This window comes from Paradesulfitobacterium aromaticivorans (assembly GCF_054657415.1).
In genome coordinates this window covers 632071-862756 of sequence record NZ_BAAHYT010000011.1, presented here as the reverse complement: position 1 = coordinate 862756, position 230686 = coordinate 632071, and the positions used below count along the sequence as shown (strand labels likewise).

Below are 230686 nucleotides of genomic sequence, written 5' to 3'. Positions count from 1 at the left end.
GACAAAGAAGTATGGAAGCAGGGGTTGGACGTTATTTCCGTTGTTTTTCCACTGTTTTTAAGCATAGCCGTCTGGGGTTTATGGACAGAAGGAGAGGGCTGGGGGAAAGCCGCTTCCATACTGGGAACATGGTTAAACTCCGCTGACTTCCGTTATCCTCTCTGGCTGATCTATTCTGTATGGTATCTCGTAACTTCCTTGGTCTTAACGATACGCACACCTAGAAAGAACGGAGAAAACTTCTATTTAATGGCTCTGAGTTTCGCCGTTATTCACCTTGCTTTGACTCCTGTCACAATCTTTATCGACAACAGTGAATTGATTGTTCAACTAATCTGGACAATTCTATTCTTAATAGGAGGGGGAGTACTTTTCTCCTATGCACAAACGCATAGACCCCATCAATAACAGCGCTAACCCTATCTGAAAGGAAACGATGATTAGGTAATAATCACGCTTTTCCTTGCTCCTATGCAACCTTGCAAAAGCAACGCGAAAATCACTTCGTTATTTCGCCCTGAACGAACGACCGTTCACGGTTAAATATATACTGTTCACAGTTTATTATCGACCACTGGCATAAAATATGCTGAATCTTTCAACGAAACCATGTAAACTTACAAGCAGAGAACAGGCCTAATAATGCAAAGAGGCAAATTTTATGCAAAAATGCATAGTGTGCAGGGTACCAGTTTGCCGAAGTGCTTTTGCAGGATGCACTCTAAGTTAAGTCGAATATTTTATAAAGGCGAGCATTTTCCATGAGTTTGTGAAAAAATAAACTTCTGGAAAGACTCCCAAAAAATGTGGAAAAGGAGGAGATTGAGATTTGAATACCATTATGGTAATCGGCGCTGGGCAAATGGGAAGCGGTATTGCTCAAGTTGCCGCTCAGGCTGGCTACGCAGTCATTTTAAATGACATTAAAGACGATTTTGTGGCCAGGGGTATAAGCATAATCGAATCTAACCTGAATCGGAGCATAGACAAAGGCAAACTCGAAAATGCCGAAAAAGAAGTCATCCTTGCTCGTATTTCCCGTTCTACCTCACTTCAAGATGCAGCCAATGTTGATTTGGTAATCGAAGCGGCTGTTGAGAATATGGGGATTAAAGGTCAAATCTTCTCACAGCTTGATGTTATTTGTCCTCCCCATACAATTCTTGCTACTAATACTTCTTCTCTGCCTATTACAGAAGTTGCTGCTGTTACCAAGCGTCCCGACAAAGTAATCGGCATGCATTTCATGAATCCAGTACCGGTAATGAAACTGGTAGAGGTTATTCGTGGGTTGGCCACGAGTGATGAGGTGTATAAGGAAGTAGAGACTGTCAGCGTCCACATGGGAAAAACCCCTGTCGAAGTAAACGATGCTCCCGGTTTTGTGGCCAACAGAATCTTAATTCCGATGATCAATGAGGCTATCTATACGTTGTATGAAGGAATTGCCAGCGCAGAGTCCATTGACAATGTCATGAAGCTGGGCACGAATCAACCGATGGGACCTTTAGCTTTAGCTGATTTGATTGGATTAGATACGGTTTTAGCCATTATAGATGTTTTACATGAAGGTTTAGGAGATAAATACCGCCCGTGTCCTTTACTCAGGAAATATGTTAAAGCTGGCTGGCTTGGCCGCAAAACCGGACGCGGCTTCTATGTGTATAACAAATAAGTCTAAACGACTTTTACTTTAAGTTCACTCGGAAAAGCATTGAAGAATTAAGGCTAGGAAAGGGGGGGGGATTGAATGGAATTTAATAATATTAAGGTTGAAAGGAAAGAGGATATCGCTATCATTGAGATTAACAGGCCTAAAGCTTTAAATGCGCTTAATAGCGAGACTCTGACTGAACTTTCCGCTGCTTTCGATCAAGTTGGGGCAGATCGCAGTATTAAAATTGTTGTCTTGACCGGAAGCGGAGAGAAAGCTTTCGTAGCCGGAGCAGATATTGCGCAAATGAAAGACATGAACCCATTGGAGGGACGTCGTTTCAGCCAATTGGGCCAAGAGACTTTCCGAAAAGCCGAACTGTTGCCACAGCCTGTGATCGGAGCTATCAATGGTTTCGCTCTTGGCGGCGGCTGCGAATTAGCACTGGCATGTGATCTCAGAATCGCCAGCGAAAATGCCAGGTTCGGCCAGCCTGAAGTTACCCTCGGGCTGACAGCCGGTTTTGGCGGCACGCAGCGTCTTCCTCGTCTCGTGGGTTCTGGACTGGCGAGCGAAATACTCTTTACCGGGGAGATCATTGACGCTCAAGAAGCTTACCGCATTGGCTTGGTGAATCATATCTATCCCAAGGAAAGTTTAATGGATGAAGCTTTGTCTCTAGCACATAAAATTGCCAAACGTGCACCTGTCGCTGTTCAACTTACAAAAAGCGCTATTCAACGCGGTTCTAATACTGACCTCGACAGTGGCCTGGCGTACGAAGCCGAAGTTTTCGGTCTCACGTTCAGCACTCAGGATCAGAAGGAAGGCTGCGGTGCTTTTGTAGAAAAGCGACCAGCGAACTTCAGCGGACAATAAGATAAGGAGGAAAAGAAAGCATGAATATCGTTGTATGCATCAAACAGACATTTGATACTGAAGCGAAGATTGTTTTGGATGGATCAGGTAAAATCGACCCTAATGGTGTGAATCTTATTATTAATCCGTATGACGAGTATGCGATCGAAGAAGGTCTAAAGCTTAAGGAAAAGTTTGGTGGGGAAGTCACGGTTGTTACCTTAGGTTCCAGCCGTGCTGCTGAAGCATTAAGAACTGCTCTGGCCATGGGTGCAGACAAGGCCGTATTGATCAGCGACCCGGCGTTGGACGGAGCAGATGAGTGGGCTGCGGCCGAAGTCCTGGCTAAAGCGGTATCTACACTATCCTATGATGTGGTTTTAGCCGGACGTATTGCGATTGATGACGGGTCCAGCCAAGTTGCAGTCCGCCTAGCTGAGAAACTAAATGCTCCTTCTGTAACCAGTGTATTAAAACTTGAAATCGAAGGTTCGAATGCAACTGTGACCCGTGAAATCGACGGTGGCACTGAAGTAATTGAGCTTAGCTTGCCCGCAGTAATGACAGCGCAAAAAGGATTAAACGAACCTCGCTATCCTTCCGTTGCCGGGATTATGAAAGCGAAAAAGAAAGAATTAAAAACTTTAAGCTTATCTGATCTAGGCTTATCTGCCTCTGATGCCGCTGCTAAAATGAAAACAGAGAAATTTAGCCTTCCTGCCCCACGTCAAGCAGGTCGCAAGTTAAGTGGAGACTCTGCTCAGGCTGTTCAGGAATTAGCCCGCCTCTTGCGCGAAGAAGCCAAGGTTCTGTAAGGAGGAGTAGAAAAATGGCCAAAGGAATATGGATTATCGTCGAACAACGCAACGGACAAATTCGTAAAGTATCCTTGGAATTGATCAGTCAAGGCCGTAAAATTGCCGATCAAGCCGGAGAACCCCTGGTAGCAGTAGTTCTCGGTCAAGGTATTGAAGGCTTGGCTCAGGAAGTTGCTTCCTACGGTGCCGACAAGGTTATCTTAGCTGAGGACGCCAAGCTGGCGGAATATACCACAGGTGCCTACACCTCTGTCCTCAATCAAATAATCCGTAAGGAAGAGCCCCAAGCAGTTTTAATCGGAAACACCGCTGTAGGCAAGGATTTAGCACCGCGTTTGGCTCAACGCTTAGGCGTGGGCATGGCCTCTGACTGCACCGGAATGGAATATGATGCTAATTCATTGCTGGCATTTAAGCGTCCGATCTATGCCGGTAAAGCTTTTGCGCATGTGGCATCCGAAGCCCGTCCCATTGTTGCCTCTATTCGTCCTAATACATTCGCAGTTGTGGCCCCTGATGCCAGCCGCCAGGCAGAAGTTGTTAAAGCTGATACCCAAATTGACCCGGCTGACCTGAAAGCTATTGTCAAAGAAGTTGCAATTGCAGCATCCAAACGTCCGGAACTCACTGAAGCTAATATTATTGTTTCCGGCGGTCGCGGAATGAAAGGTCCGGAGAACTTTGTAATTCTCGAAGAACTGGCTGATGTCATCGGAGCTGCTGTCGGCGCCTCCCGCGCTGCAGTTGACTCCGGGTGGAGAGAGCACAAATTCCAAGTCGGACAAACGGGGAAAACTGTGTCTCCCACACTTTATATCGCCTGCGGAATTTCCGGAGCGATTCAGCACTTGGCAGGCATGGGATCTTCTAAATTTATTGTTGCTGTAAATAAAGATCCTGAAGCCAACATCTTCAACGTGGCTGACTATGGAATTGTCGGCGATCTGTTCGAAGTGGTTCCCCTGTTGAAGGAAGAATTCAAGAAACTTGTTAATGAATAAGTTCGAGGATAGCGAAGCGCCCTTGCGGCGCTTCGCCCTAATGAGGGGAAGGAGAAAACAGCAATGCCCACGCGTGAAGTGTATTGGAATATTGAAGGAGAACACTGGCTCTACGCCTTGTTCATTATTGCCTTAGTGTTTTTCGGGTACGGAGTATATCAGCGCGTCCAGTTATGGAAGCTGGGGCAGCCGGAAAACCGCTGGCAGGATGTTTGGCAAGGAATTAAAGATGTTCTTGTTTATGGTTTTGCGCACAAGCGTATTCTTAAAGATTTTTACCCCGGCATTATGCATTTTGCTATCTTTTGGGGATTTGTCTTTTTAACGATTGCCACTGCCATTATTACTTTACAAGCTGATTTCAAACTCCCTATTTTTCAAGGGGGCCTTTATCTTTTTGTGAAGTTAACCGCTAATCTTTTCGGCTTGTTTGCCCTTATCGGGATTCTGGTAGCTGCTTTTAGGCGTTATGTACAGCGTCCTAGCCGCCTTGATAACAAGCCTGATGATGCGATCATGCTCATACTGTTGTTTAGCGTTTTGTTTACCGGATTTTTAATTCAGGGTGCCCGCATGGCCGTTCAACCTGATCCCTGGGCTTCGTGGGGATTTGTGGGGCAGTGGCTTGCCGTAGTTCTTCAAGCCATGTTTAATCAGTCCCAACTTTTAGCCTTCCATCGCTTTTTATGGTGGTTCCACCTGGTGTTAGCGATGGGTTTTATCGCGTATTTCCCGTACTCCAAACTATTCCACATTATTTTGGGGCCTGTCAACCAATTTATGCGCAAACGCGGACCGGTAGGAATCCCTGAATTAATTGACTTTGAAGATGAGAGTATTGAAACCTATGGCAAAAGCCAACTGCGTGAATTTTCCTGGAAAACCCTTTTCAATACGGATGTTTGCCTGCGCTGTGGACGTTGTCAGGATAACTGTCCTGCCTATTTAAGCGGAAAGCACTTAAGCCCGAAACGTGTTATTCAAGATATGCGGGTACTAATGGAGGAAACAGGTGCTGCACTTAAAGATGCCAAGAAAAAGGCGGTAGCGGTACAAGGGACTGAGCAGGAAACTGCGACAGCAGCTGAAGGTTCAGAAGAGTGGGCCGGACGTGCTCTGATTGGAGAAGTTATTCCGGAAGATGACCTGTGGGCCTGCACGACCTGCCGTTCGTGCGAACAGCAGTGTCCGGTATTTGTAGAGCATGTTGATAAAACGATCGATATGCGACGCAATTTAGTCCTGATGGAAAGCCGCTTCCCGTCTGAAGCCCAGCTGGCCTTCCGTAATATGGAGAATAACGGCAATCCCTGGGGTATTGGTTGGAGCACCCGTGCCGATTTTCTCATCGGTCTGGGAGTGAAAACTTACGAAGAAAATCCGGAGGCAGAAATTCTTTACTGGCCCGGCTGTTCTGGAGCCTTCGATGCCCGCAATCAAAAAGTGTCGGCAGCTCTGATTAAGCTGCTACAGTCTGCTAATGTTAACTTTGCTATTCTCGGCAATGAAGAAAAATGCTGCGGGGATTCAGCCCGCAAATTAGGGAATGAATACCTTTTCTATTCATTAGCTACAGAAAATATCGAGGTCATGAAAGGGTATGGCGTGAAGAAAATCCTTACTCAATGCCCGCACTGCTTCAATATCATGAAAAATGAGTATCCGCAATTTGGTGGAGAATTCGAGGTTGTGCACCATACTGAGTTCTTAATGGATCTGATTAACACAGGCAAGCTTAAGCTTAACCGCGGTCATGGCAAAACAGTTACCTATCATGATTCTTGCTACCTGGGCCGTTATAACGAGATTTATGAACAACCGCGCGCACTATTGAAGGCTGTCGGTCTGGATATTAAAGAAATGGCCCATACCAAGGAGAAAAGCTTCTGCTGCGGTGCTGGGGGAGGACGGATGTGGCTTGAAGAACACGAAGGAGAGCGCATCAATGTGATGCGCACTGATGAAGCCCTAGCTCTTGCTCCTGACCTGGTAGGAACTGCCTGTCCTTTCTGCTTGACCATGATTAACGACGGAATTGCCGGTAGAGAGGCAGGAGAAAAAGTTAAGGCTTTGGATATTGCAGAAATACTAGAGCAGGCACTCTAATGCCTAAAGCAGGCACAAGAAGAGAGGTGTATATGTCAATGAGAGATGTGGTTATCGTCAGTGCTGCCCGTACTCCGGTCGGATCTTTCGGGGGCGCTTTAGGGCAAATATCTGGTGTCGATTTAGGTTCAATCGCAATTAAAGAAGCGATTGCCAGAGCAGGCCTTGCTCCTGAGCAAGTAGAAGAAGTAATTATGGGCAATGTCTTGTCAAGCGCGCAAGGACAAAATACCGCCCGCCAAGCCTCTATGAAAGCGGGAGTTCCGCAAGAAGTACCAGCCTGGACTGTAAGCAAGGTATGCGGCTCCGGACTTAAGGCGGTTGTATGTGCGGCTCAAGCTATTATCTCAGGGGACGCAGATATTATTGTGGCCGGTGGCATGGAAAGCATGTCCCAGGCTTCTTACGCTTTGCCCAAAGCCCGTTTCGGGTATCGCATGGGCAATGACTCTTTTGTCGATACGATGATTGTGGACGGTCTAACGGATGCCTTCCACAATGTCCATATGGGAATTACCGCTGAGAATATTGCAGAGCAATTTGGGATATCTCGGGAAGAACAGGATCAATTTTCTGCTACAAGCCAAAACAGAGCAGAAACAGCCATCAAAGCCGGAACATTCGAAGCAGAAATCGTTCCGGTAGTGATTCCGCAAAAAAAAGGTGACCCTGTTGTCATTATCCAAGACGAGTTCCCACGCTTTGGCACAACCCCGGATTCACTCGCCAAACTGCGTCCTGCCTTTAAGAAAGACGGCACTGTAACGGCTGGTAACGCCTCCGGCATTAATGACGGTGCGGCTGCCGTCGTGGTGATGTCCAAGGAAAAAGCGGAAGCCCTTGGCTTAACCCCGCTCGCAACGATTACCTCGTGGGGCTCTGTAGGTGTTGATCCGTTAATCATGGGCACAGGCCCGATCCCAGCAACGCGCAAAGCCTTAGCCAAAGCCGGACTCAAAATTGAAGACATCGATGTGGTAGAAGCGAACGAAGCTTTCGCGTCCCAGGCCTTAGAAGTGGTGAAAGAGCTTAAGCTTGATCTTGACAAAACCAATCTTAACGGCGGGGCCATTGCCTTAGGACATCCGATCGGAGCTTCCGGAGCCCGTATTCTTGTGACCTTGCTCTATGAGCTCAAGCGTCAGGAAGCTCGCCGCGGTTTGGCCACTCTCTGCATTGGCGGAGGACAAGGTATTGCCATGATTGTGGAACGATAGTCGTAGTATTCTCACAAGAACCCTTTGCGGGGTTCTTTTTTTTATCCCTAAAACAATGTGGTCTTATAATCAGAGCCTTTTTCTTCTAAAACTCAGTGCACTTTGGAACCTCTTGCATCTCAGCTGCATAGATATGTTCTGCGAGAATGCAAAACTGAAAGGAGAGAAAGGCATGTCACACGTGAGGAAGATGTTTCCGGGTGCTGTTACTTATCAAGGTTTTTATTCTTACTACAGTTATATTATCCAGCCTGACGCCCAACATATTTTCGTGATCAAAGGCGGCCCTGGCGTTGGGAAATCAACATTTATGAAAAAAATTGGGGAGGCCATGCTTCAATACGGGTATGATATCGAATATCATTGTTGTTCCTCTGACAACAATTCCATCGATGGGCTCGTCGTTCCCAAACTGGGAGTGGCCTTGCTGGACGGTACTGCACCCCACATCATTGACCCCAAAAACCCCGGAGCCGTGGATGAAATCATTAACTTGGGAGAATATTGGAACGAAGAGATAATGCGCAAGTCTAAGCAGGAAATAATGGACAGTAATTATCAAGTTAGCCGTTATTTCCAGGGAGCCTATTTTGCCCTAACTGAGGCCAAAACCGCACTTGACGAATGGAAATTTTATACGCAGGCTTGTCAAGACTGGTCTGTTATCGATCAAACACTCTTAAAAGTTGAAAGAGATCTATTCAGAATGACTCCAAAGGGGCATGGTCAAGAGAGGCATTTGTTTGCGTGGGCCCATACCCCACAGGGAAAAACACAGTTCATTGACACCCTACTCAACGAGGTCAGTACGCTGTACATCCTAAAAGGGCATCCGGGAACCGGCAAATCTACCTTCCTCGCCAAGATAGCGGAAAGAGCTATTGCCTATGGGTTATTCGTGGAATTTTATCATAACACCCTTGACCCTGCTAAACTGGATTTAATTATTATTCCGGAAATATCAGCCGCTTTTGCCATTACTTCCGAACCCTATATATACTCGCCGGCATTTAACGGCAAACTAAATGCTCTAAACTTTGATCAAAGCCTCAATAAACCTCTTTTAGAGCGGTATCAGGAGGATATTGAAGACTGCCGCCACAGGATAACTCAACATATAGACAGGGCACTCAGGAATTCAAAACAGGCTAAAAGAGTTCATGATTTAATGGAAACATACTATATCCCGGCGATGGATTTTGCAGCCATCGACCAAAAACGGATTTCGATCCTGCAGAGAATCCTCGATATGCCTGAGCAGGCTATTGCCGTTAACAAACTTACTGAGGACAAAATATAAGAGTTCTTTGTTGTATTAGGCGAGATTCTTAGGACAAATCCACACTGTGAGGCTACATGCGTTTCGTTTAACTTGCAATCCCAAAATTGCAAGTTTTTTTCTTTTTGGGGCACGATAAAGAAAACCTAAACTAAAGTTAATAAAAAAGGTTCGTTTACACAGATACCTTGCAGGATAATGTTCGTTTACGCAGAATATACTGTTCGAATAAGAAAAATAAGGAGGAAGTATTTAATGACTGTTAGAGTTGCAATTAACGGGTTCGGTCGCATTGGACGTTTATCCTTACGGGCTGCTTTAGCCCAATCCGCCCCAATTGAAGTTGTCGCAATTAATGATTTAGGTAATCCTGATCTCTTGGCCCACCTTTACAAATATGACTCTGTCCAAGGAATTGTACCATATAGCGTGGGTTTAGAAGGTAACACCATGGTAGCTCAAGGGCAACGAATAGAACTTATTTCCGAAAAGAATCCTGAGAGCCTTCCGTGGAGTAAATTAGGGGTAGATATTGTTATTGAATCAACAGGCAGGTTTACCAACCGGGATGCAGCAGCTCAGCACTTGACTGCAGGTGCGAAAAAAGTAGTGATTTCCGCTCCTGCCAAAAATGAGGATATAACAATTGTCATGGGAGTTAATGAAGATAAATATGATCCCAAAAATCACCATGTCGTATCTAATGCCTCTTGCACCACTAATTGTCTGGCACCGGTTGCCAAAGTTTTAATGCAGGAATTCGGGATTGAAGAAGGCATGATGACCACCACGCACTCCGTGACTAATGACCAGCGTATTCTTGATTTGGAGCATAAGGACTGGCGTCGGGCGCGGGCAGCCTACCAATCAATGATTCCAACCACCACCGGAGCCGCTAAGGCCGTTGAACTTGTACTACCTGAGCTCAAAGGGAAGCTTACCGGACTGGCCGTCCGTGTTCCCACTCCTAATGTTTCTTTAATCGACTTGGTTGCCAATTTATCCCGCTCGACCACTAAAGAAGAAGTAAATACGAAACTCAAGGAAGCTGCGGAAGGACAGCTTAAGGGCTACCTTGAATATACGGAGTTGCCCTTAGTATCTCACGACTTTAACGGCAACCCTGCCAGTTCAATCGTGGACGGCTTATCCACGATGATGATCGGGGACAAGATGGTTAAAGTCCTGGCCTGGTATGACAATGAATGGGGTTATTCCAACAGGATAATTGATTTAGTAACTTACATGGCCAGAAAAGGCCTGTAATAGGTTGTGGAGAAGGATTTGAGTTGAGGGGAAGGATTAAATGAGAAGAACAAAAATTGTGTGCACTATTGGGCCTGCAACAGACTCCCGTGCAAAAATACAGGAATTGCTTAAAGCTGGGATGGACGTAGCGCGCCTTAATTTTTCTCACGGATCCCATGAAGAACACGGTCAAAGAATAACGCTGCTAAAAGAAGAAGCGGCCAAGGCCAACAAACACCTGGCTATTCTTCTTGACACCAAAGGTCCCGAGATTCGCACCGGTATTGCTCCGTCTACAGGAATTACCTTGGACAACGGAGATAAGTTCACCCTTGATAACAATCCTGACGAAGGAAACGAGGAAAGAATCAGTATTACTTATACTGAACTGTGGCGTGAAGTTGAACCTGGGATGCATGTTTTACTTGATGACGGGCAGATCGACCTGGAAATAATTGAAGTGCAAGCATCTGTCATCAAGACTGTTGTGCGCAATGGGGGTATTCTTAAATCTAAAAAGGGGGTCAATGTACCGGGAGCCCCCATCCAGCTTCCGGCTGTAACGGACAAGGACAAAGAAGATATTACCTTTGGCGTTAAACAAGATGTAGACTTTATTGCTGCATCCTTTACCAGGAAAGCGGATGATATTCTGGCGGTGCGCCGTGTCATTGAAGAGAATGGCGCTGATATTCACATCATCGCCAAGATCGAGAGCAGGGAAGGGATTGAGAACCTTGACTCAATTCTTGAGGTTGCGGATGGGCTGATGGTGGCACGCGGAGATCTGGGAGTGGAAATTCCAGTAGAAGAAGTCCCTCTCTATCAAAAAGAAATGATCCACAAAACTAACCTTTTAGGAAAACCTGTGATTGTGGCAACTCAGATGCTTGACTCCATGATCAGGCAGCCACGCCCCACCAGGGCAGAGGCAAGTGATGTTGCTAATGCAATACTTGATGGAACTGATGCAATTATGCTCTCGGGTGAAACGGCAGCAGGACAATTCCCAATTGAAGCCGTAAAAATGATGGACAGAATTGCGCGCAAAACAGAAAGTGCGTACTGGGGTACGAGAGCGACCCGTCATCCCCAGTTAAATGTAGCGGAAGCAATCAGTTACGCAAGTTACACTATCGCCGGGGACTTAGAGGCTTCAGCAATCCTTACTCCCACTCATTCAGGCTTAACCGCGCGTATGATCTCTAAATATCGGCCTAAATCACTCCTTATTGCCGCTACCCCTTTCCCTGCAACAGCCAAACGCTTATCCCTGCAATGGGGAGTTGAACCCATATTGGTTGAGGAGAGTTCCGGGACAGACCAGCTTCTTTCAAGTGCAGTTAAGGCAGCTTTAGGCAGGAAACTTATTACTACCGGAGATACTGTTGTAATCACAGCCGGAGTGCCCGTTGGTAAAGTGGGTGGCACCAACATGATCAAAGTGCAAGTAATCGGCAACGTCTTGGCCAAAGGAACAGGGATAGGTCGTAAATCTCATTCTGGGAAAGCACGCCTTCTTAAATCCCCGGACGAAACATTCGCGAAAGGGGAAATTTTAATCGCTGAGCATACTGATGCCCAGTTTATTGCACTTATCTCCATGGCCGGTGGGATAATTGTCGAGGAAGGCGGACTTACTTCACATGCAGCCATTGCAGCCTTACAATACGGAATTCCTGCCATCGTAGGTGCTAAAGGTATCATGTCCAAACTTAACGATGGCCAGCTCATAACTGTGGATGGCATGGCTGGGGTAGTGTATGACGGTGTTGTTACCATTCTCTAAAAATAATTTAGTTTGGAAAAGCTCAAAGTCCCACCTTTGTCAATAACTGAGAGAAAGATCAGCTGAAGGGGAAGAGGCCGAGTGAGTGCCGGAAGACAGGAAGAAATCCGTTTTTTACTTCAAGAACATGGACATCTGACAGTTACACAGTTAGCAGAGCGTTTTCATGTATCTGAAATGACTATACGCCGGGACTTAAAAACCCTTGCTTCGTTGGGTTTTATTCAGCGAGAGCATGGTGGTGCCGTTTATCCTCAGGAACAAAACCCCTTATTCCTTAACCGTTTGGGGGAAGCAGAGCGAGAAAAGACCTGGATCGGGAGAAAAGCAGCCGACTTAATTGAAGAAGGGGAATCGATCATTATTGATGCGGGCACGACTACGCTCGCAGTGGCGCATGCTCTATCCAAAAAGTGTGTGGTCATAACTAATTCTCTTCCGATTGCTGGGGTGTTGGGAACTAAGGAAGAAGTTACAGTTATCATGACCGGAGGGGAAATTCGCGGAAACACTTATGCTCTTGTAGGGCCTCTCACACGGGCAAGCCTTGCGGGTTTAAACGCTGACAAACTTTTCCTGGCAGCAACCGGAGTAAACCTAGACAGAGGGTTATCCACGGCTAACATGTTGGAAAATGAAGTTAAGCAAGCTATGCTCAGCCGGGCGAAACAGGTTATTTTAGTCGCAGACAGCTCTAAAATTGGCAAAGTTTTTTACCATACTTTTGCTTATTGGGATAAAATCCATACCTTCGTAACTGATTCGAACTTTCCCGATCAGGCACAGCTTTCCCTTGAAGAAAAGGGAGTCAGGGTCATAATCGCCCCGATGCAAACAAGGGACCGGTAAGTACAGCAGGCACTTACCGGTCCCTTGTTTAAGCTCGATCATTAAGCTTGATCATCGATTAAGTCTTTATCAATACTACTTTGAGTCCTCTCGTTTAACACCTGGATCAGACCCTCCTGCTCTAGTTCACTAGCAATTTCGAACAGAGAATCCTTTTTGTCTGCAGGCAACTGGTTGACAAAACGATTTATTTTAACCGGGGGAACAAGGTTACGGATTTTAACTCCTCCATATTTTAAAATGCGTTCCGGCAATGTACGCCCCTCCTTTACGATTTGAAAATAGTATAAACCATTTTGTTCTTTTATATGACTATAAATAACTTTATTAAGTACAAATGTTCACAAATCTAAATAATGTGTTAAAATGTGCTCAGAAGGTTAAACCGAGGTGGGGAAAATGAACACTCAGGCGCAACTTTTGTGCCGTTGTGGCTTTGAGCATAGTGATGAATCCATGATCGAGTACAGACGTGATGCTGTCAGCAATCGGGTCAAGCTCTTTTGCCGCAAGTGTGGCAAAAGGTTGTTTACAGAGTATATTACCACCAGTAGCAGGGAATTTCGTAAAATTTTTCTCGACTCACATGTAAATTTTGAAGATCCTAATGGTACAGACAGGAATTAGCTTTAACCCTGTCGAACAAAATATATTCAAGTAAAGTGGCCGAGTGCTGTCTGTTATTTCTCGCGAGGGAGAACAACAGCACTTTAGCATTGATTGGGGGAATGTTTTTGTTAATTACGGATGGGATTCATTTAATTGACAAGGTAAAAGGAAGTCATTCATTTCTGGTAACAGATCCGAAACCGTTTGTGGTGGATACGGGCCTTCCCGGTCAGGAGCAAGTAATTCTAAATTACCTCAAACAAACAGGGATTAAGCCAGGGGAACTAAACGGAATCATCCTTACACATTTTGATGTGGATCATGTAGGCAGCGCAGTTGCGTTACAACAGCTAACAGGATGTCCGCTCTATGCTCATGAGCTTGAAATACCGTATATTAGTGGACTATCTCTGCGCCCGGGGGTAAAACGCTGGCTGCCATTACTTGTGCGGCCAATTTACGGCAAGCTGGCTAACCCGCTAAAGATAGAACCTGTTAGGGACAATGATACTTTCTTGGACTGGGAGATCATCCATACACCCGGGCATACTCCTGGCCATATTGTTTTATACCGCAACGGAGTGGGAATTGTCGGGGATTTGCTTCAGGGGGGTGATATCCGTTTAGCTCCCGCTCTGTTTACCTGGAATGCTAGTAACTTAGATAAATCCGTCCAAAAACTGCTCGGGCGCCCCTTACGCTGGATTCTGCCCGGCCACGGACCAGCGACAGCCGCTTCAGGACATTGGCTCGACCATTTTAAGCGGACTTAAAGCTATTGCGTAAACTCAACTTTATTAAGGGTTTGGCGTACTTGTCCGCGAATAAATGTTAGATATTCTAGGCGCAAGGCTTCTTGTTCCGCTTTTTCCCACTCTTCCAGTCCTTGTGAGCGCTGTTTGCGCGCCAGCTCGTTGATTCTGGCAATGAGGGCATTTATCTCAAGTTGTTTCACCCTTATTCTCCCTTCAGGTTAGTTCTTCCTATTATAGCATAGTACGAGAAATTAATATAATTTTTGTTTTCCCTAATTAATAATAGATGTTATAATAATCCCGAACGGTTTGTCGAGTGAAAGGGGGCAAGAATGAAAAAGAGAGGAATACAGCATAATAAGGCTCAAAAAAAGGATTCAAAGAGAATGTCAAGCTTTAGCACCGATAATAAGGCTAATAAGATTACTAAGGTTAACTTGAGTAAATTTAACTTGGGTAATTTTAAACTGATTGGTGACACCAAGTCTAAAATGAACGAAATGCTTAAAAGCTTGGCCGTAAAATTACGGATGGCAAGACCTGTCCAAGGTTTTTCCTGGAGATCACCTAAAATAATTGCAGCTACCTTAACTGTCCTTGTAACCTTTAGTATAGGCGTTATTTACTACAACCAAACTGCCGCAGCTACATATGTAGTTATAAACGGGGAAAAAGTTGGGGTAGTTAAGACCGAGGCAGCAGGACAAGAAATTGTACAAAAAGTATTACAGGAACGTGGACAAGCCGTTAACACCCTAGCCAAAACTCATGATCAAGTTGAGTACATTAATACCCGGGTAAAGAAAGGTGAGTTTTGGGATAATTCTCTTACTAAAGATAAGTTAGAGAGCAAGTTAAGCTCCTATTTAGACGGTTACAAGTTAGTAATTGCTAGTGAGAGCTTGGCAATTTTACCAAGCAAAGAAGCTGTTGATAAAGTCCTGAAAGATTATCAGGACTACTATACCAAGCCAAGTGAAGCCAACAAAATTTCCTCAGTCCAGTTAGTTGAATCTATAAATTCTGAAGCAGTTGAGGTTCAGCCTCAGGATGTTAAAACAGCGGAAGAAGTACTTAAGCTGTTAACTGAAGGTAAATCCAGTGTTATGGAATATACTGTTGAGGAAAGTGATTCTTGGTGGCTGATTGCGCGTAAGAATGATATGAAAACTAAAGAAGTTTTAGCCGGTAACCCTGGCGCGACTGAAGACACGGTTTTACAGCCGGGACAGAAAATCAAATTGGTTACAGTTACACCTTATCTAACTGTTATGAGCAAGGGTATGTTTACCGGCACTGAAACCATTCCCTTTGATGTTGTTACTAAGACCGATACTTCTGTTGCTGCCGGACAGTCGAAAGTCGTCCAACAGGGTAGTGACGGAGCTAAAGAAGTTACTTATTCTTACGAACAAAAAAACGGTAAAGATATTAGCAAAACTGTGATTGATGAAAAAGTTCTCAAGCCTTCCGTAACACAAATTGTAGCCAAAGGCCCGGCAAGGCAGACAACTGTTGCTTATGCTTCTTCCCGCGGATCCGGACAAATCGGTAGATTAAACTGGCCTCTCCGGGGGCATATTAGTTCATATTACGGTTATCGCTCCCGTGGTTTCCACACTGGTCTGGACATAGAAGGGGACACCGGAGATCCGTACACAGCTGCTGCAGGCGGTACGGTTGTAAGTGCAGGGTGGGGCGGTGGTTACGGGAAAATGGTCCTCATTGACCATGGCAACGGGGTTGTAACCCGTTATGCTCATTCCTCTAAACTTCTGGTATCAGCAGGGCAAAAGGTAAGCCAAGGCCAGACTATCGGGCTTGTAGGCACTACCGGGAATACTACCGGCCCACACCTTCATTTTGAGGTTATAATTAACGAGGATACTGTTAATCCGCTGAAATACTTGCCTTAATTTGAACTGGGTGCAACTAAACTTATGGATGCGAGAGCGCCGCTACGGCGCTCTTAACTTTATAAAGGAAACTTGCTTCAGGTGGAGTTTAACTCCATTTAGAAGTGGAAGTCTTGGTAGCAGTAGCCATCGGATAAAGGGAAAGGAGGGGTCTTATGAACTTATCCGGACAAACCACGATTAGAGTACGCTATGCAGAAACTGATCAAATGGGCATTGTTTATAACTCAAATTACTTGATTTGGTTTGAGGTTGGGAGGACTGAACTCTTTAGGCAACTTGGACTTCCTTATCGTTTATTCGAAGAACAGGGACTGGGTTTGGCTGTAATCGAAGCAACTTGCCGCTATCGCAAACCGGCCCGTTATGATGAAGAATTAATTATTACCACGGTGGCAGAAGAAATGTCTGCGCGTAAGGTTGTATTCTCATATAAAATTCACAAAGAAGATCTCCTCCTTGCTGAGGGCAGTACCGTTCATTATTTCATAAATAAAGAAGGGCGTTTGGCTGATGCCCGCAGCTACCCCATCTGGGCTGAGGTGGAAAAGTTATTGTCAGCTGCGACTTAAATATTTCAAAATTCGGACAAGCTACTTCTTGCTTAGAAATTCGCCCTGTGGTATCATGTATACAAGATACTAAATGCGCGAAAGAAGGGAACTTCTATGTTTCTTGTTACCTGGATCGAAGGAGAAGAAGTCAATTATCGTCTCGTTCGGAAACAAGAACTTCCTGGGTTTCTAGCAACTATCGGTCAGCATGTAATCGTTCAAAGTCTTGCTGCCTAAGGAAAGACCGTATTTATTTTAGAATTACGGGAAGAATGTCCAACGTCAAGATGGGCATTCTTTTCTTGTGTGTGCTTATTCAAGTTAGAATATACAGGAGTTTTCGGGCAAGCTTAGCAGGAGAACTTCGGTTTGTCCCGAATTATAATTGATATCGTACTAAAAGGGGGCGTTTTTATGCCTTTTACTGTAGTTGTTGACAGTTCAGCAGATATTCCATCCAGATACGCACATGAGATCGTCATTGTCCCAATGCCTGTAACCATCGATAGTCAGACGTATTTGGAAGGGGTGGACTTATTCCCGGACAATTTCTATCCCCGGTTCCCTTCATTTCAGACCTTGCCGAAAACCTCCCAGCCTAACCTGAATGATTTAATTGAGAGTTATGAAAAGGTACTAAGCACTGGCAATGATGTGGCAGCTATCCACCTCTCTTCCGGATTGAGTTCAACCGTCTCCACCGCGGCCTTAGCGCGTGATATGAGTTCCCAGCCGGAAAGGATACATATTATTGACAGCCTAGGAGCAAGTTTTGGCTACGGTCTGTTAGCACTCCAGGCTGCAGCTAAGATTAATTCTTATAATTCTTGGGACGAAGCGGAGGCTTTTATTTTAGAAATTAGAAATAGAATGCGGTATGTTTTTACGTTGGACACCCTAGACTATTTGGTTAAGGGTGGAAGGGTAAGCAAAACTGCCGGTTTTATCGGGGGCTTACTCGATATTAAACCGATTTTGCACATAACGGCAGACGGCAGAATTGAACCTTTTGCCAAAGTTCGCTCGCGCCGAGCCGCAATCCGCAAGTTAGTGGAAGTAATGGAACAAGAGATTACAACTCCGGAACAGCAAATTATCGGAATTTCTCATTCTGACTGTCTTGAGGATGCCAAAGCCTTGGAGGAAGAAATTCGGGCCCGCATTCCTGTAAAAGATATTTGGCTAAGCCAAATTGGGTGTATCATTGGAAGTCATACCGGTCCCGGCACTGTAGCCTTATTTTTTCAACGTTAAGACAAGGAGGGCAGTTATTCTTGACCTCACGAATTAACATAAGCTTGCTTGTTTTAATTTGTCTTTTCTCTTTTGTGTTTAGAGTTCAGCCGGCCTTTGGAGCCTCTCAGCCCGAGATCCGCGGGGAGACTGCTTTCCTGCTTGATGTTCAGTCCGGACAGACTCTTTATAGTAAAAACTCTGATGAAATCCTGGAACCTGCCAGTACAACCAAAATCATGACTGCGCTCTTAGCTGTAGAAAAAGGGAAGTTGAGTGATGTAGTCGTTGCCTCTCCTACATTGCTAAACAGCAAGTTGGTTTATGGTACGCAAATATACCTGGAGCCTGGAGAATCAGTGAGCTTAGATGACCTTCTCTATGCTCTCCTCCTCAACTCTGCCAATGATGCCGCTGTCACCATTGCAGAATATATAGGAGGAGATGTAGATCTTTTTGTTAAGCTAATGAATGAAAGGGCCAAGGAAATAGGGGCTTATAACACAACTTTCAAGAATCCGAGCGGCTTAAGTGAAGAAGGACATGTATCGACAGCGCGCGACTTGGCCTTAATTGCCCGGACTGCGCTCCAGAACCCCGCCTTTGTCAAGTATGTTAAAACTAAGTCGCAGGTTATACCCCGATCCGCTGTAAACGCACCCATCGAGATGATTAACGAGAACAAACTGCTGTGGCGGGATCCCTCAGTAGACGGTGTTAAAACTGGGTATACCGCCCAGGCGGGAAACTGCCTGGTAGCATCCGCTACGAGAGACGGCCGTCAGGTAATAGGAGTCATTCTCAAATCTCCTGGCGGTGAGATTTTTAATGATATGCAGAACCTCCTTAATTATGGCTTTGCTGATTATTCCAATACTGTGTATAAACCGTCCGGGACAGTAGTCTCCAGTTTACTGGTAGGAGAAGAAGCAGTCGATCTGGTACTGGGAGCTCCCATAGTAGTTACAGTTAAAAAAGGGGAACCTACTCCGATTCTTCGTCTCAATGTCATACCTCTTTCCCTGCAGTTAAAAGAAGCTGAGAAAGGGCAAGTTCTGGCAAACTTAGAAGTATGTCTTGGGCAACAGGTCATCGGAAAAGTACCCCTGCTGGCTTCCCGAACCATCCCGCAGGCTTCTTCTTCAAGATTTATTACCTTAAAATTGTTCGCAATTCTAATACTAGTACTGCTGGCGGGAGTGTGGCTGATTACAAGACTATTCGTTGCAAAGCATAAAATGTATAAGAGGGATTGAAAGGGGTTAGCCCGTGAACCAAGTGACAAAATCTTTCTTGGGCAGAACGCTTAAGTTTATTCTTTTTTGGGTGGTAATCGGTTTATTAATCTATTTGATTGGACGGTACATCTACCTCTTTCTCCCGTTTATTTTGGCCTTTATTATGACTACAGCCATCAATCCCCTTAAAAACTTGCTAACCCGCAAGTTCCGCTTACCGGTAGGATTTGCTGTTATAACCGCAATGGTTATTGAATTAGGGGGATTAGGCATAATCATCAGCATCTTGATCAATCGCTTCATTCGCGAGGTCCAGGATATTTATGTACATTGGCCTTTTTACAGCAGATTTATCGCCGGCCACTTCTCCGCATGGTTAAATAAAGTTGAAACTGTCTACCTTAAGCTCCCACCCAATTACGTTGAAACAGTGAGGAGTGCAGTCACTGAGATTCTGAATTCATTTCCTAACTTTCTTACAGCTGGTTTCTCGGTCGCTGTTGCGATTCCGGAAGTAATAATTATCGTAGTGATCGCTTTAGTAGCAACTTATTTCATGGCTAAGGGGAGTTCCCGCTATATCTCGGATTTTGTACGTGTCTTTCCGCTAGAATGGCGTGAAAGTTTAATTGAGCTGGGGCGAGATTTTGCACGTGCTTTTTCCGGCTTTATTAAAGCCGAATTGATTGTTTTTCTAATTACTTTGGCTTGCTCAATTTTCGGTTTAATTCTTTTCAGGACGAAATATGCTATAATTCTCGGCACGATTAGCGGAATCCTGGGAATTCTCCCTGTTCTTGGGGTAGGAATAATCTTGATACCATGGGCAATGATTGCTTTTATTATGGGACATAATGTACTGGCACTCGAATTAGTCTTCTTAACCTCCTTGATATCCATTCTGCGTCACATCATTGAACCTAAAATTCTGGGAGACAATATCGGCTTAGACCCTTTATTTGTCTTAATAAGCATGTATATAGGGCTGGCAGCCACCGGAATCATCGGCCTGATTTTAGGACCTTTTATTCTTATTGCTTATAAATCTCTGCAAAAGGCCGGAGTTTTCCGGGATTTGTAAGTTTGTCCCATTCCCGCAAATAAGCTATAATATGAGAAAGTACTTGCTGTTATTTAGGAGTGACAAAGTTGCCTGTTAGTATCAACAAAAATGCTCAAGCCAAGAAAGTAGCGACGATTGTTTTCGGCTGTCAAATGTCGGAACGGGACGCTGAAACCTTAACTGCGCTGTCTACCGGCTCAGGTTATGTGCCCACAGATGAGGTTCAGAACGCTGACTTGATAATTATTAACACCTGCTGTGTGCGGGAAAGCGCTGAAAATAAGATCTTGGGGAAGATCGGAGAGTTAAAAAGGCTTAAAGAGAATAATCCCAACCTTAAGATAGCTGTGTGTGGATGCATGGTCCAGCAGCCAGGGGCTCTGGTCAAATTGCAAAAACGTGCTCCTCATGTGGATATCTGGACTGGAACTCATAATTTGCAGAACTTCGCAACTTTACTTAAAGAAACGGAAACCAAAGGGAAAGTAGCCGTGGTTATTAAAGAACATACAGGTGTTAGCGAGACCCCCCGCGGGGACAAAGGGAAACTGCGCGCCTATGTCAACATAATGTATGGGTGTAATAATTTTTGCTCTTATTGCATTGTTCCACATGTGCGCGGCAGGGAAAGGAGCCGCCCACCTGCAGAAATTATAACAGAGATACAGGATCTGGTTGGCGGCGGCTGCCGCGAAGTCACGCTCTTAGGGCAAAATGTCAACTCCTACGGTAAGGAATTAACACCCGCTTATGATTTTGCCGACCTCCTTCAGGAAGTAGATCAAATTCCCGGGCTTTACCGGGTAAGATTTATAACTTCTCACCCGAAAGATCTCTCAGATAAACTGATAGAAACTATCGCTCAGGGCAAGCACTTGTGCGAGCATATTCATCTTCCCATCCAAGCCGGAAGTAATTCTATTTTGCGAAGCATGAACCGGCAATATACCAGGGAATACTATTTAAGCCGGGTTGCGCGCATACGTGAATTAATCCCGAATGTAAGTTTAACCACAGATTTCATCGTAGGTTTTCCCGGGGAGAGTGAAGAAGACTTTGCCCAAACCCTCGATGTTGTGCACCTGGTACAGTACAGTCAGGCTTTTACTTTCCTCTATTCAAAACGCAGTGGAACTCCCGCCGCTGTGATGCCGAACCAGATAACATTAGATGTTAAGAAAAAGCGGCTCCAAGAGTTGATGAACATCCAAACTCAGGCAAGCCTGGAGTGGAGGGAGCGCATGGTGGGTAAGACTTATGAAGTTTTGGTAGAGGGTTCGAGCAAAACTAATCCCGAGCGTTTGACCGGTCGGACCCGCGGCAATGAGTTAGTAGTATTTAGCGGAGATTCGGAGCTGAGCGGCCAACTGATAAATGTTAAAATAGTGGAAGCTGGTTCCTGGACTTTAGTTGGGGAAGTTGTTTACCGCAATAAGTTAGAGCAGGAATAATCACCCCTATGTAGAATTAAATAATGGTGGAGGTGTTTTAATGTCATCTGAGGTTTTCGAAAAAGCTCAACAACTGGCTGACGCCATTGCACGCTGTTCTGAACTAGCGGATCTAAGAAACACAGAAAAGACTATGCTGGTGGATAGCGAGGCCCAAAGTATTATCGCTGAGTTTCAGGAGGCCCAGCAGAATTTGGCAGAACTACAGCGCGACGGGAAGGAAATAACCCAGGCTGACCACGACAAAACGGCTGCCATTGAAGAAAAAGTAGAAAGCAACAGCTTAATCGCAGCTTATATGTCAGCCCAAGATCGATTTACGGAAATGCTGGACTATGTAAATTCCTTGCTGGCTAATGCTATTGCAGGAGAATCAACAGACAGTTGTTCTTCGTGCGGTACAGACGGGTGTACCACCTGCAGCGGCTGTTAAGTCGAGTATTTCAAGGTATTGCATTAAAATAACGCACCCGCAGGATAAAGGAAGGGCATACGCTCTTCCTTTTTTAGAAGGCCTGCTGAAGATAGAGGAGTAAGAGAGAGCATGACCACCCCAATGATGCTTCAGTACTGGGAAATTAAAGCACATGTACCGGATGCAATTGTTTTTTTCCGTCTGGGAGATTTTTATGAGATGTTCGAGGAAGACGCTGAAACCTCGGCTCCCATATTGGAAATAGCCTTAACAGCTCGGGACGCAGGTGAGGGGAAAAGGATTCCGATGTGTGGCGTCCCGTATCACGCGGCAGAGACTTATCTGACCAAATTGGTCAGCGCCGGATATAAAGTCGCAATTTGCGAGCAGGTCGAAGACCCCCGCAGTGCTAAAGGAATTGTTAAACGTGAAATCATTCGTATTGTTACTCCCGGTACGGTCACGGACAGTTATCAGCCTGAAAAAAACAATACTTTCCTGACCAGTGTTTACCGGGATACGGAGTGGGGCTTAGCATTTTTAGACATTTCCACCGGAGATTTTTCAGTTCTACAAACGCCACACTGGGAAACAGTCGTAGCAGAGATTGAACGCATACACCCTGCGGAGGTAGTGCTTACCCCTAACCTTTATCAAAAAAGCAAATTCTGGACGAAATATTTCTGTACACAGCGAAATTTTACAGGCTTTAGCAATCGTATGCACGAACGCTTTCCCGCCCAGGCTCATATGCTTTCCGAGTTTCCGGCAGCAGCTCGTGCTGCCGAAGCACTGTGGGTTTACCTTCAGGAAAACATTCCTGGCATTGACCCTGCTCATATTATAGAAATCAAGAATTACCGTCAGGATCACTGGATGATCCTTGATCCATGGAGCAGGCGTAATTTAGAGCTAACAGAAAGCTTGAGAGGACTTGGTAAAAAAGGCACTTTACTTACAGTCCTTGATTTTACCCGGACAGCAATGGGAGGCAGGCTTTTAAGGCATTGGATCGAACAGCCGTTGCTTGTACACTCCGAAATTTCGCGGCGGCTTGACGCAGTTGAAGAATTAACAACTGATTCTTTATTACGCTCAGATATTTTCAAACTCCTGACGGGAGTTTATGATCTTGAGCGCCTAATGGGCCGGGTTTCATACGGAATTGCTAATGCCAAAGATTTGCTGGCCCTCGCTCAGACTTTGAATGTCCTGCCCGCCTTATGTGAGCTGGCAGCAAGCAGCCAAGCCAAAATCTTAAAGAATTTAAGTCAATATTTAGAGGGTTTGGATACTCTTTCTCTTAACTTAAGTGAGGCCTTAAATCCGGACGCTCCTGCTTCTGTGAAAGAGGGAAACCTGATAAAAACCGGGTACTCTGCTGAGGTGGATGAACTTCGCACCCTATCCTCTGGGGCTAAGGAATGGATTGCCCGCCTTGAGAGTGTTGAAAGAGAGCGTACCGGTATTCGTTCCCTTAAGGTCGGTTATAACAAGGTATTCGGCTATTACCTTGAAGTGACTCACGCCAATCGGGATTCGGTTCCAGCAGATTATATCAGAAAACAAACTTTGGCCAATGCCGAACGCTTTATAACACCGGATCTTAAAGAGTATGAACAGAAAGTTTTAGGGGCTCAGGAACAGCTCATTACTTTAGAATATGAAATTTTTCTTAAGATTAGGGAGGAAGTCCGCGCCCACACTCAGAAAATCCTGACTGCAGCCCGGACTTTAGCAGAGATAGATGCTTATCTCAGTCTGGCTGAGGTTGCAGTGCGCAATAATTATGTCCGGCCTGAAATAGGGGAGGAGTACGAACTCAAAATAAGGGATGGACGCCATCCAGTGGTGGAACAAATGCTTGGAACGAGCGAATTTGTTCCTAATGATACTAACCTCAGTGCTCAGAAACACCTGGCACTTATCACCGGTCCTAATATGGCCGGTAAATCTACGTATATGCGGCAGGTAGCCTTAATTGTGCTCATGGCTCATATTGGCTCGTTCGTCCCCGCCCGCCAAGCGGCTGTTCCCCTCGTAGACCGCATTTTTACCAGGGTTGGAGCTTCGGATGACCTAGCGTCAGGTCAGAGCACTTTTATGGTGGAGATGCAGGAAGTGGCGCATATTCTACGCAATGCGACCGCCCACAGCCTCGTAATCTTAGACGAGATCGGACGCGGCACTGCTACCTTTGACGGCTTGAGCATAGCCTGGGCTGCAACTGAGTATCTTGTTGAAAATTTGCCGGCCAAAGTGTTGTTTGCTACTCATTATCACGAATTAACCCAGCTTGAAGAAAATTTCCCGGGAATTTTCAATCTTCACGTTGCTGTGAAAGAACACGGAGAAGAAATAGTATTTCTGCATAAGATTTTACCCGGCCGCGCTGACCGTAGTTATGGAATTCAAGTCGCCCGCATCGCAGGGCTGCCTGAGTCTCTATTAAAGAGGGCAAAAGTGCTCCTGTTCGAGTTTGAAAACAGCCAGCCGTATCTTGATAAAGAACCGGGGAAAGTCATCCAATTCAGCCTTTTCACGGAACCTGAACTGCATCCGCTTCTTCAAGAAATTGCGCATGTGGTATTAGAAGATATGACTCCCCGGCAGGCCTTAGAGTATTTATTTGATGTGCGGGAACGCCTGCATTCCTTACAGACATTTTAAGGGGGAATGAAAGTTGGCAGGACGGGTTGGTATTGATGTCGGTGGTACTTTTACTGATGCCGTATTAATGCAAGGGAATCAGATCGAAGATAAAGCCAAAGTGCCTACCGAGCCCCTCGATTTGCTTCAGACGATTATCAACGCAATTGATGCTCTGCGAGTGTCAGGCAAGCATCCGGTTGAACAAATTACGGTAAGTACCACTTTAGTTACCAATGCCATTTTGCAAGGGAAACTGCCTGCGGTTGAACTTTTGCTCTTACCCGGTACGGGGATGAGACTGGAATCTTTCTCCTGGCCTGTCTCCTATCATACCCTGTACGGTTCAATTGATTACCGCGGTCGCGAGATTACTCCCCCGGATCAACTCGAATGGCAGCGCCTCCTGCAAAAACTACAAAAGCAAAAAAATTTGTCCCATTTGGCTATTGTCGGGAAATTTTCCCACCGCAACAAGAGCCACGAAGAACAGCTGGCCCACTATCTGCAGCGCTTCATGCCCACGCTCAAAATAGCTTTAGGACATCAATGGGGACAATCTAATTTTTACCGGCGCAGTCTGACTACTTATCTGAACTTAGCGAGCCATGATATTTTTGCTCAGTTTGCAGCAGACCTGCAGCAGGCAGTAGCTGCCAGGGGGTGTCACGCTCCCATATTTGTCCTTAAAGCTGATGGAGGCATTCTGCCTTTAGCCAAACTACGCCCTGTAGAATCGATTTACTCCGGCCCCACGGCCAGCGTCCTCGGTGCCTTGGCCCAAAGCAGCACGTCTCAATCTTTTGTAGTGATCGATATCGGCGGAACCACTACAGACCTAGGGCTGGTCCTCTCAGGAGAGCCTTTAGTAAGCTCATATGGTGCTACAATAGGGACTTATTCCACGCTCGTACGTTCCCTGGCCGTCCGCTCCGTCCCAGTAGGAGGAGATTCAGTTATTCTTACGGACGGTTCGAATTTTGCCCTCGCCAATTACCGTTTAGGTCCGGCTTATTGTCTCGGAGGGCCTGCACCCACACCAACTGATGCTATGTGTTATCTGAAACTGATTAATTATGGGGATTACAACAGGGCTGAAGAAGTTCTGGCCTCCCTCTTACAGCCTGATAAGCGGAGCACCTTTAACATACGCGAGTTGGCATCTTCTATTTTAGAAGCTTTTGTCGAGCGGATCGTACGGGAAATCCACAAATTACAACAAGAGTGGCAAAATGAACCTGCGTATAAGGTGTGGGGAGTGCTTCATCCCCATGAATCCCTTAATTTTCACTTGTGGATCAGTGGCGGAGGGGCCCAGGGAATTGCATCTGTTCTCGGAGAGCGCCTTCATTCCCCTGTACGCGTGGGCAAATACCCTGAGGTATCTAACGCTATTGGAGCCGCAATGGCCAGGCCCACCTTCTCCTGCACCCTTCATCTCGATACTGTGCTCAAGCGCTACCGCGTGGAGGAAACAGGAGAACAAGGGCCGTGGCAGGGATCGAAACGGCCACATCAGGAAGTCGATGGATTTCTTACAGAAATTGTGCAGAGGGAGGCTGGGGAGAAGGGGATAGACATTGTCGATCTACATAAAGAGCCCTTTGACTTTTTCCCCATCGTCCAAGGACTTCAAACAGTGGGACAGATTGTGCGCGGCGCATTTCATGTGCCACCCGGAGTTATAGGGAGGGTCAAAGAATGAAACCTACGGGAATTCTATTTTTTCCCGCGTTTGACTGGTCCTTGGGAGAGACGCATCCCGAACGGGAAGAACGCCTGCTTTATACACAGGAACAGTTATTTGAAGAGGGGATTCTTGATCTCCCAAATATCCGGCAGTACTCTCCAGGCTTGGCACCGCTCGCCGAAGTCCTCAAGACACAGGGAATTTTCCCTTCTCCGCACGCTCATGAACTTGACGCACATCTTATTGCTGCAGGCAGTGCTCTCGTACTCGGGGAAGCCTGGGCCAAAGGGCAAATCAGGAACGGCTTTGCGCTTGTCAGACCGCCCGGACACCATGCTGGGGCTACGGTGTTGGGTAATCGTGGCTTCTGTACTTTAAACAATGAGGGGATCTTGGTTAATTTTCTAAGAGCACATTACGGGGTTAAAAAAATTGCGATCATTGATACAGATGTACATCATGGCAACGGAACGCAGGATATTTTTTACCATGATCCTAATGTTCTCTTTATTTCTCTGCACCAAGATGGCAGAACACTTTATCCGGGCAGTGGTTTTCCGCATGAAAAAGGCGGACCTAACGCCTGGGATCAGACTTTGAATATCCCTCTCCCTCCTGGAACGGGAGACGAAGGCTTTCAGTACATCCTGGAAACGTGGGTACTGCCGAAAATCCAGGAATTCAGCCCGGATCTGATCATTAATTCAGCAGGACAAGATAATCATTTCACTGACCCTCTGGCTTCCATGAACGTGACCGCCCAAGGGTATGCCAAGATCACGGACATGCTCAAACCTGATTTGGCAGTGCTTGAGGGTGGGTATTCCATCGAAGAAGCCCTTCCTTATGTAAATCTCGCAATCTTGTTAGCTTTAGCCGGAGAAGATTTCAGCAATGTAAGAGAGCCCGAACAGCCCCGCCGTCCCCACATTCCCTTAAAAACCCTTAAATCATATAGTTCTGAGCTGACATATGAGTATAAGCATACCCAACCGCAATGGACAGTGCGCAATGAACTGCACCTCCCGGCGGGTGAATGGGTTTTTATTCCACATTCAATCTATTATGATACTGATGGATTTCAGGAGATACGCCACGACCGGGTCCGCCGCTGCCAAAATTGCGGGGGTACAGTTTATATCGAAACCCAACGTTCCCCTGAAAAAAAGAAATACGCGCTTGTACGCATTCCTTTTCAAGCCTGCCCTGAGTGTGCCCAAGCAGGTTACGACCTTTGGGATTACCTTATCGGACGTTATCAAGCGGTCCTGCTTCAGGATCAGCTCACTAACCGCACTGAGTTTTGGCACATAGATCAAGGAGTGACAACATATTGACACACCCTATTCATGTACTTGATGAACACGCGGCCAATCAGATTGCTGCCGGGGAAGTGGTAGAACGGCCCTTGTCCGTAGTGAAAGAACTCATAGAAAATGCGCTCGATGCCGGGGCCAGCCGCATTGAAATTTCAGTTGAGGGCAACGGAGTGCCGTTAATTGCAGTCAGCGATAATGGCCACGGGATCCCGTCTGCAGAATTGCCGCTAGCCCTCTTGCGCCATGCTACCAGTAAACTTACACACATTGAGGACTTAAACACTTTAAGAACTCTTGGTTTTCGGGGAGAAGCCCTTCCCAGCATTGCTTCTGTCTCACAGATGGAAATTTCTACGCGCAGTCAAAATGAACTTTCTGGAGCCGTGCTTAAAGTTCAAGGAGGGCAACAGATGCACATCAGTGATGCCGGGCGCCCTGAAGGCACCACGGTTACAGTCAGAGATCTCTTTTTTAATACCCCTGCCCGGCGCAAGTTTCTGAAGTCAGTCAATACCGAATTCGGTTTAATTAGCGACATGGTATCACGACTGGCCTTAGCGCGGCCTGATGTAGCGTTTACTTTGACCCATCCGCAGAATGTGGTCCTCAAAACGCCCGGGCGCGGCAAGTTGTTAGAAGCGGTCGCAGCTGTTTTAGGCAATGATACCGCCCGCCGCTTGATCCCAGTTTCATTTGACAACGGGAATTGGAAACTTGCAGGATATGTAAGCCCGCCCGATCTTGTCAGATCTACCCGGCAAGGGGAAACATTCATTGTCAACGGGCGCGTGATCAGATCAAGCCTGCTCAGCCGGTCTGTGAGAGAGGCTTATCACACTCTAATACCTACTAAATTAAATGCGCTGGCAGTGCTTCAATTATCTTTGCTGCCGGCTGAATATGATGTTAATGTTCATCCTGCCAAGATGGAAATTCGTTTCGCCCGCGAACAAGAACTGACGCAATTCATCAGTGATGGGATCAGGAAAATTCTGCGTGCCCATCACTCTCCAACCACCCTCGAGTTTGCTTCATCAGCAGCCAAGATTAGAGCAGGAGAGAAACTCATAGTTAGAGGAACCTCCGATGTTCGACCTAACTTGATGTCTCGACCGACTTTACTAACGAATAAACATTTGAGAGCAGATATTAATAACTTAAAAGATTTATTAGAATTAACGGATTTAAGAGCAAACAAAGATTTAAGCGTAAATGAGAAAACGATTGATGTGGATTACTGCTTGAGCAGCACAAGCGCAGAAAGCGCGCGGGTAGAACCCGTTCCATCCGCTTCGGAGTTAACACTTGAACACACTCCTGCACTCGCACCTACTGAAAATGATACTCTAACCATGCGTCTAAACGTGTGGCCTTTAGCCCAGGTTTTCAACACGTATATCCTGGCTACCGACGGCTCCAACCTTGTAATTATTGACCAGCACGCAGCTCATGAAAGGATTAATTACGAACGCCTGCTTAAGCAGATGAAGAAAGAAAAACCTGGCTGCCAGGAACTTCTCATTCCAGTCCCACTAGAGTTTACAGTTCAGGAAGAGCAACTCTTACTAGAACACTTGTGGACCCTAAGAGAATTCGGCTTTATACTTGAACATTTTGGCTCTCGAACTTACTTGTTGCGCGGGATTCCGGACAATATCCAAACAGGAGAAGGAGAAAATCTTATCCGCCAATTCCTCGAAATGGTGCTTAAAACTGCCCATACTCCTTCTTTTGACAGCCTGAGAGAAGAATGGGTCTATCTCATCGCTTGCCGAAATTCCATTAAAGCCCAGGAGAATCTTTCTCTTTTAGAAATGGAACAGTTGCTGGCTCAGCTTAACCGCACGGAAAATCCCTTTACCTGTCCGCACGGGAGGCCTACGATTGTGCAAATTAGCAAGGCTGAATTGGAAAAGCGCTTTTATCGAACGAATTAGACAGAAACTTGCCGCATAGTTGCCCCAAAGCTGTGCCTTTAAGTCTGCTCACGGGGTTATCTGGCAATAATATGGCTAAGTTAAGGTGGCTTTGATGCTAGAACCAGTAATAATAACTATATCTTCACCAGACCCGGGGCTTACAGCCCGGAAAGCTTGGTTCCTAAGTCAGCCCGGCTGCCGCTGGGAAACGGAAGATGCTGCCGAAGGCCAGGACCTACCTCGATTAAGCATCACCCGTAAAGGAGTATTTTTGAGTTTTCGGGATGAACGCTTAAGCTTTCATCCCAGTATGGCCCTGCTCAGACTCATAAATATTTACCGCGGCCTTCCTGACCGCTATTTGGAGGCAACCGCTCTCCAAACCGGAGATGTTCTGCTCGATGCCACTCTGGGATTGGGCACAGATGCCCTTATGGGTGCCTGGGCTGTGGGTAAGCAGGGAAAAGTCTTGACCGTAGAGAGTTCTCCGTATATAGCCGCCATTGTTAAAGACGGTCTACTTAAGCAGTTGCCAATTCCCCAGGTGGAGAACATGGAGAAAAGACAGGCATGGGCTGATGTTCAACTGGCTGCAAGGAATATTGAAGTTTATTGGGACGATAATCTAACTTTTATGCAAAATATGCCCCCCGCTACTGTTGATGTGGTTTACTTCGACCCCATGTTCCGCCACACCCGGGAAAAATCTGCCTCGATTAAACCTCTTCACCTCTGGGCTGATGCAAGCAGCCTGCGTCAGGAAGCTGTCGCCGAAGCTTGCCGCGTGGCGCGTAAACGAGTGGTGCTTAAGGAACGCAAAGGGAGTAAGGAGTTTGCACGCTTAGGGTTTGAAGTAATGCCGGGCGGCCGTTACAGTTCAGTTGATTATGGAGTAATTAAAATTTAGGCCGGAGGATCTTGCACATGATTCCATTTGTTGTAATTGTAGGGCCTACTGCCATTGGTAAATCCGACTTGGCCCTCAAGTTAGCCAAACAACTTAAGGGGGAAATCATCTCAGGAGATTCCGTCCAAGTTTATAAGAAACTTGATATAGGTTCAGCCAAACCCTCCCTAAGGGAAAGAGAAGAAATAAGACATCATCTTATTGATTTTCTTGATCCTTCCGAACCGTTTACAGTCGCTCAATTTCAGCAAATCGCTTCCAGACTGATCTCTGGGATTAAGCAACAAGGAAAAGTGCCGATTTTAGTTGGAGGAACGGGGCTGTACGTAAGATCACTCCTTGACCCTTACAGCTTTCAGGAGAACGGTTCTGAGGAACTCAGGGAGAAATGGTTAAAGTACTTAGGGGAACACGGGAAAACTGGATTACACCAGGCATTAGCTCAAACGGACCCGGAAAGCGCTCAGCGCCTTCACCCCCATGATGTAGTACGTATCATCCGCGCGCTTGAGGTATTTGAACTAACAGGGGCGAAGATGTCAAGCCGGAGGCAGTACTTGGAAAAATCCTATACTCCACTGAACGCTTCTGTCGTGTATATCGGTTTAACCGCCCCACGAGAAACCTTGTACGCCAGGATAAATCAAAGATGCGACAACATGCTTGTTACGGGCCTAATCGAGGAAACTTTGAACTTAGAGCAGGATGGCTATTCCCTTAAGTTAAAACCCTTGCAAAGTATTGGCTACCGCCATGCCGGATGGTATGTCAAAGGTCTGGTTAGCAAAGGAGAATTGACCCGTTTACTTAAGAGGGATACAAGGCACTTCGCCAAACGTCAACTTACTTGGTTTCAGCGGGACCCCCGCATAACTTGGTATGACATAAGCAAGATGAATATGGAAGAACTTGTGACAACGATTATCACTACTTGCAGAGCTATCGAAACTCGTGTAGAATAGAAAAGTAGAAACAGATGGTGATGGAGGGAAATATATGAATAAATCGGCCATCAACTTGCAGGATACCTTTCTGAATCAAGTTCGCAAGGAAAATTTACCGGTGACGATTTACCTTGTTAACGGCTTTCAGTTGAAGGGAATCGTCAAAGGCTTTGATAATTTTACGGTGGTTCTTGAATTTGAAGGTAAACAGCAAATGGTTTATAAACATGCTATTTCCACAGTAATGCCTATTCGCCCGATCAACCTAGCTGCGGCTGCTGCGAATGCCCAAGAAGACGGAGTTAAATAAGTTTTATAGTACTGTTATTACATACCTGGTTTTATTCAATATGATTCAGGGGGTAATTAGTTGCTAACTATAAATTTATCTTATTAAAGCTAAAAGTCCGGCTCATGGCCGGACTTTTATTCTTTTGCATAAAGATACTGTTTGTGCTAATATAAAGTTTAGTGTTTTTCTGGTATCGCCAAATAAATTTAGCAATAAAGATTGGGGAATGAACTTAAGTATGCAGGTTTTTAATCTTAGAAATATTGCCATAATAGCTCACGTTGACCACGGTAAAACTACTTTAGTAGATTCCATGCTTAAACAAAGCGGAACTTTCAGAGCCAACCAGCAAGTCATGGAACGTGTCATGGACTCAAACGACTTAGAACGGGAACGCGGTATTACAATTCTGGCCAAGAATACATCTGTACACTGGCAAGGCACCAAAATTAACATTGTTGACACTCCAGGACATGCGGATTTTGGCGGGGAAGTGGAACGAGTCTTAAAAATGGTGGACGGGGTCTTATTAATTGTGGACGCCTTCGAAGGTCCAATGCCCCAAACACGTTTTGTTTTGCGTAAAGCTCTGGAATTAAAACTTGTCCCCATTGTGGTCATAAATAAGATTGACCGCCCGGATGCCCGTCCGGAGGATGTTCTGGATGAAGTACTGGATTTATTTATTGAACTGGGAGCAGATGACCAGCAGATAAATTTTCCGGTGGTTTATGCGTCTGCCCGTCAAGGGAAAGCAAGCCTTAAGCCAGAGTCTTTGGAGGAGAGCTTGGAGCCCTTGTTTGCTGTAATCATGGAGCATATCCCCGCTCCCCAGGCTGACCCGGACGCCCCCCTGCAGATGTTAATCACTACCTTGGATTATGATGACTATGTGGGGAAAATTGTGATCGGTCGCCTGGTGCGCGGAAGAATCAGTCAAGGAGAAAATATTGCCATCATCAAACGTGATGAGAGTTTTGAAAAAGCCCGGGTAGGCAAAGTGTTGCTCTTTGAAGGATTGAACCGCCAAGAAGTGGCGGAAGCTCCGGCAGGGGAAATTGTCGCTCTTACCGGACTTAGCAGCGCCAACATTGGGGAAACAGTTGCGTCTGCCCTCAATCCGGAAGCTTTACCGCACATTGAAGTTGATGAACCTACTTTGACCATGAACTTTATGGTCAACAACAGCCCTTTTGCCGGTCAAGAGGGAGAGTTTGTAACTTCGCGCAAACTCCGGGAACGCCTGTTCAAGGAAGTTGAGACCAACGTCAGCCTGCGGGTAGAAGATACAGATTCGGCTGATGTTTTCCGGGTTTCCGGTCGGGGGGAATTACATCTTTCCATTCTTATTGAAAACATGCGCCGGGAAGGGTATGAACTTCAAGTATCAAAACCGGAGGTTATTTATAAGAGTATTGAAGGGAAGAAGTGTGAGCCCATTGAGCTCCTGATTTGTGACATCCCGGAAAATGCGATGGGGAAAGTGATGGAACTGTTAGGGCAAAGAAAAGCCGAATTAGTTAACATGACTAACCTCTCCCAGACTCAAATCCGCTTAGAGTTTAAGATTCCTGCCCGTGGGCTGATCGGCTTTCGCGGGGAATTTTTAACAGAAACCCGGGGGGAAGGGATAATGAGCCACGTTTTTAACGGGTATGAGCCTTATATGGGGGAAATCTCCGGGCGTCAGCGCGGAGTGCTGATTGCTTTTGAGGACGGGGAAACCACGACCTACGGCCTTAATGCAGCTCAAGAACGAGGGACAATATTCATTGAACCCGGGATTAAGGTTTATGAGGGTATGATCGTAGGTGAAAACAACCGTGAGCAAGATATCGAAGTGAATGTAGCTAAGAAAAAGCATGTGACGAATATGCGTTCAAGCAATTCGGAAGAAGCTCTGAAGCTGGACAAACCCAGAGTCTTCTCTCTGGAACAAGCCCTTGAATATATTGAGGACGATGAATTGGCAGAGATAACCCCCAAAAGCATCCGTCTGCGCAAAAGATATTTAGACCGTCAAGCCCGCGTCCGTTATGCAAAAAGCAAAGCCAGCCAGTAAGATTTTTAGAGAGTTTAGAGAAATGACTGTGATTTCCAGGACACCTTTTATTCCTGTCAGCGTATAGTAGTAAAGGACAGGAGGTGCCTGGCTTCCATGCCAATTCGCATAACTTTTCACTCTGAAAATAACCTGCGTCCGGTTATTCACTCTCCCGTACGGGCAGAGCAAGCAAGCGCGAGCCTTAAACCGGATATTTTAGAACAGGGGAAAGTCCGGAAGAGTTCCGCTGCTGTTGCCGATAAAGATAAGGTGACTGAAATCATCGGCGAACTTGATGCACTGGTAGGCTTGTCTAATGTCAAGAAATTAATTCGGGAATTACAGGCCTATGTTGAAATTCAAAAAAGAAGAACCCGCGAAAAGCTTACAGCTGATTCCTTGGTCCTGCATATGATTTTTCGCGGCAACCCAGGGACCGGCAAGACTACGGTAGCCCGCATTGTGGGTAGGTTATTCAAAGAACTCGGTACCTTACAAAAAGGGCATGTTATTGAATGCGAGCGGGCAGATCTAGTAGGAGAATACATCGGACATACGGCACAAAAGACCAGGGAACAAGTCAAAAAAGCATTGGGGGGGGTTCTCTTTATTGATGAGGCCTATTCCCTGGCGCGCGGTGGGGAAAAAGACTTTGGCAAAGAAGCAATTGACGCCCTGGTCAAAGCTATGGAGGATAATAAAGATAATTTGATCTTAATTCTGGCCGGATACCGCCATGAAATGGAATGGTTTTTACAAACTAATCCTGGACTACGTTCGCGTTTCCCGATTCACATTGATTTCCCTGACTATAGTTTGGAAGAACTCCTAGCCATCGCAGAATCCATGCTGGAAAAAAGGCAGTATGTGTTAGTGCCTGAAGCCCATGAAACGTTGCGCCATCTTATTCAGATGCTCCTCCATAGCCATCCATATGCCGGTAATGCCCGCCTTGTGCGTAATTTAGTTGAACGCTCTATTCGTAAACAAGCCGTAAGGCTGTATCAAAAGCCTTCAAGCTCACGTGATGAGCTTATGCAAATTGTACCAGGCGATTTAACAATTGATGACATCTAAAAACTTTTTATTCACATAATGAGTTTAAGGAGGGACAAGCTTGTGTTTTCCCGTTCTGATCTGCCACCAGTTCTCGCCCACGCACTCCGCGAAGCGGAGGTATTATTAGCTGAACAGGAAACCAGGCTTCAGGATATATCTTTTGCCAATCATGCCAAGGTTTTAGGCGCTTTTCAAGAAGAAAGAGTTACTACATATCATTTGCACGGAACTACCGGTTATGGTCTCGATGACAGCGGACGGGAAGTTTTGGATAGGGTATTTGCCAGAATCTTAGGCACAGAGAAGGCCTTGGTTAGGGGGCAGTTTGTATCAGGCACGCATGCTATTGCCAGTGCTCTGTTCGGGGTTCTAAGGCCTGGGGATCATGTGCTTTCAGTTACGGGCAATCCCTATGACACTCTTGAAGAAGTGATAGGACTCAGGGGTAGTGGGCAAGGAAGTCTTAAGGACTTTGGGGTTAGTTATGGCTCAGTGCCCCTGGATCATAAGGGCAACATTCAATATGAACTTATTAAGGAGAATATGGCTGCGGAAACCCGCCTTGTGCTTGTGCAACGTTCACGCGGTTATTCCTGGCGCAACTCTGTGGCAATCACTCAAATTGAAGACCTAATCCAATTTGTTAAAGCTAATTTTCCGCAAGTACTGGTATTTGTGGATAACTGCTACGGTGAGCTAGTTGAAAAAAGGGAACCCGGAAACGTGGGCGCAGATTTAATGGCCGGCTCCCTGATTAAAAACCTCGGAGGAAGCTTAGCTCCGAGCGGGGGATATGTAGCAGGGAAGAGCGAACTGGTTGAACTGGCTGCGCAACGCTTAACCGCACCGGGAATCGGGTCTGAGGTGGGCTCAACCCTAGAATGGCAGCGTTTGTTTTACCAAGGATCGTTTTTTAGCCCCCTTACCGTACTTGAATCCTTAAAAGGAGCAGTATTTGCAGCAGCCTTCTGGCAAACTCTTGGATTTGAAGTTAATCCTACCCCGGAGATGTTGCGCACTGACCTTATTCAAGCAATAAAATTAGGCTCACGTGAGCGCATGCTGGCCTTCTGCGAAGGATTACAGCAAGGCTCGCCCATAGATGCTCACGTAAGACCGATCCCTGCTTCAATGCCAGGGTATGAAGATGAGGTTATTATGGCTGGCGGCACCTTTATTCAGGGGTCTACCAGTGAATTTTCGGCTGATGGGCCCTTGCGTGAACCGTATATCGTATATCAACAAGGTGGAATATCCCATACCTATGTAAAATTGGGCAATATCCTGGCTGCACTTAGGTTATGGGAACAAGGGCTGATTAGTTAAGCATTTCTTAATTGTCTTTACCAAGCTTGAACCTGATCAGATTAACAACCCCTTTATCTTCTTTATATCCTTTGAAAATGGTGGTAAAATTAACTGGTTTGATAGTTTAGAGAATAATAAAATGAGGTGACAGCATGGGAGAATCGGAAAAAGGCACCGGACGCTTTATTTTTGAGCTCGTGCAAATACTTATCGTTGCTTTTGCCTTGTCTTGGATTCTGCGTACGTATGTCGTTGAAGCTCGCGTGATTCCCACCGGCTCAATGCTCCCAACGATTCAGTTGCAGGACCGCATAATTGTAGACAAATTTATCTTTAAGCATTTTGATCAGATCAAGAGCGGAGATATCGTAGTTTTTCATCCCCCGGCAGATGCTCATGCAACCGAGGATTTTATCAAGCGAGTGATTGGGCTGCCAGGGGATAAAGTGGAAATACGCAGTCACCTTACTTACGTAAACGGACAGCAATTGTATGAACCCTATCTACTTGAGCCTCCCGAGGAAGATTATGGCCCGATCGTTGTGCCTGAAGGATCTCTAATAGTTATGGGAGACAACCGCAACCACAGTGCCGACTCGCGCGCATGGGGCTTTTTGCCCATTAAGAATGTTACCGGCAAGGCTCTTTTCCGTTACTGGCCCCTTGGACATTTCGGTGCTCTTGCCCGCTAGGGAGGAGCGCCTTTTTCCACTTATTTTTCACACAAATTGTCTTAACGCATATATTTTAAAGAATTATGATCAACTTTAGTGCCAGATTTGCTGGTTTCCTTTGGATAGTTGTATGGCGAGAGGAGTAGGTGGTAATAATGGACAACGTGAAATTGAAGGTAATCATTCTATTTGGTGGCCAGTCAGGAGAACATGAGGTATCCCTGCAGTCTGCTAGATCCGTTCTTCAGGCCATTAACCCCAATAGGTATAATGTTGAAACAATCGGTATTTCTAAAGAAGGACAGTGGTATTGGGGAGTAGTGCCTGAGAATTTTACGAAACATAAAGAGGATGCCCCTCTTGTAACCCTAGTACATGACCCTACAAACCCGCGTTTCATCTCCCTCGATGGTACCCTTCTGCCTGAGGGCGGACGTTTTGATGTAATTTTCCCTGTGCTCCATGGTCCCCACGGGGAAGACGGCACTCTTCAAGGTTTGCTGGAAATGTCTAATATTGCATATGTGGGATCAGGTGTCCTGGGCTCTGCTTTGGGCATGGATAAGGACCGCATGAAGGCTGCTTTCAGGGAAGCGGGGTTGCCGCTTGCCAAGCACCTTACTTTTTTGCGTTCGGAGTGGCAAAACTCTTCCGCAGACTGCCTGGAAGATATTGAAAAAGGCTTGGGGTATCCCTGTTTTGTAAAGCCGGCCAATCTCGGTTCCAGCGTAGGAATCACCAAAGCACATAACCGAGCTGAGTTAAGCGAAGCTTTGCATATCGCTGCCAGTTATGACCGCAAACTAGTAGTTGAAGAACATATTAACGGTCGGGAAATTGAGGTAAGCGTTCTCGGCAATGACTATCCCGCTGCTTCCTTGCCTGGGGAAATCCTGCCTGCTAAAGAGTTTTATGATTATGACGCTAAGTACCATGATACCGGATCACGCTTGATAATACCAGCCAGACTGGATGATTCTGTTATAAGTATTTTACAGGAAAATGCGATCAAAGCATTTAGGGCGGTCGAAGCTGCTGGTCTCAGCAGGGTTGACTTCTTTCTCACGCCAGATAATAAAGTAATTGTTAATGAAATTAACACCATGCCCGGGTTCACAAGTATCTCAATGTATCCCAAACTTTGGGAGGCATCAGGCCTGGTCTATTCCGATCTTATTGACCGTTTGCTTAAGCTGGCTTTAGAGAGGTATCAGGAAAAGGGTGTAATGACCAACAAGTGATAAAATCTGCCAAGCAAAAAGCGGAGCCTGTAGTCAGAAGACAATAGCTCCGCTTTTTTATTATTCAATATCAGTGTATCATGATCAGTGTATCATGCGAAAGACTCCGATAACCTTACCGAGTATCCGCACATCCTGGGAATAAATCGGTTCCATGGTTGAATTCTCAGGTTGAAGACGAATAAGGTTTTTCTCTTTGAAAAACCTCTTAACTGTAGCTTCATCTTCGATTAAAGCCACTACAATCTCGCCGTTGCGCGCGACCTGCTGTTGCCGTACCACAATAAAATCTCCGTCCAGAATACCAGCTTCAATCATACTGTCCCCCTGGACCTTAAGCATAAATACGGTATCATCATGAACAACATCTTTAGGAAGGGGAAAAGTATCCTCAATATTTTCAACTGCTAAAATAGGTTGGCCTGCCGTGACTTTCCCAACAATGGGGATATGAGTAACTCTTTTGTCATTTACCGCATCACTGAATGAATCCAGTATTTCGATTGCCCGCGGTTTGGTAGGATCGCGTCTAATATAACCTTTTTCTTCCAAAGTCTGTAGGTGACCGTGTACGGTAGAACTTGACATTAAGCCGACAGCGTCACCAATCTCACGCACAGAAGGAGGATACCCTTTCTGTCTTATTTCTTTCTTAATAAAATCTAAAATAGCTATTTGGCGCTGTCTAAGATCAGAATACACACACCAACACCTCCAAAATTGGTTCCACGGATATTTTACCATTTAATCAAAAAAAACGCAAACAAATGTTCGGGTAAATAGTTGACAGAAACATTAGTTCTATTTATACTAAATATCAGGAACACTTGTTCGAGGTACCTGAATCTAAAAGGCGGAGGAAAAGAATAATGAGCAATAAGCGGAGCAGACGCAGACATAAGCAAGCTAAAAAAATGATTGTAAGCCTTATATTTGCTCTATTAACTTTAAGCACAATCTTAACAGTTTTGATTGCAGTTAATCCTTTTTCCAAGAGTGGTGGTCCTGAACTTGTATATCAACCTGTAGTTGTGAAAACAGGAGACACTCTCTGGAAACTGGCCCAGGGTTCGGGCCTTAATCAAGACACCCGAACAGTTATTCTCATGATCAAAAAATATAATTCCCTGGCCAATGGGGTCATCTATCCCGGTCAAGTTATTTACATTCCCATACTTACGTCTCAGCTGGCTTATAGGTAAATTGGAGTAATTCTCTTACCCATTCTCCCATAGGTTAAAACTAAGGGGGAATGGTAATGCCTAAAATGTTTTTCAGCTGGTTCAGATTTCCGCGTCCACCCGAAAATTATTGGGCTCTTAAAATTATTCTAATATTTTTAGTGAGCTTATCACTTTGGTCACTCATTCATCATTCACAAGATGTACCACCAGATCTTTACCCATACTTAACCACAATTCAGCCTAAGCTGGTTTTAAGTTGTATTGAGGAAGGAAAAGGGATTACGCCTGATAGCTGGGCCGATTTATTAGCTGTAAAATCCTCACTGCCTGAAACTCAGGCAAACCACTTAATAGTCCAAATCAGAAATCACAAGCGTTTTGCTGACTTGGACTGGGGTAACCTGAAGCGGGATACTCGTAAAACCATCACGCAAAGGAGAAATTATCTCTTAAGTTATCCTTATTACCTCCCTAATAAATACCTATTTCCTGTGCAAGGGAAGACCTGGTATCAAGATAGTTTTGGGGCAGACCGTGAGGGAGGAAAACGGCAGCATGAAGGAACTGACTTATTTGGCCAAGAGGGAACACGGATTGTAAGTGTGAGTTCTGGCAGCATCGAAAAACTCGGGTGGAACAGATTAGGTGGGGAAAGAGTTGGTATTCGCGGAGATGATGGTAACTATTATTATTACGCTCATCTTAAAGAGATCAACCCAGTCCTGGTACTAGGTCAAAGAATAGGGAAGGGGGAGTTTGTCGGAACAATGGGGCATACCGGTGATGCCCTTACCACTCCAGATCACTTGCATTTCGGCATTCAACTCCCTAATGAAGAATGGGTAAATCCATATCCATTCCTGGCAGTTTGGCAAAATTTTTCTTGAATATGTCATAATTTTATCTAGAATGTGATGTGACTTCTCTTGCATGCACCAGATCGAATATTTTCCGCAAACTTGTCCCTTAAAAAAATCTTAGCTATAATAGGTTTAGTATATAATACATTTCTTTCGTAACCTTTGAACAAATGCAAGGAAGGAAAATCCGGTTTTGCAAAAGCATAAAAGTAAGGCTTTCCTAATCCCTCTTCTTATAATCATCACATTTGGGTTCATGTGGCTGCCTCCACATGAAATTAGCACTGCTGAGATCAAAGCTGAGATCAAACAGGAAGATTTACCTGGTACTCATCTGATTAAGAGTTACATTCTCCAGGAAGTTAAGAGCAAGGAAATATTGCTTTCAGATAATGAAACTGAAAGAAAAGCCCCAGCCAGTACTACTAAATTATTAACTGGCTTAGTGGCATTGAACTACCTGTCTGAGAGCGACATGATCGAAGTGGGAGACGAAGTAAATGTAGAGGGTTCCCGCCTGGGACTGACACCTGGGGCCAAAATTTCCGTACAGGATTTACTGACAGCAATGTACCTCATGAGCGCTAATGATGCGGCTGCAGCCCTCGCGGTGGGTGCCAAAGGCTCTTTACCTGACTTTGTACGGGCTATGAATGAATATGCCCTTACTATTGGTTGCCAAAATTCTAATTTTGTAAACCCACACGGCTTATCAGAACCGAACCATTATACGACTGCCAGCGATTTGAGCAAAATTGCATTAGTATTTATTGAAAATGGACAACTTATGAGATATGTAATAATGAAGGACTCTCAAGTAACATGGACTGACAGTAACGGTCGGAGACATAGCACTATTATTCACAATACCAATAAATTACTTGCAACTTATCCAGGCAACCAAGGACTTAAAACCGGCACCACTGAGGAAGCCGGCCAATGCCTTGTCAGCTACACAACGGGTTCGGACGGAGACTTACTTTTAGTACTATTAGGCAGCCAAGAACGCTACGCCGATGCAGTTGACTTGTTTGATCAAGCCTGGGCTAAACTTAGGCCTACAGCTGCCTTAGAACAGTCAACAGGTGATCCAACATCCCTTATTGATAGCCAAGGATTTTTCCCTTGATGTGATTAAGTCTGCCCGGGTATCCATTTTCGCCCTGTGGTATCAAGCAAAAATAGAGGTGAAGTAATGAAAAGTATTGGAAAACCTTGTATCTTGGAAGAGCGTTTAACGTTCATAGAGATAATGAAGCGCCAGGTAATTTCGAAGATTAGAAACATTGTTAGATCCTTTGAGTCCTATAATAAATATTATGTAAAGCTTTACATAATATTTATGCAAAATCCAATCCCGAAATCAAAAGAAAGGCGATTCAAGAAGCAAGCCCTAATAGGAATCACCTTAAAGTCAATATTCTATCTAAAAGAGACTAACCCAAAAATCATGGCCGCCACAATTATAATAGCGGGATGAATCTTGAATAAATGCAGGGCTAATATAGCCACTGCTGCTATGACCCAGGTGCTCAGGGTGGGAAAGGATTTAAGCCCCATGTCCCAGGCAGTTTGTGCAACTAAGATGACAACAACAGGGCGAACAGCTTTAAGCATGCCTTTAAGCCAGGGAGCATCGGCATACTTCATAATGATTCCACTTAAAAGAATTACCGCCAAGGCTGTAGGCACAACTGTGCCCAGCATTCCGGCTACAACCCCGGGCCAACCCGCTACTTTGTACCCTATGTACGCAGACATCTTAGTAGCAATCGGGCCTGGCAAAGCATTACTAACTGCTAAAGCATCAGTAAACTCCTCGTTTGTAAGCCAACTATAGCGTTCTACAGTTTCTTCCTGAATCAGAGGAATAACTGCCGGGCCTCCGCCGAATCCTAAGTTGCTGGCTCTACTAAAGGCAACGAATAAATCCCACATAACATTGAACATTTTGTTTAGTTATACCCCTTTCACCTTTTCCCGTCTCTTGTTAAAATAATATTTGTATTTTCGGTATGAATTCCGGGCCTATTATAACAAATACATAGAAAATAGCCTAGAAAATATTCAATAGAATCGACTTCTATTGTCGAACAAATATGTAGTTTAGGGGGCATTGAATTGTTGCCGGTAAGAATGATACAAGTACCTACAGGCTTGCCCGTAGGACCCGTAAACATTTACCTCATAAAGGTTAAGCCATATACGCTCATAGATGCAGGACCTGTCACTGCAGATGCTCTTCCTTTCTTAGAAGAATCTATGAGTCAAGAAGGGATCAACCTCCACGCAATCGAGCAAATTATTTTAACCCACGGCCATGGTGACCACTCCGGACTTGCGGACAAACTGCATGAACTTACCCGTGCCCCGGTATACATTCACGAACATGATCTCGCTAAAGCACACAAGGGTTACTGGCAGCTTGATCAGGAGTTATTAATGTGCCTCGGCATTCCGCCAAAGGAAGTTGCCGAAATCACAAACATAATCCGTGAACGTAATCAATCTTTTGGCAGCAAGCTTAATTCTGCTACCCCTGTGTACGGTGGGGAAGTGTTTAGGCTCGGGAATTATAAGCTTGAAATCATTCCTACGCCGGGCCATTCTCCCGGCAGTATCAGTATTTATGAGCATTTTACAGGTACACTCTTTTCCGGCGATCACTTTTTAGCCGGGACCACGCCTAATCCTGTGCTGGAACCGGATGGGAACGGATACTGGATGTCTACTTCCCGTCAATACTTTAAAAGCTTAAGAGACATTCTCCAGTTACGATTATCCATTATCTATCCAGGGCACGGAGAAGTATTTGACGACCCCGACACAAAAGCGTTCGAGGTATTCGATAACTATACGACTCGAATGGACGAAATCTACCCTTTCCTATGCGAAGATGCCTATACTCCCTACACTTTAGCCAAAAAAATATACCCCTGGGTGCAGGGGTTTGAAATGTTTCTCGCGGTATCAAAAGTTGTAGGCATGCTTGATCTGATGCAAGCTGCCGATCAAGTAGAAGTGCATGAGAGCGGTAATATTATCACGTTCAGGCGTAAGATCTAACTTAGCGTCCATAAAGATGTAACATTTCTTATGCTCTTGAGTAGAAAGGGATCAGCCTTGAACCAAATTTTCGGTACTAACTTTGCGGAACTAGTTTAACCTGTCCCCAGGCAGCCAGCTTGTCTTCCCAAATGATTAAGGCTCCTGTAACCCCATGAATTCCGGCTGCAAACTCGATGGCTTCTTCCATATCTGAGCCATTCTTAACGCGATTCCCGGCAGCCGTAGCCACAGCGTCAGCCAAGGCAGTTGACGGGGACAGAATCACAACCGCATCAGCCTGTCCGAAACTGAGAGAATGCCCGATTTTGCCGGAAGAAGTGCAGATTCCTAAGGGAGTGTGCTCTGGCTTGATCTCAAGGGCAATCTTATTAGACAAGGGGGATGCCCCCGCAAAAATTCCGATATAGCGTGTCCGGCCTGTACGGAGAAAGATATCCCCGCCGTTTTCCACTATCACATCCCGTGAACGTTTAGCTATCGCCTTTCCTACCAACTCTGACACCGCCCCCGCAACCGCAGCCATCGGACCAACCCCGGCTTGCCTCCCGGCTTCTGCCATCATGACGGCAATCCGGGGGGCGTCCGCTAATACAGCGTACGGAGTAAGGGCAGCCACAAAACCGGGATCAAGAGCAACGTATTCCTCCAATGGCTGCCGCACATCCTTAACCACACTCTCAACCCACTGTACCGTTGCCGCCGAATAGCATTCTTTGCGGATTCCAATGTCCAAGTCAGTTTCCTTTACCATCGCTTGAAAATGAACAAGATCATGTTGGCGGTGCAGTTGACGATAGGTGCGTTCTCTGTATTCCAATTAGAGCCGGACCTCCATCGCCCGCATTGGGCAAACTTTTACACAGAGCTGGCAGACTACACAGTTATCCCCGTCAAACTTAACTTCCATGGAATTTCTTTCTAAATATAGGGCTCCCGTAGGGCAAATCGCGGTACAAGCCCCACACATAACACACTTGTCATCATTGCGAATAATCTCTTGATTAAGATCCTGCACTGATACCCCAATTTCGCGAAGATAGTCGAGCCCTTGCTCACTCTGATCCCCTATCACTTCAAGCACCATTGTACCTTCTTTTTGCGGGTTAACATCAGCTTTGACAATATTAACGACTAAATCATAATCCTTAACTAAGCGATATACGATCGGTTTAACTGAAATATCTGTACCGAAACGCAATACTATTCTCTTGGGAGACATATAACCTCTCCTCTCCTTTTTCTCATCCGGTTTTACTCTCTTGATCGAACAACTGACTATCAACATAAATCTTTGAGTACTGACTCCCTATAGTCCCTTTTAGCAAAGGCTGAAGGTGGTTACTACCCTCTTAGCACATTGGCCGCCGGAGCATCAGCAGGTGACGGAAGTAATTTCACCGGTTCTGTGAGCTGAAAATCTCCATTATTAATCCAATCTTTGAGCGTGGAAGCAATTTCCCGGGCCCTGGGAATGCTAGAAAGTGGTGCCGTGGGAATTTCTTTGCCATTAACGGTGATTTTGCCGGATTTTAATTGGGCATAACTGACATAGCCCAGATTTCCCGGGGTCCGAGAAGGATAAGCTTCCCCATAGTCAACAACTGGCGCAAACAACTCTTGGTCAGTTGCGGCTGCATATTTGGCTATCTCCTCATTGAGAATCGGAATGGGCACCCCGATACCCACACTCAAAGTTGCACCATACCCGATATAGCTCGTACCAACAAGCCAGCGCGGGTTCATTTGCTTCAAATCCCCGATTACGGCCAGAGTTCCCCCTGCCGGTCCCAAATCTTTCCCTTCCAGGTTTTGGATAGAAGGAAAATGCTGGGTGCCATGCCAAGCAACATAACCCGTAGCGCCACCCAGAAAGATTTTCGTACCGATCCCGATCGTTTTGAAGTGCGGGTCTTTAAGCAGCGGGCTTAGCTGGCCAGAAGTGGAGTAATGCGCATTACCTAAGTTAGGCTTAAGCATCCCCATATAGGTATAAGCAATCTTCGACGTTAAATTAACTGCACAATTGTAATTTTGATAAGCATTGCGCGGGTTGAAGAGGATCGCTTCATTGATCTCATCCAAAGTAATAGTGGTTTCAAACTCGTGCCGCGGATAGCAGTCTGTACCATAAGCCAGTGCTTTTAATTTCACAGGCTTGCGTGCAACTAAATCCTGGATTACATGTCCCCCGCCATAGCGGAATTCACCCGGATAATTGCTGTTAAGTGGGTCATCATCAGGTAATTCCGCAGCCCCGAGGTAGGCATCTACGGCAGCTATCCCGCCGTACGCAGGAACGCCGTTAAGCCACACCTTCTGCATTTTCATCCTTGGTTTGGTATGCCCAAAATTTAGAAAGGCCCCGGATGAGCACATTGGAGCAAAGGTTCCGGTCGTTACAACATCGACCTCCTTGGCTGCCGCGCTTAACCCTTTTTCCTGAACGAGCCCGATAAGTTCCTCTGCAGTTACAACAACTGCTTTTCCTGCTTTAATTTTGGCATTAATTTCGGCGTAAGTTTTTTCAACACTCATAATTGCAGCCCCCCTCCATCCTGTTATACTCTCCCGGACATTAAACAAGCCCCTTCCCTGACAGAAGAGGCATGCAAATACACTTTGCCGCTCCTCTTATCTGTCAGAAGAAATTTCTCCTGCAGGAATTAGCACCGTGCTTTGCAGCTTGACTATACTAATAGCCTCGCTACCGAGCGGGTTGCCGGGTTTCATTGGGCCAGTCCCTCCACCACTCCGGATAAGAGTATCATATAAATATGAAGTTTGATAAATATAAGTGTAGCAGGCAGGACAGATTCTGTCAATAATCTCGGGTCTTTGACACTTGCGCTTATATAGAAATTTCTACAAGCCTTGAAAACAGGGCTTTTTTTATTGGAAAAATGTCAAATTTTCTCCAATCCTTAGTGCGTAATTTAGCGTAATGTGTTATAATGTAAGGGATTGGAGGAGATTGTTACTATGCGACTTAGTATATCCAAGTCTAAAAATGCTACTTCGCTTTATGTCATACAATCTATTTACGAGAACGGTAGGCGTTCCACAAAAGTTGTTGAAAAGTTAGGGACGCTTGCTGAATTACAGCAAAAACTAAATGGGCGAGATCCTATTGAATGGGCTAAATCATACATAGAAGACCTTAACAAAAAAGAGAAAGAGCAATCGCGAGAAGTCATCGTTAAATACTCTCCATCTAAAGTAATCTCCAAGGATCAACAACACTTCTTCAACGGTGGTTATCTTTTTCTCCAGCAGATCTATCACGAACTCAATCTTCATAAGGTTTCCGCTGAGATATCAAAAAAGTATAAGTTCTTTTTTGATCTGAATGCTATACTGTCACGGCTCCTTTACGGACGGATCCTTTTTCCTTCTTCCAAACTCGCTACCTACAAGCATTCCTCAAAGTTCATTGAACAAACTGACTTTGAATTGCAGCATGTGTACAGAGCACTTGAAGTCATTTCCAAAGAAATGGACTTCATTCAGTCTTCTCTTTATAGCAACAGCCTCAAAATTTCAAAGAGAAACACGGGTATTCTCTATTATGACTGTACCAATTATTTCTTTGAAATCGAGCAAGAAGAAGGCCTTAAACAGTATGGCGCTTCAAAAGAACACCGACCGAACCCTATCATCCAAATGGGTCTGTTCATGGATGGAGACGGTATTCCTCTTGCTTTTAATCTCAACAGCGGCAACACGAATGAACAGATTACGCTTAAACCCTTAGAGCAAAAAATACTTTCCGATTTTAAACTTTCCAAATTTGTTGTCTGTACAGATGCCGGACTGGCTTCTGAAAAGAACAGAAGGTTCAACAACGAAGGCGAACGCGCATTTATCACGACCCAATCGATTAAAAAACTAAAAAAGCATTTAAAAGAATGGTCTCTTGATTCAAAAGACTGGCATCTTGCAGATCATGATAAAACTTATGATATCGCCCAGCTTGACGAGGAAACCTATAAAGACAAATGCTTCTTCAAAGAACGCTGGATTAAAGAAAATGGCCTAGAACAAAAACTTATTGTCACTTACTCCATCAAGTATAAAAACTATCAACGTCAAATTCGTAATTCACAAATCGAACGTGCTCAGAAATTACTTGATTCGAATCCGACTAAAATTTCAAAAAGCAATCAGAACGACTATAAACGTTTTATCAAGAAAACCAGCTGTACGTCTGATGGCGAAATAGCCGACAATGAACTCTATGCCTTAAATAACGAAACCATCGTTGCCGAAGAAGCCTATGACGGATTTTATGCCGTTTGCACGAACCTCGAAGGTAGTGCTCAGGAAATCATCCGAATTAACCAGCGGCGCTGGGAGATTGAAGAATGTTTCCGGATCATGAAAAGCGAGTTTAAAGCCCGACCAGTGTACTTAAGTCGCGAAGATAGAATTAAAGCACATTTTACTACCTGCTTTATGGCCCTCATCATTTATCGATTATTGGAAAAGAAACTAGGAAATAAGTTTACATGCAGTGAAATCGTCAACGGATTGAGAGAAATGAATTTCTATGAGATCAAGGGCGAGGGATATATACCGACCTACACAAGAACTGATTTTACAGATGCTCTGCATGAATCTTTCTGCTTTCGAACAGATTTCGAGATTATAAAAAAGACACAGATGAAAAAAATTCTAAGCACGACTAAGAAATAAAAAAATTACTCACTTTTTTAAAATACAAAAAAAGCTTGAACACCTTGCAAATACAGGGCTTTCAAGCTTTTTATAGTTTTTAACTGTCAAAGATGAGAATATAAGTGTAGCAGGCAGGACAGATTCTGTCAATAATCTTTTTCACATAACTTTTTTACTGAATGCCTGACCATGATCTGTCAACATCATTTTCCTATAATACCGCTTGTATAAAATGTTCAAACATATCACAAGCATTACTTACTTCTCTACTACTACCAGCTCATCCGTAAGGGTAGATAAACTGACGAGACCATTCTGTGTTACCTCATACGAAGTCTCAAGCCCAACCGCTCCAATGCCTGGTAGGGTAAACTTAGGTTCAATAGCCAATACCATGCCTGCTTGCAACCGTTGCTGTGATCCGCGAGCCAGAACCGGAAGTTCGTCAATCTCCAACCCTACCCCATGTCCAATAAAAGAGACTCCCCCGTGGGAACCCATGAATCCTGGAATCCCCGACTCTGAAGCGATCTTGTGCGCATGATCATAAAGCTCGCCGCACACTACTCCGGGTTTAGCCATTTTCTCCAAGTCTTTAAGGATATGAATGGCCGTATCGTATGCTTTTTTCACTTCAGGCGGAACAGAATTAAACATAAAAATTCTTGTCTGGTCAACGACATATCCGAAATAACAACCGCCAAAATCAATCAGTATCGGTTTTCCCTGCTCAAGCTTGGCACCTGACGGTCCAAACGGAAAAGCCGGGCTCACCCCTGCTCCAGATAAAGGAGCATCATATGAACTGGGAACATTCCCTTTTTCATCGACCAAGATACAAGTGCATGACATTTCCTGGTTAAATCCATGCAAACGAAAAATTCCTAAATGCCCCCGACGCCTAGCCTCCCCTTCAAACATCCCGGCCAATTCTTGGTCAGTCTGTGCATTCTGTAAGAGTTCCGGAACCATCTCCCACAAAACTTTGTCTTTGGCGGCTGTCTCCCGTAAAACAGACCTTTCCCATTCGGATTTCACTGCGCGCTGGTTCCTGATCAGGAGCGTAACATCCGAGAATTCCAAACCTATTTCCTTAAGCTTTAAATACACACTAGCCGGTATTTTCTCATACTCGAGCCCCAGCTTTCCGGGAGCAGGGTAATTGAATTCTTGCAGCACTTCGATGATGTCGCCCCACCGCTTAAATCTGCGCACCGGCCACGGCAAATCTGTCGCCAAGGGTCCGCGTTTGCGGCTGAGATAGACCGCATGTCCTGCTGCCGGGACAAAGAAACATGCCGGTTCGATTAAACCGGTATAATAATACAAATTCACATTGGCCAAAATTAAGGCACCGGTAATTTCCTCTCTTTGCAAGTGTTGTTGCAGAATTTTCAAACGTTTTTCCAGCTCCTCTGCCGAAGGTGTAAACAATCTCCTCATCCTTTCATTAAGATAGATCCTGGTTCTAAATCACGTTAATTTTGCATGGAAATATCCGACACTTAGTATTCTCTCACAGCCTTCCAAATCAGCTAAGGCCGATTAAGGGCCACCACAACATCGCAGTTAAGATAACCACAATGATTGAAGCCAAAGTAAGCCAGAAGCCAACTTTCATCAAGTCTTGGGGGGAGTAAACGCCCGTGGCATAAGTAATAACTCCGGGTAATGTTTCCACTACCAGTAAAAACCCAAACATAGCAGAGATGTTAATAGTCACGGCTGCCAACAGGGGATTTATCCCTAACTTAAGGGCAATTTGCAAGATCACTGGGGTAAGAGTCAGAACTACCGTCGATACATTCGATACTCCCAAATGATAAACGTGGGTCAAGAGCGCTAAGATGCCCACGGTTAGAAGCGGCAGGGAAAGCCCAGCCTCAACTCCCGGAAAAGCTAATAATTTCCCAGCCAATAATTCAGCTGCACCCGATTTATTAATGGCGGAAGCAAGGGAGAGCGTGGCACCCATCAAGAGCACAGTGCCCCAATCGATCTCCTTCAGCTTATCCCAAGTAGCTACACCTATACCTGGCAATCCCATCAGGACTACAGCCACCAGAGCAGGGACAGCCGTTGGCAAACGGTGAAACGACTCGGTCATCCAAAGGAGCACAGTCAATGTTAATATCCCCAGGCATTTCTTCTCCTCCCTGCTTAACGGCCCCATCTCCCGTAGTTCCTGCTTAATCTCCCCTATTTCCAAAACCTTAATTTCCGGGGGAAAAGTTTTAAGCATAATCATCCAAGTTAGCGGAATCATTAAGAACCAAGCGGGCCAAGTCATCTTAAACCATTCAAAATAATAAATGTTCTGACCTAATGAACTTTTCAGCAGATCTACAGTGAGCACATTCGCTATTGCTGCCGGTAATAAGGCGATACCGCTGATGCTTGTGCCAAAAGAAAGCCCTAAGACTAAGAGCTTGGACGTATTAGTATTTCCCCTCAGACCCATGGATTCAATGACAGCCATGACCGCAGGCAAAAGCAACGTTGTGCGTACTCCTGTTGCCGGAATAAAGATGCTAAGGAGTTGCGGTGCGAGCAGCACACCCGCCAATACTCCGCCAATGCTCCCGCCGAAACGCACAATCGTCATATTAGCAAAACGCCTGCCCAAAGGGGTACTGTTAACCCCTTGAGCCATCATAAATCCCGCCATAATAAGAAAAGTCGAACCTTTGGCAAACCCGCCCAAGGCAGTCTCTAAGGAAGCCGCCCCCAGAATGGGGAGCCCAGCCACATACAACACTGCTGTCAAAGGCATGGGTATAGGTTCAAGCACCCAGAGCCAAATCGCTGCTGCGGTTATGCCGGCAGTCGAGCGTAAGGACCAAGATAAATCTGTAGAAAGCCCAAATGCAATTATTATAAAAATAACCCCTGCTAACGCAAGTTGTATGTATACTCTGCGGTTAGATTTTTGTAATAATGGCCCTGACATCCTCTTTCCTCTCCCAGCTCCACCCACTTCGACCAGCTTGATTTTCAGATTTAGCCGGTTCTTTATCTAATAGTTAAGCGCTAATTAATGGACTTTTACACAGTACACTGTCTAAAATCGAATATAATTATACCACATTTTGATTTTACTTTCGGGCGCTAATTGAAAATTTAGAACCCTTTTTCTGTTTTGCAACTTGCCCAAACTATGTTAAATTAGAGTATGTGCTTGGTTATTTTGAAGGTTAGAAAAGGTGGTAGTATGAACTTAACAAAACATGTTAGAAATTCCGCCTCTTATCGTTGGTTTATTTTAGCCAACGTTTCTATCGGCACATTTATGGCAACCCTCGACAGCAGTATTGTCAATGTGGCTTTGCCAACAATGTCTTCCCAGCTAAATGTTGACCTCTCAACTTTACAATGGGTGGTTACCGCTTATCTCCTCGCCATTTCAAGCTTACTCCCTATTTTTGGACGCTTAGCAGACTTACTTGGCCGCAAACGTGTCTACCTGACAGGATTTTTGGTTTTTACATTGGGATCTGCGCTCTGCGGATTTTCCAATGATATCTGGTTTTTAGTGGTAATGCGAATCATTCAGGCGCTGGGCGCTGCCATGATCATGGCTAACGGACCGGCAATTATTACTTCCACTTTTCCTCCCCAGGAGCGCGGACGGGCTTTGGGCTTGGTCGGAACGGTAGTGGCTTTGGGAAGTTTGGCTGGGCCGGGTATCGGCGGTATTTTAGTGGGAATGGCAGATTGGCAGGCCATCTTCTTTGTCAATATTCCGATCGGAATCTTTGGCTACTTAGTTGGACAAGTCATTCTACCTGCAGATAAAGTCAAGCACGGGCAAGAAAGTTTCGATTTTCAAGGGGCAACCCTTTTTACCCTGGGCATGATCAGCCTCTTGTTTGCCCTCAATAATGGTCAGGATTGGGGCTGGAGCAGCTTTCCGATCATTGTCGGACTCGCAGGGGGAGTGGTGCTGCTTACCCTCTTTTTCCGGGCTGAACGCCGTGTTCCTTACCCAATCATAGATTTATCCCTGTTTCACATTAGGCCCTTTTTGATTGGAAACCTGTCCGGACTTTTATCTTTTATCTCTTCCTTTTCCAATACCATGCTAATGCCCTTTTACCTCCAGCACATTCTCAATTTCGCGCCAACCAAAGTCGGACTGATAATGACTTCTTTCCCTTTAGTAATGGCAGTGGTTGCGCCTGTGAGCGGTTATGTCTCAGACCGTATCGGCCCAGTCGCTTTAACGACCGGCGGACTCATCTTATCCGCATCAGGACTTTATTACCTTTCAACAGTCACTGCGTACTCCACTGCTCTTCAAGTTATACCCGGACCTGTGTTAATGGGCCTGGGAGCGGGCTTGTTTAACTCTCCGAATAACAGCAGTGTGATGAGTTCAGTCCCCCCCAGCAAATTAGGAGTAGCCGGAGGGATAAACGCTTTAGTGAGAAATGTTGGTATGGTGATCGGAATCGCCTTTTCTGTAACTCTCTTTGAAAACAGGCAGACCGCTGCTCTTAGTGCTCAGCCTTATCCGACCTTTTCCGAGCAGACAGCCGCCTTTATGTCAGCCTACCATACCGTTTTGTTAGCTGCTGCGGGCATGGCCCTGGTGGCCGCCATTATCTCGCTCAACCGCCGGGGATATGCCCGTAAGCAAACTACATAATGAATTTAACCAAGTGCTCGCGCCCATCATCGATTAAGCTTAGGAAAGTGCTGTCAATTTCCTTGTCGTCCGCAACCATCTTTCTAACTCCAGTCATCTTCCCGTCCGGATTTTCCACTTCAATCTTATACACTGCCGTTTTATAATGGTAAGTTAAATGGTATCCCTGCCAGTGCCGTGGCAGACACGGTTCGAAAGTGAGCTTATCTCCTATAAGCTTAAAGCCCAAAATTCCTTCCAGACCTGCCGTGTACATCCAACCAGCGGCTCCGGTGTACCAACTCCACCCTCCACGGCCCACATGAGGATGAATTGCATACACATCAGCGGCCATTACATAGGGCTCTGTTTTATAGCGTCCTGCCTCACTTTCCGTGCGGGAATGGTTAATAGGGTTCAGCATGCGGAAAAGATCATAAGCTTTCTCCCCTTCTCCCATCTGCGTGAACGCTAGAATAGCCCAGATTGCCCCATGAGTATACTGACCCCCGTTTTCTCTCACTCCGGGAACATACCCCTTGATATACCCTGGATCAGGCTGCGAACAATCAAACGGAGGGGTAAGGAGCAGGAGAATTCCGTCCTCTTTTTTGAGCAAGTAGTGTTCAAGTGCAAGCATGGCGTCAGTGACGCGGCTTGGTTTAGCCTGACCGGAGAGGGCTGCCCAGGACTGTGCAATGGCATCAATCTGACATTCTTCATTATTCGCAGAACCCATAGGAGTGCCATCATCAAAATACGCTCTCCTGTACCACCCTCCGTCCCAGCCATGACGTTCAATATTCTGCACCAGTTCGCGGGCCGTGTCACGATAGCTTTCAGCCAGTTCCCTGTCCTGCCGGGCTTCACACACAGAAGCAAACCTATTTAAGACAATTACCAAAAACCAAGCGAGCCACACGCTTTCCCCATTCCCTTTGCGTCCTACCGCGCTAAAGCCGTCATTCCAGTCCCCTGTGCCGATTAAGGGCAACCCATGCTCTCCTAAACGCAGACTACGTTCAATCGCCCGTACACAGTGCTCATAGATTGTGCCTGATTCCGCAGCAACCCTGGGAATAGCATAGCGTTCATCTTCCTCTTCTCCCAATGGTTCCTGTTCCAAAAACGGTACTTCTTCATCCAACAAAGTATAATCCCCGGTATGTTCAAGGTAATCTGCAGTCACAAACGGGAGCCAGAGCAGATCATCTGAGAATTTAGTCCGTATCCCTTTCCCCCGTTCCGGATGCCACCAGTGCTGGACATCCCCTTCACGAAATTGACGCCCGGCATGTTGGACAATCTGGGCGCGCGTCAAATCAGGCCGGCTGATGACCAAGGCCATGACATCCTGAAGCTGATCCCTGAAGCCATACGCTCCTCCTGCTTGATAGAAAGCGGACCGGGCCCAGAGACGGCAGACTAAGGTTTGGTACAGCAGCCAGCGGTTTAGGAGTAAGTTCATCGACTGATCCGGGGTCTCTACTTGAACTGTGTTTAAGACGCTGTCCCAGAATTCGCACACGCACTTGAATGCGGATTCCACTCTGTGCGGTTCTTGATATAACCTGATAATCTCCTTGGCTCGTGCTTGGTTTTCACTTTCTCCCAGGAGAAAATAAACAATCTGTTCTTCCCCCGGCTTGAGAGCCAATTCAACCTGTAAAGCCGCACATGGATCCAAGCCTGCACCCACGGCGAGTGCAAGTTTAGGCACAGCCAATCCCTTGGGATTGGCCAAACTGCGGTTGCGCCCGATAAATTCTGTCCGATTCCCGGTATAAGAACGTACTTTGGCACCGGATGTCGCTAAGAAGGACGTACGCCCGGCAAATTCCTCCTGATAACTGTTGCGGGCAAAGATCGTCCCCATTTCTTCATCATATTCCGTAATTATATACGGGGCGGTCAGCTCGCGCGCCACCCCCAGCACCCATTCCGCATAATAATATGCAGAGTATGTGCGCTCTGTGCTCCCGGAATTATGCAGTTTAAGGCGGGCAATTTTTACCGGTGCATCCATAGGCACAAAGAGCGAGAGTTCTTGCTGGAGTCCATGGCTCACATGCTCAAATACAGAGTATCCTTGTCCGTGCCGCACTTTATACTTTTCCCGGCTCCGCACCGGAGCAGGAGTAGGCGACCAGAAAGAGCCGCTCTCTTCATCCCGCACAAATATTGCTTCTCCCGGGGCATCCAAGACGGGGTCATTGGACCAGGGAGTAAGCTTATTCTCTCGGCTATTAAGAGCCCAGGTATACCCTGAACCTGATTCTGACACCTGAAAGCCGAACTGCGGATTAGCGATGACATTAAGCCACGGTAATGGGGTGTGCTTTCCCTCTTGCAGTTCAATGACATATTCTCTGCCATCAGCCGAGAAAGACCCGTAACCGTTAGCAAACAGCAACTCTCCCTGTGCTTGTTCCCAGATGCTATTGTTTGCCATCTCAGTACCGTCTATGCTCCGAAAGGTATCCGCCTCAATCAGAACCTCCTTGGTCATATCTGTCCCGGTCATATCTGACTTGGAGATATTAATTTTGGATGTATCAATCTTGGTTTTATGACCCATGGCAGATTGGGCGTGAGCGTTTTCTTGGACTGACTGGAAAGGAATTTTCCCTTTGCGGCGCAGTTGAAGCGCGGCTGATCCTTCCTCTCCTGAGAAAATAAGGCGGGCAACAGTATATAAAAGAGTGAAATCCTCCGCAGGGAGATTGTCTTTCTTTAAGAGGAAGACCCCGCCAGGGCTGCTCAAATGAGCGTGCCCGGAGAGAACAAGGTCACGCAGGGAATCATTGAGAGATTCAACATAGCCGCTGGGGTCTTCGTTCACAATAACTAAATCAGTTTTCAGCCCTTTCATTCTCCAATACTCATGCAAAGTTAAGAGCTGGCGCACCAGTGATAAATGCTCACTTTCCTGGATTACAGCCAAAATAACCGGTAGGTCTCCTGAAATTGCGTAAGGCCAGAGTGCGGACTGCCCCTTTTGATTTTGAATTAAATACTCTCCAATTTCACTTCGGGCCGGGCTTAAATAGAGGAGTTGCCCTGCAACATTCGAAGCCAGATTAGCCATAGCCGGGCTGAGATTCAAATGCCTAAGCTCCATCTGGCTGTGAGTCCAGGTCAATTCAAAGGCGCGGTTGACTGCAGCGGCATCCCGGTATCTTTCCGCGAGCGTGATCACTTCGGCGCGCGACTCTCCAACCCCAACTGAAAAAGACACTTTCACGGTCTGGCCGGGCTTAATGCGTACGCGCTGCCTCAAACTCATGATCGGATCAAGGACTGCTCCGTCCGTGTTAGTCAGAGGATGATTGGGCTCCAAAGCCAATGGACCCCCCAGATTTCGTCCCCGCCCAAGAAAACGCGCCCTGTCTGTTTCATACTGGAGAGCCCCAATATTCTCGCCTTCAGTTGCAACAGTATGCATAAGCCACAGCCGCGTCTCGTCTTCACGGCGCGGACGGCGCGAAGCAAGCAAAGCCTGATGGGAAAATTCTGTTTGAATAAACAAGTTGCCAAAAGCCGGATGGGCTAAATCCTCGTTCATCCCTGCCAAGACCACTTCGAAATAGCTTGTTATTTCTAAAATCCGGTCATGACCACTATGGTTGGTCAAGCACAGGCGGCGGATTTCCACCTGGTCTTCGGGTGAGACCACAATCTCCATCCGGGTAGCGATGTTTCCGTCCTTACGGAAAAACTCGACCCTGTCCGGAGCATAGGTAATCTTATACTCGTCCCCTTCTTCCCCAAGTGGTTGCTTGGTCGCCGACCAGACAGCTCCCGAGTTTAAGTTCTGGATATAAAAATACATACCCCAGTTATCCCTAGTCACATCGGAGCGCCAACGCGAAATAGCAATGTCTTTCCAGCGGCTGTAACCTGAACCAGCATTTGTTAGCATGACTGCATACTTCCCATTGGATAGAAAATGCGTTACCGGGATTGCGGTTTCGCTCCCAGTAAGAGTGAGATGGTTCTTTCCGTCGAGTGGAGCAGGCTGTTTTTTAGCCACATAGGAACTCCGCTCCTCCGTAACAGAGAAAATGTTCTTAGCGGGAAGCCTCTCTTGTAAAATCAGTTCTGTAGCTTGGACCATTGCTTCTGAATGGAAGCGTCTTTGCATGTTGTTCCCTGTTAAGACATTCGTAAGTGCCAGCAAGCTCATACCCTGATGGTGAGCCATGTAGCTTTGGACAATCCGGTACTGGCGCTCCACCGGAACCCGTTCATGGGTATAGTCGATTGCTTCATATAATCCGTAACGTCCGCCAAAACCTTTACTTTCCATACTCTGAAGGTTGTGCAAAGCCTCTCCGGAAGAAACCAGCAAGGCCAAGAAGCTTGCATAGGGCGCAATGACCAAATCTTCTTTCAAACCCCTTTTAAGTCCAAGCCCCGGAACCCCAAACGCTTTATATTGATAATTCAAGTGAGCATCAAAAGCATAAAAACCTGATTCGGAAATTCCCCATGGAACCTGTCTTTCACTGGCATAATGGCGTTGGACTTCAACCACGGACGCATAGGTTTCGTCCAATAAAGTTCCCTCAAAATTGCGCATCACCAGCAGTGGCATTAGAAATTCAAACATCGTCCCGCTCCATGACACCAACGTCCTTTGCGCGTGCACGCGCGTCATCGAACGTCCCAAGCGAAACCAGTGGCTTTGCGGAATTTCCCCTTTGGCAATGGCAATAAAACTTGCCTGGCGCGCTTCTGAAGCCAGAAGATCATAATAAGACCTATCTAAAGCGCCATCCGTGATGCGGTAGCCAATAGAAAATAGTTGCCGCTCTTTATCGAACAGGGGAGTAAAGTCAGTATCTTGTGCCAGAGTATTGAGACGCTGCTGCAGGCTGCGTGCCTGCGCCAGCAGGCTCTCTACCTTCTTAAGTCCAAGTTTAATATTGCCGCTCTCAACTCCTGACAAAGACCTATACTTAACTTCTAATTCGAGTAGGCTTAGCTCTTGATTTACGTCCGGTGGCAGAGTTTCCTGCTCATGTACAAGCCAAGGATAGAGTTCTTGCATTTCGAGGCGAAACGCTGAAACCATGCTCTCTAACTGGTTGAGCCAATACAACACTTCCCGCCCTACTTGATCCGGGACAGTTGCTGGCCATTTTTGCAGCAGTCCATACCAGGACAAGGGTTCAAGGCGTTCAAGAGAAATAATCTCCTCCAGGGCTTGGGCAAAAGGCCTGAGCTTTGAACTAAGGACAGTGGCAGCTTCCCCTTGATCTTGCTCCAAGTGTTCCTTAAGTAAAGTATAACTATCCTCTAAACCGCGCACCAAATCCAAAGTGAGCAGGGGTTTGCTTAAACTTTCTTCAAGCCCGTTTTTCAGGGTTATAACGTAAACAACCAAATTGCCGCTGTCTACCGTAGAAACATAGTGAGGGACGAGCGGAGTTAGCTTTAGAGTATCATACCAATTATAAAAATGTCCCTGCCAGCGCTCCAGCCTTTCCAATACGCTTAGGGTATTGTCAAGACGCACATACATTTGGCTTACAGAGATATAGCCCAGATCCCTCGCTGCCAAGTTAGCAAGTAGAGCCAGTCCAATGTTGGTAGGGGAAGTTCTGTGGGCTACCCCATTGGGCGGGTTGAGTTGGACATTGTCAGGAGGGAGCCAATTCTCTTGCTCATTGACATAGTCAGCAAAGAACGCCCAAATCTTGCGCGCATATCGGCGCAAACGCAGCCCCTCATCAGGTGCAAGGGTTACCTGCTCTTCTAATATCGGCAAACTGATGCGGTAAGCTACCCATGGAGAGCTAGCCCACAAAACAGCCAGTGGCATGAATTGCCAGGCTTGGGCCGCTTTAAAACTAAGGGTAAGCACAAAATAGACCAAAACTCCCGCTAGGGCCGGCCACATTAAACGCCAGGAAGTTTTTAAGCTTAAATTAAGGCGGCGGTCAGTTGCTGCCGCCGTCTCCCACTCCAACAGCTTGCGGTGAGTAAAGTAATGGCGCGAGAGGCTGCGTATAACCGCATCCAATTCCGTATAAGCCAGATATGGCAAAAATACCAGGAGCAACAAGCCTTGAATTAGGATTTCCTTTAGCTCATTTTTCATTTCACCCCGGGTAAAAATCATGCTCAGCACATGCAGCAGGGCCGACCAGAATAAGTTTAACAGGACTAATCCTACCCAAACCCAAGCATTCCCTGGGAGCACTGTAAACGCCAGCATAATCAGGAGTATATGGGCCGGAGCTTCGATGCTGCGGCGCAGATTGTCGAAGATCTTCCAACGTGCAATTACCGGTAGGGGCTTGAACAACCAAGGCAAGATCTGCCAATCCCCTCTTACCCAACGATGTAATCTTCGCATATAAGCATGAAATTTGGCAGGGTACCCGTCCACCAGCTCAACATCCGTTACTAATGCAGTCCTGGCATAAATCCCCTCAATCAGATCATGGCTCAGAATAGTATTTTCCGGAAAAGCTGCGCCCGTAACTTGCTGAAAGACGGTAGCATCATAAATCCCTTTGCCAGTGAAACTCCCTTCTCGGAAAAGATCTTGATAAACGTCTGACACTGCCGTAGTGTAAGGGTCAACTCCTCCTTTGCCGGCAAACACACGGGCAAAGAAAGATGCTCCTGCACTCGGAATCGAGACGCCGATGCGCGGCTGCAGGATCGCATAGCCCTCGACCACTCGGGTATTGTCCTCGCTCAAACGCGGTTTATGTAAAGGATGAGCGATTGTGCCGATTAGTTTGCGCGCACTTCCGCGTGGGAGCTGGGTGTCACTGTCAAGCGTAATTACATAGCGGATGTGCGGAAGAACAGCAAGATCTCCAATTTTAACGTGATAACTGGTTGACTCTTCGTGCTGAAGCAGTTTGTTAAATTCGAGCAGCTTCCCTCTCTTTCTTTCCCACCCCATCCATACTCCTTCCGCAGGGTTCCATTGCCTTTCCCTGTGCAAGAAGAAGAAACGGTCTTGCCCATACTTTTTGTTTAAGGCTTTAATCCCGTCTATGGCTGCTTGTAAAATATCCTGATCTTCCGGAATCTCCTTAGCCGGAGCATCCGTAAAATCCCCCAGAAGAGCAAAATGTAAATGAGGGTCTTGGTTGGCCAGAAAATGCACTTGCAATTGGTCTAATAGTTCCTGCACGCGCGAGACACTTGGCAGGAGAGTGGGAACAGCTACGATTGTACGCAACTCTGCACCTATTCCCTGCCCTAGCTCAAGTTTCGGGAAAAAAGCAGGGTTTAGAAGTTGGGACACAACCCAGTTAACTAAAGGTATGGCTAACGAACTTAAGGGGATAATCACCGCCAGCACTGCTAAGAGTACAGTGGCGGGAGTCCCATGCTTCAGAGCATAGTTTAGGAAAGGATAGCCTAAAATCAGCATTATAAAGACTATCCCCCCGAAATACGCTGTCTCAGGATGATTACGAACCCAACGTCTTACCTGGCACCAGAAACGGTGAATACTCCCCCACTCTTGCTCCAGATCCCGTTCCAAGAGGGGGCGGCCTCGGCCAATCACACTGTATCCTACATGGGCTGCTGCTCCATCATCTCCAGCGTCTGCAGCTCTCCGCGCCCTCTCCACAATTTCCCTGGCCACCTTTAATTCAGATATTCCAAAGCGCCGTGCCAGTTTTTCTATTTCATGCCGGTAGCCATCGCGGGAGTCAAAATCCATTTGCCCATAAACACCGCTTGGGTCTTGTTCCAGGATCTCTTGCACCGGACTCACTTCTTCAAATAAACGGGGCCAGTTTTCCTCTGCCAAAAAACGCAAGGAAGTAATAGCATACCCCATCGAAACTTGGCACATAGCCTGGCGCTGGCGCTCAAGCTTTGCAAGTTCTTCGATGGAAGTATCCTCTTTGCCGGCAGTTTTGTCTAACCAGCGCCAAAGCGGCAGCCCGTCAACTCCCCACTCCCGCAGGCAACGGGCCAGCCTTTCGGCATAAGCGGAAGAAATCTCATGCTTTGGTTCCGATTTTGCTAAAATTTCCTCCCATTGCTCCCCATCTCGCTCAATATTAAAAAAAGGATTCAGCCATTTATCAGCTGCTTCCCGCTCGTTTTGCGTATAAAGTATTTGTTCAACAAGCCGTCGTATATTCTCTATCAGAACAATACGCAACATTATGGGAAGAGCCCATAATTCCCCGCTGGATAAGGGTATCTCCGACTGGTAGCTGTTTATAAAATCCTTCAATACTTCTCTTTTTAATTGGCTGTCTGTATGCTCAATCAGTTCGATCATCAGGGCATATACCCGTGGAAACCCTTGGTATATCCCAGCAGCCAGGGGCGGCAATTCTTTTTCATAGCGGCGGGGCAGGGAACGCAGAATTTCCTGTCTGAGATCCTTAATGATATAGTAATTATCAAGGAACCATTCCGCAGCAGGTACCATTTCCCGGGTGCGCTCAACATAGTCTGTAATTTCCGCATGAGCTTCCTGGAGAAAGCGCATGTTCGCGCGCATCCGCGGGAGTAATGATTTGCTCAGTTTTCCTTTGCCGGTATGGACATGAAAGCGGGCTATTTCCAAGGCATGCTGCAACAGATCATCGCGGTTAAGGATAATGTCGCGTAAAGGCCTATCCTCTAGCGTTAAACTTAAACTCATAGGATCTCTCCAATTTGATTCTAGGATTTGTCACCTTTATGAATTATAACCATTTCTGTCCGCTTCATGCGTAAGTATATTCTAAACCCGTCTTTACAGCCCTCTTGACCGATAAGGCCCCGTGTTACGATAAGGGCGCACCAAAAAAAAGAAGCTGCCTGCTGCAGCTCCTGTATTTACCCAAAGCGTTCTTCGAATTCTTCTATGCTAATCAGAACTTGGCGTGGTTTGCTCCCTTCGTACCCTCCTACAACCCCCTGCTCTTCAAGCATATCCATTAAGCGGGCTGCGCGTGCATACCCGACTTTAAGCCTTCTCTGCAAAAAAGAGACTGAAGCCATCCCTGTGCCAATAATTAGGCGTCCGGCTTCCCCGAACAAATCATCCTCCCCCGTGTCCCCGGCGCGGGCCACACTCTCATTAAAGGTAGACTCAACAGCGAGATACTCCGGTTTGCCCTGATCCCGCCAGTACTTGATAATCCTCTGTACCTCTTCATCCTTGACCAAGCATCCTTGAACCCGTAACGGCTTGTTTAACCCTTGCGGCGAAAACAGCATATCCCCTCGGCCCAAAAGTTTTTCGGCGCCGGCACTGTCCAGAATAGTGCGCGAGTCAATCTGCGAACTGACAGCAAAGGCAATCCGGCTCGGAATATTAGCCTTAATTAAACCCGTAATCACATCTACAGACGGGCGCTGGGTCGCAAGCACGAGATGAATACCGGCCGCGCGTGCCATTTGCGCCAGGCGGCAAATAGTTTCTTCCACTTCCCCTGCCACCAGCATCAGGTCAGCCAGTTCATCGATAATTACTACAATCAACGGCAACGCCGGAGTATCCTGTCCGCCCTCCTGCAGACGGTTGTAGCGCTCAATATCCCGAACCCCAGTCTGAGCAAATAATTCGTAGCGGGTTTCCATTTCTTTAACGAGCCATTTTAGAGCAGCAGCAGCCCGCTTTGGGTCGGTGACGACCGGGGCCACGAGGTGCGGAATTCCATTATAAAGACTCAATTCCACCACTTTGGGATCGATTAGGAGAAACTTCACCTGAGCGGGAGTGGAGTTGTAGAGAATTGAATTAACAATAGCGCTGATACACACACTTTTCCCAGCCCCAGTCGCGCCCGCTACCAGCAAGTGCGGCATTTTGCCCAAGTCTCCTACAACCGGCTGCCCGCCAATGTCTTTGCCTAAAGCTATCTTAAGGTGTGAGGAATTCTCTTGGAAAAACTCCGTTTCTAGTACTTCCCGGAAACCCACGACCTGGGGCTCTTTATTAGGCACTTCGATGCCAATCGCGGATTTTCCCGGAATCGGGGCCTCAATGCGCACATCCCTTGCTGCCAGAGAGAGGGCAATGTCATCAGCTAAATTGACAATTCTGCTTACCTTAACCCCAGGAGCAGGGGCTAACTCATACCGGGTGATAACCGGTCCCCTGTGCACCCTGATTACCTTCGCCTTAATGCCGAAATCTTGCAGCAATCCTTCCAGTTGGTGCGGACTGTTGTCAAGAACACTATCTCTCATAACCGGAGAAGATGGTTCCATCAGCTCTGGCCCCGGGAGCTGCCACTTGCGCGTATTAGGGTTTGGATTCACGTTCTGAATTTTCTGCACCAGTTCCGCTACCTGACCGGCTACGCCTAAATCCTCGGCACCCAAACCCTTAATTCCTAAGTCCTTGACACCTAAGTCCATCACACCAAAGTCCTTGATGCTTAAAGTACTAGCCGTCTCTAAATCCGGACGAGCTATATCGTTTAATATTAAACGCTCACTCGCTAATTGATTCTCACTTAAGTCTATGCTAGGTAAATATTCCGCCGCGTATTGGGTGGAGGCAGTTTCGCGAGCACCTAAGCTTTCCTCATTATGTATTTGATTATGTATGCCTGCATCTTGAGATTCCTCTATGACCTCCAGGTCTACCGTCGAAAAATAGTCCTTCATTCCATGCAAGGCTGTAAGCTTGGGAGATAACTTAGGTATAGGTTTTTGCCCTTCCCCAAAATACGAAGGAAAATCACGTCCCAGTTCAGACATGCTTTCTTGGACCGAACCCTCTCCCTTAAGCTCAGGCCAGTCCGGAGAAGAGAAATATTTCTCAAATCCCTTTAACGTGACCAGCTTGCCGCCGGGAATGGGAATTTTCTTTTCCTCTATTCCAGTATACCTTTGGCTCTTTGACGAACCTGCTCTCTTTTTGGCAGAACCGGTTATGGAGCCAAAGCTACCTTTTTTACCAGAGCTTGCCCGCACACTTCCCGGGGAAGGCCAGAGGAAAAAGGACAAGACCAAAGCTAAAAAAGGAGCTGCCCAGGCAAAATTGCGCATCACTAATTCAAAAAAAGAAAACATACTGCTGCCTAATTTGGTTATCTGAAAAGCTCCCAGCAATCCAAACACGCCAACTAAAGCCAACGCTATACTTATTGTCCTTAACCACAAAAACTGTCGCTTACTTTTAGTCACGCTTTCACCTCCACCTCTTCTTTTACAATTATGGGTGATGGCTTAAAGCTTGTAAAGTTTAATTTTTAAGGGGAATAAAAAGCTGTTATTAAGACTGATGGGCTTAATAACAGCTTTTTAATCATTCAATTCTTAGATGCCGGATTAATAACCGAGTAAAATACCGTCCCGGTTCGGGAACAGGTAGAAAGTTTCCTGAGCAATTTCTCCCTCCTCATTCATGAGAACTTGCCCCGTATAAAGAAAATCATCTTTACCCCAATAACGAAGGTCCATAAAATTGACAGTACGTTCTTCTTCATGTTCTGATACAACATGATAATAAGGCGTGAATTGGTCAAAGACTTCTGCCAAAGCGCCGTCCATGGCTGCGGCAATATAAGGGTCATCCTGGTCCCAGTGCGGTAAAACCCGCTGAATCTGTGGCTGCTGCCCACGAATCGTGCCAAAACGCACCAGGTGTTCCTGCACAATAAGGAAATTCCAGCTAAACGGCTTATAGAGTGCCGGAAGGATCTTCACTTCATTCTTATCATGAAGTTTATACATGCTCATAACAATGTTTTTAGTCTCTTGCCGTCCAAGTTCTTTATAAAGAAGATAAAGTGCACTTAACACAAAAGCTGACGCCGAAGCCTTAATAGCGAGCTGAGAGTAACTGAAAAGTGCCGCGATCAGGAAGAGCAGAAAAATAATAGGATCACTAAGGGTAATCATATCAACTGTAAACTTCTTTTTGGAGAAAGGCCAGAGTAGCTGAGCCCCGAACGAATTAAGAATATCAATCAGACCGTGTGAGAGCGTTCCTGCCAGAGTCCAAAAAAAGATAGTGTTCCAGGAAGTTTCGGGATAAAAGGCATAAAGAACCCCGCTTAAGCCCAGCGACATCACACCCAATGCCGGTAGGGAATGGCTTTTCCCCCTGTGCTTTAATAAATAGTTTAATCTTCCTTTCAGGTGGGCTACTATATCTAAATCAGGTATCATCGCACCCAAAGTAGCCCCTAAAAAAACCGGATCATTAATACTAAAAGAATGCCCGGACAACGTGCTCAGAGCAACTCCTATCAAACCATGTGTAATAGGATCCAGTTTTTTCCGCCCCCTTACTAGAACTTCATAATTCCAAGACTTAACTTGACGCTCCAACCATTAATTTTAAACCTATTTCATTATAACATACTCAAAGCTAAGACGACGTTGAAATTTTTGTTAAAGCTTCGAAAAAAATGGCCGCCCAAAGAATCTTAGCTTTGGACAGCCCTTTTACCCTAAGTCTTAACCATTGTATGCATTCAGTTTTACGCAATTCCACCCATTTTGCTGATTAGTTTGCTTACTTTAGAATGAGCATTCGTCGCTTCATTAGCTAACCTGATGTACCTGTCCCTGAGTATATTGTGGTGAGCGCGGGTGGCTAAGGTCATGTATCCCATTGCCGCTGCAGCCACATCTTTTTCGTAGTCGTATAACATGTCGAGATCGCTAAAATTGCTCAAGCTCATACTCCCCTTCCTTTAGTCAAGATCACTTAATCCTTTGCGGATAAAATCAACCGCATCCTCAAGACCTTTGGCTTGATCTTTAAAAAATGATTTGACAGATGGATCACTGGCCATTTCACTATACAGCTGGCACTTCTTTAATGCCACTTCAGTCTCGACCATGCTGCGAGTTAACATGCCTTCATCTAGAATTTTCTTCTTCTCAGTCTCATTGTACTGCATTAACTAACCCCCTTTGGTACGCTCTGTTAAAAATTACATTCTCAGGGTGTGCAGTTTTTTCTCAAATTATTCATTGTCTATCATCTATTATCTTCCCTAATGACGTCAACCATGTTAGACTATTTTTAGGTTCAAGCAGAGGAGGATGGAAATGAGACTTCCTAATTTTAAGCGTGTCATACGCGGGTATGACCCAGAAAGTGTCGATCAAGCTTGGGCAGAAATGCAACAACAAGTCTCTGACTTAAACGCCGCGAACAAGGAACTCCGGCTGCAAGCCAACAGCCTACGCGAACAAACTCAGGAATTTGAGAGTCGCCTGAAATCGTATGTACAAATTGAGAAAGAATTGCGGGATGCCTTATTAAACGCGCAAAAAATAGCCAACCAAGTTCAGGAAGAAGCACAACACAAAGCTGAGGAACTTCTGGAATCCGCGCACAGGGAAGCTGACAGCATTGTCAATGAAGCCAAATCTGAGGCTGAAGGGAAAGCGGCAGAGCTTGAATCCTTGATTGCGAACAACCGGGAAGAACTAACAAACCTTGAACAAAAGAAAGAAACACTGCTCATCTTAAAAACTGAACTTGAGCAGCGTCTTGAGCAAGCCATGGAACTAATGAAGACTGCTACCGGGTTACTTAGTAAAAAAGAAGTCTTGCTTGAAGAGCAAAGTCAAGAATAATACGATAACCAGCAAAACTACTATAATAATAGCCCATAATGAACCTGCCCCTGAACCATTATCTACGTCCGCCGTTATACCTGCTGCCGGAGAAAGTTCCTCCCCAGCAGGTTCAGTTTTTTGTTCCATCGTTAAATCCAGGTCGATCCCAGTTAACAGTTGGGCTGCAACCTCTGTATCAGGTGACGGTACATAGATATCGACCGCTCCACTGCCGCTGTAGACTTTCATTATTTGCGCAAAACCTTGATAGCGTTTAATTGTAGGAATTCCTTGTTCGCGCAGGAAACCTTGGATAATATCGGCTTCCAAATCCCCTTTAGTCCCGCATAAGTATGACCAATCTTCCACCGCTTTCCCTCCCCACTGAACTCCTTATATGAATCAATGGACGAAGTTTTCGAAACTATATTATTGTTTCTTAAGTCCGTACTCTTTCCAGCGCCTGTCTACAAGTTTAACTGTCTCGTCATCAGGTACCAACTCCTTGGGATAGCCCGGCTTCATGCGGGCATCGATGATCACTGGTCCGTGATAAACTAAGCGGTTCTGCTTTACCTCGGTCTTAACATAGATGTCATGAGCAGGATCAAAACGAGTGAACACCTGCCACAAGAACCCGGTCTGATCAAGGGCACGGTCAATGTCATCGACAAGGATATAAAGCGGCCATTCCAGCTGTCCCTCTCCCTGAACAAGGTTAAGCAATACCTGCGGCAGGTGTTCTTGCTCGCCGAATGAAGTAGCCTCCAGCACTAAACAACCGGCGCAGAAAGGTTTCACATCCCGAATATGAGGAAGGTTGGTGCCCCGGTATTCTGTGGGCAGTTTTCTCTTGGGAGAGCCCAAACCGAGCATTATTCCTTTGCTACCGTGATTAAGACGGCGTCCGGTATAATCTAAAGTGTCCATTGAAGTTTCGTTAATAATAATCAAGTCAGATTCCGGTTCAAAACGCTCCAGAATATTCTCGAGCAGGCACCGGAAATTACTGAAATCGCTCGGAACATCCGTTACAAGCAAGAATTTAGTAAGAGTAAGCTGTCCTTCGCCCAGAATGCGCCAGGCATGGGCGAGGGCTTCCCTGTGATAACTTTCGCGCACCACTGCAGCAGCCAGGGAGTGAAATCCCGTTTCCGCATACGTCCACAAAGACTTAACCCCTGGCATTACTACTGGAAATAAAGGGGCCAGGAGCGCCTGCAGGTATTCCCCGATGAAATAATCTTCCTGGCGCGGTTTCCCGACTACGGTCGCGGGATAAATCGCATCTCGGCGCCGAAAAACAGTATCTACCTTAAAAACTGGAAAGTCATGTTCAAGAGAATAATACCCGTAATGATCTCCGAAAGGCCCCTCCGGGTGCCGGACTTTGGCCGGCACAGTACCGCAGAGGGCAAATTCCGCCTCTGCTATCAACTGATGTGGGTAGTGATCCGTCTTGACGCGGGCAAGCTTATCTCCCATTAAAAATGAGGTGAAAATCAACTCAGGGAGCATTTCCGGGAGTGGGGCAATCGCAGCCAGGTTTAACGCAGGTGGCCCCCCCAGATAGAGAGATACGGGCAGATCCTGACCCATACGCTCAGCTTCATAATAGTGAAAGCCCCCTCCTTTGTGTATCTGCCAGTGAATCCCGGTCTGGTGCGCCTCCTGAATGTGAATCCGGTACATCCCCAAATTATGTTCACCCGTTGTAGGATGCTCCGTATAGACAAGGGGCAAAGTTATAAAAGAACCTCCATCCTCCGGCCAGCTCGTGAGAGCGGGAAGCTTAGTGAGGTCAACAGCCGGTTCCCGCACTTCCAGCACCGGTGCCTGTGCCTCCTTCACTGAACGCATCCCTGTTTTAGTTAAAGCTGTGAGCCACTCTCTTTCCTGCCACAATGTCTTCAGGCGGGGAGGGACAAGCCTGTTAAGAGAATCCACCGCGTGTTTAACGATCTGCTCCGGCTTGGGGCCGACAGCCATATCCACCCGGCGGCGCGTCCCGAACAAATTTGTGACAACCGGGAAACTGCTCCCTTTCACCTTGGTGAATAAGAGAGTCGGCCCTTCATCCTCAATTACGCGACGGTGGATTTCTGCGAGTTCGAGGTAGGGGTCAACTTCAGCCTCGATTTCTACCAGCATTCCCTCCTGGCGCAATTTAGCCAGAAACTGACGCAAATTTTGATACATCTATGCCACCTCTGTTTCTCAAGGATCAAAATTCAAAACTAAAGACCGGCTCCTCTTATTATATCTGGAGCCGGACAAAATTAACAGTTATACCGGTGCTGATCACTAGAGGACGAAATTAGCCTTCCTGATTACTGAACGAATACTCTCCGTCAGGACCGATATCCACCACGATCTGCTCTCCTTCCCTGAATTCCCCCTGCAGCAATTTCAGAGCCAGCGGGTTTTGCAGGCGCTGCTGAATAACCCGTTTCAGAGGGCGGGCACCGTAGACAGGATCATACCCTTCCTGTGCCAAGCGCACACGCGCAGCTTCAGTCAGTTCAAGGGAAAGCTTGCGTTCTGCCAAGCGTCGGCGCAAGAGAGTGAGCTGGATGTCCACGATCCGCCCGATATGCTCTTGACCCAGGGGATGAAAGACAATGATTTCATCGAGACGGTTAAGGAATTCTGGCCTAAAGTAATGGCGCAGTTCTTCGTGCACCCGTGAGCGCACCGCTTTCTGGCCTGCTCCACTATGCGTCAATTCCTGAATCGCCGGGCTGGCAATATTGCTAGTGAGAATAACCACTGTGTTTTTGAAATTAATCATCCGACCTTGCCCATCCGTCAAACGCCCATCATCCAAGAGCTGTAAGAGGACATTAAAAACATCGGTGTGCGCCTTTTCCACTTCGTCAAAAAGTATCACACTGTACGGATGCCTGCGCACCGCTTCTGTGAGCTGCCCTCCTTCTTCATATCCGACATACCCGGGCGGAGCCCCGAGCAAGCGAGCTACGGTGTGCTTCTCCATATATTCGGACATATCTATGCGCACTAAGGCCTGATCATCATCAAAGAGAAACTCAGCCAAAGCCCTTGCCAGTTCTGTTTTTCCGACCCCGGTCGGGCCGAGGAACAGAAATGACCCCAACGGACGATTCGGATCCTGCAGGCCTGCCCGCGCTCTACGAACGGCATCAGCGACCGCACGTACCGCCTCTTCCTGGCCCACTACCCGCCCGTGAATACGCTCTTCCATATGCACGAGCTTATCCAATTCACTTTCCATAAGCTTAGTTACCGGCACATTCGTCCACTTCGCCACAACTTCCGCGACATCTTGCTCGTCGACTTCCTGCTTCAGTAGTGAGTTTTTCTTACTCTGCAGTTGTTCTTCCGCCCGCACTAATTCTTTCTCTAAGTTTGGCAACACCCCATACTGAAATTCAGCAGCTTTATTATAGTCAAGCTGCTGCTGAGCTTGTTCCATTTGCACGCGCGTGCGGTCAATTTCTTCCTTAAGTACCTGAATGTTGGCCAGAACCTCGCGCTCCGCCTTAAGCTGAGTTTCCAACGCATTCCGCTCGTCTTTAAGCCCGACCAGTTCCCCTTCGATTTTTTCCAGACGTTCCTTACTAGCTTCGTCCTTTTCTTTTTTCAAAGCTTCGCGCTCGATTTCGAGCTGCATCGTGCGCCGCTTAATCTGGTCTAATTCAAAAGGATCGCTCGTGATTTCCATGCGCATGCGGGCAGCCGCTTCGTCAATAAGGTCAATCGCCTTATCTGGCAGAAAGCGGTCGCTGATATAGCGATCAGACAGGATAGCTGCCGCAATAATAGCCCCATCCGTGATCCTAACCCCATGGTGCGACTCATAGCGTTCTTTTAGTCCTCTGAGGATAGAGATCGTGTCGTTCACACTGGGAGCTCCAACCACCACCGGCTGAAAACGCCGTTCAAGGGCGGAATCTTTTTCAATATACTTCCTATATTCATCAAGGGTAGTAGCCCCAACCAGACGCAGTTCCCCGCGCGCAAGCATAGGCTTAAGCATATTGCCAGCATCCATGGCTCCTTCAGCCGCTCCGGCTCCGACCACAGTATGAAGCTCATCAATAAACAGAATGACATCTTCACGTTCCTGAATCTCCTTCAGAACCGCCTTTAAGCGCTCCTCAAATTCCCCGCGGTATTTCGCCCCCGCGATCAAAGCTCCCATGTCGAGAGCAATGACTTGCTTGTTTTCAACGGCTTGAGGCACATCCCCGCGCACAATTCGCTGAGCCAGACCCTCCACAATCGCAGTTTTCCCTACTCCCGGTTCCCCTATGAGTACAGGGTTGTTCTTAGTACGACGCGACAAAATCTGAATCACACGCCTAATTTCCTCATCCCTGCCGATAACAGGGTCAAGCTTACCGCGGCGAGCGTGTTCGACCAAATTGCGTCCGTACTGTTCCAAGGCGTTATAAGTGTTTTCCGGATTTTGGCCAGTGACGCGCTGGGTTCCGCGCACTTCCCTCAAAGCCAGGAGCAACTGTTCGCGGGTAATTCCAGCTTGCGTGAGGATTTGCGCCGCTGTCCCCCCGGCCTTCTCCAAAATTGCGAGCAAGAGATGCTCTGTGCTTACATATTCATCCCCAAAAGTGGACATTTCATCATGAGCAGACACCAAAACCGTGCGCAGACGTGGGGATATTCCGATTTGCAGCCCTGTCCCACTGATGCGGGGTAAGCGCTGGACTTCCTGTCTAACCTTTTGTACCAGTGCTCCGCCGGGGATGTTCATTTTACTTAAAACTTGAGGTACTACACCGTCCCCTTGCTCTAAGAGAGCTAATAAAAGATGCTCCGGCTCTACCTGGGAATTGCCGTTGCGCTCGGTTATTCCCTGGGCGTTAACAATCGCTTCTTGTGACTTTTGCGTAAACCGGTTGGTATCAAAAGACATATCCACCCCTCCCTTAATAAAGAATTTTTTAGATGCAATCTTACTTGAAATAGTGTTTGCACACAACCTCTTTTGTAATTATATTCCTTATTCAGGCAAAGGTCAATAATGGTCAGATGTTATTTGACCTTAACTGACTATTCGAAACAAAAAAATTACCTCCAAAGTCGTAAGGCCTGAGGTAAGATCGAGAATTGGACCGGCACCATGCCGGGCTGCTCTCCGTCAATTTCGAGCATAACTTTCTCTTCGCTTTCGACAACTATCCTGTGTCCACGATAGAGCTTGACGCCAGGGACTTGGAGATGCACCCCGCGGTAGATCTTAGGCAAATGCCGCAACAATTCGATGGTTGAAAAACCCCCTAGGATCACGATATCGAACTCACCGTCTCCAAGCTCAGCATTAGGGGCTATCATCATCCCGCCTCCGAAATAACGGCCGTTCGCCACCATCACGCTGTTAAGCTTGCCCTCAGCTACGATTTCGCCATTGATACTGCACTTTATCAGCTTATTGCGGTAAGCGAGGATAACTCTAATGCTCGCCAGCAGAAAGGAAATTTTCCCGCCGAGGACTTTGCTCGTCCGATTTACTCTCCCTGCGATCTCCGCACCTAAACCGACATCCGCAACATTGAGAAAATACCGTGAGACTACTTCTCCTTGGTAGCCCTGATATTCAACCTTGCCAACATCCACCCGTATGGTGTGCGAACTTCTCAAGACTTCCAGAAAAGGGTCAATCCCGCGCGCAAGCCCCAAAGTACGGATGAAGTCACTCCCCGTGCCGTGCGTGAGTACGGCCAATTCCGCATCTTTTCTGACAGGTTTCCCATCGTTGAAAAAGCCGTTTACCACCTCATTTAATGTACCATCTCCGCCGACAGCAATAATTTTACGCTCCCCGCGCTCCAACGCTGCTCTCGTCAAGGACGCAGCATCATGCGGCCCCGCAGTCAGGGCATAATCTACTGACCAACCTGCTGCCTTAAGCTTCTGCCGAAAAGTCGGCCACATTTCGCCCGTACGTCCGTTAGCTGAGGCTGGATTCACAACGGCGAACCATCTCTTTTCTTCCTCTTGCACTGTCTCGAGTCCCCCTGCTCTCTTAAGAACGTTCGCATATCCGCTTGGAAATATCGAACTCTGTACTTTTAGAGTCTAAGTCGCTAAAACTTCCTGTACCCGCCCTAGGATGTCGTCTTTCACCTGCTGCAGAGTTTCGGCTAACCCTTCCTGCTTATCCCCTCTGATAGAGAAATAAAATTTAATTTTCGGTTCAGTGCCGGAAGGTCGAGCCATCACAAAACCCCCGCCGTGGAACGAAAAGCGTAGCACATCCGATCGCGGCAGAGTAAGAACGTATACTTCCCCATTAGTTATTCTTTTGCCGAAACGCTGGTCATAGTCATCCACCCGCTCAACCGGAATCCCACCTATTGCGCTAATCTCGGTCGTGCGTAAATGGTGCATGATCTTCGCCATTTCCGTTTTACCTTCTATGCCCTCAAGCGTAAATGACTTCTGATCCTCGATATAATACCCGAACTGACGGTAAATTTCTTCAATTACTTCGATCAGCGTGCGTCCGCCCTTTATTTTATAGTAAAGGGCAGCCTCCGCCAGGAGAACAGCCGCAATAATTCCGTCTTTATCGCGCACAAAATTCCCGGCCAAGTACCCATAGCTCTCCTCAAAGCCGAACTGGAACTTACCCCAGCCCTCATCTTCCATTTCGTTCACTTTTTCTGCGATAAACTTAAAGCCTGTGAGCACATTCTCCACTTTTACATCGAACGAACGGGCGACTTCATCTGCTAAATCAGTCGAGGCAATCGTTTTGATTACGGTTGCCTTAGCAGGCAAAGTGCCTAAAGCCTGCTTCTGCCCAAGGATATAATGCTCCAGCAATACTCCGGCCTGATTACCGGTCAACTGGATATATGACCCGGAAGCATCGCGCACCGCAATCCCCAGCCTGTCAGCATCCGGGTCAGTTGCAATGATAAGGTCTGCGCTCTGCTCTAGCGCATAACTGCGAGCCAAATCAAAGGTAGACGGAATCTCCGGATTCGGATAAGGAACGGTTGTAAACTCCGGATCAGGCTGTTCCTGCTCCGGTACCACGAACACAGAACTAAAGCCAGCTTGAGCCAACGCTTTCCGCACCAAGTGGTTCCCTGCTCCGTGCAGGGGAGTATAAACGATTTTGAGCTTAGTTCCTGCTTTTTTACTGAGTTCAGGATGAATGGCCAACGCTTGCACTCTCTTTAAGTAAGTCCGGTCTATTTCCTCCCCGATCATGACCAGCAGCCCTTGCCTGCGCGCCTCTTCCTCTGGCAGCGGCTCGATCCCCAGCCAGTCTTCCCGCTCCTTAATCTTGGCGAAAATGCGATCAGCCTGTTCAGGGGGAACTTGCCCCCCGTCCTCCCAATACACCTTATACCCGTTATACTCTTTGGGATTATGACTGGCAGTAATCACAATCCCAGCTAAAGTATGTAAATAACGTACGGCGAAAGATAATTCCGGAGTCGGGCGCAAAGATTCAAACAGATACGCCTTAATTCCGTTGTGGGCTAGAACCAGCGCAACCTCTAACGCAAACTCCGGGGACAAGCGGCGCGAATCGTAAGCGATGACGACCCCTCTCTCTTTGCCCTGCGGTCCGTGTTCGGATATAAAATCTGCTAATCCTTGCGTCACTTTGCGCACCACATATTTATTCATGCGGTTTCTGCCGGCTGCCAGAATTCCTCTTAACCCTCCGGTACCGAACTCCAGGTCGGTATAAAACCGATCCTCGATTTCTTTGGGATCTTTTATTTCCAGGAGTTCCCTCCTTATATCCTCATCAAAATAGGGATTCTCGGACCATAGCTGATACTGTTCTTCGATCATCTAATTTCTCCTTTCCCACAACATTTGGAAAAACCCTCAGCATCTTAGCTGAGGGACACAGAAACATTATACCACACTCAGAGAATCCTAAGCCAACATACATTCAGCACTTAGCAGCCCACAGTTTATAGTCACATTCACAGTCACAGTTCACAATTACAATTGACATTCAGTCTAGCAAGCAGAACAAGCACTTACATCGTATTAGGATAACAACTCTGCCACAGCCTGTTCCACTTCAGCGAAAGCTGTGGGATGCTCCTTAATCTCCCCTGCCTGATCTACTCCTTTGTATAGGCAGCCCCCGGCATATTTTATCTCGAGCATATTGAACAAAGTTCGTACAGTGTGCTCAGCACAGGCGAAAACATCTTCTCTTTTGGTTCCGGCAGCGGATATAAAAAGTCCACGGCGCAGCAGGCGAGTCGGGTCTTCGATGATCGGCTCTTGCAGGAGGTATTTCTTCGCCCAAAAGGGTTGCATGCGGTCAACCATCGCCTTTGTTTGCGCATTCACTCCCATAAAAAAAATAGGAGCCGCGATAATCAGGCGATCAACTGCGAGCAGGCGCTCAGAAAGCACCTGAATATCATCTTTGAACTTGCATACTCCTTTGGCTGAACACGCTCCACACCCTTCGCACTGAGAAAAATTCAGATCAGCCACAAAAACCGTTTCTCCTTTATGCCCCAAAGCCTTCACGTGCTCCATCGCATGATGCAGAAGAATCGTGGTGTTGCCATGGCGGCGCGGGCTGCAAGCGAGCCCTAACACAGAAAGCTCCATCGAATCTCTCCCTTCTGCTAGGAACATCCCCAGCTTACAAGGTATTTATTCAGATCAAGATGGAGCTAGAGGTCAAGGGCCATTTCCTGCTGGATTACAAAGGGCTCGATACCCATCGTATTAAGAAAATTAGCCAGAGCATCCTGCGGCTGATTGCGCAAAATTTGTCCCTCAAGCCGTGACAAGAACGATGCCAGATCAGCCACCCCTGTGGCATTTACACTCCAGGCATCGAGCAGCACTTTGCCCGCAATAAGTCCCCCCCCTTGCTGTTTATCTTCGAGGAAAGCAGCAAGACCCGGATATCTCCTGAGACAGCTTTCCCGCCGTTGCCAGGATGGGATAAAACTGCTCTTGGTGCGGGCCACAAAATAATCCTCTAAGCTAACCTTCCTTAGAGAACCTTGAACTGAGCCTTTTTCCGCTAAAAGAAACATGCCTCCCAGGCGATAAAAATAAAGCGGCCTTAGATAGCGAAATCCAGCCGCTAGATAAACACGCTGCGCGAAATTCCCAGCTAATACTTCAAGTTGAATGCGCTGAAACCCCATATGCTTGGCCACCTCCAGCTCTTTTCTTAGAAGAGGGGCGAACAGGCCATGACCACGAAATTCCGGGGCAATAGCAGTCCCGGCCAGCCATCCTTGTGTACCCTCAACAGCCAAAAGTGCTAACCCGACCGCCTGTCCCCCTACCTTTAGAACAAGAGAAGATGGCAATGCCACCCGGCCTAATTCCAACCACACTTTCATTTGCTCAGGCGTATATGTACAATTGAAAGTGTACCCCTGCCAGCACTTATTCCAAATATTTGTTAAATCAAGGAGAGAGATTCCTTTCAAACTATCAAACGAATAATTCATAGACTCTATTATAATACCTTGCCTGCATGAAGTCGAAGTCTATTTTTGTGGTGCTAACGTTAGCCTATCCCCCACGCTAGTTCCGCAGGCCTGAGCCCAGCCTGCGGCAAACTCGATCACTCCCACAGCAGTTTTGATACGAGGGGATATCTGCCCGGGTTTGAGTTCATTGATGATTGCGCATACTACCCCATCTTGGTCCAGAAACCACACAGACAGAGGAAATCTCATCCCAAGCATATGCACCTGCCGACACGGTGCCAACCATAGCCCTTCTCCCTCTTCCAGCCTCGACCTGCCCAGAAGTCCCCGCAGGCGCAGCCAGAAAGTATCAGCTCTTAACACTTTAACCCCTACCAGTTCTCCGGTGCGCTCATTTCGAACCCAGAATAACTGCTTTCTCTTTAACACAAATTTTTGCCCCCTAGACGCGTGATAAGCGTGCTGTCTAACGACCCGCAAAACCCACAGAGACCCGGGCACTAGGAATCTAACCACGATTCTACTGGCTCCTGAACATCTGCAACACCTGAATGACTGCGGGGCCGAGAATTATGATGAAAATCCCGGGAAAGACAAAAAAGACTAGGGGAATCATCATTTTAACCGGGGCTTTTTGCGCCTTTTCCTCGGCACGCTGGCGGTGTTTCTGCCGGATTTGGGCAGCCTGGTTGCGTAAGACCCCGCCTACAGCAATTCCAAGCTGGTCTGCTTGCACTAAAGAAGCCACCACATTACTCAAATCCTCAACCTGATTGCGGCGGCTCAAATCGCGCAAAGCTTCGCGGCGGGGACGGCCCATTTTTATTTCTTGGAGAACCCGCAGAAATTCCTCAGCTAGCACTCCTTTTTGTTTCTCCACTACTTTCAGGAGGGCTGCATCAAAACCGAGCCCTGCTTCCACACTCACGGTTAGAAGATCGAGCACATCAGGCAGACTGTTTTCAATTGCTTTCCGGCGCTCTTTTGCTTTCGCTTTCAGCCAGGACTCTGGAAATAAATAGCCAAGCAGAAAACCGGCTGCTCCCAGTTCAAAGCGCCACAACAGGGATTTATGCTCAAGCCCGGCAATTATCAAAAGCATTAAAGCAAAAGCAACCCCCAAAGCATATCTCAGCCCTTGCCACTCCACACTCTCCCATTGCCCTGAAAGTCCGGCAGCGCTTAAGTTTGATTCTGTCTTGGTTCTTTGACCCTGAGGCGCAATACGGGCTAAATTAGAGGCAAACTTATGCAGGAGCGGCCGTACTACTCTGTCACTTAAAGGTATTACTTCCTCCTGCGGGTTTTCCATCCGTCCGAGCGCACACAATATTCGTTCCTGAGCCAAGTTTTGTTCTTTCCTGCCCTCCCGTACAGCCAACAGGGAGAAAGTCACGGTGCCAAATACTCCTGAAGCCGCCAACAGCTCAAGCATTACGCAAAACCCCTCTCATCCCTATAGCGATATTATACTTCGATGGAAATAATCCTGCGGATTACGATCAAGCCGATAATTTGCGATACCAAGCCTCCTCCGAGCATTGCCAGTCCAAGAGGCTCTGTCACCAGAAGTTTAAGATAACTGGGATTCATAACCATCAAAATTCCAGCGATCACAAAGGGCAGGCCCGCGATAATATAACCTGACGTTCGCCCCTGGGCCGTTAAGGTTTTGACCTCCTGCTGAATCCGAATCCGGTCTTGGATCGTAGCGTGAATATTAAGGAGAACCTCTGCCAAATTTCCGCCCACTTGGCGTTGGATCAAAATAGCGGTTACCAGCAGATCCAGATCCTCGCTCCCAACCCGTTCGGACAAATGGAGCAAAGCCTCCTCGGTCGGAGTGCCATAAGTCATTTCCCTTAAGGTGATTTGAAACTCCGTAGCAATAGGATCGGACATTTCCCGGCTTACCATCTCCATTGCCTGCAAAAGGCTAAACCCGGCTTTAAGAGAATTGGCCAAAATAAGCAAGGCGTCGGCCAACTGGTTGGAAAAGCTTCTCCGTTTCCGTTTTTGCGCGCTCTGAAGCCACATTCGCGGTAAGATAACTCCCATCAAACCGCCTCCAACCCCGACCAACACTTTGGCGGTTGCCACCAGCCCTAGCCCCAGGCCTACAAACACCAGGAACCCTTCCAGGACCAGAAACTCCCCTCCTTTAAGGGGAATGCTCGCGCGTATAAGTTCTTTATCCAGCCGTTCCGTCCAGCTGCGCGGAGCCCAGCGCCCTAATTTGCTCAACAGTTCTTTTAAGCTTCTGGTGCTACGGCCAGCAGCAACAGGTGCTCTCCAAACTGTAAACTTGCGTAGTTTCTCTTCCAGGGATGGCTCCCTGCGCAGAAATAGACTGACACCGACGTAAACGGCTATAAACAATGAAATAGTAGTCAGAAGCAGAGTTAAGCGCAAAAACTCTTCCGGCATCAGGCCAGCCCCCTTTTAACTTGCAAATAAATCCTGCGGCAGCTCCTGTCCGGCGGCAATCAGGCGGTCGCTAAACTGCGGACGGATTCCAGTTGCCCGATAATACCCCTGGACTTTCCCCTGGTTATCGATACCCGTCTGCTCGAAACGGAAAATATCCTGTAAGACGATTACATCTCCTTCCATGCCTAACACTTCCGTAATATGGGTAATGCGCCTGCTCCCATCGCGGAGACGGCTTTGCTGGACAATAAGGTCGATGGCGCTGGCAATTTGTTCACGGATCGCCCGCATCGGCAGCTCCATTCCTGCCATCATTACCATTGTCTCTAAGCGCGCTAACATGTCGCGGGGGGAATTGGCGTGGCCCGTTGTCAAGGAGCCGTCATGCCCGGTATTCATAGCTTGCAGCATATCTAAGGCCTCTCCGCTCCGCACCTCGCCCACAATGATCCTCTCTGGGCGCATGCGCAAAGTATTGCGAACCAGATCCCGGATGGTGATTGTCCCTTTGCCTTCGATATTGGCCGGTCTGGTCTCCAGGGTTACCACATGGGTTTGGCGCAATTGCAGTTCAGCGGCGTCCTCTATCGTGATGATCCGTTCGTCTTCCGGAATAAAAGCTGACAATACCCCTAAGGTCGTGGTCTTGCCTGAGCCGGTTCCGCCTGAGACGATAACATTGAGCCGCGCTTTAACACAGGCTTCTAAAAATCTGGCCATTTCCCGGGTCAAGGTGCCGAAATGGATAAGGTCATCAACCTTGAACGGATCCTTGGCGAATTTACGGATCGTTAGAGTGGGACCATTTAAGGCGAGCGGCGGAATAATAGCATTGACGCGTGAACCGTCTGGGAGACGGGCATCAACCATTGGCTGGCTCTCGTCAATTCTCCTGCCCAGAGGAGCAACTATTTTCTCAATGATATGCAAAACATGAGCATCATCGTAAAAGGAAACGTCCGTTTTCTCGAGTTTCCCCTGACGCTCAACATAGACCTGCCGCGGACCGTTAACCATAATTTCGTTTACACTCTGATCGTTTATGAGCGGCGTAATGGGGCCAAAGCCAAGAATCTCATCAATTAGATCCTGAACCAGGCGCTGCCTGTCATGCCTGGGAATGGTTAATCCCTTGCTCTCAGCTTCCCCGTCCAGTGTTTCCTCGATAACTAGGCGTAAATTTTCTTCGGTAAGACTCGGCAATTGCGCACTTTCCAAGGCTTTAATCACTTCGTGGTGAACTGTGCTTTTAAACTCACGCCAAGGATCGCTGGCCGAAGCTGACCGGACACTCCGGGCCTCCGGGCGTGGACTTCTTGCTTCCGGAGCACTTTCTTCCGGATGTTTGCCTTTTTCCAGGCGCTTCAGCAATGACATCCTTTATTCCTCCTTAAAAGCCAAATACTTTGCCAATCCCGCGGAAATAATGCCACAAGCTCGGCTGTTGCGGAGAAAATTTGGTTATATCCTGTGCGGGCTGAGGCAGAGTTAAGTCCTCAACCATTTTCCGTATCCCCTCTGCCGCCTTTGAACCGGGATGACCGCTTACAAACGGTACCCCCTGATTCACAGCCGTTACCAAATTCCTGCCATCGCTGGGTATTTCATAACTGACCCGGAAATTAAGGGATTTTTCTACATCTTGCATATCCAGTCCCATTTCTTTGCCAGAGCGGTTCAGAATTAGGCGTACTTTATCCGAATGGTGCAGTCCGTCCAGAACTTCCAGGCTAAGCTTAGTATTTTTTAGAGTGGGGATATCTGTAGACACCACCAGCCAGATTTGTTCGGCAGCATCGAAGCTAACAAGGCTGATGTCCTCAAAACGGCTAATATTATCACAGATTATAAAGTCAAAATGGGGTTTAACTTCAGTAAGAATCTTGTCAATATGCTCAGCAGTGACCAGTTCCGCATATTCCGGGCGAGTTGGGGCTGCCAGTACCTGCAGACCGGAGGAATGCGTCAGCAGGCAGGACTGAATCTCTGCATAGTTCAAGGAAGAAGCTTGAGTTATATCAGCAATTGTCCGTTTCGGAGTCAGGTTAAGAAAAACTGCCACATCCCCAAACTGCAGGTTCAGGTCAACGAGCAACACTCTCCATTTTCCTGTTGCGGCTAAGGATACAGCCAAATTGACTGCAAGTGTAGTTTTCCCTACCCCGCCCTTCGTACTGAAAAAGGAAAGCACACGCCCGGAGCGCGGCTGACTGACCGGTGCCGCAGCCTGGGCAGGTGCCCCCAGAGCCTGGCGCTTACGCTCTTCTATCTCATGCACTTTGGCAATCGCGCCCGCCAGTTCATCACTGGTAAAAGGTTTGATAATATACTCACGTGCCCCCGCCATCATCGCCCGCCTAAGATAAGCCTGTTCCCCCTGTACCGACATAATAATCACTGCGCTCGCCGGTACCCGCAAGGTTAGAAGTTCAGTGGCCCGGATCCCATCCATTTCCGGCATATTTATATCCATAAGCACAATGTCAGGATGAAGCTCTTCCGCCAAACGGATCGCTTCGGATCCGGAACCTGCTTCCCCAATTACTTTAATGTCAGATTCGAACTGAAGCAGACGGCGAATGCTTTCCCGCGTCTCACTAATGTCATCCACGATTAAAACGCTGATCTTTTTCATTCACCATCACTCCTTATTTATAGATGTTATGATAATCCGGACTCAGAAAAACAGACTGATCAATCGGGCTGTCAGTAAGCTGTTCAGAATTGGCAGGGTTGCGCAGCAGTAGGCGCAGGCTCCCTTTTTCGCTCCCAAGCGTGACAGCCATCGCTTGCGGCACGGACAAAGCCAAGGTGTAAGATTTGGCATCTGGCTTACTCTTATCTCCACTGATGCTCTCACCCACACTTAAAACCAGGATATCCTGAGCTGCCAGGGAGGTTATGGTCCTGGTCCCGGCAGGGTCTTTAAGATCAAGCGTAACCAGCACATCGACATGATCCCCCGGTTTAACCGCATATCCAACTCCGCTGACCAAGCCGATGGGAACTGCCACGGCCCGCTTTCCCTCCGGAACAGTGAGCGCAGTTGAACCTCCTGTACTCGTGTTCTTGGCCTGCCCCCCACCGGTATTACTGTGTTCTACCATGGAAGAGAGAATAGGATCACCAGGCTTCAAGTTAACCAAGGGAACTGAGCCCACCAAGCCCTGCACAGAACTGACTCCGCCCTGGGGATACCCTTTAACTGGAACTTCCTTCAGAGTTAATTGCTCTGCTATTAATACTGAACGGGCAGCTATATCGGATTTGGCCACAACCAAGGCTCTGAGCTCAAGGGCGTTCTTCTTATTCAGCCCATTCAGATATAAAAAGGCTGAGGCGGCAGCAATCAAGGCAAATATTAAAGCCAGTAACACAAATCCTTTGCGTACCATTTTCTTCACTCCAACAACATTTCTGTAATATTTTGTTATTTTTGTGGTTTTAATTAAACACCTTAACTTCGGATTTAATTTGGCAGCAGTTTTGGTGCATATAACCCAAAGTCTGAAAGAGAACTCCCTGCTTCCATCTCTTGCTCGCTCTTCAACAAGTCTGCGAGGCTGCCCCCGGCCTGCCCGCGTGCGACGATGGTGCGCAGAAAACGCCCTCGGACAATCGAATCAACCCCATTACCATCTACGCCCTCAAGGAAAAAAGCCGCAAAGCCGACAATTTTAACTTCATGAATTGAATTCCCATTGTGCGACAAAACATTCACTATCGGAATATAGATGATCTCCGGGGCGTCCCGTTCGAAATCAGCAAAAGTGTTGCGTGGGACTCTGGTATCTTGATCTAGGCGTTCAGTGATTCCTCTAAAAGTCGGTCCGCTCATATCTCCGTGCTTGATTTCCAGGATCTGCCCGATGTTTAAACTCCCTTCGAACCCATGCGCAAGATCGGTCTCGTAATCCTTGGCTCCATTACCACTGAGTTCCAGGGCTCCGAACCACCCGCCGCGTGTAAAATCGTCATCATCCTCACTACCTCCGTTAGCACCGGATTTAAGTGTATACTCTTCTCCATATACAAACTGCTGTTCCTCCACGCTAAGCGGCACCGCACCTGTAAGGGAGTGCGGAGGCACGATCGTTGCCCTTGACGTTGCCCCGATCGTACTCTCGGAAATTCCCCAGATTGTAGCAAGATATGCCGGAACCCTCTCCTGAGCCTGAACCACAATTTCGGAATTTCCGACGGGAAACTCTACCGTAATTCCGTTCACTTCGTTCTCGGAAGCGTATGCTCTAGCCACCTGCTCTGCTTGGGCTCTGTCCGCCGGAAGCTCCTGCACGCCGGCGAGGGCAGCTGCATCGAGAGCGTTCTGCAAGTGAGCATGCCTGGCATAGAGCACGCCTACATCAGTGACCAAGGCTCCCATCCCGATTAAAGCTGTTAACGCCAGGGTAACCAGGATCGCCACATTCCCTTGTTCACAGCTCTTTGTTAATTTTTTTTGGAGTAGCATGTTCCTACCTCCGGACTTTCTCCCGCAGAATTTATTCGAGACGCATACTTAAGCGGGCACCAACCACCACCGGATTAGGGATAACGCCCTGAATAACCGGAATAATCAACTGAACCGGGTACTCTACCTCCACTGTGACATCCTGACCGGACTGGCGCACGCTCTCTCCGGGGGATATTTGCACATTAAGGGCACTTAAGTCAAGAAAGGAAGCAGAATTGTCGATGCTAGTCAGGATATCCTGATCATTCCCACCCACGCTGGCTACCCTTGCTCCGGCACGGGCGGCATTGTTCACGGTTATATAGGCATACCCCACCCTGCCCATTTCCGTAACTGCAAATATAAGCAGGAGCAAGAGCGGGATTACTAAAGCTAATTCCAGCGCGGCCTGACCGTTTTCATGTTTAAGGCGCTTTATAACCATCCGAATCTCCTCCTAGGGCAGGAACATAACAATTAGTGTTCCTAAAGCCAACACAATACCGTAAGGAAATTTTTCCTGCGCGGCACTGCTCATACTTTCGTGTAAATACCGGGGTTTTCCCCAAAACGGCATCGTTAGAAAAAACTTGATCAGAGTGGCCCTTAAGGCCTGGCGGCGAGCCAGTAGTACCGCTGCAATAAGCCCACCAATGATTGCTCCATAAAGAAAAGCTTGTAAGACAAAGTCCACTCCGCCGAATGCTCCGATCACGGCCAGGAATTTAACATCTCCTGCCCCCATCCCGCCCATAACAAAGGGAATGATAAGGAGGGCCATTCCTACCCCCGCACCCATTAACGTGGCGGACAGCCCGCTTAAACCACGGTCCCAGGTATTAAACACTAGGGCCAGCATAAATGCGGGCAGGAGCAGGCGGTTATAAATTTTGCGCTCACGCCAGTCACTCCAGGACACTAACCCTATGGTCAAAGTGAGAGTCAATTCACTTAAGCCCATCAGTGGCACCCCTTTTACAAGCATCTTATTAGTGGGCATCTCTATAATTAGCACTCTATGATAAGCATCCTTTAGTAAACAACCCTACTGCAGGCAGTAGGGTTTGCTCAGACAAACAAACTTGTTTATTCGCTTATTGGAGTTTGTCGTTGACCGCGGTGAACTTGGTCACAAGGCTCGTTCCGATCGTTCCCAAAATTCCGACTACCACGACCGCGATCAAAGCGATAATCAACCCATATTCAGTCATTCCCTGTCCTGCTTCATCCGTAAACAATTCTCTTAATTTAGCCATCATATTTATCGGCCCCCTTTTATTTTTCCGCTCCGTGTTTTCTGGTTTTATTATACTTAAGAAGTTGGCTGGCAAACATCAGGCCTTAGTCGCGAATTGCGCATCTAAAAGTCCTAACAAATAGTCCCAAGCAAAATAGAGGAGGGCAGGACTTAGGGGCAGGACTTAGGGCCCAGACACCCATACCGCTGGCTGCGCGTGCTATAATAAAGTTATAGACACCCAACTGTGCCAGGAGTACCACGGAAATTGCCCAAGTTCGCCCGCTTACCTGCAACGGCTCTTAGGAGTTGCAGGCCTCACTCTGCACACATGGGCCAACGGCCAAGATCAACGCAGTGTTGGACTTGAAAGCCTATCGCATTTATTGTGAGCTTCTGATTGCCTGCTCTGCCCACTTGGAATCATTCAGGATCGCTCTCCCTACCCCGATTAGGTCTGCTTTCCCATCCGCCAGTAAACGCTCAACAGCTTCTACCTCGGTTATCCCACCGGTCAGAATCACCGGGATCGACACGACCTCTTTAATAGCCTCCGACAGCGGAGCAAAAAAGCCCTGTTCAGTTAGGCCTGGGACAATGTAACCTGAAAAACCGCCGGAGATATCAAGAATATTCACTCCGGCTCTGGCAAATTCTTGAGCGGCAATTTGACTATCTTCGATTGTAACTCCACCCGCTCTAAAATCAGAAGCACCTAAGCGCAAGAGGATTGGGAATTCCTCACCTACAGTTGAACGCACGGCCTCTATAACCTCAAGGTGCAGGCGGATGCGGTTGTGGATATCCCCCCCGTATTCATCCGTACGTTTATTAGTCAAAGGAGAAAAAAACTGATTAAGGAGATAGCCATGGGCAGCATGAATTTCCACTCCATCAAAACCCGCCTCTTTGGTGCGGCGGGCAGCCTTGGCAAAAGCTTCAATAACATCGGCAATTTCCCGGCGTTTAAGTTCACGGGGCATATGTTTGCGGCGGGGGTGTGGTACAGGGGAAGGGGCAATTGGGGTAATCCCGATAATCTCCTCAGATGTTGCACTCCCTGCATGATTAATTTGCATCATGGTCTTCGGGCCATTGCGGTGAATAACATCTGCCAACTGACGCAAGCCCTCGATCATACCGTCATCAGCTACGGAAAGCTGCTGGTCGCTGGCCTTTCCATCTGCTTTAATATAGCTATGTTCAATGATAATGAGAGAGATATACCCTCCTGCAGATTTTTCCGCATAGTACTCCAGTAATGCCTGGCTCACCCTCCCATTAGGTTCAGCCTTGGAAGTAGCCATCGGTGGCATCACCAGGCGGTTGGCGAAAGCCAGCTGTTCTGCTTGTAATGGTTTAAGCAAATATGACATGATAATCCCCCCAGCAACAAAATTTCACTATGGATTTAGTCTCTCGTACAATTACCGCATAACCCATACAAAAATACATCTAGTATTTCCTGCAGTGCCTTAACTCTGGTCTGAGTTGAGTGCCCCGCACCTTCTTGGCGTTGCGGGATGGGCCTTCGCCCGCTATTATGCCAGAACGGCTTGAGCGAATTTATCAGCATAATCATTGCGTTTGCCAGATCCTTGTCTGTAAGCGTCTCAAACTCCTGTTGGATTTCGCCCGTCTCTCGCGCTTTGTGGATGATTTGCTCAAGAAGTTCCAAATAACGCTCATAGGTCTGGCGGCGCAAACTCCTACCCGCATTATCCAAGGCAGAGTTATCCCTGGCACTAAAAATCTCCCACCAGATTTCCCGGTGATAGCTCATAAAATCCAATTGGAGCAAACCGACTTGCGCAAGTTTCGCGCGCAAGGGCAATTCCTCTGTCGGCAAATTTGACATCCCTTTTTCTAATTCCGACCAACTTTGCAGCAAAATCTGGCGCAAAAGCTCATCTTTGTTATTAACATAATTATAAATCGTACCCACAGCGATCCCTGCCCGCGCAGCCACTGAGCGCATTGACGAGCCGCAAAACCCTTTTTCCCGCAACTCTGATTTTGCTGCCTCTAAAATGCGCCTTTCTAAGATACCCTCTTCGGCCATCCTCTTGAACCCCTCATCCTTTCAAATATCTGAAAACCAGCCCTACTAACATGAACTTATGTTCAGTTCAGTTAAATTTAACTCTGATTGTACCCTGTGTCAATATCAGGGAAGAGCGAGCAATCAAATTAGTGTACGATAACACAGAAGCGCCCCCGCCGGGGACGCCTCTGTTAGAATCTGTGATTTCTAGCTTAGAAGATTACACCAAGGGCAATCAGGATTAAAATAGCGATCGCGATAATGCCGACACCGACATAACCGCCGAAAGCACCGTACCCACCATAACCGTACATCATAATCCTCCTTCCGAATTCCCATTCATAAACCTATCACACGCTTACAGCCTGCAGAACTAGAACACGATTCCCATGGCGATGAGCAAGAGGATAATAACTACAACTACTGCAATCCCAGGCAGGAAATTTGGCCCACAACCGTCAACTGCTCCACCGAATGCCATCTGTCATCCCTCCGTGTTTTTCCATTAATTGGTTGATTTTCCTGATATACTCTATGTACTTGGATTCACGGAGGTTACTAGGATCAAGAAGTTTCATTTTTTTACGAATCTGGTGTCACGTCCGAATAAACTCCAACCTCAACTCCTGTAATCACTCCGACCTTCGAGCTTCCTGGGTGGTCGTGGCCCGAAAAACTGGTAATAATGGCACTCAAGCCTGCCGTTATAGAGTTTTCTGCTTTTATCCCAGCGCCGTCCGATTAGGCGCTCCGGATGGGGATGGGTTGTAAGCATGTGCAGAGACCAGTTCTCAAGGCGCTGAAAAACCTCTCCCAATTCTTGATAGACCTGCTCCACTTCCTCCTGTTCACTAAGGCGCTCGCCATAAGGAGGATTAGTGATCAAGTGGCCGTACTGGAAACGGGAGCGCGCTTCAGCCACCGGCAATTTTTGATAATGGATTGTCCCCTCAAGCCCTGCTTCCTTGGTATGGATGCGGGCCAATTCCAAGGATTTGGGGTCAATGTCAGAACCGTAGATGTGCACAGGAATCGATCTCTGCCAAAGGTCGCGCGCTTCCTCCCGCGCCTGTTCCCAAATCTTTGGTTTAATATTCGTCCACTGCTCGGCAATAAAAGTCCGCTGCAAACCAGGAGCGCGGTTTTGTGCCAGGAGCGCCGCTTCAATCAAAATTGTGCCCGTGCCGCAAAAAGGGTCTAATAAAGCATACTCCGGTCTCCAACCGCTCAAAGCGACCATAGCTGCCGCCAGAGTTTCTTTTAACGGAGCAGGGCCAGCCAGTTCGCGATACCCGCGTTTATGCAGACCGGGCCCGGAAGTATCAATGGTAAGAGTAACAACATCTTTTAAGAGAGCCACTTCGATCTGGTACTGCGCTCCGCTTTCCGGAAACCAGTTAAACCCATATGTTTCTTTCAATCGTTCCACAATGGCCTTTTTAACAATAGCCTGGCAGTCAGACACACTAAAAAGCTTAGATTTCACTGATTTGCCCTTAACCGGAAAAAGGGCATCAGGCGGAAGCCACTCCTCCCACGGCAGGGCTTTTGTCTGTTGGAACAACTCTTCAAAGGTTCGGGCCTCAAAGCTGCCTAGCTTGAGCAGCACCCTGTCAGCACTGCGCAGCCAGATATTTGTGCGGCAGATTGCCGCTTCATTGCCGGAGAAATTGACCTTGCCGTTCTCCACTGTCACCTGGTCATAACCTAAAGATTTTAATTCGCGGGCAACCACTGCTTCCAAGCCAAAAGCAGCAGTGGCAATCAGTTCCAATTTCATAGGCTTACCACCTTTTACTCATTGTCATAAACCGGCGCAGACTTTCCTGCCACGGCGGCATAATATCCAGACCGCTTAAGCGCAAGCGGTAATTGTCCAGGACCGAATAGCCGGGACGCGGTGCCGGTCGTCCTGCTTCAGCCGTACTCTGGGGCAGAACTTCCGCCTGCAATCCCGCTAATTTAATAATATCACGGGCAAATTCATGCCAGGTGCACTCCCCTCGGCCTGACACATGATAAGTTCCATAAAGCCCGCTTTGCACCAAAAGATAAAGCTGACGGGCCAAGTCTTCGGTCCAGGTGGGGGTGCCTATCTGATCTGACACCACCTTCAGGACTTCATGCTCTGAAGCTAAGCGCAGGATCGTGCGGACAAAGTTAGACCCATGCTCACCATAGAGCCACGAAGTCCGGCAAATATAATGCCTGGGCAGGATTTCCCGTATCATCTTCTCCCCCGCCAGTTTCGTGCGGCCATAGACATTAAGCGGTATGGGGGAATCGTCTTCACGGTACATCTTGGTACTTTTGCCGTCAAATACATAGTCTGTACTTACATATACCATGGCAGCCCCGCTGGCGAGGGCTGCCGCTGCTATATTACGCGCCCCGAGAGCATTCTGGGTATAAGCTAAATCCTCTTGGCTCTCACAGGCATCTACCTGAGTGTACGCAGCTGCGTGGATAATAAGTTCTGGCTTAATCTCTATTATCTTCTTCCGGGCTCCGGCTGCATCAGCAATATCTAAGTCTTCCCGGCCCCAGGCCAAAACTTCAGCATCCTCAGCCGCGAAAACCCGGGCCACATCCCGACCGAGTTGCCCATTTGCGCCGGTAATTACAACTTTCATGTGAATGCTTCCCTCCTAGCTAGTGCCTCAAGAATCCCTTATGCGCGTTCAGCAGAATCCCCAAATCCTCTAGTTGCCCCATCAGCTCTTCCGGCTTCAGCTTGAGCTCCAGGCCTGGGGCCAGGGCATAAATCGTACACTGTGTAACTTTCTGCTTCAGCAGAGTTTCCGCGGCTACAGCATAAATCCCTAATTGCAGGGAATAGCGCTTAAGCAGAGTTGTCTGCGGGTCCTCGCGCTCCGGGTTAATCTTATCTGTTTTATAATCAAGCACTTCCACCCCGTTTTGGCTGAGTAGAAGAGTATCAATTACCCCCTGTACCAGCACGGGCTGCTCAAGACCAGGCAATTTAAGGCTTAAAGTAAAAGGAACCTCCCGTAATACTTTATCTTCACTCAAGAGACGTGCCCCCACAGGGGATTGCAGCATAGCCAGAAGGCGTGCCCCAGGTACAGCCGCTCTCTGTTCCGGAGTAAGAACTTCACGTTGTTCCAACAAAGCGAGAAAGTGGGTGAGCCATTGCTCCCGCTCGGCGAATGACCAAGCGGCCCATGACCACTTAAGTTCCTTCAACGGAAGCTGTTGCATCACAATGTGCAGGGCTGTACCTTTTTCCGCCGCGCTCAGTTCTCTCGTACCTGGCTGGAGGAAATGCGGCCTCACCGCCGTAAAACCTTCGGACTTTGCCCACCCGTCTGCCCATGGGGTTGATGCTGTTTCCTCATCACCGTACCAGCGCAGGCGGCGCTTAAGTTCACTCACACTAGTCTTGCCAATCTGCCGAACTTCAGCCGTGAAGGGATATTCCCAGTTGAGCCTGCTTTCGATTTCCCTTACCCAATCTTCTTGCTCTTCATTTTCTTCCACATCCTGCCCCTCGGATTTATCTATATCTAATACTATATCTTCATCTAAGCCTAACTCTACATCATCTCTTGTGCTCATCCGTATACCTTCATCAGCACCTTGCTTCGCACCCTTACCTAGGCTTTCTTCGTTACTTTGCACTCCCTCAATTCCGTCCCACCCCCCCTCAAGATAAGCCGGACTACCGTTAACATTAATTTTCCAGTGCGAGTTATGGGGAAACGGAGTTTGATTCTGCCGAGCCAGTGCCGGACCAATCCAATCAAGAAAACAGCGTGCGCTACGGAGCTGAGCATCCGCAAAACTTTCCTCTGTGTTGGAAGCGAGTTCTTGCCATTTCTCCATTTTCTCACTCAGTTTTTTTAAACTTCCGTATAAAAGAAGTTTTTCCTTAGCCCTGGTCAAGGCAACGTAAAGAATGCGCATCTCTTCGGCCACACCCTCTTGCGCCAAGGCCTGCTTAATCCCCTGCTGGATAATTGAAGGGTACTCGACATTATTGTCCACATCAATAACCGGTGCGCCTACACCGAGTTCAGAGTGCATCAAGAGCCTGCCGCTTAAAGATCGCTTATTAAACGCACTTCCCAGTCCGACCACAAACACCACCGGAAATTCCAACCCCTTGCTGGCGTGGACTGTCAGCAGGCGCACCACGTCCTCGTTTTCCCCAAGCACGCGGGCACTGCCCATATCTTTCCCCTGTTCCCGGAACTTCTCCAGAAACCTGAGAAACCGAAAGAGCCCGCGGTAATGTGTCCCCTCAAAACGACAGGCACGGTCATAGAGAACACGCAGGTTGGCCTGGCGTTGGGGGCCGCCCGGGAGTGTGCCGACATACGCCAGATACCCGGTCTCTTCATAGAGCAGGGACAGAAGTTCAGCTAAAGAATGACGGCGGGCGAAAGTCCGCCACTTTTGCAAGTTCTGCCAGAAAGAAGTAAGCTTTGCGCTTAAGTCAGAAGACAAGGCTGCGGCAGCATCTTTCCCACTATCGCCGGTGGTATCCTGATCTTTGCCAGATACCTCCGTCATACTTGCTTGTGCCGGTGCCCCCACTGCCAGAGCTAGGGCATCATAAAATTCCCCCTGCGGCAGGACTAGGCGCAGCTTGCCCAGCTCGGCCCCGTTAAGCCCAACCAACGGGGAACGCAAAACCGCTGCCAGCGGAATATCCTGGCGCGGATTATCAATCACCTTAAGCAGGGAAATAATCGTCTCCACTTCGCTAAAACCAAAATACCCGCTCTTAGTATCAGCAAAGACCGGAACCTGCATATTTTGCAGTTCTTCGGCATAGAGAGGAGCCAGCGCCGAATACGAACGCATGAGGATCACAATATCTGCATAGCGCACCGGTCGAAAAGTGCTAACTTTTTTATCAAAAACCTGGAATTCTCCGTCCTCCACCATCTTCTTAATACGCAGCCCCACAAAACGGGCTTCGTGGCGCGCGGCTTCAAGCTCCTCGCGGGTTCCTTCTTCCAGTTCATCTCGGGCTGCCTCATTTCCTACGAGCACCTCACCGGTGATCTCATCCCCGGTGAACTGAGCCGCGGCAGCTTCAATCGACCCAATTCCTTCATTTCCAGTCCCGGACACCCCACCCTCAGACTCTCCTTCACTTACAGTAAGCGTTACTTCCTTGGGATCGAACAGATGCACTTCCACCGGACCCTCAGCTGTAAGCAGACCTTCCCTGCTGCTAACATAGGATGCTCCGTACTGCAAGGCCGCCTTATCATCATAAGCAATCTCGGCTGAGCCTGCAGTCATGAACTGGCGAAAGAGAAAGTTCACTCCTTCCACCACCTCCAGGCGGCTGCGGAAATTGCGGGCCAAATCAATCACAAGGTTCGAGCGTTCCGGCAATTCCTCGCCTGCACTCGCGCCCCCTATTTTCGAGGCGCTCGCACTCTCCCTCGCTGTTTTACTTTGCCAATGAGGCCACAGCATGTATTTTTCCAAGAACAAGCCGGGGTCGGCCATGCGAAAACGGTAGATACTCTGTTTCACATCCCCCACCATAAAACAAGAACCTTCGGGAAAGCCGGAGACAAGCTGCAGGATGCGTTCCTGTACGGGATTAATGTCCTGATATTCATCGACCAGAACCTCGCCAAAACGTTCCTGCAGGCTTAAGGCCAGGGGACCGGCTTCATTATCTTGTTCCAACAGACTTAAAGCCATATGCTCTAAATCGTTAAAGTCAACAAGGTTTCTCCTCTTCTTAAGTCGCGAATATTCTCCGGCAAAGTTCAGTACGAGCTTGGCTAAATCCTCAACTAAATCTCCCGTCCGGCGTAAAGCAGGGATTTGCTCCGCCAACGGCCAGGCAAATAACTCCTCTTTCAACTTATTAAAGATCCCTTTACCTTCATCCCTTAATTTACGCGCCTGTTCGCGCAGCCGCACCGGATCATCCGGGCTTAAGGGAGCGCTCTCTTCCTTACCTTGCTTGCTTCCTTTGCCGCGGGCGGCAGGCAAGCGACCGAATTCCACGCTTGCAACCGCCTCCTCGACTACGCTCCAGTTCCCAGAAGTAAGCTCCCGCGCCAGCACATACAAACTTCTAAGTTCATCTTCCAGTACCGTCAGGTATTGCACAGGCCCGGCAGGTTTGTGCGCAATCGCGGCAGCGCGTGCGAGCAAATCACACACAGCACTTACCCGGTCTGCCAACCCCTGGCGTACAGCTTTACCCCAAGGGCTCTGGGCAAGCTCCTCTGCCTCATGCCAGCGATAAGCGGCGGCAAGACCCTGTAGCCATGCTTGCGGACGGGCATGGCTAAAAGCAAAAATATATAACTTAAGAACTTGCTCCATGAGCGGACGGTCATCCCGGTCCGAGCCAAAAGCTTCCACAAGGCGGTGAAAGCTCGGTTCTCCCTGCTCATACAAGGAGTCAAACATATCTTCAATTACATCCTGACGTAAAAGCTCAACTTCAGCTTCATCAGCAATGCGGAAAGCGGGGTCAAGTTCAAGCCGGTAAAAATGCTGGCGCGCCAGTTCGAGACAGAAAGAGTGCAAAGTCGTAATATTTGCGCGCGCAAGCAGATGAAGCTGACGTAGAAGACGCTCAGCCCGTACCTTGTCATGTTCCAGCCAGAGCGCATCCTCCAACGCCTTCCCAACCCGCTCACGCATCTCTGCCGCCGCCGCTTTGGTAAAAGTCACAACTAACAGGCGGTCAAGCTCAAGGGGATCTGCAGCATCCATGATCCTTCTGAGCACGCGTTCAACCAAGACCGCGGTTTTTCCTGAACCGGCAGCCGCCGCCACCAGCAAATTCCCCCGTAAAGTTATCGCCGCCAGCTGTTCTTTGGTCCACTCTGTCTTACCCATTCTCTGGTTCTCCTCCTTCCGCCTGCGCCTTACTAATCTCCATCATGGAATGCATAACATCTTCGGTCGCTAGAGGCGGCAATACCCGGTACCTGTTCTCAGGCAGGAACGGGTCAAAATGGCAAACAGGTTTGTAAGAACAGTATTGACACCCGTTTCTTTTTCCTTGACGGTAAGGAGCAAGAGCAATATCCCCTTCTAAGATCTGCTCTCCATACTGCTTTAAGATGCGGTAAAGATGAACGCGCAAAGCTTGGAACTCTTCTAAAGACAAGACCTTGCTGTTTTTACGGAAACTGCCGTCATTGTTGAGCTTAAGGCCGAGTAAATCTGATTTCCCGTCTGCCAAAGCCTTGTCCATCGCTTGTAAAACTGAAGGATTAGCCAAAAAATACCCGGCAACTTTAACAGACTTCAACCGCTTCTCCTCTAATTGACTCTCGCCAAGCGGACGTAACTCATGCAAGCGAGGCTCAAGCACTGGAAAATAGATAAACCCGGCTGGCACAGCCTCCCCGTCTTCTACACCCGCCATTCCCGGCAGGAAAAGCTCACTCCCCTGAAGTGCTACATCCAGGTAAGCCAAAAGCTGCAGATCAAGGCCATAATAAACATCACTTAAAGAAAATGTCGATTCCCTCGACTTGTAATCGATAATGCGCATATAAACTTGTCCTTCTAAGACTGCCGCATCAATACGGTCAATCTGCCCCTGCAATACAAGGCTGTCTCCGTCTGCCAAAGGCAAATCAACTCCAGGCAAGGTAGACCCGGGGCCAAACCGCACCTCCAGCTCAATCGGAACAAACACCCCGGAGCGCGCATGCTCAGAGAGAACCCTTACTGCGTGCAATACTGTCCGCTGCAGCTTATGCGTAAGATAGCGATAGCGCGCACTGCTGGAGAGTATGTTATGAGGAAGCTCAGCAGCAACCACCGGAGTCAGTTCTGCGAGTAAAGCCTGCGACTGTTCCTTCGTGAGTGCCGCCCAATCCAACTGTTGCAGGCGTACCTTCTCCGCGAACTTATACAACAAGCCATGAAAAAATTTACCCATATCCGGACGCGAGAGTTGAAAAACTTCGCGTTCGCGTAAACGCAGTGCATAATCGGCATAATGAGAAAACGGACATTGGGCAAATCTCTCCAAGCGGGAAACGCTGGCTAAAAGCCGACGGCCGTAGAGACGGCGGGCCAAGGGACGCGACAGCTTCTCTTCCCGGTTGGTGGCAGCTGCCCCTGTAAGCAGAAGCTTAGCCTGTCCGGCCGTTCCAGGACTCTGGGTTAACCATTTTTCTGCTGCCCGCCACAACGGAGTTAGGCCTTCCCCGCTGCGCAGCTTGCGCAGTTGCAGGGCATATAGAGGGAGGAGAGGAAGCGGATGGCTTACCACCTCAAGACCGTCTTCCTGCCCCCATATCTCCTCCTTTATACCAGGCAAGAGTGATTTTAGGCGGGCAATAACCGGAGATGGAGCAAGCCCTTTCCCTTCCTCATCTGTTAGAGGGTAAGTTAGATAAAGAAACTCCCGCGCCCGCGTCAAAGCGGTATAAATAAAATACTGCTCCTCATGAATTTGGGATCCGGGTGACAGAGCCAGACCATTCTCCCCCAGTTTGTCCCTGTCCTCGGCGTTCAAAAGACCATTAAACTGCCCCCGGGCAGGCAGTACCCCTTCACTCGCACCTAAAATAAAAAGCACTCTTACTTCCGGATTACGCGAACGGTCGAGAGATCCGATCAAGACCTGATCAAGGCCTGGGGGAATCAACCCCAGATGCAGGCTTTCAAGCCCGGAAGAAAGCACAAAGGCATACTCTTCCAAAGCAAGCTCTTCATCCCCCAGACCTGCTGTCATCTCATCCAGCAAGTCCACAACCGCCTGCCAGATTTGTTCCTGCAGGCCCGCCCCGGCCAAGTCTCCCTCCGCTGTTGCCTGTTCAGTCCAGCTCTTTAAATGTTCAGGAACCCCGAGTTTTTCAAGTAAAAAATAGAGCGCTTCTGTTACTTCCCTGACCTTCGCCAGTTTGCCATCTGGGCGGGGGGCTACTGCCGCGACAAACGGTTCCAAAATAGCATAAACCAGCCTGCGGCTCGCATTTAGTGCTTTTTCCTCTTCTTTAAGTTGGGTCATCCCTTCTTTAAACTCGCGCCGGGGGCTCACTTGCCAGTCTTTGTCCGCAGGCCAAGCCCGCCCGTCGATCCCCGCACTTAGGCAATAATTTTCCAAACGGTCCACTTGATCGCGCTCAAGTGGAAAAAAATCTGTCTTCAAGCAGCGGAACAAGGGCTCATAAGCCCAATTAGATGCCGCCGCTTCCAGAGCGGAGAGCAAAAGCTCAATTAAAGGATGATGGATAACCGGACGTTTATAATCGAGAAAGTGAGGAATTTCATAAAGTCTAAAAACTTGAGCGATCAGTTCGACATACTCAGACAAATCGCGGCTAAGTATAGCCATCTCTTGCCAGCGCAACCCTTGAACTCGGGCTAATTTGCGCATCTCCCGCGCGATCCCCTCCACTTCAGCACGGGGGTTGGGGGCGGCCGCGATGTGCACAGGGATTGCCTGTTCACCCTCAGCCCGGTGAGGCTGACTCGGATACACGAAGAAAAACCGCTCCAAATAGGAAAATATCTCCTCTTGCTTGAATCTATGGCCTTCGGTTAATAACACCGGCGGCAACAAGGCGGGAGCTGGAGATGGAGCAGAAGCAGAAGTAGAAGTAGAAGTAGAAGTAGAAGCTAAGCGCCTAAGTTCCTGGTAAGTCTGCCAAGGGCCGTAAAAAACCCCTTCACCCACATCTCCTTCCGTGAGTGCAGGATCGAGCGGAATGGTTACTGTCACATCTGCGGCTAAACCCAGCAGTTCTTCCACAATCTTAAGTTCTTGCGGAGTAAACCCTTTGAAGCCATCAATCCAAATCTTTGCTCCATGCAAAGATAAAGCTGCCGGGAGCTTGTCAGCTGCCAGGGACAAGTCATCATCAGGGTCGCGCACATTGGCCAAGACCTGTTCAAATTCTGCGTACAGAAAAGCCAGATCCCCAAGTTTATCTGCCAAGGTTTGATCTGCTACAGACAATTCCTCTAAATCACGGGGAGAAATGCGGTAAGCTTTAAACTCGGAAATCGTCCGGGCCAAGCTTTCCGCCATACCAGGGCGAGTTGCGGACCGGGCAAAGGTTCGCAATTCCTCTCTGTGCCTCAGGAGAATCCGGCTCAGAAGCATGCGTTTAGCAGTTTCTCCGATGCGTACTTTTTGTCCGCCGCCGGTTTCGGACAGTATTCTCCAACTTAAACGCTTAAAACTCAAGATCTGAGCGCGCATGATGCCACCCAGATCCGGAGTGTTGGCTAAAGCCACTTCCATCTGATACGTGGCTTGTTCCGGCACAAGTAAGATAAGAGGAGCTCCAAGCGGTTGTTCCCTGAGTTCCGCGCGGATTTCTTCCAGGCAGAATGTACTTTTCCCACTTCCCGCCCGCCCTAATACTAAGCGCAAGCTCACGAATCCTTCCTCCTCTTTGTACTCTTTCTCTCTTTCTCTCTTTCTCTCTTTCTCAATAGAATTCTACTCTATCTATTCATTGCGTCTATTCATTACGCACAAAGCCGCGCCCTAAGACCTCACTGGCATTTTGCACAATCATAAATGCCTCCGGGTCAACCTCCCGCACTACTTGTTTCAGGCGTCCCACCTCCGGCAGGCTTACGACGCACATAATAATTTCTTTTTGACTGTCTGAGTAAGCACCCTGTCCGTGGAGGAAGGTCGCCCCGCGTTTAATGTCAATCAAGATGCGCTCAGCTACTTCTTCAGCTTTGCCTGAAACGATCATGACAGCCTTGGCCGGAATCCCACTAATAACCGCATCGATGGTGCGGCTGTAAGTAAACATATATACCAGAGTGTAGAGAACAGTCTTAGGTCCGAGTATAGCCCAGGCAGCCAAAATGATAAACACATTAAAGAACAGGGAAGTCGTACCCATGCCCCAGCCAAATTTCCTTTGAATTACTTTAGCCACGATATCCGTACCGCCGAGGCTGCCGCCAAAACGGAACACAATCCCGCCGCCAATCCCGCCGACCACTCCTCCGTAAAGCGCAGCTAATAACACATCATCAATAGGAAGCGGTTTAATCCCTTTGAACAGATCAAGAAAAAGAACAAATGTAGCCAGTCCTAGCAAGGTCTTGACGATAAAGCGCTTGCTTACTTCCCGCCAACCCAGAACAAAGAGGGGAATGTTAAGGATTAAAGTCATTACCCCAATCGGCCAGCCTAAAGTGTAATAAAGCAGGAGGGCTATACCGCCTATACCTCCGCCCGCCAGCCCGGCGTGCACAATAAAAGCCTGGATACTATATGCGGATATTATTGCTCCTAAGACGATCCCCAGCAGCCAGCCAAGAAAACGCAGCCCCCTTATCCAAGACTTCAACCTTTTCTCTCCTTTGCACAAACTTGAAAACATACGCTTCTTGACGCATTTGCAGACAGCAATCGCGCCCATATGTTTTAGCAACGATCAAACTAATTATAGAATGCCTGAGTGTAAACAACAAGTTATAACAATGGTGCCACGAGCCGAGCATGTGCCTCAAGCAATCTCGTTCGCAGTCCTCTCTCCCTGAATTCATCAAGTTCCACTTGTTCAGATTCACTCAGATCATTTTCAAACTCCCTTTCCAGCTTGTTCACGAGCTTGCTGTCATAGATGGCAGCCGTAACTTCCAAATCCAGTTCAAAACTGCGGATGTCAAAGTTTGCTGAGCCCACGAAAGCCATGAAACCATCCACGGTGACAATTTTGGCATGTAATATCCCTTTTTGATACTGATAGATTTCCACTCCTGCTTCAAGCAATTCCTGAAAATAAGACCGTGAGGCCCAATAGACAATCCGATGATCTGGGACTCCCTGCACCAATACTTTAACTTCGAGACCGCTTAAAGCTGCTGTTTGGAGCATAGTTAGCATGCTTTCATCCGGTACCAAGTAAGGAGTGGTAATGTAAATTTTCTTGGTGGCACCTGCCAGGGCCGCAAATAACACTTGCTTGAATGCATACCATTTGGAATCAGGACCGCTGGCTATAATTTGCGTAAGCTGGTTCCCACTTGGCCCAGGCGTAGGATAATATTCCTCTCCGCCTACTTCCCGCTTAGTGCAGAAAATCCAGTCATTAAGAAATGTAGTCTGTAAGACATGCACTGCCTCGCCCTTTATTCTTAAATGCGTATCGCGCCAAAACCCATAGCGCGGATCACGGCTTAAATACTCATCCCCAACGTTCATCCCGCCGAGAAAGCCCGTCTTCCCGTCAATGACCACGATCTTACGGTGATTGCGATAATTAACCCTGCTTCCTATATACGGAAAACGAATCGGGAAAAACACCCCGACTTCTATCCCCTCTTCTTTTAAGGACTTAAGAAAGGAAGTCGGCAAGCCTTTGCTGCCCACCCCATCCAGCAACAAACGTACCTGTACCCCTTCCCGGCTCTTTCTGCTTAATAGGTCCTGAATTTCCCGCCCTATCTTATCATCCCGGAAAATATAATACTCCGCGTGGATGTGATGAGATGCTCCCTCCAGCTCTTCCCTGAGCGCCCGAAATTTTTCCCGGCCATTAGTCAAGAGTATCGTTTCATTATTGATGGTCAAGTGAGATGAAGCATTTGCAAGGATAAGCCTAGTTAATTTTTTCTGATAATCCTGGTTTTCCCCTAGCATTACATGCTGTGTTTGCAGCTTACTCTTTTGCTTGTCTGCGATCTGTTTGATCTTTTTTCCCTGGGCGTGTTTATGGGGGAAAAGCCTTCCCCTGCGCGCTTGCAGGCCCATAAGTAAATAAAGGATAAAACCGGCAACAGGAAGCGCTCCCAGCACTGTCAGCCACTGGCGCGTTTTCTCTGGGTACCGGTTTTCCAGTAGAATCAAGCTCTCGGCAATTATCAACTGCAAACTAAACAGTATTAATACTCCTAAACCCGCTATTCCCCACACAACCTGTGCTCGCCACCTCACAGAAAAACGTCTTATTACGATATCAGCCCATATTATTATGCCGACATTGCCCAAAAGTGTTTCATTGTAGTTCTAGGAAGATAATGGAATACATAAACCTTATACTAGACGAACATCCGGTAAATTGCTCGCTCAAAGTATTACACAGGATTAAGCGATGAACAGGAGGCAGAGCGTGACTAAACGGCTCACCGCAAAAAAATGCCCGATGTGCGGACACACGGTTTACCTAACCGCTGAGATATGTCCAGATTGCGGAGCACACCAAAATCCGCTGCGCTCAGCGCCTTCCGGCGTAAGTGGGCGGCGCTTAAAGGCCATCTTCCTAGCTTTCTTTCTCGGCTCTCTTGGCCTACATAAATTCTATCTCGGGCGAACTGCCCAGGGGCTACTTTATCTTGTATTTTGTTGGACCTTAATTCCAGCAATCGCCGGAATAATTGAAAGCCTAAATTACCTTAGCTTAAGCGATGAGGCCTTCGAATCGAAATACGGTTTGTTCAGTTCCAAATCAACCAATGTAAACAAAACATATAATGCCCATCACTGAACAAAGCCCTCCACTAAAGGAGGGCTTTGGCGCGTTACATCTTAGGAGCAAAGGTTGCGCAGTCTGTCGTGTCACTGTCAGAAGCGTTCGGTGGTTGAACCTCGATAGATTCAGCATGGCAGTGATTTGAATGCCAGTAATTGCAGGAATTGACTACACACTTAACTCGGCTGATAGGGTCGTTCGATCTATTCACTCTTCCAGACATTTTGTTGCCTCCTTTCGCAATCTGACATTAGAGTGCGCACTTTGAGAAAACTTTATAACTACTCTTTAATAAAAAAAGCTTATTTTTATTTCAAGACCAGAATTTCGCATTATGCATCTTTGGAATCACGTATAGGCAAAACCCAAGTGTATTCGCCATTATAACGGTCCCTGAGCACTGCCAGTTCTTTGCGTCTTTTTATATATTCCGCAACCTTGCCCGGAAGCCATTCCCGAAAATGATATTTATGGTTTTCATACTCAAACCTGTTCCCGGGTTTATCCATTTTCCATAGTATTCCGTCCGGACCGAACACAAGATGGGCTTCCTGTCCACAGAAGGGACAGACCGCGCGGTTGGGCTCGGGGAACTTCCAAATTTCCGACCAACAAGTCGGGCACTCCCCTTGCCTATGGGTGCGGCCCTGTCCAAACAAGGCCTGGCCCATCTGTCGTACCCGTTTGATGTTTTCTTCTTGCTCCAGCACTTCCCCAGGCAAGGCACCAACAAACATATTAGCATCTTTGACATCCAGCCCCAGCAAGCGGCTCAACTGCACCAGACCGGATAACGTATACCCTTCCCAGCCCTCGATTCCGGCTGTGCCTATGACTACACTGGGTTTGCCCCAGAAATCATCAGCCAGCTGCGCCAGGGCTAAAACCCGGTCAGCCCACAGCTTGACCGCAGCGGACGGGCCGAGGGCATAGCAAGGAGCAGACAAGATTATCCCATCTGCTTCTTTAATTTTGTCTGCTAAAAAATACAAGTCATCCTTAAGCGGGCACAGCTTGCCCGGAGTCAGGCAGGTGTAACAACCACGGCAAGTTTCCAGCTTCAAATCAGGCAGCCGTATTAACTCAAGCTCATGCTCCACTCCACTGGCAGCGGCCGCTTCTTTGACCAAGATCTCACCGTTGGCCAGCTTGCGTTGGGAACCAATTATCCCCAAGATCTTTTTCATTTTTCTCCCCCCTCTTTAAGTGTGTCAGGCTGGTTCAGCCAGCTTTCTTTTGTTGTTTCTTGGTAGTCTGAATCAGGAGCACCGCCACCAGAACCAGGGCGCTTCCGAATACCTGAACCACATTAAGGATCTCGCCCAAGATAATAAAAGCACTCACTGCCCCGACTACCGGTTCCAAGGAACTGATTAAATTCGCCTGAAAAGGCCCGAGCTTCTTAATCCCTTTGAAATACAAACCAAAAGGTAACACCGTGGCAAATACCGCAATATAAAGAAACTGCAGCCAGGCAGTCAAATCGTAACGTATAAACAATATCCAAGGAGCCTGATACAAGAACCAGGCGAGCGAGGCAAATCCCATGCCCCAGTTCAAAACTGCCCACGGGGAATATTTCCTTAATCCATACTGGGCGTAAACCGTATAAAAGGCCCAAGACAGTGCGGCCCCTAACCCCATGGCGAGTCCAGGCAGACTTATTCCCAGACCTGTTCCCTGCCCGCGTACAATCAAATATCCGCCACCGAGTGCAGCTGATAAAGCGATAATCTTGGACCAAGAAAAACGCTCGGTCCTGGTCATAAACCCATAAATAAGGACAAGGGCTGGTGCCAGGTACTCCAGAAAAATAGCAGTTGCGACATTGGTAAGACTAATGGCCATTAAGTAAGTAAGCTGAACCGCACCCAGCCCGACTATCCCGAAGATAGCAAAATACCCGAGATCCGCTTTTGCAAGCGTAAGCTGTTTACGGTTAAAAACAGCGAGAATCAGAGTAATGAGCGCAAACGAAAGCAGGGCGCGTGCCTGAGCTAAATCATATGGAGACATTTCGTTGTTAAAGAGATATTTGGCAAAGGTGCCTGACGTTCCCCATAAGAAGGCAGCTAACGCTACCTGGAGCACGCCGACCCAGCCCCGAGCTGTGTTTGACATCATTACCCCACTTTACCTATTTGAGTTATTCTATAGAAATAAATGTTTTTTGAAAAAACATATTACTTCTACATCATTCTATGAAATAAAGGTTACTTGAAAGTATATATAAGGTAACCCAAATAAACAGCTGATAACCACATAATCACTGCTGAAACCCTGTTAATAACCCTCACACTGTTTTTGAAAGCCATGCGTCCAGCCCAATGCCCCATGATGGATAGTATAAAAAACCATAACCACGAAACAGAGGCACAGGCTGCCACAAAGGCTAACCTTTCGGCCAAAGTTGAGTAAACAGACGCGCTCCCACCAATCACGGCTAGAGTATCAATTAAGGCATGAGGATTAAACAGGGACACAGATAGAGTAAATGTAATTTGACGGCGCGGCGGCCAGGCCGTCTCCGTAAGGCCGCTAGTAGCAGCACCATGGTCCCGCCAGCTCGTTAAGCCCATATACAGCAAAAAGATGATTCCAAGCGCGCCGATAGTATAACGGAACCACGTTATCTGAAAGGCCGCAGCCGAAACCCCCAGCACTCCTAAACTTATGAGCAAGGTATCAGCAAGCCCGGCAGTGATAAAGGTGGGTAATAAATTTACCCACCTTTTATGTACTACACCCTGAAAAAGAATAAACCCATTTTGCATTCCTATGGGAATAATGAGCCCAATAGCCAAGATAAAGCCATGAATTGCTGCTGCTAAAACCACGGTAACCCTCCGAACCAGCTGTCAGATCTAAAATCTAAATTCAACATCACAAATCACAGATATATTCTTAAAATATTCTACTTTCATATGGTTTATCCTGCTTAGGTTAATTACTTCACTGTCACCGCGGTCCCGGAGGCGCTTACCATCAACATGCTTTGCCCGACAACTTCATAGTCGAGGTCTATCCCAACAACTGCATTCCCTCCGAGTCTTAAAGCCTGTTGCTCTAATTCCTGCAAAGCAATATTGCGGGCATCATGTAATTTCTCTTCGTAAGCCCCGGAGCGCCCGCCGATGATATCCGTAATACTGGCGAACAAGTCGCGCACAATATTCGCGCCCATAATAGCCTCTCCAGTTACAATTCCGTGGTAAGTAATGATCTCACGTCCTTCAATATTAGGAGTGGTAGTCAAAATCATTCTATATTCCTCCTTTTTTAGCTTTTTATATCGTATACCAAAATCTTACTGAAGGCAAGAACGCCATTTCTCTTTTTAGAACTTTAGTTGATGATCCTATTCCTTTATCGACCATAAATCAGGCAACGTTTAGCACGAATCAGTAAATTTACAAACAGCTGCTATTTCAAAAATTTCAGATAATGAACTACCGTTCACGGCATTAATTCAACCATTCACCCACGCAATTACACCACTTAACCCCTAGGTTATGACACCTGTCTCATAGTTCCGTTATAATAACCGTATCTATAGAAGGAATGAGGTTCCTTTTTCCGGAACACGGAAGGAACGCGAACGCAAGCGAAAAGGAGGGTAGAAATAGTTTACCGAAAATTTACTTTATTCTAAAACGCAGAATAGGTGGAATTAACGAAAGAAGGAGTGAGTAGTTTAATGAAAAAAGTCATTGCCCTTATCTTATCCGCTTTCCTCACCCTTACCCTGGCAGGCTGCGGTGGCAGTAGCACGCAAACCGGTGGGGACTCAGGCAAGGTAGAAAAAATCAATATCGGAACCGGTACAACCTCAGGCGCTTATTATCCGATTGGGAATGCCCTGGCCAAGATCTGGACTGACAAGGTAACCGGTGTCCGTGCTTCAGCGCAGGCAACTGAGGCGAGTGCCAAGAACATAACCCTCCTCCAGCAAAAAGAATCGGAAATCGGCTTTACCATGGCTAATGTGGCTTTTTCGGCTTATGAAGGGAAAGACACCTTCGAGGGCCGTGCGTATAAAGACTTGCGTGGTCTGAGCCAGCTTTATCCCAATGTGACTCAGATTGTAGTGCGCAAGGACTCAGAAATTAACTCTATCAAGGACCTTAAAGGCAAGCGCTTCGTACCAGGTGCCACCGGCAGCGGAACCCTTTTTAACTCCAAAGAAGTGCTCGGAATTTATGGCCTTAACTTCTGGGATAAAGACGCCAAGAACGTAAATCCGGACTATGTCGGCTTTACGGAAGCAGCAGAGTTAATCAAGAACAACCAGGCAGATGCTGCTAACTTCTCCGGTGCCATGCCTTTAGCAGCCATCATGGACATGGCGAACTCGATCAATGTTAAAGTGCTCTCCCTCGAACCTGATATGATCAAGGAAATTATTAAACAATACCCGTTCTATTATGAATACACGATCCCGGCCGGAACCTATAAAGGACAAGACCAAGATGTCAAAACTGTTGCCCTGGCTAACCTACTTGTAACCCGGGCCGACCTCAGTGAAGAAATGGTGTACAAACTCACCAAAGGGATGTATGAAAACCTTCCTGACCTTGTAGCAGCACATTCAACTGCCAAATTCATCACGAAAGAAAACGGCCCACAAGGAATGGGGACAATCCCCTTACATCCGGGAGCAGCTAAATACTTCAAAGAAGTTGGGGTACTCAAGTAAGGAAGGTGCCTAATGAGCAATCAAGAAAAAGGAAAGAAAATATCGGCTGATCAAATAGCCTCAGATGAAGTTGTACAAGAATTGCTCGAAAAGTACGACAGTGAATCTCGATTTAGAAAGTTTGCTCCCAGAACCAAAATGGCTATCTTTGTTTCAACAGTTGCCATCTTGTGGTCTGCATTCCAACTGTGGACCGCAGGGTTTGGCACCCTGGAAGCCATTAAAATGCGCGCTGCGCACCTAACATTTGTGCTAGTCTTGATTTTCCTGCTCTACCCTGCCCGCAAAAAGAACATGAAATCCCTTCCGTCCATCTTCGACTGGGGGCTCATTGCTCTAAGTATTGCAGTAGGGGCGTATATCTTCATTGCCAATGACGAACTCGCGATGCGCGGGGGCTTAGCCATTACCCGTGACTATTTCTTTGGTGCCTTGGCAATCTTGGTCGTATTCGAGGGCGGTCGCAGGGCTCTCGGCAAAGAACTTCCCATTTTGGGATTGTTATTTTTGGTCTATGCCTACCTGGGCGAGTACATCCCCGGTTCTTTCGGTCATAGCGGTTTTTCCCTTAAGCGGATTATCGAGCACATGTATCTCGGTACTGAAGGAATCTTTGGTACGGCCTTAGGGGTATCTGCCTCCTACATCTTCTTATTCGTCCTCTTTGGTGCCTTCTTAGGGGAAACCGGCATGGCCAAATTTATTAATGACTCATCCATGGCCTTAGCTGGCACTTCTCCCGGCGGCCCGGCCAAAGTTGCAGTCTTTGCCAGCGGCCTTATGGGCACCATTAACGGCAGTGCCGTGGCCAACGTAGCCACTACCGGTGCTTTTACAATTCCCTTAATGAAAAGTGTCGGCTATAAACCGCATTTCGCAGGGGCGGTGGAAGCAGTCGCCTCCACGGGTGGACAGATCATGCCTCCGGTCATGGGCGCAGCCGCTTTCATCATGGCGGAATTCCTCAATATTCCGTACAAGAACATCATGATCGCTGCTCTCCTGCCTGCATTCCTCTATTATCTGGCAGTGTTTGTGATGGTACACCTGGAAGCGCTCAAAACCGGTCTTTCCGGCATACCCCGCGAAGAACTCCCTTCGATGAAGGTAGTTGTTAAAGAGCGCGGACACTTAGTATTGCCGTTAATAGCTATAATTTACTTGCTCGTCAAAGGGGTTACCCCCACTTATGCTGCCTTCTACGGCATTATTATCGCCGTTCTTGCCAGCTATCTGCGCAAAAGCACTCGCATGAGTTTCAAAGGTATTCTGATGGCGATGGAAATGGGCGCCAAAGGGAGCATTGGGGTAGCAATCGCCACCGCAGTCGTAGGATTCATCGTTGGGGTCTCTTCCCTCACCAGTCTCGGCATTACCCTCGGTGACAATATGGTTGACCTGGCCCACGGCAGCCTGATTCTAACTTTGATCCTGTCTATGATCACAGCCATTATCCTTGGCATGGGCATGCCCACAACTGCTGTCTACATTGTTGGGGCTACCATCGTTGCTCCGGCTCTGGTTAAACTTGGAGTTGATCCGCTTTCCGCCCACTTGTTTGTTTTCTACTTTGGCAACATTTCCAACGTCACCCCGCCTGTAGCTCTCGCAGCCTTCACCGGGGCCGGAATTGCCGGAGCAGACCCGAGTAAAGTGGGGTGGACAGCCGCCCGCTTGGCTATTGCCGGCTTTCTCATTCCTTTCATCTGGATCTACTCTCCTGCTTTAATCGCGCAAGGTCATCCAACGGAAATTTTGCTGGCAGCGATTACTGCAAGTGTTGGGGTTATAGCCTTAGCCGCAGCCAGTCAGGGATTCCTTGTAACCAAGACTAGTACAGTACAGCGGGTGCTGCTAGCTGCTGCAGCCTTAGGCTTGATAAAACCCGGCTTGATTACAGACATTTTCGGCCTTTCAGTGCTCGTTATCGTCTATCTCTGGCAGAAGAAGCAAAAAAGCAGCACAGCTAATGCCTACGGCCACTCAGCGTAAGTAACTTTAAGCAAGTCAGCTTTTGTGAAGAATTAATAGTTGCACAGCGCAAGATAAGGGCCGCCACTGAGGGCGGTCCTTATTTAAATTACCCTGAAAAATTCCTATAAGAAGAGGCCAATAGGCTAAATTGGAATTGAAATAAGGGAGCCATTTTCGCTCCCCTGCTTACCATTCTAGGATTTTTTCGAATATCCGTGGAACCCTATTTTATCAGTTAACAAGCGGTATTCACTTAGACTGTATCCGTATGGTTGAATGCGGCCTACATCCGGACGTCCCTTTTCATCCAGAATATCCTCATTATAATGTATCGCTAAAACATCGGCAATAAACGCGTCATGACTTCCTAAGGAAAGGATTTGCCTGACCCGGCACTCAATATTAACCGGGCATTCTGCGATTAACGGTGCTTTAACATGGTTAGCCGCGACGGGAGTTAATCCTGTCTCTTTGAATTTATTAACTCTTTTCCCTGACACCACTCCGCAAAAGTCTACCTCTTTTGCCTGACTGGCAGTAGGAATGTTAATAACATATTCCCCTGACTCCTTAATTAAGCCGTGGGAATACCGCACAGGGTTAACCCCGATATAAACAATCGGCGGTTCTGAATTCATAATTCCTGTCCAAGCGATTGTAATCATATTGGGCTCCCCGCCCTCAACCTGAGAGGTCACGAGGATAGTTGGTACCGGAAACAAAACCGGAGCCGGCTTTGTCGCAACTTTCTTAATCATTATCATCTCCCTTCGCGACATCGCATATTAGCTTTTATTATACCACTAACCGGTATATTCATGAATACTTCTTCCATAAAAAAGGGCGGGTATGGTATAATTTTATGACTTTGATAGTCAGTGAGGTGTCATCACATTTGAATCCTATCACACTTTTCCTCGAATTAAAAATAGAAGCCTTAAACAGGGGGCGGGATAACGCTAGGAACACTCTGGAATATATGACTAAACTCTTCAACTCTGTCCAGGATAAAGAGGAGTATTTTGTATTTATCAATGAAGTGTCCGCTGTCCCCCAGCCCCGCAGCCGCGTGGCTAAGGTGTGTGAGGACTGTTTCCAACTGTTCTGTCTTCAAAAAGAGGGATATCCCCGTTTAGTTAGAATCCTTATCTTTTTCAAAGAGAAAACTTATGATAATTTTTTGATTAGGTTGGATGATGAACGCAATCTCTGTGAAATTGAAGATATCCAAATGGATGAAATCAGTGACCGGGGTATTGGTTCCGTCTGCCTTAAAAACCTGGAAACGGTTTTAAGTAAAAGCACAAGGATTAACCGCATAATCGCCGGAATCTCACCGCGCGATTACGAGCGGCGCAAGCACCTTTACCACTTTTACCGCGATAAAAATGGATATCAAATTAAAAAGGGTGTAACCAGAACTTCCTGGGGCTTGGTGGAGAAACTCCTTCCAATAGATTCCTAATGAAAATGAGCTTAGAATATAATATCAGATTCGATCTGATGATTTACGAATTCCCCGTGATCTGGTATATTAAAAGTGCTTTTCAGATTATTTCAACTTATATCACACGATGCTGCACCATGCTTTTCACAGGAATTATTCATGTTAATCAGATTTACTTTGGTAGTTAACCTAAATTTACTTAAAACGGGGTCGAGCATGTGAAGTCAAAATTAATGCCCTATCTTATGTTAGTTGGTGTTACCTTCATCTGGAGCACCAACTTTATCGTTGGCAAAGCTTTAGCCGATTTCCCTCCCATCTTCCTGGGCACAGCTCGGTTTGCGGTGGCAGGGGTTATTCTAGCGGTAATCATGTATCTGCAAAAATCCACCATACCCACAAGGGATGTATGGCAGAAAATCATTTTTATGGGACTTACCGGAGTATTCATTTTCAACCCCCTGATCTATTGGGGCCTTCATTATACGACCAGCATCAACGCCACGATGATTAACTCTTTAAGCCCCTTGACTGTAGCCCTTCTCAGTCACTTTTGGCTTAAAGAAAGATTAACTGCGCCCAAAATAACTGGGCTTGTGCTGTCGATCATAGGAATCGCCTGGATCGCCGGGAACGGCCACCTATCCAACCTCATGAGCCTGAAACTTAATCCCGGAGACATTATCATTCTCCTCGACACTTTTGTCTGGGCGGTCTACACAATCCTGATTAAACTTTCTTCAAAACACCTGACCCCTGTTCAGAGTACTGCGTGGGCCGTGTGGACAGGACTTATATTTCTGGTTCCCACCAGTTTCATTGAGAACGTGTGGTTGCCCTTTCCCTCACTAACCATGTCCACAGGTGCGGCTCTGATTTATCTGGGGCTGTTTCCGTCTGTGATCGCTTTTTTCCTGTGGAACACGGCTGTAAGTAAAGTCGGCCCCACACAGGCAGGGATTTTTTATAACCTTATTCCTTTTTTTAACGCGCTCTTAGCTTCACAATTTCTTAACGAAAGCCTCATGCCCTATCACATGCTCGGCGGTTTTCTCATTATCTCGGGCGTGATTATTTCCTCCCTGCCGAACTTCAGGTTTGCACGTTTCGCCCGCCGCACCAGACCCCAATAGCTCCATTAATTTAAGCAAACGTTAGCCACATTTTTGATTTGCGCGCATAAAGTATGAGAGCAGGTGTTATCCCCTGCTCTCATGCTTTATGCTATAAGTAAATATAAGATTTTGCTTAGCTATTGCACATTGTACATGCCATGGGACTGCATGTAATTAAAGAGATCTTCCCCGTGCTGCTGTTCTTCTTTTTGAATGTGGTTTAGAGCCTGGCGCACACCACTGTTAGCGCTCTCGAAAATTACGGTGTCATAAGTTCCGGAAATATACTTTTCCGTCATCAGCATGTCATTAACCATTTGCGCATCGTTTTGATTATATCCTGCCTGCGCGGCTTGCGTGGATGCGGCTGTCATCCCCTGCTGAGCTTGCTGCTGACCTTGTTGACCCTGAGCCATATTCGGGATCTGTCCACTTAAGATTTGGTTAATCGTGTTAAAATGTTCTCTTTCATGGCTTGCATGCTGGGTGAAGATTTGTTTTAAGGCCTGGTCTTGGGCCTCATTGGCATACCTGGTGTACTTTTGAATGCAGGTATCCTCATGGGTTTTTTGGTCTTGGAGCAACATTCTTTCTTTTTGGCTAAGTTTAATTGTCAAAAAGGGTACCTCCTTCGGGACTTTTTTACTCTGCTCTAGTTTCTTTCTTTCGCCTAAATTTTATACCCCACCAACCAGTAATAAAAATAGGGAATAAGTTCACTCTCGCCCTTTGCTCAAATATACATAGTTTTGGGTTAGTGCGGTTGAGAGGAGAGTTTGCTATGTGGAGGCGGCCAATAATTTTCCTTGTCCCTAGAAACTTGTTAGTGCTGGCTGGCTTGATCGGGCTCATGCTGATTGCCGGATCTTTCGGATGGCGGGCAGTCTGGGGAGCAGGGATTAAAGACAGGGTAATTGTGATCGATGCGGGCCATGGAGGAAAGGACCCCGGTGCCCAATACGGCGGCTTAAAAGAAAAAGACATTAATCTCGATGTGGCTCTGCGCCTGCGCACTGTCCTCGAACAAAAAGGCTCTAAAGTAGTGCTTACGCGCGATTCAGACCAAGATTTTTATGCTCCGGGAAATGTCATCGGACGCATGGCCAAAAGGATCGAACTTAACCAAAGAGTTGAACTGGCTTCAAACAATAACGCCGATCTTTTCATCAGCATCCATACCAATAGTTTCCCTCAGAGAAGCTCATATGGCATGGAGACTTACTACCACTTAAAGTCAGCCTCAGGACTGGCTCTGGCAGAACGTATTCAGCAAGCGCTGCGCTCTGTTCAACCCGAAAATATGCGCAAAGCTAAACCTGGAGACTATTATCTAATCAATCAAACGAAGATGCCGGCCGTTATTGTAGAAATTGGATTCCTGTCCAATTCTAAAGAGCGCAAGCTTTTACTTAACGACACTTATAAAGATTCGGTAGCACAGGCGATTGCGGTTGGAATTGATAATTACTTTAAAGATTATCCCCTGGGAGTTCAAGAGGGTGCCCCGACCCTGTCCCAGCTTGCCGGGCCTCCACCCGCGACCGCAGACACCTTCAGGCTGTATTTTCCTAGCAACGGTTGGGAGGAACTTGCTACGGAAGAGCGTCAGGCTCCTTCCACCAAATGGCCTGCCTTACATGCTCCTGCCAAAATAGCCCTGATTCTAAATGAACTGATTAAAGGTCCAGCCTCCCCAGCCCACGTTCAGGCAGTACCATCGCAAACGCAAATCTTGGCTGTAGAAGTCAAAAACGGAATCGCCACCATTAACCTGAGCCATGAAATTCGCGATAATTTCCCGGGTGGAGCCTTAGTGGAAGACATGGCAGTGAACTCACTGGTGTGGTCAGCTTCCCAGATTCCAGGGATTCAAGGAGTAAGAATCCTGATTGATGGTCAATTTGCCGACTCTATAGGCGGGCATGTAATTTTAGACCATACTTTTACACCCACACCTCCTGCCGCCAGGGCCGCAATCGTAATTGACGACTGGGGCATCAACAACCCCGGAACCCAAGAAATCCTTAACACGGAGGTAGCATTTACAGCCGCTGTGATGCCTAACATGCTCTATACCCGCAAAGAAGCTGAACTTCTCCACGAAAAAGGGCACGAAATCATCATGCACATGCCGCTGGAAGCCAAAGGCGGGCGGACTGACTGGCTGGGACCAGGTGCTCTCCTCAGCGGCTTAAGTGCTCAAGAACTCCGAAGCAGACTGAATCAGAGCTTTGACACCGTCCCGTATGCAGTGGGGTTAAGCAACCACATGGGATCTAAAGGGAGCGAAAATATCCTGATTACTCGGGAAATTATCAAGATGGCTCAGGACAACAACTTATTTATCCTGGACAGTAAAACCAGTGAATCATCCATCTTGGCTCAAGAGGCCAAGAAAGCCGGGCTCCCCTGGGGTGTGCGCGATGTTTTTCTCGATAACTCAGCTGAACTTAATTCCATCAAGAAACAGCTCCGTCTGCTTATCACTACAGCGAAGAAGAATGGAAAGGCAATCGGCATCGGACATGTCGGCCCGCAGGGTCCAAACACTGCACAGGCCATCAAGGAATTACTCCCCGAATTCGCTAAGGCAGGCGTACAAATAGTTCCACTGTCAGAACTAATCCAACATTAATTAGACTCTCTTGTAGCCCTCTAACTCGTGATACTTTTCCAAGCAATCTAACAGATAAGCCGCCGCAGACAACTTCTTGCGAGAATCTTGCTGCGGCATTTTCGACACCTTTTTACTTATTTCAGAGAAGTCTACGGAATCTTCGCCTGGAAATGACATAAAAATTACAGCTAAATTCTCTGAGACGTAGGATTTTCAACCCATCATGTCGAATGAATCAACTTTGGAAACAACCTTCGGAGGTAATAACGTGCAACCACGTTTACGGAGTAAAACTTCGCGGCCAACTTTTGCTGTTTACCGGCCTTCTGGTGCTGGTTCCTCTGCTTCTGATAGGTTATCTGGTCGACCAACGTGTAAGTGCGGCCATGACCGAGCAAGCCTTGGCCCATAATGCACATGTCGGTAACCTGGTACAGACTGAAGTGCAGCGCTTTGTCGAAATTGGAACAGCAAACCCTCGCCGTAGCCGCGTCCTCAGCTGATCTCTGGGATGTCTCTAAACGCCAGCAGCATCTTGACCACCTATACAACATGATGAGTCATTGGAAAAGAGTGTATATTGCAGACGCGGAGACAGGGAAAATCCTCAACAGCACATCAGACGAAGACATGAGTAAACTCCCTTCAAATTATGATGCCCGCCTGCGTGATTGGTACCACCGGGCCCTAGTTAATCCCGGGGTATCTGTGAGTGAAATATACCCGGATACTGTTGTAACCGGAGAAGATATGATTTCTTTTTCCACCGTTATCCGCAATGAGGATGGTAAATTGATAGGAGTCTTGGCAGCCGACCTTACCCGGGACTCCTTGCGCAAAAGTTTGCAGGAAAAAATCGCAGATGCCATGACTTCGGACAGAGCATACCGCAAAGCACTCTCCCTTGACGAAGCTCTTAAAGAACTTAAGCGCGGAGCCGGCAAACAATTTGACCAGGAAATGGTAGAAGTTTTTCTCACTATCCCCCGCCCTCTCTTAGTCAAATGTATCTCCACTTCGTACGAAACTAAAAATAAACCGCGTGCCTTTATCAGCAGTATACAAAAGCGCCACCAGGGCGCTTTTTTACATAACTCAAAGCTTTTATATGACATAGCCTTTATTATTTGCATTATCCGCTATTTTGAGGGTTTAATCATCATCCCATTATTAAAATGATTCATCGACCCCACGAGATCGATCACGGCCAAAATTTCTACGATCTGTTGATCACTGAAACCGGCTTCGCGTAATTCTTCCCCATAGTTGTTAATACACATTTCGCAGTTATTTACAGTTGATACTGCAAAAGCTATCGCCAGCTTGGTCTCTTTGGTAAGAGCGTCCGAACCCATTACAGTTTCCATCTTTTGTAACACAAGTTTAAGATACTCGGGGTGATTGGCCATCGCCCGTAGCGGAGGAGGAACCTCCCCGTACTTTTCTTTAAGTTTGGCAAAAATAGGTTTAACTTCAGCACTGACATTGTCTTCGGATAATAGTTCAACACTGGGCATCGTATTAATTCCCTCCTTCGATTAAATCTTTCTTATTATGTCACCCCAAAAAAATTTAATCCTGCTTAAAAGTTTACTCGCAAGCTTCTGCTAGCAGGAATTCCCAGCTATCATGTGGAACTCTTCTTACACTGAAGTCATTTTTAGAAAAAGGGAGTGAATGAGATGTCTCTCTTCGAAATGTTAGGCATCGTGCTTCATGAAGATGGCTGGAACTGTGAGACGGATGCCAAAAATCAGATCGTGCGCCTCGAAATCCGTGGGGTGAATGCAGCTTTTTATGCCTTCATCATTGCAGATGATGAACAAGAATCTCTTTTGTGCAATACCCACATCAAGCTGCGAGTTCCCGCAGCTAAGCACCTTGAAGTGTGTGAATTCATGAACCGGGTTAATTATGAGCTGGCCAATGGCAACTTCGAGATGGATATGGAAGACGGAGAAATTCGGTTCCGCACCTATCTCGATTTATCTGGAGCAAAACCATCTAAGGAACAAATACTTAACCTAATTTGGAATGGAGTCCAAAGCTTTGACAACTATTATCCTGGCTTACTTAAAATTATTCATAACGGATTCACCGCTGAAGAATCAATCCGTTTTTGCGAAAATTCCCAGGAACAAGACAGGCAGGCTTACTAATAGAGTTCCATCAAAACTAGCTCCGTTATAAAATCGTATATAACTATAGTTTCCATATACAACCGTAAATTCCAAACTAATGTGAGGGATATACATCATGCCATTTTTGGATAATCTCCGATAGAACAGCAACAATTACCTGAGTAACTTAATCGTAATAACAAATAATAAGAACGTCTCCAATACATCCAAAATTCTAAAGGAGGGACCCAATCATGGCAGGAGAAAGAAGCACTAACACCCCCGCATCACAAGGAGCTAGCCAAGCGTTGGATCAATTCAAATATGAAGTTGCCAACGAGCTTGGAGCTCAACTCGGTGGTGACCGCACAAGCCGTGAAAACGGTTCTGTCGGTGGTCAGATGACCAAACGCATGATCCAATTCGCCGAAGAAAACCTGAAGAGGGGTACCCGCATCTAACTAGTTTCATGAGTAATTAATTTCTCACAAGAGGGATATCCACTGGATATCCCTCTTATTTTATGGTCTTTTATCCTCTGCCCACATGTGACAAGCGCGCCCTCAGCCACCCAAAGAACGGAGCATGAAGAAAAGCAGCTCCCACAGCCCCCAGAAAAGCTACCATGGCTGACAGCCACAAATTTTCGACCATCCCCCAGCCCCAGTCAAGCATAATCCCGGCTACGGCTGGGGCGGCCATCTGGCCAAGCCCAAAAGCAACAGTAACAGCTCCAAAAGCAGTGGGTGCCAGCTGCGGTCCTACTTCGTCCCCACAGGCTGCATTCATAATCGCCGGAATGCTGAAAATACTTAGTCCGTATATTAGGGCTGCCACCGTAATGCCGGCGTCCCAGGGTAGAACTGCAAACGCCACCAAACAAGATCCATGCAAAAAGTAAACCAGGAACAGTCCCCAGCGCCGCCCTAAACGGTCGGAAACCCAGCCCCATAAGAAACCGCTGCCGAGGCTAAAGATACCGACCCATGACCAGAGCCGCCCGGCAGCAACTGTTGTCCACCCCCGGGTTTCAGTTAGATATGCTCCGAAGAAAGTCGTAAAAATAACATAGGAAAAGCCAAACGCAAAGTACACCAGACCGAGTTTACGCAGCACCGGTTTTGTACGCCAAACCCTATAAATCTGGACCCAAATGCTCTCCTTGTTTTCCTTCCCTACCGTCGCTGCCTGTTTGCCGCCGGAGTTGCCTGGGCGGTCGCGCAAAACGATAGCTGACCAGAGCCCAATGACTAAAACCATTACTCCCAACCAAATCCAGGCAGTACGCCATCCTTGACCCCCAGCCTTATTTAGCCAGTGCGGGATTGTGTACCCATTTATCAAAAGCCCAAAACCTGAGCCACTTACTAAAAGTCCTGACGCTAAGCCCCGCCGTTGCGGTGGAACCCAGGCGCTTACCATAGCCATTACCGGCACATTCGCCCCTGCCATTCCAACCCCGGCCAAAGCCAGCCAGGCCAAAGGAGACCAGAAACCATCCACCATGCCCGTGGTTACCAAGGAGGCTCCTTCTACAAGCAAGGACAAGGCTATCACTTTACGCGGTCCCCATGCCGACGCTGCAATTCCAGACCCCAGGCTGAAAGAGAGATAGCCCAGGAAAGCAGCAGTAACCATAACGCCCATTTCAGAATGGCTTAAACTTAGACCCGCTTGCATGGTGGGCAAAATGAGGGCCATGCTGAAACGTCCAAAACCTAAAGAACCAAGAACCACTAGGACACCGGTAATTAAAATGACTAAAACTTGCGTATTACTGGATCGCACCTTGCGTTTTACTTTGCGGTTTGCCTCATCCGCCATAATCAGCCCTCCATTCTAAATATTTTATATCTTTAGAATATTTAGTATAAATATTATTCGTTACTAACAGCGCCATTCCTGCCTCTCCGTCAATAAATTTAGCATACTTTGCTAATAATTTAACTGTTTATTGTATAAGGGTGTATCTAAAGCAGCAGGAAAGTAGAGTAATACAGAGAATTTTAAGAAGGGTGGTTTTTAGTTCAAACACAAATTAGAAGGAGCTGATCCAACTTGTACCAAACACAGGCTTATGCCGAACTAAAATACGCGCATCTTCTGCCTCGAGCCTTAACTGTCTTGCGCTCAGTTGGGGAAAGCGAACTCATCCAATCCTGGTCCAGCCTCGTTGAAGAATTAAGTGCAGCCGAACCAGCTTGGTCTAAAATACTCACTCACTACCACCGTTTCTTCATGCTGGTAGCGGAAAATTCATGGTCTGACGGGATAATTAATCTGGTCTTGGAATCTGACAACACATTCAGCCGCTGTTCAGCTCAGTCCGGGGCAGACGTGGCTGGGACTGAGCCCGTGCTGGCTGACCTCGCAGCCCGCGATCTTAACCTGTTGCAGGAGATATCCCGCTTTACCCCTTCCCGGCTGCAAGCGTTGGCTCGATCCAGGTTCGAGCTAACCAAGGACGAAGAGAACGCTTCATATCTAAGCTCCACTCCCCTCGCCCCTGAGCACTGGCCGCATTGGGAACAAAGCCATGCCCGCCCGGACTCCGGCCTGGCAGCAGCCGGCAAAAATCCGGACAGAGCTGCCCGAACATCACCTCATAACTCAGCTGGGCTATGGCTTAAGCACATGCGGGAGAATCTTTACACCGAGTTCAGGCAGGCCTCATCTTGGGACAAAGCACTGCCGGCCTTGGCAGAGTATTTTCACCACCTTGGGTTTGGAGTATGCAACAACTTCCTGGCCTTCCGCTGGCGGCAAGATCACACCTCTCCTTTAGAAGGGGTGGCTAATCCGGATTCAATCCAGCTCGAGCAATTAATAGGCCTGGAACGGGAAAAAGGAATCGTGACGGAAAACACGGATAGTTTCCTGGAGGGAAGGCCTGCCAACAATATAATCCTATATGGCAACAGGGGTACTGGGAAATCCTCCATGGTCAAAGCCCTGCTTCAAGCTTATGCCAGCCGCGGCTTGCGCTTAGTTGAGCTCGGCAAATCCGATCTAAGCGGTTTTCCTCAAGCTTATAGATTATTAGCTGATATTCCTTTGAAATTTATCATTTTTATCGATGACTTGTCCTTTGACGAAACAGAACCAGAGTATAAAGCACTGAAGACTCTGCTCGAAGGAGGTTTGGCTGCAAAACCGCACAACGTCTTAATCTATGCAACTTCAAACCGGCGTCATCTGGTAAAAGAAAGCTTCGCTGAACGCCAGGGGGATGAGATTAATGTACGTGACAGCATGGAAGAGAAACTCTCCCTTGCAGACAGGTTCGGGATCACTGTCACTTTCCCGGCCCCTGCCCAGGAAGATTACCTAAGGATCGTCGAAGGCTTAGCCCTTCAGCGCAAGTTGGACATCAACCCGGCTGACCTGCGCCAATTGGCCCTGCGCTGGGAGATGTGGCATAACGGTCGTTCCGGGCGCTCTGCCCGCCAGTTTATCGACCATTTAACAGCACAGTTGAGCAAACACCAGGTCTAGCGCCCTTTCACATGCTGCCAGCGCACAAGTACTTTTTCCGCAAGATCCACTACGAGAAAGAGCAACACTCCGAGCAAACCCATAACCAAGATTCCGGCAAACATCTCGTCCGGAGCAGAGCGGCTCCAGGCATCCATAATAAAATAGCCCAAGCCTTGGGTAGTGGCAAAAGATTCCGCGAAGAATAGCACCGCGATGGCTGTTCCCATACTAAGCCTTAATGCTGTTAGAACATCAGGCAGGCAGGCCGGCAAGAGGAGGTAGCGGTATACCTGATAGTGGCTTGCACCCAGAGAAAGCAGGGAATCCACTCTTTCGGGCGGGACTTTGCGTACAGCATCCCGTGTAGTTACGAGAATCTGGAAAGAGACGATAAGGGTAATCAGGAAGATCTTAGAGGTATTACCCAGCCCTAAGAAAAGCAAAATTAAAGGTAAAAACACGATTTTCGGGATTGGGTATGTTAAATAAACCAAAGGGGCGAGAAAGCGGTCAAGCTTTGGTTCAAATCCCATAATTAACCCCAGGGGCAGTCCGATAAGCAGGGACAAAGCAGTAGAGAGCACCACCCTATAGGTACTGATCCAGAGATGGCTTGTCAGTCCCTGTCCGATGAGCCTTCCCGTAGCGCGTAAGGACTCACCCGGCGTGGGCAGCATCGGGCTGTTCACGCCCAGAGATGCCCCCTGCCAGATCAGAAGCAAAAATACCGCTGCCAGCACATATCCTCTTGTTGCCCTCACTTTTCTCCCCTGCCTTCTAATAACGCGCGCACCGTGGAACAGCGCCGGTAAAACAGCTCTGTTCCACGATAACCATCTGTTCCCACTTCCGGATTATCAACTTCCCCCAGAATCTCAGTCGGCCTTCTGTCCGCCAGCACCAGGATTCTGCGTCCCAAAAAAACCGCCTCTTCGATGCTGTGCGTAACTAAGACCGCCGTCAGATGCTCACGCCTCCAGATGTCCAAGAGCAGGTACTGTAAGCGTTCCCGCGTCAAGGCATCTAATGCAGAAAGCGGTTCATCCATCAATAAGAGGTTAGGTTCGAGGCTTAAGGCCCGAGCCAAGGCCACCCGCTGACGCTGTCCACCGCTCAACTGCCCGGGAAAGTGGTCATGCACTTCCTCTAAGCCCATATCAGCGACCAGCTTCCTTACCTTGGGACGGTAGTGGCGTCTGGGCCACCCGCGCACACGCAGACCAAGGCTCACATTATCCTCAACTGTGAGCCAGGGAAAAAGCCCATATTCCTGTAAAATAAAAGCAGACTGTTGCCGCGGTTCCCGAACCAGCTGCCCCTCTATCCGTATTTCACCCTCACTGGGATTAAGCAAGCCGGCAATTAGGTAAAGGAGCGTGCTCTTGCCACAGCCTGACGACCCGATCAAGACCAGACTCTCACCTTGAGCAATATGCAAATTAAAATCCCGGTAGACCTCAAGGCGCGACTTGTCCCGTTCATACACCAAGCCGCAGTGGGAAATATCTATCAACCTCTGTTCATACCTTTCCCCTACACAATTGAGCCGAAAATTCAAACGCAAAGCAAGCGTTTGACATTTCCATAAATCCAATTAACAAACCTTTTTTTAAACACTGTTAATCTAAGCCGTTGGGAGAAGGCTGGGGTTAACCAGTTCCTGATAAGGGTATGGAGCAGGGAGTAGCTTCTTGTTTACCATCCACTGCATCACACTGTTAACTTCCTCTTCACTGGGAAGACGCAGCGCAGAAAATGTAGGAACAGGGTAAGAAGATTTCAGCGGGTCCGGAATCTTGGCCTTTTCTATAACCAAATTCCGATACTTCTCAGGTTCTTTCGTCAAAGCCTGCCCAGCATCCCCGTAAACTTTAACGACGGCCTTTATTCCCTGCAGATTAGACTTAATGCTGGCCGCACGGAACAGTATTACTGTCTGGGAAACATTGCGGTAAGTATCATCCACCACAAGCTGTGCTCCTTGCGCTACAGCCAAAGTTGCCAGGGGGTCAGGAAGGCAGGCCGCTTCAATCTTGTTCGCCAAGAGCATATCTTTGCGCACAGGCATATTAGGGATGGGCATTTTCTTAATCTCAGCCGGAGTTAGCTTGGCATCACCCAGCATTTGGTCTGTAACATAGTCGATAATGGAATTTTCGGATACCCCTATTTCCACATTTTTTAAGTCTTGAGGCTTTTTAATCTTGGAATTCGGCGAGGACAGAATGGCGAAGCGGCCTTCTTTCGGAGTTGCCCCCATGCCAATCGCTGCTATCTTGATGTCCGTACCGGCCTTTTTAATTAATCCGACCGCCACTAAATCAGCCACTTCCCCGTCAATCTGGCCTGCTTGCAAAGCAACATCACGTTCTTGGGCGCTGGTAAATGGCACAAGTTGAACATTCACGCCCGCTTTGCCGAAAAATCCGTCCTGCTCAGCCACATAAAAAGGCAGATTATCCTCAATCGGCAGCACTCCGATTTTAACAGGCTTACCCTGATCTTGAGAAGTGCCCGGAGCTTGCTGCTGGGGTCCACACCCGCCTACAGTCAAGGCCACAGCCAGCATTATCATTAAAACTACACCATAAGACTTCTTAAGCACAACAATCACTCCCTTATTTCTAACCTGTTTCAATTTCGACATGACATCTACAATTCCTGCCGGAACTTTAAGGTTTTACATAACTCTTAAAACAACTTCGACCGCAAAAGAGCGCAGTAGTTTCGCCTAACGCCCTGAAACATCAGGGTTAGTATGTCAGTAAGACAGTCTCTCTAATCTCTAATCTCTAATCTCTAATCTCTAATCTCTAATCTCTAATCTCTAATCTCTAATCTCTAATCAATATTCTATATCAATAACGAAAAAAGCGTCCTTAAATAGGGCGCTTTCATATTTCAACTGTTTACTTAGCTACTGGAAAGCTCTTTAACCATTCCGGGAACCCACCCAGCAGAGAAAGCGCATCAAAGCCGTTCATCTTCAAGACTGCTATCACCTGACCTGAGGTTTGGCCGGACAATACACAATAATTTGCTTATCTTTGGGCAAGCCGGCAAACCTTTGGCCCATCTCAGAAAACGGAATATTGACTGCATCGGGAATATGCCCAACAGCATAATCTTCCGGCTTGCGGATATCAATCAGATATAATTTCTCAAGGTCATGCAGTTTAGCTTTAAGCCCCGGACCGTCGATCAAATTATAACTAGGAGGGATGTTCGCGAAATAATCTTCGGTAGCTTTCCGCAGTTAGTATATCCTAACTTATGCCCTGGAGCAACCACCTCAGCCCCACAGCATGTTGCTCCTTTGTTCGTCCGATCCTCAATTCTCCTTTCTTACACAACCACCTCCTATTTCTCTAAATCTCGAAATTTTCCTGCCGCATAAGAGACTTTTTTGTCGAATAATAAAGAAGGATTTTCAGCTTCTGTTGGCGAAATATTAAGATAATACAGAAACCTGGGGGGTGTACACTTGAAGCCGGATACAAAGCAAAAAGTTCTACTCGCTCTTTATACCGAATACCAGAGAGATCTGCCCAATTTTGATGATATCACCGCGGCTTCATTGGGAATGAACCCGGATATATTCAATATAGCCATCAAAAAACTCCAGGACGAAGAATTAATTGGGGATGTACACCTTATTTGGGGGGAAGAAAAAGATTCTGTTCCTATGGGGGTAGTCCTGAGCGTCTGCAGATTGACCAGACTGGGAATCGACTATGTGGAAAAAAACTTTGGCATTGAAAACGGTTTGCCTGTCAGAGAGAAGATTATTGTGCTCAGTGGCAAATTCGCAGACTGGGGACTGCAGGAATTAAATGTGCTGGTAGCCCGTGTCCTGGCAGAAACGGCTTAAGCAAATAAGCGTATATTGTTATACTTTTCTATTTTTTTTAGAGGGAGCAAGAATGCTCCCTCTTGAATGATCCCTGTGGTTTTTTACAGAATATGCCTTTAATTTGCAAGAAAGCTGCTTTAATCAAAATAAGATTAGAACAGCTTTTTTATTAGGCGTACACTTAAAACTAATACATTCCTGGATTAGTAACCATCGCAGTAATGCTGACATATACTACGCTATCTAATTGATAACGATTATCCTTATCGGAGCTAGGAGGGCGAGAGTTTATGTGTGGAATTATTGGCTGGGTTGATTGGAACAGGGATCTTAGAAACGGGCAAAATGTGATCAGAGCAATGACTGAACGTTTAAGCGCGCGCGGCCCGGACGCTGAAGAGTACTGGCTTGCCGAGCGGGCAGCTTTCGGTCACCGCCGACTGATAGTGATTGACGCTGAAGGCGGACGGCAGCCTATGCGAGGCGCGGCAGGAGAACATAGTTGCACTCTCATCTACAACGGAGAGATATACAATACGGAAGAGTTGCGCCAGGAACTGCTGCTCAAGGGTTATACCTTTAGCGGGCATTCGGACACCGAAGTTTTATTAAAGTCATACCTAGCTTGGGGAGCAGAGTGTGTCCAACGCTTAAATGGAATTTTCTCTTTTGCTGTCTGGGATGATCAAAGAGAACGTCTTTTCCTTGCCCGCGACCGTTTAGGAGTTAAACCGCTCTTTTACACTGAAAGGCCCGGTTTTATCCTCTTTGCATCCGAGCTTAAAGCTCTGCTGGCTCACCCAGAGATTGAACCGATTGTCGACAAAGACGGACTGAGTGAAATCTTGCTCGTAGGACCGGCCCGCACGCCCGGGAACGGTATCTATAAAGGGATTCGTGAACTAAAGGGAGGGCAGGCTTTACTATATTCGCGTCAGGGTATGCGCATCTACTCCTATTGGCAATTGCAAGCTCATGCTCATCTTGATGATCCTGCCACAACGGTCGGCAACGTGCGGGAATTATTTCTAGACGCCGTAAAGCGTCAGTTAGTCTCGGACGTACCCATTGGGACTCTTCTCTCCGGAGGGTTGGATTCGAGCGCAATTACTGCGGTAGCGAGCGATCTTTTCTCCCCGCTTCCTACCTTTTCTGTCGATTACGTTGATAATGAGAAATATTTTCAGCCTAATGACTTTCAGCCGAATCCCGATGAACCCTGGATTGAACGAGTCTCCCGCCATTTTGGCACTGAACACCGCTCAGTTGTCCTCAGGACAGAGGATTTAGCAAGTTCTCTGGCCGACTCGATGCGGGCCCGTGATCTTCCGGGCATGGCAGACATTGATTCTTCTCTCTTGCTTTTCGCCAAAGAGATCAAAAAGGACATTACAGTCGGTCTCTCCGGAGAGTGTGCAGATGAAGTGTTCGGAGGCTATCCCTGGTTTCACCGGGAGGAAGCACTGCAGGCAGCAACTTTTCCCTGGGCCCTGCGCCTTGAACACCGCTTGGCAGTGCTTGCGCCCACACTTATTCAGGAACTGAACGGACAGGAATACCTAAGACACCGCTACCAGGAAGCTTTAGCCGAAGTTCCGCAAGAATCTGAACAGAAGAATCTGATAGCTCCGGGTAAACCTAGTATGGAAAAGCGGCTGCGTGAAATTTCTTACCTTACTTTAACCCGCTTTATGCCAACTCTCCTCGATCGTAAAGACCGCATGACCATGGCCTCTGGACTTGAAGTGCGTGTTCCTTTTTGTGATCATCGTCTGGTGGAATATGTCTGGAATATTCCCTGGGAACTCAAGAATTATCAAGGACGAGAGAAAGGACTGCTGCGGCAAGCCCTGACTGGGATCTTGCCTGAAGATGTGTTGTGGCGGCGTAAAAGCCCTTATCCCAAAACTCATAATCCGCTATATCTTGAAAAAGTCGGCCTCTGGCTAAGCGAGATCCTCGCCGACAGCAATTCTCCCCTCAGGCCTCTCCTTAATGTGCCTACGCTTAAAGAATTAATCAAAACCTCATCAAGTATGCCGTCAGGACGGCCATGGTTTGGCCAGCTCATGGATCTTCCCCAACTGTTTGCCTACCTAATCCAGACTGATCTTTGGCTGCGCGAATACAGGGTGTCACTTTCCCTGTGAGGTTGTTATTCTTTCCTTTGGAGGTTTGTCGTTCTAAAAATAGTAAGTACTTCTTGGTCATCTTCCGTCCCAATAATATTATAAAGCAAGTTCTCCCAAGAGGAGATTTGAGCTGTACCCTGCTCAATTGCCGTGGGGCAAGAAGGGATTTGTTCTACGGCATCAGGGACTGCTCTATCCTTAATCGCCTGAGGCAACGTTGGAGTTGTTGGAGTGGAAGTGGGTATAAATAAATCTTCTAAGCTAAAATCTAACTCGCTCTCCGTGTGACCATCATCGCCGGATCGTTCTCTATCATAGCTTCCATTTTCACTCGCTCTGCGATTATGTTCTCTGCTATCGTTATCAATCCAATCGTTCTCTCTGTGCGCATTCTTTCTCGCAATACTCTCTCTATTAGGGCTAATATCCTCACTGTCAGTACCTTCAAAACGAGTTTCAGCAGGCGGAAGTGACCCTAAAAAAGCCTGACGCAAAGCCGCTTTAACTAAACGAGCGCGGTTTTCCGGTTTGATTGCAGCCAAAACCTGCCACAAATCATCATCCTCTTCTTCAAAATACAAGGGTAAAAATGGCTGTTCGGACATCATACTCCAGTATTCGCCTTCTTCGTCAGGTTATTGACCATATTGGCTGCCATAATCCTAAAACCGGTGGCATTGCCAAACTGAGGATCACTGATTAGTACCTTATTCTCAAATTCCAGATGTTCGTAGATCAGCTCTCCAACTTTACCGGCTACCAGCACGGTATGGATTTTCCCCATCATCGGTTTTAAGGACTTTTTAACCTCGCGTGCAATATCAGTTCCTAACTGTTTGAGCATCAATTTCATAATCGGGTTTAAGTTTATCGCTCCGTCATTCCAGGGAAAGTGCCCGCCGTTCACGCGGAAGATCTTGTCCAACTCCTGGTCATTCGTTTCCAAAGGATTAAGGTGATTACCTGTCATCTCTTTCAGTTTTTCCGAAACTCCGGTATAAGCCCATCTTAACCCTTTCTCGATACTGAAAGAATTGGGGGGGTCAAGCATAACTCCGTCATAAAAGGTGGCTACATCTGTGGTACGGAAACCTGGATCAATAACGATCACATATCCCCCAAAAAGTTTGGGGCTTGTTGGAATGCCATACTCATTCAGAGTTTCCTTAATAAAGACACCGTAACTCTGAGGCAAGACGCGCGAACGCAGAATATTAAGGCTGCGCGTCTCCCCTGCCCAGGGGCCGGAGCGGAAAGTAACAGAGAAAGAACCCTTTAACTCGGATTCATACCGTTCTTTGAGGCTAGCATAATACTTGACTGGCACTCCTGTACCCAGATAAACATTGGCCTTGGGACCCTGTTGAGCCAAAGCGATGGCTACCACTAACAAGGCCGTGGCCTCTTCATCCGTAGACTTATCTTCATCCCAACAATAATGGGCTTCATTCGGGTTCAGACTCTCCGCCAGACTGCCCATGAAGTAGTGGCGCTCAACCCCGGTAGAATTATTTTTGACAATTACATCAAGAGCAGAGATTTGTGTTTCAAGGTCAGACCCTCTATGAACGGCAGCATTCCCTAGAGTTGAGAATATGCGCTCATTGCCTTTGCAGATCACAGCCGGGAATAACACTTTCGTATCTCCGACATCAAGTTTAATGGCACCAAAACCGGGATCTCCACCAGCGATCAGTATATCGTTTTCAAACACAAACGTTCCCCCTCAAAATTACATTAATCAGAGCAATTCATTAAAATCAATATTAATTTTACACTAAAGTGCACAAATTCAACAGGGGGAATTTTACATATAATAAAACGCAAAGATAAATTTTCCACCCGCCTTTAGTTGATCCCTTACATGACTTGGGGGTGGTACACGATACGCACCCAAAATCCACTGAAATCACAAAGCGCGTGAGATCTTTTAACAAATCGACAGTTTCATCGCAGTTAACAACTTGATTTATAAACACACAAAAACCGCAGCCAGTAGCTACGGCCTTTTTTTAGGTTATAGACTATGAAGAGAATTATTCACTACAGGCCATGTTAATAAAAATATGCTATTTTCAAGAGTGATAACACTATAATAAGGACTCAATCTCTTCTACTTTTAGGAGAACCTCTTTCCCCTCAGCTGCCGCTGTTCCGATTAAGCGGTACCCTTTAGGGCCTCCTTTTAGAGAACATATTACAGCCTGCATCTTCCCGGTCTGCTGCAGGTTTTTCTGCGTGTTTTCCATCTTGTAAATCCCGAAAACTAAAGTATCTTCAGCCCGAACTTCTTTCACTTTTCCCACCACGATTAAATGCGGATTTCCTTCCTGTGATGCCGTCACCAGCGGCACAAAAGGCACCTGGGGAATTAACTCCTGAATTTCTTGGGGTATGTTCATCTCCTCTTCGCCTCCTTGCCCTTATTATAAAACATGGTGAGACAAAGTTCTAGCGTAATTTTCTTAACAGTCTTAATTTTACATCAATAGTTTTTTATAAATGCACCTCTATCACTAATTATACTTCCCCATAACTTTCCATAACTAAAGGCCACACCTCCGCTGGCTTAATTCCATAGTTTAGATAAGAGATTTGCTAAAGCAAATGGAAAGAGGCGGTGGTTATAGATGATAGCATTAACTATAGAGGAGGGAACTGCATGAACGAAGGCATGAGTCCCTTCTTAGTACAGAATGTGGCCGTACCACTTAAACTAGAACGAGAAAAACCGGCTGCTAAGTTAAAAACTCTGGCACGTTACCTCGGCCCGGCATTCATCGTCAGTGTTGCGTACATCGATCCCGGTAATTTCGCGACGAACATAAGCGGAGGTTCAAATTTTAACTATACCCTCATCTGGGTTGTACTTTGGAGCAACCTCATGGCAATTTTTTTGCAGACTCTCTCTGCAAAATTAGGGATTGTGACCGGGGTTGATTTGGCTACCCATTGTGGGCGGGTATTCAGCAAACCAGTTAATTTGCTGCTCTGGACAGTCATGCTCCTGGCGGCAATTGCAACATATATGGCTGAATTCCTGGGTGCCACACTTGGGTTTTACCTTCTGTTTAACATTCCTCTACTTGTTGCCGGGCTCCTGACAATCGGCGTTACCTTTGTTATAGTGTATTTGCAGCGTTTTGGCCAGCATGTAGTGGAAAGAATTGTGGTAACCTTAGTTGCAGTGATCGGAATATCCTATATGATTGAAATGCTCCTGGCCAAACCAGCCTGGACGGAAATCGCATACCACACCCTTGTGCCCAGCTTAGGTCCGGAGAGCGTGCTCGTTGCGGTCGGAATGCTCGGAGCCACCGTCATGCCTCATGTTATCTTTCTCCATTCGGAATTGGTTAAAGCACGCCGTCAAAGCGATGAACTTGAGGAAGCACGTAAGCATTTCCGAATGGAACGTCTGGATATCGTCATCGCTATGAATATTGCCTTTCTGGTTAATGCAGCCATGGTAATCGTTGCAGCGTCCGTGTTTTACTCCAAAGGATTGCCTGTGGATTCGATCGAAGATGCGCACCGCTCCCTGACTCCCCTGCTCGGAAACCTTTCGAGCGGTGCTTTCGGCCTCGCCCTCCTTGCTTCAGGCCTCTCATCTTCTACTGTGGGGGCTATGGCCGGAGAATGTATGATGAAAGGGTTTATCGGCCTTGACCTCCCAATCAATGTTCGGCGTACTATCACGATGATTCCTGCCCTGGTCTTACTTGCCCTCGGATTTAACCCCATGAAAATCCTAATTATAAGCCAGGTAACTCTAAGCTTTGCTCTTCCGGCGGCTATCATTCCCCTTCTTCTCATTACCAGCCGCAAGGATATCATGGGGGAATTGGCAAACCGCCGCCTCACCAATGTGATTGGCGGAGTAATCGTATCCCTGATCATCAGTCTTAACGCTCTCCTCGTCTATTTAACTTTCACCTCTTAGGCAGGGTTCCAATACAGGTCTAATTAGATACATGAAATATTTCTTAGGCTTTATCTTGTCAGCCAGTCCCCCATGTGCTATGCTATGAGCAAAACTAACTACACGCTTTGTTTGAGGTGCCCTTCGGGGAGAATAGGGAAGTCCGGAATATTACAAGTATAGGCCGGCGCGGACCCACCACTGTAAACGCTGAGCTGCCGCAGACTGCCACTGGCCGATGGGCTGGGAAGGCGCGGTTAAGTGAGGAAGCGAAAGCCAGTTGACCTGCCTCAAGCAAATAAGTCTTCCCTTGTGTGGAGGAGCGGCGGAGATGAAGGCAAAGTCCCGACCACAGCTATGTGGTTAGGACTTTTTATTTTAGTCAAATTTAATTTTAGGAGGAGAAAAACATGCAAGCACTTACCCAACTCGAACAAGAATTAGAAAGCCTTCTTAACAAGATCACCGGACTCGATGAAGAAGCAATGGCCCAAACCCAAGCACGCCTGGATTCCTTCACGAAACCGCAAGGAAGCCTTGGTCAGTTGGAGGAAATCGCCAAACAACTGGCAGGGATGCAGCAGACCCCTCGACCGCAGATCCACAAAAAGGCCGTCCTCCTGATGGCCGGAGATCACGGCGTCGTAGCGGAAGGGGTCAGCGCTTTTCCCCAGGAAGTAACCCCACAAATGGTGTATAATTTCCTTAATGGCGGTGCAGCTATAAATGTCCTCTCACGCCAGGCGGGTGCGGAGGTTATCTGCACTGATGTGGGCGTAGCTTTCCCGCTCGAACCTGCTGAACTAATGAGCCGTAGAGTTATGAGTGGAACCAAGAACATGGCTCAAGGCCCGGCCATGACCCGCGCCGAGGCAATAAAAGCAATCCTGGTGGAGCCGCCGTTGCCAAAGAGCAAATTGACGCCGGGGCCAACCTCCTTACCACCGGGGACATGGGCATCGGCAACACGACTCCCAGCTCCGCCATTGTCTCTTTATATACCGGTCTGCCGGTCGAGCAAGTTGTAGGAAGAGGAACAGGGGTTGACGATCGCGGACTGGCCCGCAAGATTAAGGTTATCAGGAAAGCAATCTCCGTTAATAAGCCGGACATTGGCGACCCGCTTGACGTTTTGGCCAAGGTTGGCGGCTTGGAGATTGCAGCCATTGCCGGGGCTGTCCTACAAGCCGCAGCCAGCCGGGCGGCGATCATAGTGGACGGGTTCATTTCCACTGCCGGAGGACTCATTGCAGCCAAATTAAGTCCGAATTCTACCCGTTACATGCTCCCCTCGCACTCCTCGGTCGAACCGGGTCACCTCAGGGCCTTAAAAATTATGGGATTGGAGCCGATGCTCAATTTGAACATGCGCTTAGGGGAAGGAACCGGAGCAGCTTTAAGTATTTATCTTGTGGAAGCAGCAATTCATATTTTGGAAGAAATGGCCACCTCCGCCGATGCCGGAGTCAGTGAACAAGGTAGGTGATTACGCTTATGTCCAAATTTATTCTCGTAACCGGCGGTGCTCGCAGCGGTAAGAGCACCTTCGCTGAACTCGTGGCCGACCACAGCGGCCAGAAGGTTACGTATATCGCGACCGCCCAAATATGGGACGAAGAAATGGCTTTCCGCGTGCGCAAACATAAAGAATCCCGCCCGCCAGAGTGGGAACTTATAGAAGAGCCGCTTAATATTACTGAGGTGTTGTTGACCCTGAGAGAGCGGGACGGGGTAGTTCTCCTTGACTGTGTCACACTCTGGCTCTCAAACTTGATACTTGCGCACAGTTCTTTTCAGGCTGAGGGAAATATGGGGGAAAACTTGAAACATTCCAGCCTCCAGGCGGAACAGGAAATTCTAAATAAAGTGCGAGAGGCTGCCGCAGCAGCCTCGGGGATTAAACCCACAGTAATTTTTGTAACGAATGAAGTGGGCTTGGGGATAGTGCCTGATAATCCTCTGGCGCGCGCCTACCGAGACTTGGCAGGACGCAGCAATCAGATCCTAGCTCAGGCGGCTGATACGGTGTACTTAGTGGTCGCGGGTTACCCCTTGGAAGTTAAAGGGCCAGGTCAAAAAATTCTGGATGAGTTACGGGAGCGTTAAAATGCGTGCACTTCTTATTGCCTTCACTTTCCTGACCAGAATCCCGCTCCCTCAGCGCAGGATGTCACAGCTGAGGAGTTCGCGCGTTCACAGCGTTATTATCCGCTGATCGGGCTCTTTCTGGTATTGGTACTCTGGGGCACAGCTACTCTTGTCGGGTTATTGTACCCTCCTTTGGCAGTCGCTGCTATCCTCCTGGCCCTGGAAATAATCCTGACCGGAGGGTTGCACCTCGATGGGTTTATGGAAAGCATGGACGGCCTGCTTTCGTCACGTACGCGGGAACGCATGCTGGAAATAATGAAGGACAGCCGGGTTGGGGCTCACGCCTCCATCACCCTTGCTGCCCTCTTAATCCTGAAATTCTCCCTTTTAGCTAGCTTTAGTCCCAGCTCTTACAGTATTTTAATCCTGCCACCTTTACTGGCACGCTGGGCTTTCCTCATTGCTGTGATCCACTTCCCATACGCCCGCAGTCAAGGCCTGGGCAAAGGGTTTCATGAATCTTCGCGCTGGCTTTTTTTCATCTTGGAAGGAGTCGCCATCACCGCCTTGGTCTTCTGGTTTTTCGGTCTGGCAGGAGTAAGCGCTGTTCTTACCGCTCTCCTTTTTGTCACGCTCTTCTCCTGGCGGGTCGCCCGCCTTTTGGGAGGATTGACCGGAGACATCTATGGGGCTACCATCGAGATTACCGAAGTTGTCGTGCTTATTGTAACTGTGCCTTTCCTCTAATTAACAGACCCCTGTTCCGCTGACGCGGCACCATTCGAAGGATGAAAATCTGCAAGTTGCATTTGCTTAGCGAACCGTCCGAGCAGAGGAGCATCGTGAACGCAGCCGCTGAAGCGCAATGCAACTTGCAGAATTACCAGATGCTATTTCTTAATCACACGACCCCGGACACGAGCTGGCTTAGAGCGCGGATAAACTTCTGGTTTTGCTCCAAAGTGCCGATGCTTACGCGCAGAAATTCGGGGAGCCCGAAAATACTGGCTGGTCTGACGATTACTCCTAGCTTCATCAATTCCTGAAACACCTTGTTCGAATCCTCTTTAACATTAACCAAGATAAAGTTGGCCTGGGTGGGCACATACTCAAGCCCCATTTCCGCCAAAGCCCGGTACAGATATTCCCTGCCTGCTTTGTTGCTGGCGAGGGAATGCCTGATATATTCAGGATCATTAAGGGCAGCCACAGCTGCTGCCTGGGCTACACTATCCACATTAAAGACCTGGCGCACGCGGGCCACATACCCGGCCAGTTCACTCGTGGCCAAGGCATAGCCCACTCTCAACCCTGCCAGGGAATAGGCCTTCGAGAAAGTCCTAAGGACAATCACATTCTTTCCCGCTTTAACCCAGTCAATACCTTTGGGGTAGCTGGGGTCATCAATATATTCCCCGTAGGCTTCATCATAAATAACGAGGACATTCTCAGGCACGCGCTCCATAAAATCTCTCAGCTTCGAAGCTTCCACGATCGTTCCGGTTGGATTATTAGGGTTGCAGATATATATAAGTTTGGTTTTTGGGGTTATAGCCTTTAGGCAGGCTTCTAAATCTATTATATGATCATGCAAAGGAATAGCTTTAACCACTCCGCCTGCAAGCTTTACTGCTGACACATATTCCCCGAATGAAGGCAGGGGAATGACCGCTTCTTCGTCCGGATTCAAGAAAGTAGAAGTGATGAGAAAGATCAGTTCATGCGCCCCATTGCCAAACACCAGGTTGTCTTGCGCAACCTGCCAATACCGCGCCAGTTCTTCCCTTAAATAGGTGCAGTTCGGATCAGGGTAAAAGTTACACTCACTTACTGCTGCAGCAGCAGCTTCTGCCGCCTTCGGGGAGGGGCCGAGGGGGTTCTCATTTGAAGCCATTTTAATGATCCCGGTAATACCCAGTTCTGCTTCCACTGCCTTAATGTGCCTGCCCGGAATATAGGGCGTAAGAGTCAGTATCTCCTCACGGATCAGTTCTGATGCTTTCGTCATCTTTATCTTCCTCCTTTAATCTTTTGACCTTATTTTCCCTTTCTACTCTGGCAATGATCTTCTCCAAATATAAAAACCCCGCCCCCAGTCAGGGACGAGGTTATTTTCTCGCGGTACCACCCTTGTTGGTTTGCAAGCAAACCCACTCAAATCAGCAAGGTACGGGAACAGTTGTTCCGATACCCCCTTCGCGCTAACGGTCGAACTCCGGCCCCACCTACTATCCCTTCTGCTAACGGGAATTCAGCTGGCAACTCAGAGGAGAACTTCAACCTAGACTCATTGACCGGGCTCACACCCTCCCCGGCTCGCTTGGCAAATAATTTAAGCCTACTTTTCCTCATCATAGTTATTTAAGAATATAACTTTAGTTCAAGTTTAGCACGGGAAAATGCAAAAAGCAAGAATCTGTTACGGCTTTCTCGGGAAATCCAAACGTACCTTTTACTCGTACCTCTACTGTTATTCCCCGGTTACAATCTTGCCTTTACCGCTGTTCTTCCCTTCGTACAACCGTTGGTCAGCCAAGCGGTAAAGCCCTTCATAAGTACTTGTTTCCCTGGGAAATTCCGCAACCCCAATGCTTACTCCCAAACGGGTCTTTGACACTTGCATTAAAAGAGAAATCCCTACAAGCCTTGAAAACAGGGCTTTTTTTATTGATAATCTGTCAAATTTGTCCTGGATAGTAGTGCGTAATGTTGCGTAATGTGGTATAATGTAAGGGATTGGAGGGATCCCTTATCATGAGGCTGAGCGTATCAAAGTCCAAAAATGCCATCTCGCTTTATGTCATACAATCTGTTTATGAGAACGGTAGGCGTTCTACTAAAGTTGTTGAGAAGTTAGGTACGATTGCCGAGTTACAAAAGAAACTAAATGGGCATGACCCCATTGAATGGGCCAAGTCATACATCGAGGAGCTTAATAAAAAAGAAAAAGAGCAGTCGCGTGAAATCATAGTCAAATATTCACCTTCTAAAGTAATTTCTAAAGACCATCAGCACCTGTTTAACGGCGGTTATCTTTTTCTGCAGCAGGTCTATCATGAACTTAATCTCCATAAGGTTTCTGCTGAGATATCAAAAAGACATAAGTTTTCCTTTGATCTGAATGCTATTTTGTCACGGCTCCTATACGGACGGATCCTTTTCCCTTCCTCCAAGCTCTCTACATATCTGCATTCCTCAAGGTTCATTGAGCAACCCGGTTTTGAACTACAGCATGTTTATAGGGCGCTTGAGGTCATTTCTAAGGAAATGGATTTTATACAGTCTTCTCTTTATCACAACAGTCTTAGGATCTCTAAAAGAAATACAAGCATCCTCTATTATGACTGCACTAATTATTTCTTTGAGATCGAACAGGAGGACGGCCTTAAACAGTATGGTGCCTCAAAAGAACACCGGCCTAACCCCATCATTCAAATGGGTCTGTTCATGGATGGGGACGGCATTCCCCTTGCTTTTAGCTTAAATAGTGGCAATACTAATGAGCAAGTAACACTTAAACCTCTGGAAGAAAAAATTCTTACCGATTTTAAACTTTCTAAATTTGTTGTTTGCACGGACGCCGGCCTGGCTTCCGTGAGGAATAGAAAATTTAACGACGAGGGCCAGCGAGCATTTATCACAACCCAATCGATTAAAAAACTGAAAAAACATTTAAGGGAATGGGCACTCGATCCAGAGGGTTGGCATCTTACGGATCATGATAAAACTTACGATATCACTAAACTTGATGAAGAAAGCTGCTGGGACAAATACTTTTACAAAGAACGCTGGATTAAAGAAGATGATCTGGAACAAAAGCTCATTGTCACTTATTCCGTTAAGTACAAAAATTACCAACGTCAAATTCGCAACTCGCAAATCGAACGCGCTCAAAAGGTAATCGATACTAATCCCACCAAAATCTCAAAGAATAATCAGAATGACTATAAACGCTTCATCAAGAAAACCAGTTGCACATCTGACGGCGAAGTAGCAAGCAATGAAATTTATGCACTAAACACCGAATCTATTTCTGCCGAAGAGGTCTATGATGGATTTTATGCCGTTTGCACGAACCTTGAAGGCTGTGCGCAGGAGATTATCCGGATTAATCAACAGCGCTGGGAGATTGAAGAATGCTTCCGGATTATGAAAAGCGAATTCAGAGCGCGACCCGTATATTTGAGTCGCGAAGATAGAATTAAGGCCCATTTTACTACCTGCTTCATTTCGCTTATTATCTACCGATTACTGGAAAAGAAACTGAATAGTAAATTTACCTGCAGTGAGATCATTAACGGGCTAAGGGACATGAATTTCTACAAGGTCAAGGATGAGGGATATATACCCGTTTATACGAGAACCGATTTTACCGATGCCTTACATGGAACTTTTGGCTTCAGAACTGACTACGAGATAATAAAAAATAAACAGATGAAAAATATTTTTCGTGCGACAAAAGGATAGAAAATATTACTCACTTTTTTAAATCGCAAAAAAGCTTGGAAGTGCCGTGGGTACAACGTTTCCAAGCTTTTTGTAATCTTTAACTGTCAAAGATGAGAGAATATAACTTTAGTTCAAGTTTAGCACGGGAAAATGCAAAAAGCAAGAATCTGTTACGGCTTTCTCGGGAAATCCAAACGTACCTTTTACTCGTACCTCTACTGTTATTCCCCGGTTACAATCTTGCCTTTACCGCTGTTCTTCCCTTCGTACAACCGTTGGTCAGCCAAGCGGTAAAGCCCTTCATAAGTACTTGTTTCCCTGGGAAATTCCGCAACCCCAATGCTTACTCCCAAACCGTACTCTTCAAGGCCCATATTCTCCCTCAATCTTTCGATGATGTCGATTGTACCAGTACTTTTCTTAAGATCCGTGAGCACCAAGGTGAACTCATCCCCACCAGTGCGGGCCACGATATCCTCTTCCCGCACTGATAAACGCAGATTTTGCGCGAGTTTGCGCAAAGCGTCATCTCCTACCGGATGCCCTTTGGTATCGTTTAAATGTTTGAACCCGTCGAGATCGAGAATGAGAAAGACAAAACTGGAGTTACGGCGGGAGGTTCCAGCCATTTCCTCGTGAATGCGCTGCTCAAACCCCTGGCGGTTAAGAATTCCAGTCAAGCGGTCAGTAGATGCCAGCCGCTCTAATTCTCGGCGCTGACGGATAGTCTCCAAGGCAACCCCTAAACCGCGCACGAAAGCCCCAAGAATCTCCTGGCGCTGTTCCAGAGCCTTAGCCCGCGAATCCATAAGCCAGAGTTCGCCCACAACTCCCGAATGCGTACGTAAAGGCTCAATCAGGATTTTCTTCCACTGGAATGGGAACCTTTCACTGGCACTATCCTCCCCAAAAGAACGCAACGTGAAATTTTGCTGGGGAACATAACTTTCGGAGGAATTAACAAGCTTCAGAACTTCATCCGTCCAGTTGGTTTCATTATGCTTAAGCCTGCCGAAAGGAGCGCGTACTTGCCACTTATACCCATCCTGCATTAAGAAAAAGCCTGCTTCGAGGTAGAGAATTTCCATGGCCATTTCACCTGCCTCGGTAAGGAGCTGTTCCTCAGAATCTGCCTGGACTAAAATCTCCGTCCCGCGCAAGAGCAGAGTTAAAGCCTGCTCTTTATCCCAAGCCGCCAAGAGCAGCTGCTGCTCATACACAGAAGAAGATATTAAAGGTATAAGTTGGTTAAGCCAGCGGACACTCAGCTCATCGAAAGAATCATTTTCTGAACTAAAAAGGGTCAAAACACCTAACAACTGTCCAAAATGCAGGAGTGGCACACATAGCAGCCGTTTGATCCCAAATTCAAGCAGTTTTTCCTTCCAGCTATTAAAAGGTCCGGTAAAACCATCAGGAGTATCACTGATCCGGCCGATATCCTGAAGAATCATCTTCCTCTGCAAGCATTCCTGTGCCCCCAGCCCATCTTTTTCAAACATCCTGAAATCAGCCGGGAAGATCGTGTCATTCAAAAAGTGCTCTTGCTCATTATCCCGGGCGCTATTAGCCAGGGATTGAAACTCCTCATCCCGCCACAGCCAAATTCCGGCCATGGCAGAATTAAATATATCCAGGCTGCGGCGAGTAACTACTTTTAAGCCCTCTTCTAGGTTTTTTTCGTGATTCATCTCCTGGAGCAATCCCAAGATGTTTTCGGGATTAAGTCTACTGCCATTGGTTAAGTTTGACAGGATAGACACAGGCTTTCTCACCTTTCGCCATTCTGCGTTAACCTTGTCATCAATTTAGGAAGTACCCTTGACTGCATTCTCTTTGGATACTAGGCTATATGTTACACTAATATGCGCCTAGTTATCCCCTACTATTTTAGCACAACTTTAGATAAGTAGAAATTTCTTTTACGAATACGTGCTTAGCGGGTAATTCAAGAGTTCATAAATTCTTCAAAATTTCGCCATACTCTAGTCATAAGTCTAGGGTATTCTATAATTGTCCCGGGTGAGAAAAATTAAAAATCCGGAGCAAAAATTTTAAGGAGGTCTCAAACCATGAAAAAAAGATTAGCTGCGGGTATACTTACGGTAGCCCTGCTCGTAGGCGGTGCCAGCGCCGTTCTCGGAGCAACTGATCCTGACAAACTGAGCGAAATCAAAGGACTGTACCAGCAAATGTTCAACCTTCAAAAACAAATCGCTGACAAAGAAGCTGAGGCAGGCATGATTACCGCCGATCAGGCCACCAGTATTAAGAGCAACATCGATCAAAAAACCCAGTATAACAGCCAGGCTTTAGACAATGGCATTGTTCCCAATATGGGGATGCGCGGCGGTCACGGGGGCATGGGCATGAACGGTGGCCAGCCTTTGACCCAGGAGCAGATCGATGCTATGAATCAATTGCACCAACAGCGCCTCGATCAGTATAATGAGGCTGTTAAAAACGGAACCATCACTCCCGGCCAATTTGCACCCGGAACGGGAATGGGTGGAATGCGCGGTGGCCGCTTCGGCGGACAAGGGCAATTTGCCGTTCCGCCGGCTGCCGGCAGTTCAACCTCGAGCAACTAACAAACTGAGCACAAATGCTCTAAAAGTTAGAAGTAAACATCGTATTAAAGATAATGAAAACACTCGATCAAACCGCAGGTACCCCCTAAGCATGCTTTGGGGGTACCTATTATTTTGGAGTCCTCTACTTTCTTAGAATCTTCTGCGTTCATTCGGAATTTAGGCAAGATCCCGAGCCACCATTTTCACAGCATCGATCGTCCGGTCTATCTCTTCCTCAGTCGTAAAATGCGACGGGCTTAAGCGCACAACTCCCTGCTCCATAGTTCCGAGTGTTCTGTGAGCATGAGGCGCACAGTGCAGCCCCGCGCGGGCGACAATTCCGGCCGTTTGTTCAAGAGTAAAGGCGACAAAAGTTGAGTCAAGATCCCCAATATTAAAAGAAACGATCGGGGCTTTGGCGCTGGCGTCCGTACCGCCGTAAAGGGTTAATTCCGGAATTTCCAGCAATCCTTGAGTCAAGCGTCGGCACAGAGTTTGCTCTTGGTGCCGGATCTTATCCAGACCCTGGGCCTTTAGATAACGCAAGCCCGCACCTAAGCCCGCAATCCCTGCCCCATTTAAAGTTCCACTTTCTAAAGCATCTGGCAAAAAATCCGGCTGCTCATCCGATTCGGACAGACTGCCTGTTCCCCCATAAAGGAGTGGCTTCAGCTTTACATAAGGTTTTAAGATTAGCCCTCCGGTACCCTGCGGCCCCAGCAAACCTTTATGGCCCGGAAACGCCAGCAAGTCAAGCGGAACGTGCCCCAAGTCAAGCGGGAAGACACCGGCAGTTTGAGAAGCATCAAGAAGATAAAAAGCCCCATGCCTTCGTGCTATCCTGCCTATGCGTTCAATTGGCAGCAAGGTTCCGGTGACATTGGAAGCGTGTAAAGTCACAACTAATTTAGTGTTTTTCCTGAATGCCTGTTCGTACTCAGCCCACGGAAATTCCTGTTCCGGAACTACGAGGATCTCCGTCACTTCAACTCCCTGGTCGGCCAACACCTTAAGCGGCCTTGTCACCGCATTATGTTCCAGGGAAGAAGTGATGACATGATCCCCCGGCTGGAGCAGACCGAAAAGAGCCTGATTCAAGGCATGAGTGGCATTGTGCGTGAAAATCACCTGAGTCGGGTCGTCCGTCCCCAAAAACTCGCATAAGTCTTCCCTGACCTGATGCAAAAGACGCTGGGCCTGCACAGACGCGCTATGCCCGCCCCGCCCGGCATTCCCGCCCAAGTTCAAGGCTTCGATCATACTCTGTTGGACCTCAGGCGGTTTTGGCCAAGTCGTAGCCGCATTATCAAGATAGATCATTCTCGCTCCTCCTCTAAGACATTCATTGTGTCAGCAAAAACCTTCTTATCTGCAGAGAGAAATTTATTCAAAAATCAGTGTTTCTCACCTGATTGATCTGCTAACCATAAACTCAACTTAATCATACACTAATCCATTATCAATATCGAAATATTATATTATTTTTTGCTATAAAAGTGTCATTTGTATGCATTATTTTAGCCTATACGTACAACCTATAGATGTATAGCGTCCAAGAATCAATTTTCTGAGGGGGAACTGTCATGTCGCTTACCAAATTTCAATCCAGTGTCACCTGGGAACATGAAAGCGTGCGCTGCGTTGCCGATATTAGAGGGAAGAAAATAATGATCGACGAACCGGAGCAACTTGGCGGAACCGATCGGGGGCCAAACCCCGTAGAACTCGTATTAGCTGCCTTGGGAGGGTGCTTAAATATTCTGGCAACATCTTTTGCCGCGCAACATGATGTAATGCTTAAGGACGTCCGCATCGAAGTTGAAGGAGATTTAGACCCGGACGGGTTTATGGGAAAGAACAAATCCGTACGGCCTGGCTTTCAGAAAATCCGGTATCGGATTATTGTCGATTCCCCCTCCCCCCAGGAAAACGTGGCTGAACTGCTAGCTCACATTGAAAGTATTTGTCCGGTTAAAGATACCTTAAGCGGTGTGCCTGTGATACGCAGCTAGTTAATGTCCCGCTAAAAAGTCGCTTAATTTGCGTTCGAACTTCCCGCAATGCCAGAACCAAAAAAACACCGAAACCATGCCTCAACGGCTGTTCGGTGTTTTTTCGTTCTCTACAGTTGAGCGTCCTACAGGTCTGGATATATGCACTACGATAGGATGCTCGACCATTTACCCTGCACAGACCCCGCTTACCGTGCGCTGCTCCTGGTAAACTTTGGACCACAGATCAAACAAGCCTTCCTGCAGACTCCATTCCGGCTCCCACTCAAGTAGTGCCATGGCACGGACCGGCGAGAGAACACTTTTGGCAACCCCAACCGCGCCCTCAGGGGCAAATATAATTTCCAGCTGTCTTGCGCTCGCTTCCTTAAGATTCTCCACCACATCAAGAATCGTGTGGGCCCGACCGCTAGAAATATTGAGAATTTCCCCGAAAAGATCACTGTGGCAAGCCAAATAATTAGCCCTTGCCACATCATACACAGACACAAAATCCCTGCTTTGGCTTCCTCTGCCGTTGATCAGCAGGGGGAGCCTGTTTTCTATCCGGTTAGCAAAAACACGGCACACACCTTTGGGATTCGTGTCATTGGGATAAGGACCATAAACATTGGCATAACGCAAAGCCACCCACGGTATTTCCCAGCGGCTGCCCCACAGATCCAAATACCTCTCGGCTGTCATCTTCCCTAACCCGTAGGGTGAACAGGGTTCAGGAGCTTCGTGCTCCCGCACAACTCCGGGATTGGCCCCGTACACAGCTGCCGATGAGGCAAACACAAAGCGCACCTGTCCTAAAGACCGGCATAACTCCAGTAATCGCAGGGTTCCTTCCACGTTAATTCTTAAGTCTTCTTGCGGACATTCCCAGGAAGCCTCCACATCAACGCGGGCGGCTAAGTGGATCACGGCCTGGGGCTTAAACCTGGACAAGGCTTCAGCCACTTGTTCAGAAAAAATGTCGGCCTTGAGCAAGCGTGCCGGTGCAGGCGGTCTGACATGGCCGACACTAAAGTCGTCCACTACCAAAACCTCATCCCCGGAATCCACTAAATAATTCACTGTATGACTGCCGATGAATCCGGCCCCTCCTGTCACTACTACACGCACTCTTATTCCTTCCCTTCTGACTTCTACTGCTTTAAGCCAGGGCCCGGACTCCGTCATCAGCCCTTATTTCCCGGTAGATTTGTTCGTATGCATCAATCATGTTCATCAAAGAGTATTCCCGAAGGCATTTGGCGTAACAGCCCTCTCCCATCCGGTGGCGCAATTCGTTCTCACTTAGACGGTGAAGAGCGGTTTCCGCTTGCCTAGCGTCCCCTATTTTATATAAGAATGCACATGGATCTTCATCAAACATTTTCACCAGCCCTGGCAGTGCCGGAGCCACGATCGGGATTTTATGGCTCATGCTTTCAAGAACAGCTAACGGCATCCCTTCCGAGCGGGAACTTAGAAACAACACATCTATGCACCCTAAAGCTTTCTCAATATCCTTAGTCTCTCCAGCAAAGAGAATCCTGCCCGGAAAGGCCGTGTTCAATTGCCTTAGCTGGCTCTGATCTCCCGCGCCAAACCAGACAAAGAATGTTTCAACATTTTCCCCCCAACACTCAAGGAAATTGAGAGCGACCTTGAGCCAAAACTCAGGGTTCTTGATCCAGGCCACGCGGGCCAAATTCCCAATCACATACGCATCAGGGGGGATTCCCAAGGACTCCCTTAACTTCTCAATCTCCGCCTGATCCTTTTCCCTCTGAGGCTCCACTGAAACTCCGTTAGGCACAACTCTGACCACACCTGAACCATGCCAAAACCACCCCTGTGTTCTACCTTCCTCCAAATCCGCTGCACTCACAAAGACTAAAGCGCTCGTCAATCGCGCCAGTCGACTTTCAACCCAATGGTAGAAGGTCCTTTGCCAGCGGGGGTGATCCGGGCTTACCCCAAATCCATGTACTGTAAAACAAACAGGGAGGTGTTTCCACCGTGCAAGCAAGCGTACGAGCGCCCCTGCCTTGCTCGAATGGGCATGCACCACATCATAACCTTGCCCCAGTTCACGCCAGAGAACCAAGCCCGCACGCATATCGTCCAGCCCTATTCCTCTGTGCAAGAACTGGTTCGAACGCACATTTATACCCGACTTCTTAAGCTCTGCTGCCAATCGCCCCTGTTCCCCGCACATCACAGTCACAGTGTGACCAAGATTACGCTGAGCCACAGCCAACTGATACACGATCTTTTGCGCTCCGCCCCATTCCGAACGCGTGATTACATGGAGAATCTTCAAGTTAACGACCCTTTCTGTGGAGTATGGACGGAATAGTTGCCAGCAAAACCCGGGTTTCTTCCCACAATCCTTGACGGCGCAAATGCTGAAGATCATAAGAGAGCTTAGCTTCGGGGCTTGCGTCATATCCCACCCGGATTTGGGCCTGGCCCGTAAGCCCGGGAGGAATGAGATGGCGCAATTCGTAAGCAGGGAGATACTTCCGGAATTTACGCACAAAAGCCGGGCGCTCCGGCCGTGGGCCTACCCACTTCATTTCCCCGCGTACAATATTTAAAAGCTGTGGTAATTCGTCTAAATGCGTGTGGCGTAGGAAGCGTCCAACCCTGGTGATGCGTTGATCATCCTCTTGACAGAACACCGGTCCACTTTGTGCTTCTGCATCTGTAACCATCGTTCTAAATTTCCAGAGCGCAAAAGTCTTGCCCTTGTGCCCAACCCGTTCCTGCCAGTAAAAAACAGGCCCCCTGGAATCCAGGCGGATAATTATCGCTATTACCACTAACAGAGGGGATGTGAGCAATAACAATAGCAGGGCCGATGCCCTGTGAAGCCACTGCCAGCGCTCCCTGTGTTCGGGTCTGATAGCAGGAAAAAATACTAAAGGAATATCCCCGATCGTAACAGGCTCTGCCAGGAGGGACTCATACGCACCAGGAATAACAGCAGTCCTGATCTCAAGTTTTAAAGCCGTTAGCAGTGCCTTTTCCCTTTCCACAAGGGTCAAATCCCGGCCTAAGACTAATAGGATTACCTTGTGCCCCTGAATCAATTCATCTAATTCACCCTCAGACAGAGCCTGGCGCAAGGCACATGGGTAATACTCTGCAGTCAGACTGCGCTCCAGCCCCTCTTCCAGGCTGCAGCTATAAAGTATAATAAGCCTTTCTTCCATGTTCTCCACGCCCCTGTTATTACCTCTGCTATCCAGATACATCCGCATACACCTGTTCATACTGATCAAGGCAGTTGTCCCACGTACGCTCCGCAATTCTTGTGCGGGCCTGGGATAGCATAGCTTCCTTCTGAGACGGAGTTAAAGCTAAATACTCTCTAACCCCGCGCACCAGTCCTGCAACTGATGGTTCAACCAATATCCCCGCTCCTCCTTCCAACAAGGGAGGAACTCCGCCCACACCGGTTGCCAGGACAGGCTTGCCTCTGGCCATTCCTTCTAACAGAGCTAGAGGTTCTCCTTCCCGCCGGGAAGGAAGGACCATCAGCTCGGCCCCAGCCATCACCTGCCAAGGATCACTGAGCCAACCGCAAAATATTATCTCCTGAGCGCAAGTTAGGCTTTCTTTTTCCAGCCTAGTACGCTCTGGTCCGTCCCCGGCAATTAAAGTCTTAATCTCAATTCCCTCGTGCGCAAGGTTGCGCACCGCCTTAAGCCACAGATCCAACCCTTTTTCCGGAACTAAGCGGGCCACGATCCCGACTGCAATCTCTGTCTCTCTTTTATCTTTTATCTTAATCTTTAGCTCGCTATTTTCACTAGTGTGGCATATCTCATTAGCTTGCCTGTCCTCTACTTTCCCACCCTCAAGTTCCACAGCATTGGGAATATAGCGGGCTTCTACCATCTGCGCAAGTGCGGGAGAAACTGCACAGCGCTTAACTTTGAGAACTTTGAGCCAAATTCGTGTTAACTTAAGCTTCCAGGCCGGGCTCCCGTGCAGGGTGAGCACAGTCCTGGCACGGATGCGGCCCAGGCGTTGAAGTGCGCGCACGAAAAATGCCAACGGAGCCGTGTGCACATGCACAATATCGAAGTTTTCACGGCGCATGAGGCGGTAGAGCCTGAGCCAGACTGCAGGGAGCAACCATTTCCACTTAGATGAGAGCGGCAGCTTAATGACCTCAAGACCCGCTTCCCGAAGTTTAGTGCCATAAATCCCAGCAGCTGCGATCACGGTTACTTTGTGCCCGCGCTGATGCAAACCCAGAGCCAAATGATAGAGCATTTTTTCCGCCCCGCCAATACTCAGTTGCGCCGTGATCAGGGCGATTTTCATCTCTGGCCCACCGAGCGGCGGGCAATTTTCCCGCTTGAAAGCTTAGGTAAACTCTCGACCTGTTCCCATGCGCGCGGAATCTTATAATCGGCCAAATGCTGGCGGCAGAACTCCCGAAGCTCAGTCTGGCGTATGCTGCGGTTAGCTACAAAATACGCTTTGCTCACTTCTCCCTTAGTCTGATGAGGTACTCCTACAACTGCAGCCTCTTTAATTCCGGGGTATGAAAGCAGAACATCTTCCACCTCACGCGGGGAAAACTTGAGCCCCCCCGAATGGATAAGGTCTTTAATCCGGCCCTCAATAAACAAATATCGATCTCGGTCAAAGCGCGCTAAATCCCCGGTTCTGAGCCAGCCGTCACGCAGGGCAGCCGCCGTCAGATCCGGCCTGTCCAAATACCCCCGCATCACATTGGCTCCGCGGTACCATAACTCCCCAATCTGACCATATGGCAATTCCCGTCCCAGGGAATCGCAAATCTTGGCTTCCACCAAGGGAGCAGGCCGACCTACGGACCCTGTCTTTTTAATTAATGGGTTCTCAAAAGCCACACATCCCTCAGACAAACCGTACTGCTGATAGACAGGGACGTGGAACAAACTTTCAAATTTTTCTTCCCACTGGCGGTAAAGGTAGGCTCCTCCGGTATTGATCCCTCTTAAGGCCAGATTCTCCGAGATCTCCTGCTCCTCAAGCTGAATCAGCAACCCGATTAAAGTCGGAACCAGCCAGGCAAAAGTCACCCCGGTTTCCTGCCAGCAGCGCACAATCTGCCGCGGATGCACGCTCTCTTCCACCACAATTTCTGCCCCTACGCTTAAAGCCAAGATCAGGCGGTCAGGCCTAAATACGAACGGTATCCCCAGGAAAAAAACATCTCCGGCTGCGGCGTAATGCCCAGGACACCCGACTCGGCACAACATGTTGGCCTGGGTCAAAGCTACTGCTTTCGGCTCACCCTGAGAACCGGAAGTAAAACGCAAGTGAGCCAGCCCTAGATCAGGACGGCGGGCTTCCCTGCAAGGGTCGTTATTCTTCCACTCCCATCCGGTGCCGGTCCAGAGCCCAATGTGGGCGACCGTGGATGCGGCCACAGCTTCCCTGGACTCCTCCCACTCAGGCAAATCAGTAAGATACCATTTCGGCTTAACCAAATCCAGGACGCGCGCCAGTTCACGGCCCGTGAGTCTGAGCGCTACAGGAGCCGCAACCCCCTCAGCCCTGGAGATTCCTCCGTAGGCCGCTAAATACCCATAGTTATTGCCAAAACGCATTAAGACAAAGTCTCCGGGCTCAAATCCTTGAGCCTGGAGTTCGCGGGCCAGGATATCCCCATCTTGCCCCCATTCAGTGTAAGTGTATCTCTCTCCCCGGCTGTAATCCCGGAAAATAAAATGTTCGGGAAATTCATCACAAATGTGGGCAATAAAATCTCCTACTCTGTTGATGCCTTCAGTTTTTATCCCCGCAGTCACATTAGTCCATCCTTCCCGTTAAGAGTAGACCATAGCTTCTCTTCAATAACAGTGTGTCCGGCAACACTGATATGCTGCCCGTCCAACCATAAAGCCTCATTACCCATAGTGAGCAATTCAGGGTAAATATCGCAGACCTCGTAGCAGTCAGAAAATCTTAAGAGCAATTGACGTACACGCTCTAAATTATCCTGCCCCCGCACAAAAAACTCCGGATTCGCGGGCGTGGGGGTAAGCACAATAACCCTAGCCGGGCTTTGCTTCAAGAGAATGCTTATCTCCTGCCAAGTTTGCTCGATATGGGACCAGTTTTCCCGGTGTCCCCCCAAAAGTAAAATTCCTGCCCTTTTGGCAATCCAGTACGCCTTGCCCTGGCTAGCCGGTTTCCAGGCTGTGGGGGCAAACCAATTTAAAGCCGGTTCTTCTGCCTTGCTTTCCCCACCAAAACCCAAACGCCTGAGCGTGCGATCCCAAGTAGGCAACACTAAAGCAGCCTGGATGTTGACAATAATCAAATCCGGAAAGCGCGCCAGGACTTCCCTGCAAGTCTCGAGCAAGGAGTCCCAGCGTGCTGCATACGGCACCAGGTCAAAATGGACATCACGCGACCCTTGGCGCCAGCGTTTCCACAGCCTGCGCACAAAACCGTACTGCACCCCGTGTGGCTTGCCAACTAAGTGACAGCCACCAATAAATACTACTTTCATGCTCATCTCCGTCAAAAATATCTAGTACACACCTATTTGTCTAATTATAATTCTTGTCTAATTAAAACTTCGACAAATCAAAAATAAATCCTGCCAAAGCGGCAGGATTAACAACAGAGAAAAACTTCTACTCTTGCCCACGGGCTATTTTTGCCAGTTCAAGTGCATCTTCCTGATAAATACGTGTCAATAGCCACTTATCGCCCTGCCAGGAGAATTCCCAGAACTCTGTAAAGTACAGCCGTTTATCCGCGTCTCCGGCAATCGTCCTCCCCGAGGACTCTATGGTGTAGTCTAGCAAACTGGCTGAGAGCATTACGATAAAGCGCTCTCCTTCTTCGCTTAAGTCACTGTCAATAAACTCAATATCACCCTGATTAAGCACGGGTTCCTTGATTAGATTGCGTTCCCCCCGCATCTTCATGCGCTCAAGATCTGAGCGGTATTTAGCAGTCAAGTCCGGTGCCAGATATTCAGGCGCTTCACTTAGGTCCTGCCGACTCCAGGCATCCTGAAACCAGAAGAAAACCTGGCGTATCCGCCCGCTTAAATAAGCGCGGTCCCAGCGCGGAAAAGTCTGGGCAAAGTAGAGCATATTATCACGAGTGAACGATATCGCCTGGGCAAAGCGCCGCAAATTGTCAGCATTGGTTATAGGACGTCCGCTAATATCGACAACGGAAGCTTGACCCTCCCCCGGGGTCTGCCACGTATCTTGCTTGCGACCAAGCGGCGGAAAACCACTGTTGCCACCACCATAATGACTACCGCGTCCGTCCCCGAAGTTACCCCCGCGCCGTCCGCCTCCGAAGTTGCTGCCGCGCCAACTGCGCGAGGCGCGCATGGCCTTAAAGACCAGGTACAAGATCAGGATTACAAAGAGGAATCCGAATAGTCCCCCGAAAATTGAACCACCGGTATAACCTGTGCCTCCGATAAAAAATGGAAACGGGAAGAATCCTCCTGAAAAACTGCGCCCGGAGAAACCTCCCCCGGAGAAGGAACCACCGGAGAAAGAACCGCTGCTAAATGAACGACCGGCACTCCCTCCGAGGCTGCCTCCTATGCCTCCGCCTGCACGAGCCAACACAAATGAAGCCTGGCTTGCAAGCAAAAATAAAGTTGTAAAGGTTATCCCGAATCCCTTTCTCCACTTGCCCACTGTTATCACCTACTTGCGGCCTTTTTCAGGCTCTCTTCATTCTAATCCTAACTATAGAAAGTATCAATCACTTTTTTATTGTTCTTTATTAAGTTCTGCTTTAAGTTTGGCCAGTTCGTCTTCAACTTCAGAATTGGCTCTACTTTTTTCGAGTTCTGCAAATTGGTCCTCAATCGAATTTCCGGTTGAGATCATCGTCTTTGAAGCCTTGGCCTCAGCTTCCGCTCTCTCCACCTGCTCTTTCATGCGGTCGATATCAGCCAGAGGATCGCGGGTCGAAACCCCCGAGATCGCCTCATTGGCTTTTTTCATAGTCTGAGCCCGGCGTTGACGCATCACGAGATTATTTCTCTCCAGTTTTGCTTTTTCCAGCTTTTCTGTCAGAATCCGTAAATTCTCCTGCAAATCAGTCACAGCCTTGGCCTGGTCGGCTAACTGAACCTCGTAATCCCGCAAGCTTGCTTCCGCATCTTTTTTGAGAGAAAGAGCGGTGCGCGCCAAGTCATCCTTGTTTTGCTGCACAGCTAACTTCGCTTGCTCACTCCGTTGTGTGATTTCGCTGCCTAAGGTTTCGATGCGTTCTTCCAGTTGAATTTTATCGGCTACCGCCCGGTTAACCTGAATCTGGAAGTTGCGCACCTCTTCCGTGGCCCGCTCCACATATAAGTTTAGCATTTTCTCCGGATCTTCGTTTTTATTAACGATATCCATAATGTTTGCTTGCAGTAAATCTTTTACTCTACTAAATAAACCCATTGTACCTTTCCCCTTTCAACTTATTTGTTCACCATTTGAATTATAGTGGTAAAATATTGTGTCCGCTCTTTTGTCAATCCGCGGCTGTCACCCGACTATCTTATTTTACATATTCTCTCTCCTTTCCGAAAATTCCTGTCATGTTGCCCTCAAAATTAAGAAACTTGCCTTCCTTTTGAAAACTGTGTTATGCGAATATCCACAAATTAATAAAAGACCTCACCCCCTCTGGGCAAGGTCTTGCAACAGCATTGCTTGGGATAGGCCGGATCCTTTAGGGATCGTTTTGACGACTCTACCCACGGTATCACTACCGCTTGCTACTCCCCTTATTCCACGTGTATTTACCTGACAGCTTGAATTATAGTTAAAAAGTTGTTGCTTGTCAAGCCCCCGTAAAGATATAATAAAATAACAAGCTAATTTAATATTATAAGTATTTAGAGGAGTATGGGGAGTGTTTATGCAGAAAGGAATGCTGGTTGATTTTCACATCCATATCCTACCCGGTTTAGATGACGGAGCCTGCTATTGGGAAGAAAGTCTGGATATGGCTAAGGCAGCTATAGCCGAGGGCACGACCGCGGGTCTTTGACACTTGCGCTTATATAGAAATTTCTACAAGCCTTGAAAACAGGGCTTTTTTTATTGGAAAAATGTCAAATTTTCTCCAATCCTTAGTGCGTAATTTAGCGTAATGTGTTATAATGTAAGGGATTGGAGGAGATTGTTACTATGCGACTTAGTATATCCAAGTCTAAAAATGCTACTTCGCTTTATGTCATACAATCTATTTACGAGAACGGTAGGCGTTCCACAAAAGTTGTTGAAAAGTTAGGGACGCTTGCTGAATTACAGCAAAAACTAAATGGGCGAGATCCTATTGAATGGGCTAAATCATACATAGAAGACCTTAACAAAAAAGAGAAAGAGCAATCGCGAGAAGTCATCGTTAAATACTCTCCATCTAAAGTAATCTCCAAGGATCAACAACACTTCTTCAACGGTGGTTATCTTTTTCTCCAGCAGATCTATCACGAACTCAATCTTCATAAGGTTTCCGCTGAGATATCAAAAAAGTATAAGTTCTTTTTTGATCTGAATGCTATACTGTCACGGCTCCTTTACGGACGGATCCTTTTTCCTTCTTCCAAACTCGCTACCTACAAGCATTCCTCAAAGTTCATTGAACAAACTGACTTTGAATTGCAGCATGTGTACAGAGCACTTGAAGTCATTTCCAAAGAAATGGACTTCATTCAGTCTTCTCTTTATAGCAACAGCCTCAAAATTTCAAAGAGAAACACGGGTATTCTCTATTATGACTGTACCAATTATTTCTTTGAAATCGAGCAAGAAGAAGGCCTTAAACAGTATGGCGCTTCAAAAGAACACCGACCGAACCCTATCATCCAAATGGGTCTGTTCATGGATGGAGACGGTATTCCTCTTGCTTTTAATCTCAACAGCGGCAACACGAATGAACAGATTACGCTTAAACCCTTAGAGCAAAAAATACTTTCCGATTTTAAACTTTCCAAATTTGTTGTCTGTACAGATGCCGGACTGGCTTCTGAAAAGAACAGAAGGTTCAACAACGAAGGCGAACGCGCATTTATCACGACCCAATCGATTAAAAAACTAAAAAAGCATTTAAAAGAATGGTCTCTTGATTCAAAAGACTGGCATCTTGCAGATCATGATAAAACTTATGATATCGCCCAGCTTGACGAGGAAACCTATAAAGACAAATGCTTCTTCAAAGAACGCTGGATTAAAGAAAATGGCCTAGAACAAAAACTTATTGTCACTTACTCCATCAAGTATAAAAACTATCAACGTCAAATTCGTAATTCACAAATCGAACGTGCTCAGAAATTACTTGATTCGAATCCGACTAAAATTTCAAAAAGCAATCAGAACGACTATAAACGTTTTATCAAGAAAACCAGCTGTACGTCTGATGGCGAAATAGCCGACAATGAACTCTATGCCTTAAATAACGAAACCATCGTTGCCGAAGAAGCCTATGACGGATTTTATGCCGTTTGCACGAACCTCGAAGGTAGTGCTCAGGAAATCATCCGAATTAACCAGCGGCGCTGGGAGATTGAAGAATGTTTCCGGATCATGAAAAGCGAGTTTAAAGCCCGACCAGTGTACTTAAGTCGCGAAGATAGAATTAAAGCACATTTTACTACCTGCTTTATGGCCCTCATCATTTATCGATTATTGGAAAAGAAACTAGGAAATAAGTTTACATGCAGTGAAATCGTCAACGGATTGAGAGAAATGAATTTCTATGAGATCAAGGGCGAGGGATATATACCGACCTACACAAGAACTGATTTTACAGATGCTCTGCATGAATCTTTCTGCTTTCGAACAGATTTCGAGATTATAAAAAAGACACAGATGAAAAAAATTCTAAGCACGACTAAGAAATAAAAAAATTACTCACTTTTTTAAAATACAAAAAAAGCTTGAACACCTTGCAAATACAGGGCTTTCAAGCTTTTTATAGTTTTTAACTGTCAAAGATGAGATTATAGTTAAAAAGTTGTTGCTTGTCAAGCCCCCGTAAAGATATAATAAAATAACAAGCTAATTTAATATTATAAGTATTTAGAGGAGTATGGGGAGTGTTTATGCAGAAAGGAATGCTGGTTGATTTTCACATCCATATCCTACCCGGTTTAGATGACGGAGCCTGCTATTGGGAAGAAAGTCTGGATATGGCTAAGGCAGCTATAGCCGAGGGCACGACCGCAATGGTGGTAAGCCCGCATTATATTGACATGCGTTACCATTCCACCAAAGACAAGGTAAGCAGAAAAATCGATGAGTTTAAAGGAATTTTGGCTCAAAAAAACTTAAAGCTTAAAATTTACCAGGCTGCGGAAGTTCAGCTTACTGAGGAAATACCACGCCTGGCAGCTACAGATGTTATCCCGACAATAAATAACACTAATTATATGCTGATTGAATTTCCTTTTACCGCGGAATTAGGGACAGTACAGGAACGTCTTGACAGTCTGACTGAGCAAGGAATAATTCCCGTATTGGTACATCCTGAACGCTACCGTGAAGTGCGCGCTCACCCCGAATGGCTGGACCGGTTTATTGGATCAGGGGCATTAACCCAGGTAAATGCTGGGAGCTTACTCGGGGAACACGGTGCGGAAGCTCAGGAATTTGTGCAAATGCTTGTGCGCAAGCACTTAGCACATCTGCTAGGCTCAGACTCCCACGGAGTTTGGCAGCGCAAACCGGGATTGGCTAAAGGTGTGGCGAAAATTCGCCAACTGGCAGGGGAGGAATGGGCAATGTTCATGACCTCCTCCTGCCCCCAGCTCATCTTGGCAGGAAAAAGGATTAACGCTAAAGGAAGCAAAAGAATAGGCGTTCAGTAGCTAAAGCGAGCTTTAAGCTCGCCTTAGCTATATTAGAAAAGATTATACCCAAAATTCTTAAGCTCCTCGGTCGGAATATCGAAGACAAGTCCGTTATTCGGGAGCGGCTCCGTCCGGAAATACGAGGGCACATCATTGTGAGTCGCCCCGATTCCGGCTTCAGAGTTGAAAGCCTGTTCCGCCTTCAGAATCTCACAAGCTTGCGCGCTCAGCATCTCTTCCGTGATACGCTCTCCAGTGAAAGAACTTACCAGGGAAGCAAACACCGGCATGTTGTCAGCGAGCGGGCCTACGAATATGCACACTCCCAGAATATCACACACCATCGTCCACACCTGGAGGTTGCGGGATAATGCTATCTGACCTTCCACTTGGTCTGGTTTGAGTCCGCCCCGGCCAGGAAGAGCATTCCCGGCTGTGTGATCCGCACCCATGGTCGAAGTGGCATAAGTCACACCGGTCCCTTTAAGAGCGCGCGGATCATAAGCCGACATTGACTGCCCTTTAACTGCGGGAACCCTTTCTACTCCAAACATGCGGCCTGTAACCGTGGCACCTTGCCCGAGAACCCGCCCTAAGCTGCCATTATGAGCAACTTCCGTTACAGCTGCTGTCATGCGCTCAAAATCCCCAAATGGCAAGGCACCTGCCTCCATGGCAACCCCTAGGGCACCACCCATCTCCATCGTATCAATCCCCAAGTCATCACACAAACGATCAAGGCGGGCAATCCCATCCAAGTCATTTAGTCCGCAGTTGGAACCCAAAAGTGCAATGGTCTCGTATTCAAGTCCGGAAGTTACATAGTTCCCCTCCGCATCATGAAAGATGTTGGAGCACCTGATAGCACAACCTCTGGAACAGGCGTGGCCAGTGGAACCGCCCCTCTCCGTGCAGAGCTGGTGCAGTTTTTCTCCCCCGATGTCCTCAGCCTTGTCATTATGGCCGCTCGAAAAGTTGCGGGTCGGCAGCCCCCCGACGGCATTAATGGCATTTACGAGCATTGCTGTGCCATAAGTAGTAAGTCCTTTTTTGGATTCGCTTAAAGCTTTGGCAAATTCCTTAGCTTTCTCTTTGAACTCTGTTTCCTTGGCCGCTTCAACCACTTGTTTATCCGGGCGGGCGATCACAATAGCCTTAATTCCCTTGCTCGCTAAGACCGCTCCCATTCCGCCCCTGCCGGCGTGACGTGCCGGCCGCCCTTCCATATCACTCACCGCTATCGTGGCTACAGCAGCCCCCGCCTCCCCCGCCGGACCGACACAGATGACCGCACTTTTCTCTCCATATTCTGCTCTTAACTTTTCTACCGCCTCATAGTTTCCTAATCCGGCTAAGTTGCCTTTGACTTCAAACTTGACTTTTTGACCGGTAATAATCAAAACCCAGGAGTGCCGGGCCTTGGGCAGTCCTTCGATCACGACCGCTTTAATGCCGTGGCCTGCGAGATATTGCCCGGCTAAGCCGCCGACATTGCTTTCTTTAATCGTTCCAGTAAGCGGGCTCTTGGCACCGATGGACGTCCTGCCGGTTGAAGGAGCGCTGGTACCGGTAAGCAGCCCGGGAGCTATAATCACCTTATTATCCTCGCCCAAAGCATAGCAGCGTGGATTGACTTCATCAACCAGAAACTTGGAAGTTAACCCTCTGCCCCCTAGGCCTGTATATACCTGCGGTGCTGGCTCGACCTTGGCTTCCTGGGTGGTCATGTTGATGCGGATAAAATTCATTAAGCTCTCCCCTTTCCTTCTTTACTTTTTCTTTCTTACATGTCCTTTTTTATTTGAATTTACCTTTATATAATTCTCCGACAAGTCTGAAACTTCCTTCATCTACATCGCAATTCTATACAGTTCTTCGATATCTTTAAGCGTAGTCTGCCTCGGGTTCACCAGGACATTTCCACTCTTCATGGCATCAACTGCCATGTTGGGGATAAGATCTTCCTTTACTCCTACCTCAGAGAGATTCTTGGGAATTCCTATTTCATTGGACAACTGCCTGATCTCCTCGACCAAAGTGACGGGGGTAAACCCTTCGCTTACCTTGCCATCCTTAATATAATTAAAGATTTTCTGGTATTTGCCCTTATCTGCCAGGGCATTAAACTCCAATACTGTTGGAAGCAGAACAGCATTGGCAATTCCATGAGCGATGCCGAAGAATCCGCCCAGAGGATGAGCCATGGCGTGGACATCTCCCAGCCGCGCCCAGGCGAACGCAATCCCTGCAAACATACTGCCCAGAAGCATCCCTGAGGCAGCCTCGATGTCCGCGCGGTTAGCGACAAACAAGCGGATATTTTTCCCGAGAAGCTCCATGGCCTTTTCCGCCATGTCATCAGAGAACGGAGAAGCTACTCTCGAAATATAGGCTTCAATGGCATGTGTCAGGGCGTCCATGCCGGTTGAGGCCGCTACCAGCGGGGGCAGCGTAGTAATTAATTCCGGGTCTAACAAGGCCACACCCGGGATTATCTTATCGGTAAATACCGTGAGCTTATAATTCTTGCTCCGGTCCGTGATCACCGCAAACGGTGTCACTTCACTGCCCGTGCCCGCTGTGGTCGGAATCGCGATCACTGTGGCCGGATTTTCCTTAACTTTGTACGCACCTTCATAATCTTGGATTTTCCCACCGTTTACTACCAGCACCGCAATTGCTTTGGCCGTATCCATCGGGCTGCCGCCACCAAGGCAGACGATCCCTTCAAGAGCATGTTCCTGATAAATCTGTACTCCTTTGTCCACCGTCTCACTTGAAGGGTTAGCTTCCACATCAAGGTAAGAAACACAGCCAATCCCGCTCTCATCTAAAATGGCCGTAACCTTGCCGACGAAACCCGCTGCTTCCAAACCGTGATCTGACACCAGTAAGACCTTCCCGAGTCCCTTATTCTTAATGATACCGGGGAGCTTAGCCAGGCTCCCAGCCCCGAAGATCACTTCGCCGGGAATCATGAAAGAAAACGGTTGAAAAGACATTACAATTCCTCCTTACCCCGCTTTTTCTATTTTTTCGACCACCTTGATTTGTTGCATCTTAGGAACTCCGATTTTTTGCACGACTAAGTAAAGAACAATACCAGATGCCAAGCCGTAAGTTGGACCGGCAATCGCCAAAATTGCGCCGAGAACTCCGGCCACTCCCTGTTCTTCTTTGGTTTTAAGCATTTCAATGGCAATATAGAAACAGGCGAATCCTTGCACCATAGTGGTAAGAGCAATTGCAATCGGCAAGATTGGCTTAAAGAAAGCAACTAAAGGCAAGGACAGTATCGCCATCCATTTGACGATATTAAAAGTACCAGACCCGCCGAAGATGGAATCCATCGCTTTGCGCCCTTGCTTATAGCGTTCAGCCACGGCCACAGTCATAGCCGCCCACAGGGGACCGGCCAAGGTAACCGTCGGAAACATCGTTCCTTCAATGAGGTTACGGACACCGCACAGGATATTGGTTCGGTTGGCGTTCATATCAATGTACTCATCATCGCGGAATTCATTGGCTTTCTCGATCACAGTCTGACCGATGATAATATCACCAAAAGCAATGATATAGGCTACAATAGCCATCGGCAGTGCTGCTATAAACGTAGAGAGAGAGGGAATCCCCACTGCAAAGGCGTTGAAAGTGCTGAATACTTCGCCGACCCGGGGAACAAAAAAGCCCCACTGGTCGATTTTCGGCATCTGGACTTCGCCCACAGCAATCCCAACTACCATCGCGCCGATGATCCCGGGCACCATACCGTATTTAGCAAATATCCCAACAATCGAGCCGCCTTTGGCTTTCATCACTTCGAATCCCTTGGCATACAGGAGAAAAAATGCCAGGGCAATCCCTACTGACATCGAGACAGGATACTTGGCGAACCCGACTCCACCTTGTGCTGCGGGTAGGAAACCGTATTTGCCGACAATGGCAGCAATTCCGGCACCGAGCACGATTCCCGCTTTAATGGAATTCGGTAAAACATCCAAAATCTTTTTAGCCAGACCGGTACTACCTAGAATTAAAAACATAACTCCTACCGTAATTTGCAAAGCGATTAAAGCTTCAATCCGGTCTACACCTAACGTAAATTTCGATAAAAAGGCTACGGTCAACGGAATAGCCGGAGTAATCCAGCCGGCAATGATCGGATCCCCAAAGAGCTGATGCAAACTATAAGTAATCTCGTGGAAAAGTACGATCGTGAGTGCTACTTCAAAAGGAATCCCAAACATGTCCTCCAAAAACTTGGTAGCAGCTAAGCCGGTAACAAACATAAAAATAGCTTGAATAATTTCCGGCACCTCAATACCGTAATGAATGAACGGCAGCCGTAATTTGAAGATCCCAAGGGGAATATAAGGCTGTTCGGCACCATATTTGCGTTTAGAACTGGGCAATCCAATTGCCATTCTCCTCATCTCCTTCTCCAATGCTTGGTTTGATACGGTGCAACAATGTGCGCTGTGTTCTAAAGATGTACACTTAGCCAGCAAAAACTGCTTGCCCTCGTATTGTGCCCTCCTCACCCCTTCGTGCTTGCAACATTCTTACATTTGCTTCCATTCTTAATTTTGCAATAATTATGCCAATTATGAAAAGCTCCTCAAATACGCATTTTCAAAATGCATCGCGCATTTAATAACAAAAAGTGAGTCCCAAAAGACTCACTCATTCCCGTTTTCCTTATCTCAAAACCATATGATACCTTGATCTCTTCGTTATGATTACCTTTGTACTCAGTGATTATATTTAGATTCGCGAAGTCCTCCAGTTTACCTCAAATATGACGCCATATTTCTTAATCTTTTTCATTAAGGCTGATTGACTCATACCTAAAACGCGGGCGGCTTTACGCGTAGACTTATGTTCTTTAAGCGCTTTCAAGATCATCGATTTTTCTAATTGAGCCACCAGTGCAGGCAGAGATTCTGATTTTTCCAGCCCTTGTGGTGCCTTCGGGATGAACTGGAGGGGCAAGTCATCTGCGCGGATAACATCATGAGCCACAGTTACCGCCAGTCTTTCTAAAGTGTTAACAAGTTCCCGAATATTCCCGGGCCACTCATACTGATAAAAAATATCGATAACTGCAGGGGCCAGGATCTTGTCTGTTTTGTATTTCTGATTAAAATATCTGAGGTAAGACGCAGTAATAGGCAAGATATCCTCTTTGCGTTCGCGTAAAGGAGGAATGACTAAAGGAACTACATTTAAGCGGTAGTACAGGTCTTCACGGAAAAGCTTGTCCTGGACCATTTTAGCCAAATCTTTATTAGTCGCCGACAGCAGCCTGACGTCGATTTTTATCGGCTTCGTTCCTCCTAGGCGCGTTAGTTCCCCTTCCTGCAAGACTCGTAAGAGCTTTACCTGCAAATTCAAGGGCAGATCCGCTATCTCGTCCAGGAAAACCGTACCCTTATCTGCGATTGCGAATAGTCCAGCTTTGCCGCCTTTGCGCGCTCCGCTGAAAGCACCTTCTTCATACCCGAACAGTTCTGATTCCAATAGGTCCGCCGGAATTGCGCCACAGTTGACTTTGATAAACGTCCCTTCCTCAGCTCTGGGACTGTTTTCGTGAATCAACTGCGCCACCAGTTCTTTTCCTACCCCGGACTCCCCCAGAATAAGAACTGTAGTATCTACTTTTGCCAGCCGTTCAGCCAGTTCGACCACGTTTCTCATGGTTAAGCTTTGCGCGATGATATGACGGCCGCCTTCATACCTGTTTTTTAGCTGCGAGATTTCTCTCTCATAATGAGCTTTCAACTCCAGAGTATGTTCAAGCTTTTTTTCAAGCTCCCTTAGTTCTGTCATATCACGGACATTCGTCACTACTCTGTTGATCTCGCCTTTTTCATTAAATATAGGACTCCCGGTGACTAGAATCTCCTTACCCGTACTGATCGTTTGCTTAATCGTTAGAGCCTTCCGTTCCTTAAGGATTTTGAAGGTGATCGATTCACTAATTAATCCCTCATCCACAATATCTTTAATATTGCGTCCAACTAACTTCTCTAAAGGGAGTCCTGTAACCCTCTGATACGCGCTGTTAACTTTTAGAGTTTTCCCATCAGCACCCGTAACATAGATCCCATCGTATGAAGTTTCAAAAATAGCATTTAGTTCAGCGGCTAGCTCCTCAACTGTCTCTGCTTGGTGGTGGGTGGCTCCCTCGCCTAAATGATCTTGATTTCCTGCTTTAAAATTTATGCTATGCTCCATATGCCTTTCTCCTTAGTCGATACAACTAACTTCTTTTCATCAATAATTCGCTGCTACATCCAAACTCTCCTGTATGAGTAAACAGTAAACTTTTGGCAAATACTAGTTCGTAATCCAAGATTCAGTACAAAACACATGTTGAAACGGAAGGAAGAGACTTGAGACTCCGCACTTTCGCCCTAGTAAGCCTGATTATTGTGGCCGCTTTCGTAGGAGCTAATATCACCTCCTGGAAACTTCCCTATCCCATGCCGGAAGATGCCCAGGAAGGAAAAGCAGTATGGCAAAAGCATAACTGCGTAAGTTGTCATACCCTTTTTGGCAATGGCGGGTATGTTGGGGATGACATGACTAATATCCTCAAACGCCGAACCGCGGAGGATGTCCAGCGCTACCTCACTAACCCGCCCGTAATGAGGCCGAACCGGGAACACCTTCATCCCCCTTTAGAACCCGGAGAAGCAGAATTTCTCACTAGTTATCTCAGGTTTGTAGGGGATATCCCTACTTTGGGCTGGCCTCCTGAACCACGGGAGGCTAAACAATGATTTTTGAACGCAGTGTACTTGGGTACATATTCAGAAAACTGGCAGGAAGACAACAAGCGCAAGAAAACCAAGATACGGGCGCATACCAAGGAGCGAACAGTAAGGAATTGAACGCCAGCCACGGAACGGACAGCAAGCAAACGAACACGAACCAACGGACAGGAACCCAAGGGCAAGTCTTTAAAGCGCAAATCATTGCACGCAACTATACCCTTGCCGCTGCGCTCTTGTTTGGAACTCAAGGGATAGTAGCCCTCCTGGGCGCGATCGAACTGATAATACCGGACCTACCTTCGCCCATTCCCTTCGAATACGGAAGATCTATTCACTTGAGCCTGGCTGTACTCTGGCCTTTAATCGGCACCATGGGCATGGTCTATTACTTTGTGACCGAAGACCTAGACCGGGAGATTTTTTCCCCACGTCTCGCCAAATGGCAGTTTTGGCTTATCTTAGCCGCGAGTCTCTCAATTTACGCCAGCCTCACTTTTCGCCTAGGGCGCGGACGCGAATATTTAGAGGGACTCCCTCTGTCCTATGCAGGTGTATCTTTGGCTCTGGGGCTGTTTTCATACAACCTTATGCGCACACTAATTAAACACAAGCAGAGAATCACCCCTGCAGCCATGATCATGACAGCAGGAAGTGTACTTCTCCTTATGTTCTTGATTCCTAACATTTTATCCGTTACTAACCCAATTGCAGATGAAGCTACGAAGTTCTGGGTTGTGCACGCTTGGGAAGAGATGGCTTTCGAACTAACCACCTCCGGGTTCCTGGCTTCTTACCTTAAAAACACGGGTTTAGCTGCTAAAAAAGACATTGAAAAGTGGCTTTACCTGGAAGCAGCCTTAACTGTGGCTGCGGGCTTGTTTGGAACCGGGCACCACTATTACTGGATCGGCTTTCCCGCCTATTGGCTCTTAGTCGGATTCTTGTTCAGTTTTTTACAGCTGATTCCGGTTGCTTTACTGGTACTGATGGTGTATAAAGGTCTGAAAAAACGGCCACAACTCGGCAACAGGCAAAAACTCACCCTCGCGTTCATTCTCAGCAGCATGTTTTACCATGTCACCGGCGCGTCCCTGCTCGGATTTATCATTACCGTTCCCTGGATTAACCTTTATATGCATGGCACTTATATAACCTCTGGTCACGCTCATCTTGCCCTGTTCGGGAGTTTGGGCTTTTTAGTCTTAGGTGGCTCATATTATATTTTAAGCCGCGGCACTCAGCCAGACCGCAAAACTTACCGGCGAGGAATAATGGCAGTGTTAGCCCTGAATGTCGGCCTTCTGACAATGAGCACGTCCTTGATCATCGCCGGGTTTCTCCAGGCTTACCGCGCTCGTTATTTAGGCATGGATTTTATGGAAGTAAACCTGCAGTTAAATCTCTACCTTATCGCCCGCGTTGCGGGCGGAGCAATTTTTACTAGTGGGGATCTACTGCTCACCTGGCAAATTCTCAAGGCTTGGCGCAAAAGCAAAAACCCTGTGAGCTAATCTTTCCCCTCTGCATACGCCCGGTGTAAGAGTTATTCAAGTCTCGTGAGGAGTTCCCCGATCTTGTCAATTCTGACCGTAACTTCATCTCCAGACTTAAGCCATACCTGTTTGTCCTTCGGATACCCGTGCACTACTCCTTCCGGCGTCCCGGTAAAGATTAAATCTCCGGGCCTAAGCGTCATATGCTTCGAGATATAGCTTACAAGAGAGGCACAGCTAAAGATCATGTCTCTAGTATTGGAAGACTGGCGCACCTCGCCATTTACCCTACTCTCTAAGGCTAAGCTGTTGGGATTAGGAATTTCATCTGCTGTTACCAAGTAAGGCCCGAGCGGAGCGAAGCCGTCACACGTTTTCCCCAGGAGCCACTGGCTTGTACGCATTTGCAAGTCGCGGGCCGAGAGATCATTACCAGCAGTGTATCCAAAAACATATGAAAGGGCTTCTGCTTCGGGGACGTCCTTAGCTTCTTTGCCTATGACTATGGCGAGTTCAACTTCATAATCAAACTCACGGGCCTCCTGGGGCAAACGTACCGTTTGGCCGTGACCTAAAAGGGCATTGGAAAATTTGCTGAAAAGCACCGGGGAAGTGGGAATAGGATGATTAGTCTCCTCCGCGTGCTTACGGTAATTTAAACCAACACAAAGAATCTTTTCCGGGCTCGTAACACAAGGGGCAAACTCAATTTTTTCTTCCTGCAGCCACAGCCTATCTCCGTTCATACCTTTATCGGTGCCTTTGTCACTGTCTTCTGCCAGCTTAACAAGCAGTTCCAGTGCCTGCACCTGCTCCTCAGGGTTTTGCAGAACCTCTGCTAAACTTACAGGTACTTGCTTGCCTAAGAGCCGCCCGGCTCTAGTGACATCAAGAACCCCTCTTTCCGTTTTGACTCCAAGTATAAGGTTATCTCCCGTGCGCATTGTCAATAATCTCAACTCAATCTCCCCTTTATCACTTATTTATTTTACACGCCCGCTATCAAAAGCGAAGGATGTTCAGGCAAATTATAATCAATCGGCGGATTAAGAGGCTCGTCTCCCTGAAACAGCATACGTACACACGGTCGGCTCGGGTAGCCGATGTTCTGTTTGATCACTAATAGTTTACATTGACCAGCCGCATCTTCTTACCGCTCCTTACCTGCGCACCATTAGCTTCTTAATCGCTGCGTCCAAGCCTTCAAGCGTTAATTCATACATGGGGAAAATCTTTCTAACCATGTCCAAGGTTTGATGCCCAAAAATCCTGTCCCAATGCTTGCCCGGAAGCGGATTCAGCCAGACACTGTAGGGAAAATGGCGCGCAAGTCTCTCCAGCCAGGTAATCCCAGACTCGTTATTGCCAATTTCCCAGTAAATGTTGCCGCCTGCCATTAACAGCTCGCTTGGTGCCATCGCAGCATCCCCTACTAAAATCAATTTATAATCAGTGCCCAGATTATGCAAGACAGTCTCCGTAGGCACTGAGCGGTAAGGACTACAGTCAGAGTCTAAATACAAGTTTTCGTAGACACAATTATGAAAGTAATAAAACTGCAGATCTTTAAAATGAGTAGCCTGGTGAACTGCTGAAAACAACTGACTGCAAATCTTGGCGTACGGGGTCATCGACCCACCCACATCCATAAGCACCACTATTTTTACCGTATTTTTGCGCGGCCGCGTCCACACCAATTCAAGGCGGCCTGCATTTTTACAGGTGGCAGTGATTGTTTCTTCAAGATCCAGCTCATCTTTAGGCCCCTCCAGTCTGGTACTGAACTGGCGCAGGCGGCGCAAAGCCACTTCAAACTGGCGCACACCCAGAGTCTCATCTGCCCGGTAGGGTCGGTAATTGCGCTCTGCAGCCACTTTTACCGCCGAACGGGAGTGGGATTCTCCTCCGATCCTGATCCCACCGGGATGGAAGCCTGAATGCCCAAAAGGAGAAGTGCCACCGGTCCCGATCCAGTTAGCCCCGCCGTGATGGGGTCCGTCTTGCGTGCGCAGACGCTCTTCCAAGGCGCTTTTTAAAGCTTCCCAATCAGGCAAGCCCAGCTTTTGTAAAAGCGCTGCGCGCTCCTCTTCTGAGAACTCGCGCGGGGGAAGCGGATTATCCAGCCATTCTGAAACCTGCTTAAGCAATTCCTCATCTTGCTCAATTCCCTGGAAGTAGCGGTAAAAAGCTAAGTCAAAGCGGTCAAGATTACTCTCGGATTTCACTAAGACAGTGCGGCCCAAATGATAAAATCCGGAAAGAGTGGATCCTGCAAGCCCCGCGTGCAGAGCTTCCATAAAAGTCATCCATTCTGTCAAGGACACTGGAATTCCTTCTTGGCGCAGAAGATAAAAAAATCCGGTAAACATCGCTTACCAGCCTCTACTCGTGCCCCTGGCCGCGCCACCCGCAGTACGGGTATGCAACTGCCTTAAAGCAAGATCAAAATCTTGGTTCTTTTTAAGCAAAGCCCCTAAAAAAGGCAGTTCTTTCACAATTCTGTCCGGATCAATCCCGCCTATGACCAGAGCCTGCACCCAATCAAGCAGTTCGCTTGTACTCGGTTTTTTCTGGAGTCCGGAAAGAGAGCGCAACCAATAGAAGGCTTTCAAAGCCTCAGTAAGTAGGAAATCCTCAAGTGTAGGAAAATGCACATGGACAATCCTTTCCATCATTTCCTGATCCGGAAAGGAAATATAATGGAAAACACACCGTCTTAAGAAAGCGTCCGGCAATTCCTTTTCCGCATTACTCGTGATGATTACGATTGGGCGCTGGGCAGCATTTATCGTCTCCCCTGTCTCCGGGATATGGTAATTCATCACATCGAGTTCCCATAGCAAATCATTGGGAAATTCCAGATCAGCTTTATCAATCTCATCGATCAGCAGCACGAGCCTTTCCGTGGAAACAAAAGCTTCTCCCAGTTTACCGAGCCTAATATACTGTTTGATGTTTGAGACGTCTTTGTCCCCGAACTGGCTGTCATACAAGCGTTGAACCGTGTCATAGACATAGAGCCCTTCCTGGGCTTTGGTTGTGGACTTAATGTTCCATACTAATAGCTTTAGACCTAAAGAATTGGCAATACTCTCCGCCAGCACGGTTTTTCCGGTTCCAGGCTCCCCCTTGATCAAAAGCGGGCGTTTAAGTGCAATTGCAATATTTACCGCGTTGCGCAGCTCTTCCGAAACGATGTAATTCTCTGTTTCATGAAAGAGCAAATTTTCTGATTCCCAACCGTTCATGTTCCCCCTCCGTCTCCTTCTATCTCTATTTATAGTAAAATATTCTACGCCAAAAGCCCAGCTCCTTCGTCTGACGGAAAGTTTTCTAAGAAATGGTGCTATTTATTCTACCTCTCAAATTTTGAGTGCTTTCAAAATAACACTTATTACTCGGGTTAGAACGAATAATAAATATCCCCATCTGCGGTTTCATTTGACGGTATTGTTCCTTCAATTCCTTTTTTCTGTCCATCGCTTAATACCCCATCTCCTTTAATATTGTTGCTAAAGTACGCAAGCGTTCTCCTATAAGTTCATCATCATCACTGAGAGCTTGGCAGAATAATTTAATATCCTCATTAATCTTTTCATTGTCAGTACATACAGCCACTGTCATGGCGTCACCCTGTAACCCTACTCTGTCTATAACAGGATTATTTATATCATATAATTTTTCATAGCGATAAGCCTCTCGAAAATGGAGTTTTGCTCTGCAAACAAGAATTGTAAGATCGAGCACGCGGTGAAGCGGTAATTCTTCAGACTGTCTAGACCATTTTTCTCCTGTGTATCTCCATACTTTGGCAGAAATATCTACCTTACCACGATCATTCCACTGAGCTAATCCTAATGAAAGGCCCTTGGCATCTGTATTATAAGCATATCTCCCGTCAACATTTTCATAGTTTTCAGATACAATAACCGGTTTATGCTTTAAAGTAGTTGGTATCTTCATTATCTAACCCCCATGTATTTACTAGACTAGTTATTTACTAAATTACAAACTTCATTGTAACCCTCCTAACAAGCAATGTCAATACGAAATACTCAATTGCTCTACCAAACTCATCAACTCTTGTTAGAGTTCTGCCAGACGTGCTTAATCTGCTCGAATATTCCGGCACCACACATTTTAGAGTCTTTACTAAATGTTTTGCATATAGACATACTAATAGCATGTCATCTTAAATATCCAACACTATGGAGGTAGCTATGGTAAATACTGGCAAACAGATCAATAAACTCATTAACGAAAAAAGCCCCTATCTCCTCCAGCACGCCCACAATCCTGTAGACTGGTATCCCTGGGGAGAAGAGGCTTTTATGAAGGCAACATCCGTAAATAAACCAATTTTCCTAAGTATCGGCTATTCCACTTGCCATTGATGGCACTCCTATTTCTGTAACCAAAAAACCGTTCAGCAAATTTATATTGAACTCATTAATCGAATTTTGTAAGTTCCCACACAAATTGAGATATTTTTTTAGTCAAAATTAAACGTACTCGACTCGGCACATCAGCGTGTTTGAAAACACATTGGTTATTGTATCTGAGTTCGAATCCCCTCGCCTCTACTGGCGTATCTACTATAAAATGATGAAATGCACACCCCCTGGGTAATCTTTCAACGATTTCAAAGGTGGGGGTATGCATTTTGCACACCCTCCCAAGCACCGTCACTTTATTGTTTTCAAAATGGATATTACGGTTTAAAAGAGTAACTATTCCGATGCTTATCTCGAGTAACCACTCCGGTGAGTACGGAGTGAGTGCCAGATTAATTAGGCCGAATTCCATTTGGTATTATATAGATAATGCTCAATTCACAAATCGACAGTATTGGTCGATTAAAACATTAATGGGAAGTATATATCACTCCCAGATTTTCCTACTCGGGCATGCTTTATAGCTGGTTCACGCTTTATTCAAGACGCTTTGAAATTCAAGATACACTTTCACCCTTTTGATTCTGAATATTTCCTTCACGCAAATGTTCAGGAAGCATTTTATCAATTTCTGACGCCCTAAAAAACTGTTCTTCCTCTTCCTTGAGAATTTTTTGCGCAGCAGAATAGCTTTTGGAGTTCGTCGAAGGAGCCACCCTATAAATTTCTGCCGTGCGATCTTGCAGTTCATCTCTTTTCTGCATAATAACTTCTTCACTCAGCATATCAAAATCAGTAAGAAGAGAGATATACCTTTCTCGGACAATCCATAAATCATCAGCTGTTGTGCGATGTTTCTTAATGTCATCAGCAAGATTAAAGTCCTTGAAAAACAGGTTCAATGCGAGTAGTACAGTTGACACAATACCACCAATCCATGTCATTATAATCTGATTGGCAATCACAGCGCCAAGAAATCCACCGGTAGAAATAGCAGATAGTCCAATTTGCCAATACTTGATTCTAATATTGTAATTGTTAAGTTGCTCTACCTGCTTTAAATGTGTTGTATAGGTATAAACTAGTCGCCCATACGCCTCGCGAACTTGAACTTTTAAGTCCTTTTTATAAGACAGAGAGCTTTGCACCATAAATTCCCTCCATTCTTACTATCATTCAGCAATATAATTCATAATTTTTTTCAAACATTCAAGACTGCTTCTTATATCTACTTCCTGGCCGCTTCCAGGGGCGGTCAATAAGAGTGTCGACCACAACACTGTTCTTTGATTGAGGTAATCAAGTAAAACACGTTCATAATCGCCCTTTGAAGAAGTCGAAGTTTCACCTCCAGACAACCACATCCAGCTTCCCATTGCCATATAAACGAAGCTGTCTATCACAATTCCTGACAGGTGATAACTGCTGAAATGGTTATCCCTTACACTCCGAAGATGCTTGCAAGTATCATAGAGCAAACCGTTACTACTGTTATTTTTTTGCTTCATTGCGTCTTGTTCAGCTTTTGGATTTGTGGATCGCCAGTTCCCGCCCATATTTGTGTCGGGATAATTATATGTACCGTCCCATTGACCAAACCAGTTAACTTTTTTAAATGCAGGAAGTATTTCAAACTGCATGCCATCACTGAAGGAGATTTTTACCACCTGCCCGTCTGCTCTAACATCGCTACGTGGATAGGTATTTAGTATTGAGCTTCTAACCGCCTGCAACAAACGAGATTGCCCGTTGCCCCTCGTATGATCGTAACGGCTATATTCGCTTTGTGGCAATTCAACCAAAATATCGAGATCACTCGTGTCTATGGCCGTTCCGCGCCCATAGGAGCCGACATACAGGCTATTTTGTGTTTCGCTTTGGCTGTTCCAAAACTCGCGGTTTATTGCCCGTGTCACAGTGTGATAACGTGTTGATATAGTGCTTCTTGTTTCTCGTGAAATAATTTCGCCATGTTTAAGAACCGGTAAACTCATCCTATCTATCTCCTTTTCTATATCAACCAGAAGAAAGCTTATAATTTTCATATCCGAAAATACGTACTAAGCAAGTCTTTTTGGAAAAAGCCAAATTCCTTTTTTCGCAAATAATAATAGTGTATGCCTTACGTTGTTGTTCAAATAGATCACTCTAGGGCTGCATTGACATTTTCGCTATACACTTACCACATAATAACATTACCAGGTTGCATTTGAAGCGTATTCCTGTCGTTTTAATTCAATTAATTGGGATAACGCTTTAAGTTCTGATAATAATTCATTGTGACTCCCATCAGTATTATCATATGTGAGAACTTTAATGTTTCTGTTCTTCTGTAGGCTTTTGGCTATTTCTTCATTAATACTTCCATTCGCAGTAATAAAATAGTGAGGTTTGCAATTTGGAAAAGAAAAATTCCAGTTTTCTAGATTCAATTGAATGTCTGGATCATTTATGCCACACCCAATGAAAATAAAAGTATTAGTCAATAATAATGCATCCAAGAGTCTGTAAAACGAAGCATATTGATACCTAACGCGATTGTATTGCTCATGTGTAAATACAATGTTTTGAGGGTCATCTACACATCCATGAGCTTTTATTATTAAGTAATCCGGTTGTCGGAGAAATGGTGCTATATCATCATAATACTTCTTGGTAACCACAGTAGCGTAAGAACTAGTATTTGCACATTGTTCATATATTTTATCAATATTGGGAGTTATAACAATTCGGGAATCTAAGCCATAGATGACATCATGAATTATGCTAGGCTGAAACCCCGGTCTCCGAAATTCATCAGCAGCCAATTCCCCAAAATCTCGATTTCCCAACTGAGCTATAATGATCTCACATGCCAGTAGATAATCTTTCTTATCTATCAGTTCACATATAATACCTAGTTGTTCTCTAAGTTCAACTGCTCTTTTATCTTTAATACTTCTCAGAAAAGCATCCCACGTTGCTGGATGTTTGGTACCATCAGCACTTTTTGAATTGGCAGAAACACCTGAGCCGAGATATAATACACATTTTCTTCTAGCAATATCGTTAACTACTTCATCAGGCCAGCTTATCATCCCAATGCCTCCATGTTAGAGTGAGTTAAATTAGCAATACGATCCATTAATTCGCCATATTCTTTAACTTTTTGATAATGAGCACCTACAACTCCGTCAGAATTTGTTAACGAAAAAACCGGCTTGTGAGCGCTTTGTGACATAGGGATAAGGCTATAAAAGTTAGGAACAGAACCCAATTCATATTTAATGGCATGCGTCAAGTCTTGATTGATTTTTATTACCAAATTATGGTCTATCTTTTCAGGCAATTGCTCTAATATTTTCTCATAAGCTTGAACAATTCGCTTGTTTCCGTCTATAAACTTTGTTATATATTGCTGATATATATAGCCTAAGAACTTAATCGTACTTTGGTCTTTCATTCCTTCCAGACCTTCTCTATCATCTGGTAGTAATCCTTTAGTAGTATTATTGAACTTATTTTTCCAGTCAACTAAAGAGGATCCAATGTTTTCTAGAGCTAAAATACTGAATAAATCGGAAGACATTGGAGTGATAAAATAATCACAAGCAAGTAAGACAGCTCGATTTATAGCCCCCAATGAAGGCCCCATATCAAAAAACACATAATCGTAATTCTTGCACTTCCTTAGCAAGTCAAAGAACAACATATTTGATCGAATCCCTCGAATTTCACTTGCTTTTATATCCTTCCAGTCTCCGGACAAAAAGTCTTCACTGATTGCCAGTTTTGGACTTCCAGCAATAATATCAAATCCAAAACCTGCGGAACGAATTACATTGATTTTATCCTTTTCTATGTAAGCGCCTCGAGTTTTCAAAGGGAGTACAATATCATTTAACGTAAAATAAGTAGACTCGTAATATACTTTCAAAAAATCGTCATCTTCTAATACATATGTGGTGCTATTACATTGAGGGTCTGCATCAATTAATAAGACCTTTTTCTTCATAAATAAACTTAACCACCCTGCTAAGTTACAAAGAATTGTAGTCTTTCCAACGCCGCCCTTATTGTTGAACATTGCAATAGATTTCATATTATTCTCCTTATGTTTATGTTATGGTTTCCTTCTGCACCTTTAAAATCACTTTTTAATATTCTTTGCTTTCCATTATTACTATTACAAGTATTCTACATTCACCATTATTTTCCTTTGAACTAAAACAGCTTTCAACAAAATACACCCTCCGATGACAATGGGTGTATCTTGAATGGGGCATATTATATCGAATACGTTATCATAGTAGCAACGAACTCGCGTTATAGCCAAAATCGACTTATGATTCAATCTCCGAACTATCCTTAAAGCTAAATACTATACTGCCATAAGGGATTTATTCTGGCGCTCACACTTCAGATTCTCAAGTTCAGCCACACGCTCCGTGGCCTTACGGTGCCGGTCTAGATAAGTGTTGTTACACTCACTCCATTCATCCTGGTTGACAGCGATGTGGGCATTCTCATTGATTGCCTCTTTGGACAGTTCAGTAACTAGCTTGAAAACAAATTATTCTAGGATTTTCTATTCTTTCTGCTGCAATTATAGCAAACCCCAAGATTAATATGATTGATTCCTCCGTAGGAACCAAACTTGTCCTCGGTCTCGACGGCACCACATATTTCGCACTTGATCCATCGTCTTCCAAGGGAATCCCGCACTTGTGTTTCCTGTTGAATCATGTGAAGAATAACTTCTTCCCTGCTCTGTTCATAGGTAAGGTCCTGCGTGACAACCTTTGAAGGTGTTTGCTCTTTTTTGGCATCTTCTATGTGGCCCAGTGGTGAAACAGGCGATTGATTTGATATATTCCCTCGTAGTCGCTCTTTCTGTTCCTCCCGAAACAATCGATTTTTCTCTTGTACTTGGCGTCGGTTTTCCTCCTCGCGTTTCCGGTTTTCTTCTTGCAATCTTATTTTTTCATTAAAAGTAGCACGCTTCTTAACAAGCCATTTTTGATATCTTCCATGATATCCGGCAAATGACAGCTCGTTATCTTCAAAGGTTAAATCGTTTAATGTTGCATATTCCATGTATGTATCCAAATAGTTATCTGATGAAAAAATTCGCCCATTATATTTATATTTATTGGGATCCGCTTTATACTGCGCCACCTCACTACCGTCCCAGTTTACTACTAATAAATCCTTATTTGTTGATTCGTTTAGAAGATAGCGTTTTAAAAAGAAAGTCTGATTTTCTCTTACAAGAGTGTTCGGATTTCCAAGTACAATCCATTTTACAGCAATATCTTTTTTACGATATTCATTGGTTAATGAATCAATTCTGTTTGCAGATAGCCGTTGGGTACCGATTTCAACGGCTATCTGACTACCATCAGCCATATAGAAAAGAAGATGGGTATAGTGATGATCAAGAATTTTAACTTCAGGGCGGACTTGATAACCCTTGTTTTTAAAATGCTCATAAATAATCCTTCTAATGGTTCGCATAACTTGAGTAGTCTCTTTATCGAATCTAGCGTAATCGCAATGTTCATTATTAAGATGTGCGAAGAAGGCATCCTTGATCTCTCCATGACAATAACGAAGGACAGGAAATCGGCATAATGGATCAGGACAACGCAGTTCTTTACGTCCACTTGCCTTGCGAATTTTTTTCTCTAACAAGTAGTCATCTGCTAACTCCGAAGCAATTAACAACTGTCCGTTCCAAAATGCATTTTCCATAGCCAACCTCCTAAATCAAATTATATCAAACTCAAGATTTGTTCTAATGAAATTACACTGGTTATTTTATTGTTTCAAATCCATATTTCTTGAACACGGCCAGCATCTTTTTCCAGTGCGGTGGATAACCGTTGCTGCCATACTTTCGTAGCTTATTACCCTTTTCGAACTCAATAGTTAGTTCCCATTGGGTACCATCAAGGATATTTTTATCAACATAGCGCTGTTTCCAGTCTGTGATGTAGCAACGAAATAGGTTATGGATAAAACCCATCCACTGGTCAAAGGAAAGTTCCTTCCCGTATTCCACAAATTCCGGATTGCCAGAAGGCGGAAGGTATCGGGCAACAATTGCAAGTTCTGTTTTCATAATTGTCAAGTCGTAATAACCCTCATGGAAACCGGTAATTGTCAAGATAGTTGTCGCATTTGACCAAAATTACTTTATTACACGATGTGTTAATTACGACGAAAACAAGCCCGGACGCTCGGGCGCTTGCTAGAAGGAACTTTTGTGATCTGCGGATCAAAAAGTCCATTCGGTCCTTTAGCGTATTTGTTCGCTAGTGTCACTGGGATGCTAGCGCGCATATCCTCAGCCTTCGGCCTCCGGTATCCCGCGTGCACCCTGACACTTAACTCTTTACTTCGATGAAACAGCCCCTATGATGCATCCGTTTTAGACTCAACTCGATCCTCGTCTTGAGACTTCTCTGGATTAAGCCACACTTCATTCGGCAAGGTCCAGTTCCTTGTTTGTCGTGTCCAGCGTTCTGGATGACGGGCTTTCGCAGCCTCATAGAGCTGGTGCCGTTTCTTAAGTATCTCTTCACCCTGGCCACTGTGACGTTGGTGTGGTGTAAGAAATTTGATCCCACTATGGTGATGGTTGTAGTTGTACCAATGGACGAATTCCTTGACCCATGCCCTGGCATCATTAATCGTAGCAAATCCTCCGATTGGATAGCTCGGGCGGTATTTACAGGTCCGGAAAATGGACTCTGAATAAGGATTGTCGTTGCTAACCCTTGGGCGACTTCGAGAAGGCGTAATACCCAATTGATAGAGTGTTTCCAGCATTGATGCTCCTTTCATGGGGCTACCATTATCGGAATGTAAGACCAAAGGTTCTTCTTGTCGGGTTATATTCTGGGCCATGACTGCTCGCCGAATGAGTTGACTGGCATGTTCTGCACTTTCTTCGAGCCAGACTTCCCAACCGACAATGTCTCGACTAAAGATGTCCAGGATAAGGTATAAGTAAAAGTAGAGCCCTTTAGCAGGTCCGGGGAGATACGTAATATCCCACGACCATACACGATTCGGTTCGGTAGCGCAATGCGTGGCTTTAGGCTTGCTGGAGGGGGCCTTACAACGACCACGATGATTCTGTTCACCGGCTTGGCGCATGATTCGATAGAAGGTTGATTCGGAGGCGATATAGGTACCTTGATCCGCAAGAATCGGGACAATCTCACTGGGCGGCAAACTTTTAAATTCAGGTTGATTGACGATTTCTAGAATCTCCTTGCGTTCTGCTTCCGTAAGTTTATTCGCCGGTTCAGGACGCTTGGTCAAGGGTCTCTGATCGGATCCATGTTCCACGGCTTTACACCAACGTTGAAAGGTTCGTACGGATATACCAACTTCTTCACAAGCAAGCTGTTGGTTTGCTCCGCTTGCTACTGCTTCTTCTACCAGCTTAATAATGATGTCGCGATTTGCAGTGCTGGTCAGACCTCCTCGTCCTTTGGTCCCCAAATCGCATTGGCTTTTTTTCTTAGCACAAGCAGGGCTGCCGTTTCAGCTAGCGCTGACTCTTTTCGCTGAAGTTCTTTCTTAACCTGTTTTAGCTCTTTCTCTATTTCTTTTTCTCGCCGTTGTGCGAGGGCTAGTTCCTGAGCCACACCGCCGTTGGCCTGCATGCAGTTGTCCTGCCAGGACTTGACCTGTTCAACATACAAACCCTTCTTACGACAGTATTCCGCGAATTCAATTTCACTAAGGGTGGATGTCTCAACCACGATGAGGAACTTGTCGCGTGTGCTCCACTGCTCACTTTGCTGTTCACCAGCAGGGGCAGCAAAGCCCTTTTCACGTATTTCCTTACGCCATAGCTTCAATGTCCCTTCGGGGACACCTGTCTCCTGCTGAATCTGACTGAGAGACTGATTGTTTGGCGGTAACATCTTTGTAATAATAGAGTTTTTCAACTCTTTGGGATATCTCATATCGTTTTCCCCTCCTGTGTTCCTTCAAGGATACTTTTCTTTAGTTCCTACGTCAACTATCCTAACACAGGGGGAAACCGCCAAGCGAAAAATGAATTTTCTTTACCCCCATTTCCATGTCATACGTTGGTCTACCAAAGTCGTTTTTACATTCGTTGCAGTGGTATGAAGGATCGCAGTCAGTAATGCAGCAGCCGCCGAGCACAACTTCCCCTTTATCTATTTTTTCTTGCAACTCAGGACTCCATGCGGGCATACCCCTTAGTGTTGTAGCTGTGTTCCGTGACCCACATCGTGGACAAATGCGTCTTGCCATATACTATACCTCCATCGAAATCCGCGCTAATCACTCAGTCTTCTGTTCCTCTTATATACGGAACATATTGAATACTGCCTCCAACTCTCGCTTTCCCCGATTCAATAATGGTATGTTCCAGCCGTTCTACTTCGCTTCTTGTCAGTTCAAGCTTACTTTTGAATTTAGTTTTATAATTATTAAGAAAACAAACAAATTTTCTTTTGTTATCTTGATCTTGCAAGATAAATATTGTGTCGCATGCCGATAACAGTGGGAATTCATCGCTTTCAATCTGGGCTTCGTTTTCTACTATATATTCCACACTGGTAAAGCCTCGTTGGGGCTTATCTTCAGTGTCAGGGATTAACCAATCGCGCCCGTTCTTTTTTGCATGTCTTAATTTTCCGCGTCTTATCCATTGCCGCACCGTAACGGGCTCAATTCCAAGCATAGAGGCATATTGTTCAACAGTAAGGTAATCGCATTCAACCGTGATTAATGTGTATTCAATGGTTGATGTCATGCTGCTGATCTCGTCATTTTCAACTTCAATCTCATCAGCCTGACACAGATTCAACTCCATGCTATTGTCTAAAAACTGATATTCATAGTACCACCAAAGTTCCGTTAAGACTGGAAGTTTGCATTTTTTTACTGCTGCAATAAATTTTTTACATAGTTTAACCCTGTTTTTTACAACTTCATCCGAATAGGCTGGTTCTTCATTTAATCTTTCGTGTTCAACAAATAATTCTAATGACTTTAAAATGTCTTCCCGCGTAAATAGATAATCCTCTCGGAATATTTTTTCTGTAATGTCCATCGAGAACCCTCCAATAACCATTTGAACTTATTGTAACGCACCGTTACAATAAGTTCAAGCTATCATAGACACATTTTATTTCTTAAAATAATGACGTTTCAGGCTATCTCACTTCTGTAAAAACCTATGCTTCAATCTCCATATGATCCTCAAAGCTGAATAACAGCCTACCGTCCTGCATGAGCGTGACCTTTCGTCCTGCCACTGTTCACAGCTTGACTTTTCAGCTTTTTAGAGTGATTGCTTATAGCAAAATTCAAAGGAGCGATAGTATGGACCAAAAAAATGCAGAAAACGAAATGAGATATCGGCTTGTCAAAATAGTGCTCACCGTAATGCTCGAAGAAGGAATCATTAGCGAATCCGAGTTTGAAGCTATTCGAAAAAAACTTATAAAGAAGTTAAAACCGCTCATCGGCAGTCTCGATTAAGGCGGTGTATCATTTGGAACGCAGAGTTATTAAGATTGACCCCGTTCCCGTGGTTAACACTGTATCAGGATCCTCATTTCAAAAGAGACGTGTGGCGGCATATGCTCGTGTTTCAACATCTAGCGATGAGCAACTCCTAAGCGTCGAAGCCCAAAAAGATTATTATCCTCATTATATAGCTACCTATCCGAACTGGGAGTTTGTCGCCCTTTATGCTGATGAAGGGATTTCTGGCACATCGAGTAAAAACCGCTCTGAATTTAACCGAATGATTGAAGATGCTCTTAACGATAAAATTGACCTCATTATCACTAAATCAATTTCACGTTTTGCCCGCAATACAGTCGATACGCTTACGGCAATTCGCAAACTTAAAGAATTTGGCGTAGAAGTGTTTTTTGAGAAGGAGCAGATTTTTACATTTGACAGCAAAGGTGAGTTTATGCTGACCCTGCTCTCAAGCATGGCTCAAGAGGAAAGCCGGTCCATATCAGAAAATGTAAAGTGGGGTCTGCGCAAACGAATGGCAGATGGGAAGTATTCCTTGCCCTATCGACAGTTTCTCGGTTATAAAAAAGGCTTAGATGGCAAACCAGAGATCGTTGAGGAAGAGGCCGCCATAATACGGCGAATTTACAGAATGTATCTTGAGGGCAGAACTCCTTCAAATATCGCAGCTATTTTGACGGATGAAAACATACCAACACCAGCAGGTTGTTCGCGATGGATGAACAAAACAGTTATCAGCATCCTTACAAACGAAAAATACTACGGCGCTGCGCTGTTGCAGAAAACCTTTATCGAGGATTTTCTCACTAAGAAATGGCGAAAGAATAATGGAGAATTAGCACAGTATTTTATTCAGGATGACCATGACCCAATCATTAGCAAAGCAGTTTTTGATGAAGTCCAAGTGAGAATACTTTGCCAGAATAGAGTTCTGGATAACCCTAGTCACAACACATTTGCAAATAAGCTGATATGCGGAGACTGCGGTGGAAAGTTTGGCCGGAAAATAGTTGGTAGTTATAAGAACAATAAAAAGTATCGTCATATTGCCTGGAAATGTAATGACCGATACAACCACTCAGATAAATGTATGGTTCCACACCTGTATGAAGAGGTTATCGTTCACGCGTTCAACGAAGCCATTATAAGTAAACTAAAAGACGATCCTGAATTGATCGAACTCTGCCGCCACCTTACAGTCTCATCAATCCGCTCAAATATACCTTATCTTTTGAAGAGAGAAAGAGATCAGCTAGTTTCGGACTTCCTGGCAGATTTTCTGATCAAATCGCCCAAAGAACTATTCTTTGATGATTCCGAATGGCGGGTAATGATAAACCATGCTGTTATTACAAGAGATCGAAAAATGACAATGTATTTTATTGACGGAAGCAATTATGTCTATACCATTCCAAAATTTTCTCCCATACAAAAAAAGAATGCCCTAAAATAAGCAGCCCAAAAATAGCCCATAAACTGGATAAACAATTTATTGGCTATTTATTTTTTATCCCTCGATGTCCGTGCCATCCTTGAAGCTGAATACCATCCTGCCATCCGTCATAACCGTTACTTTCTCAACTGCCACTGCCCACAGCTTATCGTCGAACTCCTCCAAAGCCAGCGGGCGTGATTCAATGCCTTTGATAAATTTATCTATCATCAGGAATTTATTCTGGCGCTCGCACTTCAGCTTCTCAAGTTCAGCCACCCGCTCCGTTGCCTTGCGATGCCGATCCAGATAGATGTTGTTGCGCTCACTCCATTCATCCTGGCTGACAGCCATCCGGGCGTTTTCATAAATTGCCTTTTTAGATAGTTCGGTAACCACCTCGATTTCACGCCTCAATTCCTCAAGCTCAGCTTCAATCGCCGAATAGTCGCAAAGGATACTCTGGGAGAGTCGGCAGTTGGCAATTAACTCCTCCCGGTCTCCCATTAGTCTATTAAATGCTGTGAGAAAACGCTGTTTTACATCATCCTCGGTTACGTGTGGCGTACTACACCTTTTATCACCCTTGTACTTTTCATTGCACCTCCAGATTACCCGGCGGTATTTTGTGTTGGAACCCCAGACTTTAGTACCGTAAAAACCACCGCAATCACCACAGACAATCTTCGTCGTGAAAGGGCTGTTGCAGCCGGATGGCCTCCCGAGACCCTTGCGCCGCTCGATTTCTGCCTGAACCGCGTCGAACTCTTCAGGCTCGATAATAGCTGGGTGGCTGTTCTGTACATAATATTGTGGAACCTCACCCTCGTTTACTTTAGTGGCTTTGGTGAGGAAATCAACCGTAAAGCGTTTCTGGAGAAGGGCATCGCCCTTATATTTCTCGTTGGCCAGAATGCTTTTCACCGTGGCCACCTGCCATGTCTTTTTCCCAGCTGGCGACGGGATACCCTGGCTGGCGAGCTGCTTTGCAATCACCGAAGGTGTTTTACCCTCTATAAATAACCTAAATATCATTCGTACAATCTCAGCTTCAGATTCTACAATCTTAGGCAGACCTTCCTCTCCCTTCTCGTAACCAAGGAACTGGCCGTAGGGAAGACTGATTTTTCCATCCGCCATGCGCTTGCGCTGCCCCCATGTTACATTCTCGGAAATGGAGCGGCTTTCTTCCTGCGCAAGGCTGGACATTATGGTGATGAGAAGCTCACCCTTACTGTCCAGAGTATAAATGTTTTCCTTCTCAAAGTAGACCTCCACCCCTTTTTCCTTAAGCTGGCGCACCGTCACAAGGCTATCTACAGTGTTCCGAGCAAAGCGGCTAACCGACTTTGTAATAATCAAATCAATCTGCCCGTACAAAGCATCAGCGACCATCTGCTTAAAGCCGTCGCGTTTCTTAGTATTGGTAGCCGAGATACCTTCGTCTGTATAAACTCGGACAAATTCCCAATCAGCCCGTTCCTTGATGTATTTGGTATAGTAATCCACCTGGGCCTCGTAACTGGTTAATTGCTCTTCGCTATCCGTGGAAACTCTGGCGTAAGCTGCAGTTCTTCGTTTGGCACTCAGATGCGTACCTTGAGCCGAATTTCGCTGAAGGGTTGCTGGTATTACTCTTACATTTGACGCCATTTCTACCGCCTCCCTTTTGCTTTTTCACGAGCTGCCTGGCGCATCTCATCAGTCCAAATTTCACGGTGCGACCGGTATTGCCAGACCTTTTCAGCTATATGTCCGTCTCGGAACACGAAGACCAGCTTATTGAACTCAGGTACCCGGATTTCTACAATTTCTTTTGCGAAGAGTCCAGCGTTAAATTCTTCCTGACCGAGAACCTCAGCACTGGTTGTATAAAGCACCTGTTCCGGTATTTGCTTGGTCTGACAGGCGGCCTTACCCCACTTCAAAAAAGTGGAACACTGCCAGGCTGGTTTGCCGTCTCTGACTTTCCGCTTATACATCTTGCCGCAACTTCCACACTCGATTATGCCGCTGAAGGGATATCGGTTACGGGTATTACTCTTTGCCCCAAAAAGCCTGCGCCGCTCTTTCATGACTGCTTGCGCTTTTTCAAAGGTTTCCATGTCAATAATAGCTGGATGAGTGCCTTCCGCAAAATACATTGGAAGAATACCTTTGTTCCTGACTAGCTTTTTTGTTAAATGGTCTGCTACATATTTTTTCTGCAACAATGCATTTCCAGCGTATTTTTCATTTTTAAGGATGGCTATCACGCGTTCACTATTCCAGTCACCACTGCGCACAGTGGCTATGTTCATTTCTTTTAGCTTCTCTGCAATCTTGCCACCGCCCATGCCATTGATATAGTCCTCAAAAATCATGCGGACGACAGCAGCTTGCTCAGGATCGAGCTTCACCTTGCCCTTAACAATCTGGTAACCAAACATGAACCTTAGGTTGGCCAATTCTCCTTCTTCAAACTGTTTGCGTATGCGCCATTTGCAGTTTTCACTTGCCGACAGGCTTTCCTCCTGTGCGTAGGACGCGAGAATGGTCAGCATAAGCTCCCCGTCACCACTGATGGAGTGGATGTTCTGCTCTTCAAAGAATACGTCCACACCGAGCAGCTTGAGTTCCCGCACAGTCTCTAGAAGAGTAACGGTATTCCTGGCAAAACGTGAAATTGATTTTGTAATGATCGTATCAATTTTTCCGTCCTTGCAGTCAGAAATCATACGCAGGAATTCTGGTCGGTTATCCTTTGTTCCAGTCAGTGCTTCATCTGCATAGACACCGGCGTATTCCCAATCCGGCCGTTGCTGTATCAGGCCGCTGTAATAGCTGACCTGGGCAGCAAGGGACTGAAGCATCGCATCCTTTCCGCTTGATACGCGCGCATAGGCGGCAACCCTCCGCCTCGTGGGAATTGACGGAGCAGCCAAGGCTATTTTTGTAATAATTCTTCCCATAAAAAACCTCCTTCCGCTATAACATGTTCACTCTAAACACCTGTAATATCAAGCGTTAAGCGATATATACTTCGTGAAGAAAGTCCGTATTTTTGGGCTATTAGTACATCAATTCTTGAAAGTTCCTCTTTGGTGATGATGCCCTCGGCAAGCCATTTTATAAAAACTGTCATGGCCGTCCTGTAATGGATGATTGCCTGTTCCTTACTCATGACGCACCACCTTTGACTTACCGTAGCAAGCGCGGGAACAGTATTTTCGTCTCTTATTGCCGTAACTTTCAAAAGCAGTACCACAATGGGCGCATGTAAAGGGATAAAAAGCTTTTCGCCTTACAGCTTCCGGATGAGTATTCCACCAAGCCATACGGCATCTATCGGAACAGAACCGCTTTTGTTTGACCCCGACGGTGTAGGTAAGCGGCATTCCACACTGACAGCAACGAATGCCGTCATCTTGACTAGCGTTACACACACCGATACCACCGAGGTTGTTCCGGCGGCAGAATGATTTCACCGTGTTCTCTGAAATGCCAAGCTTATCCGCTATCTTCGAATAGCTAAAGCCCTCGCTGCGCATTTGTTTAATCGTTTCTTTTTGCTGATATGTCATAGAACTACCTCCTCCGAAGGCTAATCCCAGATGCCTTCGCTGTAAGCCAGCTAAGGAGGTAAAATCGGACGGTTTGGGTGCAAAAAAAGACCTGTGGATTTTGCTCCACAGGTCCTCTAAAGTAATATTCAATGTTTTGGAATGTTAAAATCCATCCTTGTTTGTTGGATTGTTCAGGATTCCAAACGCAGCAGCTGCTGCAAAAATTAGGTTAGTAAGCTCTTTGAAACTGTCCTCTGTTAAACCAATTGCCGAAAGTAATCCGTAAGTCTTTAAGATAAATAGGGCAAGGGCTGCTAATGCTCCCCATGCCACTGGGCTCTTAAGTCGATTTTGAAACATTGTTCTTTGCCTCCTTCAATAATTAAACTGCTACTTTTTCAAGCAACGGTCAAATAACTTAAGATTTAATGTCCAGAACAATTACAACTTGTTAATTGTACTTACAATTGTTTCAGACATATTTTCGAGCAATACCTTTATGTCTTTTTTATCTTCTAATTCTAGGTATAACAAATCATCATTTAACGTTTCAAGGAACTTTTCATAATTCTTTTCGAACTTCTGCTTTACCCTAGTACAATGACGCTGGTTTCCCAGAATTTTTGCTTGTTGTTCCAAGTGCCTAATCTTTTTATCTTTTTCCATAAGCTTAAACTCTTTTGTCCTTAACTCCCTTTCAAGTTTTTTGATTTCTTTCTGTGTTAAATCTTGTTCCTCTTTTAATCGATCTATAGTATTCTTAATTTCTTTAGGAATATCATCGCGATCCTTACTTTTTGACTTTGTTTCCTTAGTCGAAGCTTTCACATGTTCTATTACATCTTCTAAATCTGTTTGAAAAATTGTTATTGGTCCCAAGGAGACAAATTTATTTCCCTTAAGGTTTATCATGTCACGCACTTCTACCAACTTCTCGAACGCGCTATCTCTTACTTTCTTAGGAATTCCCTCTATGGATAGAGGTTTGCACCAGCGATGAGCCATTAGACCACCTCCTAGTACATTCCTATTACCAATCCAGAATGTCCTATTATCTACATTACCATTTGGTAAAAAATACTTATCCAGATAATAAGGCTTAGGATATTTGCCGTATATCTAATATAATTTTCGTACTTTTCACCATCTCTATAATACCAAAACCGATAGATTGGCCTTCTGGGTTTATGTCTATTTAAAGGCCATAACAACCTAACCCCATTATCTGTAAATGAATCAGCAAGTATATGCATTAAGTACGATAACGAAAAGGCAATAACTATTGCTTTAATAGGAAAATCCATTATTCCTATTATCCAGCAACACAGTAAGGTTAAGAAGGTAACCAATATTGAAAGCAACATCCAAATTGTTATGCTATGTGAAATTTCGCGGTGTGGCAATTTGAATTTCCCATCAATTTTATCCGGACTCTTAGAAGTTATAAATACAATTGGAGTTAGCAATAAAAGAATAAGGAATTGACACAATGTTCTAGAATTGTATACCAGGTTGATGACAATTGAATATGCTGCCATTCCAATAGCCTCATGAGTTACATGCCTCATATTTACACCCCCAGATATTCCTATTAAGAATTAACTAGGGGTATGAGCAAATTAATTCTAAAGCCCTAATTTCTTGCCAACTTCCGCGACCGTTTCAAACCAATTAGCTCCGGCAAGTATTGTTTGATTAGGATGATTGACTTCACCCCCGCCAATGACTACTAAATGCTTCGCTGTTTTAATGGCCTCTGGTGGCATACCCTGTTCATTGCGCATAAAAATAGCAACCTCATTGTTTAAGGTTGCCGCCAAACGCCTGGCCGGTACAAAATCATCCGGACCAAAGATTAAAATTCCTTCATCCACGTTTTCATCTTCCTTCATTAAAATTAATAACCTCTTGAACATAACGTTCATAAGGAAAATTAGTCCCCGGGCAATCCGTGGCATACTGATCTTTATGCCGCTTGATCGTTAGCGTCGAAGGAATAATCCCAAACTCCCTACACTTTTGGGCGCAGTGCCGTACTGATGACCAGAATTGGGGTTCACCCATGATATCCTGCATAAAGTTTCCGATGTGCGAGATAGCATAAGCAACTTGATTCATTGGAATCCCATCAGGTGATAGCCCTAAATCATGCGCTCCGGCATACTTAGTATCTCGGCCTTTCCCCACAGTCCCGTCGGGCTCAATTACCGCATTGTAACCAATGTCGCCCCACCCCTGTATCAAATGCTCTTGGCGTACAGCTTCGGTATTCGATTCATGTCCTGCAGTATGGTGTAAATCAATATAGGAATAAGGATATTTTCGTAATTCCATCAGTGTTTCTCCATTCTGCGCTCAATTCGCTCCACAGATTCTTTAATCTCTTTCACAACGGAAAAGTTTTTGGCCTGTTCGTCAATAACCGTAATATACCTTTTTTCCCGGTCATCATTTGTCCGGAGTATCCAACGAACCAGCCAAACTAATCCCCCGACCGTAAGTATAAATAAGGCTAAAAATATCATGTCATTATCTAAAGCATAAGTTACAACACTCTCCAATCGCCCTTCCTCCTAACGCGAAGAATTAATAGGTCTTGTCACTAACCGCTATGTTCTTATATAACTACAACCACCGCTAACTATTTCTTAATTATTCCCACAACGAGAGTTTTGTCTGTCATACTTACTATCCTTGAGTAGACTTGAATCCCCAGCATTATAACCGGATGATCTATGTCCCTGTCTAATTGGTCTTTTGCAGCCTGAATCCCAGCTTCATCAGGCATAGATACGTTAAACAGAGATTCATCCGGGTTTCCCGAAACTAGTGTGCTATTAGGGGTTATAAGAGCTCCAGAAACGTCATTAAACTTTAGATACATTATTAAGCTATCAATAGAGAACATATTAGGACTCCTCCTACATATCTGTAAATATGCCCATAGTAGAGTTAAACCAGTTGTAAGTACCGTCATTCAATACTACCCCTGAGCCTAAAGCACCATCGCTTCCAGCTAAAAAGGCGGGACAAGTTGCAAGCCAGACACTATTAAAATTAAACATCTTTTTCCCAAAGGCTGTTTGACCTGCGGCATTGCGATAATTTGAGCCACAACCACTATCATTAACTATATAATCTCCGTTGTAAGGATACCAACTGTTGTAATAGTGTCGTCCATACCAATGTCCATCATCACCCTTAACAAAAGCAAACCCAAGATGATATGGATAATTTGATTCAAGAACTAGAGAATTCGGACCAGCAAGAACTTTTACCCAAGCATTGCTTGTATACCAATTGCCGCTAGTTTCAGACTGACCGCCTAATGAGCTAGTATTAGCCAAATTCATAATATAGTGATACAAATAGTTCGACTGGTTTTGCAACTTGATATAGTGACCGCTATCCCCTACTTGGAAAACTACAGTTCTCATTGATGTGACAGGAGGGTTATTATCAGATATAACTGTAACCAACCCTGGGTATAAATTTTGTACCGCAGAAAGTATAACGCCTATCGCGGCATTAGCATCACCATAGGAACCTCCATTTCCCGTCTGATAAGTTGAGTAAAGCTGATAAGGCAATTTGTCACTACCTCCTCTTATTGTACTGTCCAACTTGCCATACTTGTTTGCGTAACAATTTTATCGATTACTGTACCAGAGAAATTTGGGAAATTCTTAATCAAAGGTGGGTTTACAACCGGAATAAGCCCTGGAAAAGCCACTCTTAAAATTGTGTTCCCCCCAGCACCATAATAATTCGTGGGGGAAGGTGCCATTCCAGCAATTACCCCAACTAGGAAGCCGTCATTCCAGTCATCCTGGCTCATAAAGCCTACCCCCTAAAAAATTACATTCACAACCCTACCGGATGTGCTAGTCAGTTGAGTTATTCTACCATTACCGTCTTTTGCCCAAGACCAACTATCGGCAATTCCATCCATAACCGTATCAAACCCTGTCCCGTCGCTGCGATAGGTTAAGGTTATGCTGTCTGCCGGTTTCCCTATTTTTTTGCTGCCTACATAAAATCCATCTGGTCTTACCTCCGGTCGATTTCCTGCGTTGCTCTCTGAGAAGTAAAAATCAATCATATTTGTGGCAAGGTAAATATAATTTGAGTCATTCCATTTCCAACGGATTGCATGACCAATCCCCTGCAATAAGTTGTAAGTAGCATCAATCGCAGGGTTTCCGTCACTAATTAATCCGTCAGCACCTATACTGCCTGCCTCAAACAGGCGGATAATTGGATTTTGCACATCATTATCAGTGAGTTGGTCAACTTTTATGGTTGCTGTGGCGATTTCGTTTCTCGCAATCGTCGTGACCTGGGCTTCATCTAATCCCCCGCTACTCGGTAGATTATTGACATTGGCGACATCGGAGGGAAGGTTGTCCCACGTCAAAACCACCGTCGGAGCAAAAGTGACTTGACCCGTAGCCCCATCATAGATAATCATCCCGCCGATATTTAACACTTCATCATCTAACCCGATGCTTAATTTTCCTGATTTGCTTGAGAGTGTCCCGGTTTTTACAATCCCGGCGGTAAGTGATCCGGTGTCGACGAAGTCAGCTACGATATGACCATCGGTGGTAATCGCCGTTCGGTAAGGGCCGTTATAGCCAGTGCCTGAATAACCCAACCCTCCTTGATTCCAGCGCCAAACCTTAGTTGCGGTGTTCACATCCTTAGTATCCATAATGAGCAGTTCGCCGTTTCGCTTCAAGACATAGCCGCCCAGGGCCGAGTTGATCTGCAACGTGGCATTATCGATGGCGGTCTGCAAATCGGTTTTATCTTGGACTTGTTGATTTCCCAGGGCTTGAATCGTACTATTAATACCCGAAAGAGTATCGGCAATGTTAAGTCTAAAGCTGCCCAACTCAACTTCCTCAATTCGGTTAATGAGTTCGTTTTTCTTAATCCGGATCACCTTGCATTTTAGGTCGAGGTTTAATTTGGAATGTCGGACGGTTACCGTATCACCTAAGTAAACCGTTTCCAGAATTGAATAATGTTTATATTCCTCTGTCTTGGTGAGCTCGATAAAGTCAACCGCATAATTTACGAGGGGCTTGTCGTACTGGCTCAGATAATTTTGTCCGGCTGTTCTCAGTTCTGCTTCAGTATCAATATCTGTGAACTCAACAGGTTTGACAATTGGATGAGGATAATTACCGATAAGTGAACTGTCCAGGTACTTTTCGGGAAGAAGAAGTCCATCCTTACCGATGGGCAGGATTCTAGTTACAACCCCTCCCATGTCCAAGGTTTCATCTATGCCCACAATATTCTTACCATAACTGACAAGTACGCCCCGATCCATTCCCCTTTCCTGCAGTAAGCTGATGGTAAAGTTGTCACGAACTAATTCCCCGCCATATCTCGAAATGACTCCATTTTCTCCTAGAATGGCTCCAACAGGATTCTGCTTATAAATAGTATAGGTATTGGAGACATCTATATCGGACATGGAAGTGTAGCCTTGTGTATATTGAGTGTCGGATAATATAGCATTTAAGGCCCCGGCAGCATTCAAATTCCCGATGATGCAGCTCTCCACCAAATTGTCCAAGAGATCATAGAAAATATGCCGGGCACTCACCTTAATCCCGGTCATTGTCTTTTCTTTGTGGTAAATCCGAAACAACTGCCCATCGGCTTTTAAGATATTTCCTTCTATTAAATAGGCCCATTTCCCACGCGTATCGATAGGGTATTCCAGTTCAAGTTCGTATTTCCCGTTGAGCTCCTCTTCAACAAAAGCACTCTTGCAATCTCTTAGAACCACAAGACCGTTATATGTAAAATTAGTCTCGATTGAGTCGTAGAGATTAATCACTATAACCACCGCCAATTCGGGGTTATTTGCACGGATGAAACGGCTCCCGTCCAACTAATAGTATTATTTCCGGATAGCAATAGTGGGAAATCCCCGTTCATTAAGCTATTTTGAAGAACCGTATCCTTGTAAGCATCCTTCAGTACACTGTCAATAGTAATAGAACCGCTAACCCCGGTGAGCAGGATATTCACTCCATTGATCGTAAGGTTATATCTCCATCACCCGTAACGAGGATAACAGGCTCACTGGCCACCGTCCCAGGGTTCGTGATGGTTCCAGCAGACGTTAAGGTAATCGCCATGTTATCTAAGTCATACTTAAACGGCCTGCAGCGGAAATTAACGAGGAACTTGCCGAATACCTTAAACTCCTGGCCAATATCCACCTGATCGGATACATGGGCCAGGTAATACTTATCCAGCTGGTTGCTAAAAATAAGTGGTCCTTCTCCACTGTCTAACCAGGCCTTGACCAAGTCGGCCTTATCCGTAACGAACGTATCGCTAAACCCACACTGGATAGGAATGATCATATCCTTATAGGTTGCATCATCAATTTTCAAACTTCCACTTCGTCCCGGGACTTCAACATACTGAATGTTCCTCTGCTGTTTCGGGATAATCGGCCTTTTTTCGACCTTTATCCCGAAATCGGTGTAGCTATCCTTCCCTTGGAAATTGAAACTGAACACTCACGCCCCTCCTCTCGCCGCAGCCGCCTGCCCCCGGTAAAACTCAAGTTTATACGCTAAATCCCGGATATCCATGTCACCCGAGATCACGATTTTATCGGTATGCAAAAGGGAGCCATAAGAATAAGAGTTGTTCACTGATGTGACCGGACTCTTGCCCGCAGCTATAGCGCGAGTTGAATAATTCCCCCAGTTGAGACTCCCGCGAATCTGCGGCGACAGCACATTATTAAGCTGTGCCTGGAGTTTAGGAGCTCCGGCTTGAATTCCTGCCGTCAACATCTTCATGAGGTTGGGCATCCATTGATCTGCTCCGGATCCGGGACCTGCCTCGGTCGGAGAATGAAACCCTAAGTAGGCCGCAATTTTGCTAGCGATTTCCCCAGCGGCATTGGCTACTTGCCCGGCTAAAGCTTTGATTCCAGCAATAAGACTCCGGATAATATTAGCTCCCCAATCCCACGCTTCGTCCGCAAGGTTGGAGAACCAATCCCTTAATCCCCCAAATATATGGGTAACTGAATTAAAAGCATTTTGAGCCAGGCTTCCTATGGTATTTGCAACTTTATTCCAAACCGAGCTCGCCGTTTCCTCAATTCGATTCCAGATTCCCGCTAGAAAATCTCTGACAGGGGTGAATATTGACTGAAGCCCTAAGACGAGATTTTGCCAGAGGTTTTGCAGACTCCCTGAAAGTGAATCCCAAACTTGGAGAGCTGTGTCCGAAATACTGTTCCATAAAGATACAAGAGTATTGGTTAAAGCACCCCAGGCCTGAGTAGCCGCAGATTGTATTAAAGCCCAGGTTGTGTTCAAATACTGAGTGACTAAATTCCATACTTCTGTGGTCTTTTGTTGCAGATTCAACCAGGCCCGAGCCGCAAAATCGACAAGATCCTTGAAGTAGTAGTTGTGGTTGTACATCCACTTGGCGGCACCCACCACTCCGTTTTTAATCCCATCCCACACATTGATTGTTTTACCCTTTAGCGCAGACCAGAGATTAGAGACAGTGGTTGTTAAACCCGTCCAGGCGTTCTTGACGCCGATAACGACAACCCCTGCAGCATGGGTTATCGTGGATTTAATTTGTTCCCAGTGTTGGGTCACTGCATAAATAATCAGCCCAATAGGCCCTGTAGCCGCCGCAAGAATGAGTAGCCCCCAATTGGTCAGAAATCCTACAATCGCATTGAGAGCGCCCGAGAAGATATTCTTTATTCCTTCCCAAAGACCAAAAAACCAGGTTTTCACCTGGTCCCAATGCTTATAGAGCTCATATCCGGCAACCGCCAGAGCCCCTACTGCTATCACAATCCATCCAATTGGATTGCTAGCTAAACCAATCAAACCCATCGCAGCGTTCAATGAGGTAAATGCAGTTTTCACTGTATTTATCACGTTTACCACAGCGGTGATAGTTTTAAGCGCAGCAAAACCCGCTGCCATTCCTACGAGAGCTGCCTTTACGAATTCGCCATGAGCAGAGACGAATAAAAAGAATTCCTTAAGAACCGGGAAGGCCACTTTGGCCATATCTGCGATGATCTCCCCAAATACCTTAAAGGTCCCGACCACTCCCGGTGGTAGAATATTATTAAGCGCAGCTCCCAGTCCGCTTTTGGCTAGAGTATCACTAAATCGACCCACTTGTTCCAAGATCGTCGGCATGAGTTCCTTTAGCTTATTAAACACCGGCTCCATGACTTTACCGATTGTCATATTGACATTGTCCTTTAAGGTACTCATCATGCCGGAAAAAGTCTTAGACTGGGCATCGGCCATCCCGCCATATTTGCTCTGGACAATTTTCTGCACTGCGGTTAAAGCCTGTTCGACGCTGCCTTTGTAAGAACCGCCTTTGTCAAACTCCAAACCGGCCCCCGTAAGCATCTCCCGGGAAATTCCGAAGTCCCGCAATCGCTCAAAGGCTTCTCCGAAGTCACCCGATTTTAACCGGGCAATGGCACTGGCCACCTCGCCAATCGTTGCCTGTGGATTGGCTGCAGCTAAATCTCCTACCCATTTGATGGTGTCTTTGACATTTAGCCCTACCACTTGTAAGGTACGTCCCGCTTCCGATACATCCGGGAATTCAAACGGGGTACTTGCTGAGTACTGATACAAATCCTGTACAGTTTGTTTCGCCTGTTCGGCTGAACCGGTGAGGACTTGAAAGGCGATCTGGTTTTGTTCAAGTTGGGCATTGGTGCCGATCCCGGCCTCTGTGATCCCCTTGAGTGCGTTCTTGGCTCCTTCAAATACGGCTATGCCGCCGGCAAATCCGGCAACGGTCTTACCAATTCCCGAAGAGGAGAGTTTGTCACCCACCGATTTTGTCTGCTCACCAGCCCTCTGCACACTCTTAGAGAACTTAGCCCAAAGGGAAGTATCCTTTTCAACCTCAGACTCATTGCGTTTGAGCTCACCGGTCAACTTAGCCAGCTCGGTCTGAGCTTTTAACAGCCGGACTTGGACATCCTGGCTGGCCTTACTGTCCTTGCTCTTGGCCGAAACAAGCTGTTCATACGCGCCTTGCAGCGCGGCAACTTTTTGCTTCTGAAGTTCAATTTGCCGTATTAGAGACTCCGCCTTAAGGCGTTCTTGGTCCTCCGCCGACCCGTATTGCCCCAAAGAGGCTTTAGCCTTTTCAAACTCGGCCTGCACAACCCGCATTTGCCGGTTGATGGTACTGACGTTGTTGAGAAACCCGGTACTGTCCAGCCCAACCCGAACGAGCAGTTTGCCGATCTCTTGTTCCCCGGCCATAAGCCTCGCCTCCTAGAGCACTTGATCAATAAAACCTGATGGTTCTTCCCCGTCAGGCTCCGTTTTGTGAAAACGCTCATGTTGACGCCAAAGAGTTGTCAACTTACGCAATGTACACTTCCAAAATGTTTCTTCGTCTAGGCCTAAGACAACCCGACCCAAATAATACAACCACGCCCAGTCTAAGCTTCCTTGTCCGTTGCTTGGCTGGGCGCTGTCCGGTTTGGGTCAGGTAATGCCGCCTCGACTGCTTCGAGAATTTTTTGAGAGACGAGCGTGAGACCGGAGAGTCCGACCAGTGTCCCGGCCTGACTTTGGGTTAGCTCCGGATCCTCGGAGATGAGTCCGGCCCAGAGTAAGGCGCGAATGGCTTTCGCGGACCCTTTTTCGACTTCAGCAAAAGCTTGGTCAACCGCCCCATATGTCTCTTCCAAAGCAGACAAGGCATTTAGATCATAAACAAGGTTGCGCTTTTTATCCAATTCAATGGGTACCTTTTTCGGAATTACGTCACTCATTGGCATCTTTGTTCCTCCTAAAAAAAATAAAAGAGAGCAATTGACTCATTAAGCCGTGGTAAAGTTCGTGACACTCGTTGCAGCTAAGGCATTACCATTGGTATCCTTGACATTCTGAGTGCAGATGGCCACATAATCCGTAACAGCAGCCAGATTATTGGTTGGATCAAAAGTAACCACCGTCTGAGCCGCATTAATGGAAAGCGTACCACTGACCGGGATACCATCCGCTTGCATAACAAAGAAGTTACCCGAAGTAACCAGGCTGCTCTGAATGGCCTTACTGAAAGTCCAGACAATGTTGGCATCAACGGCAACGGTACTCGCACCATCCAGTGGGGTTACTGTTACCGTAGGCGCTGTGGTATCCACCACTCCGGCATATACCGCATTAAACCATGTTGGACCCGCGCTAAACCCGGCCTCATCTTCGTCTCCGACGACCTGCCAGGCTAGATCATTATCCCTACGGATAAATGAACCCTTTATCTTTGGAGTTTGGAACTTAGGTTTATCTTCTTGGGTTGCGTATTCCTGGTCAGGCGGCATAAACTTACCCTTAAAGAGCCAGACATAACGGAAATTGCCGTTCGACTTCTTGCTCTTAAAGCCGAGCGCCACATACGGGGCATTATCACTGGCTTTTCTTATAATCGCCCCATCGGTTACGGTATGGCCGAGGAGCGCCGCCTGTGTGTTTAAATCCAAATCCTTCGTTTCGAGTTCCACATCGATCTCACCTAAAGCCGTCGCAACTTCTGCAGGACCATCATCCGCATACAGAGTTTCACTATTGGATTTGGGTGTGATTTTGGCATTAATTGCACCGGCAACCTTTACCGGTGCGGAATAAGTAACTCCTGTTTCATCATCTTTGGTTAATAAGGCATAATGCAGGTCATTGAGACCGACTTGAACGCCTTTGCCCATATTCATTCCTCCAGTTCTACCGTTGTTGAAAAGCGAAGGACTTTATGGTATACCCCTGTATCGTCTTCGTAGAGATCCGTGGCCGAGTCCCGAGCGAAACCCAAACCTTTCATGGTTCGGGCGACCTCAAGGGAGATATCTGTGGTATTACCTTTGCACCACACATCGATCTGCAGAGTGATGTCGCTCGCCATTTCCGTATCGTCCGCAAAGACTGACCCTATATTGGACATCTCAAAGAAGGTAATGCGCGGGAACTGCTTGGCATCCGGAGCTATTTGAAAGTAAATGGCCTCACCGCCGAGAAGCGCAATCAGTTGTGAGTTTACTTTGAGTGCACTGAGCACTTGCGATTTGACGCTGATCATAGACCTAACCCCGCTCTCAACTGTGCCTTTATTGTTTCAAGGACTTCTCCTTGGCTTTCTTTGGCTGCCGGTCCCATGAAGGGCCGGGCTGACATTTTACTCGTTCCGAACTCCAGAAACTTCGCATAAAAAAACTCGCTGTTATCTCCGCGAGTTGGCCCGACTTCTACGTATTTAATTCCTTCTTTGATTTTGACTCCGCTTATCTTAATATGATCGGCCATGTGCCGTTTCGCTTGGCGGCTTCTTGGAGCCAATTCTGATGCTCTTTTCTGCACTACTGCTCCGCCCGCTTTCAGCGCTTTATTTTCAATGCGGCTCGCCTGATCGCCCAGCTGCTGCACTCGGTTAAGTATTTCTTCAAGTCCCTCTAAACTAAGCTCCGTGGCCACCGATCATCACCTCCCGGCACAAAAGGTTAAGTTCCTGATGTTTCTCTTCCGGGTCGATAGGAGCTTGAATATCGAATACACGGGATCCGTACAAGATCCGCATCGCCGATGTGATTCCTGCCCGGAACCGTATCCGGATGCGCGTGGTCACTTCTGCGGCAATCGACTGGGCCGCTAGGAGTTCGCGTCCTTGAAGCGGTTGAACCGCTGCCCACACGGTCGCGATATCCACCCAATTTTCTACCATGACGCCTTCAGCATCTTGACTTGGATTGTTTTGCTGGATCGTTACTTGATGCTTCAGTTTTCCTGGATCCATGCTAGCCTCCTCCATTAAGTCGGTATGATGCGGTCCTGCCACAAAATCGCGGATACGGTAAAGGCAATTTCTCCAGGGACCTGGCCCGTTTCGCTTAAGGGAATTCTATTTTCATACCAATGGCTTACCAGAAGTTTCATCGCTTGCTTCACCTTTTCCGGGACGCTGTCAGCAGTATCACCATACCCGCAGGCAAACTCAATCACGACCGCATCAAGCGGCCAAGGGACAAAAGGTGGCCAGGGCTGCCCAAACACTGGAGCAACCGTGCCAAGGACACCCCGGTTGCTCACCACGTAATGCGTGTTTTCCGTGAGAGTTGTTATCCCGCCACTTGAATTCTTATAGCCGATCGAATTTATCTTTTGCAGGTTCCCACTTGGGATTTGAATTACCTCAGCTGGCCAGTAGTGAAAGCTTAGCTGCCAGGTTTGGGTGATAAAGGCCCTGTTCTGAAAACTTTCACAGTACTCCCGAGCCGCAGTGATCAAGGCTTCCAGATAGGCATCATCGGTGAGCCCATCGTCCAATCGCAAGTAGCTCCTTAATTCCGTTAAGGAAAGGGGTTCCGTGGCCGACGGCTTAACTAACACAAGATTCATATACCTCTCCCCCCTCAATTAACCTGCCGTTAATCTACGATATCACTGGGAGGGGTATTGCCGCCGTAACGTAAATCGGCCAGAAGATACTGTGCTGCAGTGATGTTGGTGGGGTCCGAAGCCGCCGTTTTAACGGTGATACAATCAAAACCATTATTCACATCCAAATGGGCCGGATCAATTTGGAAGATGACCAGTTTGTGTTTGATCGTAGCTAAGGTGGTAAAATCAACATCCTCTGGCTTCTGAACAAGGGCATCCGTTGCCCCACAGTCTTCATTAGCCCAAATAGGTATAGCATTAGTAATGACCTTGCTGTTTGTACCGGCCACATCCTGTGCTTGTTCAATCGTGATGGCAACCTGAGCCGCATTTGCCTGGTCGATATGAACGATAACAAAACAAAGTTCAGCATCCCTTAGGGATACATAATCGCCCGTTATAGCACCCCCGGCTTGAGGAGTGATGGCTTCTACGATTTTAGTAGTTTCAGGAATCATTTTATTACCTCCGTTTCAGTCAGATTAGGATCTGGTTGCCAGAGCCACAAAAGGGCTCAAGGTATTTGAACCTTTAAATGGCTGCAGCGGTGCATTCCAGACCGGCTGTCCGTCTACCCGATAGATAAAGCGGAACACGTTCTCGTCATAGAGAAAGCGCACATGGATGGAAGACGCCGCATTGATCCCTCCTTTGTCGATCAGCAGATACTGTGAAAAGTCGGCCAGGATAATATCTCCTAATGTACCTAAGGTTTCACATTGCTCCAAAGGAATGACTGGACGGCCAAACAAGGTACTGTAGGGTGAACCGGAAACACCGCTCGCCGGCATGTAAACCGGAATCCCACCGGTGCCGACAGCCAAAGACATGGTGAAAAGCTGGGGCTCGATATCCTGGTTAATATACCAGGCCGCATTTTGCCGTGACCTGCCCCAGCAGCGTGACCACATATTCACCACGTTTTGCACATTAATAGTACCGGCTGCTTGTCCAGCTTCTTTAGATACGGTAACTAACGCTTTGCTGTTTAGTATCCCTTGTGGCATGCCGGCACCGGATCCGTTGATGATGGCATCATCCACTTTGAACCCGAACTCCTCAGAAAACCCTTGCATAATCACGGCTTCAAGAGCAGAAGCATCCGACAACAGTTCATCCGTGGCATAGCAGAGTCCAGTGAGTTTGCGAAGATTTAGCTCCATTTGTCTGAACTTGGGTTTGCTTCCGGCCAAGGCATCGGCCTCACCTTCCCAGTAGGCTTGAATGCCGCCCCAACGGGATCCATTCTTCCGGCTGGTTTCATCGATGCCGTTAATCTTCATGGAGTTGGCTGCAGTGCTTAGAGGGATTTTGTTACACTTGCTGGCCAAAATGCCGGTATCATAGGTTCGCTTAAGAAGTTCCTTGGTGAAGTCTTCTTCAACTAAAAAGCCTCCGTCACTACCCACGGACTCATTGAGCCCGGAAGCAGCTCTGATGGAAAGCCGGGAATCGATAGACCCGCCCGGCTTTGCCGCTTCAACAACGGCTCGTAATTGTTCCCCGAAGGTTGAAAACTTTTTCTCATCCTTCGATTTAGGTTGAGCATATATCGGCGGATTGACCGGGGTGTTCATCCCAGTTTGCCGGTCCTCTACGGCTTTTTGAGCAGCGAGAGTCTTTTCCAGATCGTCAATTTCTGTTTGCAGGGCATCGAATCGGGCTTGTTCTTCAGCCGTCAGCCCTCTTTCCGCATCCATTGCGGTCTGAATAAGGGCTTGTTGGGCATCAATTTTCTTTTTAAGCAGGGCTTTAAACATGGGCTAATCGCCTCCTATTGATTTGGATTTGGGCAGCAAATAAATTAACCGGCATGAGCCGGTTTTCTATCGGGATGGTATGGTCTTTTTCCGAAGTGTTATTTTTGCTCATCTGCTCGAGAACTTCTGATAGCAAGGTACTGGCTTGCCTAATCCGCTCTTCATTAGCAGCTGATAAGGTACTTCCTTCGTTCAACACCTCGGGTCTCTCTGTAATGGGCTGGCCATTGGGCTTCGGTGGGTTGCGGTAACGACTTAGATCAAAGGTCATGCCATTCATTAAGAGTTGTCCCTGGTTCAAGGAAGCCGCTAGTTGTTTATTCTTTTCAATTTCATCGGCAAAACCTAAAGTGACCGCTTCCTCAGCGGTCATCCACGTTTCAGCATTTACCATATCGATGATCTTGTCTTTCCCTAGTCCTGTTTTGGTTTCATAGGTGACTAAAATGCTTTCATCAATTTTGTCCATGTCATCAGCGAGTTTCCTAAAGTCGTTGGCGTTTCCTAAACCGAAGGTCCAGGCTTTGTGAATCATAATCATGGCGTTTTGCGGCATATACACGATATCACCCGCCATGGCAATGACGGAGGCAATACTTGCGGCTAAGCCATCCACATAAACCTTCTTTGTAGCCTTATGGCGTTTGAGCATGGAGTAAATCGCTTGTCCGGCAAAAACATCTCCACCGCCGCTGTTGATATAGATATTTAAGGTGCTGATATCTCCAAGGTCATCGAGGTCTTGTTTAAAAGCTTTGGGGGTCACTTCATCGCCCCACCAGGTAGAGCTGGAAATATCCCCGTAAAGCAGAAGCTCTCCTTCCTCGGTTCCGATATCCTTTTTGGCCCGGAACTGCCAAAACTTCTTATTTTGTTTAGACACTCCTCTCACCTCTTTCTATGATTAATTTGTAGATATCCTCGGCTAGAGCTTTTGTTTCATCCTGGACTTTTTGAGTTCCGGCTTCGATCATATTCGAAGGAGTCAAGTAAATATCCCCATTTGGGATGGGCGGCATATTCTCGAGTTTGCGGATATCATTAACGCTAAGCCAACCCCACTGTCTGCCCGTGGCATAGGCTGTCGCCCGGCTTTGAGCATCCCCTCGCAAAAGGTTGTCTATTTTGAACTCAATATAAAACCCCGCTTTTCGTTCCAGCGGGGTTAAGAGTTGCATATTGATATTTTCTTCCCAGCGTTTGAACCAGGGGAGCATCGTGTACATTACAAACTCCAGACTCTGATGCTCAATATTATTGTTTGTCGCCCGGTCAAGATTTTGGATCAAATGGAGCGGTACTCGATAAATCCGGGCAATATCTTCAAGCTGAAATTTCTTGCTTTCGATTAGCTGCGCATCAGCTGGCTTAATCGTGAGCTGACTAAACTTGGCCCCTCCTTCTAAGATGATCGGCTTTCCGGTATTGGCCAGCCCCTGATAACTCTTGGCAAAATCCTTCTTCAAACGCTCATATGCTTGATCCGCTAGAGCGCCCGGATATTCAATAACCCCTGAAGAGTTAGCTCCATTTTTATAGAAGTTGACCCCGAAGAGTTCATACGAAAGACCCAGGCGGATTGCCGAAGAAACGTACTCAATGGGAGATAGCCCAATGACCCCATCCATGCTGAGCCCCGCAATGTGAAAGACCTGACCCCTGGGCATATCCAGTTGCTTCGTCCCATCCCGGATTTTATACATTAAGCGGCTTGTAGTTGGATCCCGGGTGATGTTGACCTTTGACCATTCATAGGGGTATAGGCCAATGAGTTCACCATATTTATTCACTAACTTTTGACTAACAGAGTTGCCACCGAGGTTAAGAGAAACCATAGCAACTTCCTTATAGTTGAAGGGGGACATTTCCTCGTTAGGTTGATTATGCAGTACGTCATAAGCAGCGAGGTCGTTTCTTGTTTCTCGATCGCCATTCTTTTTCTTTCGATAAAGCATGACAGGGGTACCGGCGAGCGTTTCGGAAAGAACCCTTACACAAGCAAAAACAGCCGTGTACTTCATGGCTGTTTGGGAGTCAACCTGGCCTGGGTGGTTGATATCCGGAACATCTTCTCCGGTTAGGAAACGCTGGATATAATCATCAAAGCTTTGACCAAAGAATAATTTTACTCGTTGTAAGAAACGCAATTATTATCACCTCCTCAGCTTCAACTTTCTTACAAGGGCATAAAAACAGCCCATGCCGTTTGGCACAGGCTAAAATTAGCCTTCAAAAGCCTTCTCAAAATGCAAAAGTGACGCAGTATCAGAAAACTACCTAACAAAGAAGGCTCTGAACATTTTCAAGTTCGGAGCCCTTTCCTTATGATGGATTCAAGGTGTTATAAACTTTTACGGCACTTTCTAGCATCATGATTGTCTTAGGCAATTGATCCCACATTTTCTGAAGAAAGCTAGTTCTCAATGTTCCCTCTTCGCTTTTCTTTTTAAGGTCTCCTAAGATTTCTGTAGCATCCTGTATTTCATCTAATTTAAGTCCGGGGATTGTTTTTATCTCACTTAAAAATTTTTCATATGCTTGAATTTCTTGTGCTCCCCAAGTAACGGTTTGACTCACATGTTCTCCCATGTTTACTGCGCTTCCAGTGACATTGCCCGTAATGTTCATATGTCGACCATCGATTTTAACCACTCCCCCTTCATTTACATGTATTGCCACCCCTGCCTCTGGTAGTTGACTAATAGGTTTTTCACCAGAAAAGGAAGCAACTAAGCCATTACCATCATTAGGCAACTTGTCCGTTTTTTTTTAGTTGCTGCCGATAATCCTCGTTAAAACGGAAAGCAACAAACATTCTATCTGCATCGGCTTGATACTCTACCCCACAATTGTGACAAGTAAAATACTCATCCGGATCTAAATATTCATTTAATGGAAACGCTTCACCTTTATGGTTATTCGGACAAAACAAAATTTTATAAGGGTTTAAACAGTATGGAGATCTTGATAGAAGATAATTGAACGTCTCCGAATAAAAACTTTTACCCAGACCAATGGCGGTTAGTACATTACTCACCGTGAAATCAATAATTGGAGAATTATTAAGCGCCCACTGTTGTAAAAGTTCATCGATTTCAACATAGGGCAACATTTTAAACACTCCTTTCAAAACTTCCTTCGCCTACCGCAATTTCTTTCTGTGCATTAACGACTTCTTCTTTAGCTACTTTTTCCTGGCTATGTCTTTCGACGTATACTTTAATAAATGCTTCAAGAATATGTTCTATAACCTTTTCCGATACGCTACCTGAAAGAAATTTAAAACCGCCGCTCAGAATATTTATTTCGAAAACAACATGAAAATCAATCTTACTAATGGGATCAGTAAATTTTATTGTACATGTTTCATCCAGAGTTTCATCCGTTGATAGACTCAATTGGCTATTAATTAACCTTAATATTTCATTAAAGACTTTGTCTTCCCTTAAATCAACATCCTTTATTCCATTAAAGCGCACACTACCAACAGTGCTAGGTATAGCAATATGAGAAGAAGACAAATTTGCGGAGAGGAGTTCAGAAATTCTCTTGGCCTCTTCTTTTGTGACAGATGTCAACCATGCCCATTCTTCATTCTTCATATTGGCAGGAAATCCGAGTAAATCCTTAATAAAAGACAAGTAGTGGTGTCTTTCAGGATAACCACATCTTAATTCTACTACTCGATCACTGAAATGGACTACAGCTGAAGCAATATGTGCATAAGGCTCTTTAACGTTTCTCCATCCGCGTTTTCTAGTTCCGATTTTTTCTTCAACCATTCTTAATAAACACATCTGATCCATCTTGAATGATCCCACATAGCTTTATCTTGGAACTATACCTACATTCCCACAAGGTTCCTACTTGACCTTGAGTAATTTTCTTTTCCTTAATCAGTTTATTAACAAACTTTTCTGCCGTGTTAGCTGATTCAGGGAAACTTCGTTCGGGCTTGCAAACCGTTAATGCCTTAGTCGCCTCAGCGAACCGGAATTGTTCATCAAGATATTCAAGTGTATTAGTGAGTCCTTCTTTCTCTAATTCCTCGATTACTTTATCTATTGATTCACCGCGAATTTTGATCTTCTTCACTTTAGCAAGAGAATTTATAATCCTTTTGGGAATATAATACATGTCCCCTATTTCCTCCGCTATATCGCACCTGTATTAGAGGACTAGTTTGGTAAAATTGGTTAGAATAGGCTGTCCCCTGCCCATAATATATCACTATTTATATAAAGAAGGATGTAATAATCTGTCGAAAAATAAATTCTTTAAAAAGTTAATTATTGATATGGCATTTGCTAGGGCTAATTTAACCCTAACTGAATTTGTTTAGGGGCTGTCCTTTACATTTTCCTACAACTGTTTATTAGAAGTTCTCCATCTCTAGCAAAACTATTTTTTAAAGTATTAACAGCCCACGCTTTTCATAAATACTCCCGTTATCCAAATGCCGGAGTGCTCTGTCCAATGCCATAATCAAAGCCACAGCACCGTCAATACGTTCGGTGCTTTTTTCTTTATCGGGTTTTATATTACCCGCAGGATCTGTTTTAACAAAGATATTATCCATCATCCACCTTAAAACAGGATGTCCACCATGTGCCAGTTTTCCTTCTAAGGTTAACTTCATCAGTTCTTTGGTAGGAGGGCTCATATCCTTAAAGCCTTGACCAAAAGGGACAACAGTAAACCCAAGGTTTTCAAGGTTCTGAGTCATCTGCACAGCACCCCAGCGGTCAAAAGCAATCTCCCGGATGTTATACCGTTCACCAAGGCTTTCGATGAACTTCTCGATGTATCCGTAGTGGACCACGTTTCCATCAGTGGTCATCAGAAAACCCTGCTTCTCCCAGAGATCGTACTGCACATGATCACGACGCACCCGCAGGTCGATGTTGTCTTCCGGCATCCAAAAGAATGGAAGGACCTGAAACTTGTCGCTTTCATTCATTGAAGGAAAGACCAGCACAAAGGCTGTAATGTCTGTGGTAGACGATAGATCCAGTCCACCATAGCAGATGCGTCCTTCCAGTTCTTCAGCGGAAACAGGAAAGGCACAAGCATCCCATTTCACCATTGGCATCCAACGCACTGCCTGTTTGACCCATTGGTTTAGCCTGAGTTGCCGGAAACTGTTCTCCTCGGCAGGGTTTTGCTTTGCCGATTCACACGCCGCTTTCACTTTATCGATGCTGACCGTAATTCCGAGGCTGGGATTGGCTTTTTTCCATACCTTGGGGTCTGTCCAGTCGTCATCTTCTTTTGCGCCGTAGATCACTGGATAGAAAGTAGGATCAGATTTCCTGCCTTCCAAAAGATCAAGGGCTTTCTGATGCGTTTCGTAGCAGATACTCTGTGTATCCGTACCGGCAGTAGTGATTAGAAAATACAGCGGTTGTGTCCTGGCATCACCAGAGCCCTTTGTCATGACATCAAAGAGCTTCCGGTTTGGCTGTGTATGCAGTTCGTCAAAGACCACACCGTGGATGTTGAAGCCGTGTTTTGAGTAGGCTTCGGCAGAGAGCACCTGATAGAAGCTGTTTGTCGGCAGGTACACGATTCTCTTGGTCGAAGCCAGAATTTTTACCCGACGATTGAGTGCTGGACACATACGCACCATGTCAGCTGCAACCTCAAAGACGATGGACGCCTGCTGACGATCGGCCGCGCATCCGTACACTTCAGCGCGTTCCTCACCATCACCGCAAGTCAAGAGCAACGCAATGGCAGCGGCCAATTCACTCTTACCCATTTTCTTAGGGATCTCCACGTATGCTGTATTGAACTGGCGATACCCATTTGGTTTCATAATACCGAATACATCCCGGACGATCTGTTCCTGCCAGTCGATCAGTTCAAAAGGTTTGCCTGCCCAGTTTCCCTTGGTGTGGGAGAGGGCTTCGATGAATGCGACCGCATAGTCTGCGGCAGCTTGGTTATAGATACTGCCCCCGGCCATGAAGGCCGTCGGTTTATACTTTTCCAATTTCCGCATTGCCTCTTAGCCCTCCTTTCAGGAAAAATGGGCAAAGAAAAGAGCCTCTGAATCGAAGCCCTTTGCCTTATTTCGTAGGAGTTCTTGTTTGGTTGTACATTTTCAACAGCTTTTCATAGACCGCCTTCACCGCTGCATATCTTTACCGGCGTTTCACGTTATCTTCACCGTACACTACACCAAGAGTAGAGCCACTGTCCCAGTCGCAGAAAATTGTACCGGTATCATCCACGAAATCCACGGTACCCTTGTCACCGGGCTTCAGCTTGGAATAGGGGTCGTTCATCCGCACCAGTTCAACCCGGCAGCCGTGTGGATACTGCTTTCGAAGCCGATCGACGGTTTCCTTGGAAGGAAATTTATTCATGGCGCACCTCACTTTCGGGGTGATCATCCTCTTCTGCCTTCATCGGTCGGCCGTTCTTGAAAGCCGAGTTACCGCTCAAATTGTTAAGCAAAATTTTTCTCGCTGCCTTATAATCATCGCCCACGAAGCCCAGCCGAATGAGGAATACCCGAAAGGCGAATTTTTCGTTGTCGACTTCCTTTTCGCGAGCGGTGACCCTCTTTTGTTCCTTGGCCGCCGCACAAAGCGCGCCAATGAATCGGGAGTAGGCAGCCACCTCATCACTTTCAGCAGGGAGTTTGAACCAGGGGAATTTGAGTGTGTTCTCCGTCCTTTCGATGGGAAGTGCATCTGCACCAATGGCCTTCTTAATAAGGTTTGCTTTGCTGGCAATCAGCTTTTCAAGATTGGTAAGCCCATCCTCAGTAAAACCCTCCAGCGGCATTTCGATGATCAATTGGTCTGATGTCTCGGATTCCACAAAATCAAAGCCCCTTTCTGATAGACCCTCCATGACCTTCTTCACCAATTCACTGTCCAGTTCGACAGGGTAGCTAAGCGTCCCGTTTTTGTCGATAGAAAAATCGCCGACTTCATAGGCGAAAGTGGGCGCGCCCTTGTAGTTCAGCGGTTCACCCACAAGTTCGCAAATAGCAGAAACCATCTCTTTTCGCCTTACACCCGTCACGTTATACTTGAGTTCCATATTTGTAAGCCTCCTTTGCTTCTTTGTGAGTACATATATCACTCAGAAGCTGTGGAATAGCAAGTTATTTGAATGACAAAAGTCTTTGTTTTTCAGCATTACGAAGCAACACCCATATTCCAACCCGTGAAATAACTACGCTTCTGCAAGCACTTTAACATCTGAAAAATGGACCTTTTCACCGTCTCGAATGAGATAGACATCCTTGTCCGAACCAACCTGCTCGATGAATCTTTTCACAATGACATCGCAGAACTTTTCTTCCATTTCCGCGGTGTAGCTGATCCGATCAGTCTGCTCACAGGCGATCAAGGTGGAGCCACTGCCTCCGAAGGGATCGAGGACAATGCAGCCTGTCATGGAACTGTTAACGATCGGATAAGCGATGAGCGGGACCGGTTTCATCGTCGGGTGATCGGTGTTCTTTTTCGGTTTGTCGAACTCCCAAATGGTGGACTGCTTGCGATCAGAATACCAAGCATGCTTGCCGGCTTTCTTCCAACCAAACAAAACCGGTTCATGCTGCCACTGATACGGAGAACGCCCCAGAACCAGTGACTGCTTCTTCCAAATGCAGGTGCCGGACAAATAGAATCCGGCGTCAGAAAAGGCCTTGCGGAAGTTCAGCCCTTCGGTATCGGCATGGAACACATAGATGCTGGCATCCCGTGCCATAACCTTTTCGGTAAGAGTGAATGCGTCCAGCAGAAACTGGTAGAACTTGTCGGCTGCCATGTTGTCGTTCTTGATTTTCCCGGCAGTGCCTTCATAGTTGACGTTGTAAGGTGGGTCGGTGACTGTAAGGTTGGCCTGCTTCCCGTCCATGAGCAGTTCAAATGTTCCCGATTTCGTGCTATCGCCACAGACCATGCGATGCTTACCAAGTAGCCATAGGTCCCCTGCTTTAGTAATAGCAGGCTTCTTTAGCTCTGCGTCCACGTCAAAATTGTCGTCTTTGACATCTTCCAAACCGCCCAACAGCTTATTGAGTTCAGCGTTGTCGAAACCGAGGAGTGAGATATCAAAATCTGCACCTTGCAGATCAGCAATCTCCACCGAAAGTATCTCAGCATCCCAACCCGCATTCAAAGCAAGTCGGTTATCGGCAATGATGTAGGCGCGCTTTTGTGCTTCGGTAAGGTGCTCGGCAAACACGCAGGGAACCTCTGTAATACCCTCTTCCTTGGCGGCCAGGATTCTGCCGTGACCAGCTATGATGTTTAGATCCTTATCGACGATGACCGGGTTGACGAAGCCAAACTCCCGAAGAGATGCCCGAAGCTGGAGTATTTGCTCCTTGCTGTGGGTGCGGGCGTTCCTGGCATACGGAACCAGCCTGTCTATATTTACTTTTTCAAAACGCTCCGATGTATTCATGTAGCGTTACCGTCCTTTCCTGCCTGTTAACAGTGCTTCCATAATGTCGTCCTGCGGATTGCTCACAAAGGCTGTGGTGCTGTTTTGCTTAACGATGTCGAAGATTTCATACCAGAGTAGATTGGCCTGTTTCTGGAAGGACTGGCTCATCTGCACGAAAGGGCTGGTTATCGCCCCGCCCGTTGTGGGATGCTTGCCTAGAAGGCCATAAATACTGATGGCTTCCTCGCATTGAATATAACGGGTGAACGCCTGGGCATACGCTTCGATGAGCCTTGGGTTAACGAACTTCTCACACCCGCGATCCTTGAGCCAACGCCACGATTCGATGAAGAGCGCATCAGCACCCAGCGGCTTACCGTCCTTCTGCCTGGCGCTAAGGTAATCACTCGGCGCAGGCATATCTTCTCCATAAAGATCGGAGGCACCGTCTAAATCCTCAGCTTCCAGAATGGATTCTGGATGCAGGTCCGGTACCTCCAAGATCTTTGCGGCTTTGCCTTTTATAATTTTATCTGCCAGGGGCTGTGGCTTATCGCCAGCGCGAACACGTCTTCCGCCCCTGTTAGTTCCGTCTTTTGCCACGCGCCGTCATCTCCTTTTTTCGCTGTGGCGGGTTAATCCCCCGTTTGAACCGGCATTTTTGCGCGCGTGACCCCCCGCCCGGTCCCCTTTCAAGCGGTCGGGAGGATTTATACCCCCCCACTGCCTAGTTAAATGCAAGTTAACAAAATATTTTATCAAAATTGTATTTTTCTCTTGACAACTCTTTTAGTACTCATGGTAGATTTTCCTTAGGAAGGGAGGTGATGGAATGCCTAAGAAAAATATTAAACCACTTACCCCTGGGACAAAATCTCCATTATCCGGGCAAGGAATTGAAGTTGGCCCAAGAGGCGGTAATCCAAGTAAAACAGAAGTAACCTTAGTACAAGGAAAAAAAGTACCACCAACGTCTGCACCTGGGCGGAAAATACAAATTGTTGATGAAACTAAACACAAGAAAAAGTAGTCAAACAATAAAGCGTCTTTCTAAGTAGACGCTTTATTGCTTTTAATTGCCCAGCGTCCATCGTTTTGAGCCGTCTTGCTGTCGTGACATGCTTTGCATAAGCTCTGCCAGTTACTCTCATCCCAGAACAGTTCCTTATTTCCTTTGTGGGGCTTAATATGGTCAACGACATTAGCCGGAGTGAGTTTACCTTCCTGCTCACACAGAACACAAAGAGGATGAGCTTTTAGATAACGTTCCCTGGCTTTTCGCCAACGGCTGTCATACCCTCGAGAAGCAGCAGAGCCACGTTGACGGTTATATTCTTTTTCGGTCTCTTGATGATGCTTCTCACAAAACCGTCCAGACGTTAGCCTTGGACAGCCAGGGTTAGAGCACGGCCGTTTGGGTTTGTAGGGCACTGGGATCACCTCGTTTTGGCATGCAAAAAGCCCCCGCGGTTTTTATTTCCGCGAAGGCTCTTGATATAGCTTTCGATACTATTATTATACAGTGTCTTTAGGCAAAGACTCCCTCGGAATTCCCTCATTAGTACCCATTGTTACGACTCGTCATTACGTTGCAAAAGCACTTTCCCTCCAACAAAAACTACTGCAGTAAGTACAAGTCCGGCAATTCCCAAAGCACCTTTACTAAACAATCCATCAATAAATTTTTTGTTCTCTGAATCTTTATCAAACTCTTTTTTGCCTGTTTCCATAATGCTATCAACAATATGCTTTCTATATTCCGCGTCTTGATTCTCCTTCTCTAGCTCACCCTTTAAGATCTCCCTAATCTCATGATAGGCATTATGAACATTATCCTGACTTTCCTTATTTGCAGTTAAAGATGATTTGTGCTCCTTTTCCATTACATCCAACGCATCAGTTGCAAATTTTGTAAACTCAGGAAGTTTCTCTATTATCTTAAAAGCAACTTCTTTATCCATATCAGGCATCATTGCTGCAAATCTAATCATCTTATCTTTTGAAAGGTTTTTCCATGAATCAATCTCTAGCACTTTTTTTATATCATCTTCATTCTTAAACTTCATGTGAGGCCTCCATTATTTATTTTTTATAAATCGATTTTAGCAAATTTGCCAATATAATTAAATCTCAAACAGTTATAATCCAAGATACTTCTTGCAGTACGCCTCAACTTTATCTGCAAAGGCTCCAGGAATTTTTTCCTGCCAATAGGGAACAGAAGCTATCAGGGACTTAAGTGCTTTTTGATACTTGCTTTCTCCCAGCTCTGTTTTTATTTTTCCCATCAAATACTCTAGGTCCTTATATTTCAAAACGCGTGTGTTGGGATCGCCATTAACCAGATTAGCAAGAACCGTCAAATAAATGAAGGCGCTGCCTCGGTTCATTCCTGTCTTCACGGACACCTCAGTGCTGAGTGGATTGATTTCACCGGACCCTTCGATATGCCTTAAGAATGCAAGCCACACTTCATCAACCATCGCAGTGGTAATCCTGCTGTTGCTGCGTGTAGAAGCTTTTGAATCGTCTTCAAAAGAGTCCTCGAAATCCTCGGTGATTTCTGGTTCTGATCGCTTTGACACTGTTCCGGCCATCGTCATCGGTAATCCCTTTTCCAGGGCAACTCTCCTCAGAAAAATACTAACCGCAATCTCCGTATTCATTCCGAGGGAATGCAGAATTTTCTCTGCTTCATGTAGGGTTGCATCATCGATATTGATTTCAACCTTTGCCATTCTGAACACCTCCAAAAATACTATTGCCTTTCTTGGGCTTACTATATCATTTCTATATTTACTTGTAAATAGTATTTTGTAGTATTTTTATTTCTACAATAGAAAGTGATAGTATTTATGAATCAACAGTATAGAAGGCTCCGAAGATGGTTTAGGGCATTCGATCGAAGGCGCTCAATATGGCTTTCGCTGTAATTAAGTTCGTTCATTAAGCGATAGGTCGCGCCAGATTTTCGGTTATCCGTCATATAGAACTCCGAAAGGACGTGCTGCTCGGCATCCGTCAGGTTCGCCCACGCAGGCTCGAACCAAGCCATGTATTCGATGGCCAGGCTGTAACGCTCTCGCAGAATGTCCAGCTTATCTATCTGGGCTGCCAATTTATCTGTCCCAGCCTGTGGATTCCTTATTGAAGGCATTCCTGAGAGCTTCGGGCTTCTTGGCGATATCATCTGCTCGTACACATCCTTGATTTCCTGTGGGGTGTTGTTGATGATAAACCGCATGTTTTCATAGTCGCGGATGGCGGCTACGGTAGCGGCGTTCTTGTTGATGTATTTCAGTGCAATCATGCGACAGCCTCCTTCTTCAAGTTGGCCCTGACCGCTTCAATCAGTGCAGTCTGGGTTTTATCTTTTAGCATGAGGGCTTTCATGACTTGTTCGTCAATCGTGCCCTTGGCCATGAGATGGTGAATGACTACAGTATCTTTCTGTCCCTGCCGCCAGAGCCTGGCATTCGTCTGCTGGTAGAGTTCCAGGCTCCAGGTTAGTGAAAACCAAACGAGGGTTGAACCACCTGCCTGCAGGTTCAGGCCGTGACCCGCCGAAGCAGGATGAATCACAGCAATGGGAATTTTACCTGCGTTCCACAGGCGGATGCTCTCCGTCGAATCCAGCTGTTTTGCAGGAAACCGCTCGAGTATTCGCTGGAGGTCATGTTTGAACCAGTAGGCGATCAGAACCGGTTTTCCGTTGGCCGCCTCAATCAGATCCTCCAGTACGTCCAGCTTGCGATCATGTAGATGGGCGACTCCATGATTCTCGTCATAGACTGCGCCATTGGCCATCTGTAGCAGTTTCCCGGAGAGGGCAGCCGCATTAGCTGCATCGATTTCCTTACCTTTTAAGGACAATACCATCTCATCCTTCATGGTCTGGTAGTGCTCCTCCTCAGACGCCGACATCTGGACAGGGACTTCGTTTATCACCAGTTCCGGTAATTTCAGATAATCACTGCCCTTCATGGAAATCGTTATATCCGAAATCAGGCGGTAGATAGCTTCCTCCGCACCGGGTCTCGGCTTATAGGAAAACACTACCTGGGCATTTCGTTTGTCGGGAACAAAGTAGGTGGAGCGGAAGTCTCCGATAAACCGTCCAAGCCTCTGACCCATGTCTAGAAGTCTGAATTCGGCCCACAGATCCATAAGGCCATTACTTGAGGGCGTTCCCGTAAGCCCCACAATTCGCTTCACACCGGGCCGCACTTTTAGAAGACTCCTAAATCGCTTGGCCTGATGAGACTTAAAGGACGACAATTCATCGACCACAACCATATCGAAGTCAAAAGGAAGCCCGCTTTTTGTGACCAGCCATTCCACGTTTTCACGGTTGATAAGATAAACCTGAGCTTTTTGCATCATCGCAGACTTCCGCTCTTTTTCATTCCCGACAGCAACGGTGTATTTCAGGCCATACAGATGATCCCATTTCTCGATTTCAGCAGGCCAAGTATCCCGGGCTACTCGCAACGGAGCTATGACTAAAACCTTACGGACAAGAAAACTGTCCAGTGTCAGGTCAAAGATGGCCGTCAGTGTTATCACCGACTTGCCAAGACCCATATCAAGGAGGATTGCAGCAACAGGATTCTGGAGGATATACTCTGTGGCAAAAACCTGATATTCATGTGGTTCGTATTTCATCGAGTATCCCTCCAATCTGCTCTTCATCATCCATGACATATACCAAAAAACCCAGTCTCCGAAGCATCACATGCCTACTGATCTGCAATGGGCGTGGTTTACATCCCATCGCTTTAACCTCAACAAACGCCATCTTCCCTCCAGGAAGCAACACAATGCGATCAGGCATTCCATCGTAACCAGGCGATACAAACTTCACGGCGATTCCACCGGCTGCTTTGACTGCCCGGACAAGTTTCTGTTCAGTCAATTTCTCGCGCATAAGAACCTCCTTGTGCCGATGTTCATGCCCAAGCGTTTTAAACTATTACGCGCGTATACGCGCATATACGTGCCTATTACTTCCTTATTACTAATAACTACAACATTGAATAGATGAGTTATCGGCACAATGGGAACAAGCACGGTAAGAAGCCTGCTGAATAAAGGGCTCGCGACTTTGCCCACCTTGTGTGCTTTACTCGTTATGGGCATCATCGGCATATGCCTGCACCTCACTTTCAGAGCGAACGAATACACGCTGAGGGCCATAAAGCGGTACATGCTTTTTGCCAGTCTTGTTGCCCGTGAATTTTACCCAGCCACCGATCTTGCCCAAGATACTCTCAATTTCATAAGAATCGCCCTTTTTGATAGTTTCACGGCTTTTGCCAAAGCACTCACACCAGATTTCCATAACGCAAACCTGTTGCCGGCGCTCCGTTCCGACTCGGGTTTCACCGCCGAACTCGCTGCCGGACAGGAAATTGCGTCGCTGATAAAGGTCCATCTTGTCCCAGTCTTCAGGAAGTAAAGCGTCAAGATACTCATCCACCAAACCTTCGCGATCGTCGCTTTCCATAGCATCCCGCTGCTGCGAGACCGCTTCTTCAGCCAAAGCCCCTTTGAGGAAAAGCTCCTCACCAACCTTATAGCGTTCTACGGCCTCGGCCCAGATCTGGTCGACCTCGGTGAGCTCCCACGCATGATATTTGCCATGACCTATGACACGCACCGGCCAGAACCGGCGATTGCCGGTAATATCCCGGAGGAACCCACCGTCAGAGTTAGTGGTGCCAACAATAATGCAGGAGCGCGGGTGGCTTTCCACCGACACGCCATAAGACTGGCGATACTTATCATCGGTTCGTGTGATGAACGACTTCACCGTCTCCACGTCCATCTTCTTGATGCCCGCCAGTTCGCCAAGCTCCAGTATCCAGTAGCCCTGCAGCTTCTCTGGTGCGGTCTTATCCTTCATATCAGAGATGGAGAGTGAGTCAGAGTACCACTGACCGCCCAGCCTAGCAAATAGCGTGGATTTGCCGATGCCTTGAGAGCCGTTTAGGACGAGGATGGAGTCAAACTTTATGCCGGGTCTGTAAATGCGGGCAACCGCAGCCACCAGCGTTTTCCGTGTGACCGCACGGACATAGGGAGTTTCCTCTGCGCCCAGATAGTCAATGAGCAGCGTGTCGAGCCGTTCGATCCCGTCCCATTGGAGCGAACCGAGGTATTCCTTGACCGGATGATAGAGCCGCTCTACTGAAACCACGCCAAGAAGCGCGTCTTTGAACTTGGTCGGTGACCAAATCCCATAGGTGCGCTCAAAATACAGCTTGGCACAAGCCAAGTCGGTATCGCTCCAACCTGGCTTAACTTGCGGCCACGGTAGTTCGCCTACCACTTCGATCAAGTTTTTAAACTGGTTGAATACGATTGTCTGCAGCGCCGGATCAAACCGCAGAATGGTGGAAATATTGGAAAGGGTGTCCTTGATCTTGCCGTTCTTTTCAAGCTCAAGCCGGCCTTGCCAGTCCTCGTCATCTGAAAACTCCTCTTCAATCTGGACTTTTCGTTCCTGGGCAAACTGCGCCTTTACCCGCGCATCTTTAACCGCAAATTCGGACATCGCTTTGAACGATGACTTTTCATCGAGATCAGGATATTTATGAAGCCGCACCAAATCAAAAGCGTTCAGCAGCTTCCCGTAGACCGGATCCGTGGCGTGGTGTGAATAAGCAAACTTACCTCCGTAGATAACCACCCCGGCACTGGAGTCGGCTGGGATATAGTCAAACCGGCCTTCCATCGCGGAGGGTTCGTAGACATCGGACAAAAACACTGCGATGGCGTCCTCTATGGGATAAGCCCTGCAGAAAGCACCGACCACACCACTTTTTTCGAGCGGGTCTTTCTGTTGCTTCAAGACACGCTGGATAACTTCCGATTGCCGTTTTGAGGTCGGCCACATGGAAGTATCCCGCCAGTCGGCGTACTTTGAAAGGTAGCTATCAGGATCAAGCAGAACACCGTCCTTTTCATGGAACACAAAATCTCCGTCCGATGACGTGGAAGGCCAGTACATCAGGCGGGAGGGCTCATAGGTGGTATCATCAAACATATCAATGCCGATTTCTTTGGCCACCATACGTCCCAGTGCCGGATACTCATCCTCACTAACCTCGCGGGCTAGTGGGATAACCAGTCGAAGACGTGGAGCCTCCGGTGTATGCTTGTGGGTGGAATACAGGCAGCAGGCCCAATCGTAGAGGGAGTCAATCTGCGCCCAGGTATCGGGCGTAGCGTAGTCCATGTCCAGCGTGAGCATGGATCGGCAAAGCACATTACCGTTTCTGCGCTTGCCTTCCCGTAATGCCCCGCCCACGAAACCGCCGATGTCTTTTATGGAATCCTGGCGTGCCTTTGTCATCTTGCGATACTCAGACACCGTCTCAGTCGTACGCTTCGTGGTGCGAGCCGTATCTTTAAAGGCTAGCCAGGCGATATCCTTGTTCTTCCGCTTTTTATCCATCCGGCTGTTGCCGATTGCTATCTTCATTCGAAAACCTCCTCACAGACATCGCTGAAACGGCGGATGGGTATTCCACGCTTTTTTGCCTTCGCGATCTCCCGTTCCATACCACTGGATATATGGCGGCCGAACACCCATAGTTCGTCGCACTTGCCGAGCCAGACCATCCCGAAGGACAACCCTAGCTCACGCTCGGAAGGATCATCTTCGTCCAGCACCTGCGGATAAAGCAGGTGGGGCGCGAAGGGAATCGCGCCACTCACCACTGCAAACCGCATGTACCGAATGGCTCTCATCGTGTTTCCTGCGATATCCCCAGCAAATGGCGAGCAGATGAACACGCAGGGTTTTCGTGTCTTTGCTTTTCCCTCACGAACCACGGCAGCCAGTGCATCGGCAGCCGTGGGATCGGGGTAGTGTTCAGCATTAAATCTGTCCATTGCCGCCACCTCCGCTTAAGAAATAGTTAACGAAATACTGCTGGCCCTTGCCCGTAACCTTGGTGGTCTTGGAGATGGTGACATGACCATCTGAATGTGTAATGGCTGTTTCTTTGACCTTGAACAGTCCCAGTTCCATAGCCTTCTGAGTTGGTGCATTGTAGTCGGTACCCTTGCGCTTAATCAGAAAGCCATCCTGCCTAAGCCGCTCAAATAGACGATTCTGTCCAATCTCAATTCCGTTGCCTTTCAGGATTTTGGCAAGCTCGCCAATGAGAATTGTTCCATCCGATACCGACACCGCATCGGCAAAGACCACTTTCGGCCTGTCCACTGCAGCCTGAAGCTGGAGTTGTTCCTTCGCCTGGCGTTCTTCCTTTAGTGCGGTCAGTACCTTGATCCAGGCATCGGGGTCGTTCATGATTTCTTCCAGCTTTTTAGAGGTGATATATGCCCCATGCTGTCGGATGGATGGCAGGACTTCGTGGGTGACCCAGCGTTTGAATTTCCGCGCTTCAGGTTTTCGTGAAAGCAGAATAACACTGTAAAGCCCGCTCTCGCTGATTATGGTAATAGGAGTGTTGCTCTGCGACCCTAAGTAATGTTTAGGGTCAACTTTTTGCCGTTCATCCTCTTCAAGCCTGTCTGCAATCATGCTGGGATTACTTAGATCCAGCACATCGCACACGTCCTTCAGCACCCACCACGGCTCGCCATTCCTCTGAATTGTTCTGACTTCCTTTCCCTCGTAGGAGAAAACCTGTAAATTGTTCATAAAAGAACCGTCCTTTCTGAAGGCGCGAAGATTTTAGTTTGGCCTTCGCTTTAAGCCAGGAGAAAGGACAGTTTCGGACGGTCAATTTAATAAGTTCCTCAATCTTTTTTATAAAATGAGCACACAAAACCATCGGAACGAAGTAAAAGCCCTTTTGCCCAAGACGGGACCCTGCTCATTTGCTCGCAGAGAGCTTCCACTGACACTCGCATGTCAGCTTCGATCACGATCTCGTCATGGACGTGCATGACAATTTCAGAGTTCCGAAACATCTGAAGTGCATGACAGAGAATGTCACGGGAAACAGCCTGGACGATGTTCTCCACCAGCTTCGGACCGTAGGTTTCGATGCGTTCCCATTTTTTCGTTGCACCCACACCTTCGTAAGTCACCGCATCGTTCCCAAATCGATTCTGGCCTATCTTCGGCTTTACATAAGAGAGACATCTGCCTGAAGGAAGCGTCACAAACAGCATCCCGCTTCTGCATTCAAAGCGAATCCCGTGGGTATCTGTGGCAGTACGCTCCCGGACAGCTGTCATGGCAGCTTTGTCCACGTCCCACCAAAACCGGACTATGTTTGGATTCGCTGCACGCCATATGTTGACCAGCGGCTGCAGTTCATCTTCACCGACACCCATATCAAGCGCGCCCATGGCTTTCAGCGCACCAACCGACCCGCCAAAACCGAGGGCGAGCTCTGCAATTTTACCTTTTTGTCGCAAGGGGCTACCCTTAGTGATTTCATCGATGGGCACGTGGAACATCTGACTAGCTGATGCTTCATAGATCCGCCCGTGGGTAGCAAACACCTCGTTTCGCCAGGTCTCCCCAGCGAGCCACGCAATAACACGGGCTTCGATCGCCGAAAAGTCAGCTGCGATGAATTGATGACCGGGTTTCGGTATAAAGGCGGTCCGGATGAGTTCCGACAACACATCTGGCACGGCATCGTAGAGGGTTTCCAGTATCTCGTAGTCGCTGGATTTTACGATCTGCCTTGCATGGTCTAAATCGGGCAGATGGTTCTGGGGCAAATTTTGCACCTGCACGAGTCTCCCGGCCCAGCGACCGGTGCGGTTCGCACCATAAAACTGCAAAAGGCCTCGAACCCTGCCATCTGAACAGACTGCATTCTGCATCGCCGTGTATTTTTTAACGCTGCTTTTAGCCAATAACTGCCTCAGTTCCAGCACCTTTCCCAGTGGCTCTGGTGCAGTCTTTAGAAGCTCTTTTACCGCAGCTTTTCCCAGCGTGTCGGTCTCCAGCCCTTGCTCAGAGAGCCATACCTTCATCTGAGCGACCGAGTTGGGGTTCTCTAGGGCAGTGATCTGATGCATCAAGTGGGTCAGTTCGTTTTTTGCCCGGTTATCAAAGCGGATGGCTTCCTTAACCAGATCCATGTCCAGCCTGATGCCTCGGTCGTTGATCTCCTGATCGAGAATATAATTTTGCCACTCAAAGTCGGGTACGGGAAACTTGCGAAGTTTTGCCTGGATCTCGATCTCAGTCTCTACATCGCGGGAATTGTAGACCTTGTACTGCTCCCACTTATCCTTAGCATCGGAAGGTAGGTTGCGTTCATGTCCACCGTTAGCCTTTGAAGGTTTACAGGGCATAGAGAAATAGCGGATCAGTTCTTTCCCTTCCTTGAGCTTTTGCTTTTCCAGCCCCAGCACCATGCCAGCGCCTTCCAGCGAAAGCGGCAGACCCATGTATGCCGACCAGACCATGGAGCAGCGCCACGATGAAGGGTTGAGAAATGGGCTCTCTGGATTACCCTGGTCCGGGGTGATACCCAGCCGTTTAAGCCAGCGGGAAAGACAGACCCGCTCAAACTGAGCGTTGAAGGCCCATTTTACAACATGTTCATCCGTTAATGCTTGGATGATCTCATCCGGCAGGGTTTCGCCGCTGGCAAGGTCTATGACCTTTACTTCACCGCCATCTATTGAATAACCGAACAAAAGAATGTCGAAGTCTGGGGACTCCGAGTATTTGTACACACCGCATTTGGCTAGATCGGCGCTAGAATACGTCTCAATATCGATTGATAGTGTCTTCATATTCTCTCCGTAGCGGAAAAGAGCGGCAAGGAATCCCGCCGCCCAATCCGTCATATTGTTGGTTTTCCTTATCCAAGGAAGTCATCGCCATCGTAATCTGAAGCGAAATCGTCTGCTGCGCTGTTCTTGCCACCAAGTGGCTCACCATCGCGAACTTTCTGGATGTTGCCCAGGCCGCAGGCGATACCACGATTGCCATTGGAATTGAAGGCATAGAAGTTGATACTGACCCTCGCATAAACTCCGGAATAAACCTCAGAACGGATCATGATGGGGTTCAGGGACTTGTCTACGATCTCCGGCGCGGAATTGGAATTGGCATTTACAAAATAGCTGTCTGCATACGCCTCATCATCTGGACGGTCGATATCTCCGTCACGTAGCGGCAATTTGAGCGCTGACCTATTAGGGATTTTTCCGCCGAATTTCCCACGGCCTTCTTCAATGGCGGCGTTCACCGCTTTGTTAATTGCATCAATGGTCTTGGTATCGGATTTAGGAATGATGAGCGAGACGCTGTATTTCTCTGCGCCTCCGTTGATGCTCTTTGGCTCCCAGACGTTGGCGTAGGACAAACGCACAATGCCTGTGACGACCTTGGTGGGATTTGCTTTTGAACCTGTGTTCATTCTGTTTGCAGTATTTGGCATGTTACATTTCCTCCTTAAAATCGTGTTTTGCGGATGTAATGATTTCCGGGCGTTTGTCGGTTATGGGTACCAGCGCCGGTTTTCCCGGCGATCTTTCAATGAGTCTCTCGAAAATTTCGCTGAATTTTGGCTTGCCCATTAACTTTTCCATCTCAGAGAGGGTGATCAGGCTTTGTCTGTAGATATCTCGGTAACCAGCTGCCTTTGCAGCTTCTGCGACGGCTAGTTCGTCCTTGTACTTCCTATTTGATCGACCTTCGACCAGTTTGAAGCCGTTCCAGTGTTTGCCGTGACTGACCGCGGCTTCCAGCGCGTAGGATTTGATGTCGTTCGCCCAGGATGACAGGTCGTCCAGCTTTGCAAGCATACCTTCAATGTCATCGTCGGTAAGAAGCGGTGGCAAGGAGAACTCAAACCTTGCAAGGTTAAGCTTTTCCTCAGCACGCGCCCGACACTTGACTGCCGCCCGGCAGAACTTGCACCAGTCACCACAACAATATTCACCGCCGCCCTCAAAGGCTAGCTTGGCTGTTGGTATCAGGACATCTTCTGCCCACTGGTAGATCGATTCCTTAAAGACTGTGTATGTGTTGACGTTCTCCCGGCGCGGCTGATATATGGTCATGGCCACCTCGTTGATGTCATAAATGCCGTCAAAAAGATCCAAGGCACCGAGGGCGTACAGCTTCATCTGTGGATTGCCTTCTGCGTGAACTAAGACTCCTTGACCGTACTTGAAGTCGACGATGTGAAGTGTTCCATCCCCGATGACCACACAGTCGCCTGTTCCAAAGCCGTCTGGTACAAAGCGGGAAAAGTCCAGGCGCTGCTCGATCAGGACCGTAGGATCAGAGCAGGACTGCTTTAGTCCTGCTCTGATCTCTAGCACGAACTCCAAATATCCGTCCGTATAGGCATCCATTTCATCTGAGTCGTACTGGGAGGTTGGCTTTTTCGAACGCATCTTGAGGGCTTTTCGCAGCTTGTGTTCTGCAAGCGCATGGGCAGCCGAGCCCTCGGCAGCCGCCTCGCCGCTGTTGTCTGTAAATTCCCGTTCCAACCTTGCGGATGGCGTACAGTTTATCCAGCGGTGCGCTCCGGACGCGGATAGGATTGCGTGATCGCTCATTTGAGTTCCTCCGCATCTGCCAGAAGAGGAGCGTAGTTTGCTGGGGCAATCTGGCTTAGTTTTGGCGCACCGTACTTTTCCAAAAGCCCACGCACCTCTACGGTAAACCCAGCTTGGCTTTTTTCTGCCAGCACGGCTCGTACTTGCTCGAGCGAAACTGCTTTAACCGCGGGCATCGTTTCAGCAGCCGGGGGTTGCTGAGGTGCAGGTTCGGCAGGTTCTTTGCCCGCCATCGCCTCCGCTGCCAACTGGATGCTGTCCGCCAGAGAGCGCATCCCTTCTACCACATCAAGTAATAGCTTGATTTTGCTCACCGTTTTCACCTCCCACCTCAACTATGGACAGCGTCTTTACGCTGTCGCCGGGAACGATGACCGTCAGTCTTTGCTTATCGCCCAGCAGAAAGCGAACCAGTCGCTCCCGTATGGTGACATGTCGGCAGCCGACGATCCCTCCGCCTGGCGGTTCTTTCGAAACACTGATTCTGAGTGTGTGTCTCATGTGAATCACCTTGCCTTTCTGAAGGCTGGTTTTGTTTGTGCCTTCTGATGTAAGCCAAGAGAAAGGGCCGAATCGGACTGCCTATTCCAGAAACTTTTTGAGTTTCTTCTTGGCGCGATCCACGGCATGGCGTATGGCTGATTCGTCCTTGCCCTCCAGTATGGCGAGATCGGTGTATGACCAACCTTCCAGCAAGCACTTGCGGATCAGGTACTGTTGTCGATCGTTCAGGCAGGTCATGGCATGGCTGATGACTTCAGATTCGATTAAGTCCGCAAGCAGGTCTGTACCATCACTGAAGTAGCGGATGTCCTCGTATTCAAATGTGGATAGCTGGGAGTGACGATCAGGACGTGAATTTTTGCGGTCGTTTTTCTTTTCTGCTTCGGTTGACTCCAGGTAGAAGGTACCGACTTTTTCGGACACTTCAAGTTCGAGAATTTTGCCATCGGTGTCTTTGTAGTTGATTAATATTGATTTTTTTGGCTGCTGATTGTCATTGATTGGCATAAATAAGCCCCTTTCTCGGGCGAGAAAAGGGCATGACAATCTGCCAAAAAACTCGCGTTTTTTTAAAACGGGAGCCTTTTGGCCTTCATTTTCTTCGGTCAGCATCAAATGCCAGATTGTTTATTAGGGATCCTTGTCCAACCGCCAACTCGATTTTATAAGTAAAAAGGTTTGTCCACACGGGCATGAAATGTCCGCCTGATTTGGATTGAATACATGAAAAAAGCCCCTAAAAACGGGTCGTATGGACTCGTTTTTAGGGGCAAATAGTGTAAATTATCGCGTAGAAGTGTAAAAAAGACCCGGACACAGAATGTCTGGGTTGGGCGAATATTTTTTACTTTTCTTTTGTTAACGGGTCAAGTTCTAACCTTCTGAGAATATCGTTGCATTCTATAACCGTTTTCGTGTAGCAGGAGTTGAGTAAAAACCGATATGTCAGATGCTTCGGGCTGACACCGAGTGAACAAGCCGACCGGCTAATTAGCGCTTCGCTAACCACTGGCGGTAATTGCAAAGCGATACAAATCGCGACTATGGTTTCAATCGTGGTCTCATATTCTTCGTTGTTTCTCATTCTTTGAATAGTTTTGGGATCAAGACAGCAGTCTCCCGCAAGCTCTTCGACTGTTTTCTCTTTCCAAGCCATGAGCGACTTCAGTGCCCCTGAAAACCCGCCGGGCAGATTCTGCATAACTTCAGCAAGTTCCTTATTGTAAGCGATGATGGCTTTCGTCTGGGCGTCGACATCGTCATTGATATTTGAATCACAGTAGTGTGCTTCAAATATAATATCGGATGTGGCGTCCCTATAGAGAACGCACTCCGTATAGAACTCCTTGCCATAACTGTTGGCAGTTCTCTGAATAGTCAAATCAAAAACAAGGCAACATTCGTCGATATGGTACCTCGCATAGTCAGTCAGAAAAGCCTGGTCGTGTCCATCGTATGCTATGTACCTTGGATCATTTATGCAGAAGTGAGAATCAACAAAGAGGTAGTTGCCACTTTGTATTTTCTCTCGTAGCACCGGATTCATAGAACTTTCAAACACTGCATCCCGCTCGCTGATTGAATAGGTCTGGTACCGTTTGAGCGTACCTGGTTTGAATGCATGCGGCTTGACATAACGCCCGTCTATATATGTAAACGTGCCGATTGCATCTTCAAACCCGAGATCAACCATGCGAATTTTTGCAGCGAAACGTGAAACGCAGAAGAAAAGAGCCACCTCATCGATGACAGCTTCCATGATGTCAATAGATTCGCAACCCGGAAACAGCTTTAAATATTTTCTTATAAATTCTGCCGCCTTGATTTTTGTCTGGGTATATGGCATTTGGATGCGCGGAGCAAGCGCATTTGCCTGCCATTCCATCCAGTCGGTTGCCGACCGGATTTTGTTATCTTTTATCCCACCGACCACCTGGCATTTAATCTGGGTGGCATTCTCATTAGCCGTTCCAATTCAAAGGCTTTTCTGTGCTTATCCCAATGTACGCATTCGTGAACAATAGTGTTGTTGACAGATCCCAGATTACGAAGGAAAAAGGAATCCGGGTCAACGAATATGGTACCTTTTCTTACTTGGATGTTAGTAAATTCTGAGTTTTCTTTATCATAATATTCCGTTTCGCAATCCGTGAAGAAGACCTGACCAAAAACGGTAAAATCTGCGGTTATATGTTTTAGCTGGATCGAAAGCCCCATACGTTTGGCTAGGATATCAGGATCGATAGCCATGGGCTTATATAGAGCTTCTTGATAGTAGCGCTCCAAAAAGTCTTTGGCAAACTCTTCTAATTGTTCGCTTTTTATAATTGGCACCAGCGAATCCGACATAGGGTTTTGTCGTTTATTTTTGTTATTGTATTCTTCAATTGCGAAGATTGAAAAATCATCAAGATTGCGGGAGAGGTCACCAGCACATGAGATCTTAAACCATTGTATTTTTTCATCATAACGGTCAGTATGCCTGTCAGTCTCTGATATCTCAAATTCCGCTTCCAAAAGAACGTAAAAGGCGATTTTCATGCCAGGCAGGTTATCTACAAAAACGTTTTTAATTTCGATATTTGATAATTCGGCGTTGTCGATTTGACGCACTTTTCTAGAGGAGACATCCAAATCCCGATGATTCTGTTCAAGATAGCCGGATACTGCATCGAACAGCTCGTCATAAAAACGATGTGTTATATATTCTTTAATCGAACAACTTTGGGCCATCTCCATCCCTCCGTAAATCATCTTATTTAAATGTGTATTGGGAGTATAGGCGTCAGAAAAAATCCTTTTCATAAATAAATAAATTGTATCACTATGCAAAGAATCATTCAATGATCTCTAAATAAAAATCGAGCGAACGTAAAGATATTTGATTGTTTTCATAGTGTTGATATGGTATGCTTAAATATATTTAATCATGACCTACCACTGTGGAGAGGTGATTTCGATGGCTATTAGCTATAAAAAACTTTGGAAACTATTAATTGATAAGGACATGAAGAAAAAAGATCTGCAAAGAGTTGCCAGTATCAGCTCCGCCTCCATTACAAAACTTGGAAAAAACGAAAATGTAAATACTGAAATATTGCAGAAAATCTGCACTGCTTTGGATTGTGACATAGCCGACATCATGGAGATATTACCAGACGGGAAGTAAGTCCGTTATATGGGACAGCAATGAGCGTAGTATTTTAGTGACAACCTATAGATAGGAGCAAAATTATGGCTGCATTAACCGATTTAATCAATCAGGTGGAGGATAAAACCTTACAAGAGCGGCTGCTGCAGGAAGCTGCCCGCCTGAGCAAACAAAAGAAATTCGGCCTTGTTTTTGAAGAGCACATCCCGGAGTGTACTCCTCTTTATGGAATTTCCATAAAACGAGGAAGTACCGTGGCAAAGAAGGCCGGACCTATTAATGATATATTCCGCGTAACCAGGATTAATGGTGAAGAGGCTCTGTGCCTCCATTTTTCTACCGGCGAAACTGAAACTGTCGCACTTTCGGAACTGGTGCCCGTAGCACAGTTTGGTGAGCCGATCTAACCTGCCCTGCAGCCTACGAATTCTGTGGAAAACGCGCCGGATAGTAACCTGTGGCATACGCTTATCGAAGCGGATAATTATCACGCTTTGCAGCTCTTGGAATATCTTTATCCCAAGAAAGTGGACTGCATTTATATTGATCCTCCTTACAACACAGGTGCACGTGATTGGAAGTACAACAACGATTACGTTGATTCGTCAGACGCTTGGAGGCACAGCAAGTGGCTTTCCATGATGCAGAAGCGCTTGAAGATAGCGAAGCGGATATTGAATCCGGATAATTCCGTAATGATTATTACCATTGACGAAAAGGAATATCTGCATCTCGGCTGCTTGCTGGAAGAGATGTTTCCTGAAGCGAGAATCCAAATGGTGAGTAGTGTTATTAACTCCGCAGGTGTAACAAGAGGCGATGAATTTTCACGTTCAAACGAATTTCTATATTTTGTTAAGATGGGAAAATCTTCGCCTGTAGCACTCGCTCTATCAGAAGAGTGGCGCGGTCACACTAAAACATCAAAAAAGGAAGCCTTGGTATGGAATCAGCTGATGCGCTCCGGGACTGGTGCACGGCGTGTTGATAGACCAAATATGTTCTATCCAATATATGTAAATCAAGATGGCACGAAAATCGTTGAAATTGGACAATCAATTGAGAGAGATGTTGATCGTACCTCAGTTGAGCCTCCGGAAGGCACAAGAATTATTTGGCCAATTCGTTCAAATGGAGAGGAAGGAAGGTGGAGAATTGGACGGGATAATTTATTAGAGATATATAAAAAAGGTTATGTTAGATTAGGTGCATTTACCGATAAAGGAATGGCATTGACATACCTGGCTAATGGGGAGCAAAAGAAAGTTGAAAATGGAGTCTTCAAAATTGCAGGATATCGTGATGATGGTTCAATTGTTGAGGGCGACATGGAAGAAGCTCGGACGTTTATTCCGGGTACCCAATGGGATATTCCTTCACACAATGCTACATATTTTGGATCACAGTTGCTAAACAAATTAATAGGAGAAAAGCGTTTTGATTTTCCGAAATCCCTATATGCTGTTCAAGACGCTATCCGTTTCTTCACAGCGGATAATCCCAATGCTTTGGTTGTAGACTTCTTTGCTGGTTCTGGCACAACACTACACGCTGTTAATCTTCTTAATGCTGGGGACGGCGGGCACCGTCGCTGCATCATGGTCACCAATAATGAGGTGTCTGCTGATGAAGCAAAAAAACTGACTGCACAAGGGTATCAACCCGGTGATTCAGAATGGGAAAAGCTCGGCATTGCTCAATATGTCACATGGCCACGTACCGTTTGCAGTATAGAAGGTCATGATATCAATGGTAATCCGTTGAAGGGCGATTACATTGGCAGTGATCGTCCAATGTCCGACGGTTTCCCAGCGAATTGTGAATACTTCAAGCTGGGTTTTCTTGATAAAAACGACGTTGCTATGGGAAAGCAATTTATGGAAATCCTGCCGCTATTGTGGCTCAAAGCAGGTGCTATTGGCAAGCGTCCGGAGCTCGATGGCAGTGAAATCCCTGACATGCTGATTCTACCTCAGAACAAAATGGCCGTGCTTGCCAATGAAAGCGACCTTATGGAATTTGAAGCGGAGCTCGACGAGCATCCCGGAATTGAAACCGTGTTCATTGTTACGGATTCAGAGAGAGCATACAGAGAGATGATTTCCGGTCTCAAAGTGAAGTACACCTATCAGCTCTACCGTGATTATCTGGATAATTTCCGCATCAACGCGAGGAGGTAAGTAAGATGAAAGTTGAATTATTCCCGTTTCAGAAGCTGGCCCTCAGCAATCTGAGAGCCCAGACCGCAGAAGCTCTAGGCAGCTATCGTCGCACCCATACTCCTCAAATCGTGTCCTATACCGCGCCCACAGGTGCAGGAAAAACAATCGTTATGTCCGCTCTGATTGAAAGCATCTTTTTCGGAGATGAAGTATATCCGGACCAGATTGACGCCATCTTAGTATGGCTTTCCGATTCTCCGGAACTGAATCAACAGTCAAAAAATAAGATTGACATGAAGGCGGACAAAATCCGCCTTGATAAGTGCACCATTATTGCGGATGAGTCCTTTGACCAAGAAATACTGGAGGACGGCAACATCTATTTTCTCAACACACAGAAGCTGGGTAAAGGAAGCAACCTGACAAAGCATGGTGATGGCAGAACTTATACCATTTGGGAGACACTCGGTAATACTGTCCGCGAAAAATCCGACAGGCTCTATTTCATTATCGACGAAGCGCACCGTGGTATGCAAGGCCGTGATGCTGCCCGCGCAACTACAATCATGCAGAAGTTCCTGAAAGGCAGTCCGGAGGACAAACTTCCGGCAATGCCTGTTGTCATCGGTATGACCGCGACCCCGGAACGCTTCAACAATCTCGCTGCCGGTATCATGTCCACAACGCATTATGTCGTGACTACGGCAGACGAGGTTCGTGCCTCCGGTCTGCTGAAGGATAGAATCGTTATAACTTATCCGGATACTATCAACAACGATATGGCTGTGCTTCAGGCTGCTGTGGACGATTGGAAGCAGAAATGGGAGCATTGGACACAGTATTGCTATGAGCAGCACTACGCCTATGTAAATCCTATTTTTATTGTTCAGGTGCAGAATGGTAGCGGAAATCAGATCTCCGCTACTGATTTGGACGATTGCCTGCGGAAGATTGAAGAACGCACTGGAGAGCGATTCCAGTACGGAGAAGTTGTCCACACCTTTGGACAGACAAGCACGTCTCTCACGTTGAATGGTATAGAGGTTTGCTATTGTGAGCCCTCTCGAATCGCGGAGGATAGAAAAATCAAGGTGGTGTTCTTCAAGGAGAACCTTTCTACCGGCTGGGATTGCCCTCGTGCAGAAACAATGATGTCCTTCCGTCACGCAAACGACTCGACTTATATCGCGCAGCTTCTGGGACGCATGGTAAGAACACCTATGCAAATGCATATCATGGTGGACGATGTTTTGAATGATGTCCATCTGTTTTTGCCGTACTTCAATGCCGATACAGTTAATGATGTTGCCGAAGCTCTTCAAAGTACCGAGGGCGGCAATATCCCGACAGAGGTGTATGGCGAGTCTTTCGGCGAGAGGGTTTTTGACACGCTCACAGTACGGCCGAGACGAACTCCACAGGTGAATACTGCGCCTCGCCAGATACCGCAGGTGGCAGGACAGCTTACCGTTACAGACATTCAGCAGCCTTCCGGTGAAAGCACTCCGGCAGAGGGAACGAATATTGCTGAAACGCATATCGCAACTTCTGCGCCATCAGATTCCAGCAATCACATTACGTCGGCTCAGACCCCTGAGACACACGACAAAGTACATGCTCCTGCTGATACAAATCAGCCTGACGCACCTTCTAAAGCTGCGACAGAGGAAGTGCCGGAAGTTGAATCGGCGTTTGACCGCGAGGATGTCATGAAAGCAATCAATGATGCTGGTCTTTTGACCTATGATGTCAGAAGTGTGCGCATCAACAATTACCTTCATTCTCTGTTTGCGCTGGCACATCTGTTTAGCCAGTCTCAAATCCATGCCGGTGCTTACGATGAAGTCGTGACCGATATTGTTGGTATGATTCACGACCACATTGAGACGCTGAAGGCAACCGGAAAATACTCCGAGTTGGCTGCTAAAGTGATGCAGTTCAAGCTGAACACGCAGGTGTTTGATGTCTTTGGTGAAAGCGTTGATAATAATGCCATTCATGACCTGTTCTCTGCCACAGATACCGATTTGGATAGGCAGTTCAGACTTGCCGAAACGAAGCTCGGTAATGAAGGCGTCGGAATCAAGTATGGTCGTCAGTACGAGGAAGAAGACAATCCAAATGCCTACAAAATTGATGTGATTCTTTATGCAGCTGACAGTGACTGCATTGCGGCGCTCAACTCTTATGCAAAAGACCATTTCCATCAGATGAACGACACATACCGTCGCCGCACGACGTCACTTTCCACTCGCTTCAAGAAAAAATACAACGATATTGTATCTGACGGTGATATTGTCAGCGAACACAATTTTACATTACCCGAAACCATAACTTGTGAACGTAATGCAGGTGGACGTGTTTATTTTAACCATCTTTTTGTCGGTGACGAAGGCACAGCAACTATCGCATTGAATACTTGGGAAGAAGGCGTTTTGGATGAAGAGTCTGTTCGACCGGACTTCGTCTGCTGGCTTCGGAACCCGTCTAGAAAATCATGGTCTCTGTGTATTCCGTATGAAAAAGATGGAGTCAAAAAGCCTAGCTACCCGGATTTCATTATTATCCGGAAAGACGAGAACGGCGGATATATTATCGACATTCTCGAACCGCACGATCCCACAAGAACGGACAACCTTGGGAAAGCTAAAGGCTTCGCCGAATATGCGCGTCAAAATCCCGGCGTAGGTCGTATTCAGCTTATAAGAGAAGGCCGCGACGCATCCAATAGACCGAGATTCAAACGCCTTGACATGTCAAAGAGCGCTATCCGTGATAAAGTAACTCGCGCAATAAATGATGACGAGCTTGGGCATATCTTTGATACAGACGGCTTCTTTGATTGATTTCAAAGCAAGAAATCGCTGAGAATTGGTATCGCTTGTACGAAACCCTGCTTTCGGGACTGTAACATGATAGCTAACATTCGAGGGAGGGATGTCTATGATTTCTAACTGGAGTACCGCTATCGGATTTTTTTGTTTGGTAACCGTGAAACTGCTAGGCTTTATAGCCCCTCTTGATTGTTTGGGGTTACAGTGGTTAACAACTAAGATATATTATTTATACCCCCAATATTTCAACGATTACCTGTTGGCTATGCACACCCCCTGCTAAGTTTCAACGATTACCCCGGCAAACTCCACGGATAAATGCAGGGTAATATCTTGTCATCACCAACATACTATGCCACAAAACTATAAAAGCCGCTCTCGCATAACGCAGGAGCGGCTATATTACTGCACTTTAAGATAAAATAAATTCACCAGTTGATAAAATTCTTTTTATCAATAGATGATAGATTATTTGTCTAATAACTCAATAATTGATACAAATTAACGATACACTCGCTCTTTGCAAAGGGGGGTGCATTTTTCGAGGGGGGTGCATTTCTGCATATCATTTAGAACACTGCGAAGTTAATTACGACTTACGCTTAGTTATAAATTGGTCGCATTCCAAACCCTTTATGCTTGTTCAAATCATATACCCTGATAAAATACTCATTCTTTTCAATAGTATCGGTAAACTCATTGCCACCATCAACCTTAATTAAATACTTGGTTGGTTGATTATTGGTAATCATGCCGAAAAATACGCCATAATCTTTCTCTGAATTAGTCCCTTCATTTGTAACCAATACTATAGGGGACCCTTGAAAGAAGATATCATATTTGTATTTATTATTTGGCAGACGTTTAAATGCCGCTAGTCCAGTCACTTGAGGAAAATTTGGGGTTGGTTGGTATGACAAAAGCAGTAGATGCAAATTGTCAACATCTTTTTCTAACGCAATAGTAAAGTTTTTTGGTTCACCCTGAAACCAGTATCCCCCTGTGTTAGGATAGTTGACGTAGGAACTAAAGAAAAGTATCCTTGAAGGAACACAGGAGGGGAAAACGATATGAGATATCCCAAAGAGTTGAAAAACTCTATTATTACAAAGATGTTACCGCCAAACAATCAGTCTCTCAGTCAGATTCAGCAGGAGACAGGTGTCCCCGAAGGGACATTGAAGCTATGGCGTAAGGAAATACGTGAAAAGGGCTTTGCTGCCCCTGCTGGTGAACAGCAAAGTGAGCAGTGGAGCACACGCGACAAGTTCCTCATCGTGGTTGAGACATCCACCCTTAGTGAAATTGAATTCGCGGAATACTGTCGTAAGAAGGGTTTGTATGTTGAACAGGTCAAGTCCTGGCAGGACAACTGCATGCAGGCCAACGGCGGTGTGGCTCAGGAACTAGCCCTCGCACAACGGCGAGAAAAAGAAATAGAGAAAGAGCTAAAACAGGTTAAGAAAGAACTTCAGCGAAAAGAGTCAGCGCTAGCTGAAACGGCAGCCCTGCTTGTGCTAAGAAAAAAAGCCAATGCGATTTGGGGACCAAAGGACGAGGAGGTCTGACCAGCACTGCAAATCGCGACATCATTATTAAGCTGGTAGAAGAAGCAGTAGCAAGCGGAGCAAACCAACAGCTTGCTTGTGAAGAAGTTGGTATATCCGTACGAACCTTTCAACGTTGGTGTAAAGCCGTGGAACATGGATCCGATCAGAGACCCTTGACCAAGCGTCCTGAACCGGCGAATAAACTTACGGAAGCAGAACGCAAGGAGATTCTAGAAATCGTCAATCAACCTGAATTTAAAAGTTTGCCGCCCAGTGAGATTGTCCCGATTCTTGCGGATCAAGGTACCTATATCGCCTCCGAATCAACCTTCTATCGAATCATGCGCCAAGCCGGTGAACAGAATCATCGTGGTCGTTGTAAGGCCCCCTCCAGCAAGCCTAAAGCCACGCATTGCGCTACCGAACCGAATCGTGTATGGTCGTGGGATATTACGTATCTCCCCGGACCTGCTAAAGGGCTCTACTTTTACTTATACCTTATCCTGGACATCTTTAGTCGAGACATTGTCGGTTGGGAAGTCTGGCTCGAAGAAAGTGCAGAACATGCCAGTCAACTCATTCGGCGAGCAGTCATGGCCCAGAATATAACCCGACAAGAAGAACCTTTGGTCTTACATTCCGATAATGGTAGCCCCATGAAAGGAGCATCAATGCTGGAAACACTCTATCAATTGGGTATTACGCCTTCTCGAAGTCGCCCAAGGGTTAGCAACGACAATCCTTATTCAGAGTCCATTTTCCGGACCTGTAAATACCGCCCGAGCTATCCAATCGGAGGATTTGCTACGATTAATGATGCCAGGGCATGGGTCAAGGAATTCGTCCATTGGTACAACTACAACCATCACCATAGTGGGATCAAATTTCTTACACCACACCAACGTCACAGTGGCCAGGGTGAAGAGATACTTAAGAAACGGCACCAGCTCTATGAGGCTGCGAAAGCCCGTCATCCAGAACGCTGGACACGACAAACAAGGAACTGGACCTTGCCGAATGAAGTGTGGCTTAATCCAGAGAAGTCTCAAGACGAGGATCGAGTTGAGTCTAAAACGGATGCATCATAGGGGCTGTTTCATCGAAGTAAAGAGTTAAGTGTCAGGGTGCACGCGGGATACCGGAGGCCGAAGGCTGAGGATATGCGCGCTAGCATCCCAGTGACACTAGCGAACAAATACGCTAAAGGACCGAATGGACTTTTTGATCCGCAGATCACAAAAGTTCCTTCTGGCAAGCGCCCGAGCGTCCGGGCTTGTTTTCGTCGTAATTAACACATCGTGTAATAAAGTAATTTTGGTCAAATGCGACAACTATCTTGACAATTACCGGTATTGGTCAATACATTTTGTTAGTTCATCGTGCGTTAAATCTTTGTTCGCAATGTATGCTTTACTATTAGTGTAAACGGAAAATCCGTAAGCCCCAATTATCAGTATAATACCAACTAAAACTACTAGAAATTTCGCCTTATCTTTTATCACTATATCCCACCCTCTTATGGCAGATACCTCCTTTAACCTTGACCCATGTCATCTATTAACCACGGTGCATTGTCACTTTCTTTAATCAAAGTAAAATATTCAGTTTGCAATCCACTTGACCACGGTGGAGTATTTTTGCTATACACGGATACATAAGTGACTTTGTACGCCACAACATTGTTCGGTTTAACTCCGTTAACTTTCCCACGACCACACGCCAAATAACCATTAACTGTGGTCATATCGTTATTTCCAATTCTCAAAAGCTTTATGAATATTAGATTCTTAAAACCAAGAACCATGTTAGATTGGTCATGCCAGCTTGTAAAGGTGGATAACAACCCCTGCCTATTTTTCTGATTATAGTATTTAAAGTAGTTTTCGATTACTTGTTTTGGTTGTAATGAATTATTATTGTTGGTAGAAATGCTTTTATTACCGTATCCTATTAAGATAATAAACAAAAAACTGATAAGCCCAACGATTACTAAAGTTTTTTTCAAGTTAACTCCTCATTTACGCACCAACAGCAATCCCACCAATCCCCGCCGTTGCGGGTGTGAGTCCAACTCCCAGAAACAATCCGCAGCCAATCCCAAGACTAGCGTATATTATCCAATTTTTCATTAAGTAACCGAATTAACTCATCCATTTTCTTTAACAACTCGCGATCATTTTGGGTTTTATCTCTGAAAAATCTAATTGCAGTTATCACAAGATATATCCCCAGTACAATTAATGCAATGTAAATTAGTATTACCAAGATACCAATTCCCGCCATGTGATCCACATCCTTATTTTTTTCTAATACTCGTAATTATTTTCTGCACTGTGAACAATCCAATCAGACAAGCCAGTTTTGCTAAATAGAACCCTATTTCCAATCTTGAAATAGGGAATCCCTTTCCCTTCTTAAGCTAAAATCAATTCTTTTACCATTATTGGGTTTTGACGTTTCCCTGTAACGCGGTTAACGTCTTGATGGCATTTTGCTCGGATGCGGCTGTTTTTAAGTCGGTATAAGCAATCATTTTTGTTCCGTCAAAAGCAAACAGATAAAATGTCGCGTTGTTTAATTTAAAATTATTGATATTATAGATTGTAAACTCAATTTTTTTGCCTTTGTATTGCGTGAAAAGTTCTTTTTGATCGGTAAGTTCTTTTATGGGAGGACTCACAACAAAATCGTCCGTTATAGTTACCGGGAAATTAACGCCGCTATTTGGAGTAATTTCACGGTCATCTCCAATCACGGAATAGATCTGCTTATCCCTCTCCATACTTTGCTTTTGTAATTTACTGTAAGAATCCTCGATGTTTTTTATAGCTGAAACCTTATTCAGATAATTCGCGAAAGAATCCGGGCTGGCCACCGCCTGTTTCACCGTATCGGCTGTAAAATACTCCATACCGTACCGGTCGCTTAAATTTTCCCTATTGTAATAGGCCCCGTCAAAGTCACCATATGAATCGTAAAGCCTGAACCAAATCTCACTGTCGTTGGGAATCAAGCTGAACATCACGGCTGCATTTTTATTCCATGCGGTCTCAATATCCTCCCTAAAACGGTAATTAGCTCGGCAGTCAACCTGATAGTTGACCGTAATCCCATATGGCTCACTGTCCGTTTTCAGCTCAAAGGATTTTATGGGTAGATCGGTATAATCAAGCGCATGAACTATTGCCCCTACATTAGAGTTATCACCGGTGTAAGTTCCGTGATATTGATATAATTTTTCAGCATAGCCGCTCAGCTGGCCCGAGGTACTTTCAAGCCCCCGATTGGAGTTTTTCTGTTGATTGCCGGAACTTTCCTGAATATTGCTACAACCTACTATTGCACCAACAAAACCTGTCAGGATCAAAACAAACAACAGCGACCAAATACTTTTCTTTTTTATTCTTCTGTTTAATTCATTCACAATAAAACCTTCTCCATATCAAAATTAAACTCAGTGAATACCCACGTCTATGTACCCAAGCTAGGATAATGTTGAACATTGAGCCAACATAACGGTTCGAAAGATGATAGCATCATTTCATTCATAAGATTTCTTTTACATTGAGTTTAACTACAAAATCTTCATCCTTACCATACTCCGATATACATTTAAGAGAAAAATAGAGGTTATCTTTTATTGAACTAATATTTTTGTCATTAAACAATTTCTCGCCGCTTAATTGTCCAACATCTTTATTTAATAATAACTCTTCAGGAAAGGTCATCCCCGGGATACCTGTAGTATTCGATACCGAATTAGATAAGACTGGGTCTTTACTCCCTTGTTTATCTAGATAAATGGTTTTAGAGTACGACTTTATATTTTCTAATTTGTTGCCAATATATTGTATTTGACCACCGTTAACGATTTGTTTACCTGAGGAGATAATAATAATGCCATTGCTTAATTGAATATCATTACCTGCTCCTTCGAACGTATATACTTTTAATACTTGATTGTCAATTTTATCCTTGTAAAATACGGTTGTCCCAATAAATATGAGATTCGTAATAATTAACAAAACAATAACTAATTTAGTCCAATTTCTCATAACCTTTCCCCATTCGACAAGTTTTTACGTTATATGTTAAGTGCAATTCCAATCTTATACTCACTTGATCGTAACGGTTGTTTCTTGAAAAGATACCTTTTGAAATCCCGGGTTTTCGGGGAGTGGTTTAACGCTCAAACGGAATTCCAGTTCAGAAACGTTATCCGGTAAGGCAGGAGTAATTATAAAAGAGTGCTGCATCCCTTTTCCGTGGCCAGATCCATGGCCTTGTCTGCACTGATATTCCGGGGAAATAAATAATTCGAAACTAGCGTGTCCCAAAATTACATACGGTTCAGGAGTATTTATTTCAGTTTCGACATACACTACGCTGGCATTGCTGTATTGCTTCATATGTGTTACGGCATACGCCATATTGTCAATTTCTACAGATTTCAATATAGGAACAAACTTTAAAAAGCCTGTTGGTTCAACAGGTGGTTGCAAACGCCCCTCGTGAAGCATATATGCTGCAAAGATTCTCCGGAGCCAATTCTCGTTTAGCCCATACTTTTGGCTCCATTCTGAAATAAGCTCAAGACTCGGAAACCCAGGATTGTTATTAGAAAGCTTTTTACGCTTTGCGAGTAGTCCACAAATTTGCTCATCAATGGGAGCCAGGTCTTTATAGTAGTAATCAGTAGGTGGACGAAACGGCATTTCCATCAAGTTCATTACCCCCATATCTCATCTGAATTTTTGAGGCACATCATTTTGGTTGACGTACTCAATCTTATCCGCTAGAAAAGGTTGCCCATCCTTATTTGTTACCTTGAAAACCACCGGGATATCGATACCTGCAGAAATAACTTTATTGGTAATTTTATCTCTAACATACAGTGTAATTTTCATATACACGTAGATATCACCGTCATATTTATGTTGATTTAATTCCTTAATTACCAAGTCTGCCTTTTTAGACGGGTATTCAGTTTTAAATATTTCATTAATATTGGATTTCTTGTAAACATCCAATGACATGTGTTTTGCGACTTCAGAATTATAACCACCATCAGTTGTATAAGCTTCTTCCACTAAATTGTTAATATCTACATAATGGTGTTGGCTAGATTTTGTCAAAAGCCCTATCGTGAGAAAAACGGTAAGAATAATAATTATAACTATCATATTTCGTACATTTAATAACGATTTAATTTTCATATTCCACACTCCGAGCCACTACTTCACCCACATTTCCACTTTTCCTAGCAGAAAGAGTGCAACAAAGCTAACAATCACGAATAGTATCAACTTTTCAATAAGATTCATCTTGAGCTTTGCACCACAATGGGGACAAACCGTAGCAGACTGTGCGACTTCTTTAGAACAATTTTTGCAAGCCGTTAATTGATCCATCGCCAACACCCCTTTACAACGACAACCAGGAAAAAATACTGTATGGTAAAAACAGCCACGAATCACCGACAATCTCGAAAATTGCGAACCACAGCAAAAAACCTGCAGCTACAGCAATTACTGAATGGTAAAGTTTTGTTATGAGTCTAAGAGAGTGACCAATTGCCAAGGCCAATAACCCAAAAGCCACGCTTAAAGTATATCCCCTAAAATCCCACATTCCAGCAAAGCTGAAAATGTACACACAGATTCCGGCCAGCCAATATACCCACTTAGAGTCACTTAAGCTGGCAATGATTATTTTCAGTAAAGTAAGTCCAAAGGAAAGCACAAATATAAATTCTCCCATTTCCCCACCTTCTATGGCCTATCGATAATCAAAACCAAAAAGGGGCTCGCCATTGTTCGCATCGACCACTGTATTAAATTCGTGGTGCGTATACAGTTTTTGATTTATAGACGGCCCAGCAGGTACTGAATAACCTTATTGCTCACAAAAGAAACGATGAATACCGGCTCTTTTGAAAGACTGTGGCCTCCCGCCGTTGCTGTCATTAATTGATATTCTACATTTATCCTATCGAGGCTGAATAACCGTGGGTGATAAGTCTTAACTGCATCTACAATAGCAACAATGGGGTTTATTTTTGCAGGGGCATTCGGAGTGTCGATTATAATGTTCATACTATTCAAAGCAGTCTTGTCTTGATAGGTTACTCCATTTGATGCTATATGAACTTTGGAGAACAGAAATAAACTCCCGATTACGAGAACTAACAAAATTATCATAGAGAGCCATTTAATCAATCTCACGTAATTCTCACCTCTGAGGCAGCTTCTCGACTCCAACAAAATCACTTCGCTGGAACCCATGTAAACGATACGGTTTGTGCTTTCGGAGCAACCGTAGTTTCTGTCCATTGAATCGGAGTGTTCGCAATTATTACTATATGCTCCGAATTCCCCTCGTGCAGGCTAATAATTGAATCAACCAGATTCCTTGGATCTCCATTTCCATAACCTAGTTTTGTCGCTGGCATCACAGTATCGAGAGTAGAGTATTGGGTATCATTAGGTCATAGAGTATTGGATTTTTACTGGTGGCATTGGCCAGTAGTAATTTTTCTGTTGTCGTCTTACCAAATAACGTTTGTGCTTCAGATGTAGAGATCTCTTGCCAACTCAACATATCTTGCCAAAACTATAATCCGGCGTTTTTTCGGCTAATCCAATATCAAAAGTGAATTGTTCTTGGGAATCAACGCTTAAATGAAACCCCTGAATTTGCCATTGTTCCTTTACACCAACCTGTGGACTATGCGGAGTAAACCATGGTTTTGACTCGGAACATCCGACAAGGGCCAACATTGAAACTATAATCACGAAGATAGTTAAAAAGCGGTTCTTCATTTTTTCTATACCTCTTCGGAGTGTTATCACAGAGAGATCAACTTCAAAATGGCTATGAATATATTACAGCTAGATACTCATTAGTCAAGAATTCCACAAGTTCCCTGGGATTCCTTCAAAATTCAAAAACAAACCGGTCGAAGTCATCTCAACTCCGACCGCTATTTTGTTCTCACTTGATATGTAGGAGAGAATTATAATTGTTAAAGCCTTACTTTGATCCTGTTTACTTCTCAATAGCATGTGTTAATTGTGATTAAACACACCGATAACTGTCTTACCGTCAACAGCATACAGCGGGATTTGAGCACTACCCGGTTTACGGTTATTTTGCATGTCCAATGCCTCTTCTGGTGTCTTCGGCATATTGCCCATTAGATCTACATATCTAACGTACCCATTAGTACCATCCGCACCTCTTGCCGCAATCAAATCCGGCTGTGGGTTTCCCATAATGGCACCCAAATTTGAGCCATACGTCTGTCCATTCTCGTTGGTCTGATATTGGGGTGCAAGCGCAGGATTTTGGCTAAATTCCGTCTTCCATTCCTCATTTTTTAGCCAATTATAAAGTGCTACTGATTCCAAATAATTTACTTTATTGGTTCTTGCTTCAATTAAGACAACTACATCTTGTTCGTAATGTATATACTTTCCTATAGATTGGGCATCAACTTCCTGTCCATTTATTTGGGTATACCATGCAGGATAAAGCAAGGTTTGAAACCCGTCTGAACCAGTTATATGCAAAACGGATGGTCCGATATTGTGATGAACAAAAGCATCGACTGCTTCTGTTGCTGGAATTGCTGCCGTATATGGTTTCGCAGTCTTTAACCATGATGATACTTGAGATAAAACGGAATTTTGACTATTCGGACTCCAATAAATCCCTGCTGGCGAATCGTCACTTATGCTAATCGAACGGATTGATGCTGGTAAAATGTATGATGTTTGTTGATTAGAAGTTGGTACTGAATTAATATTAGGCATGATACTTGACGTAGATGCCTCTAACATTACCAAACCCGAAGCTTGATCATTGTTCAACGTAATATTTTTTATCGAGTATTGCGTATCTCCGAGTAGAATTATACCAGTTTCGGGGGTATTTCCGGAACCATTTACTGGGAAACTCACAATTTGATTGCCACCGAAGATAATTCTTAATACCAGATTATTTGATGTATCTCTATCTAAAAGCCATTGCTCATTTTTGGTAGAGAATTTTTCCTTAAATGGAAAAGGAATTGTAATTGAGCCGTCTGAATTCTTTTTTGCCGAGGTTGGCATTGGTAAACTGCGATTTTCAGTAATATTTACTCCAGCTGAAGCAGAACTACTGCTATTTGTATTCAAGCTTTGCGTATAGAGAATGCTTCCACTGTTTGACAATCCAGTGATAGTGAAATCTGGACCTGCCGATTTATCTAAGAAGACATACCACATCAAATCCGCACCTGTTCCAACAATCTTAGCCTGAACTTTGTTAGTTGTGCCGTTTTCCGATACGTCTATGAACTTAACATTTGGGACCTTTATTTCGCCGAATACTAATGGAAATGGAGTAGTTTTTACATAGGGAAAATATTGAGCACTAAAACCCATTGGGGTTGAATCAGAATGTTCTCCACCCCAAGCCCATTCCCATCCCCATAATGTTTTTTTGATGTAACCAGAGGCATTAGTCACCCCTCCGTTACCAATGGCCTTTTTGTAGAAAACTACAACTCCGCCTTTAACTTCCTCAGCATCCACCACTTTAGAAACGTTTCGCCCAGATTTCCGGATAGCTTCAATTATCGTTTTCCCTGTGGAACGACTCGGAAAAAGTGAACCATTTACGGAATTTGTCAGGCCCAAAATGCCTATTAGAGCCAACAACCCCACAGCTACTATAGACAATTTCCAAGAGGGCCGTTTGAACGATGTGATCATAGCCAGCCTTCGCTTAATGCTAGA

General features: G+C 46.5%; 216 protein-coding genes, 3 pseudogenes, 2 riboswitches and 1 other annotated feature (2 of these 222 running past the window's edge). Of the genes and pseudogenes, 73 read left to right on the top strand and 146 right to left on the bottom strand.

The genetic code is table 11. The features are described 5' to 3' along the window. From ACYQ2N_RS20915 to ACYQ2N_RS20865, 11 genes are all read left to right on the top strand, one after another. A protein-coding gene (locus ACYQ2N_RS20915; RefSeq protein ID WP_460001366.1) for a prolipoprotein diacylglyceryl transferase family protein crosses the window boundary here: on the top strand, positions 1-408 show its 3' portion. The gene continues 330 nt to the left of window position 1, outside the view; the window shows 408 of its 738 coding nt (coding positions 331-738); its start codon lies off the left edge, out of view; it ends in the stop codon at positions 406-408. A gap of 421 nt (positions 409-829) precedes the next feature. After that, positions 830-1675: a 3-hydroxybutyryl-CoA dehydrogenase gene (locus tag ACYQ2N_RS20910; RefSeq protein WP_460001365.1), complete on the top strand. Its 846-nt coding sequence runs from the start codon at positions 830-832 to the stop codon at positions 1673-1675. Between the two features lie 75 nt (positions 1676-1750). Further along, positions 1751-2533, top strand: a complete 783-nt coding sequence (locus ACYQ2N_RS20905) for an enoyl-CoA hydratase-related protein (RefSeq protein WP_460001364.1) — start codon at positions 1751-1753, stop codon at positions 2531-2533. Positions 2534-2553: 20 nt separating this feature from the next. After that, positions 2554-3327, top strand: coding sequence for an electron transfer flavoprotein subunit beta/FixA family protein (locus tag ACYQ2N_RS20900; protein WP_460001363.1), 774 nt, complete (start codon positions 2554-2556; stop codon positions 3325-3327). 14 nt (positions 3328-3341) lie between these two features. Next, positions 3342-4331 carry an electron transfer flavoprotein subunit alpha/FixB family protein gene (locus tag ACYQ2N_RS20895; protein ID WP_460001362.1) on the top strand — a complete coding sequence of 330 codons (990 nt, stop codon included), beginning with the start codon at positions 3342-3344 and terminating at the stop codon, positions 4329-4331. 63 nt (positions 4332-4394) lie between these two features. After that, positions 4395-6437 carry a heterodisulfide reductase-related iron-sulfur binding cluster gene (locus ACYQ2N_RS20890; RefSeq protein ID WP_460001361.1) on the top strand — a complete coding sequence of 681 codons (2043 nt, stop codon included), beginning with the start codon at positions 4395-4397 and terminating at the stop codon, positions 6435-6437. A 38-nt stretch (positions 6438-6475) separates the two neighbouring features. Beyond that, positions 6476-7654 carry an acetyl-CoA C-acetyltransferase gene (locus ACYQ2N_RS20885; RefSeq protein WP_460001770.1) on the top strand — a complete coding sequence of 393 codons (1179 nt, stop codon included), beginning with the start codon at positions 6476-6478 and terminating at the stop codon, positions 7652-7654. A 172-nt stretch (positions 7655-7826) separates the two neighbouring features. Continuing rightward, positions 7827-8954 carry a PRK06851 family protein gene (locus tag ACYQ2N_RS20880; protein WP_460001360.1) on the top strand — a complete coding sequence of 376 codons (1128 nt, stop codon included), beginning with the start codon at positions 7827-7829 and terminating at the stop codon, positions 8952-8954. 234 nt (positions 8955-9188) lie between these two features. Further along, entirely contained in the window at positions 9189-10199 is a 1011-nt protein-coding gene (gap, locus tag ACYQ2N_RS20875) for a type I glyceraldehyde-3-phosphate dehydrogenase (RefSeq protein ID WP_460001359.1), read from the top strand. Between the two features lie 40 nt (positions 10200-10239). Beyond that, positions 10240-11970 carry a pyruvate kinase gene (gene pyk / locus ACYQ2N_RS20870; protein WP_460001358.1) on the top strand — a complete coding sequence of 577 codons (1731 nt, stop codon included), beginning with the start codon at positions 10240-10242 and terminating at the stop codon, positions 11968-11970. Positions 11971-12051: 81 nt separating this feature from the next. Continuing rightward, a complete protein-coding gene (locus ACYQ2N_RS20865; RefSeq protein WP_460001357.1) occupies positions 12052-12819 on the top strand; it encodes a DeoR/GlpR family DNA-binding transcription regulator in 768 nt (255 codons plus the stop codon). 41 nt (positions 12820-12860) lie between these two features. Here the strand turns inward: ACYQ2N_RS20865 and ACYQ2N_RS20860 are convergent, their stop codons facing one another. Then, entirely contained in the window at positions 12861-13073 is a 213-nt protein-coding gene (locus tag ACYQ2N_RS20860) for a hypothetical protein (protein WP_460001356.1), read from the bottom strand. 145 nt (positions 13074-13218) lie between these two features. On the opposite strand from ACYQ2N_RS20860, the gene ACYQ2N_RS20855 reads away from it, so the two are divergent. Together ACYQ2N_RS20855 and ACYQ2N_RS20850 are read left to right on the top strand one after the other, a co-directional pair. Next, positions 13219-13446, top strand: coding sequence for a hypothetical protein (locus ACYQ2N_RS20855; RefSeq protein ID WP_460001355.1), 228 nt, complete (start codon positions 13219-13221; stop codon positions 13444-13446). Between the two features lie 101 nt (positions 13447-13547). Next, positions 13548-14201 carry an MBL fold metallo-hydrolase gene (locus ACYQ2N_RS20850; RefSeq protein WP_460001354.1) on the top strand — a complete coding sequence of 218 codons (654 nt, stop codon included), beginning with the start codon at positions 13548-13550 and terminating at the stop codon, positions 14199-14201. A gap of 2 nt (positions 14202-14203) precedes the next feature. Here the strand turns inward: ACYQ2N_RS20850 and ACYQ2N_RS20845 are convergent, their stop codons facing one another. Next, positions 14204-14383 carry a DUF896 domain-containing protein gene (locus tag ACYQ2N_RS20845; RefSeq protein ID WP_460001353.1) on the bottom strand — a complete coding sequence of 60 codons (180 nt, stop codon included), beginning with the start codon at positions 14381-14383 and terminating at the stop codon, positions 14204-14206. A 132-nt stretch (positions 14384-14515) separates the two neighbouring features. On the opposite strand from ACYQ2N_RS20845, the gene ACYQ2N_RS20840 reads away from it, so the two are divergent. The 19 genes from ACYQ2N_RS20840 to ACYQ2N_RS20750 all read left to right on the top strand — a co-directional run bounded on the left by ACYQ2N_RS20840 (position 14516) and on the right by ACYQ2N_RS20750 (position 38099). Continuing rightward, positions 14516-16099: a peptidoglycan DD-metalloendopeptidase family protein gene (locus ACYQ2N_RS20840; RefSeq protein WP_460001351.1), complete on the top strand. Its 1584-nt coding sequence runs from the start codon at positions 14516-14518 to the stop codon at positions 16097-16099. Between the two features lie 155 nt (positions 16100-16254). Next, positions 16255-16671, top strand: a complete 417-nt coding sequence (locus tag ACYQ2N_RS20835; protein ID WP_460001350.1) for an acyl-CoA thioesterase — start codon at positions 16255-16257, stop codon at positions 16669-16671. 396 nt (positions 16672-17067) lie between these two features. After that, complete coding sequence (locus ACYQ2N_RS20830; protein WP_460001349.1) at positions 17068-17907, top strand: DegV family protein; 840 nt, start codon at positions 17068-17070, stop codon at positions 17905-17907. A gap of 20 nt (positions 17908-17927) precedes the next feature. Continuing rightward, the gene (locus ACYQ2N_RS20825; RefSeq protein ID WP_460001348.1) at positions 17928-19142 is read left to right on the top strand and encodes a D-alanyl-D-alanine carboxypeptidase family protein; all 1215 of its coding nucleotides are present in this window, start codon (positions 17928-17930) and stop codon (positions 19140-19142) included. Between the two features lie 13 nt (positions 19143-19155). Further along, the gene (ytvI, locus tag ACYQ2N_RS20820) at positions 19156-20205 is read left to right on the top strand and encodes a sporulation integral membrane protein YtvI (RefSeq protein ID WP_460001347.1); all 1050 of its coding nucleotides are present in this window, start codon (positions 19156-19158) and stop codon (positions 20203-20205) included. Between the two features lie 59 nt (positions 20206-20264). Beyond that, positions 20265-21638: a tRNA (N6-isopentenyl adenosine(37)-C2)-methylthiotransferase MiaB gene (miaB, locus tag ACYQ2N_RS20815; protein WP_460001346.1), complete on the top strand. Its 1374-nt coding sequence runs from the start codon at positions 20265-20267 to the stop codon at positions 21636-21638. 40 nt (positions 21639-21678) lie between these two features. After that, positions 21679-22071, top strand: a complete 393-nt coding sequence (locus tag ACYQ2N_RS20810) for a YlbF/YmcA family competence regulator (RefSeq protein ID WP_460001345.1) — start codon at positions 21679-21681, stop codon at positions 22069-22071. Between the two features lie 111 nt (positions 22072-22182). Further along, positions 22183-24723: a DNA mismatch repair protein MutS gene (gene mutS, locus ACYQ2N_RS20805; protein ID WP_460001344.1), complete on the top strand. Its 2541-nt coding sequence runs from the start codon at positions 22183-22185 to the stop codon at positions 24721-24723. Between the two features lie 13 nt (positions 24724-24736). Next, positions 24737-26407 (top strand): hydantoinase/oxoprolinase family protein, encoded by a 1671-nt coding sequence (locus ACYQ2N_RS20800; RefSeq protein ID WP_460001342.1) that lies wholly within the window; start codon positions 24737-24739, stop codon positions 26405-26407. Beyond that, positions 26404-27729, top strand: a complete 1326-nt coding sequence (locus ACYQ2N_RS20795) for a histone deacetylase family protein (RefSeq protein WP_460001341.1) — start codon at positions 26404-26406, stop codon at positions 27727-27729. The genes ACYQ2N_RS20800 and ACYQ2N_RS20795 overlap by 4 nt, the downstream gene beginning before the upstream one ends. Then, entirely contained in the window at positions 27726-29648 is a 1923-nt protein-coding gene (gene mutL / locus ACYQ2N_RS20790; protein WP_460001340.1) for a DNA mismatch repair endonuclease MutL, read from the top strand. The genes ACYQ2N_RS20795 and mutL overlap by 4 nt, the downstream gene beginning before the upstream one ends. A 94-nt stretch (positions 29649-29742) precedes the next feature. Then, complete coding sequence (locus tag ACYQ2N_RS20785) at positions 29743-30537, top strand: class I SAM-dependent methyltransferase (RefSeq protein WP_460001339.1); 795 nt, start codon at positions 29743-29745, stop codon at positions 30535-30537. A gap of 17 nt (positions 30538-30554) precedes the next feature. Then, positions 30555-31499, top strand: coding sequence for a tRNA (adenosine(37)-N6)-dimethylallyltransferase MiaA (gene miaA / locus ACYQ2N_RS20780; RefSeq protein WP_460001338.1), 945 nt, complete (start codon positions 30555-30557; stop codon positions 31497-31499). A 34-nt stretch (positions 31500-31533) separates the two neighbouring features. Beyond that, the gene (gene hfq / locus ACYQ2N_RS20775; protein WP_460001337.1) at positions 31534-31791 is read left to right on the top strand and encodes an RNA chaperone Hfq; all 258 of its coding nucleotides are present in this window, start codon (positions 31534-31536) and stop codon (positions 31789-31791) included. A 220-nt stretch (positions 31792-32011) separates the two neighbouring features. Then, positions 32012-33835, top strand: a complete 1824-nt coding sequence (typA, locus tag ACYQ2N_RS20770; RefSeq protein ID WP_460001336.1) for a translational GTPase TypA — start codon at positions 32012-32014, stop codon at positions 33833-33835. Between the two features lie 96 nt (positions 33836-33931). Beyond that, positions 33932-34894, top strand: coding sequence for an AAA family ATPase (locus ACYQ2N_RS20765; protein ID WP_460001335.1), 963 nt, complete (start codon positions 33932-33934; stop codon positions 34892-34894). Positions 34895-34936: 42 nt separating this feature from the next. Beyond that, positions 34937-36202, top strand: a complete 1266-nt coding sequence (locus tag ACYQ2N_RS20760; protein ID WP_460001334.1) for a methionine gamma-lyase family protein — start codon at positions 34937-34939, stop codon at positions 36200-36202. A gap of 134 nt (positions 36203-36336) precedes the next feature. After that, positions 36337-36876 (top strand): signal peptidase I, encoded by a 540-nt coding sequence (gene lepB, locus ACYQ2N_RS20755; RefSeq protein ID WP_460001333.1) that lies wholly within the window; start codon positions 36337-36339, stop codon positions 36874-36876. Between the two features lie 137 nt (positions 36877-37013). Then, a complete protein-coding gene (locus ACYQ2N_RS20750; RefSeq protein WP_460001332.1) occupies positions 37014-38099 on the top strand; it encodes a D-alanine--D-alanine ligase in 1086 nt (361 codons plus the stop codon). Between the two features lie 84 nt (positions 38100-38183). Here the strand turns inward: ACYQ2N_RS20750 and lexA are convergent, their stop codons facing one another. Next, complete coding sequence (lexA, locus tag ACYQ2N_RS20745) at positions 38184-38801, bottom strand: transcriptional repressor LexA (RefSeq protein ID WP_460001331.1); 618 nt, start codon at positions 38799-38801, stop codon at positions 38184-38186. 167 nt (positions 38802-38968) lie between these two features. Here lexA and ACYQ2N_RS20740 point away from each other — a divergent pair, with 167 nt between their 5' ends. From ACYQ2N_RS20740 to ACYQ2N_RS20730, 3 genes are all read left to right on the top strand, one after another. After that, complete coding sequence (locus ACYQ2N_RS20740; RefSeq protein ID WP_460001330.1) at positions 38969-39301, top strand: LysM peptidoglycan-binding domain-containing protein; 333 nt, start codon at positions 38969-38971, stop codon at positions 39299-39301. A 65-nt stretch (positions 39302-39366) separates the two neighbouring features. Then, entirely contained in the window at positions 39367-40170 is an 804-nt protein-coding gene (locus ACYQ2N_RS20735) for a M23 family metallopeptidase (protein ID WP_460001769.1), read from the top strand. 166 nt (positions 40171-40336) lie between these two features. Next, positions 40337-41272, top strand: coding sequence for a D-alanyl-D-alanine carboxypeptidase family protein (locus tag ACYQ2N_RS20730; protein ID WP_460001329.1), 936 nt, complete (start codon positions 40337-40339; stop codon positions 41270-41272). A gap of 293 nt (positions 41273-41565) precedes the next feature. Here the strand turns inward: ACYQ2N_RS20730 and ACYQ2N_RS20725 are convergent, their stop codons facing one another. Continuing rightward, positions 41566-42093: a chromate transporter gene (locus ACYQ2N_RS20725; protein ID WP_460001328.1), complete on the bottom strand. Its 528-nt coding sequence runs from the start codon at positions 42091-42093 to the stop codon at positions 41566-41568. Between the two features lie 171 nt (positions 42094-42264). On the opposite strand from ACYQ2N_RS20725, the gene ACYQ2N_RS20720 reads away from it, so the two are divergent. Further along, positions 42265-43209, top strand: coding sequence for an MBL fold metallo-hydrolase (locus ACYQ2N_RS20720; RefSeq protein ID WP_460001327.1), 945 nt, complete (start codon positions 42265-42267; stop codon positions 43207-43209). A 76-nt stretch (positions 43210-43285) separates the two neighbouring features. Here ACYQ2N_RS20720 and ACYQ2N_RS20715 read toward each other — a convergent pair whose 3' ends face one another. The 3 genes from ACYQ2N_RS20715 to ACYQ2N_RS20705 form a co-directional block, all read right to left on the bottom strand. After that, a complete protein-coding gene (locus ACYQ2N_RS20715) occupies positions 43286-44029 on the bottom strand; it encodes a UPF0280 family protein (protein ID WP_460001326.1) in 744 nt (247 codons plus the stop codon). Beyond that, positions 44030-44431 carry an NIL domain-containing protein gene (locus tag ACYQ2N_RS20710; protein ID WP_460001324.1) on the bottom strand — a complete coding sequence of 134 codons (402 nt, stop codon included), beginning with the start codon at positions 44429-44431 and terminating at the stop codon, positions 44030-44032. It abuts the gene before it with no gap. Between the two features lie 122 nt (positions 44432-44553). Beyond that, positions 44554-45747 carry a homocysteine biosynthesis protein gene (locus ACYQ2N_RS20705; RefSeq protein WP_460001323.1) on the bottom strand — a complete coding sequence of 398 codons (1194 nt, stop codon included), beginning with the start codon at positions 45745-45747 and terminating at the stop codon, positions 44554-44556. A 93-nt stretch (positions 45748-45840) separates the two neighbouring features. After that, a riboswitch (SAM riboswitch) is annotated at positions 45841-45974 on the bottom strand. 217 nt (positions 45975-46191) lie between these two features. Here ACYQ2N_RS20705 and ACYQ2N_RS20700 point away from each other — a divergent pair. Beyond that, on the top strand, positions 46192-47904 hold the full coding sequence (locus tag ACYQ2N_RS20700) for an IS1634 family transposase (RefSeq protein ID WP_459996793.1): 1713 nt from the start codon (positions 46192-46194) through the stop codon (positions 47902-47904). A 240-nt stretch (positions 47905-48144) separates the two neighbouring features. Here the strand turns inward: ACYQ2N_RS20700 and ACYQ2N_RS20695 are convergent, their stop codons facing one another. Next, the gene (locus ACYQ2N_RS20695) at positions 48145-49320 is read right to left on the bottom strand and encodes a M24 family metallopeptidase (RefSeq protein WP_460001322.1); all 1176 of its coding nucleotides are present in this window, start codon (positions 49318-49320) and stop codon (positions 48145-48147) included. Positions 49321-49417: 97 nt separating this feature from the next. Beyond that, positions 49418-50836 carry an SLC13 family permease gene (locus ACYQ2N_RS20690; RefSeq protein WP_460001321.1) on the bottom strand — a complete coding sequence of 473 codons (1419 nt, stop codon included), beginning with the start codon at positions 50834-50836 and terminating at the stop codon, positions 49418-49420. 261 nt (positions 50837-51097) lie between these two features. Here ACYQ2N_RS20690 and ACYQ2N_RS20685 point away from each other — a divergent pair, with 261 nt between their 5' ends. Continuing rightward, the gene (locus ACYQ2N_RS20685) at positions 51098-52534 is read left to right on the top strand and encodes an MFS transporter (RefSeq protein ID WP_460001319.1); all 1437 of its coding nucleotides are present in this window, start codon (positions 51098-51100) and stop codon (positions 52532-52534) included. Here ACYQ2N_RS20685 and ACYQ2N_RS20680 read toward each other — a convergent pair. The 5 genes from ACYQ2N_RS20680 to ACYQ2N_RS20660 form a co-directional block, all read right to left on the bottom strand. Further along, positions 52527-61154, bottom strand: coding sequence for a GH36-type glycosyl hydrolase domain-containing protein (locus ACYQ2N_RS20680; protein WP_460001318.1), 8628 nt, complete (start codon positions 61152-61154; stop codon positions 52527-52529). The two genes, ACYQ2N_RS20685 and ACYQ2N_RS20680, sit on opposite strands and share 8 nt — an antisense overlap. 176 nt (positions 61155-61330) lie before the next feature. Beyond that, a complete protein-coding gene (locus tag ACYQ2N_RS20675) occupies positions 61331-63634 on the bottom strand; it encodes a DNA translocase FtsK (RefSeq protein WP_460001317.1) in 2304 nt (767 codons plus the stop codon). 144 nt (positions 63635-63778) lie between these two features. Next, entirely contained in the window at positions 63779-64783 is a 1005-nt protein-coding gene (locus ACYQ2N_RS20670) for a metal-dependent hydrolase (protein ID WP_460001316.1), read from the bottom strand. Positions 64784-64935: 152 nt separating this feature from the next. Continuing rightward, a complete protein-coding gene (locus ACYQ2N_RS20665; protein WP_460001768.1) occupies positions 64936-65133 on the bottom strand; it encodes a spore coat protein in 198 nt (65 codons plus the stop codon). 18 nt (positions 65134-65151) lie between these two features. Further along, entirely contained in the window at positions 65152-65361 is a 210-nt protein-coding gene (locus tag ACYQ2N_RS20660) for a hypothetical protein (protein WP_460001315.1), read from the bottom strand. 151 nt (positions 65362-65512) lie between these two features. Here ACYQ2N_RS20660 and ACYQ2N_RS20655 point away from each other — a divergent pair, with 151 nt between their 5' ends. After that, positions 65513-66046, top strand: coding sequence for a DivIVA domain-containing protein (locus tag ACYQ2N_RS20655; protein ID WP_460001314.1), 534 nt, complete (start codon positions 65513-65515; stop codon positions 66044-66046). On the opposite strand, the gene ACYQ2N_RS20650 is transcribed toward ACYQ2N_RS20655, so the two are convergent. The 25 genes from ACYQ2N_RS20650 to cls all read right to left on the bottom strand — a co-directional run bounded on the left by ACYQ2N_RS20650 (position 65999) and on the right by cls (position 98506). Beyond that, positions 65999-66397 carry a putative signal transducing protein gene (locus tag ACYQ2N_RS20650; RefSeq protein ID WP_460001313.1) on the bottom strand — a complete coding sequence of 133 codons (399 nt, stop codon included), beginning with the start codon at positions 66395-66397 and terminating at the stop codon, positions 65999-66001. The genes ACYQ2N_RS20655 and ACYQ2N_RS20650 overlap by 48 nt on opposite strands. Positions 66398-66457: 60 nt before the next feature. Then, the gene (locus tag ACYQ2N_RS20645; RefSeq protein ID WP_460001312.1) at positions 66458-68227 is read right to left on the bottom strand and encodes a UbiD family decarboxylase; all 1770 of its coding nucleotides are present in this window, start codon (positions 68225-68227) and stop codon (positions 66458-66460) included. Between the two features lie 118 nt (positions 68228-68345). Then, positions 68346-70943, bottom strand: a complete 2598-nt coding sequence (clpB, locus tag ACYQ2N_RS20640) for an ATP-dependent chaperone ClpB (protein WP_460001311.1) — start codon at positions 70941-70943, stop codon at positions 68346-68348. A gap of 155 nt (positions 70944-71098) precedes the next feature. After that, entirely contained in the window at positions 71099-72031 is a 933-nt protein-coding gene (locus ACYQ2N_RS20635; RefSeq protein ID WP_460001310.1) for a diacylglycerol/lipid kinase family protein, read from the bottom strand. A gap of 75 nt (positions 72032-72106) precedes the next feature. Continuing rightward, positions 72107-73846 carry a phospho-sugar mutase gene (locus tag ACYQ2N_RS20630; RefSeq protein ID WP_460001309.1) on the bottom strand — a complete coding sequence of 580 codons (1740 nt, stop codon included), beginning with the start codon at positions 73844-73846 and terminating at the stop codon, positions 72107-72109. Positions 73847-74050: 204 nt separating this feature from the next. Continuing rightward, entirely contained in the window at positions 74051-74632 is a 582-nt protein-coding gene (locus ACYQ2N_RS20625; RefSeq protein WP_460001307.1) for a flavodoxin family protein, read from the bottom strand. Between the two features lie 65 nt (positions 74633-74697). Further along, positions 74698-75495 carry a GNAT family N-acetyltransferase gene (locus ACYQ2N_RS20620; protein ID WP_460001305.1) on the bottom strand — a complete coding sequence of 266 codons (798 nt, stop codon included), beginning with the start codon at positions 75493-75495 and terminating at the stop codon, positions 74698-74700. Positions 75496-75534: 39 nt separating this feature from the next. Beyond that, complete coding sequence (locus tag ACYQ2N_RS20615) at positions 75535-75906, bottom strand: DUF192 domain-containing protein (protein ID WP_460001304.1); 372 nt, start codon at positions 75904-75906, stop codon at positions 75535-75537. Between the two features lie 91 nt (positions 75907-75997). Then, positions 75998-76912, bottom strand: a complete 915-nt coding sequence (locus tag ACYQ2N_RS20610; protein WP_460001303.1) for a type II secretion system F family protein — start codon at positions 76910-76912, stop codon at positions 75998-76000. A gap of 32 nt (positions 76913-76944) precedes the next feature. Then, on the bottom strand, positions 76945-77904 hold the full coding sequence (locus ACYQ2N_RS20605) for a type II secretion system F family protein (protein WP_460001302.1): 960 nt from the start codon (positions 77902-77904) through the stop codon (positions 76945-76947). 15 nt (positions 77905-77919) lie between these two features. Beyond that, positions 77920-79284: a TadA family conjugal transfer-associated ATPase gene (locus ACYQ2N_RS20600; RefSeq protein ID WP_460001301.1), complete on the bottom strand. Its 1365-nt coding sequence runs from the start codon at positions 79282-79284 to the stop codon at positions 77920-77922. Between the two features lie 13 nt (positions 79285-79297). After that, positions 79298-80542, bottom strand: a complete 1245-nt coding sequence (locus ACYQ2N_RS20595) for a response regulator (RefSeq protein WP_460001300.1) — start codon at positions 80540-80542, stop codon at positions 79298-79300. Between the two features lie 13 nt (positions 80543-80555). Next, positions 80556-81302 carry a Flp pilus assembly protein CpaB gene (cpaB, locus tag ACYQ2N_RS20590; protein WP_460001299.1) on the bottom strand — a complete coding sequence of 249 codons (747 nt, stop codon included), beginning with the start codon at positions 81300-81302 and terminating at the stop codon, positions 80556-80558. A 74-nt stretch (positions 81303-81376) separates the two neighbouring features. Next, the gene (locus tag ACYQ2N_RS20585; protein ID WP_460001298.1) at positions 81377-82378 is read right to left on the bottom strand and encodes a pilus assembly protein TadG-related protein; all 1002 of its coding nucleotides are present in this window, start codon (positions 82376-82378) and stop codon (positions 81377-81379) included. Between the two features lie 31 nt (positions 82379-82409). Beyond that, complete coding sequence (locus ACYQ2N_RS20580) at positions 82410-82805, bottom strand: TadE family protein (RefSeq protein ID WP_460001297.1); 396 nt, start codon at positions 82803-82805, stop codon at positions 82410-82412. 12 nt (positions 82806-82817) lie between these two features. Then, the gene (locus ACYQ2N_RS20575; protein WP_460001296.1) at positions 82818-83321 is read right to left on the bottom strand and encodes an A24 family peptidase; all 504 of its coding nucleotides are present in this window, start codon (positions 83319-83321) and stop codon (positions 82818-82820) included. Between the two features lie 133 nt (positions 83322-83454). Continuing rightward, positions 83455-83619, bottom strand: coding sequence for a Flp family type IVb pilin (locus tag ACYQ2N_RS20570; protein ID WP_460001295.1), 165 nt, complete (start codon positions 83617-83619; stop codon positions 83455-83457). A 361-nt stretch (positions 83620-83980) separates the two neighbouring features. Beyond that, on the bottom strand, positions 83981-84973 hold the full coding sequence (locus tag ACYQ2N_RS20565) for an oxidoreductase (RefSeq protein WP_460001294.1): 993 nt from the start codon (positions 84971-84973) through the stop codon (positions 83981-83983). 35 nt (positions 84974-85008) lie between these two features. Next, complete coding sequence (locus tag ACYQ2N_RS20560) at positions 85009-85659, bottom strand: TetR/AcrR family transcriptional regulator (protein ID WP_460001293.1); 651 nt, start codon at positions 85657-85659, stop codon at positions 85009-85011. A gap of 601 nt (positions 85660-86260) precedes the next feature. After that, the gene (locus ACYQ2N_RS20555) at positions 86261-87421 is read right to left on the bottom strand and encodes a THUMP domain-containing class I SAM-dependent RNA methyltransferase (protein WP_460001292.1); all 1161 of its coding nucleotides are present in this window, start codon (positions 87419-87421) and stop codon (positions 86261-86263) included. A gap of 4 nt (positions 87422-87425) precedes the next feature. After that, positions 87426-88274, bottom strand: a complete 849-nt coding sequence (gene rfbD, locus ACYQ2N_RS20550) for a dTDP-4-dehydrorhamnose reductase (RefSeq protein ID WP_460001291.1) — start codon at positions 88272-88274, stop codon at positions 87426-87428. 19 nt (positions 88275-88293) lie between these two features. Beyond that, positions 88294-92490, bottom strand: coding sequence for a UvrD-helicase domain-containing protein (locus ACYQ2N_RS20545; protein ID WP_460001290.1), 4197 nt, complete (start codon positions 92488-92490; stop codon positions 88294-88296). After that, positions 92483-96001, bottom strand: coding sequence for a helicase-exonuclease AddAB subunit AddB (gene addB, locus ACYQ2N_RS20540; protein WP_460001289.1), 3519 nt, complete (start codon positions 95999-96001; stop codon positions 92483-92485). The genes ACYQ2N_RS20545 and addB overlap by 8 nt, the downstream gene beginning before the upstream one ends. 85 nt (positions 96002-96086) lie before the next feature. Then, positions 96087-96938: a YitT family protein gene (locus ACYQ2N_RS20535; protein ID WP_460001288.1), complete on the bottom strand. Its 852-nt coding sequence runs from the start codon at positions 96936-96938 to the stop codon at positions 96087-96089. Positions 96939-97063: 125 nt separating this feature from the next. After that, the gene (cls, locus tag ACYQ2N_RS20530) at positions 97064-98506 is read right to left on the bottom strand and encodes a cardiolipin synthase (protein WP_460001287.1); all 1443 of its coding nucleotides are present in this window, start codon (positions 98504-98506) and stop codon (positions 97064-97066) included. Positions 98507-98702: 196 nt separating this feature from the next. Here cls and ACYQ2N_RS20525 point away from each other — a divergent pair, with 196 nt between their 5' ends. Then, a complete protein-coding gene (locus ACYQ2N_RS20525; protein WP_460001286.1) occupies positions 98703-99077 on the top strand; it encodes a TM2 domain-containing protein in 375 nt (124 codons plus the stop codon). A gap of 34 nt (positions 99078-99111) precedes the next feature. Here the strand turns inward: ACYQ2N_RS20525 and ACYQ2N_RS20520 are convergent, their stop codons facing one another. The 5 genes from ACYQ2N_RS20520 to ACYQ2N_RS20500 form a co-directional block, all read right to left on the bottom strand. Continuing rightward, on the bottom strand, positions 99112-99285 hold the full coding sequence (locus ACYQ2N_RS20520) for a DUF1540 domain-containing protein (RefSeq protein ID WP_460001285.1): 174 nt from the start codon (positions 99283-99285) through the stop codon (positions 99112-99114). Between the two features lie 109 nt (positions 99286-99394). Further along, positions 99395-100249 (bottom strand): flavodoxin family protein, encoded by an 855-nt coding sequence (locus ACYQ2N_RS20515; protein WP_460001284.1) that lies wholly within the window; start codon positions 100247-100249, stop codon positions 99395-99397. 34 nt (positions 100250-100283) lie between these two features. After that, the gene (locus ACYQ2N_RS20510; RefSeq protein WP_460001283.1) at positions 100284-101183 is read right to left on the bottom strand and encodes an EamA family transporter; all 900 of its coding nucleotides are present in this window, start codon (positions 101181-101183) and stop codon (positions 100284-100286) included. Between the two features lie 92 nt (positions 101184-101275). Beyond that, positions 101276-101899 carry a LysE/ArgO family amino acid transporter gene (locus ACYQ2N_RS20505; RefSeq protein WP_460001282.1) on the bottom strand — a complete coding sequence of 208 codons (624 nt, stop codon included), beginning with the start codon at positions 101897-101899 and terminating at the stop codon, positions 101276-101278. 110 nt (positions 101900-102009) lie between these two features. After that, positions 102010-102324 (bottom strand): heavy metal-binding domain-containing protein, encoded by a 315-nt coding sequence (locus tag ACYQ2N_RS20500; protein ID WP_460001281.1) that lies wholly within the window; start codon positions 102322-102324, stop codon positions 102010-102012. A 435-nt stretch (positions 102325-102759) separates the two neighbouring features. Here ACYQ2N_RS20500 and ACYQ2N_RS20495 point away from each other — a divergent pair, with 435 nt between their 5' ends. After that, entirely contained in the window at positions 102760-103758 is a 999-nt protein-coding gene (locus ACYQ2N_RS20495) for a TAXI family TRAP transporter solute-binding subunit (RefSeq protein ID WP_460001280.1), read from the top strand. Between the two features lie 12 nt (positions 103759-103770). Further along, positions 103771-105750 (top strand): TRAP transporter permease, encoded by a 1980-nt coding sequence (locus ACYQ2N_RS20490; RefSeq protein WP_460001279.1) that lies wholly within the window; start codon positions 103771-103773, stop codon positions 105748-105750. 176 nt (positions 105751-105926) lie between these two features. On the opposite strand, the gene ACYQ2N_RS20485 is transcribed toward ACYQ2N_RS20490, so the two are convergent. Next, a complete protein-coding gene (locus ACYQ2N_RS20485) occupies positions 105927-106490 on the bottom strand; it encodes a flavin reductase family protein (protein WP_460001278.1) in 564 nt (187 codons plus the stop codon). Positions 106491-106627: 137 nt separating this feature from the next. Here ACYQ2N_RS20485 and ACYQ2N_RS20480 point away from each other — a divergent pair, with 137 nt between their 5' ends. Together ACYQ2N_RS20480 and ACYQ2N_RS20475 are read left to right on the top strand one after the other, a co-directional pair. Then, on the top strand, positions 106628-107197 hold the full coding sequence (locus ACYQ2N_RS20480) for a hypothetical protein (RefSeq protein ID WP_460001277.1): 570 nt from the start codon (positions 106628-106630) through the stop codon (positions 107195-107197). Between the two features lie 200 nt (positions 107198-107397). Further along, positions 107398-108312, top strand: a complete 915-nt coding sequence (locus ACYQ2N_RS20475) for a DMT family transporter (RefSeq protein WP_460001276.1) — start codon at positions 107398-107400, stop codon at positions 108310-108312. Positions 108313-108431: 119 nt separating this feature from the next. Here the strand turns inward: ACYQ2N_RS20475 and ACYQ2N_RS20470 are convergent, their stop codons facing one another. After that, entirely contained in the window at positions 108432-108911 is a 480-nt protein-coding gene (locus tag ACYQ2N_RS20470; RefSeq protein WP_460001275.1) for a spore coat protein, read from the bottom strand. Positions 108912-109075: 164 nt separating this feature from the next. Here ACYQ2N_RS20470 and ACYQ2N_RS20465 point away from each other — a divergent pair, with 164 nt between their 5' ends. From ACYQ2N_RS20465 to ACYQ2N_RS20455, 3 genes are all read left to right on the top strand, one after another. Further along, on the top strand, positions 109076-110929 hold the full coding sequence (locus ACYQ2N_RS20465; protein ID WP_460001274.1) for a divergent polysaccharide deacetylase family protein: 1854 nt from the start codon (positions 109076-109078) through the stop codon (positions 110927-110929). A 212-nt stretch (positions 110930-111141) separates the two neighbouring features. Continuing rightward, positions 111142-111414 carry a hypothetical protein gene (locus tag ACYQ2N_RS20460; RefSeq protein ID WP_460001273.1) on the top strand — a complete coding sequence of 91 codons (273 nt, stop codon included), beginning with the start codon at positions 111142-111144 and terminating at the stop codon, positions 111412-111414. Then, entirely contained in the window at positions 111365-112090 is a 726-nt protein-coding gene (locus ACYQ2N_RS20455) for a PDC sensor domain-containing protein (RefSeq protein ID WP_460001272.1), read from the top strand. Before ACYQ2N_RS20460 ends, ACYQ2N_RS20455 begins: the two co-directional genes overlap by 50 nt. Here the strand turns inward: ACYQ2N_RS20455 and ACYQ2N_RS20450 are convergent. Next, positions 112051-112428, bottom strand: coding sequence for a carboxymuconolactone decarboxylase family protein (locus tag ACYQ2N_RS20450; protein WP_460001271.1), 378 nt, complete (start codon positions 112426-112428; stop codon positions 112051-112053). The two genes, ACYQ2N_RS20455 and ACYQ2N_RS20450, sit on opposite strands and share 40 nt — an antisense overlap. Positions 112429-112593: 165 nt before the next feature. Between ACYQ2N_RS20450 and ACYQ2N_RS20445 the strand changes: the two genes are divergently transcribed. Continuing rightward, entirely contained in the window at positions 112594-113070 is a 477-nt protein-coding gene (locus tag ACYQ2N_RS20445; RefSeq protein ID WP_460001270.1) for a YbjN domain-containing protein, read from the top strand. 215 nt (positions 113071-113285) lie between these two features. After that, on the top strand, positions 113286-113492 hold the full coding sequence (locus ACYQ2N_RS20440; RefSeq protein ID WP_460001269.1) for an alpha/beta-type small acid-soluble spore protein: 207 nt from the start codon (positions 113286-113288) through the stop codon (positions 113490-113492). Between the two features lie 70 nt (positions 113493-113562). On the opposite strand, the gene ACYQ2N_RS20435 is transcribed toward ACYQ2N_RS20440, so the two are convergent. Next, the gene (locus ACYQ2N_RS20435; protein ID WP_460001268.1) at positions 113563-114855 is read right to left on the bottom strand and encodes an MFS transporter; all 1293 of its coding nucleotides are present in this window, start codon (positions 114853-114855) and stop codon (positions 113563-113565) included. Positions 114856-115089: 234 nt separating this feature from the next. Between ACYQ2N_RS20435 and ACYQ2N_RS20430 the strand changes: the two genes are divergently transcribed. Further along, positions 115090-116526: an ATP-binding protein gene (locus tag ACYQ2N_RS20430; RefSeq protein ID WP_460001267.1), complete on the top strand. Its 1437-nt coding sequence runs from the start codon at positions 115090-115092 to the stop codon at positions 116524-116526. On the opposite strand, the gene ACYQ2N_RS20425 is transcribed toward ACYQ2N_RS20430, so the two are convergent. From ACYQ2N_RS20425 to ACYQ2N_RS20410, 4 genes are all read right to left on the bottom strand, one after another. Beyond that, positions 116523-117269: an ABC transporter permease gene (locus tag ACYQ2N_RS20425; protein WP_460001266.1), complete on the bottom strand. Its 747-nt coding sequence runs from the start codon at positions 117267-117269 to the stop codon at positions 116523-116525. The genes ACYQ2N_RS20430 and ACYQ2N_RS20425 overlap by 4 nt on opposite strands. Beyond that, positions 117266-118102: an ABC transporter ATP-binding protein gene (locus ACYQ2N_RS20420; protein ID WP_460001265.1), complete on the bottom strand. Its 837-nt coding sequence runs from the start codon at positions 118100-118102 to the stop codon at positions 117266-117268. Before ACYQ2N_RS20420 ends, ACYQ2N_RS20425 begins: the two co-directional genes overlap by 4 nt. Before the next feature lie 30 nt (positions 118103-118132). After that, entirely contained in the window at positions 118133-119155 is a 1023-nt protein-coding gene (locus tag ACYQ2N_RS20415; protein WP_460001264.1) for an ABC transporter substrate-binding protein, read from the bottom strand. Positions 119156-119506: 351 nt separating this feature from the next. Beyond that, positions 119507-119713 carry a rhodanese-like domain-containing protein gene (locus ACYQ2N_RS20410; protein WP_460001263.1) on the bottom strand — a complete coding sequence of 69 codons (207 nt, stop codon included), beginning with the start codon at positions 119711-119713 and terminating at the stop codon, positions 119507-119509. Between the two features lie 279 nt (positions 119714-119992). Between ACYQ2N_RS20410 and ACYQ2N_RS20405 the strand changes: the two genes are divergently transcribed. Further along, the gene (locus ACYQ2N_RS20405; protein ID WP_460001262.1) at positions 119993-120379 is read left to right on the top strand and encodes a hypothetical protein; all 387 of its coding nucleotides are present in this window, start codon (positions 119993-119995) and stop codon (positions 120377-120379) included. A gap of 272 nt (positions 120380-120651) precedes the next feature. Further along, entirely contained in the window at positions 120652-122511 is a 1860-nt protein-coding gene (gene asnB / locus ACYQ2N_RS20400) for an asparagine synthase (glutamine-hydrolyzing) (protein ID WP_460001261.1), read from the top strand. Positions 122512-122516: 5 nt separating this feature from the next. Here the strand turns inward: asnB and ACYQ2N_RS20395 are convergent, their stop codons facing one another. From ACYQ2N_RS20395 to ACYQ2N_RS20385, 3 genes are all read right to left on the bottom strand, one after another. After that, the gene (locus tag ACYQ2N_RS20395; RefSeq protein ID WP_460001260.1) at positions 122517-123101 is read right to left on the bottom strand and encodes a hypothetical protein; all 585 of its coding nucleotides are present in this window, start codon (positions 123099-123101) and stop codon (positions 122517-122519) included. Next, on the bottom strand, positions 123098-124207 hold the full coding sequence (locus tag ACYQ2N_RS20390; protein WP_460001259.1) for a ParM/StbA family protein: 1110 nt from the start codon (positions 124205-124207) through the stop codon (positions 123098-123100). The genes ACYQ2N_RS20395 and ACYQ2N_RS20390 overlap by 4 nt, the downstream gene beginning before the upstream one ends. 376 nt (positions 124208-124583) lie before the next feature. After that, positions 124584-124895, bottom strand: a complete 312-nt coding sequence (locus tag ACYQ2N_RS20385) for a pyridoxamine 5'-phosphate oxidase family protein (RefSeq protein WP_460001258.1) — start codon at positions 124893-124895, stop codon at positions 124584-124586. 260 nt (positions 124896-125155) lie between these two features. On the opposite strand from ACYQ2N_RS20385, the gene ACYQ2N_RS20380 reads away from it, so the two are divergent. From ACYQ2N_RS20380 to ACYQ2N_RS20365, 4 genes and pseudogenes are all read left to right on the top strand, one after another. Beyond that, complete coding sequence (locus ACYQ2N_RS20380; RefSeq protein WP_460001257.1) at positions 125156-126436, top strand: Nramp family divalent metal transporter; 1281 nt, start codon at positions 125156-125158, stop codon at positions 126434-126436. Between the two features lie 97 nt (positions 126437-126533). Next, positions 126534-126722, top strand: a riboswitch (cobalamin riboswitch). A 103-nt stretch (positions 126723-126825) separates the two neighbouring features. Then, positions 126826-127901 (top strand): annotated as a pseudogene (gene cobT / locus ACYQ2N_RS20375) (nicotinate-nucleotide--dimethylbenzimidazole phosphoribosyltransferase). 8 nt (positions 127902-127909) lie between these two features. Further along, positions 127910-128521: a bifunctional adenosylcobinamide kinase/adenosylcobinamide-phosphate guanylyltransferase gene (gene cobU / locus ACYQ2N_RS20370; protein ID WP_460001256.1), complete on the top strand. Its 612-nt coding sequence runs from the start codon at positions 127910-127912 to the stop codon at positions 128519-128521. Between the two features lie 102 nt (positions 128522-128623). Continuing rightward, positions 128624-129253 (top strand): annotated as a pseudogene (locus ACYQ2N_RS20365) (adenosylcobinamide-GDP ribazoletransferase); the annotation flags it as partial. A gap of 154 nt (positions 129254-129407) precedes the next feature. Here ACYQ2N_RS20365 and hisC read toward each other — a convergent pair. Continuing rightward, positions 129408-130514, bottom strand: a complete 1107-nt coding sequence (hisC, locus tag ACYQ2N_RS20360; protein ID WP_460001255.1) for a histidinol-phosphate transaminase — start codon at positions 130512-130514, stop codon at positions 129408-129410. An 87-nt stretch (positions 130515-130601) separates the two neighbouring features. Further along, positions 130602-130870: a binding site (T-box leader), on the bottom strand. A gap of 106 nt (positions 130871-130976) precedes the next feature. After that, on the bottom strand, positions 130977-131129 hold the full coding sequence (locus ACYQ2N_RS20355) for a diguanylate cyclase domain-containing protein (RefSeq protein WP_460001254.1): 153 nt from the start codon (positions 131127-131129) through the stop codon (positions 130977-130979). A 131-nt stretch (positions 131130-131260) separates the two neighbouring features. On the opposite strand from ACYQ2N_RS20355, the gene ACYQ2N_RS20350 reads away from it, so the two are divergent. Next, entirely contained in the window at positions 131261-132973 is a 1713-nt protein-coding gene (locus ACYQ2N_RS20350) for an IS1634 family transposase (protein ID WP_459999695.1), read from the top strand. Positions 132974-133176: 203 nt separating this feature from the next. Here the strand turns inward: ACYQ2N_RS20350 and ACYQ2N_RS20345 are convergent, their stop codons facing one another. Next, positions 133177-134718, bottom strand: coding sequence for a sensor domain-containing diguanylate cyclase (locus ACYQ2N_RS20345; RefSeq protein ID WP_460001253.1), 1542 nt, complete (start codon positions 134716-134718; stop codon positions 133177-133179). 309 nt (positions 134719-135027) lie between these two features. On the opposite strand from ACYQ2N_RS20345, the gene ACYQ2N_RS20340 reads away from it, so the two are divergent. Next, on the top strand, positions 135028-135546 hold the full coding sequence (locus ACYQ2N_RS20340; RefSeq protein WP_460001252.1) for a DUF2680 domain-containing protein: 519 nt from the start codon (positions 135028-135030) through the stop codon (positions 135544-135546). 159 nt (positions 135547-135705) lie between these two features. Here ACYQ2N_RS20340 and ACYQ2N_RS20335 read toward each other — a convergent pair whose 3' ends face one another. After that, positions 135706-136848, bottom strand: coding sequence for an aminotransferase class V-fold PLP-dependent enzyme (locus ACYQ2N_RS20335; protein WP_460001251.1), 1143 nt, complete (start codon positions 136846-136848; stop codon positions 135706-135708). Between the two features lie 263 nt (positions 136849-137111). On the opposite strand from ACYQ2N_RS20335, the gene ACYQ2N_RS20330 reads away from it, so the two are divergent. Continuing rightward, complete coding sequence (locus tag ACYQ2N_RS20330) at positions 137112-137540, top strand: OsmC family protein (protein WP_460001250.1); 429 nt, start codon at positions 137112-137114, stop codon at positions 137538-137540. 168 nt (positions 137541-137708) lie between these two features. On the opposite strand, the gene ACYQ2N_RS20325 is transcribed toward ACYQ2N_RS20330, so the two are convergent. The 8 genes from ACYQ2N_RS20325 to ACYQ2N_RS20290 form a co-directional block, all read right to left on the bottom strand. Next, positions 137709-138707 carry an NAD-dependent epimerase/dehydratase family protein gene (locus ACYQ2N_RS20325; protein ID WP_460001249.1) on the bottom strand — a complete coding sequence of 333 codons (999 nt, stop codon included), beginning with the start codon at positions 138705-138707 and terminating at the stop codon, positions 137709-137711. After that, positions 138682-139836, bottom strand: a complete 1155-nt coding sequence (locus ACYQ2N_RS20320; protein WP_460001248.1) for a glycosyltransferase — start codon at positions 139834-139836, stop codon at positions 138682-138684. The genes ACYQ2N_RS20325 and ACYQ2N_RS20320 overlap by 26 nt, the downstream gene beginning before the upstream one ends. Before the next feature lies 1 nt (position 139837). Beyond that, complete coding sequence (locus ACYQ2N_RS20315) at positions 139838-140731, bottom strand: sugar transferase (RefSeq protein ID WP_460001247.1); 894 nt, start codon at positions 140729-140731, stop codon at positions 139838-139840. Positions 140732-140759: 28 nt separating this feature from the next. Further along, on the bottom strand, positions 140760-141851 hold the full coding sequence (locus ACYQ2N_RS20310) for a glycosyltransferase family 4 protein (protein WP_460001246.1): 1092 nt from the start codon (positions 141849-141851) through the stop codon (positions 140760-140762). After that, a complete protein-coding gene (locus ACYQ2N_RS20305) occupies positions 141848-143329 on the bottom strand; it encodes a class I adenylate-forming enzyme family protein (protein ID WP_460001245.1) in 1482 nt (493 codons plus the stop codon). Before ACYQ2N_RS20305 ends, ACYQ2N_RS20310 begins: the two co-directional genes overlap by 4 nt. Then, entirely contained in the window at positions 143326-144036 is a 711-nt protein-coding gene (locus ACYQ2N_RS20300; RefSeq protein WP_460001244.1) for an SGNH/GDSL hydrolase family protein, read from the bottom strand. Before ACYQ2N_RS20300 ends, ACYQ2N_RS20305 begins: the two co-directional genes overlap by 4 nt. A 127-nt stretch (positions 144037-144163) precedes the next feature. Then, entirely contained in the window at positions 144164-145198 is a 1035-nt protein-coding gene (locus ACYQ2N_RS20295) for a TIM44-like domain-containing protein (protein WP_460001243.1), read from the bottom strand. A gap of 75 nt (positions 145199-145273) precedes the next feature. Next, positions 145274-145954, bottom strand: coding sequence for a PspA/IM30 family protein (locus tag ACYQ2N_RS20290; protein WP_460001241.1), 681 nt, complete (start codon positions 145952-145954; stop codon positions 145274-145276). A gap of 463 nt (positions 145955-146417) precedes the next feature. On the opposite strand from ACYQ2N_RS20290, the gene ACYQ2N_RS20285 reads away from it, so the two are divergent. The 3 genes from ACYQ2N_RS20285 (at position 146418) to ACYQ2N_RS20275 (ending at position 149367) form a co-directional block, all read left to right on the top strand. Further along, a complete protein-coding gene (locus ACYQ2N_RS20285; protein ID WP_460001767.1) occupies positions 146418-146549 on the top strand; it encodes a CpsB/CapC family capsule biosynthesis tyrosine phosphatase in 132 nt (43 codons plus the stop codon). A gap of 140 nt (positions 146550-146689) precedes the next feature. Then, the gene (locus ACYQ2N_RS20280) at positions 146690-148402 is read left to right on the top strand and encodes an IS1634 family transposase (RefSeq protein ID WP_459996793.1); all 1713 of its coding nucleotides are present in this window, start codon (positions 146690-146692) and stop codon (positions 148400-148402) included. 200 nt (positions 148403-148602) lie between these two features. Next, the gene (locus tag ACYQ2N_RS20275) at positions 148603-149367 is read left to right on the top strand and encodes a tyrosine-protein phosphatase (protein WP_460001766.1); all 765 of its coding nucleotides are present in this window, start codon (positions 148603-148605) and stop codon (positions 149365-149367) included. A gap of 32 nt (positions 149368-149399) precedes the next feature. Here the strand turns inward: ACYQ2N_RS20275 and ACYQ2N_RS20270 are convergent, their stop codons facing one another. The 4 genes from ACYQ2N_RS20270 to ACYQ2N_RS20255 form a co-directional block, all read right to left on the bottom strand. Further along, positions 149400-151097, bottom strand: a complete 1698-nt coding sequence (locus ACYQ2N_RS20270; protein ID WP_460001239.1) for an aldehyde ferredoxin oxidoreductase C-terminal domain-containing protein — start codon at positions 151095-151097, stop codon at positions 149400-149402. 102 nt (positions 151098-151199) lie between these two features. Next, positions 151200-152351, bottom strand: a complete 1152-nt coding sequence (locus tag ACYQ2N_RS20265; protein WP_460001238.1) for an iron-containing alcohol dehydrogenase — start codon at positions 152349-152351, stop codon at positions 151200-151202. A gap of 12 nt (positions 152352-152363) precedes the next feature. Then, positions 152364-153773, bottom strand: a complete 1410-nt coding sequence (locus ACYQ2N_RS20260; protein WP_460001236.1) for a hypothetical protein — start codon at positions 153771-153773, stop codon at positions 152364-152366. 340 nt (positions 153774-154113) lie between these two features. Continuing rightward, positions 154114-155586 (bottom strand): sigma-54 interaction domain-containing protein, encoded by a 1473-nt coding sequence (locus tag ACYQ2N_RS20255; protein WP_460001235.1) that lies wholly within the window; start codon positions 155584-155586, stop codon positions 154114-154116. 158 nt (positions 155587-155744) lie between these two features. Between ACYQ2N_RS20255 and ACYQ2N_RS20250 the strand changes: the two genes are divergently transcribed. Together ACYQ2N_RS20250 and ACYQ2N_RS20245 are read left to right on the top strand one after the other, a co-directional pair. Beyond that, positions 155745-156134 (top strand): c-type cytochrome, encoded by a 390-nt coding sequence (locus ACYQ2N_RS20250; protein ID WP_460001234.1) that lies wholly within the window; start codon positions 155745-155747, stop codon positions 156132-156134. After that, positions 156131-157639, top strand: coding sequence for a cbb3-type cytochrome c oxidase subunit I (locus ACYQ2N_RS20245; protein ID WP_460001233.1), 1509 nt, complete (start codon positions 156131-156133; stop codon positions 157637-157639). Before ACYQ2N_RS20250 ends, ACYQ2N_RS20245 begins: the two co-directional genes overlap by 4 nt. 32 nt (positions 157640-157671) lie before the next feature. On the opposite strand, the gene ACYQ2N_RS20240 is transcribed toward ACYQ2N_RS20245, so the two are convergent. The 4 genes from ACYQ2N_RS20240 to ACYQ2N_RS20225 form a co-directional block, all read right to left on the bottom strand. Then, positions 157672-158580 (bottom strand): fumarylacetoacetate hydrolase family protein, encoded by a 909-nt coding sequence (locus ACYQ2N_RS20240; protein ID WP_460001232.1) that lies wholly within the window; start codon positions 158578-158580, stop codon positions 157672-157674. A 201-nt stretch (positions 158581-158781) separates the two neighbouring features. Next, on the bottom strand, positions 158782-159990 hold the full coding sequence (locus tag ACYQ2N_RS20235) for a vWA domain-containing protein (protein WP_460001231.1): 1209 nt from the start codon (positions 159988-159990) through the stop codon (positions 158782-158784). A gap of 3 nt (positions 159991-159993) precedes the next feature. Then, positions 159994-160869: an AAA family ATPase gene (locus tag ACYQ2N_RS20230; protein WP_460001229.1), complete on the bottom strand. Its 876-nt coding sequence runs from the start codon at positions 160867-160869 to the stop codon at positions 159994-159996. A 235-nt stretch (positions 160870-161104) separates the two neighbouring features. Further along, positions 161105-161584, bottom strand: coding sequence for a DUF6530 family protein (locus ACYQ2N_RS20225; RefSeq protein ID WP_460001228.1), 480 nt, complete (start codon positions 161582-161584; stop codon positions 161105-161107). 257 nt (positions 161585-161841) lie between these two features. On the opposite strand from ACYQ2N_RS20225, the pseudogene ACYQ2N_RS20220 reads away from it, so the two are divergent. Beyond that, a pseudogene (locus tag ACYQ2N_RS20220) lies at positions 161842-162012 on the top strand (DUF255 domain-containing protein); the annotation flags it as partial. 560 nt (positions 162013-162572) lie between these two features. Here ACYQ2N_RS20220 and ACYQ2N_RS20215 read toward each other — a convergent pair. From ACYQ2N_RS20215 to ACYQ2N_RS20175, 9 genes are all read right to left on the bottom strand, one after another. Further along, the gene (locus ACYQ2N_RS20215) at positions 162573-163166 is read right to left on the bottom strand and encodes an SLATT domain-containing protein (protein ID WP_460001227.1); all 594 of its coding nucleotides are present in this window, start codon (positions 163164-163166) and stop codon (positions 162573-162575) included. Positions 163167-163187: 21 nt separating this feature from the next. Next, complete coding sequence (locus tag ACYQ2N_RS20210; RefSeq protein WP_460001226.1) at positions 163188-164009, bottom strand: SMODS domain-containing nucleotidyltransferase; 822 nt, start codon at positions 164007-164009, stop codon at positions 163188-163190. 201 nt (positions 164010-164210) lie between these two features. Then, entirely contained in the window at positions 164211-165092 is an 882-nt protein-coding gene (locus tag ACYQ2N_RS20205) for an SIR2 family protein (protein WP_460001225.1), read from the bottom strand. Continuing rightward, positions 165089-166096 carry a ParA family protein gene (locus tag ACYQ2N_RS20200; RefSeq protein ID WP_460001224.1) on the bottom strand — a complete coding sequence of 336 codons (1008 nt, stop codon included), beginning with the start codon at positions 166094-166096 and terminating at the stop codon, positions 165089-165091. Before ACYQ2N_RS20200 ends, ACYQ2N_RS20205 begins: the two co-directional genes overlap by 4 nt. A 476-nt stretch (positions 166097-166572) precedes the next feature. Beyond that, positions 166573-167748: a competence protein CoiA family protein gene (locus ACYQ2N_RS20195; RefSeq protein ID WP_460001223.1), complete on the bottom strand. Its 1176-nt coding sequence runs from the start codon at positions 167746-167748 to the stop codon at positions 166573-166575. A gap of 61 nt (positions 167749-167809) precedes the next feature. Then, a complete protein-coding gene (locus ACYQ2N_RS20190) occupies positions 167810-168127 on the bottom strand; it encodes a hypothetical protein (protein WP_460001221.1) in 318 nt (105 codons plus the stop codon). A gap of 284 nt (positions 168128-168411) precedes the next feature. Continuing rightward, positions 168412-169979 (bottom strand): IS3 family transposase gene (locus ACYQ2N_RS20185; protein WP_460001156.1). Its coding sequence is split into 2 segments (ribosomal slippage): positions 168412-169500 and positions 169503-169979, totalling 1566 coding nucleotides; the frame shifts between segments, so codons are not numbered across the junction. 61 nt (positions 169980-170040) lie between these two features. Beyond that, positions 170041-170295 carry a hypothetical protein gene (locus ACYQ2N_RS20180; protein ID WP_460001220.1) on the bottom strand — a complete coding sequence of 85 codons (255 nt, stop codon included), beginning with the start codon at positions 170293-170295 and terminating at the stop codon, positions 170041-170043. A gap of 34 nt (positions 170296-170329) precedes the next feature. Next, complete coding sequence (locus ACYQ2N_RS20175; RefSeq protein WP_460001219.1) at positions 170330-171100, bottom strand: helix-turn-helix domain-containing protein; 771 nt, start codon at positions 171098-171100, stop codon at positions 170330-170332. A gap of 272 nt (positions 171101-171372) precedes the next feature. Here ACYQ2N_RS20175 and ACYQ2N_RS20170 point away from each other — a divergent pair, with 272 nt between their 5' ends. Next, a complete protein-coding gene (locus ACYQ2N_RS20170; RefSeq protein WP_460001218.1) occupies positions 171373-171531 on the top strand; it encodes an SHOCT domain-containing protein in 159 nt (52 codons plus the stop codon). 13 nt (positions 171532-171544) lie between these two features. Continuing rightward, on the top strand, positions 171545-172993 hold the full coding sequence (locus ACYQ2N_RS20165) for a recombinase family protein (RefSeq protein ID WP_460001217.1): 1449 nt from the start codon (positions 171545-171547) through the stop codon (positions 172991-172993). A gap of 54 nt (positions 172994-173047) precedes the next feature. Here the strand turns inward: ACYQ2N_RS20165 and ACYQ2N_RS20160 are convergent, their stop codons facing one another. The 35 genes from ACYQ2N_RS20160 to ACYQ2N_RS19990 all read right to left on the bottom strand — a co-directional run bounded on the left by ACYQ2N_RS20160 (position 173048) and on the right by ACYQ2N_RS19990 (position 199786). Continuing rightward, complete coding sequence (locus tag ACYQ2N_RS20160) at positions 173048-174625, bottom strand: recombinase family protein (protein WP_460001216.1); 1578 nt, start codon at positions 174623-174625, stop codon at positions 173048-173050. A gap of 2 nt (positions 174626-174627) precedes the next feature. Continuing rightward, positions 174628-175923 carry a recombinase family protein gene (locus ACYQ2N_RS20155; protein WP_460001215.1) on the bottom strand — a complete coding sequence of 432 codons (1296 nt, stop codon included), beginning with the start codon at positions 175921-175923 and terminating at the stop codon, positions 174628-174630. A gap of 32 nt (positions 175924-175955) precedes the next feature. Then, a complete protein-coding gene (locus tag ACYQ2N_RS20150) occupies positions 175956-176135 on the bottom strand; it encodes an SHOCT domain-containing protein (protein WP_460001214.1) in 180 nt (59 codons plus the stop codon). After that, complete coding sequence (locus tag ACYQ2N_RS20145) at positions 176128-176535, bottom strand: helix-turn-helix domain-containing protein (RefSeq protein WP_460001212.1); 408 nt, start codon at positions 176533-176535, stop codon at positions 176128-176130. Before ACYQ2N_RS20145 ends, ACYQ2N_RS20150 begins: the two co-directional genes overlap by 8 nt. Before the next feature lie 144 nt (positions 176536-176679). Further along, a complete protein-coding gene (locus tag ACYQ2N_RS20140; protein WP_460001211.1) occupies positions 176680-176877 on the bottom strand; it encodes a holin in 198 nt (65 codons plus the stop codon). 81 nt (positions 176878-176958) lie between these two features. Further along, on the bottom strand, positions 176959-177522 hold the full coding sequence (locus ACYQ2N_RS20135) for a hypothetical protein (protein WP_460001210.1): 564 nt from the start codon (positions 177520-177522) through the stop codon (positions 176959-176961). 50 nt (positions 177523-177572) lie between these two features. Further along, positions 177573-178085 (bottom strand): metal-dependent hydrolase, encoded by a 513-nt coding sequence (locus ACYQ2N_RS20130; RefSeq protein WP_460001209.1) that lies wholly within the window; start codon positions 178083-178085, stop codon positions 177573-177575. A 57-nt stretch (positions 178086-178142) separates the two neighbouring features. Next, positions 178143-178409 carry a hypothetical protein gene (locus tag ACYQ2N_RS20125; RefSeq protein ID WP_460001208.1) on the bottom strand — a complete coding sequence of 89 codons (267 nt, stop codon included), beginning with the start codon at positions 178407-178409 and terminating at the stop codon, positions 178143-178145. Then, positions 178396-178851: a peptidoglycan recognition protein family protein gene (locus ACYQ2N_RS20120; RefSeq protein WP_460001207.1), complete on the bottom strand. Its 456-nt coding sequence runs from the start codon at positions 178849-178851 to the stop codon at positions 178396-178398. The genes ACYQ2N_RS20125 and ACYQ2N_RS20120 overlap by 14 nt, the downstream gene beginning before the upstream one ends. Continuing rightward, positions 178851-179078 (bottom strand): hypothetical protein, encoded by a 228-nt coding sequence (locus ACYQ2N_RS20115; protein ID WP_460001206.1) that lies wholly within the window; start codon positions 179076-179078, stop codon positions 178851-178853. Before ACYQ2N_RS20115 ends, ACYQ2N_RS20120 begins: the two co-directional genes overlap by 1 nt. 80 nt (positions 179079-179158) lie before the next feature. Further along, positions 179159-179425, bottom strand: coding sequence for a hypothetical protein (locus ACYQ2N_RS20110; RefSeq protein WP_460001205.1), 267 nt, complete (start codon positions 179423-179425; stop codon positions 179159-179161). A gap of 13 nt (positions 179426-179438) precedes the next feature. Further along, positions 179439-180107, bottom strand: coding sequence for a hypothetical protein (locus tag ACYQ2N_RS20105; protein WP_460001204.1), 669 nt, complete (start codon positions 180105-180107; stop codon positions 179439-179441). A 17-nt stretch (positions 180108-180124) separates the two neighbouring features. After that, entirely contained in the window at positions 180125-180355 is a 231-nt protein-coding gene (locus tag ACYQ2N_RS20100) for a hypothetical protein (protein WP_460001203.1), read from the bottom strand. 12 nt (positions 180356-180367) lie between these two features. Continuing rightward, the gene (locus ACYQ2N_RS20095; protein WP_460001202.1) at positions 180368-182374 is read right to left on the bottom strand and encodes a phage tail spike protein; all 2007 of its coding nucleotides are present in this window, start codon (positions 182372-182374) and stop codon (positions 180368-180370) included. A gap of 190 nt (positions 182375-182564) precedes the next feature. Then, a complete protein-coding gene (locus tag ACYQ2N_RS20090) occupies positions 182565-183068 on the bottom strand; it encodes a distal tail protein Dit (RefSeq protein WP_460001201.1) in 504 nt (167 codons plus the stop codon). Continuing rightward, positions 183069-185837 carry a phage tail protein gene (locus ACYQ2N_RS20085; protein ID WP_460001200.1) on the bottom strand — a complete coding sequence of 923 codons (2769 nt, stop codon included), beginning with the start codon at positions 185835-185837 and terminating at the stop codon, positions 183069-183071. It lies immediately after the preceding gene. A gap of 182 nt (positions 185838-186019) precedes the next feature. Next, positions 186020-186361, bottom strand: coding sequence for a hypothetical protein (locus tag ACYQ2N_RS20080; RefSeq protein WP_460001199.1), 342 nt, complete (start codon positions 186359-186361; stop codon positions 186020-186022). 42 nt (positions 186362-186403) lie between these two features. Continuing rightward, positions 186404-187285 (bottom strand): major tail protein, encoded by an 882-nt coding sequence (locus ACYQ2N_RS20075; protein WP_460001198.1) that lies wholly within the window; start codon positions 187283-187285, stop codon positions 186404-186406. A 2-nt stretch (positions 187286-187287) separates the two neighbouring features. After that, entirely contained in the window at positions 187288-187653 is a 366-nt protein-coding gene (gene gp17 / locus ACYQ2N_RS20070) for a tail completion protein gp17 (protein ID WP_460001197.1), read from the bottom strand. Continuing rightward, positions 187650-188045 (bottom strand): HK97-gp10 family putative phage morphogenesis protein, encoded by a 396-nt coding sequence (locus ACYQ2N_RS20065; protein ID WP_460001196.1) that lies wholly within the window; start codon positions 188043-188045, stop codon positions 187650-187652. The genes gp17 and ACYQ2N_RS20065 overlap by 4 nt, the downstream gene beginning before the upstream one ends. Then, a complete protein-coding gene (locus ACYQ2N_RS20060) occupies positions 188029-188379 on the bottom strand; it encodes a phage head closure protein (RefSeq protein ID WP_460001195.1) in 351 nt (116 codons plus the stop codon). Before ACYQ2N_RS20060 ends, ACYQ2N_RS20065 begins: the two co-directional genes overlap by 17 nt. Then, complete coding sequence (locus tag ACYQ2N_RS20055) at positions 188379-188966, bottom strand: head-tail connector protein (RefSeq protein WP_460001194.1); 588 nt, start codon at positions 188964-188966, stop codon at positions 188379-188381. Before ACYQ2N_RS20055 ends, ACYQ2N_RS20060 begins: the two co-directional genes overlap by 1 nt. Positions 188967-188995: 29 nt before the next feature. Continuing rightward, entirely contained in the window at positions 188996-189466 is a 471-nt protein-coding gene (locus ACYQ2N_RS20050) for a hypothetical protein (RefSeq protein WP_460001192.1), read from the bottom strand. 24 nt (positions 189467-189490) lie between these two features. Further along, positions 189491-190768: a phage major capsid protein gene (locus tag ACYQ2N_RS20045; protein ID WP_460001191.1), complete on the bottom strand. Its 1278-nt coding sequence runs from the start codon at positions 190766-190768 to the stop codon at positions 189491-189493. Continuing rightward, positions 190761-191651, bottom strand: coding sequence for a head maturation protease, ClpP-related (locus ACYQ2N_RS20040; protein ID WP_460001190.1), 891 nt, complete (start codon positions 191649-191651; stop codon positions 190761-190763). The genes ACYQ2N_RS20045 and ACYQ2N_RS20040 overlap by 8 nt, the downstream gene beginning before the upstream one ends. Continuing rightward, the gene (locus tag ACYQ2N_RS20035; RefSeq protein WP_460001188.1) at positions 191644-192915 is read right to left on the bottom strand and encodes a phage portal protein; all 1272 of its coding nucleotides are present in this window, start codon (positions 192913-192915) and stop codon (positions 191644-191646) included. Before ACYQ2N_RS20035 ends, ACYQ2N_RS20040 begins: the two co-directional genes overlap by 8 nt. A gap of 175 nt (positions 192916-193090) precedes the next feature. Next, the gene (locus tag ACYQ2N_RS20030; protein WP_460001186.1) at positions 193091-193522 is read right to left on the bottom strand and encodes a hypothetical protein; all 432 of its coding nucleotides are present in this window, start codon (positions 193520-193522) and stop codon (positions 193091-193093) included. Continuing rightward, entirely contained in the window at positions 193515-193880 is a 366-nt protein-coding gene (locus ACYQ2N_RS20025; protein WP_460001185.1) for a hypothetical protein, read from the bottom strand. Before ACYQ2N_RS20025 ends, ACYQ2N_RS20030 begins: the two co-directional genes overlap by 8 nt. Before the next feature lies 1 nt (position 193881). Then, positions 193882-194550, bottom strand: coding sequence for a hypothetical protein (locus ACYQ2N_RS20020; protein ID WP_460001184.1), 669 nt, complete (start codon positions 194548-194550; stop codon positions 193882-193884). Further along, positions 194543-194905: a hypothetical protein gene (locus tag ACYQ2N_RS20015; RefSeq protein ID WP_460001183.1), complete on the bottom strand. Its 363-nt coding sequence runs from the start codon at positions 194903-194905 to the stop codon at positions 194543-194545. Before ACYQ2N_RS20015 ends, ACYQ2N_RS20020 begins: the two co-directional genes overlap by 8 nt. Positions 194906-195176: 271 nt before the next feature. After that, positions 195177-196772, bottom strand: a complete 1596-nt coding sequence (locus ACYQ2N_RS20010; RefSeq protein WP_460001181.1) for a terminase large subunit — start codon at positions 196770-196772, stop codon at positions 195177-195179. Between the two features lie 142 nt (positions 196773-196914). Next, entirely contained in the window at positions 196915-197139 is a 225-nt protein-coding gene (locus tag ACYQ2N_RS20005) for a DUF4314 domain-containing protein (RefSeq protein ID WP_460001180.1), read from the bottom strand. Next, the gene (locus ACYQ2N_RS20000; protein WP_460001179.1) at positions 197132-197824 is read right to left on the bottom strand and encodes a virulence protein; all 693 of its coding nucleotides are present in this window, start codon (positions 197822-197824) and stop codon (positions 197132-197134) included. The genes ACYQ2N_RS20005 and ACYQ2N_RS20000 overlap by 8 nt, the downstream gene beginning before the upstream one ends. A gap of 135 nt (positions 197825-197959) precedes the next feature. Then, entirely contained in the window at positions 197960-199201 is a 1242-nt protein-coding gene (locus ACYQ2N_RS19995) for a site-specific DNA-methyltransferase (RefSeq protein WP_460001178.1), read from the bottom strand. Positions 199202-199207: 6 nt separating this feature from the next. Next, a complete protein-coding gene (locus tag ACYQ2N_RS19990) occupies positions 199208-199786 on the bottom strand; it encodes a P27 family phage terminase small subunit (RefSeq protein WP_460001177.1) in 579 nt (192 codons plus the stop codon). Positions 199787-200015: 229 nt separating this feature from the next. On the opposite strand from ACYQ2N_RS19990, the gene ACYQ2N_RS19985 reads away from it, so the two are divergent. Beyond that, positions 200016-200213 (top strand): hypothetical protein, encoded by a 198-nt coding sequence (locus ACYQ2N_RS19985; RefSeq protein ID WP_460001176.1) that lies wholly within the window; start codon positions 200016-200018, stop codon positions 200211-200213. A 20-nt stretch (positions 200214-200233) separates the two neighbouring features. Here the strand turns inward: ACYQ2N_RS19985 and ACYQ2N_RS19980 are convergent, their stop codons facing one another. The 16 genes from ACYQ2N_RS19980 to ACYQ2N_RS19905 all read right to left on the bottom strand — a co-directional run bounded on the left by ACYQ2N_RS19980 (position 200234) and on the right by ACYQ2N_RS19905 (position 214939). After that, positions 200234-200614: an HNH endonuclease gene (locus ACYQ2N_RS19980; RefSeq protein WP_460001175.1), complete on the bottom strand. Its 381-nt coding sequence runs from the start codon at positions 200612-200614 to the stop codon at positions 200234-200236. Positions 200615-200754: 140 nt separating this feature from the next. After that, complete coding sequence (locus ACYQ2N_RS19975) at positions 200755-201249, bottom strand: hypothetical protein (protein WP_460001174.1); 495 nt, start codon at positions 201247-201249, stop codon at positions 200755-200757. Positions 201250-201321: 72 nt separating this feature from the next. After that, the gene (locus ACYQ2N_RS19970) at positions 201322-201921 is read right to left on the bottom strand and encodes a hypothetical protein (RefSeq protein WP_460001173.1); all 600 of its coding nucleotides are present in this window, start codon (positions 201919-201921) and stop codon (positions 201322-201324) included. 122 nt (positions 201922-202043) lie between these two features. After that, entirely contained in the window at positions 202044-202493 is a 450-nt protein-coding gene (locus tag ACYQ2N_RS19965) for a sigma-70 family RNA polymerase sigma factor (protein WP_460001172.1), read from the bottom strand. After that, positions 202490-203848 carry an SNF2-related protein gene (locus ACYQ2N_RS19960; RefSeq protein ID WP_460001171.1) on the bottom strand — a complete coding sequence of 453 codons (1359 nt, stop codon included), beginning with the start codon at positions 203846-203848 and terminating at the stop codon, positions 202490-202492. The genes ACYQ2N_RS19965 and ACYQ2N_RS19960 overlap by 4 nt, the downstream gene beginning before the upstream one ends. Beyond that, on the bottom strand, positions 203829-204110 hold the full coding sequence (locus ACYQ2N_RS19955) for a VRR-NUC domain-containing protein (protein ID WP_459999535.1): 282 nt from the start codon (positions 204108-204110) through the stop codon (positions 203829-203831). Before ACYQ2N_RS19955 ends, ACYQ2N_RS19960 begins: the two co-directional genes overlap by 20 nt. 195 nt (positions 204111-204305) lie before the next feature. Further along, positions 204306-206669 (bottom strand): virulence-associated E family protein, encoded by a 2364-nt coding sequence (locus tag ACYQ2N_RS19950; RefSeq protein ID WP_460001170.1) that lies wholly within the window; start codon positions 206667-206669, stop codon positions 204306-204308. Beyond that, positions 206666-207082: a DUF7768 domain-containing protein gene (locus ACYQ2N_RS19945; RefSeq protein WP_460001169.1), complete on the bottom strand. Its 417-nt coding sequence runs from the start codon at positions 207080-207082 to the stop codon at positions 206666-206668. Before ACYQ2N_RS19945 ends, ACYQ2N_RS19950 begins: the two co-directional genes overlap by 4 nt. Further along, complete coding sequence (locus ACYQ2N_RS19940) at positions 207069-207857, bottom strand: phage antirepressor (RefSeq protein WP_460001168.1); 789 nt, start codon at positions 207855-207857, stop codon at positions 207069-207071. Before ACYQ2N_RS19940 ends, ACYQ2N_RS19945 begins: the two co-directional genes overlap by 14 nt. Before the next feature lie 98 nt (positions 207858-207955). Continuing rightward, the gene (locus tag ACYQ2N_RS19935) at positions 207956-209923 is read right to left on the bottom strand and encodes a DNA polymerase (RefSeq protein ID WP_460001765.1); all 1968 of its coding nucleotides are present in this window, start codon (positions 209921-209923) and stop codon (positions 207956-207958) included. Positions 209924-209991: 68 nt separating this feature from the next. Then, the gene (locus ACYQ2N_RS19930) at positions 209992-210573 is read right to left on the bottom strand and encodes a DUF2815 family protein (protein ID WP_460001167.1); all 582 of its coding nucleotides are present in this window, start codon (positions 210571-210573) and stop codon (positions 209992-209994) included. A 1-nt stretch (position 210574) separates the two neighbouring features. Next, a complete protein-coding gene (locus ACYQ2N_RS19925) occupies positions 210575-211702 on the bottom strand; it encodes a DUF2800 domain-containing protein (RefSeq protein ID WP_460001166.1) in 1128 nt (375 codons plus the stop codon). After that, complete coding sequence (locus ACYQ2N_RS19920) at positions 211699-212016, bottom strand: rRNA biogenesis protein rrp5 (protein WP_460001165.1); 318 nt, start codon at positions 212014-212016, stop codon at positions 211699-211701. The genes ACYQ2N_RS19925 and ACYQ2N_RS19920 overlap by 4 nt, the downstream gene beginning before the upstream one ends. Positions 212017-212284: 268 nt before the next feature. After that, positions 212285-212713, bottom strand: coding sequence for a sigma factor-like helix-turn-helix DNA-binding protein (locus tag ACYQ2N_RS19915; protein WP_460001164.1), 429 nt, complete (start codon positions 212711-212713; stop codon positions 212285-212287). 337 nt (positions 212714-213050) lie between these two features. Continuing rightward, complete coding sequence (locus tag ACYQ2N_RS19910; RefSeq protein ID WP_460001163.1) at positions 213051-214091, bottom strand: helix-turn-helix domain-containing protein; 1041 nt, start codon at positions 214089-214091, stop codon at positions 213051-213053. 32 nt (positions 214092-214123) lie between these two features. After that, on the bottom strand, positions 214124-214939 hold the full coding sequence (locus ACYQ2N_RS19905; protein ID WP_460001162.1) for a hypothetical protein: 816 nt from the start codon (positions 214937-214939) through the stop codon (positions 214124-214126). A 226-nt stretch (positions 214940-215165) separates the two neighbouring features. Between ACYQ2N_RS19905 and ACYQ2N_RS19900 the strand changes: the two genes are divergently transcribed. The 4 genes from ACYQ2N_RS19900 (at position 215166) to ACYQ2N_RS19885 (ending at position 220365) form a co-directional block, all read left to right on the top strand. Continuing rightward, positions 215166-215375 carry a helix-turn-helix domain-containing protein gene (locus ACYQ2N_RS19900; RefSeq protein ID WP_460001161.1) on the top strand — a complete coding sequence of 70 codons (210 nt, stop codon included), beginning with the start codon at positions 215166-215168 and terminating at the stop codon, positions 215373-215375. A 65-nt stretch (positions 215376-215440) separates the two neighbouring features. Beyond that, positions 215441-215764 carry a hypothetical protein gene (locus ACYQ2N_RS19895; protein ID WP_460001160.1) on the top strand — a complete coding sequence of 108 codons (324 nt, stop codon included), beginning with the start codon at positions 215441-215443 and terminating at the stop codon, positions 215762-215764. A 24-nt stretch (positions 215765-215788) separates the two neighbouring features. Then, a complete protein-coding gene (locus ACYQ2N_RS19890) occupies positions 215789-217537 on the top strand; it encodes a site-specific DNA-methyltransferase (protein ID WP_460001159.1) in 1749 nt (582 codons plus the stop codon). Between the two features lie 5 nt (positions 217538-217542). Continuing rightward, positions 217543-220365: a DEAD/DEAH box helicase gene (locus ACYQ2N_RS19885; RefSeq protein WP_460001158.1), complete on the top strand. Its 2823-nt coding sequence runs from the start codon at positions 217543-217545 to the stop codon at positions 220363-220365. 590 nt (positions 220366-220955) lie between these two features. Here the strand turns inward: ACYQ2N_RS19885 and ACYQ2N_RS19880 are convergent. Then, positions 220956-221288 (bottom strand): hypothetical protein, encoded by a 333-nt coding sequence (locus ACYQ2N_RS19880; RefSeq protein WP_460001157.1) that lies wholly within the window; start codon positions 221286-221288, stop codon positions 220956-220958. Positions 221289-221423: 135 nt separating this feature from the next. On the opposite strand from ACYQ2N_RS19880, the gene ACYQ2N_RS19875 reads away from it, so the two are divergent. Beyond that, a protein-coding gene (locus tag ACYQ2N_RS19875; RefSeq protein ID WP_460001156.1) for an IS3 family transposase occupies positions 221424-222991 on the top strand; the annotation gives its coding sequence in 2 pieces (ribosomal slippage) (positions 221424-221900 and positions 221903-222991; 1566 coding nt in all). Positions 222992-223437: 446 nt separating this feature from the next. On the opposite strand, the gene ACYQ2N_RS19870 is transcribed toward ACYQ2N_RS19875, so the two are convergent. The 10 genes from ACYQ2N_RS19870 to ACYQ2N_RS19825 all read right to left on the bottom strand — a co-directional run. Further along, entirely contained in the window at positions 223438-223908 is a 471-nt protein-coding gene (locus ACYQ2N_RS19870; protein ID WP_460001155.1) for a DUF4829 domain-containing protein, read from the bottom strand. A 435-nt stretch (positions 223909-224343) separates the two neighbouring features. Next, positions 224344-225327 (bottom strand): DUF4825 domain-containing protein, encoded by a 984-nt coding sequence (locus tag ACYQ2N_RS19865; RefSeq protein ID WP_460001154.1) that lies wholly within the window; start codon positions 225325-225327, stop codon positions 224344-224346. A 121-nt stretch (positions 225328-225448) separates the two neighbouring features. Beyond that, entirely contained in the window at positions 225449-225958 is a 510-nt protein-coding gene (locus tag ACYQ2N_RS19860; protein WP_460001152.1) for a hypothetical protein, read from the bottom strand. Between the two features lie 60 nt (positions 225959-226018). Beyond that, entirely contained in the window at positions 226019-226624 is a 606-nt protein-coding gene (locus ACYQ2N_RS19855; protein WP_460001764.1) for a hypothetical protein, read from the bottom strand. Positions 226625-226645: 21 nt separating this feature from the next. Beyond that, complete coding sequence (locus tag ACYQ2N_RS19850) at positions 226646-227119, bottom strand: hypothetical protein (RefSeq protein ID WP_460001151.1); 474 nt, start codon at positions 227117-227119, stop codon at positions 226646-226648. 18 nt (positions 227120-227137) lie between these two features. Beyond that, the gene (locus ACYQ2N_RS19845; RefSeq protein WP_460001150.1) at positions 227138-227314 is read right to left on the bottom strand and encodes a zinc-ribbon domain-containing protein; all 177 of its coding nucleotides are present in this window, start codon (positions 227312-227314) and stop codon (positions 227138-227140) included. A 13-nt stretch (positions 227315-227327) separates the two neighbouring features. Further along, complete coding sequence (locus ACYQ2N_RS19840; RefSeq protein ID WP_460001149.1) at positions 227328-227663, bottom strand: hypothetical protein; 336 nt, start codon at positions 227661-227663, stop codon at positions 227328-227330. 104 nt (positions 227664-227767) lie between these two features. Beyond that, positions 227768-228127, bottom strand: a complete 360-nt coding sequence (locus tag ACYQ2N_RS19835; RefSeq protein WP_460001148.1) for a hypothetical protein — start codon at positions 228125-228127, stop codon at positions 227768-227770. A 369-nt stretch (positions 228128-228496) separates the two neighbouring features. Continuing rightward, a complete protein-coding gene (locus ACYQ2N_RS19830) occupies positions 228497-228724 on the bottom strand; it encodes a hypothetical protein (protein ID WP_460001147.1) in 228 nt (75 codons plus the stop codon). 246 nt (positions 228725-228970) lie between these two features. Continuing rightward, positions 228971-230686, bottom strand: partial view of a M56 family metallopeptidase gene (locus ACYQ2N_RS19825; protein WP_460001145.1) — the 3' portion only. Its footprint extends 942 nt past the window's final position; 1716 of the gene's 2658 nt are visible here — the last part of the coding sequence; its start codon lies beyond the right edge, outside the window — the gene reads right to left on this strand; the stop codon is at positions 228971-228973.

Bases quoted from the DNA above. Each gene is read 5' to 3' on its own strand.
- ACYQ2N_RS20905 (WP_460001364.1), top strand. From the start codon at position 1,751: ATGGAATTTAATAATATTAAGGTTGAAAGGAAAGAGGATATCGCTATC.
- ACYQ2N_RS20900 (WP_460001363.1), top strand. From the start codon at position 2,554: ATGAATATCGTTGTATGCATCAAACAGACATTTGATACTGAAGCGAAG.
- ACYQ2N_RS20895 (WP_460001362.1), top strand. From the start codon at position 3,342: ATGGCCAAAGGAATATGGATTATCGTCGAACAACGCAACGGACAAATT.
- ACYQ2N_RS20890 (WP_460001361.1), top strand. From the start codon at position 4,395: ATGCCCACGCGTGAAGTGTATTGGAATATTGAAGGAGAACACTGGCTC.
- ACYQ2N_RS20885 (WP_460001770.1), top strand. From the start codon at position 6,476: ATGAGAGATGTGGTTATCGTCAGTGCTGCCCGTACTCCGGTCGGATCT.
- ACYQ2N_RS20880 (WP_460001360.1), top strand. From the start codon at position 7,827: ATGTCACACGTGAGGAAGATGTTTCCGGGTGCTGTTACTTATCAAGGT.
- gap (WP_460001359.1), top strand. From the start codon at position 9,189: ATGACTGTTAGAGTTGCAATTAACGGGTTCGGTCGCATTGGACGTTTA.
- pyk (WP_460001358.1), top strand. From the start codon at position 10,240: ATGAGAAGAACAAAAATTGTGTGCACTATTGGGCCTGCAACAGACTCC.
- ACYQ2N_RS20855 (WP_460001355.1), top strand. From the start codon at position 13,219: ATGAACACTCAGGCGCAACTTTTGTGCCGTTGTGGCTTTGAGCATAGT.
- ACYQ2N_RS20850 (WP_460001354.1), top strand. From the start codon at position 13,548: ATGTTTTTGTTAATTACGGATGGGATTCATTTAATTGACAAGGTAAAA.
- ACYQ2N_RS20840 (WP_460001351.1), top strand. From the start codon at position 14,516: ATGAAAAAGAGAGGAATACAGCATAATAAGGCTCAAAAAAAGGATTCA.
- ACYQ2N_RS20835 (WP_460001350.1), top strand. From the start codon at position 16,255: ATGAACTTATCCGGACAAACCACGATTAGAGTACGCTATGCAGAAACT.
- ACYQ2N_RS20830 (WP_460001349.1), top strand. From the start codon at position 17,068: ATGCCTTTTACTGTAGTTGTTGACAGTTCAGCAGATATTCCATCCAGA.
- ACYQ2N_RS20810 (WP_460001345.1), top strand. From the start codon at position 21,679: ATGTCATCTGAGGTTTTCGAAAAAGCTCAACAACTGGCTGACGCCATT.
- mutS (WP_460001344.1), top strand. From the start codon at position 22,183: ATGACCACCCCAATGATGCTTCAGTACTGGGAAATTAAAGCACATGTA.
- ACYQ2N_RS20795 (WP_460001341.1), top strand. From the start codon at position 26,404: ATGAAACCTACGGGAATTCTATTTTTTCCCGCGTTTGACTGGTCCTTG.
- ACYQ2N_RS20785 (WP_460001339.1), top strand. From the start codon at position 29,743: ATGCTAGAACCAGTAATAATAACTATATCTTCACCAGACCCGGGGCTT.
- miaA (WP_460001338.1), top strand. From the start codon at position 30,555: ATGATTCCATTTGTTGTAATTGTAGGGCCTACTGCCATTGGTAAATCC.
- hfq (WP_460001337.1), top strand. From the start codon at position 31,534: ATGAATAAATCGGCCATCAACTTGCAGGATACCTTTCTGAATCAAGTT.
- typA (WP_460001336.1), top strand. From the start codon at position 32,012: ATGCAGGTTTTTAATCTTAGAAATATTGCCATAATAGCTCACGTTGAC.
- ACYQ2N_RS20765 (WP_460001335.1), top strand. From the start codon at position 33,932: ATGCCAATTCGCATAACTTTTCACTCTGAAAATAACCTGCGTCCGGTT.
- lepB (WP_460001333.1), top strand. From the start codon at position 36,337: ATGGGAGAATCGGAAAAAGGCACCGGACGCTTTATTTTTGAGCTCGTG.
- ACYQ2N_RS20750 (WP_460001332.1), top strand. From the start codon at position 37,014: ATGGACAACGTGAAATTGAAGGTAATCATTCTATTTGGTGGCCAGTCA.
- ACYQ2N_RS20740 (WP_460001330.1), top strand. From the start codon at position 38,969: ATGAGCAATAAGCGGAGCAGACGCAGACATAAGCAAGCTAAAAAAATG.
- ACYQ2N_RS20735 (WP_460001769.1), top strand. From the start codon at position 39,367: ATGTTTTTCAGCTGGTTCAGATTTCCGCGTCCACCCGAAAATTATTGG.
- ACYQ2N_RS20725 (WP_460001328.1), bottom strand. From the start codon at position 42,093: ATGTTCAATGTTATGTGGGATTTATTCGTTGCCTTTAGTAGAGCCAGC.
- ACYQ2N_RS20710 (WP_460001324.1), bottom strand. From the start codon at position 44,431: ATGTCTCCCAAGAGAATAGTATTGCGTTTCGGTACAGATATTTCAGTT.
- ACYQ2N_RS20705 (WP_460001323.1), bottom strand. From the start codon at position 45,747: ATGAGTGTTGAAAAAACTTACGCCGAAATTAATGCCAAAATTAAAGCA.
- ACYQ2N_RS20700 (WP_459996793.1), top strand. From the start codon at position 46,192: ATGCGACTTAGTATATCCAAGTCTAAAAATGCTACTTCGCTTTATGTC.
- ACYQ2N_RS20690 (WP_460001321.1), bottom strand. From the start codon at position 50,836: ATGTCAGGGCCATTATTACAAAAATCTAACCGCAGAGTATACATACAA.
- ACYQ2N_RS20685 (WP_460001319.1), top strand. From the start codon at position 51,098: ATGAACTTAACAAAACATGTTAGAAATTCCGCCTCTTATCGTTGGTTT.
- ACYQ2N_RS20680 (WP_460001318.1), bottom strand. From the start codon at position 61,154: ATGAGTTTAAGTTTAACGCTAGAGGATAGGCCTTTACGCGACATTATC.
- ACYQ2N_RS20660 (WP_460001315.1), bottom strand. From the start codon at position 65,361: ATGCAGTACAATGAGACTGAGAAGAAGAAAATTCTAGATGAAGGCATG.
- ACYQ2N_RS20655 (WP_460001314.1), top strand. From the start codon at position 65,513: ATGAGACTTCCTAATTTTAAGCGTGTCATACGCGGGTATGACCCAGAA.
- ACYQ2N_RS20645 (WP_460001312.1), bottom strand. From the start codon at position 68,227: ATGTATCAAAATTTGCGTCAGTTTCTGGCTAAATTGCGCCAGGAGGGA.
- clpB (WP_460001311.1), bottom strand. From the start codon at position 70,943: ATGTCTTTTGATACCAACCGGTTTACGCAAAAGTCACAAGAAGCGATT.
- ACYQ2N_RS20630 (WP_460001309.1), bottom strand. From the start codon at position 73,846: ATGATCGAAGAACAGTATCAGCTATGGTCCGAGAATCCCTATTTTGAT.
- ACYQ2N_RS20625 (WP_460001307.1), bottom strand. From the start codon at position 74,632: ATGGAGCTTTCTGTGTTAGGGCTCGCTTGCAGCCCGCGCCGCCATGGC.
- ACYQ2N_RS20620 (WP_460001305.1), bottom strand. From the start codon at position 75,495: ATGAATTATTCGTTTGATAGTTTGAAAGGAATCTCTCTCCTTGATTTA.
- ACYQ2N_RS20610 (WP_460001303.1), bottom strand. From the start codon at position 76,912: ATGCTTGAGCTGTTGGCGGCTTCAGGAGTATTTGGCACCGTGACTTTC.
- ACYQ2N_RS20605 (WP_460001302.1), bottom strand. From the start codon at position 77,904: ATGCCGGAAGAGTTTTTGCGCTTAACTCTGCTTCTGACTACTATTTCA.
- ACYQ2N_RS20600 (WP_460001301.1), bottom strand. From the start codon at position 79,284: ATGTCATTGCTGAAGCGCCTGGAAAAAGGCAAACATCCGGAAGAAAGT.
- ACYQ2N_RS20595 (WP_460001300.1), bottom strand. From the start codon at position 80,542: ATGAAAAAGATCAGCGTTTTAATCGTGGATGACATTAGTGAGACGCGG.
- cpaB (WP_460001299.1), bottom strand. From the start codon at position 81,302: ATGGTACGCAAAGGATTTGTGTTACTGGCTTTAATATTTGCCTTGATT.
- ACYQ2N_RS20585 (WP_460001298.1), bottom strand. From the start codon at position 82,378: ATGCTACTCCAAAAAAAATTAACAAAGAGCTGTGAACAAGGGAATGTG.
- ACYQ2N_RS20580 (WP_460001297.1), bottom strand. From the start codon at position 82,805: ATGGTTATAAAGCGCCTTAAACATGAAAACGGTCAGGCCGCGCTGGAA.
- ACYQ2N_RS20575 (WP_460001296.1), bottom strand. From the start codon at position 83,321: ATGGGCTTAAGTGAATTGACTCTCACTTTGACCATAGGGTTAGTGTCC.
- ACYQ2N_RS20570 (WP_460001295.1), bottom strand. From the start codon at position 83,619: ATGATGGCTAAATTAAGAGAATTGTTTACGGATGAAGCAGGACAGGGA.
- ACYQ2N_RS20565 (WP_460001294.1), bottom strand. From the start codon at position 84,973: ATGTCATATTTGCTTAAACCATTACAAGCAGAACAGCTGGCTTTCGCC.
- ACYQ2N_RS20560 (WP_460001293.1), bottom strand. From the start codon at position 85,659: ATGGCCGAAGAGGGTATCTTAGAAAGGCGCATTTTAGAGGCAGCAAAA.
- ACYQ2N_RS20555 (WP_460001292.1), bottom strand. From the start codon at position 87,421: ATGAAATTGGAACTGATTGCCACTGCTGCTTTTGGCTTGGAAGCAGTG.
- rfbD (WP_460001291.1), bottom strand. From the start codon at position 88,274: ATGAAAGTTGTAATTACCGGCGCAAATGGGCAACTCGGTCGGGATGTG.
- ACYQ2N_RS20545 (WP_460001290.1), bottom strand. From the start codon at position 92,490: ATGGGTAAGACAGAGTGGACCAAAGAACAGCTGGCGGCGATAACTTTA.
- ACYQ2N_RS20520 (WP_460001285.1), bottom strand. From the start codon at position 99,285: ATGTCTGGAAGAGTGAATAGATCGAACGACCCTATCAGCCGAGTTAAG.
- ACYQ2N_RS20515 (WP_460001284.1), bottom strand. From the start codon at position 100,249: ATGAAAAAGATCTTGGGGATAATTGGTTCCCAACGCAAGCTGGCCAAC.
- ACYQ2N_RS20510 (WP_460001283.1), bottom strand. From the start codon at position 101,183: ATGTCAAACACAGCTCGGGGCTGGGTCGGCGTGCTCCAGGTAGCGTTA.
- ACYQ2N_RS20500 (WP_460001281.1), bottom strand. From the start codon at position 102,324: ATGATTTTGACTACCACTCCTAATATTGAAGGACGTGAGATCATTACT.
- ACYQ2N_RS20495 (WP_460001280.1), top strand. From the start codon at position 102,760: ATGAAAAAAGTCATTGCCCTTATCTTATCCGCTTTCCTCACCCTTACC.
- ACYQ2N_RS20490 (WP_460001279.1), top strand. From the start codon at position 103,771: ATGAGCAATCAAGAAAAAGGAAAGAAAATATCGGCTGATCAAATAGCC.
- ACYQ2N_RS20485 (WP_460001278.1), bottom strand. From the start codon at position 106,490: ATGATTAAGAAAGTTGCGACAAAGCCGGCTCCGGTTTTGTTTCCGGTA.
- ACYQ2N_RS20465 (WP_460001274.1), top strand. From the start codon at position 109,076: ATGTGGAGGCGGCCAATAATTTTCCTTGTCCCTAGAAACTTGTTAGTG.
- ACYQ2N_RS20460 (WP_460001273.1), top strand. From the start codon at position 111,142: ATGAATCAACTTTGGAAACAACCTTCGGAGGTAATAACGTGCAACCAC.
- ACYQ2N_RS20450 (WP_460001271.1), bottom strand. From the start codon at position 112,428: ATGCCCAGTGTTGAACTATTATCCGAAGACAATGTCAGTGCTGAAGTT.
- ACYQ2N_RS20445 (WP_460001270.1), top strand. From the start codon at position 112,594: ATGTCTCTCTTCGAAATGTTAGGCATCGTGCTTCATGAAGATGGCTGG.
- ACYQ2N_RS20440 (WP_460001269.1), top strand. From the start codon at position 113,286: ATGGCAGGAGAAAGAAGCACTAACACCCCCGCATCACAAGGAGCTAGC.
- ACYQ2N_RS20435 (WP_460001268.1), bottom strand. From the start codon at position 114,855: ATGGCGGATGAGGCAAACCGCAAAGTAAAACGCAAGGTGCGATCCAGT.
- ACYQ2N_RS20415 (WP_460001264.1), bottom strand. From the start codon at position 119,155: ATGTCGAAATTGAAACAGGTTAGAAATAAGGGAGTGATTGTTGTGCTT.
- asnB (WP_460001261.1), top strand. From the start codon at position 120,652: ATGTGTGGAATTATTGGCTGGGTTGATTGGAACAGGGATCTTAGAAAC.
- ACYQ2N_RS20395 (WP_460001260.1), bottom strand. From the start codon at position 123,101: ATGATGTCCGAACAGCCATTTTTACCCTTGTATTTTGAAGAAGAGGAT.
- ACYQ2N_RS20385 (WP_460001258.1), bottom strand. From the start codon at position 124,895: ATGAACATACCCCAAGAAATTCAGGAGTTAATTCCCCAGGTGCCTTTT.
- ACYQ2N_RS20380 (WP_460001257.1), top strand. From the start codon at position 125,156: ATGAACGAAGGCATGAGTCCCTTCTTAGTACAGAATGTGGCCGTACCA.
- cobU (WP_460001256.1), top strand. From the start codon at position 127,910: ATGTCCAAATTTATTCTCGTAACCGGCGGTGCTCGCAGCGGTAAGAGC.
- hisC (WP_460001255.1), bottom strand. From the start codon at position 130,514: ATGACGAAAGCATCAGAACTGATCCGTGAGGAGATACTGACTCTTACG.
- ACYQ2N_RS20355 (WP_460001254.1), bottom strand. From the start codon at position 131,129: ATGCAAGTGTCAAAGACCCGTTTGGGAGTAAGCATTGGGGTTGCGGAA.
- ACYQ2N_RS20350 (WP_459999695.1), top strand. From the start codon at position 131,261: ATGAGGCTGAGCGTATCAAAGTCCAAAAATGCCATCTCGCTTTATGTC.
- ACYQ2N_RS20340 (WP_460001252.1), top strand. From the start codon at position 135,028: ATGAAAAAAAGATTAGCTGCGGGTATACTTACGGTAGCCCTGCTCGTA.
- ACYQ2N_RS20335 (WP_460001251.1), bottom strand. From the start codon at position 136,848: ATGATCTATCTTGATAATGCGGCTACGACTTGGCCAAAACCGCCTGAG.
- ACYQ2N_RS20330 (WP_460001250.1), top strand. From the start codon at position 137,112: ATGTCGCTTACCAAATTTCAATCCAGTGTCACCTGGGAACATGAAAGC.
- ACYQ2N_RS20325 (WP_460001249.1), bottom strand. From the start codon at position 138,707: ATGACGGAGTCCGGGCCCTGGCTTAAAGCAGTAGAAGTCAGAAGGGAA.
- ACYQ2N_RS20315 (WP_460001247.1), bottom strand. From the start codon at position 140,731: ATGGAAGAAAGGCTTATTATACTTTATAGCTGCAGCCTGGAAGAGGGG.
- ACYQ2N_RS20310 (WP_460001246.1), bottom strand. From the start codon at position 141,851: ATGAAAATCGCCCTGATCACGGCGCAACTGAGTATTGGCGGGGCGGAA.
- ACYQ2N_RS20300 (WP_460001244.1), bottom strand. From the start codon at position 144,036: ATGAAAGTAGTATTTATTGGTGGCTGTCACTTAGTTGGCAAGCCACAC.
- ACYQ2N_RS20290 (WP_460001241.1), bottom strand. From the start codon at position 145,954: ATGGGTTTATTTAGTAGAGTAAAAGATTTACTGCAAGCAAACATTATG.
- ACYQ2N_RS20285 (WP_460001767.1), top strand. From the start codon at position 146,418: ATGCAGAAAGGAATGCTGGTTGATTTTCACATCCATATCCTACCCGGT.
- ACYQ2N_RS20280 (WP_459996793.1), top strand. From the start codon at position 146,690: ATGCGACTTAGTATATCCAAGTCTAAAAATGCTACTTCGCTTTATGTC.
- ACYQ2N_RS20275 (WP_460001766.1), top strand. From the start codon at position 148,603: ATGCAGAAAGGAATGCTGGTTGATTTTCACATCCATATCCTACCCGGT.
- ACYQ2N_RS20270 (WP_460001239.1), bottom strand. From the start codon at position 151,097: ATGAATTTTATCCGCATCAACATGACCACCCAGGAAGCCAAGGTCGAG.
- ACYQ2N_RS20265 (WP_460001238.1), bottom strand. From the start codon at position 152,351: ATGTCTTTTCAACCGTTTTCTTTCATGATTCCCGGCGAAGTGATCTTC.
- ACYQ2N_RS20260 (WP_460001236.1), bottom strand. From the start codon at position 153,773: ATGGCAATTGGATTGCCCAGTTCTAAACGCAAATATGGTGCCGAACAG.
- ACYQ2N_RS20255 (WP_460001235.1), bottom strand. From the start codon at position 155,586: ATGGAGCATAGCATAAATTTTAAAGCAGGAAATCAAGATCATTTAGGC.
- ACYQ2N_RS20245 (WP_460001233.1), top strand. From the start codon at position 156,131: ATGATTTTTGAACGCAGTGTACTTGGGTACATATTCAGAAAACTGGCA.
- ACYQ2N_RS20235 (WP_460001231.1), bottom strand. From the start codon at position 159,990: ATGTTTACCGGATTTTTTTATCTTCTGCGCCAAGAAGGAATTCCAGTG.
- ACYQ2N_RS20230 (WP_460001229.1), bottom strand. From the start codon at position 160,869: ATGAACGGTTGGGAATCAGAAAATTTGCTCTTTCATGAAACAGAGAAT.
- ACYQ2N_RS20225 (WP_460001228.1), bottom strand. From the start codon at position 161,584: ATGAAGATACCAACTACTTTAAAGCATAAACCGGTTATTGTATCTGAA.
- ACYQ2N_RS20215 (WP_460001227.1), bottom strand. From the start codon at position 163,166: ATGGTGCAAAGCTCTCTGTCTTATAAAAAGGACTTAAAAGTTCAAGTT.
- ACYQ2N_RS20210 (WP_460001226.1), bottom strand. From the start codon at position 164,009: ATGAGTTTACCGGTTCTTAAACATGGCGAAATTATTTCACGAGAAACA.
- ACYQ2N_RS20205 (WP_460001225.1), bottom strand. From the start codon at position 165,092: ATGATAAGCTGGCCTGATGAAGTAGTTAACGATATTGCTAGAAGAAAA.
- ACYQ2N_RS20200 (WP_460001224.1), bottom strand. From the start codon at position 166,096: ATGAAATCTATTGCAATGTTCAACAATAAGGGCGGCGTTGGAAAGACT.
- ACYQ2N_RS20195 (WP_460001223.1), bottom strand. From the start codon at position 167,748: ATGGAAAATGCATTTTGGAACGGACAGTTGTTAATTGCTTCGGAGTTA.
- ACYQ2N_RS20180 (WP_460001220.1), bottom strand. From the start codon at position 170,295: ATGGCAAGACGCATTTGTCCACGATGTGGGTCACGGAACACAGCTACA.
- ACYQ2N_RS20175 (WP_460001219.1), bottom strand. From the start codon at position 171,100: ATGGACATTACAGAAAAAATATTCCGAGAGGATTATCTATTTACGCGG.
- ACYQ2N_RS20170 (WP_460001218.1), top strand. From the start codon at position 171,373: ATGGACCAAAAAAATGCAGAAAACGAAATGAGATATCGGCTTGTCAAA.
- ACYQ2N_RS20160 (WP_460001216.1), bottom strand. From the start codon at position 174,625: ATGGCGTCAAATGTAAGAGTAATACCAGCAACCCTTCAGCGAAATTCG.
- ACYQ2N_RS20155 (WP_460001215.1), bottom strand. From the start codon at position 175,923: ATGGGAAGAATTATTACAAAAATAGCCTTGGCTGCTCCGTCAATTCCC.
- ACYQ2N_RS20150 (WP_460001214.1), bottom strand. From the start codon at position 176,135: ATGAGTAAGGAACAGGCAATCATCCATTACAGGACGGCCATGACAGTT.
- ACYQ2N_RS20145 (WP_460001212.1), bottom strand. From the start codon at position 176,535: ATGACATATCAGCAAAAAGAAACGATTAAACAAATGCGCAGCGAGGGC.
- ACYQ2N_RS20140 (WP_460001211.1), bottom strand. From the start codon at position 176,877: ATGTTTCAAAATCGACTTAAGAGCCCAGTGGCATGGGGAGCATTAGCA.
- ACYQ2N_RS20135 (WP_460001210.1), bottom strand. From the start codon at position 177,522: ATGGCTCATCGCTGGTGCAAACCTCTATCCATAGAGGGAATTCCTAAG.
- ACYQ2N_RS20130 (WP_460001209.1), bottom strand. From the start codon at position 178,085: ATGAGGCATGTAACTCATGAGGCTATTGGAATGGCAGCATATTCAATT.
- ACYQ2N_RS20125 (WP_460001208.1), bottom strand. From the start codon at position 178,409: ATGAAGGAAGATGAAAACGTGGATGAAGGAATTTTAATCTTTGGTCCG.
- ACYQ2N_RS20120 (WP_460001207.1), bottom strand. From the start codon at position 178,851: ATGGAATTACGAAAATATCCTTATTCCTATATTGATTTACACCATACT.
- ACYQ2N_RS20110 (WP_460001205.1), bottom strand. From the start codon at position 179,425: ATGTTCTCTATTGATAGCTTAATAATGTATCTAAAGTTTAATGACGTT.
- ACYQ2N_RS20100 (WP_460001203.1), bottom strand. From the start codon at position 180,355: ATGAGCCAGGATGACTGGAATGACGGCTTCCTAGTTGGGGTAATTGCT.
- ACYQ2N_RS20085 (WP_460001200.1), bottom strand. From the start codon at position 185,837: ATGGCCGGGGAACAAGAGATCGGCAAACTGCTCGTTCGGGTTGGGCTG.
- ACYQ2N_RS20080 (WP_460001199.1), bottom strand. From the start codon at position 186,361: ATGCCAATGAGTGACGTAATTCCGAAAAAGGTACCCATTGAATTGGAT.
- ACYQ2N_RS20075 (WP_460001198.1), bottom strand. From the start codon at position 187,285: ATGGGCAAAGGCGTTCAAGTCGGTCTCAATGACCTGCATTATGCCTTA.
- gp17 (WP_460001197.1), bottom strand. From the start codon at position 187,653: ATGATCAGCGTCAAATCGCAAGTGCTCAGTGCACTCAAAGTAAACTCA.
- ACYQ2N_RS20060 (WP_460001195.1), bottom strand. From the start codon at position 188,379: ATGGAGGAGGCTAGCATGGATCCAGGAAAACTGAAGCATCAAGTAACG.
- ACYQ2N_RS20055 (WP_460001194.1), bottom strand. From the start codon at position 188,966: ATGAATCTTGTGTTAGTTAAGCCGTCGGCCACGGAACCCCTTTCCTTA.
- ACYQ2N_RS20050 (WP_460001192.1), bottom strand. From the start codon at position 189,466: ATGATTCCTGAAACTACTAAAATCGTAGAAGCCATCACTCCTCAAGCC.
- ACYQ2N_RS20045 (WP_460001191.1), bottom strand. From the start codon at position 190,768: ATGTTTAAAGCCCTGCTTAAAAAGAAAATTGATGCCCAACAAGCCCTT.
- ACYQ2N_RS20025 (WP_460001185.1), bottom strand. From the start codon at position 193,880: ATGTTGCCCTATGTTGAAATCGATGAACTTTTACAACAGTGGGCGCTT.
- ACYQ2N_RS20020 (WP_460001184.1), bottom strand. From the start codon at position 194,550: ATGGTTGAAGAAAAAATCGGAACTAGAAAACGCGGATGGAGAAACGTT.
- ACYQ2N_RS20015 (WP_460001183.1), bottom strand. From the start codon at position 194,905: ATGTATTATATTCCCAAAAGGATTATAAATTCTCTTGCTAAAGTGAAG.
- ACYQ2N_RS20010 (WP_460001181.1), bottom strand. From the start codon at position 196,772: ATGCGGAAATTGGAAAAGTATAAACCGACGGCCTTCATGGCCGGGGGC.
- ACYQ2N_RS20005 (WP_460001180.1), bottom strand. From the start codon at position 197,139: ATGAATAAATTTCCTTCCAAGGAAACCGTCGATCGGCTTCGAAAGCAG.
- ACYQ2N_RS20000 (WP_460001179.1), bottom strand. From the start codon at position 197,824: ATGGAACTCAAGTATAACGTGACGGGTGTAAGGCGAAAAGAGATGGTT.
- ACYQ2N_RS19995 (WP_460001178.1), bottom strand. From the start codon at position 199,201: ATGAATACATCGGAGCGTTTTGAAAAAGTAAATATAGACAGGCTGGTT.
- ACYQ2N_RS19985 (WP_460001176.1), top strand. From the start codon at position 200,016: ATGCCTAAGAAAAATATTAAACCACTTACCCCTGGGACAAAATCTCCA.
- ACYQ2N_RS19975 (WP_460001174.1), bottom strand. From the start codon at position 201,249: ATGAAGTTTAAGAATGAAGATGATATAAAAAAAGTGCTAGAGATTGAT.
- ACYQ2N_RS19970 (WP_460001173.1), bottom strand. From the start codon at position 201,921: ATGGCAAAGGTTGAAATCAATATCGATGATGCAACCCTACATGAAGCA.
- ACYQ2N_RS19965 (WP_460001172.1), bottom strand. From the start codon at position 202,493: ATGATTGCACTGAAATACATCAACAAGAACGCCGCTACCGTAGCCGCC.
- ACYQ2N_RS19960 (WP_460001171.1), bottom strand. From the start codon at position 203,848: ATGAAATACGAACCACATGAATATCAGGTTTTTGCCACAGAGTATATC.
- ACYQ2N_RS19955 (WP_459999535.1), bottom strand. From the start codon at position 204,110: ATGCGCGAGAAATTGACTGAACAGAAACTTGTCCGGGCAGTCAAAGCA.
- ACYQ2N_RS19950 (WP_460001170.1), bottom strand. From the start codon at position 206,669: ATGAAGATAGCAATCGGCAACAGCCGGATGGATAAAAAGCGGAAGAAC.
- ACYQ2N_RS19945 (WP_460001169.1), bottom strand. From the start codon at position 207,082: ATGGACAGATTTAATGCTGAACACTACCCCGATCCCACGGCTGCCGAT.
- ACYQ2N_RS19940 (WP_460001168.1), bottom strand. From the start codon at position 207,857: ATGAACAATTTACAGGTTTTCTCCTACGAGGGAAAGGAAGTCAGAACA.
- ACYQ2N_RS19935 (WP_460001765.1), bottom strand. From the start codon at position 209,923: ATGAAGACACTATCAATCGATATTGAGACGTATTCTAGCGCCGATCTA.
- ACYQ2N_RS19930 (WP_460001167.1), bottom strand. From the start codon at position 210,573: ATGCCAAATACTGCAAACAGAATGAACACAGGTTCAAAAGCAAATCCC.
- ACYQ2N_RS19925 (WP_460001166.1), bottom strand. From the start codon at position 211,702: ATGAGCGATCACGCAATCCTATCCGCGTCCGGAGCGCACCGCTGGATA.
- ACYQ2N_RS19915 (WP_460001164.1), bottom strand. From the start codon at position 212,713: ATGCCAATCAATGACAATCAGCAGCCAAAAAAATCAATATTAATCAAC.
- ACYQ2N_RS19910 (WP_460001163.1), bottom strand. From the start codon at position 214,091: ATGGAATGGCAGGCAAATGCGCTTGCTCCGCGCATCCAAATGCCATAT.
- ACYQ2N_RS19905 (WP_460001162.1), bottom strand. From the start codon at position 214,939: ATGGCCCAAAGTTGTTCGATTAAAGAATATATAACACATCGTTTTTAT.
- ACYQ2N_RS19900 (WP_460001161.1), top strand. From the start codon at position 215,166: ATGGCTATTAGCTATAAAAAACTTTGGAAACTATTAATTGATAAGGAC.
- ACYQ2N_RS19895 (WP_460001160.1), top strand. From the start codon at position 215,441: ATGGCTGCATTAACCGATTTAATCAATCAGGTGGAGGATAAAACCTTA.
- ACYQ2N_RS19885 (WP_460001158.1), top strand. From the start codon at position 217,543: ATGAAAGTTGAATTATTCCCGTTTCAGAAGCTGGCCCTCAGCAATCTG.
- ACYQ2N_RS19860 (WP_460001152.1), bottom strand. From the start codon at position 225,958: ATGAGAAATTGGACTAAATTAGTTATTGTTTTGTTAATTATTACGAAT.
- ACYQ2N_RS19855 (WP_460001764.1), bottom strand. From the start codon at position 226,624: ATGGAAATGCCGTTTCGTCCACCTACTGATTACTACTATAAAGACCTG.
- ACYQ2N_RS19850 (WP_460001151.1), bottom strand. From the start codon at position 227,119: ATGAAAATTAAATCGTTATTAAATGTACGAAATATGATAGTTATAATT.
- ACYQ2N_RS19845 (WP_460001150.1), bottom strand. From the start codon at position 227,314: ATGGATCAATTAACGGCTTGCAAAAATTGTTCTAAAGAAGTCGCACAG.
- ACYQ2N_RS19840 (WP_460001149.1), bottom strand. From the start codon at position 227,663: ATGGGAGAATTTATATTTGTGCTTTCCTTTGGACTTACTTTACTGAAA.
- ACYQ2N_RS19830 (WP_460001147.1), bottom strand. From the start codon at position 228,724: ATGAAGAACCGCTTTTTAACTATCTTCGTGATTATAGTTTCAATGTTG.